Raw genomic sequence first — 230,686 nt, 5'->3', positions numbered from 1 at the left:
CACAAAAATTCCCACGCAGCGCCAGCTGGCAATGCAATTTAACGTCAATCGGAGCACTGTTCAACTTGCGCTTGATGACTTAAGAGCAGATGGTTTTCTCGAATCGAAAAAAGGGTCGGGCGTCTTTGTGGCCAATAATTCGTGGAATGTGCTTGTGAATAGATCTCAGCCGAACTGGCAGCAGCATATTGAATCCAGTATTCACAAACCAAATTACCATACGATTCAGCTTATCAATGAGCATGAGCAGATGGATCATGTCATCCGCCTTGGAACAGGTGAGTTATCCCCCGACTTACTTCCAACAAAACAAATGGAACAGTCGTTAAAAGAAATCTCGCTCAATCCAAAAGCCATCGGTTATTCCTCTCCTCAAGGAAGCGAAAAGCTTCGCGTCATTCTATGTAGCTACTTAAAAAAACGAGGTATTCAAACAGCGCCGGAGAACATTTTAATTGTTTCAGGCGCCCTTCAAGCTCTTCAATTAATCGCTGTTGGTTTATTAGAAGCAGGCTCCATTGTTTTTCAGGAGCAGCCATCGTATCTAAATTCCATTCATCTCTTTCAATCTGCAGGCATGCGCATGACTGCAGTTTCAAGGGATGACCATTTAGCAGACAAATTAAGGACACTCAAAAGAAAAAGACAATCTTTATTTTACTGTGTGCCGACCTTGCACAATCCGACCGGACACAATTGGTCGATGAAGGAAAAACAAACACTATATCATGCATGCAAAGAACTGCAAATCCCGATTATTGAAGATGATGTCTATCATGAATTATTATTCGACTCCACTTCGCCTGCCATAAAGTCGTTTGACACGTCCGGTCAAGTGCTTTATATCGGCAGTGTATCCAAAACGCTCAGTGCGGGATTACGGATTGGTTGGGTAGTTGCCCCTTCTCCTGTTATTAAACGATTAGCTGATATTAAAATGCAAACGGATTACGGCTCAAGCGCCTTTTCCCAAGAAATCGTTGCCCATTGGATAGCAACTGGTTTATACGAAAGGCATTTGGTTCAACTTCGAGAACAATTGAAAAAGCGGGCGGCATTTGTAGAAGGAATTTTAGAGCAGCGATTTCAAAAAATAGCTACGTGGAAAAAATCTGAGGGTGGCTTCTACATATGGATCAGGTTCCATAAACCTATCGTAAATAAGGCATTATTTCTAAATTTGTTGAGTCAGCATGTGCTGATTAACCCAGGATATATATATGAAACAAGAGACTTACATCATATCCGTCTTTCCTATGCCTATGCGTCATTAGAAGAATTAAAAGAAGGACTAAATATTTTAACAAGATTAGTGGAACAGGAACATTAAAAAAGAGTCATTATTTTGATTAAAGAATAATCAAAATAATGACTCTTTCTATAGAGTAAAACCGCGGATAACAAGGAGTCTATTTAAGCTCTTACTTACTAGCGGCTGAAGAAATTCGTTGATCCATCCTACGCTGAAAGTTTTTCTGATCCGTTTCATTCAAGAATGAACGTTTCGGTAGAATATAGGCACTCATAGTACTAAAGAAGAGAAAGAAATATTGGTCATTCTCTTCTACTTTTTCTATACTGGACCAACTAACCTGGCTTTCTCCTGCTCTGTTCGTTTCTATAAACCCCTCATCATTAAATGTAAATGTATGCTCCCCTAACAAATTCTCATTATTGCCCTCGTTAAAGCTTTTGTTTATATGGCTCATAACATGCCAGTAGAAATATTTTGGATAAAATATCATCCATACGACTGAGACGAGCATAAAGACAATGGAGAATCCAACCGAAAACTCTCCTGCAACCAAAGGAAAAATAAAAGGCAGGATTAAGAAAATAATTGGCACAAAAAATTGTTGCCTGAATAAAGACTGCTTTATAGTTTTAGAATGCTTAACGTAATGAAGATTAAACGCTAGGTAATCATCTTTTGTCAGCTCATATTTAATTTCCATCTTCGTCCCCCCTATGTCTTTGCTAGTCTCCAGATTATCGTTAAAACAACTGAGTAGAGTCATTATATCGTAGAAACTTAGAATGTATACTAAAACCTGGCAGTGCCCCTCCTTACGAAAATTCTTGTATTCTCCCCCTAACTACTTTCAGGAACTTGCGAGGGAGCTTTTTGAGAACAAATCTTTAGTGGGCAGGATCCCCATCTGGCGTTTCAACATAATCAATACTAAAAGCTCTGTCAAACCGTTGAGTCTTTACCTATTTTCTTCCCTTTTCAAGCAATAAAAAAAGACCTTTGTCGATCTTTAGAGATTTTCTATCTTTAAGTTTAACACTATAAAGAAACACAGCCCAAACTAGTGTATAATAGAAAAAATTACAAAAACCCCATAAAATGTATTTACTAACCATCATAATAATCGGAGGATGCAAATATGACTCATAATGACACTGTAACTATTCAGAACATTCTTGATAATCATGTCGATTATCGAAATCTTATTCCGAAGCATAATGGATTTGTATTTAAATTTATAAAGAAAAACAATGAGTTTATCCATACATTTGCAGAAGGTGACTTTCTAAAAAAAATAGAGATTCCCCCCTCGATAATTGTTGGTAAAACCTTGCATGACTTCTTACCTGAAAGTCATGCAGATGAGAAACAATCTTATTATGAAAAAGCTTGGAATGGCAGCATTATTAATTATGAAGGAAACCTCAATGGATTCTATTATCTTACTTCATTAACTCCAGTAATTATTAATTCACGAGTCATTGAAGTAAATGGGACAGCCATCGAGATTACAGAGCACCGAAAGAACACCCTCAAGATTCAAGAGCTAGAAAAGCTTTCGTTAATTGGTGAATTAGCAGCTGGGGTTGCCCATGAAATTCGAAATCCTTTAACGTGTGTAACCGGTTTTGCTCAAATGATTAAGGAACTTTCAAGTGATAAAACAATAGATAGTTATATGGACATTGTTCTTAGAGAATTAAATAGAATTAATGCCATTGTAAACGAATTCATCTTTATAGCTAAACCGAAAGAAAACATGAAGACTAGGGAAGTGGACATCAAGGCTTTGGTCTCTCATGTTGTAGAATTTATGAAGCCTCAAGCTACTTTAAAAGGTATACATCTTATTAAATCCATTCATTTCGATCAGACATTTACTATTCAATGCGATCCTAATCAGATAACACAGGTGTTAATGAACTTGATACAAAACGCGATTGAAGCCACTACTGACCCTGCCACGCAAGAAATAGTTATTTCCCTTAAGAATATGCACGATGAGAGTGTCTCAATAGAAATTATCGATAAAGGGAGCGGCATTTCGCAAGAGAGACAGAAAAGACTATTTGAGCCTTTCTACACAACAAAAGAAAAAGGGACAGGTTTAGGTCTTATGATGTGTAGACGAATTATAGAAAACCATAGCGGTACCATAGAAATTCATAGTCAACTCGGTGAAGGAACGACCGTCATAATCAATTTGCCTAAAGCTTTTAATCATCATCCAATACAGGGTTAGCCACGCCGCGGCAATGATAATCAGCAACCAGTAACCCAATAGCTAGAGGAGGAGTATATTCAACTACTCTTCCTTCCAGCGGTTCATAAGAATCATAGACCCACTCCCCCTTTGAGGTGCCCCCGCTTAAATTCTTCAACTCCCATTGTCTGAATAAAAAACGAACTTTTGTCGCTTTGGAATAATGATCGATCCAGTTACAACTAATAACTTTGATAAATGAACAAAAAGAAAGAGCATGTTTTGAAAAGAAGATTGTTCAAAACATGCTCTTATTAAATAAGTAAACAATAGCCCCCTAATCTAAACCAGGCAATCCCAGTATATCCGTGTTCTGAGGGACGTGGCCAAGCAGACGTAACATTGCTACAATTTGCCCTTTGTGATGAAATTCGTGTGTAATTGAATGAACCAATAATTGGTGGGGGTTTTTCTCACCAATCCACTTTCCGTTCTCCAAGGAAGCTTCTTTTCGATAACTGTATTCAACTCTTCAATAGATTTTTCAAATACTTGTTCTGCATATGCATCCGCTTGTTGAAAATAACGTTTAATATCTTCTAGTTGCATTTGATTAATTTCTTCTCTTGAGTAAAGTGGGGTAGTTGTCGCTGAAAGCACAAAAGAACCTAACCAAGCATGATAACATCCCGCTATATGAAAGAAGGAATCTTTTATACTTTGAAAACCAAAGTCAAGTTCCTTGATAAGCTCTTCTTCCGTTAATTCTTTACACTGGTCTAATAAAATGTTTCTTGTTTGTTTTACCCATTCATATTCTAATTTCTCCATTGCCTTCCCTCCCATTAAATTTCCTACCTTTTTTACAGTTAACAGCTCTCGAAATATTCTTATTTTACTGTAAAAAATAAAAGATGAAATGAAAAACCAAATTCATTCCATCTTTTTAAATAGCTAAACAATTCCTTACAACTTTACACTATCTATTTTCCACTCTTCCTCTAGAATAGCGTAATAATACTCATCCCACCATTCATTTTCCTTTGGGATACATTTTTTAAAATATCCTTCCCTTCTCATTCCAATCTTCTCCATAACTCGATATGATGGAATATTCTCTGGTTGACACGTTGCGATAATCCTATGTAACTTCATTTTTTCAAAACCAAATTTTAAAACCGCTCGTGCTGCTTCAGAAGCATATCCTCTATTGTGATATTTTGGGTTAAACACCCACCCAATCTCATAAGTATGCTCACCAAAATACTTTAAAAAAACGATGTGTCCAATAACAATATTCTCGTCTATTAATACAACAGCAAATTTCTCAGCCGCATCATCCTTGTTTTTATTTATAAATTCTTTTACATCTTCTTTAGTCAAAACACCTTCTGGTATGTATTTCATTACATTAACCTCAGAAGTATATTCATAGACAGCTTGCCAATCCTCGAATGTAAATTTACGTATTAATAACCTTTTTGTTTTTATGTTCATTACATATCCTCCAATAAAAAGACTACTCCCCTAATCCTTGTTTCGATATTAAGACAAAAATAACCTCTAAAAATTATCATTCCCTCTCCAATTAAACTGCCCCTTAGTTTAATTTTAATTGTTATGCATTCATATCCCTTTCCTCCTATAAAGTAAAAGAGGGCACCAAATAACAGAACAGCTGCCCGCTGCCTTCATATTTTGGCGCCCTTATTTTCCATTGGGGTATTTATTAATCTGTTATATTTTAACGAACTACGGCATACTGATCATTTCTATATTTTTCAAAAAATCAATAGAAGATACATCAAATTTTAAAAGTTTGGAACAATACGTAGTAATTTACTTTCCATAATGAATGAAAGGAGTTTAACTATGTCGGTTCCAGAACTAGTTCTAAGGCTTTCTATTTCTTTTATTACTTTATTAGTTTTAACAAGGCTTATTGGAAGAAAAGAAATTTCCCAAATGACCTTTTTTAACTTTGTATCTGCTATTTCAATCGGTACTATAGGGGCTTCTCTTGCTATTGATAACTCACTAAGTATTCGTAACGGACTGATCTCTTTGTTAGGCTGGAGCGCTTTCACCATCTTTCTCGGATTTCTAGATATAAAATCTAAAAATGCACGTTATGCTATTGTAGGACAACCAATCATTCTTATTAGAAAAGGAAAAATTATGGAAAATACTCTCCGCAAGGCGCGGCTAGATATAAATTCTTTAAACACTTTATTACGAAAGAAGAACGTATTTTCCACCTCTGATGTTGATTACGCAATTTTTGAAACAGATGGCACTCTCTCCGTAATAAAAAAGGAACCAAAGCAGACTTTGATTGAGAGCGGCATGAACACCCCAAAAACTAATACCGATTTTTTCCCTCTTCCTATGTCTGTGATTTCTGATGGCGAAATTGATAAAAAGAATTTAGAAAAGTTAAATCTTAACGAGGAGTGGTTAGATCAACAACTACAATCAGCTGGTATCAATTCTATTTCCGATGTCTTCTATGCTGAAGTTCAAAAAGATGGATCACTATATATTGATAACAAAAATGATGTATTTCATTAGGTTTACAGCGTCTTGAAGAGGGCCTCACCCTCTTCCCTATACTTCTGTTTAAATAACATCCTATCCAGACATCCGAACCTGCTGACTTCTTATCACGTTAAGCACCTTACCACCCTTCCAAATAATTGTGTCATCTTCACATTATTTAGGCGTCACTTTCGTCAATGGTCCATCGATAACTACACAATCTGCATTTTCAATTAAGTCGATTTCTGCTGTATTTTTAAGGTTAGGCTCTTTCACCAAATTGCCAACACTTTTTAAAAGGCCGGGAGCTTTGCTGTTTTTTTCTTCCTTCCAATTTTTCCTGAACCAAATCCAGTATGTAGCCATACCCCAACTGAATAAACGACAGCCACACGAACCTCGTTTGTATATTAATTCAAAATGAGTTAAAATATGTAATTAATATTTTTATAAGTGAAAGATGAGGCAAGTTATGAAAAACAATAAAAGATATTCCTGGCTTAGTTATACTTCGTTGACCTTAGGTATATTATTAGCTGCTTCACCAGTCATCCATGCTCGTTCTCCACTAGCATTTGACTTAATGATCGCCTTTTATGTTGGTATTCCGACAGTACTTATCTTAAGTATGACCTCTTTGTTTAAAAGATCTGAGAAGAAACTTTTAGCTTTTTGTAGCCTTGTTTTAGCTATCGTTATGCTTGTTTTTGTAGCTCTTCTTCTCTATATTCCGTATCACAAGTTTGATAATGTTCTATATTTTATTATGTAAATATCACTAGTCACCTTCTCATTTCCAACGAACTGCGACATAAACATATTAATACTGTCGTAGATAATAAAATTGTTCCGTGCAATCATTTTTTTGAAGATCACTATCCAATAAAACAAGAAAAAGTGGACAACGGAGGATATTAAAATGAAACGGGAGTTACAGTGCGTCTAGAAGATGGAAATGCCATAGAAGGTGATGCACTTATAGCAGCGGATGGGATCCATTCCGTCGTACGGAAAAAATCCCTTTCAACCATAAATCCGCGTTATTCAGGTTATACTTGTTGGCGTGCTGTGGTGAAGCCTCCAAAAGAATTTGTCATACCCGGGGAATTTACCGAAACATGGGGGTCGAAAGGACGGTTCGGCATGGCCCCTCTGACAAATAATCAGATATACTGGTTTGCATGTATCAACGCACCTTTTCAAAGCAAAGACATGTCAGCTTTTACAACGAATGAATTGTCTCATGCCTTTCAAGATTATCATTTCCCTGTACCTGAGTTAATCAAATGGACAGGAGACGAAAAACTCATATGGAATGACATCATTGATCTCAAGCCTACCAATCGCTTTGCTTTGGATAAAATTCTGCTGATTGGTGATGCAGCTCACGCCACTACTCCTAATATTGGTCAAGGAGCAGGTCAAGCCATTGAAGATGCAATCATACTAAGCAAAATTTTAAAGTATAAGAAGTGTAGGGAAGAAGCATTTCTTGAATTTGAAAATTTAAGACTGCCAAAGACAAAAAGATTATCAATCTTTCATGGCGCATTGGAAAAGTAGCGCAATTAGACAATCCCTTTCAAATTAAGATTAGTAATGCAATCATGAGAAGGCTGCCTGCCAAAATACAAGAAAATCAATTAGAATCCGTTTTCCACACCGATTTTTAATTACTTGGATTAGCATAATCAGCCTTAGATTTTCAAATGACTTTATTAGTGTAACGAAGTATCTTGCATCAAAATTAACCAAGTACATTTTTGCCCCGTCCTAAATCCAGGACGGGGTTATGCTTGTTTGGCTTTTTAAATTACTTTATTGTCCCGTAGCTCTTTCAAAATTTTTTCATTGAAAGGGTGCCGTTCTTCCAGATGCTTCAAAACGCATCATTGATAAAATCTGCGAATAAATCCTTGTCATTCGTTATCACATTTCCCCAAACTACTTTTCCTTTTTATTTATATATTGCAGCTTGTTTCCCTTCTTCACGAGAGCCAACCCACTTTGAAAATTACGCGCATCGCTAAATGATTGATTGAATAGTTTCTTTCCTGTTTTATTAATGAAAAAATATTTGTTGTCTTTGGATACTAAAGCTACTCCCTCATTAAAATCTGTAGCTGTATCATAAATGACGGGAATAACTATTTCTCCAGTCTGATTAATATAACCGCTCCTAACGTAGGGATCTTCTGCTTGTTCTGGTGTTAATCCAACAACCGCCATCCCTTCTGAAAATGGGCTGGCACTGTCAAACCGGGCTTTGATGACAATTTCTTCATTGTCATTTACATATCCCTCGCCTTCAAAAAAGTCATCAGTATAGTACGGAATCAGTCCTTCGTTCCCATATTTCCATTGTATAATCTTTTTTTCTGTAGCGTCGACGATAACCTTATTATGGTTATCTACTAAATCGACTATCTCAAATTCTTCCTGTTCATCGTCTTCTTTAACAGTGGTAACGGCAAAATAATCCTTATAAATATCCCTAACGACCTCGCCTCTCTTAGGTGTAAACACCTTTTTGCCGTTTTTATCTAAGACGACTTGTTGATTTGTTTTCTTGTCAGTCGCAAATATATATCCTTCCTCTATAAAATCATAGTTATATTTTGGAGAATGAAGATTTTGTCCTTTGTTAGTTAAGATACCCGTGCTGTCTGCCTTTTTATCATAATAGGTGACTTTTCCCATATTGAAATCCAGCTGATCATTTGAACCGCCGTATAATGGCAGCTCTCCTTCACGGTTTTGAAGGTATAAAGGGATTTTCACCTTACCACTTGTATCTATATATCCATAATGTTTTCCATCCTTGCTTACCATCGCTAATCCTTCTGAAAAGTTTTGTGCTGACTTATACAGATAAGGAATCATCAATTGTCCCTTCTGATTTATAAAGCCATACCTTCCATCTTTTTTAACAAGATAGAGCTTAGCTTGTGTAAAAGACTCTGTTTCTTGTGCCTTACGTTTTTCCTCTTGAGTTTTTATAGAAGATTCATCATTGGAGCAGGCGATAAGCGTTGAAGAGACTAACACACTCAAAAAAGACAGAGACAGCTTGCAGAAAAGTTCTCCCTTCATACATCCTCCCTTTATCATTTTGGTATTATTTTGAATCTGGAATCCTTAGAGCAACTATATCAAATTTTTCTGCCATTACGGCCATTCACCTAAAAAAGAGGCTGCTTTCATTCTGCAATTAAAATAAAGGCTGTCTTTCATTTATTTTGTATATGAAAGAATTAGCTTGCTTGCTGGTCCATTCTCTGGTAAATTAACTTACGAACGTTCGTTAAAAAAGAGGTGATGGTGTGTGAGAAGCAATAAAATCAAAGAAGCAGCACTCAAGTATTTTACCCTCCATGGCTATGAGGGAGCTTCCCTATCGCAAATTTCTGAGGAAGCAGGGATAAAGAAACAATCGATTTATGCTCATTTTAAGAGTAAAGACGATTTATTTTTACAATTACTTCAAGATGCAAAAGAAGTAGAATTATCTTTAAAGTTGCAATACTTTAATGAAAAAGCGGTCAATCACCCGGAGAAGGATCTGTACGGTTTTTTAATCATGGTCACACAGTTATTTCAGAAGGATGAATATATGAAATTTTGGCTTCGAATGTCCTTCTTTCCCCGGATCACTTATTGAAAGAAATAGAGAAGAACATTATAGATATTGAACAGCAAGTAAAAGAGTCCCTTGAAAAGAAATTTAGTGAATGGATTGAAGCAAAAGTTATTTATGGAACAGACCCCCAGATACCAACGATTGCTTATATAGGCATCATTGATGCGATTATGGTGGAGCTTGTTTATACGAATAGCTTAAAAAAAGTTGAAGACAGGTTGGAAGCTTCATGGAAAGTGTTTTGGAGAGGGATCTCGTTGGAGCGATAGAATCAATAAAAGTTTGTGAGAAAATTTTCCCGTGAAAGCAGAGGTGTGCATACTCACTTATGATTCGTAATCAAAAAATAGTACTTCTTATATTATTAAGCAATATTTTTGTTGCTTTTTTAGGGGTTGGTTTAATTATTCCCATTATGCCTTCCTTTATGAATGAAATGAATTTGTCTGGTGCCACAATGGGCTACATGGTTGCCGCTTTCTCCTTTTCTCAATTATTAATGTCCCCGGTGGCCGGGAGATGGGTAGATCAGTTCGGCAGAAAAAAAATCATCATTATTGGATTGTTTATCTTTTGTCTTTCTGAGCTGCTTTTTGGATTAGGAAAGCACGTTTTAGTCCTATATCTTTCAAGAATACTAGGAGGAATCAGCGCAGCATTTATTATGCCGGGAGTGACAGCCTATATTGCAGACATTACCTCTTTAGAGGAACGCCCTAAAGCATTAGGTTATTTATCGGCGGCTATCAGTACCGGTTTCATCATCGGCCCTGGCATTGGAGGGTTTATAGCTGAATATGGCATTCGAGTTCCTTTCTTTTGTGCCGCAGCAATCGCTTTTCTTGCTGCTATTTCTTCCTTATTTATTCTCAAGGAGCCATTGACAAAAGAACAATTATCCGCTATTTCCTCTAAAAACAAGAAAGCAAGTTTTGTGAAGGAGTTAAAGAAGTCATTAAATCCTCTTTACTTTGTGGCATTTATCATTGTATTTGTCCTGGCATTTGGATTATCAGTGTACGAAACAGTTTTTAGTTTGTTTTCTGATCACAAATTTGGTTTTACTCCTAAGGACATTGCTTATATTATTACTATCAGTTCGATATTCGGCATGATTTTCCAGGTCTTTTTATTCGGAAAAATGATTCATGTATTAGGTGAAAAGAAGCTTATTCAATTATGCCTCATAACCGGAGCCATTTTTGCTATTGCTTCAACTGTCGTCACTAACTTCTGGCTTGTTTTGATGGTCACTTGTATTATCTTTTTAGCCTTTGACCTGCTCCGGCCGGCGCTCACCACTTTTCTTTCAAGGACTGCGGGAAGTGAACAAGGTTTTGTAGCAGGAATGAACTCCACTTATACAAGCTTAGGAAATATTGTAGGGCCTACAATAGGAGGGATTCTGTTTGATTTCAATATCCATTTCCCTTACATCTTTTCAGCCATTATTCTAGCGGTTGCACTATTTATCACAGTGTCTTGGAAAGAGAAGCGATTAGCAGATAGAACCGTTGAATAAAATGATTCATTGAATAGTTACTGCAAAACTATTATTTAAATTAGTTATATAAATGAAAGAAAATGAGCCCATGATATGGACTTGATTCCTATGGAAACCTCTTTTGTTTTTTAAACACCTACTAATAGGGGCTGTTCCATAAGTCGGTTATCCTGACTCATGGAACAGCCCCCTATCTTTTTATATTTTTTCCTGCAAGGCTTCAATAAATGCTACAATCAACTGTACAGAATATTCCAAATCATCTATATGTACACAACCAGTTGCTGAGTGGATATTACGGGATGGAAAAGAAATGCAGCTAGCTAAAGCTCCGTTGCCTGCTACGCTCATGGCCCAGGCATCTGTTCCGCCATTCAGAACAACTTCCCGCTGATAAGGAATATTGTTTTTTTCTGCCGCTTGAATTAATTTGCGAGTTAGTTTCTTTGGGACATTATTTCCGTGTCCGGTACTCGGTGTCCAGTCATATAGCATAAGCGCGGGACCGCCACCAAGCGTAACTGCAACGTCTTTTTCAGTTAAAGCAGGTGTTCCTCCGGAAAGGCAGACATCAAGGGCAAGACCGATATCAGGTTGGATCCGGTTCGAGACCGGGACGGAACCACGGATGCCCATTTCTTCCTGCACAGTCCCCACTCCATAAACGGTGGGAACGATATTTTTGTCTGCCAGTCGTTTCATTGCTTCCACCATCACTGCACAGGCAGCACGATTATCAACAGCCTTTCCCGTGAAAATCTTACCGTCATTTAGAAATTGTCCCGTTCTTTGAAATGTCAGATAATCACCGATCTGCACGCCGAGCGCTAACGTTTCTTCTTTACTTGTCGTTCCAACGTCAATATATAACTCCTCAATAGGAATGGCGAGTTTTGCCTCTTCTGGTGTCACAATGTGTGCAGGCTTTCCCCCGGTTATTCCTGTTACAGGGCCCTTTTCTGTATAAATCGTTAGCACTTGGTTGAATGCTGTTCGATTGTCGTGATAACCGACTGGTAAAATATAAACGAAACCTTGACTATCAATGTTATGAACAATATAGCCGATTTCATCCATATGTGCCGCAAGCATAACCTTAAAATCTGGGTTGCTTCCCTTTTTGATAAATACCTGGTTTCCAAGTGCATCTTCAAAGTGTTCGTCTATCACCGGCTTTAAATGAGCCTGCAGAGCTTGTGCAACACGTTCTTCATCCCCTGATACACCATGAATGGCATCAAATTCCACTAGAAGGTCTTTTAGTGAGCTCATTCCCTCTCCCCCGTTTGCTTTTTTTGTAAAATCAGACAGCTTTTTCATCCTTCTCATTCCTCGAAAATCTCGGCGGTCTATCTAGTGCCAACAATTCAACTACATCAGCTACTTACCTCTATCTCCCGGCCAGACGGAAGTTCCAGTCTATTTCTCGTTACTAGCATATAAATGACACGCTACGAAATGTCCCGGCTGTACTTCTTTAAAAATCGGCGCTTCTTCTGTACAGCGAGCAAAGCATTGAGGACATCTGGAAGCGAAGCGGCAACCCGTTGGTGGATCAATAGGGCTTGGAATATCTCCTTCCAATGTAATTCTTTCTTTCTTTTCTTTCGGGTTATTGATGGGAATTGAGTGTATTAAGGCTTTCGTATAAGGATGTAGCGGCTCTTCATATAAGTCTTCCACCTGGGCCATTTCCACCATCTGTCCCAGATACATCACTCCGACCCGATCACTGATATGCTCCACAACGCTTAAATCATGGGCCACAAAAAGTATCGTCAAGCCTAGCTTTTCACGCAGTGACGCCAGCAAATTCAAAATCTGAGCTTGCACGGAAACATCCAGGGCAGAAACCGGTTCATCCGCAAAAATAAACTTAGGATTTACAGCCAATGCTCTTGCCACCACAATGCGCTGCAGTTGTCCGCCGCTGAATTCATGCGGATAACGGTCCATCGCATCCGTCGGTAGTCCGACCTGTTCTAGCAGCTCTACGATCCTGTCTTTTGCTTGATCTCCTGTTGCTATCCGGTGTACCTTTAACACTTCCTCCAACGTCTGACGGATTGTCAGTCTTGGGTTCAAAGAAGAATAGGGATTCTGAAAAATCATTTGCATTTCTCGTCTTATCTGTAAAAGCTCTTTCCCTTTAAGGCTAGTAATATTTTTTCCCATAAAATAGACACTGCCGCCGGTTGCCTCTTCAATCTTTAAAATACATCTGCCTGTTGTTGACTTGCCGCATCCGCTCTCACCGACAAGTCCAAATATCTCACCTTCCCGGATAGTGAAAGAAAGATCATCCACGGCTTTTAGCAGCTGTGTATGCTTCCCAAGGAAATTCGTTTTTCCAGCGGGAAAATATTTTTTTAACCCTTCAACTTGTAGCAAGGCTGTCAAAACGCTCATCTCCTTCCTTTACTACCACTTCGGCCATATGACATGCTGCCCAATGAGAAGGAGCGAGTTGTTTCAATGCAGGTTTTTCTGTCACACATATTTCTGTTTTGACAGCACAGCGGGGAGCAAAAGGACATCCATTAATCTCCTTTGCCAGATCAGGCGGTGAGCCTTCGATGGATTTAAGTGTTTTCTCCCTATGACCAAGCTTCGGTCTTGAATCCATTAACGCTTTTGTATAAGGATGCAGCGGTTTCTCAAAAATATTTTCCACACTTGTGCTTTCAACAATTTCACCTGCATACATAACCGATACTTTGTCACAAATTTCGGCTACAACGCCTAAATCATGAGTGATCATCAGAATGGCCATTCCGTATTGCTTCTGAAGCTCTTTCATTAGCCTTAGAATTTGCGCTTGTATTGTTACATCTAACGCGGTTGTTGGCTCATCGGCAATAAGCAATTTCGGCTTGCATGCCAATGAAATGGCAATCATTAGCCGTTGCAGCATTCCCCCGCTAAACTCGTGCGGATACTGATGATAACGCTTTTCCGGTGAAGGGATGGAAAGCTGAGTCATGAGCCCGATTGCTTCTTGTTTCGCTTGCTGCCTGGCCATTCCTTTATGAAAACGAAGCACCTCTGCAATCTGGACGCCCACTTTAATTAAAGGGTTCAAAGAGGTCATTGGGTCCTGGAAGATCATCGCCACTGAATTGCCTCTGATTTTCTGCATTTGTTTTTCCGTTTGTTTCGCTAGATCAATATTTTCAAAAATCATTTCCCCAGATACAACTTTTCCGTTTTGGCCTTCAACAAGCCTCATGATCGATTTAGCTGTCACACTTTTGCCACTGCCGCTTTCGCCTACAATTCCCATTGTCTCTCCTGATTTGATGGAGAAATTCACAAAGCGAACCGCATGAGCAATTCCCCGTTCTGTTTGAAATTGAGTGGATAAATTTTTTACTGTAAGTAAATCACTCATTTACACATTCCCCCTTTAATAGAAAAGCGGAAGACTTTTATGCTGATTGCTTTTTTTCTTTACTGCGGTATCCTCTGAATAAGAAAGACAAACAAACAGATACCATGGCAGACAGCAAAATTCCCCATTCTAAGCTAAAATGAAACATACCGTATGTTTCTGCTCCTACACCGGCTAGAAAAACGAAAGCTACGGGCCACCTGGCCAATAGGCTTGTTTCCATTAAATACATGGCTGGAACCACCGGAGCCCAAACAAGAGAGGCAAAGACCATGACATCAAGGATCGTAAGCTTTGGAAGCGTAGTTACTATCAACGCAGCCATTCCTAATACCGCTGCCTTCACGAAGATATCTTTTCGGACAAAGGTTTTATCAACAAAATCACCAGCCGAGGAAGAGAACAAAATGACCAGCAAGGTTACGACTAACAGAACAATTCCAAGCTGTCCGCCAAACTGCTGGACGACTTGAAGACCTACTTCATCATTAGAAGCCGGCCATATGGCGGATGCTTTGGCGACAAACGCCAAGGTTCCCATCGAGAGCGGGACAAAGAACCATATGAAAGATGAAATCGTAAAAGCAAGAGGTCTTTTCTCTTGTTTAATATTCATAAAGATTTTCTGCATGTTTTGATTCAATAGGTGATGAGCCATGAACCGAATAAATAATACTCCTCCTAGAAGCCATCCCGACAGATCATCCAAAATAAGCATCTCCGGTGCCAAAAAGTGAACACCGGAATAGATCGTGGGCACACTCACCTTTAAATATACAAAGGTAGGTAAAAGCACAGTAGCAACCAACGCCAGCATGCTGATGATGAGAGAGCGAATATAAAAATTTTTACTTTTCGCCAAAAGAATAAATTGATAAAAGACAACAAACAAGCCGGCTAAGATCACTACATTTACGCTATAGAAAAGCTTGAATATAAACTTTGCAGCCAATAGGCTTACAATAAAATGTTCTAGATAATAAAGCAGCAAAAGCGGCTTTATTGTTCTTGCCGCATGCACCGGATCATGCGGCACTGCTCTTTTTTTCAACAGGAAGTATAGGCAGAGCAGGCTTGCCAATCCAGCCAGGCAATAGCCGAATAGACCACTCACGCCCTGCTCATATGACAATTGCGCTGCAACAAGAAATGTGGTCAATCCAACCCATTGATTGACGAGGATAACGATCCCTTTTCCTAAGCCAATGGGACGTTCTAGGTCGGGGTTGTTCTTCTCTACTTGCCGAGCACCGATTAACAACAAAAATAAACTAACAAGAGTAAAAATTTGCAATGTTAGGAACATGATTGTTTGTCATGCTCTCTCTGTAAACGGAACTGGCTTGGGGAAATTCCCTCCAGCTTCCGGAAAGTTGAAGAAAAGTAATCCGGACTGCTGAAACCTATTCGGTCGGATATGAACTGAATGGACAGCTCTTTGTTCTTCAATAGTTCCTTTGCCTGTTCAATTCTAATCTTTGTTAAGACATCAACAAACGTAATTCCAAGCTGGCTCTTGAATATTCTACTTAAATGTGAGGCACTGAGATGAACCTCTTGTGCTAATTGATTCAAAGTAATCGGACTGGCATATTGCTGTGATAAGAAATGAAGGCATTGCTGAATCACCGCTTCATCCTTGTTTAATGCAGCTTGCACAGCACTATCATACGATTGCTTTAGAAAATCTGGATGGGCAACAGCTTCCCCTACGCCAAACAGCCATTCGATCTCTTTGTCCTTCTCCGCAAGCTCTAATTTTAGGAAGGAAAGCTTCTCTTTCACCGTGTAATTGTTTCCTTCAGGACATTCTGTCAAATAGATCCAGTGCCCATCGACAGACTGGGGGACAGCTGTTGTCTTATCAAGTGTTCGGCATACGATGGTATCCCAGAACGCCTTATCAAAAGGTTCGTTGCGATTGAATCTGATGACAGTGACCACATTAGGCTGGATATGAAGGTGCGCACCAAAGAGCAGCTTTTTTGATTCCTCTCCTCTTGACCATTTTTCAGCTGCCATTTGCAGCAACAGTAACTGTTCCTCAAGCTCTCTTTCAATCTCATGTTGCATCCTTCTGATCGCATTCATCAGTTCTTCCGGAACCACAGGTTTTAAAAGATAGATGGATGCTCCGGATACAATGGCCTCTTGCGCGTAATGGAATTCACCGTGGGCAGAAATAAGTATGACCTTCACATGGGGCCACTGCGCCTTAATTTTCTGCAATGTTTCAATTCCATTCCAGCCAGGCATTCGAATATCCAGGCAAACAATATCCATGGGCTCATCTTTCAGCATGCTATAGGCTTCATAGCCATTCGCCGCTGTAAATACATCAATCAGGGGGTCAAATGAATGAAGAATGCTTTCAATATTCAAAAGCTCCAAGGGTTCATCATCAACTATGAGTACTTTCATATGGCCCCTCCTTTACGCATGATCATTTTCTTGGAAATCTTGGGAAATAGGTGTGATCGTAATTGTACTGATTGTACCTTTTCTATCCTTCTTAATTGATAATCCACTGTTTTTGCCAAATTGTTCTTTTAGGCGGGAATGGACATTTCTTAGGCCAATAGCTGTTCCGTTCTTTGCACTATGGCTGTGTGCTTTCCATTGTTCAAACTCACGGACCACAGCCTCACTGACTCCTGCTCCGTTGTCTCTAACTTCCAATAGCAGCACTCCATCCGTGCTTGTGGCAGATATACTAATCTTACCTCCGTCCATAGATGGCTCCACTCCATGAATACAGGCGTTTTCAATTAATGGCTGGATAACAAGCATTGGTATTTTCATTTCCAGCAATTCTTCAGGAGCATCGATTTTCCATTCCAGCCTAGGTCCGAATCGAAGCTGTTGAATGGATAAATATTGCTCTGCATACTTCATCTCTTCTTTTAAAGAAATAAGTGAGGCTTTTTTATCTAAGTGATAGCGGAGCAGCGATGACATGGAATAAATAGCCTGCTCCGCCTCTTTATTTTTTCTAAACGAATTAACGTCGAAATTGTGTTTAATGTGTTAAAGAGAAAGTGGGGCTGAATTTGAGCGGATAAGTGAAGTAGCTTAGATTCGTTCAGCAGCACTTCGAGATCCGCTCTTTTTTTCTCGACTTCCAAAAAGTCGACTTCTTTTTCGGTTATTAAAATCATGACAATCATAGTGAGACTGATCATTCCGCCAACAATGCCCAAAATGATTAATGCCGTGAATAGATTAAGAGAAAGCAACATAAATCCTCCGGTCATCCATTAGATTAACTTGCTTTTCGCTGTTTTGGGTCTAGCTGGCTTTGCAAACCGTCGCCAAACAAATTAAACGCAATCACGGTGATCATAATAGAAAAACCTGCTGCTAAAGCCGTATTCGGAGAAATGAGTAAATATTCCCTTCCTTCTGACAGCATGTATCCCCAGTCTGCCGTCGGAGGCTGTACACCCAGTCCTAGAAAGCTCAATGCCGCCAAATCGATGATCGCATAGGCGAAGTCGATTGCGACTTGAACAATAATCGGTGACAGGCAATTAGGTAAAATGTGCCGGAAGATGATACGTGCATGGGAATATCCTAAAGCTTGAGCTGCATCGATGTAGGATTGCTCTTTTTCTACAAGTGTCACAGAGCGAACAAGCCTGGCAATCATCGGAACATACACGATACCTAGCGCGATTACAGCGTTTTCAAAGCCTCTTCCAAATGTGGCAACAATAATGAATGCGAGTAAGATGGTTGGAAAAGCGAGAAGAACGTCCCAGACACGGTTTATAAGGTTATCAATCTTACCTCCAAAATAGCCGGAGATAAGGCCTAGTGGAACGCCGACAACAACTGATAGCAATACGACAAACACTGCTCCGAGCAAGGTTGTTCTCGTTCCATAAATGATCCTGCTTAAAATATCCCTCCCTTGCATGTCAGTGCCAAACCAATGTGCAGAGGAAGCAGGCTCTAATGATTTGCTCAGGTCCTGCACATCAGGATCATATGGAGAAATCAGCGGGGCAAACAGCGAAATAAGTATTATCATAATAATAATTATTCCCGACATCACTGACAATTTATTTTTGAAAAGCGGTGACTTCCATACACTTCTTTTTTTCTCTGCTGGAGCTGCCGGCAGTTGTGCAGGTGGCTGACTTTGGAGTTCCATCGTATGCCTCCTTTCTATTTATAGCGTATTCTTGGATCGATAACAGCATAAAGAACATCAACGACAAGGTTGATCAGCAGGAAGACAACCACCATAAAAAGCATGGTTCCCTGAACAACGGGGTAATCACTCGTTTGGACCCCGTTAATAATAAGACTGCCCAGCCCTCCCAGACCAAATGTGTATTCAACAAGCACTGTTCCTACAATGAGAACACCGATTTGGATTCCGGTTACAGTGACAAGTGGTATAAGTGCATTTCTCAATGCATGTTTGAAAATAATGGCTTTTCGCGGCAACCCTTTCGCTACAGCTGTTTGAATATAGTTCGTGTTCATTACTTCAATCATACCGCTTCTTGTAATTCTGGAGTTTAAAGCGATCATATTGAAGCTCAGTGCGAAAGAAGGAAGCAGCAAATGAAGCAAGTTCTCATTAAATCCGCTCCCCGCTCCAAAAGCAGGCAGCCAATCCAAATGGTAGGAAAATAACAGTACCATCAAAATACCGGTGAAGAACACAGGAGAAGATACTCCCACGAAAGCGAATAAAGTTGAAAGGTGATCCATCCAAGTGTTTTTCTTAACAGCTGACAATATACCAAGCGGTATGGCGATGATCAAGGTAAAGATCATACTCATGACAATTAATTGAAATGTGAGCGGCAGGCGCTCCACGATCATATTTGTGACAGATTGCTTCATTTTGAAACTCTCGCCCAAATCTCCTACAGCCACGTTCTTCAACCAGATGGCATATTGTTCTATAACCGGCTTATTCAAGTGGTATTTTTCACGGATATTATCTAAGACTTCCGGTGACGTTTGGTGTCCGCCCGCCATGATGATTGCCGGATCCCCGGGTACCAGTCTTGACATGCCAAAAATGAGAACAGATACAATGAATAATATGGGAACTAAAAAGAGAAGTCTCCTTATAATATAGCTAGTCAAGCCTACACCTCCTTCAAGGGAAAATAATTTACCCTATCGCCCTTCCTTGTTCCAAGCATTAATCCATGCTGCCCATATCAAAAAGGAAGACTTCCGAAGGGAGAATCTCCCCTTCTTCAAATAAATGCTTGATGAAGAGGAGCTCTTTCATACTGCCATTATTTTAATTTAATGTTTTTAAGATATTATCCCAATACCATAATGGAGTGATATGATAACCTTCCACGTTATTGGTCATTGCCATCATTTGTTTTTGATGGCTTAGTGTGATCCATGGCGAATCTTCCGCAATGATTTTTTGTGCTTGAATCATTAGCTCTGCACGTTTGTCATGGTTGATCAACTTGTTTTGTTCTTCAAGCAGCTTATCAACTTCTGGATTTTTATAGTTGGCGTAATTGGCACCGCCATCAGCTGTGTTAGCTGAGTGGAATAACGGACTTAAGTTTCCTGAAGGATCTGGGAAATCCGACCCCCAGTTTTGCACCGCAATATCATAATCTCTGGCGCCGCCGAATGTACGGGTCATCAATTCCTCTCCAGTCAGCTTTTCAACCTCTAATTCAATGCCAAGCGGCTTGACTGCAGCTTGCAACGCCAAAGCAGCATTCATTCGGAGACTGTCTCCATCAGTGGAAATGGTCGCTTTGAAGCCGTTCGGCACACTTGATTCTGCCAATAATTTCTTTGCTTTTTTTATGTTGGAAGAGTAGTCAGGCAACTCTTTCTTTGCAGCTTCCCACTTATCTTTAGAAAACGTCCACATGACTGGCGGCACAGTTGACCCTTCAGCAGGAATCCCCGCATCTTTAACAATCTGCTTTAAAATTTTATCTTTATCAAGCGCATAGTTCATTGCTTGTCTTACCTTAGGATCATCAAATGGCTTTCTTTGTGTATTAAACTCGATACCATCTATTAAATATGAATCTGACGTATCCAATCTCACATTATCCATTTCTTTTATTTTTTCCACTAGATCGAGAGGAAGCTCTGTGGCAATATTTAATTGCCCCGTTTTCAACCCGGTAATTCTCGTTGTGCCCTCGGGAATCACTTTGAAAACCGCTTTATCCACATAAGGGCCGCCCTCTTTATTCCAGTAATTTTCATTTTTCTCCAAAACAATTTCTGATCCTGTTTGCCAGCTTACAAACTTAAAGGACCCTGTACCCAATAGTCCACCTTCTGGCTTGCCGAAGTTTTCTTTATGTTCCTCAAAATACTTTTTAGAAATTACATGTCCAGCAGTTGTTGCAGGTACATATTGCCACAAAGCATCAGGCTCTGATAATGTGACTTTAATTGTCCAATCCCCATCTTGTTCAATCTTCTCTACATTTTCATACATCCAGCCTACATAGGAAGCGGTTGCAGGATCTTTAATTCTTTCCATTGAAAACATAACATCTTCCATTGTCATCGGACTTCCATCTGAGAAGGTCACGTCATCGCGGATATGATAAATGTATGTCTTCTCATCAGGATTCTCCCATTCTTTTGCAAGGTTAGGAAGAAGCTCGCCGTTTTTATCGAATTTAAGCAATCCTTCTGTGATGGAGTTAACGACTGGTCCTGTCGCAAAATCGTAGGAAAAGGCCGGATCAATGGCAACGGCGTCCTGTGCAATCCCGATTGTAACCGTTCCGCCATTCTCGCTATCTTTTCCACCATTTTCTGAGCCGGCATCTTTTTTTCCGGAACAGCCTGCAAATATAAACAGTAGAAAAGCACTTAATAAAACGAATGCCAAATTTCCTTTTCTCTGCATCTTTTTTCCCCCTTTATCTCTGATTTATTTAGATTATATAGAATATTTAGAAAATAAAGCTTTAAAATCTTATCAAAATCTCTTGAAATTCTTATCAATTTAATACGAAGTTTTTTATACAGGGAAGGCAGCGATATATTTATTAAAGAAATAGAGAATCCACATTGGTTAGATATAGGTATAGCTAGTACCTAGTGCTTGTTGCGAAGTTTTTTAATTATATTATTTGAATTTTGCACAATGTAAATTTTATTCATTTATTTTACCCATTCTTGGAGAATTCTCTCTGGAAAGTGCTCTATCAGTTTCTTTTTAAATTCTTTAAGGACTTCTTGATTATCAATGATCTTTATAGATTGTCTCACCTTTGTCTCTAAATCCTCAGCTAGAATTTCATTGATTTCTTCCTGAGAAATAAAATTTTGAAGTAGTGTGAAAATCGTGGTATTCTTAGCCATGAGAGATTCCTCCTCGTAAATGTTTGTGTGGTAACTTACATTTTACATGGAATCTCTCATTTTTTATTAGGCTTTAATGTTAAAAACTAGTTAATCAACAGACGTATTATTAAGTTAAAATGAGTATCAAAAATAACGACTTAGGAATGATGAAATTGTTTAGTTTTTTTCGTAAAAAAAAAATGTATTGAAATTGATGTTGACAGGTTTAATAAAATGCTGATAGCAGTTTTAGAAAAACTACCAAGTGAATATTCGATTTATTTGAAACAAATAGAGGAAGGGATTTTGCGAGATGTTTTTCCTGTAACTGGATATTCAGATCATTATTTTGGTGTTTCATATCAAAGGGAAGTTATAAAAAAATATGAAAAAAAAGGTGAGAAAAATTATTCTATCACTGATGTTAAAATATTTAATAAAAAAATAAGCAAAGATGTCCAACTTGAGATTTTTTTTAACTATGGAGTAATTGCAGGTGTTTCCTCCGGTGATGAATTAATCCTATCTGATTTAGATCTTAATAAAATTAACATTGACTTTATTAAAGTGAAAGAAAAGCCTGTGGATGGAACCGTGAAAAGGGAATTGTTATCTTTGGGAATTCATAGCTTTAATGAGAGTGAAGTATTTGAAGTTAAAGTAGAAGACCGTAGAATGTTACACTTAAGAGATTTATCTGATGGTGATTTCTTGGCTATTGAAGATGGTGATTTCTATTTAATCAGTATTTCCCTTAAAGAGGTATTAAAGATTTCATCTGCACATTACGAAACTATTAAGATGAATTTATTTGATCTTACTGAGAACGATATTTATTCATTTATCCAAGAGTAAGAAATTAACAACATGACAGTGCTATTTGGTACGACGAAAAATGCCGTATTTAATCAACTTTTTGCGGCTTTCATTGCCTGCGTGTTACTAAAGTTTTTGCATACAGAAGGACACAAGAAAAAACTGTAAACGCCTGTTTTTCGCTAGTTTTACACACCAGCTTCTTTGCGCTGCCAATCGAATGGCGCATCGGTATCAAAGAAATACTCGCATTTCATTGGGAATTGGACCAAGAAAACACTGTATAAGTTTGGTTAATCAACACATGTGTTAAAGGGCATAAAAAAACAGAAGGGGCTTCCCCTTCTGTTTTACGCGCCTTAGAGGATTTGAACCTCTGACCTGCAGCTTAGGAGGCTGCTGCTCTATCCTGCTGAGCTAAAGGCGCATTTAATATAAAAATAACCCTTCCTTTCTTCTTTATATAGAAAAATAGGGATTTTTATTAAAAAAGTGGGCCTGAATGGACTCGAACCATCGACCTCACGCTTATCAGGCGTGCGCTCTAACCAGCTGAGCTACAGGCCCATTTATGTAAATGGAGCGGGTGATGAGAATCGAACTCACGACATCAGCTTGGAAGGCTGAGGTTTTACCATTAAACTACACCCGCATAAAGAATTGAATGAGCCAAGCTGGATTCGAATCTAGACATGCCGAATCTGCGTAAACACTTCGCTACAACCGCCATTCTCGCTGTTGGCTCATGGCGAAATCTAAGTTATTAGCCCGAGAGGAGAAACTTCTCAGAACGGAGGAAGGGGGATTCGAACCCCCGCGCGGTTTAACCCGCCTATCGGTTTTCGAGACCGACCCCTTCAGCCGGACTTGGGTATTCCTCCATATAGCGGCGGAGGGGATCGAACCCCCGACCTTGCGGGTATGAACCGCACGCTCTAGCCAGCTGAGCTACACCGCCAAAATAAATATTAAACATCAATGGAGCCTAGCGGGATCGAACCGCTGACCTCCTGCGTGCAAAGCAGGCGCTCTCCCAGCTGAGCTAAGGCCCCATAATCGAATGAATGAGAATGTTCAATCAACCCAAAACAAAAAGCTACTTCTTTGATCGATTGTTTTTCATTATCAAAAACAACGCGCCCGAGAGGAGTCGAACCCCTAACCTTTTGATCCGTAGTCAAACGCTCTATCCAATTGAGCTACGGGCGCAAATAAATGTATATAACGCTTCTGGAGCGGAAGACGGGATTCGAACCCGCGACCCCCACCTTGGCAAGGTGGTGTTCTACCACTGAACTACTTCCGCATTTGAGAAGGATGTTCTAACGTCTGTATTTATCACAGGACGTGACAGTTCCTAGCAGAAGATCCTTAAAAATGATGCGGGTGAAGGGAGTCGAACCCCCACGCCTTGCGGCGCCAGATCCTAAGTCTGGTGCGTCTGCCAATTCCGCCACACCCGCATATCAATGATATAAATGGTGAGCCATGAAGGACTCGAACCTTCGACCCTCTGATTAAAAGTCAGATGCTCTACCGACTGAGCTAATGGCTCATTTGCACAAAAGAAGTTTAATTGAAATAATGGTGGAGGATGACGGGATCGAACCGCCGACCCCCTGCTTGTAAGGCAGGTGCTCTCCCAGCTGAGCTAATCCTCCAAATGGTGACCCCTACGGGATTCGAACCCGTGTTACCGCCGTGAAAGGGCGGTGTCTTAACCGCTTGACCAAGGGGCCTTCTATGTATGTAAAGGAAGCCAAAAGAAAAACCCCGATTAGGGGGCTTGCCTGGCAGCGTCCTACTCTCACAGGGGAATCCCCCAACTACCATCGGCGCTGAAGAGCTTAACTTCCGTGTTCGGGATGGGAACGGGTGTGACCTCTTCGCTATCGCCACCAGACTGTATAAAGTTGAAAGAGTTTGTTCTTTCAAAACTGGATAATATGTGTCAGTAACCGGCAACACCGTGCCATTTCATGTGTGACGCCGTTAGGCGTATCATTTAGGATAAGTCCTCGATCGATTAGTATTCGTCAGCTCCACGTGTCGCCACGCTTCCACCTCGAACCTATCTACCTGATCATCTTTCAGGGATCTTACTAGCTTGCGCTATGGGAAATCTCATCTTGAGGGGGGCTTCATGCTTAGATGCTTTCAGCACTTATCCCGTCCGCACATAGCTACCCAGCGATGCCTTTGGCAAGACAACTGGTACACCAGCGGTGCGTCCATCCCGGTCCTCTCGTACTAAGGACAGCTCCTCTCAAATTTCCTGCGCCCGCGACGGATAGGGACCGAACTGTCTCACGACGTTCTGAACCCAGCTCGCGTACCGCTTTAATGGGCGAACAGCCCAACCCTTGGGACCGACTACAGCCCCAGGATGCGATGAGCCGACATCGAGGTGCCAAACCTCCCCGTCGATGTGGACTCTTGGGGGAGATAAGCCTGTTATCCCCGGGGTAGCTTTTATCCGTTGAGCGATGGCCCTTCCATGCGGAACCACCGGATCACTAAGCCCGACTTTCGTCCCTGCTCGACTTGTAGGTCTCGCAGTCAAGCTCCCTTGTGCCTTTACACTCTGCGAATGATTTCCAACCATTCTGAGGGAACCTTTGGGCGCCTCCGTTACTCTTTAGGAGGCGACCGCCCCAGTCAAACTGCCCGCCTGACACTGTCTCCCACCCGGATCACGGGTGCGGGTTAGAAGTTCAACACAGCCAGGGTAGTATCCCACCGACGCCTCCACCGAAGCTGGCGCTCCGGTTTCAAAGGCTCCTACCTATCCTGTACAAGCTGTGCCGAAATTCAATATCAGGCTGCAGTAAAGCTCCACGGGGTCTTTCCGTCCTGTCGCGGGTAACCTGCATCTTCACAGGTACTATAATTTCACCGAGTCTCTCGTTGAGACAGTGCCCAGATCGTTACGCCTTTCGTGCGGGTCGGAACTTACCCGACAAGGAATTTCGCTACCTTAGGACCGTTATAGTTACGGCCGCCGTTTACTGGGGCTTCAATTCAGAGCTTCGCGTGAGCTAACCCCTCCTCTTAACCTTCCAGCACCGGGCAGGCGTCAGCCCCTATACTTCGCCTTACGGCTTCGCAGAGACCTGTGTTTTTGCTAAACAGTCGCCTGGGCCTATTCACTGCGGCTCCTCAGGGCTATGCACCCCAAAGAGCACCCCTTCTCCCGAAGTTACGGGGTCATTTTGCCGAGTTCCTTAACGAGAGTTCACTCGCTCACCTTAGGATTCTCTCCTCGCCTACCTGTGTCGGTTTGCGGTACGGGCACCTTTCACCTCGCTAGAGGCTTTTCTTGGCAGTGTGGAATCAGGAACTTCGGTACTACATTTCCCTCGCCGTCACAGCTCCGCCTTCATGGTGATGGGATTTGCCTCATCACCGGCCTAACTGCTTGGACGCACAACCAACTGTGCGCTTGCCCTATCCTCCTGCGTCCCCCATTGCTCAAATGGTGAAGAGGTGGTACAGGAATATCAACCTGTTGTCCATCGCCTACGCCTATCGGCCTCGGCTTAGGTCCCGACTAACCCTGAGAGGACGAGCCTTCCTCAGGAAACCTTAGGCATTCGGTGGAAGGGATTCTCACCCTTCTTTCGCTACTCATACCGGCATTCTCACTTCTAAGCGCTCCACAAGTCCTTCCGGTCTTGCTTCACCGCCCTTAGAACGCTCTCCTACCACGGACACCACAAGGTGTCCATCCACAGCTTCGGTGATACGTTTAGCCCCGGTACATTTTCGGCGCAGAGTCACTCGACCAGTGAGCTATTACGCACTCTTTAAATGGTGGCTGCTTCTAAGCCAACATCCTGGTTGTCTAAGCAACTCCACATCCTTTTCCACTTAACGTATACTTGGGGACCTTAGCTGGTGGTCTGGGCTGTTTCCCTCTTGACTACGGATCTTATCACTCGCAGTCTGACTCCCAAGGATAAGTCTTTGGCATTCGGAGTTTGTCTGAATTCGGTAACCCGAGGGGGCCCCTAGTCCAAACAGTGCTCTACCTCCAAGACTCTTCCCTTGAGGCTAGCCCTAAAGCTATTTCGGAGAGAACCAGCTATCTCCAGGTTCGATTGGAATTTCACCGCTACCCACACCTCATCCCCGCACTTTTCAACGTGCGTGGGTTCGGGCCTCCAGTAAGTGTTACCTTACCTTCACCCTGGACATGGGTAGATCACCTGGTTTCGGGTCTGCGACCTCATACTCATGCGCCCTATTCAGACTCGCTTTCGCTGCGGCTCCGCCTTTGCGGCTTAACCTCGCATGAAATCGCAACTCGCCGGTTCATTCTACAAAAGGCACGCCATCACCCATAAACGGGCTCTGACTACTTGTAGGCACACGGTTTCAGGTTCTCTTTCACTCCCCTTCCGGGGTGCTTTTCACCTTTCCCTCACGGTACTGGTTCACTATCGGTCACTAGGGAGTATTTAGCCTTGGGAGATGGTCCTCCCGGATTCCGACGGAATTTCACGTGTTCCGCCGTACTCAGGATCCACTCTGGAGAGAACGATGTTTCGGCTACAGGATTGTTACCTTCTCTGATGGGCCTTTCCAGACCTCTTCGCCTACACCGTTCTTTTGTAACTCCGTATAGAGTGTCCTACAACCCCAGAAGGCAAGCCTTCTGGTTTGGGCTGTTCCCGTTTCGCTCGCCGCTACTCAGGGAATCGCGTTTGCTTTCTCTTCCTCCAGGTACTTAGATGTTTCAGTTCCCCGGGTGTGCCTTCTCCTACCCTATGGATTCAGGTAGGGATACTGTTCCATTACGAACAGTGGGTTTCCCCATTCGGAAATCTCCGGATTAACGCTTACTTACAGCTCCCCGGAGCATATCGGAGTTAGTCCCGTCCTTCTTCGGCTCCTAGTGCCAAGGCATCCACCGTGCGCCCTTTCTAACTTAACCTAAGAAAAAATACAAGCGGCGCATTTCGTCGTCAGCTTTCTTCATTCCTTCCCTCACGTATGCAAATACGCTCAGTCAGTCATTCAGTTGCTTCCTAGAACTGCTTGCTTCTCTTCTTTCTTTGAAAAATACCTAAAATGGCGATTACTCGGTTATTGCTTGGTTACTTTTATACGATATTATCCAGTTTTCAAAGAACAAAGTTGCTTACCTATAGAGAAGGAATTCATCCTTCAAAACTGAACAAAAAACAATGCCGTTAATTCGTTTGTGAGAACAGCGTTCTCTGTTGCTACTACGTGCGGCTAAAAGCCTGACACGGTTCACAATTTCCTTAGAAAGGAGGTGATCCAGCCGCACCTTCCGATACGGCTACCTTGTTACGACTTCACCCCAATCATCTGCCCCACCTTAGGCGGCTGGCTCCCGTAAGGGTTACCCCACCGACTTCGGGTGTTGCAAACTCTCGTGGTGTGACGGGCGGTGTGTACAAGGCCCGGGAACGTATTCACCGCGGCATGCTGATCCGCGATTACTAGCGATTCCGGCTTCATGCAGGCGAGTTGCAGCCTGCAATCCGAACTGAGAATGGTTTTATGGGATTGGCTAAACCTTGCGGTCTTGCAGCCCTTTGTACCATCCATTGTAGCACGTGTGTAGCCCAGGTCATAAGGGGCATGATGATTTGACGTCATCCCCACCTTCCTCCGGTTTGTCACCGGCAGTCACCTTAGAGTGCCCAACTGAATGCTGGCAACTAAGATCAAGGGTTGCGCTCGTTGCGGGACTTAACCCAACATCTCACGACACGAGCTGACGACAACCATGCACCACCTGTCACCGCTGTCCCCGAAGGGAAAGGTCTGTCTCCAGACCGGTCAGCGGGATGTCAAGACCTGGTAAGGTTCTTCGCGTTGCTTCGAATTAAACCACATGCTCCACCGCTTGTGCGGGCCCCCGTCAATTCCTTTGAGTTTCAGCCTTGCGGCCGTACTCCCCAGGCGGAGTGCTTAATGCGTTAGCTGCAGCACTGAAGGGCGGAAACCCTCCAACACTTAGCACTCATCGTTTACGGCGTGGACTACCAGGGTATCTAATCCTGTTCGCTCCCCACGCTTTCGCGCCTCAGCGTCAGTTACAGACCAGAGAGCCGCCTTCGCCACTGGTGTTCCTCCACATCTCTACGCATTTCACCGCTACACGTGGAATTCCGCTCTCCTCTTCTGCACTCAAGCCTCCCAGTTTCCAATGACCCTCCACGGTTGAGCCGTGGGCTTTCACATCAGACTTAAGAAGCCGCCTGCGCGCGCTTTACGCCCAATAATTCCGGACAACGCTTGCCACCTACGTATTACCGCGGCTGCTGGCACGTAGTTAGCCGTGGCTTTCTGGTCAGGTACCGTCAAGGTACCAACAGTTACTTTGGTACTTGTTCTTCCCTGACAACAGAGCTTTACGATCCGAAAACCTTCTTCACTCACGCGGCGTTGCTCCGTCAGACTTTCGTCCATTGCGGAAGATTCCCTACTGCTGCCTCCCGTAGGAGTCTGGGCCGTGTCTCAGTCCCAGTGTGGCCGATCACCCTCTCAGGTCGGCTACGCATCGTCGCCTTGGTGAGCCGTTACCTCACCAACTAGCTAATGCGCCGCGGGTCCATCTGTAAGTGACAGCTAAAAGCCGCCTTTCCATTCCTCTTCATGCGAAGAAAAAGAATATCCGGTATTAGCCCCGGTTTCCCGGAGTTATCCCAGTCTTACAGGCAGGTTACCCACGTATTACTCACCCGTCCGCCGCTAACTTGAACAGAGCAAGCTCCGTCAAGTCCGCTCGACTTGCATGTATTAGGCACGCCGCCAGCGTTCGTCCTGAGCCAGGATCAAACTCTCCAAAAAGATTGTTTGACTTGCTCATGTTTTAAAAATAAGAATTAACTTACTGGCATGTATTTTGTTCAGTTTTCAAAGATCAATCCATAATAATTCTATCATTATATCATTATTCTAATATAAAAGTCAACTATTTTGTGCTTTTTCTCAGCGCTGCTATTCTTAACAGCGGATATTTAATATAACATATCATAAAAGATAAAGTCAACCATCATTTTAATGCTTTATTTTCTAAATTATTTATTATCCCATACATAATAAATAAGAATAACTAAAACTGCGAGGTTATCAAGTAAGATTAACAACTATTTTATCCTACTATTCTCTATCAACAGATTACTTCATAACAATTATTTTTAAAAAACAACTATAGAAGAGCCAGAATTCTAGGATAAATAGCAAAAGGTCCCTCTTTCACTCGTGCACTTTATATAACTCAATAATTCATTACAGTTCGACAAGTATGCCAATCAAAATGGTTTCAATAGACAAACCAGGAACTTCCCGACTTTCTCTTTCATATTTTGTATAAATGAAAATGAGTGAAGAAGGTGATTTTAATTAGAAGTTCAATGTACTTAGATTTTTTATCAAAGTTTGGTGTCGGTGGTGCACATCCCGGCGGTATCCATTTAACAAAAGAAATCTTCAAAACTGAAGAAATAAATAATACCTCTTATGTTTTAGATGTGGGATGTGGCACTGGCCAAACAGCTGCCTATCTAGCTGATCGCTATGGAGCCAAGGTAATGGGAATGGATATTAATCCCATCATGATAGAGAAAGCTAAAAAAAGAATGAAAAAACATCGATTCCCCGTAGAAATTATTCAAGGATCTATAGAAAATTTCCCGTTACCAGATGAGACATTTGATGTTATTATTTCTGAATCTGTTCTTGCTTTTGCAAACAAGCCTAGATCTCTTAAAGAAATTTTCCGATTACTGAAAAGTGATGGCCGATTTATTGCTAATGAGCTCACAGTTAACAAACACCTGGGAGCAAACAATGAGGAAGAAATCAAACGATTTTATGGATTGGATGACCTTCTTACAGAGAAAGAATGGTTAGCCTTATTTAAACAAACCAGCTTTAAAAACCTCCATATTTATAGACCAACACACGTCTTCTTCCCAAATTATTCAATGCCTGAGTTTCATCATTCAAAATATATTGAACCACAGCTTCATGCAGTATCGAACCAACATTTCTATATGATGGCAAAATACCACGGAATTCTGGACCATAGAGTGTTTTTGTGTACAAAATAGTTATTTCCTATAATCTAAATAAAAAAGACTGTCATACACACCTTTTTGATTTCGACAAACAACAAAAAGAGTAAACATATAAACCTTTCATGTGTTATATTGAAAAAAATGGAATTTCAAAAAGAGACATCCCTCTAATTTTAAATAAACCGATAAGGAGGCTCGTTATGAAGATAGCATGGGGTATTGTGTGTTTAATTCCTGTACCATTTTTCTTTCATTTTTATGAATATGAACAATATATAAAAGGAAAGGGAGCCTCTCTTTTATTGTTTGGTTTCTTATTTTTTGTAGTCTTGGTTGGTATTTTATCAAAGAATGTTCGCATCTCTGTCATTCTCTTGGTGAATCTACTTACGACTATTGTCTCGCTCGTCCTCGCGATGAAATTCATTCCTAACGACGGTTACTGGTTTACAGTTACTGGTCGAAATGGAGCAGTGATACTTATTTCTATTATATATACAATTGGGCAATTGATTGTAAGAATGATTGCAAAGTATGCGAAAACAAGCGCAATTGAAGAGAATTGAAAAACCTTGGGAAATAGCTCTCCAAGGTTTCTTTTTTCTATAACGTATGAAAAGTTCAAATCTTTAACGCATACCTGGGCAGCCGCCCATTCCTCCGCCTGGGGAACTGCCCATTCCCATGCCTGGATAACCACCCATTCCTCCGCTTGGATAACCGCCCATTCCCATGCTTGGATAACCACCCATTCCTCCGCTTGGATAACCGCCCATTCCCATGCTTGGATAACCACCCATTCCCATGCTTGGATAACCACCCATTCCTCCGCTTGGATAACCACCCATTCCTCCGCCTGGATAACTTCCCATTCCCATACCTGGATAACCACCCATTCCTCCGCCTGGATAACCACCCATTCCTCCGCCTGGATAACCACCCATTCCTCCGCCTGGATAACTTCCCATTCCCATACCTGGATAACCGCCTTGACCTATTTGTCTTTCCATTCTTAACCCCTCCTCAAGTAATCACAAGATAGTATATGCTTACATGCTGAAGGGGCATAGGCGATTGTTTAGTTAAAAAAACGCTGCATCAGTTATAAAGGCCGTACTCTCGTTAGCGAGCGCTTCTTTGACTATATAAAAATAAACGAATATCTGCTCACAAATCCACAAACATAGGATGTAAGTGAAAAGATTACTCTCTCTTTAGAGGGTAACTCAATGAGAAAGCAGCGTCTCTCGATTCTCAGTTAATTCTTCAAATTATAAAGGTGTTCTATATAAATTTGATGCCAAATCATAAATGTAAGAATGGTCCAGAGCTTTCTGCTATTGTCCTTCTTATTCATGACATGTTCTTCCAACAACAAATGAACCTGCTGTTTATCAAAAATGTAATCAACTTGGCTTGAGCGAATGATAAAGCAAGCCCAGTCGTATAGTTCCTTTTTTAGCCAATGGCGAATAGGTACGGGGAATCCTAATTTTCTCCTTCCCAAAACGTGACTCGGGACGATGCCTTCCGCTGCCTTTCGCAGAATATATTTCGTTGTATTATTTTTTACTTTTTGATCCACACTGATTTTGGATGCTACATTGAAAACAGCCTTATCCAAGAAAGGCACTCTTAGCTCCAGAGAATGTGCCATAGTCATCTTATCCGCTTTTAATAAAATGTCTCCTCTTAACCATGTATGAATATCTAGATGCTGCATTTTAGTAACCGCATCGTAGCTTGCAGACTGACTGTATATAGGTTTTGTAATATTGGTGTACCTTAAAGAATCTTTGTAGTTAGTAAGTAACATTTCCTTCTCTTGTTCTTCGAAAATTTTGGCATTGCCGATATATCTTTTTTCTAAAGGGGTCACCCCGCGTTCAATGAAGTTTTTTCCTTTAACTCCTTCTGGAAGAAAATGACTCAATGTTTCTAATGCATGTTTTACCGAAGCTGGCATGTACTTGAACAAGCGCAAGGACTGCGGTTCCTGATAAATATTGTATCCTCCAAACAGTTCATCGGCCCCTTCACCCGATAGTGCTACTGTTACTTGTTTGCTTGCTTCACGTGCAACAAAATAAAGCGGTACGGCTGCTGGATCTGCTAAAGGATCGTCCATATGCCAAATGATTTTTGGAAGCTCTTCTAAAAATTCATCGGGTGAAATGACATGACTAATATTCTCTAGATTTAAGGAATCAGCTGTTTCTTGAGCTACATTAATTTCGCTAAATCCATCTCTTTCAAATCCAACAGAAAAAGTTTTTAAATCCGGATTCACTTCTTTTGCCAGAGAAACAATAAATGAAGAATCTATCCCCCCGGATAGAAAAGCCCCAACCGGCACATCACTTCGCATATGAACTTTTACAGAATCCATCAAGACTTCACGAATTTCTGTGACAAGTTGATCCTTCACTGACTGGTGCGGTTGAAAATAAGGCTGCCAATAACACCGGATATCCATTGCCTGTCCTGGTTTTTTAAAAAAATAATGACCTGGAGATAATTTTTTAATTAAAGTCGTCATTGTTTCAGGCTCAGGAACATACTGAAAACTAAGATAGTGGTGTAAAGAATTACGATCTATATCAAAAGAAGGACGGTTTTCTGCCGCTAATAAAATACTCTTCTTTTCAGAAGCGAACACACATAAACCTTCTTGCTCCGAATAAAAAAACGGTTTAATTCCAAAATAGTCTCTTGCTCCAAATAATATTTGTTCCTCCTTATCCCAGATGACAAAAGCAAACATTCCTCTTAATCTCTTCACCGCTTGTTCGTTGATCTCACTGTAAAGGGCCAAGATGACCTCTGTGTCCGAATGAGTATAAAACTTATAACCTTTCTCTTCCATCTCTTGCCGAATTTCGATGTAGTTATAAATTTCACCATTGAATATAATCCAATATCGTTCGTCTTCATAAGAGAGGGGCTGCTGACCATTTTCGATATCAATAATGCTTAACCGCCTAAATCCAAAATTAACATACTCATCAAAATAGAACCCCTCGTCGTTAGGCCCTCTATGAGTAATAATATCGTTCATTTTTCTAAAGCCATTTCCTAATTTATGGTTCATGTCTTGGGGTTTGTCGTACATACAGCCAACAAATCCACACATTTATAACACCTTCCTATTTGCAAATTGAATTTGTGATGATTCTTTCCCACGATAACAACTTTAGTAAAAAATGGCAAAGCGTACGCAGCCTATAACGCGGGTAGCGTATTGATAATTTTGGATTCTTCATTTATATAAAGGGAATTTTTTAGAGAGGGCCTATACTGTAAGTAATTGATGTAGCGATTTATGCGGGGAACAAATACGAGAATAAAACAACTTTAATCCTAATAGCTATCCAAAGTCACTCCTTTCCAACTGATACTTATAGCTAGAAAACACCGTCCATTTAACCGGACGGTGTTTTCTTTATGACTACATTTCAAATAAAAATCTTATTCCTCAGAAACAGTAACTTCCTTCATTACGTCGCCATTTTTCATAGAGCGTGCGGTTTCCAAGCCGGATGTTACTTTACCAAAGACCGTATGTACGCCATCTAGATGGGGCTGTGGCTGGTGGACAATAAAAAACTGACTGCTGCCAGTGTCTTTCCCTGCATGAGCCATAGATAGACTGCCCGCTTCATGCTTATGCGGGTTGCCTTCTGTTTCACATTTAATCGTGTAACCGGCACCGCCTCTTCCTGTACCTGTCGGATCTCCTCCCTGACTAACGAATCCTGGGATAACACGGTGGAATACAACCCCATTGTAAAATCCTTCATTCGCCAGCTTTTCAAAGTTAGCCACCGTGTTCGGCGCTTCATTCGGGTATAGCTCAAATTCGATGGTTTCTCCATTTTCCATAACAATCTTTCCTGTTTTCGCCATAACAATCTCTCCTTTTCACTCAAAGTGCTTTCAAATTTTATCATACCAGAAGGACTGGAGAAAAACAGAAAGACTTGAAAAATAAAGTAAGCATCCAAGCCTTTCCTTCGTGTCAAGAAAGAATCTTTGTCTTCTTTGCATTCGCTGCAAGCTTGCTCGTGATACCGCTTAGTGGCTTCTTCAATAACAATGCAAATACAATGGTAAGCACTAAGAAGAAAAGCAGCGCAAGCAAATCGGTTCTCACAATATCCGGTACAATGCCGCCAACCGCTTCTCGTAACAAGCTGACTGCGTAAGTAAATGGAACAAACGGGTTAATTTTTTGGAAAACCTCTGGGGTTTGGCTAATAGGAAAAGTTCCACCTGAGCTGGAAAACTGTAAAACAAGAAAGATAATGGCCAGTCCTTTCCCGATGTTTCCAAAAACAGACACAAGCGTATAAGTAATTGTAACGAATACGATGCTCGTTAAGATGGAAAAAAGGACGAACCAGAACTTTTCCACTACATAAGCATGAAGTAGAAATATATCTCCCATGCTGACAATAAATCCTTGAAAAACACCGATAGTTAAAAATGTAAGCAGCCGACCAAAGTAAATATGATGGCTCTGGTACATATTTTCCGAGTCCTCGACATCTGTCCGAAACAAAGAAATCAACAGCATCGCTCCTACCCACAAAGATAACGTTGTGTAAAACGGAGACATGGCTGACCCATAGTTCGGGATAGGAAACACTTTTTCTTCCTTTAATTCAATCGGTTTGGTCAAAAATTCACTTTCTTTTTTAACATCATTTTTCAGCAGCCTAATGATTTCTCCTAAATCCTGATCCTTTTGGAATTTTCTTATTCTGTTAGCTGCATCACGAACAGACCGTTCTACTTCTGGTAAATCTGCTTCAATAAGGTTTGCTGCTTGATGGACTGCTTTCTCCATTTCCGGAAGCCTTGTTTGAATGAAATGAGAGACCTTTCGCACTTCTCGTTCTGCCGCCGGTAGATCATTTCGCACAAAGTCGGCAGCTTTGTGAATCCTTTGCTCCACAGATGGTAAATCATTTTTCACAAAACGCGCCGCTTCATTGACTGTAGCCGTAAATTGTTTCATTTTTCCTGCTATGGCAGATGCAGTCTGATGAATGTCTGTGCGGATTCGAGGCAGCTCTGCTTGGACTCTTGTCAATTCTTCAAATCCAAATTGTACACCTGCCTGTGCGTCATTCAGAATCTGCTGAATATCAGGCAGCTTTGCTTTTGCTGTTTGCACTACTTCGTTCGATATTCTGGCTTTTTCAATTAATGCAGTTAGTGATTGAGTAATCGTTGGTACAGTTTCACTATCATAGGCGTTTAAAACGGAGCCTAATGTACTGCTGGCTGATGAAGCCAGCCTGTTTAATTGCCCCGCTAGTTCTGTTGACGGCTCGCGACCATTTCTCATAGCTGCCTCTATTTGAGTTAAAACGTCCTCTTGCTGTTGAAAGTTTTGTCTCACATCCGTTAAACGACTGATTAGGCCACCTAGCTGGTTCCCTTCAGTGTATTGATTCATCTTGGCGAGCAGATTGATTGTCCGGCCAACTACCGCTTCTCCTGTTTGTACACGTGTTTTCAGCAATTCGACAGAGCTAAGGGCCCGTTGAGGATCATCACTCTCTGTCTGAATAGATTCCGTGAGCTGCACGGCAGAATCTGCCGTTTGCTGTAAAAGAGAGACATTTTGCCTGATGACCGGAACAATAGCTTGGAAAGCTTCAGCGTTTTTCTGTAAAAATTCGTTTAGCTGATTGGCAAACCCACTTCCTCTCTCTGCTACTTTTGCTATTTCAGGAAGCTCCTGTCGAGCAGCCATGATGATTTGGTTAGCTTTTTGAGCATCCGTGATCCCCTTCGCTACAGCTTCTTCTATTTTATAAAAGTTGCGATCAATTTCTGCTGTCTTTTCAGCGGCCTTCTGAATAACAGGGAGCTTTTTTGAATAAGTAAAATTTCATTACCGACTTCTCGTAATTTAGGAAGACGTTCTTCTATTCTTAATATACTGCTTCCTAATTGTTTGATTTTAGGTAGTTGTTTCTCTAGCTCTACGACTTTTTGGCTTTTTTCTCTTATTTCCGGCATTTTCTTGTCCAATTCCCGTACCCTGTCCCCCATTTCTCTAATGGCAGGCAATTGCTTTTCCAAAGCAAAAATTTTACTTTCTATATTCCTGATGGTCGGCAGCTCTCTTTCAAGCTCAATACCCGCTTTGTTAAATTCTGTTAAAATAGCTTGGTCAACGGCGTTAGTAAAGTGTTCACTCACCTGCCCGACCACACCAGTCGCTCCTTTTTCAGTAATTTTCGGGGCAACGGCATTCAGCTTTTCATTTACCTTATAAACAATCTCTGCCCGTTTAGGATTTTCCGATAAAACGCTAATCATTTTTTCGGAGAAGTCTGCGGGAATCAATAAGCTGGCATAGTACTCGCCATGCTTAACGCCCCGTTCAGCTTCTTCCTGATTGACAAATGTCCATCCTAATTTTTTGTTCTTCTTTAAGTTATCGATTAACTCTTCTCCTATATTTAGTTCTCTACCTCTCACTTCTCCTCCCTTATCAAGACTGGTCACGGCTATTTTTATCCCAGATGTATCTTTATAAGGATCCCACATCGCTTTTATATTCACCCAAGCATAAACAGAAGGCAAAATCATAATAGCTATGGTGAGCAAAATCCCAGTGGGAACACTGAAAATTCTTTTCCAATCCATTTGATAAATTTGAAAAACCTTTTTCACTTTTTACTCACCCGGCTTTTATCAATTGTTTTATTCTTATTTATTTTGGTTATAAATATTAAATTTATCCTTCAGTCTTTTTGACTCTTTGGGAACGGATCATTTGTTTAAGAAGTTGGACAAAAGAGAAATTTTTTGGAGCTGTCTTGTTCACTCATCAACGGTTGGCAGTTCGAAAAGGACCTAGATTCACATGTTTCTTTGCTTGCATTCAAACTGCGCTCTAAACATAAAAAAGCTAACAGATCTCGGTCTGTTAGCTTTTTTATGTTTAGAGGTTATTCCCAGAAGAGAGGGATTATTTAATGCTCTCCAGTGCTTGTTTAACAGTCGCAAACGCTTCAACCCTGTACAGATCCATCCCTGAATGAACGACCGTTTGGGCTAATTTAGGACGCAGTCCCGTCGTAATAACATGCAAGCCCATTAAACGTAGAGTTTCTTCTATTCTCCGGAAATACTCTGCCACTTGTGCATCAATCGTTAAAATCCCTGAAAAGTCGAAGATAACATGTTCTACCTCTAAGTCAGCTATTTTCGGGATCACATTATCCATTATGTAACTTGCCCGGTAATCATCAATGTCTCCAATTAGAGGAAGAACCACAATTCCTTCCTTCACAGGAACAATAGGCGCTGATAATTCAGCTAGCTCTTTTTGTGTTTCTTCTCTAAATTGTTCGGAGAGACGTTCAAAAGCGAAAAACGTTTCGTTTAAACTGATATCTAACATATTGTTGATTCGTTTAATAATAAAAGCATTGTCTTTTACAGAGAGCTCAAGCTCGATGCTGATCCGCGTCAATAAGTCATTAAAAACATCTCTAGTCGCCGGATAACGCACAACTATTTCCAGGATACCTTGACCAGCGGAGACCTGCATGGCTGCGTTTTTTTTGCTCCATTCAATTAATGCATCCGGTACTGAATCGTTCTCTTCACAAAAGAGGGATTCACTAAAAAACTTTAAAAGCTCAATATACATGTTGATTGCTTGCTCTCTTTCCCAAGAAGGGATTTCTAATTGCATTCTATTAATAACAGCCTCGACTACTTCATGAGATAAAGCTTCTACATGGCTACTGATATATTTAGAAAAATTCACAAGGGAATTCATCGTCATTCCTTCCACCCTTTCTCCTCATCCATTGACTAATACTCATTTATACTAACGATAGTGCTATAAATCGGAATCACTTCTTGTTGATATTTGTTAATAAATAGCTTTTTATATTAAAATTTGATTTTTCCCCTAAAGCATCAATCTTTCACTTATCATTTCGTAAGAAGAAATTTTTCTATGCTATATTATTTGTCCAATAGGTATTTAGCGCCTTCCTTTCATTCTAAGCAATGGAAGTTCGCTCCAATTAGAGTAATTTGTCCTCCTCGTTCCAATTTAACATAAAAACCTCCGCAAGTTAACGTTGGACTGACCCCATAAAGTGAGACAAATAAAAAACACCTTTAAGTTGAAAACGAGTATGGGATACTCGAAAATAACTTGGAGGTGTTTTTCTATGGGGACAAGAGTCAGTTATCCAGCGGAAGTAAAAATGAAGGCTGTAAAAATGAGATTAGCTGGGGTGCCGGTCAAAGAAGTCTTAAAGGAATTAAACATTCGAAATAAGACACAGCTTAAAACATGGATGAAATGGTACAAAGCAGGCGAGTTTCATCGATTTGAACAGCCAGTGGGCAAGCAGTATTCCTTCGGAAAAGGGGCTGAGTATGAAAGTGAAACAGAGAAACTGAAGGAAGAAAATCGGTATTTGAAACAGCAGATTGAAGTACTAAAAAAGTACAAAGAATTGGAGAGGAAGTGGTCCCAGAAACAGCTGTAGAATTAGTAAAAGAACTCCAAACCAGCATGCCCGTCAGGGAAATATGCCGGCATCTCGGCATTGCTAGATCCACTTATTATCGCTGGAAGAGCAGGAGCCGGAAAGAAACAGCCAGGCAGATCGTTGAACGAAAAATCGGCACGTTGTGCCGGGACCTTAAGTTTCGATATGGTTATCGTAAAATCACGGCCTTATTAAAACGAGAGATGTCGATTAACCATAAAGCGGTACAGCGTGTAATGCAGAAGTATGGCTGGCAGTGCCGGGTAAAAGTGAAGAAACGCAAACGAACAGGACAGCCCTGTCATATTTCCGATAACCTGTTAAAAGGAGATTTCCAGGCAAATCAGCCTCTTCAAAAGCTCGTCACAGATATTACATACTTGCCTTTTGGCCAGAAACAGCTGTATCTTTCAAGTATTCAGGATTTATTTAACGGCGAAATCATTGCCTATTCTTTAGGAAGCTGCCAGAATACAGATTTTGTGCTACATACGCTGGCCCAGCTGCCACCCCTCCCAGAGGGATGCATTCTGCACAGCGATCAGGGATCTGTGTACACATCTTATGCTTATCAGCAGGCAGTCAAAGAAAAAGGCATTACCATGAGTATGTCCCGGAAAGGGACACCCTCTGATAATGCCTCCATCGAATCGTTTCATTCCTCGCTAAAGTCTGAAACGTTCTATCTCGACGAGTTGACAAGCACTACGACGGCTATCGTAGAGCAAACTGTCGAAAGCTATATTCACTATTATAACCATATCCGTATTCAAGCGAAACTAAACAACCAGCCACCGGTCAAGTATCGGCAGCTGGCTGCTTAAAGGTGTTTTGATCCCTGTCTCAAAAATAGGGGTCAGTCCCACGTTCCTTGCGGAGGTTTTTATGTTAATGACCAAATGATGAAAAGTAAGAGTACATACCGATTCCTCCTACTCAAAAATCTGAACAATATAGGAGGCCAGTTGTGATAATTCCCTCTTCCTTAATGCTACCTTGTCTATCCGATCTTACACCACAAGCATTTCACGAATCATTTTGCCGTCAAATTTTACATGTTGGCCCTTTATTTTGCCGACTAAAATTGGATAAGTGAGGCTGGATAACATGACAACAACACAGCAAGACGAAGATGAATAAATAAAAAAGATCCCCTCTCTGCTATTATAGAAGGGATCGTTCCCCAAAAATCTCCTAAACGTTTATTAAGAGGTTTCTCTAGATTTCTCCAAAGGAAGCTGAAGCGTTTCGCCCTTCAGCTTGCGTTCTTTTTGGGCTACATAAAATACTATATATATCCATACAAGAACAATGGCCGCATAAATTACATGATGAATCGTAGGATCGATGGTCGTATAGCTAAGTATGGACCGCACGTTTGTAAATATCAACATGCCACTTACAATGACGGCCAATATTTTTGTCGGAAGACTTTTTACGATCCAGGCAGCAATCGGTGCTGCAACCACCCCACCTAGCATGATCGCTCCTGCCCAAAGCCAATTGACTTTGCTGGGGCCAAGCGAAATCATGAATCCGATCGTGGCAGAAGCGGCTACTGCAAATTCACTGACACTGACAGTTCCAATGACTTTTCTGGCTTCTATTCCTTTTCGCGAAAGCAAAGCTGGTGTGGCAATCGGCCCCCACCCGCCTCCTCCGCTCGCATCGAAGAAGCCAGCCACAAAGCCAAGAGGCAAATAAAATTTATTCGTCAGTTGTTTATGCTCTTGTTTACGCGCATCTTTTAAAAACAAGAAGCGTGCCAGAATGTATAACCCCAATGCAAATAAAAAGATGGACACATATAGCCGGACATAATCGCCTGTTAAATGACTTAAAAATGTCGCTCCTGAAAATGCGCCAATCGATCCGGGGATAATGAGACGCTTTGCCATCTGTTTATCAACGTTTCCAAACCGCATATGTGAGACTCCTGAAGCTGCAGTCGTCACAACTTCTGCCATATGAACAGAAGCAGAGGCTATTGCTGGCGCGATACCCGCAGTCATTAAAAGTGTGGTAGATGTAAGGCCGTACCCCATTCCGAGCGACCCATCTACAAGCTGAGCAGCGAGACCAACAAGCGCTAGTATGACAAATCGTTCCATATTTCTCCCCCCAAATCAGTGCCTTACATGAGCAAATGGCCGGATTTCATGTAAAAACGTTTCTCTTCTTTTAATATCTTTATAAAAAATAGGATCAGCCGCTATTTTCAGCAAATGGCGGCGCACTTTGCGGTCTGGCTCTACTTTCTTCACAATTTGCCTAACTTCATATAAAAAATCGAGATAGTCTTCATACGATTCATCATATGTTTCTTCAAGCTGATTTCTGATCTGCTTAGCGAGAGTTGGGCTGGCTCCTCCCGTGGACACACTAAGGACGAGGCGCCCCCGCTGCAGAGAAGCAGGAATCGTGCTGTTGCCAAGATCGGGCTGTTCGGCATGAACGACAAGCTTGCCAGCCGCTTTTGCTTTTCTGGCTACTCTATCATTCACTTCTTTGGAATTCGTCACCGCAATTACTAGAAAGGCATCATCGTAATCTTCCTCTTCCGCCAGTTTTTGCAGGGTCGTCACCAATCCCTCCTCAGCCAATTTTTCTATCTCTGGATGAATAGACGGGCTGACCACATGCACATGAAGGCCAAAACGCAATAAATTCTTTATTTTATGCAGGGCTACTTCCCCGCCGCCAACAACAACAATTTTTTCATCCGCTAAATCAACCATGATGGGAAACATAGGCATACCCTCCTGTTGGATCTGCTTCTTGAATACGATCTTTTATAATTTGACTAATAAATGGATGGTAGCCAAGGCACCTTGTTAATATAACGAAGCTCTTCGAGTTTAAAGAGCGAATTTCTTTTTCTAATGTTTTGGATAAAATGCCTGTAAATAATAGATAAGGAAGGACCCATAGTTGAGTAGGCTTCTGTTCATTAAGCCGGATTAATTCTTCCTGAAACGAAGGAGCAGCGGCGGCTAAATATCCAATATTCACATCCATTAACTTGGTTTTATAGCGAAACAGGTCGCGGATTGCAGCAAAATCCGCTGTCGTTTGCGGATCACTGCTTCCTCGGCCAACAATCAATATAGAGGCATTAGGCAAAATTGGATGTCCGGTTTCTTTCATTCTTTCCACCAAAATGTCAACCATTGCTTCATGTACACCAAGTGGCTGAGCATAATGAAAGGTTACTGAAGGAAAGCTGAATTTTACTTTTTCCAGTTCTAACGGGATGTCTTTCTTGGCATGGCCCGCAGCAAGCAGCAGAAACGGAAAAACAATAATTTCGGTTGCTCCCTGAGCTACACAGTGGGCAATCCCTTGCTCAATCGTTGGTTCCGCCAGCTCAAGAAAACATGCCTCCTGAATAGGAACATCTATAAACGGCTTTGTCCGTTCAATAAAAGCCAACGCTTCCTCTCGGCCTTTTCTCACTCGGCTGCCGTGACAAACGTAAAGAACAGCTTTCATTGGCTGGCACCTGCTGTCATTACAGCGTCCGTTTCCCACTCACTGAACCACTGTAATCTCTCACGAAGACGCACAACCTCTCCGATGACAATCATGCTGGGATTAGTCATTCCCTCAGCTCTTGCTATATCAGCAATTGTTTCAAGTGTTCCTGTCACTGTTCTCTGCTCTTTCGTGGTACCCCAATGGATTAAAGCGGCTGGTGTTTGTGGCGACTTACCATGTGAAATTAACTTTTCCTGTATATAAGGCAGGTTCTTTACCCCCATGTAAATCGCGAGTGTGTCAATCCCATTGGCAAGCGCAGACCATTTCAGTTCCTCTTTTTCCCCTTCGCGTCGATGACCAGTTACAATGGCAAAAGAAGCGCTATGCTCCCTATGAGTAACAGGAATGCCCGCATAAGCAGGAGCGGCAATTCCTGAGGTAATCCCAGGGATCACTTCAAACAGTACACCCTGCTCGGTAAGAAAGGCTGCTTCTTCGCCGCCACGGCCAAAAACAAATGGGTCGCCGCCTTTTAGCCTTACGACGTTTTTGCCGCTCTTGGCGTGTTTGACGAGCAAATAGTTGATCGTTTCTTGCTGTAAATGATGGTGGTCCGGAAGCTTCCCACAAAAAATTAATTCAGCATCAGGCTTTGCATACTCCAGAAGTTCCGGGCTGATTAGCCGGTCGTAAAGAATCACTTCTGCTTCTTTAATGGCCTTTAAGCCTTTCACTGTAATTAAGTCTGGATCACCGGGCCCTGCTCCTACTAACCACACTTTTGCCATAATGGCCACCTCCGCTTTAATTCTTTAGAGCGCAGCAGGAAGCCGGTCTGCTGCTTTTATCTATTCATCTTTCAATCCAACGTTTTCCTTTAATAAAGCTAACTAACTGATCCACACATTCATCGACTGAATAGCGGTTTGTCTCCAGAACCAGCTCCGGCATGTCGGGTGCTTCATATGGAGAAGAGATGCCTGTAAACTCCGGAATCTGTCCATTGCGAGCCTTTTGGTAAAGTCCTTTTGGATCACGTGCCTCACACTCTTCCAACGGGCAGCTGACGTATACTTCGATAAACTCATCCGTACCAAGCAGACGGCGAACGGTTTCCCGATCTTCCTGAAAAGGAGAGATAAATGCTGTAAATACGATTTGGCCGCTGTCAACAAACAATTTGGCTACTTCACCAATGCGACGGATATTCTCTTTACGGTCTTCATCAGAAAATCCTAAATCTTTATTTAATCCATGACGGATGTTATCTCCATCAAGTACATACGTATTCACACCAAGCTCGTGCAGTCTTTTGGCTGCCGCGTTGGCAACCGTAGACTTTCCTGAACCGGAAAGACCGGTAAACCAGAAGACGGCACTGTGATGTTTATTTCTCATTCTCTGATCATGTTTGGTTAATGCCTGCTCGTGCCAAACAATATTTGTGCTCATTTATACTCCTCCTGTTAAACAGTTTCTTTCTCACGCAGTCCACGGATTAACACTTCGATGACTTCTTTTCGGCTAAATGTGGATGGCGGCACTTCGCCGGCACGCAGCATTTCCCGCACCTTTGTACCAGATAAGATCACATGATGTTCTTTATCATGCGGACATGTTTTGGCTGAGGCCATGCTTTCACACTTTTTGCAGTAAAAGCTGTGTTCAAAAAAGAGCAGCGTAATTCCGATTTCCTCGGCTGAAAATTGGCTGAAAATCTTTTGTGCATCATACGTTCCATAGTAATCGCCGACTCCGGCATGATCGCGACCGACGATGAAGTGGGTGCAGCCGTAGTTTTTGCGCACGAGGGCATGAAAGACAGCTTCTCTTGGGCCGGCATAGCGCATAGCAGCGGGGAAAACAGCAAGTTTTACCCGATCTTGCGGATAATAATCCTTCAATAAAACCTGATAGCTTTCCATTCGTACATCCGCCGGAATGTCATCCGATTTCGTTTCCCCGACAAGCGGATTTAATAAAAGACCATCAACGATTTCAAGCGCAGTTTTCTGAATGTATTCATGGGCACGGTGGACAGGATTTCTCGTTTGAAAGCCAACGATGCGTTCCCAGCCTTTTTCTTTAAAAATCGCTCTCGTTTCAACAGGATCAAAATAAAATTCGCTAAACTGTTTTCGTTCAATCCGGCGAATTAACGTAATGGGCCCACCAATATATACAGATCCCCGTTCCAACAGTTTTTTCACTCCTGGATGAGCTGTATCAGTTGTCTTGTATACTTCTTGAGCCTCATGCTGCTGATCCGGCCGGAAAATCTCTTCAATGGTCAGCACTCCATATGGAACGCCGTTATGAACAAGCAGTACAGTCTCTTCTTCCTGAAGAGAAGCAGCCGTTTCCTCTGTGACAGGAAGAGTAATCGGCAAGCTCCAAACCGTTCCGTCTGCTAGACGAAGGCTAGAAACAACAGAATCATAATCTTTTTTTGTCAAAAACCCGATTAACGGGCTATATGCTCCTGTACCAATCAACTCCAAATCACTCAGAGCTGTTTGATCTAATTCAATCTCTTTATAAATGTTGGAAATGTCTAAATCAGGATGAAATAATTGAACTAACTTTCCGCCATGCGGCACGCTTTGAGTCATTGCGTATACCTCCCAAATTAATTAAACTTATAAAAATACTATGAATTAAGAGTAAAAAAATTAGCTTGTATGCAAGCCACATTCTGTTTTTCCAGTACCTGACCATCGTCCGGCACGCATATCCTCCAAGGAATACGCTGGTTTTGTGCAAGTCTCACATCCAATGCTTGGATATCCCTGATCATGAAGCCGGTTATAAGCAAGCTCATGTTTTGTTACATACCGCCAGACATCTTTCCATGTCCAATGAATTAAAGGACATACTTTTATCTTTTTAAATTTGTGGTCTTGATTTAAGAAATTCGTATGTTTTCTCGTTTCCGACTGTTCTCTTCTCAGCCCTGAAATCCAGGCAATAGAAGGTGCCAGCGCCTTAGAAAGCGGAGCGATCTTCCGGATATTACAGCATTGGTTAGGGTTTGAACTCCAGAGGTCCGCCCCATACTGGGCAGCTTGTTCTTCAATCGTCAATTCAGGCTGCTGAAGATGAATGCGAAGAGCGGGATAATTTTTCTTTACCTCATCGATGACCTCATAAGTTTCTTTAAAATGATAGCCGGTATCTAAAAAGACAATTTCGGCATCCGGTTTTACTTTTGAAATTAAGTCAATAAGGACAATGCCTTCAATTCCGAAGCTGCACGCATATACAAGCTTTTCCCCATACTGCTCATATGCCCATTGAAGGGTTTCAAGCGCTCCTTTTGTTGCACTTTCTGCTGGAAACAGCGGCAATTCTGTTTCGTTCCACTGTTCATATTTAATCACTTTTAAACACCTACTTTACAGATAGGATTTTATGAATATAGATAATCTTATCAGAAAATTTTCTAAAGTCAAACCTTATTTTTAAGAAATTTACTTTTTCTCATGAATGTCAACGAGGCGATGTTTATTTTTGTCAGACGAAGGAATAGTAAAAGAAGAAAGCATTGCAAAAGGAGATGGAATGATGGAACAGCTAAAAAAAGAAATTCTTGATGTATTGAAAGAAAATCAAACTGGTACGCTTGCCACAGTAAAAAACAACAAACCTCACACTCGTTACATGACATTTTATAATGATGATTTGACCCTTTATACCCCGACAGGGAAAGACACATATAAAGTTGAAGAGATTGAACAAAATCCAAATGTTCACATTTTGATCGGTTATTCCGGAGAAGGAATGGGCGATGCATTTCTTGAAATTGAAGGCACCGCTAAGATAGATGATTCAGCCGAAACTAAAAAGCGACTTTGGAACGAAGAGATTTCTCAATGGTTTAACGGGCCAGACGATCCTGAATACATTGTCCTTGCCATTACTCCAAATACGATTCGTTACATGAATAAAGGAAAAGATACTCCTCAAGTATTAGAATTGTAACAATATCGGCACCTTCCATGCGAGAAGGTGCTTCAGCTTGTTGAAAAGCAATGAACAGTTCATTGCCTGCCTCATAGGGAAAACTACCCTCCTCCCTTCCCTCATTCAACCCAGGAAAAGATTTGTCTGCGTTTTCCGCCTAAAAATCCGCCTTGATTAGATTAGGTAGATAAGCAAATGGGTATACTACAGAAAAGTCTGTTTATTTACCATCTTTGAAAGGAGGAATTTGATGACTCACAGACGAGTTTGTACAGAATGCAATGGTCTAGGTAGAGTTCCTCTTGTCAGAGGATTCCTCGTCAGCAAAATATGCAAGCATTGTCATGGTGTTGGAAACCACTTGGCTTTTCGCTTTCAGGACCCTTTTCTTGGCAGCGAGTTTGGCCAAGAATTTACTTATAAATAAAGAGAGGTTATCCGCGTGAAAGAACAGGATATCATTTTATATGAGGAGAAAAGATATCAGATTTTACGGATTGATCCGGCTGGATATTGTGACATTATGCGACTTTCCCCTCCACACCAGGTAGAGCTGACTCACATTAAACATTTAAAGCACTGCCCTATTATTTCTCAATCCTAAGAACCAGACAGAAGAACAACTCTGCAGGTTCTTTTTTTTGTTTGCATTCTCCCGTTGAGAAGGACTCTCCCTTTTCCCTCTATAAGATGGTATAATCGATACGATTATGAATAAATGGAGGAAGAATACTATTGATTACTGTACAGGATGTCAGCTTACGCTTCGGCGATAAGAAGTTATTTGAAGACATTAACATTAAATTTACCCCGGGGAATTGCTACGGGTTAATCGGTGCAAATGGAGCCGGCAAATCCACTTTCCTAAAAGTTTTATCCGGTGACCTTGAGTCCCAAACTGGACATGTTTCCATGACTCCTGGCGCACGTATGGCTGTGCTGAAACAGAACCACTTCGAATATGAGGAAGAGGAAGTCTTAAAAACGGTCATTATGGGCCATGCCCGCTTATATGAAGTGATGCAAGAGAAGGATGCCATTTACATGAAAGCCGATTTTACAGATGAAGACGGGATGAAAGCGGCCGAACTCGAAGGAGAATTCGCTGAACTAAATGGGTGGGAAGCGGAGTCTGAAGCAGCTATCCTATTAAAAGGGCTCGGCGTTCCAGAAGACCTTCATACGAAAAAAATGGCTGAATTAACCGGATCTGAAAAAGTGAAGGTATTGCTTGCACAAGCCCTCTTTGGCAAACCGGATGTCCTGCTTCTTGACGAACCGACCAACCACTTGGATATTCAGGCAATTCAATGGTTGGAAGAATTCTTAATTAACTTTGAAAACACAGTTATCGTTGTTTCACATGACCGGCACTTCTTAAATAAAGTATGTACACATATTGCTGACTTGGATTTCGGTAAAATCCAACTTTATGTCGGAAACTACGACTTCTGGTATGAGTCCAGCCAACTGGCTGCAAAAATGGCCCAGGATGCGAATAAAAAGAAAGAAGAAAAGATCAAAGAACTTCAGGCATTTATTGCCCGTTTTAGCGCCAATGCATCAAAATCTAAACAGGCCACTTCCCGGAAAAAATTGCTTGATAAGATTACACTTGATGATATCCAGCCTTCCTCCCGTAAATATCCGTACGTTCATTTTAAGCCGGAACGTGAAATTGGTAATGACTTGTTGCGTGTCGAAGGTTTAACAAAAACAATCGACGGTGTAAAAGTGCTTGATAATATCAGTTTTATTATGAATAAAGATGATAAAATTGCCCTTGTCGGTACAAATGAATTAGCGAAAACGACCTTATTTAAAATTTTAGCTGGCGAAATGGAGCCGGACAGCGGAACATATAAATGGGGAGTAACAACGAGCCAGTCGTATTTTCCGAAGGACAACAGCAAGTACTTCGATGAATCTAATTTAACACTTGTTGAATGGCTTCGTCAGTTTTCACCTGAAGATGAAAGCGAAAGCTTCTTACGCGGATTCTTAGGCCGCATGCTCTTCTCCGGAGAAGAAGCATTGAAAAAAGCCAGCGTATTGTCAGGTGGAGAAAAAGTCCGCTGCATGCTGTCGAAAATGATGTTGTCTGGCGCTAACGTGCTGCTTCTTGACGAGCCGACCAACCATTTAGATCTTGAATCCATCACTGCTCTAAACAATGGATTAACAAGCTTTAAAGGATCAATGATCTTTGCCTCTCATGACCATCAGTTTATTCAGACGATCGCTAACCGAGTGATGGATCTCACACCGAGCGGCTTGATCGACAAGCAAATGACTTATGACGAGTACTTAGAAAATACAGACTTGCAAAAGCAAGTAAAGGAAATGTATCAAGTTTCTTAATTTCAAACAAAAAGCCGGAAGCTCCCCGCTTCCGGCTTTTTGTTATTCAATAGGTACTCTAACTTTTTTATTATTCACCCATTTCTCTGTGAAGCTTGATAATAGAATCCCTGCCTCGTAGAGCAAAATAAGTGGAATGAGAACGATGAGCTGAGAAAGAAAATCAGGCGGTGTAATCAAAGCAGACAGCACAGCCAAAAGAAGTATCGCATACTTTCTCGCCTTTTTTAACTTTAATGGTGTAACCAACTGAACTGCCGTTAAAAACATGAGCAAAAGCGGCACTTCAAATAAGATGCCCATCGGTACAGTTGTCATAGTCAAAAAGTGAAAGTACTCTTTAGCGGTCACCATCATTTCAAAGTTTTTTGCTCCAAGTCCCATTAGAAAGCGATACACCGTTGGGAATATAACATAAAAGCCAAATGCAATACCTGCCACGAAGCTCCCTAAAACCGCTGGAAGAAACAATAGAGCCATTTTGCTCTCCTGCTTTGTTAGAGCCGGACGCGAAAAAATCCAGAATTGGAAAGCAATAAAAGGGGCTGATAAGCCCAATGCCAAGATTAAGCCGATTCCAGCATAAAGCCTAATCACTTCCAACGGCCCAAGCATAATTAATTCATGTTCATGAGACAAAAAAGGAATGATCCTATGCATGACTAACAGCAGGCCAGCGAAGACAAACAGTACACAACCGACAGAGTTTAAAACAACCTTCCTTAAATCGGTTAAATGCTCGACCAGTGTTTGCTCTTGTTCTGATACAGTCAGAGAAGCTTTTTCAGAGGTTTTCAGTTCTCCCATCCTCTTCCCCTCCTGTTATGCTTTTGGGATTTGATCATCCTTCTTGCTTTTCTCATTATCTTCTTCCATTAATTTATTGGCTCCGCGTTTAAACTCTGATAGCGTCTGTCCAAAAGCAGAACCGATTTCTGGCAATTTCTTAGGGCCGAAAATAATAAGTGTGATAACTAAGATAATAATCAGCCCCGGTATACCGATATTAGCAATACCCATCGTTTTCTCTCCTTTTATACAAGACTGCCGCCTTGTTTGCTATATTTCATCATTCCTTCTGCTGCACGATAGGCTAAAGCTCCCACTGTTCCGGTAGGATTGTAGCCACTGTTATGCGGAAAAGCAGAAGAACCAATAACAAATACATTTTCGGCGTCCCACATTTGCAAATAGGTGTTCACTGCTGATGTAGCCGGATCAGCCCCCATAATGACCCCTCCGGTATTATGGGTCGTTTGATAAGGGACAATATTATACTTTTCAGCAGACTTCACCGTAATAACATGATCAGCCCCCATTTCTTTCATGATCTCGCTGCTTCTCTCTCCGACAAACTTAAATAAATTTTTATCCTGTTCGGTGAAATCATAAGTTAACCTTAAAAGCGGTTCACCATAGGCATCTTTATAGGTCGGATCAAGATCCATGTAATTGCGGCGAAATGGCATTGAGGCTCCTTGAGCACCGATATTTAACACGCGATTATAATAGTGAATCGACTTTTCCTTGAACTCTTTCCCCCATGTTGGTGTATCTGGCGGAACAGGATTATTCTGAATCGGGCGCAAACCTGTCTGGGTAATAGAGACACTCCCTCCATGAATAAAGTTCAGATCAGAGTGGTCAAAGTTATCTCCGTTATAATCATCAATGGTTGCTCCGAGTGCTCCTGCCCCATAAATGTATTAAATCGCTCCTTTTCAAAAAAACCGACAGATCCTGGCAGTATTTGATAACAATAGTTCTTGCCAATGACACCCGTTCCGGTGTTCGGATCGTATGGTTTGCCTAGCTTGGAAGTCAGCAGCAGCTTTGCATTGTTCATCACATAACTTGTTACAGCTATCATCTCAGCCGGCTGCTCAAACTCTTCTCCTGTTAATACATCTACGTAACGGACCCCTGTTGCTTTTTTGCCGTCATGTAAGATCCGAGTTACGTTTGACTGGGTGCGAAGCTCAAAATTGCCGGTCTTTTCTGCTGTAGGGATAACCGTTACATTCGGGCTTGTTTTTGCTCCATATTCACAGCCAAATCGTTCACAAAATCCGCAATATTGGCAAGCGTTTATCTGTTCGCCATCAGGGTTTTTATAAGGCTCGCTCAAATTAGCTGACGGCATATGATAAGGATGAAGCCCCAACCTTTTAGAAGCTTCTTTAAATCGTTTGGTAATCACAGTTTCTTTCATAGGCGGAGTTGGGTAAGCGTTGGACCGTTGACCGCCAAGCGGATTTTTTTCTCCACTTACACCGATTGTTTTTTCAAATTTATCAAAATAAGGCTCCAGCTGATCATAGGTAATGCCCCAGTCCTGTATGAGATAATCCGCTCCGATTTTATTCTTGCCGTATTTTTTCTCAGTCAATGTTCGGATCTCAAAATCATAAGGCAAAAACCGGAAATTTTGTCCATTCCAGTGGACCCCAGCTCCCCCAAGTCCTTCCCCGATTAAAAAAGAACCGAGCTGTCGCATAGGAAGTGCGCGTTCCTTCGGGGCATTTCGGAAAGTAATCGTTTCTTTTGAAGTATCCTGCATAAGTTCATAGCGGATAGCATAACGATATTCATCATGAATCATTAAGAAATCTTTTGTCGAGCGCGAAGCTCCTCGTTCCAGTCCTACTACCTTGAGTCCCTGTTTGGCAAGCTCAGCAGCAACAATGCCTCCTGTCCAGCCAACGCCAATGGTTACTACGTCTACTTTAGGCAATTTCTTTGCCATTGAGAATCCCCCTTTTATTGGTGAAATGCGTGCAAGCTCTGCGGCTTGATTTTCTTAAATTCTTTTGCTTCAATCTGTGAAAGATAGCTTGCCTGGTGGCCAGGAAAGTTTTTCATTTTCCAGCCTTCCATATTGGCATTGCCTCCGTATACTGGGTCCGAATAAGCTCCTTCAAGGACAGCTGACCGAAGAAGGCTGAAGAAAGTAGCCGAATCCGTTCCTTTTAATTTCACTTTTCCTTGTTCAAATTGTGAAAGAATGGCATCTTGTTGTTCCCCATCCAATTCGTCAAACTTTTTTTTGTAGTTGGTTTGACTCAATTCTTTCATCATACGGATTCCTTCGTTAAATATTTGATTGCGCTTTAACGGAGACTGGTAACCTTGCGTTTCTGTTCCTGGAAAAAAAGGCCCCTGCATATATTCCCTCGTGTTGTTCCCATAATTTCCTGCGAGTTGATGGTCGATATAGTAAGGCACCCCTAACCCAATAGCTCCCGGGCCATTTTTATCCTCTGGGAAGATTCTCTCGGTCGCCGCACTCAATACTTGAAAGTCTTCTCGATCGGTAAAATAAATAAGCGCTCGATTGCTATTCTGCTGTTCATTGCCCGATTGATTATGGCCAGCTTGATGTTCATTCTCTGTCTTCTCCTGCTGATCTACATTTGCACCGATCAACGCTCCAATCAAGCCTCCGCCAATTGCGGCTCCTCCTGCGATCAGTCCTGAATTTCTAATAAACCGTCTTCTCGTCATGGTCATTTGTTCATCTTTATCTGCCATTTTCATCTTCCTTTCAATTATGCAAATAAGAACATGCTATCGCCTTAATGTCCCATGATTTCCAAATTTTTTAATGAATAAACAGATAATGAACACATAAATAGGAAAAAGTATGAAATATATGAAAAAATTTGTGGTTTATGGTTAGTTATTAGAGGTAAACGACTAGAAGACAACGAGAGTTTTTCACAAAGGAGGGTGTATGTTTACATTTCACGATATGATCACCTTCGCTTGGGCGTTTTTCATTACACTCCCGCTTACGTTGATTATTCATACAGGCGGGCATGTATTTTTCGCCTGGCTGTTTGGCAGCTCTGCAAAATTGACAGTCGGGAGAGGGAAGGTGATTTTTTCATTAAAAAGAGTAGAAGTGCGGAAGTTTTACTTTGTCGATGCGGCCTGTTATTACGGGAAATTAAAAAAGGAGAAGCGTTGGAAGCATGCACTAATTTATGCAGGCGGACCACTCTTCAACGCATTATCTATCATACCGATTAATGGCCTCATTCATCTGGGGTACTTGCCAAAGCACCTATTTTTTTATCAGTTCGTCTATTTCTCCCTGTATCTTATTTTTTTCTCGGTTATTCCGATTGATTATGGAGAAGAAAATCCAAGTGACGGCAAAGCGATTTATGATGCCTTAAAACATGGGAAAGTATATAAAGAATTTTACTAAAAAACAGCCTGCGATTGTATAAATCGCAGGCTGTTTTTTAGTTTCTATGCTGATAATAAAGCTCTGGCAATGCCAATGAAATACTCTGACTCACGAATAATATGATTTAACACGGTTACAGCGACAGGATTATCCTGAACCGCTTTGCTATTCTCTTTAATCTGCTGGCAAAGCGCAATAAAGTCTAGGCTTTGCTTTAAACAAAATTCAGTGAGCATCATCACTTCCTGGTGAAGAGCAGCAGGGATATAATTTCCAGAGCGGGACACCGCTTCAATAAATTGAACAACCTTTTGGTGTGTAGTCGCCAGAGCATTTTCCCATTCCTTTAATGCGTCCACATACTTTTTTTCAAGGTTAGGCAGGATTTCTCTAATAACAACTGTATGCTCTTCTTCCTGATGCTTCCAAAACTCAGCTTCATCTAAGATTCGGAGCGGCATTTGCGGTCCGTAGTAAAATTGCATTCTTTTCCCCCCTGTTATTTCTCTCATAACAGCATATGAGGGAAAGACAAGCATTATGTTTCCTTAAGCGTTTTTCACTTCTTGATTATGGATATAGTAACAGTGACCATAAATGGAGGAGGAGAAGAAGATTTGGAAAATAAATTTATCCCTGCAACTTCTGTCAACAGCGGCCGAGTGGTAGCTATTCAGCCGGATATTCATATGTATACTGTACAAATTGTTAATCTTTTCTTTGTAGGTGTAAAAAATGACTGGGTGCTCGTTGATGCAGGTATGCCTCGTTCTGCTGATGACGTCCTTGAGCAAACAGAGAAATTATTTGGCGAGGGAGCCAAACCAAAAGCAATTGTTTTAACCCATGGCCATTTCGATCATGTTGGTGCGTTGGAAGAGCTGGTTCAACGCTGGGATGTGCCTGTATATGCGCATGAAATGGAGCTTCCTTATTTAACAGGGAAAAGAGATTATCCAAAGCCCGATGCAACAGTTGAAGGCGGACTGGTCGCCAAAATGTCACCCATGTTTCCGACAGAAGCGATTAATATCAGTGGGAAGGTCCAGGCATTGCCTACAGATGGAACGGTGCCACCTATGCCAGGCTGGCGCTGGATTCATACGCCAGGACACTCTCCGGGGCATATTTCCCTATTCCGCCCGGCAGACCGCGTGCTCATTGCCGGTGACGCGTTTGTGACAGTCAAACAGGATGCCCTGTATAATGTGCTCACTCAGAAGAAGGAATTCCAGGGCCCGCCGCGCTATTTAACGACGGACTGGACTGCTGCAAAAGCTTCTATTGTTCGGCTAGCAGAACTGCAGCCGTCTATTGCTGTAACGGGGCATGGAGAAGAATCGAACGGAGAGGAACTAAGAGAAGGTCTCGCCTATTTAATTGATCATTTTGAGGAGATTGCTGTTCCTGATTACGGACGCTACGTTGATGATAATAATTAAACAGCCGACTGAATAATTCACCGTTTCTGCCCATACACTAAGCAGACAACTGAGCGAAAGGAGCAGAACGATGAAAAAGAAAAATGAAACAGGACCTGCAGGAAAAACATTTGAATTTAACCATTACCAAAGCGCTGACGAAACAGAAAAAGGCTTTGCTGTTACCCATGAACAAGTAACCGATACGTATACAGAAGGAACGATAGAAGGAAGAATTGATCAACTCGATCAAGCGATAAAAGATTTTCCGAAACAATAAAAAAAGGCCTATTGGGCCTTTTTTTATTGTTTCACTAAGACATCTTTATACTTGCTCTCTTCCTCCATCTTTGCTTTCGCATACGAACAAGTTGGGAGAATCTTTTTATCCTGCTCGCGAGCATACTGAACAGCTTCCTCGATAAGCTCGCTCCCTATCCCTTGTCCACGGAGTTCGTCTGCTACATATGTGTGATTCACTTCAATTTGTCCATCACCCGCAGGCACATAGGACATCTCAGCTAACAACTCTCCGTCTTTCTCAACAAAAAACCGTCCATTTTCATGTTTTACGTGCATAATTGTCCACTCCTCAACAAAGTTATCTATTTATAGATCAAATCGATGAACCGCTGATTCAAGCTGATGGGACAGTTCTGTCAATTGCTGTGCTGACTCGTTCATCCTTCTCATTAATTCCCTTTGTTCCTCTGAGGCAAACACAGCTTGCTGGGTTTGCTCCACGTTATTTTTGGAAACCTGAGCGACATGTTCCATTGAGGCAAGCACTTCTTCTGTTCCAGCCGACATTTCTTCTGTCACTGCTGAGACTTCATGGATATCCTTATTTACTTCTCTTATAGAATCCTTAATTTGCTGAAGCGAATGTTCCACTTTTAAGACCGCCTCTGTGCTCGTCTCTGCTTTCTTTGTGCTGATCTTTGTGTTTTCTATCACTCTGGCTGTCACCAGTTCAAAATTATGCAGCATATCGGAGATCTGGCCGGCAGAGGCTTTTGATTCTTCTGCTAGCTTTCTTACTTCGTCAGCTACTACCGCAAATCCTTTTCCCGCTTCTCCTGCCCTTGCCGCTTCAATAGCGGCATTGAGAGCCAACAAGTTGGTCTGATCCGTAATGGACGTAATTACTTCTACAATTTTTCCTACTTCTTTAAACATCACACCAAGCTCAACTACTTCTTTATTTGTATCTAAAATCGACCGTGCTGCTTCTTCAATTTCAGATACCGCTGCATTTGTCTGTGTGTAGCTTGCTTCCGTCAGCTCTGTCACCCCACTGCTCGCTTCAGCGATTGAGGAAGCTGATTCAGCAATCCGTTGAACACCGACAGCCATTTCTTCTATGGCTTTCACAGCTTCCCTATTGTTTTGCATTTGCCGTTCGCTGCCAAGAGAAATCTCTTGAATGCTTCTGATAATTTCTTCGCTTGATTTCTGGGCGGATTGATTATCTTCTGCTAGCTGTTCAGCCGCCTGCGTTAATGAATCAGATGATGAGCGAATCGAAGTAATCATGGTCGTTAACTGAGAGACTGCCGATTGGAAATTTGAAGTAAACTGTTTAATTTCATCTTTTCGATTTGAATGGATGGCCTCTATCCGTTGGAGAGATTGTCCAATACGTCCTGCAGCCAATTCATCCAAGCCCCTGTTCATGCCGGCCAGCGGTTTCAATGTACGGTTAATAAACATGTAAACAATCGTACAGGACAGCAGGATAATAACTAAAAACAGACCGATGATCAACGGGAGGCTTTTCTTTAAAATTTCTCCTTCAATGCTATCAATTTGTTTAGCTGAAATGTCGAGGCCCAGCATACTGATGATCTCACCATTTTCATTCTTAATTGGTATCATAATTGACATATACTTGCCGTACTGTTCATCATTAATAATGTCTGTGTAGCGTTTTTCCCCTTGAAATACAGCTTCAACATCCTTCATGGGCATCGCTAGCTCTTCACCGATTTTGGTGGAATACTCATCTTCTCGAGACATGCCATCAATGAGCATTTCCGCCTTTCCCTCATTCAATGTGAAAGTATATAAATACATCGCTCCTATATGTTCTCTTATCTGATTTAATTGACGACGGATCTCCCAATAATTTTCGCTTTCTGAAGGCTGCAATAAAAACTCTTCATATTTATCTAGATCTATAAATTTAACAGCGTTCTCAGCAGATTGGATTCCCTGCGCACCAACCGTCTTCTCTGCGGAAGAACTGGTGTTAATATAGGCTAGTACGATCGTAGCAGCAAATATAAAAAGCAAAATCACCAGCATTGTTAAAGTTAACCTTCTTGCTATTGTCATAATCCAGACCTTCCTTTCCACTTTTTCAAAACCTCTAATATATCTTTAGACCTACATAGAACTAGATCTCTCTTCCTGGCATTTTCTATTCAAATATGAATAAATTATTCCAATTAGCATAAATATACTCATTATGTACGATCCTACTTTTAGTCTATATAATGGTAACACTCAATCAAAAACTATTCCAATCCTTTTTGGGCGATGTTTTATCATTCATAACTTATACTATTCCCCCTCGCTCCTTCATGATTATTTATTAATAAATTTGCAATTTATATGCCAATAAAAGCCTCCTAGCTATTATCGATAAAATCTTCCTTTTTTTGACACGATACGTCAAAAATGATTGGAACTGAATTTATATGGTACACTTGAATTATATTGTTTTAAAAGGAGGGTTCTTCTATGGCAAATACTCATACGTTTTCAAAAGGAGAGGAGATTGCCAATTCGATTACTCATGGAATTGGTGCTTTGCTCAGCGTGGCTGCGCTCATCCTTCTTATTGTTTATTCCTCTGTATACGGGACAGTTTGGCACGTGATCAGTTTTACAATTTTTGGCGTAACGATGCTTGTATTGTATATATCCTCTACACTCGTGCATAGCTTCCCAGAGGGCAAGGCCAAAAATTTATTTGAAATTTTCGATCACTCTTCGATTTACTTTTTCATCGCGGGCACCTACACTCCCTTTTATTTCTAGCTGTAAAGGGATCGCTCGGCTGGACATTGTTCGGTGTTGTTTGGGGACTTGCTCTGTGCGGAACAGTATTTAAATGCTTCTTCGTTAAAAAGTTTTTAAATACTTCCACGTTTCTTTATGTAGTGATGGGCTGGCTCATTGTATTTGCATGGGATGCGCTCGTTCAGAACCTCTCCGCCGGCAGTCTTGCCCTTTTAGTCACAGGGGGAATTTTATACACACTCGGCGCCGTGTTTTATGTGTGGAGAGGATTTAAATACCACCACATGGTCTGGCATCTGTTCGTTCTTGCCGGCAGCGTGACTCACTTTTTCTCAGTATTTTACTTGCTTCCATCAAATTAAAAATCGCCTATTAGGGCGATTTTTTGCTTCTCTTTTACTTTTTCTTCAAACTGCTCTCTCATCCTATCATCATATTCAAGAGATTCTAGCTCTGCATACTTTTTAAATCTTTTGGAGCATGAATGGCAGTCCTGCCTTTTTCATTATTATTCACTTTACATGATATATCTGCTTTCCATCCTTCTTCTCTATCTTTAACTTTTACAATAATAAAAGACGGCGCCTCCTCCGTTACTACTTCTTACAGATTGACTTTTTGTCCAGAATCTATCTCAGAGCATGCTGACACAAACAGCAGAACCTTGTGTACTCCCTTCATTTACAAAAGCTTCCCTTCGGTACTTTCCCTCAGCTATTCTTGATAATAGATAATAACAAAAAAGGAAGTCTTTTTCTGAGAAAAGTTTTTGTACGTATGCTCTTGGTGAGCCTGAAAGCTCAAGGCATCTCCTTTACTTAGCGTAAACTCCTGGCCCTGTATTTCAATTGTCAATTCTCCCTCACTTATTAAAATAAATTCCTCACTGTTTTTTGTATGCACGCCGGAGAAGTGGCTTCCTCCTGGTTCAATTTCAACCGAGTAAATTTCAAACTTTTTCTGGGGGTGATAAGGAAAAAGCGGATAAACCAAATAGTTTCCTTCATCGTCAATTAATGCTTGCAGCTCTTCTTTCTTTACTTGGGTGATATGCGTCTTTTCCTCTTTCATGAATGCAGAAAAAGAAACATTCAAGCCGTTCGCTATTTTCCAAAGCGTCGTAACTGTTGGATTGGTTTTCCCTCTTTCTATTTGTCCAAGCATTGCTTTACTGACACCTGTTAATTCAGCTGTTTTATCTAGACTCAATCCTCTGCCCTTACGGATTGCAAATAAATTCTTTCCTATTAATTCCTGTAAAGACTCCATCATCATCCTCCCGTTATTTATGATTGAACATTATAACATACAAATGTATACTATCATAAACAACGAGATGGGAGAGATAAAAAGTGGAAGCTACGGAAGAAGAATCATTATCGTTTAAAGAGGGAGTAAAAGATTGTATTCCCACGCTTTTAGGGTACATAAGCATTGGCTTTGCGGCTGGTATGATCGGTGTCGCTTCCGGCCTGTCTGTTATTGAAATTGCTTTTATGTCCATTTTTGTTTATGCTGGCGCTGCTCAATTTATTATTTGTGGAATGCTGGCAACTGGAAGCCCGGCTTCAGCTATTATCTTTACTACCTTTATTGTCAATTTGCGTCACTTTTTATTGAGTGCCACGTTGGCTCCACACTTTTCAAAATATTCCGCATGGAAAAACGCTGGCATCGGAACGCTTGTAACAGACGAATCATTCGGAGTCGCAGCAGGAAGAATTTTCAACAACAGGCCGGTGAATGACCGTTGGATGAATGGGCTCAATTTAACGGCTTATACGACGTGGATTGCTTCTTGTGTCATTGGTGCGGTTCTTGGGAAGTGGGTAGCTGATCCTGAGAAATTCGGCTTAGATTTTGCTTTAACTGCAATGTTTATCGCCCTCCTTGTACTGCAGCTGGAAAGCATTAAAGCAGCCAAGTTAAAGCACTATTTAATGCTTATCTTCCTAATGATTGTAATGATGTATATTTTCTCATCTTTCGTCACGGTCGATCTCGCCGTTATTTTCTCGACTGTGATCGTAGCAACCATCGGGGTGGTGACGTCTAAATGAGTATAAACATAACTGTAATTCTTATCCTGGCCGGCTGTGCGATCGTGACCTGGATTCCTCGTGTTGCTCCTTTTCTGATTGTGCGTAACGTACAACTACCGGACGCTATAATGAAGTGGCTTTCCTTTATCCCAGTGTGTATTTTAACGGCTTTGGTGGCAGGGAGCGTAATTGAGCATAGAGAAGGAACACTACCGTCTCTTAATTGGCAAGTTTTAGTAGCAACCATTCCTACTTTACTCATTGCTTTATGGACAAAAAGCCTGTTAGTAACTGTTATCGTCGGGATTGCCATCATGGCAGCCTTAAGAAATTTTATATAAGATTGCTCTCAACAAAAAGCTAGTTCGTCCAGAAGTACTTCTGGACGAACTAGCTTTTTTAATGGGTTTATAATTTGAAGGCTCGTACCTTTTGATGGACCTCTGTAACAACATGACCGGCTTCCAAAACTTGATCCGTAAAGCGATTCAAATTGCTTTGCACCTGCTGAATAATTGCATCCACCTCTTCTGTAGCAGCAGCCGTTTCTTCTGATACAGAATTTACAGAGATCATCTGGTGATTTAAAGTAGAATGTTCGCTCATAATTGAGGACGTTCTCTCTTGAATAACAGTTAACTCCCTAAAGGATTGTTCGATTTTTTCTTTCAAGCGATTGACATTTGTAATGACTGCGTCAATTTCAGCTTTTTGAATAAGGAATTCCCGTGATGTTGCATCCGTTCGTCCAATCGTTTTTTCCACTTGCGACTGAATGTTACTTAAAGAATGCTGGATCATACTCGTTGCTTCTTTCGATTGGGTGGAAAGAGCGCTGACTTCTTTAGCTACTACTGCAAATCCCTTCCCATGTTCTCCAGCTCTTGCAGCTTCGATGCTGGCATTGAGCGCTAGTAAATTTGTATGATCAGCAATGCCTTGAATGTCAGAAATAATCTTTGTAATAGCCGCAGACTCTTCCTGTAGTATTTTTAATTCTTCTACCACTGATTGATAACTCGTCTGTGTTTGCTCAGAATGAATGATAAATTGACTGAGTTGCGCAATGCTCTCTTGCTGTCCTGCCGTAATTTCTTTAAAAAAACGATGCAATTTTTGAATATTTTGCTCCATATCATTTAAATTTTCATGTAAATGGTTGACGGCCACCATAGACTTTTCAACAGCTTTTGTAACCTCCTGATTCCCCAAAGCAATTTCACTGCTTGCATGTACAATTTCTTTCGTCTGTTCACGAATATCCTGTGAACCGTTTGTTATTTCTGTAAATGTCTTGGCGCTATAATCTGAGGATGACTGTACCTCTTTAATTAATCCTCTTAACTGCTCCTGCATAAGTATAAACGCCTGTTGAATTTTGCTAAATTCATCTTTTCCTGAGGCAGCCTGAATCTGTTCGGAAAAATCACCGTTCCCCATTTTCTCCGCTTGCTTTTCAAGTAAAGTTAATGGAGAAAGCTTTCTTTTTAAATAAACGTTCATTCCACCAACAGTTAATAAAAACAATAAAAAAATAAGGGCTAGAAGCTTTAACCCAGTAGAGAAAAATACATCCCCTCCTATTTTGTTAGCGGTTTCAGCCGAAATATCAATTCCCAATACACCAATCACTTCTCCATTCTCGTTTTTGATTGGTGCAAACCCTGATAAATATTGGCCGTATTTCGGATCGTTGAATACATCTGTACGCTGTATCTCTCCCTCCAATACCGGAGCTAGCTCTTCTGCAGGAATAGAGCTCTCGTCTCCCATTGCAGGCGGTTTATCATCCGAAAGGTTGGAGCCTCCATCTATCATGTTGCGGACCTTTTGACCGTCTACATCTAAAATATATACAAATAAAGCCCCCGTTTGTTCTCGAAAGTGCGCTAACTGCTTTTGAAGCGAATGATAATTTCTATCTTCCTTTGGATCGTTTATAAATGATTCATACTTTCCCCCATCTATTGTTTCACTATAGTTTTTTGCTATATCCCCTGTGAAGGCTCCTAACGAATGATTGGCAGAAGTATGGACGGAATAGTAAATTCCTGCTGATGCAGCAAGGCCAATAGTAAAGATGATAGCTGTGATAACTAATAAAATTTTTGATCGAACAGAAGCGTTTTTTCTCATATTCTCCCCCTATGATCTTTAGTTGTAATAGATAGTCTTATTATCCTACTAATATTTTACTATAATGTATATCCTTTCTATTTTCAATTTTTAGCTATAATGATGGCTACCTTTTAACAGATAGCTTTCTAACATGCAAGATATAGGAAAAATAAAAGGAGCTGCAGCTGAATAAGTGTTTATACTTTTCAGCTGCAGCTCCGGTCTTTACATCTATTATATTGTCTTTTAATTTTCTACTATTTTTTCTTGATCGGCATGATTTATCTTTACTTTGCGCATCTTATACACCGCGATTAACAAAATAAACCAAACAGGCGTAATGAATAAGGAAATACGAGTATCTTCCGCAAGAGCAAGCACGACAAGAACGAATGCTAGGAAAGCTAAAATTAAGTAATTAGCAAACGGGTAAAGCGGCATTTTAAATTTATTCACTTTCGCTAAATCCGGTCTTGTTTTACGGTATTTCAAATGGCTGATGATTGTAATGCCCCAAATAAAGATAAAGCATACGGTAGAAACACTTGTGATTAATGTAAATACTCCCTCTGGCATCACATAGTTCAATACAACGGAAATCAAGATGACTACTGTTGAAAAGAACAAGGCATTAGAAGGTACCTTGCGACCATCAAGCTTGGCCAAAGATACAGGTGCATTTTTGTCTTTAGCAAGTGAGTAGACCATCCGGCTTGTACTAAAGATGGCACTATTACATGCTGAAGCCGCAGACGTCAACACGACGAAATTCACAATACCAGCAGCTGCAGCGATACCAACTGCTACGAATACCTGCACGAATGGGCTTTCAGTTGGGACAATATCGTTCCACGGATACACACTCATAATAACGATAAGCGCACCAATATAGAAAATAATAATCCGAATAGGAATATTGTTAATCGCTTTTGGAATAACTCTCTCTGGATCCTCTGTTTCACCCGCTGTCAACCCTACCAATTCAATGCCAACGAACGCAAACACGACCATCTGGAAGGAAAGGATAAATCCATTTATGCCATTAGGGAACATGCCGCCATGGCTCCATAGATTTGTAAAACTGGCTGCTCCTGAAGGAGTAGAAAAGCCTTTAATAATCATTACAACCCCAACAACAATCAGTGCTAGAATGGCGATAACCTTAATCAAAGCAAACCAGAATTCCATTTCACCAAACAGTTTGACAGTGGCAAGGTTCATAAATAGTAAAATGACAAGGGCGATTAACCCTGGCATCCACTGCGGGACAGATGGAAACCAGTACTGAGTATACAAACCAACAGCCGTTAAATCGGCCATCGCAATAGAAATCCAACAGAACCAGTAGGTCCATCCAGTCATAAACGCTGCCATATTCCCTAAATAATCTCTTACAAAGTCAACAAACGAATGATAATTTAAATTACTTAAAAGCAATTCCCCAAGTGCACGCATGATTAAAAAACAAATGGCTCCTGTAATCATATAAGCAAATAAAATGGAAGGGCCTGCTAAATGAATAGATTTTCCTGCTCCAAGAAATAATCCTGTTCCAATTGCCCCGCCAATAGCAATGAGTTGTACGTGCCGGTTTTTCAGGCCTCTCGACAAAGTTTGTTCCTGCATACCATTTCCCTCTTTCTACTTTTCGGAATATTCTTTCTTGTCGATTTAAAATATTTTGTTACGGTATTTAAATCGTAAGCTAATAAATTAAATATCCCACAATTAAAGTTTAATATAAAATTCGTTAATCCGAAAGAAAAAAAGCGCTTACATTTCAGAACAAATAAATTCCTCAAAAGAACATGCATGCTCTTCAGCGGTAAATTTTGTCAATGCACATGCTCCCGTTCCGTTAATGCCTGCAATTTCTAAAACAATCGAATCCAAGGCTTCTAACTCTTTTTCAGGGCAGTTTCTTTCATTTCTTGTTGTGCAATCAATCTAGAAATAGAGTCATTACCATTCTTTTTCTTACAAGGATAATTTCGAGGTTCTCCTCTTCCTTTTTACTTTTCTCCATTTTTCTCCGACAAAAAAAGACAGAGAAAAACAGGAGTATTTCCCATTTTTCTCTGTCCCTTGTACCTGAGAGTTTAACTCCTTTGGTGGCCTATGGCTCTCTCCAGAGATGCGTCCTATTGTAGTCCTTTTACCTGAGAGATTGATACCAGCTGGTACTTGCTCCTTCGGTGCTAAACCATGGGTCTAGTCTCTCCCACAATATTCATCCGCTCTTATCTATCTAATTTAGATACTAGTCTATGGAAGAGATCGTGTCAACTGAATATTCAGAACTAAGTTGACTCAATTCTACAAAAAAGCTATTACATCTACTAAAGAGTAAAGAACTTAAAATACTATGCAGCTTAATAAACGTATACATTGCTTTTCAACTAATAGACTCTGCTTAAAAATTTAATACATCATTTTTATAGTCGTCAAAATTATACTGACTATTTGCCTTAGCATACCTTCCTCCGCCTTATTGATAAACTGATTACTGATAGGTAAAAAAAGCCGCCGCACAACCAGTGAATAACTGGTTGTGAAGCCGTCTTTAATTTACCATTACTTATCCTGCATTTCCCGTAATTTTTGATCTCCTGGAAGCCAAAGAGCACTAATACCGAGAAGCGGGAGAAGACTTGATAGAATCATAATAAATTTTATTCCGAAACTGTCAGCGAGAAAGCCGAGGATGACAGCCCCGATAGCCCCCATCCCGAACGCAAGCCCAACAATTAAACCGGAAGCCATCCCAATTTTATTAGAAAGCAGCTCCTGTGCATAAACCACGGCTACACTAAAGCTTGATAGCAAGATAAAACCAATTAACAACAAGAGCGGCAGGACAGCGAAAGCCGGTACATATGGAAGAATGACTGTAAGCGGAGCAGCACCCAGCATGGAAAAGACAAGTAGATTTTTCCGGCCAAAGCGATCAGCCAGCGGCCCGCCAAGAAACGTGCCTGCCACGCCAGCAGCCAAGTAAACAAACAAATATAATTGTGATTGTTTAATAGTCAATCCATAATCCTTAATTAAATAAAATTGATAAAAGTTCGTTATAGCTGCCGCATACCAGGAGCGGGCAAATACAAAGAAAATTAATAACACCATTGCCCACTTTATCCGTGCCTGTAATTTTGTTTTTTTCAAGGAAACTTGCTGTTTCTTCTTTGCCGCCTGAGCCGTCAGCCGTTGCTTATACCAGGCGGAGACTCTTGAAAGCAGCAACGCACCAACTGCGGTAACTGCCGCAAACAATAACGCCCCCTTCTGACCAAGCGGTAAAAAAATGTAGGCTGTAAAAACCGGAGCCAGCGATTGGCCGCCGTTCCCGCCCATTTGATAAATGGATTGGGCCAGCCCTCGCTTGCCACCTGCTGCCATAAAAGCGACCCGTGATCCTTCCGGATGAAAAACAGCTGACCCTAAGCCAATAAACAATACAGCGAGGAGTACGAAATAAAAGTTAGGAGACAAACCAAAACCGATAACACCAATCATAGATAGAAGCATTCCGGCCGGCAGCAGGTACGGTTGCGGTTTCCGGTCAGCCGCAGCTCCAAATACCGGCTGCATCACCGAAGAGGTCATATTTAATACGAAAGCAATCCAGCCCAGCTGTGCATAAGATAAATCTAAAGAACGTTCAATAATGGGAAACATAGCAGGAACTACAGATTGTATGGAGTCATTAATAAAGTGCCCTGCACTAATAGCAAACAAAATACTGTAGATTGTAGCCTGACGTACTTCGGCTTTATTCGTTGCAGTCGACATAAGTATCATTCCTATTCAAAAATTATATGCACTCTCTCCATTGACGATAAAAACCCCCGCAGCAAATTACATGGCGGGGGCAAATTATCAGCTCTGGTGTTACTTTAGTTCTGGTCAGCTTTACTAGGCAGAATCCTTCAAAACGAAGAGTGAATTCAATAATTTTACTTGAGTTGGCAATAAGAAAGTCATAGTACATTCTCCTTCCAGTTTGTAATTTTTTTAAAACAGGTTTCTCATGTTTTCGTGTTGCTTTAATTTCATTTCTTCATACATTTGTTCAACGCGCTCGTCATGAAAATAATCTTCCACACTTTTTTTGCGTCTTTTTATGGTGATAATGACAAATATTAAGTTGATCGTCATCTGGTCTCACCTCCTTTCAAAAAGCATCCGTTGCTTCTGCCTCTTGAAGTTAATGTGAAAGCTGACCAGTTCATGAACGTGCGGCTGACAAACGCATTAAATCTACGTTGTTAATTATATCCATAAAAAAAGTTAAAAAACAATATTTTTTTGAAAAATGAGAAAAAATGCTGATTTTTCGGCACAAAGAAATGAAGAGCCCACTTTCTAAATGTGTTTCCACTAAAAAACCTCAAAAGATTAAATAATTTTTTGCAGATAATAGGTCATCACCCAAACCCGATAAAAACAAGCTCTTTTTTAAGTATGGAACATAGCATGCAAGTGTACGAAAGTTTTCTACAACTATTAAAAAGCAGGTGGCAAAAATGGAACAAGAACAAAATCATATGTGGCCAGACCAAAATGTATGGCAGGATCAATATGAAAGAGAAAATGTAAGCATTGAACAGAGCGAAGGCATGTGGTTAGACGAGGAAATGTGGCCAGATCAATATGCAGTCCCTGATATGAGAGGGTTTATGCATGGGGCACCCATGATGCACCCTGGCCATGCCCAAATGATGGGATGTGGACACCCAGTAAGCGAGATGGAATGCTGTCCGCATCACCACCATTTTCATCACCACTTTCATCATTATCTAGCGCATCCACATGTGACCCAGCAGCAAGCCGTGTTAATTACTCAACCGCCGATGGCTTATCCAATGCCTCATCATAAGCCACATCATAAAAAAAAGTCTAAAAAACAACATAAGTATTAACAGCCATATGTATCTTTATCCAGACATAAGAAAAGAGAGCAGCCAAGGGCTCTCTTTTCTTATGCTTTTCTTCTACCAGTCATTTCCCCTTATCCTTCTTAGGTTGTGTGACGAATCTAGTCTCTTTGTAGAAAGATTAATCTGTCACGCTTCATTTCTCTTTTATTTGAAATAAATGGGTAACCAACCCGGACATAACCAGTCTATTTCCATAGACTATTAATGACTCACACCTTAGAAAAAAGGAGGTCATGACATGTTTAATAGACCTTGGGCTGGCCATGGAGGATGTCCTCCTCATCTGTGCCCACCGCAACTAATGCCTAATCAATACGATCCGCCATTAGTTTCACCGACACAGCAATTTGTCAAAACAAATGTTTTCAATACTGTCGTACCCCATATTCATCCTTCTCATACAACTACAGTTAACAAACATATGATTAATCACGAACATTATTTCCCACATACAGAATCTGTTGTGAACGAATGTTGTGAACAACACATCATGTGTGGGAAGCCAGTTAATCCTTGTTGTCCTCCAAGACCTAGACGGTTTGGCTTTTGATGATTCGTTGTCTTTTAAATAAAACAGCCAGGTACACGCCTGGCTGTTTCATTTTCATGTCAATCCGCGGCAAACACAGCAATGAAAGCTTTTCTTATAAACTGAATGATCTCACGAAAGCAATCAAAAAACAGCAATTACTTATCCTACTAGTACATTAATCCAAACCTTCTTTATATGTAACTCATAGTATATATTGTTCTTAATTAATTAGGAGGTGAAAAGCATGGGCTTCTTTGGCGGCGGATGCTGTGGCGGCTACGGTTATGGCGGCGGCTACGGCGGTGGCTATTATGGCGGCGGTTACGGCGGCACTTTTGCATTGATTGTTGTGTTGTTCATTCTTTTGATTATCATTGGCGCTTCCTTCTGGTGCTAAACAATCAGTGTGAATAACACTGCCTTTGCCTCATGAATGAAACACCATAGATAGGATCTCCGATCAAGATACATCCTCCTGGAATATTGATAAAGTCAGACTTGACTTGCAATTTCCTTACGATGCAGCAGGCAAAGTCTGATTTCATTTTCTTCTTCCATCTATGGTGCCTTCTCTACATATATCTATCCAGGATGAAAATCATAAAAAAACAGCTTAATAAGACTTTTCCAAAAAAGAAACAGCTCATGCGTCTGTCTCTTTTCCTTTATGTATGCAAATTTGATATGTAAGGACGCTACAACACATAAGCAGCAAGTGCTCTTTGCACATCAAATATGCTGTCATCTTTTCGAAACTGCTTCGCAATAGGATTCTCTGTGCCAGCGATCCAAATAAGCAGCTCAGCCTCCAGATCGAATGTGCCAGCTGTCTGTACACTGAAATGCGTAATGCTGCGGTAGGGAATAGAATGGTATTCCATTCTTTTTCCAGTTACTCCTTGCTTATCAATTGTTATTAGGCGCCTGCTAGTGAAAACAATTAAGTCCCTTAAAATCTGAAAGGCCTTCTCAATCTGTTCTCCCTCATAAAGAATTTTCTCAAGCGTTTTTTCTACTTTCTCAATATCCGCTTCTGTCGCATTGCCAATTAAACCGTCAAATATTCCCATCTTATCCCTCTTTTCTTTCGCTGCTCATTGTCCTTTATGTTAATATACATCTTCCAGCGCTTTACGCAACAGTCCCATGCTTCGATCGAGATCTGTTTTTACTTGCTTTTTATAAAGCTTTGCTTTTTCATAGTCAGCAAACTGATAAATGACAACTTCTTTATATTTGGCGCCTTCCTGCAATTTTTTCTGTCTTTTTAAAATCCCATCATCAATTAACTCATGAAGCGACCGATAAATTTCCGAATGGTTCGGTTCATAGCCGAATTGTTTAAAAGTCATCTTCAGTTCATCCATCGCCTGCATGCCATACAACTTATTTTCTTCTACGAAACGAATCATAAAAAGTTTTAAAAAGGCTCTTTGCTTAATTAGGAACTTTCCTTCACCTCTTGGCAAACTCCTCACTCCTTTGCCTTCCTATTTGTATGATTACTTTATCTTTATTTTAGCAAATTACTGGCTATAGAACCAATAAAAATTCATTTTTTGAATTTTGCACATACTGAATTAAGAAAAATCGAATTAAAAACTGTCTAACAAGAGAGCTTTAATTCGATAGATATGGCTTTGTTTGCCGAATGAGCCTTTGAATATCCGCCGCATTTTTTTCATACATTTTCTTTGTTTTTTGGCAGTCTGTAGCTAAGGCGAAAGCTTCCATATCCGCAGCAAATTTCTTCAAGTTTGCCAGCAATAACGGCCTTTCCTGCGGTGGAGGCGCCTGCAGCTGATCATCAAATAAATCGATGTACAGTTCTCCATAAGAATTTACTTGACCGAGAAACACATTTTCAAGTGTCACACCGGCCGCTTCTAACTCTTGATTCAGCCATTCCTTCGTTTTGCCGCTTTTTGAAAGTGTCTCCACTAATACACGCCCATCCATAATAACGGTATAGGGCTCTTTTTCATTGATTGAAAGCATTTGTAAATCGCTTCTCGTTAATGGACGCTTATCTTTTTTCAAGAGAGCATTTAGATTTCCGTCTTGCTCTAACACGGCATATTCCACATCTTCTAAGGAGAAAATATTCTTTTTCCGCAATAAAGAAAGCAATTCGTCTGTTGTATATTTTTCTTTCTTTAAATTATCCTCAAGAATTTTTCCATCTTTTATAAATACTGTGCTATGGCCTTCTAGCACCCCTCTTGCTGATTTGCTCTTCATAGCAATATAGTCAGCAAGAACGGGTATAATTCCCCATACCGCAATTGCTATAAGAGCATCAATAATTGACCGCTCTCTTGCTAGCGAAGCTTCAGCGACAATGCTACCAATTGTGATGCCTGCAATATATTCAAAAAAGGACAGCTGAGCAATTTGCCTTTTTCCAATTACCTTTGTAATGATAAATAAGATGGTCAAAAAAGATATAGACCGGATCAGGACTTCTAGCCACTGAGTCATATAATCATCCCCGACTAAAACCCTTTATATTGCGGTTCCTCATTTTCCAGTTCAAAAATTCGCTTGTTCATTCGCTCGATGATCTCCTGCATAGTAAGCATACTCTCATGAAAAAGCCGTTGCGCTTCGGGATCACTTGACAACAGGGCCAGCTTAGAAAAAACGGCTTCTGCTTGTTTTAAACCGGCCGTACATATTTTCACATCTGATGCTACTGTCATAATAGTCTCCTCTTACTGGTTAGATTCAATCGCTACCGCATGGGCAATGCAAGGAATAGATTCTTGTTGCTGGAAGGAAAGCGGGGACAGCAAAGCCCCAGTCGCCACTAATAGAATCCGTTTTAGTTCTCCTTTTTTCAATCGGTTTAGCAAATGCCCATAGCCGACAACAGCCGAGCACCCTGCTCCGCTTGCCCCGGCAAAGACTTCTTGGTTCTCTTTATAAATCATTAAGCCGCAGTCCTGAAACTGACTCTCATTGATTTCGATGCCTCTTTTTTTCAGCAATTCAAGGGCGATGTTTCTGCCGATTGTTCCTAAGTCTCCTGTAACAATTAAATCATAGTAAGAAGGGTCAATTTTTAAAGAAGTAAGATGATCAATAATTGTATCCACTGCAGCTGGAGCCATGGCTCCTCCCATATTAAAGGGATCGGTCAGCCCCATATCAATGACTCTTCCAATCGTGGCAGATAAAATATGAGGGCCCTCGCCTTGTTGGGCCACGATGGCCGTCCCAGCTCCTGTTACCGTCCATTGAGCCGTTGGCGGCTTCTGGCCTCCGTATTCTGTTGGATAACGAAATTGTTTTTCCACTGCCGCATTGTGGCTAGATGCACCAGTTAAAACAAAGTTCGCCATCTTACTGTTGATAAGAAGGGAACTGAGCGCCAACCCTTCCATCGATGTGGAACAGGCACCGAACAGTCCGAGGTACGGCACAGCAAGAGTCCGAGCAGCAAAGCTTGTCGGTGTGATTTGATTAATTAAATCACCGGCGAAGAAGTATTCAATATCCTGCTTTTTCAGTCTTGCCTTTTCAATAGCCCGCAAAGAAGCTTCTTCCATTAACTTTCTATGCGCTTTCTCATAGGATTCCTGCCCGATCCATAGATCATCATGCAGCACATCAAACTCATTTGCTAGCTTTCCGTTGCTTTCAAACGGTCCCCCGACAACGCCGGTTGAAATAATGACTGGTTTGTTGTCAAAGACCCATGTTCGCTGCTTCTCCACGCTTTCACCTCCATTTGCTGCTATTGAATGTTTTTTGATTTTTGCACAAAGTGTATTTATTTAACTATTTTTGTATTGCGGTTCTTCATTTTCTACTTCAGTGATGCGCGGCTGAAGAGCATCTATTACCGACTGGGTTTGTTGAGCAGCCGTTTGGAATAATTGCTTCGCCTGTTGGTTTTCTGTAGCTAAAGCAAATCCCTCGAGGCTTGCTTGGGCACTTTTTAATCCGGACATCGTTTGCTTTAAATCACTAATTACTGTCATTGCTGTTCCTCCTTGTAATCGATTCTCTTATAGCATGGTTGTTTTAAAAAAAATTATTTTGTCAATTTCTGCAAACCAAACAAGCAGGCGAATCCGCCTGCTTGTTTGGTTCTATATTAATATGTGGTTAAATGCAAAAGCTTCTGTAGTGTATATACTACCCTCTTGATTCCTGCTGTTTTTTCATAATGTATTTTATAATTCGTTGTATATTCTGCCCCTTCGTTGTTCCAAATCTGCTGAAAATAACGTTCTGTTTCCGCTATGACAGCAGCCGAATGAGGGCCTGTTATCTTTACATTTGTCTCCAAATTAAAGTTGTTCAAATTTCTTGATGTATAATTGGCGGAACCGCTAATAATCGTGCTGCTCTTCTTCTTTTTTATATAAATCATTTTCGTATGAAATTGCTCAGGTTCTGGCGCAAACCATCGAATATGGATCTTGCCGTGAGAATCTTCCAGGAGTTCTTCACTGATTGGAATATTCGGCAATCCTGTTTTCTTTTTACCGAACGAGTTTTTGTTCGTATCTAAAATGAGGTTCACTTTTACCCCTCTATTCGCCGCCTCCGCCAAAGCATCAACCATGTCACGATCGGCAAGATAAAACATCGCAAGCCAGATTTCTTCTCCTTTCTTCGCCTTTGTTATTTCCCGTTTGGCCGCTTTTGCAATTTTTCCCTCTGTTAATAACTGTACGTACATATTGCCTTTACCGGTCTGTTGGTGGACAGGCTCCGGGAAAGTAATTTTCCGTCGTGTATCAGCCGCGGCCTTTTCTGAAACGAGCAGATCATTCATTAAAGCTTCTCTCACTTCGTAGGCTGTATTGGCAAAATATGCACTCGCATCATGAGGATTGCCTGAACTGATAAGCGTTGTTTTTTCTGTGGCAATGGTCTTCCGATGATTCGCTTTAACGTTAAACAATTTCAAATAAGAACGCACCGTCATATCCGGTGCCGTTTCCGCAAGTGCATTGGGCAGCCATCCTTTTCCTTTGTCGCCAAACCATTGAAAAAACATCCGCCACACTCCACTATAAAGCGGGGTGGAATCACGCAGCGGTTGAACATCGGTTAAAACAACTTTTATGCCATTTTTCTTCAGCATTTCAAATTCAGGTGCCTTGTGAGAATTATAGGATGTATTCACTTCATCGGAGATAAGAATGATGTCTATATCCGGGTTTTTCTTTTTTTTCTCAATCAGGGCTCTAGTGAGCTTCTCTGTTATTTTAGGAAATTGTTGATTTTTATTATGATAGGAATTAAAGAGGAAAAAGTCCAATACGATAAATTGGTCAGCCTCATCAATAATCTCCAGTGTTCTTTTAAATATTTGTTCAGTAAATATCTTCCCCTCTTTTCTCTTTCCAGACAAATTATAATAAAAATTCACCTGATCTTCCCCTACCTGGTAAACAGGGCTTTCATATGATACATGCTTGGGAAGCGGCTTATACACATTGCCCAGCATGGTGACTGCATAAATGCTTAGAAAAATAATAATCAAAATCTGCTTTCTCGTTCTCTTTTTGTCCATAATGCTCCTCCCTCTCCTGCATACAGGACTATTCCCGTTCCCGGAGAAAGGAAACTGGCAAGCAAGCCCAAACTTGCCATCTGAACAATTATGGTAATCAATTGAAAAATTTAAAATTAAATGAGAATTCTGTATGCTACAATATGGAATAAAGACTGATCTATACTACACAGGGGGCGTTCATCTTGGCGTTTCATTATTCAAAGCGAATGGAAAAGTTCGGTTCATCTATTTTTAGTGAGTTAAAATCATTTAAAGTCAAGCAGGAAGCAGAAGGAAAAGAACTCATCGATTTAAGCTTAGGAAGTCCCGACCTCCCGCCAGCGGATGTTATCCGCCATGAGCTTGCTGCCCGAGCTGCTGAGCCTTCCAGCTATGGGTATACTCTCTCAGGCACGAAAGCATTTTATGAGGCAGCCGCTCGCTATTATAAACGGGTATACGGGGTTACCTTAAACCCTCAAACAGAAATTGTTCATGCGATGGGCTCCCAAGAAGGACTTGTCCATTTACCGCTCGTATTTGCTGATCCTGGAGATGTCGTTCTTGTCACAGATCCTGGGTATACCGCCTATGAAACCGGATTAGCTGTAGCGGGAGCGGAGCCTTTTTACATGCCATTGCTTAAAGAAAACCGCTTTCTTCCTGATTTAACCGCTATTCCAAATGAGGTTGCTGAAAAAGCAAAACTGATGATTTTAAACTACCCCGGCAATCCGATTGCTGGCGAAGCAGATGAGCAATTTTTCAACGACGTCATCGCTTTTGCTAAAAAACATCAGATTGTCGTTCTTCATGACGGAGCTTATTCAGAATTTTATTTTGATGATACAAAACCGCTCAGCTTTTTGAGTGTGCCAGGCGCCAAAGAGGTCGGCATTGAAATTAATTCGCTTTCTAAAAGCTTTAGCCTGGCTGGAGCCCGCATCGCTTATATTGCTGGCAATGAGGATATTATTAAAGCAATCACTCAATTAAAGTCTAATTTAGATTACGGCATATTCGCCCCGATTCAAGCTGCGGCCATCACCGCCTTCGATCATGCCGAGAAAATCAGCCAGCAGGTCCGCTCCGTTTTTGAGCGGCGGCGTAACCTATTCATCAATGAGTTGAGCACTATCGGCTGGAATGTTGACCGTCCATCAGGCGGCATGTTTATTTGGGCCGAAATACCGGCAGGCTGGACTTCCAAAGAGTTTGCTTTTTACTGTATTGAAAAAGCCGGTGTCGTTATGGTGCCGGGAAATGCTTTTGGCCCTTCCGGAGAGGGCTATGTGCGAATCGCCCTTGTTCAGCCGGAAGAGCAATTAATAAAAGCGGCAAGAAATTTGCAAGTCATTTTTGCTCCTGTCTCCTGAAAAAAAAAAAAAATGGCCCTGTACCTCAAATAGCGGCACAGGGCAGTGTTTATATCATCTTATGCTTTTCTTTTAATGAATCTGGTGCCAGTTTAACAATTTGTTGAAGTACAAACGCAAAAATGGCAATATCATCTATTAAGCCGAAAACGGCAAAAAAATCAGGAATCAAATCAAATGGCAGCAACAAATAGCCAATGATTAACCCAATGGATACTATTTTGCTAACGGCAGTTACTTCTCTGCTTAAAAAGAAATCCTTTAAGAACGGGATAGACCGTCTGAAAGTAAAAACAAACTTTAGCCGCTTCCAAATCTTCTTCATCTTTTTCCTCCTTTTCCGCAGTTGCCTATTTATACGTTTTCTTTTTATTTGGTTTCGTTTTTTGTCGAAAAAAATAAAACATCCTCTCTGTCATTTGTTCATATCTTTGAAGGTTTTTTTCTTTTGAGGAAAGGCTTTTAAATTCGTTCCTTTTTCTAATATAATAGGGAATATGTTTTTACGACGCAAAAATCGGGCAGACATTATGCCGGGAAAATTGAGAGGTAGATGTTATGAAAGATCCTGGGAAAATAAAAGCACTCAAGTTGTCCACTTTTCAATTAATCGTCATGCTGTATCTAACCGGTGCATTGTTCTCTACCGGCTTATTGCTGTTACCTATTGCTCATAAACCCGGAGTTGAAATTTCTCTTATAGACGCTGCCTTCGTGGCGGTCAGTGCTTTAAGTGTTACTGGGTTATCAACAGTTTCAGTCGTTGATACATTCAGTACGGTCGGTTATTTTTTTATCCTGTTTATTTTGCAAGTAGGCGGCGTAGGGATTATGACTCTGAGCTCTATTATCTGGATCTTATTTGGAAAGCGGATTGGGATGCGCGAGCGTCAGCTGATCATGGCTGACCAAAATAGAACAGATTTAGCCGGACTCGTCAGGCTGATGATTGAAATCTTTTTATTAATTCTTGGAATTGAAGCTGTCGGTGCTCTTATTTTAAGCACGTATTTTCTTCAATATTATCCGACTGTTTCTGAAGCCTTTTTACATGGGGTTTTTGCTTCAATCAGCGCCACAACGAACGGCGGGTTTGATATAACCGGAAGCTCATTAATTGTTTTTTCCAATGATTACTTTGTCCAGTTTATCAATATGATATTGATTGTGCTCGGTGCTATCGGCTTTCCTGTGTTAGTAGAAATTAAAGATTATTTGACTTACAGAGAGCCAGTGAAGTTTCATTTCTCTCTGTTTACAAAGCTGACAACGACCGTATATGCCATTTTGGCGGCTCTCGGTACTCTGCTCATTTATTTGCTTGAACGAAATCACTTTTTCATTGATAAAACATGGCATGAGTCGTTCTTTTATTCTGCTTTCCAATCTATCGCTGCTCGCAGTGCTGGCTTGACTTCACTCGACTTAAACGAGTTTTCAATGGCTACCCTGCTGCTTATTTCAACACTGATGTTTATCGGCGCTTCGCCAAGCAGTGTAGGTGGCGGGCTTAGAACGACTACTTTTGCGATCGCCATTTTGAGTGTTTACTTTTATGCGAGAGGAAAAAATACCATTAAGATTTTTAATAGAGAAGTTCACCCAGTTGATGTACAACGCTCATTCGTCGTGATCACAACGGGCTTCTTTATTTGGGGCGGTTCGATTATTTTTCTTTCATTCCTTGAACCAGGGCTGCCTATTATAAAGATCATCTTTGAAGTATCTTCCGCTTTCGGAACTACCGGATCATCTTTAGGCATCACAAGCGATTTAAGTACTTCCGCTAAGCTATTATTGATGACGCTAATGTTTATCGGAAGAATCGGGCTTTTCTCTTTGCTCTTTATTATTCGCGGAAAAGAAATTAAGGACAGCTATAACTTCCCAAAGGAACGAATTTTAATTGGGTAATCGCCCAGGTAAAAAAGACGCCGAAACAAAAACGGCGTCTTTTTTATTACGGCTATGTTAATCATAAGAATCGAGCGGGTTCTCTTTGCTTTCCATAGGCATTGAATAATAAATTTGAATTCCTCATACAAAACCCTGTAACTACATGATAGAGGGGTCTTTGTAACTTCCACTCCAATCAACCAGATAAAATTAACCGGGCCTTTATTTTAACAATGGAAAAAACCATGGCAGAACAAAAGAGATAAAGATAGCTGCAAATCCCATAGCGGCGCCCGAAACGGCCCCTTGAAGACTTCCTTCATTAACGATTTGGCCCGTTCCTATTCCATGGGCAGTCGTTCCGATGGATAAGCCGCGGGAAAAGGGGTCTGTCACCCTCATCCATGTGAGCAGCCAGGGTCCAAACATGGCACCGAACATTCCTGCTACCATAACGAAGATAGCTGATAAAGCTGGATCTCCCCCGATTATACGAGCTACTTCAATGGCTACCGGAGTGGTGACTGACTTGACTGCGGCAGAGGCGGCGGTCGCCATTGGCAACTGAAAAGCTTTGGTTAGCCAAACTGCCGAAGTAATAGTTGCCAGTGTCCCAGCTGTCAATCCAAAAAAAGCAGGCATAGCTCTCTGCAATAATACATGTCGGTTGTGATACAGCGGAATAGCCAGTGCTACCGTCGCAGGCCCAAGCAAATAAGTCATGATTTCTTTTGCAGGTGTGTAGTCTTCATAAGACATTCCACTGCACACTAAAATAAAAATAATAGTCACTGTGCTTAAAAATACAGGTGTAGTAAGCGGCGATGGGAAACGGGAGGCAAGAACACGGGCAAGCAAATAAACCACAAGTGTTAAGACAATATTAAACAGAGTGATGATGCTCACGGGTAGTCTCCCCTTTTTCTTTGTGCACTTGTTTCGCTGATAAAAATTGCGCCACTCCGCCTGTTACTGCCATTCCGATAATGGAGCTGCCGAATAAAATAATAGCGAGCGCTCCACCGCTCTCTTTTAAAAGTGGCATGAAAGTCATTAAACCGACGGCGATAGGTATGAAAAAAAAAGCCAAATGCGTGTTTAGAAATAAAGCCCCTTTTTCAATCCACCTTATTTTCACTATTTTAAAAGAAAGCAACAAAAATAAAATGAGCATTCCTAAAACATTGCCAGGCACAGGCAAGTGAAAAAATCCAGAAATAAATTGGCCCAGCTCGTAAATCAGCCATAAAAAAGCGAGTTGAACAATAAACAGACAACCATTTCTCATAGCCCCACCCTTTCTTCCGCTCTACATTATTTTGTATTTATATAATAGTAACATTAAATGAAACAGCAGAACTACGACAGATGGAAAAATAAAACAGAGTTTTTATTATAAGAAAAACTGCCCTATTAGAGATTTTTGTTCCTTTAACTGGTCTGTTCAACAAGAGCGAATGATTTTGAGAAAATGATAAGATTGGCTACGACATACGGGCTTTTCTACTTACTTTACAAACTAATTTCATAAGTGAACGGTGTAATGGAGGAAAAATTGTAAAAATGACATCCATCGTTTTACGCATGGGGAGTGGACAGATGATAAGTTTATTTTTATGAACGGCACGAATCGTCATTTTGGCAAGCTGCTCTGGTGACATCGGCTTTTGTTTTTTTAGTTGTTCGGTCATCATAGATTTATTAATATTAATGGCTTTCGCTTCATCAAAAATTGGAGTATCAACAAAGGCCGGACAAAGCGCGCTCACTTTCACACCAAATTCTTCTGCTTCATAGTGAAGAGAGGTGGTGAGCCCAACGATAGCATGCTTTGTTGTTGAGTACGCTGAGGATATAGGAGAAGGACCAAGACCTGCAGCAGATGCCGTATTGACAATATGACCATATCCCTGCTCCTTCATAATTTTGTATCCGGTTTGAGTTCCATAAATGACGCCCCATAAATTAATATCCATAATTTCTTTCCAGTCTTCTATCGACATATCATATAGTTCACCGTACATAGCCATGCCAGCATTGTTAAAAAGATAATCCAATCTCCCAAAATCCCTATATGTTTCTCTAATAAGCTCTTCCACACTAGCTGAATCAGTGACATCTAAATAAACAAACTTTGAATGATGATTTCTTTTATTAAGGTCTTCTTCAACAGCTTTTCCTTCTCGAATATTAATATCTGCAATAACGACAAACACATTATGTGCAGTTAATTCATTACAGAGCGCTCTCCCTATTCCTGATGCTCCACCAGTTACAATCGCAACTTTTTTACTTTCCCCCATGCCAATCCCTCCGTTTGAAAAACTTCACCTTCTATCAAGAATTACTTCTCCAATGTACGACTGTTATTATAGATAAGATATTCCATCACCGTTGTATATTCATCGGCAACGATCCGGGCACCGCTAGTATTTAAATGAATGCCATCTAATGTCAAATGGAGCCCCCGCTTGTTTGATAATCGATCGATCCGAGCCTCATTTTTATAAAATAGTACATCCTTCATCACTCTCCAAACGCTGGTGCTCATGTAATCCGAGCTTTTCACGTTGGCTAGATGTCCTTCAAACACAGCCTGCATATTCAAAAAGCTTACAGTGGAATATAGATCAGTAATCGACTGAATGATTGTAGACAAATCCCTTAATTCTTTGTTTGCTTCATTGCTCATGTTTTCTCCTATAATTGCCGGCGATACAGTAACAACCTGTTTTGCAGAAGCGATAACGATCTCTAAAACCTTAGTAAACACTTCTCGAAATTCCTGACGGTCTCCTGCAACAGGCTGTGCTTGAACGCTTAACATTTTAGAATAAACATCGTTGGTTCCAATCCACAGGAAAGCCAGATCATAATCTGTTGCTAATTTCGATTTGGTTAGTCTAGCATGCAAACTTTTGACTGTTTCACCTGGTTTTCCGAGATTATCAAAAGTCAAATTCGGGTATCTCTCTTTTAATAAATTCAAGAAAGACACGCCAGGGCGACCTTCTGTTAAACTATCTCCAATTAAGCCAATCCTCATTTTACATCCCTTCCTTTTTGATGGATCTTAAAAAGATGGTTATTGCTTGATTAAAAAGAGGTTCAAGCAAACCCAGTTCCTGAGTATTGGTGAGCTGGCACAATCCCCCGAGCCATGATCCAAGCAATGCGGTCCATTCATCAATATTTCCAGCTATAAATTCTCCTTGATCTACCCCTTCTTGTAAAATAGCACGGTACGCACTCATTGGAACAATGGCTAAATTGTATAATTCTTTCACAGACTCTGAACTCGAATTCGGATTTGATGCCAATTCCTGTCCCGCTTTTAATAGCGGTGTCTGGTAATTATAGAGAACATGCAGGGCCATTCCGTACAACTTTTCTGTTGCAGAAGAGCAAGTAGATTCTTTTCTCAGCCACTTGTCATGCCATTCTTGCATCGTTTTTTTTGCCAGTATGACAAAAAGCGTTTCTTTATTTTGAAAGTGATAATAAATATGCCCTTTGCTGTAACTAGACGCTTTTGATATGTCTCCAACTGATGTTTGATTATAGCCTTTCTCAGAAAATAACAATGTTGCTTTTTCCATGATTTCCTTTCTTGCCTTTTCACTGTCATAACGTCTTTTATTCAAAAAGTTGCACCTGCCTTAAATTGAACAATCGTTCTAATTAAGCCATAAATATAATTCACATATTTGAACGGTTGTTCTAATTTGATTGTATATTATTTTACCAATTTATACATTATTTTAGAGAAGAAGTTTTTGTTAGAGATTAGAATAGGACGAAACTGCGTACAAATTTTCGTCCTATTCTAATCTTAATGCTATTCAACACTCTGATTGGATTGTTGAATAGCACCCTTCCGTTTTTAAGTCTCTTTATTGTAGCTTAGCACTCATTCACACAACTGGCTGCTCCTCTGACTGTGAAGCAAACTCGACTTCAAAGCCCATTTCTTCAATCATTTTATGATCAGCTGTCGTTTCTTGCCCGGCAGTGGTTAAATAATCCCCTACAAAAATAGAGTTAGCTGGATAAAGACCCAACGGCTGAAGTGCACCTAAGTTCACTTCCCGGCCTCCTGATATCCGGATTTCTTTTGACGGATTAATAAAGCGGAACAGACACAATACCTTTAGACAGTAACGGGGATTTAATTCAGCCGTTCCTTCAAGCGGCGTCCCATCGATCGCATGCAAAAAGTTTACCGGGATAGAGTCGGCATCCAACACTCGTAAGCTGCGGGCCATGGAAACCACGTCTTCCTTTTGCTCCTTCATGCCAATGATGACGCCCGAACAAGGAGAGATGCCCGATTCCTTGACGGTATTGACCGTTCTTACCCTGTCATCGTATGTATGAGTCGTTGTAATTTGTTCATGGTGGCTCGCTGAAGTATTTAGATTATGGTTGTAACGGTCTACTCCCGCTTCCTTCAGCTTGGCTGCTTGTTCCGGCTTTAGCAGCCCGAGACAAGCGCACACTTTTAATTGATATTTTTCTTTAATTTCCTTCACTGCTTCCGTCACACGCTCTACCTCTTTATTACTCGGCCCGCGGCCGCTGGCGACGATGCAATAAGTGCCGGCCTGCAAATCATACGCCTGCTTGGCTCCCTGTAAAATCGATTCCTTGTCCATCATTCTGTACTTTTCAATTGGAGCCGTCGACCGGATAGATTGCGAGCAATAGCCGCAATTCTCCGGGCATAGCCCTGACTTTGTATTAATGATCATATTTAACTTCACCTTGTTGCCGTAATAATGACTTCTCACTTTGTATGCAGCCTGCAAAAGAGTCAGCAGCTCCTCATCTGGGCAATTTAACACGGCCAATGCCTGCTCATCACTTAATTCGTTCCCTTCCAACACTTGCTCTGCTACATGGTCCCAATTTGCCATTTCTCTCTCCCCTTTATCTTTTCTCTCTCTTTAAGGATAAAAGATAAAAGCTTTTTAAGTCAACCAATTATAAATAAAAGTTCACAAAATCCGTTAGTGATGAAAACGAATAGGCTATTCTACATATGTATTCATTTGAACTAACAGGCAATTTAAGGTATACTCATTTTAGTTTTCATCATATAGAAACAGTTTGACTGCCAATTAATGGCTTATAGGGGGAACTATTCATTGAAAAAAACATCGATACTGTTATCTTCTTTGCTCGGCGCCAGCCTTTTTTTGAGCGGGTGTCAGGCTGCTCAAGAGGAGGGGCACTTCTTTCACGATTATCTCGTCCGGCCTTTTGTTGAATTGATTCATGCACTTGGCGAGCTTCTCGGAAGCTATGGTTTTGCTATCATTGTTATCACGCTCGCTGTTCGCTTGATCTTAATGCCTTTAATGCTGAACACGATGAAGAAACAGCAAGTTATGAAAGAGAAAATGGAAGTCGTTAAACCAGAAATGGATAAGATCCAGAAACGATTGAAAGCCGCCAAAACTCCAGAGGAGCAGCGGAAAGTACAACAGGAAATGATGGCCCTTTACCAGCAGCATAATATTAATCCATTTGCCATGGGCTGTTTACCGATCTTTTTGCAAATGCCTATTTGGATGGGGTTATATTATGCGATCCGGACATCAGACGATATTCGGCATGCCGGTTTTCTTTGGTTCAAGCTTGGCCAGCCGGATATCGGAATGGCAATTATCGCTGGTGTTATGTACTTTATTCAATTCCGAGTATCCTTAATGAGCATGCCAGAACAGCAGCAACAGCAAATGAAAATTGTCGGCATGCTTTCACCTGTTATGATTCTCGTATTTTCGTTTTCCGCTCCGGCAGCACTTCCACTGTATTGGGGAGTGAGCGGTCTGTTCCTCATCGGACAAACGTGGCTGAGTAAGAAACTCTACCCTGCTAAAGAAGTAAGCAAAGGAAAATAAAAAATGAAACAGATCCTAAAGGATCTGTTTCATTTTTTTCTTTTCAGTTGACTTTCCCATTCTTTTCTTCTATTAGTAAAAGTAAAGACAAAGCGGCTGCATTTTTGATAAAATTTAAAGAATCATGAAACTTTTTGACAGATCGCGCGTATTACAAGGAAAATCATAACTGGAGTGAGTACGATGAAAAACCCATTGCTTTTTATCCTTCGCGCAATGATCACCATTCCCGCAGTGATCATTTGCTCGCTGCTCTTTGTGAATCAGCTCGGGCTCTCTCCCTTGCTGGCAGTTATATTAGCTGTGGCCTTGGGGGCCGGCATTTATTTCGGTTTGGGAAAATATGCAGATGCGCGTCTATATAAAAAATATGGCTTAACGAGAAAAGAATACAATTTTATTCTTGAAAATATGAAAGAAGCAAAACAAAAACTAAGCCGGCTAAAAAACGTGTTTGTCCGCGTGCGCAGCATCAGTTCCCTAAAACAAATGATTGAATTGAACCGTCTCGTACGCAGAATTTTTTCGGTAGTGAAAAAAGAGCCAAAGCGTTTTTATGAAGCAGAATCCTTTTTTTATTCCCACTTGGACTCTGTTGTTGAACTGGCTGAAAAATATGCGTGGTTAAATTCCCAAAAATTGAAGGACTCATCCGTCAAACAGTCTTTGCTGGAAACAAAAGAAACACTCAATGATCTAACAAAAACATTAGAAAAAGATTTGCATAAAGTATTGGCACAAGATATTGAACATTTAACTTTTGAACTTGATGTGGCCAAGCAGTCATTAAATAGACAGGAACTGCCCGAGGCCCTGGAGAAGGGAGATAAAATAAATTATGACAACAGAAAATGAGAAACGTCCCTCCTTATTAAAGGAAGATGTGGGTGGGCTTGATGATTTGCTTTCTTCGCCATTCGGCGAAAGCTTAATGGAGCAAAGTCCCAGCCCCTCTCTTCATGAACAATCAGCTCCTAAAAAATTGATTGATGTGCTTCCTGAAGAACACCGACTCAAAGCTCAGGAAATCGCCAAGCAAATTGATCCGACAAATCACCAGGCGGTTATCAGCTATGGTACAGCAGCTCAGACGAAGCTTTCAGGTTTTTCACATTCCATGCTTGATCATGTACAACAAAAAGATATCGGAACAATTGGGGATATCTTAAGTGATTTAATGAAGAAACTGCAGGAAGTCAATCCGGATGAATTAAGTCCTGAAAAAAAGAATGTATTCAGTCGTCTGTTTAATAAAGTATCCAACTCTATTCAAGAAATTATGTCAAAGTATCAAAAGGTTGGCACGCAAATTGACCGGATTAGCGTCAAGTTGGATCACTCGAAAAAGATTCTTTTGGAAGACATACAAATGCTGGAGCAATTGTATGAAAAAAATAAAGAATATTTCCAGGCGTTAAATATCTTTATTGCAGCCGGGGAATTAAAGCTAGAAGAGTTAGAACAGGAAACGGTTCCTGCCTTGCGCCGGAAGGCTGAGCAGTCAGGAGATCAAATGGACTTTCAAGATGTAAACGACATGGTACAATTTGCTGATCGTCTAGAAAAAAGACTACATGATTTAAAACTGAGCCGGCAGATCACGATTCAAAGCGCCCCGCAGATTCGCATGATTCAAAACATGAACCAAGCATTAGCTGAAAAAATCCAGTCTTCCATCTTAACGGCTATTCCATTGTGGAAAAACCAAGTGGCGATTGCACTTACGCTTGTCAGACAACGAAAAGCGATGGAGTCCCAGAAGCAAGTATCACAAACAACCAACGATTTGCTATTAAAAAATGCTGAAATGCTAAAAACGAATACAATAGAAACAGCAAAAGAAAATGAACGTGGCCTCGTTGATATCGACACATTAAAGAAAACACAGGCCAATTTGATCTCTACTTTAGAAGAAACGCTGCGCATTCAACAGGAAGGCCGGGCTAAACGTAAACAAGCCGAACAAGAACTTTCTTCTATGGAAAATGAGCTAAAGCAAAAATTGTTAAATTTAAAATAAAGAGGTTTCAACAGATCGAAAAGAAATGAACGGTTAATAAAAAAGAAGGCTTCTCCAAAATCTATATTTTGGAGAAGCCTTCTTTTTTATTGCTTTCTTCTATTTAATCATTTCCTAAGCTTCTCAGCTGCTAATCGTGTAACTATGTTAGCTGTTTCATTTGCAGCAATTCTCACATCTTCTAGCGTATTTTCTCTCCCAAAACTGAACCGAATTGAAGACATACTTCGCATAGCATCTTCTCCATGCATTGCGACCAATACATGTGAAGGCTGAATCGATCCAGCTGTGCAAGCAGAGCCACTCGACACAGCGATCCCCGCAAGATCCATATTTGTTAATAGAGATTCCACATGTGCCCCTTTAAAATATATGTTTAGCACGTGCGGTAAACCTTCTAAAGAGCCATTAACATTAAACTCTAGGTCATGCTCACGGAAAATGGATAACATCTCTTCTTTAAATGATAGGTATTGTTCACTCCTTTGTTTACGAGAAGAAAGTGCCATTTTTGCTGCAACCCCTAGACCAACAATACCGGCAACGTTTTCTGTACCAGCACGCCGTTTAAGTTCCTGCCCTCCTCCAAAAATAAGGGGATTTATTCTCTTCCCTTCTCTTGCATAAAGAAACCCTACACCTTTTGGTCCATTAATTTTATGAGCCGTTGCGGACATAAAATCAATGCCTAATTGTTGAACATCGATTTTCTCCATTCCATATGCTTGGACGGCATCAGTATGAAAATAAGCTGGATGGTCTTTTAAAAGCTCGGCTATTTCCTCAATAGGCTGAATCGTGCCAACCTCGTTATTTCCATACATAATAGAAACTAAAATCGTTTCGTTTGTAAGTCCCTTCTTTAAATCATCTATCGATATATTTCCCTCTTCATTAACAGGTAGATAAGTCACATTAAACCCTGATTTCTCTAAATAAAGACATGAATGCAAGACCGCATGGTGTTCAATTTTAGTCGTAATAATGTGCTTACCCTTCTGCTCATTTGCCAGAGCGACTCCAATAACAGCAAGATTAACAGATTCTGTTCCACCGCTTGTGAAAATAATTTCCCTCGGTTTTGCCCCAATACTTGCAGCAAGAATGGATCTTGATTCATCAACAGCATGTCTGCTTTCCCGACCGAAGGAATGAATGCTAGATGGATTTCCAAATGTAGTTGACATATATGGGAGGATCTCTCTCATAACTTCTGGGTGCATGGGAGACGTTGCAGCATGATCTAAATAAATGCGTTTCAACTCTCATTCCTCCTTTTTAAATTCTTTTCTAAGAGTGGTTACCTTGGGATATAATCTACCTTTTATATAATAAAAAAGGACAGACTCACCAATAACAGGCGAAATCTGTCCACAGTAGAGCTGCATTGATGCATAAATTGTTTTGATTATCATCTTAAGTCGAAAAAAATATATAGTTCTATGTTTTTACACTATCACTCTTTCTAGCACACCATTTAATTATCTGCCTTAAATAATAGTCTTATCTTGTTCATTATTACTCATAAGCTAATTAGCTGATTAACTTCACTATATTTCCCTTCATAAAAGGCTAGTGGTGCCCCTTCGCTAGTGACAATATCAGTTACTTCTCCAATGAAAAGTGTATGATCCCCTGCTATTTGTTTACTATGGACCTTACATACAATGTTTGCTAAAGCATTTTTTATTACTGGTAGTTCATTTACCCAATCAAATTCAATTTCACGTTCTTCTTTCGTTTGACCTGCAAAATGCATGGATAGCTCTTTTTGATCATCAGACAATATATTAACAGCAAATTTTCCAGACTCGTTAATTTTATCTAGCATTTTAGCTTTTTCACCTATTGATATTAAGACCAATTTTGGATTAAGGGAAACTGACATAAATGCATTTGCCGTCATACCGTGTGCTTCACCTTCTAAAAGTGTTGTAATGACTGTTACTCCTGTAGCAAATTTTCCCATCGCATTTCTAAAAGTTCTATCATCCATCAGTTGATTGCCTCCTTAAAATTTAAATGATATTGAGATGATTTCATAGAAGTTACCTGATTTAAAAATGTAACTATCAATCTTTTCATATTACCTACCTGTCCATTTGAAGAGATAATGTAGTCGGCTTTATGTAGTGTAATAACGGACTTCAAAAATCTTGCATCCCTTTGGCGATTTCCAAGGACCATGTTTCATGCCCGGGGGACGGGTAGCAACCATTCCTTCTGTAAATTCTTCGTTTAATTGCAAATCAATAATTGAACCCTCGATGATGATCAGCTCTTCCCAAAAGTCATGAATTTGCACTCCATTTGGTGATGTATCTGTGTTAGGCTCAAATTGTAAAATACGAGTTGCCACTCTACTCTCCGGATCTTCAGCAATCACTCTTTGAGATAATCCTTTAACATTTTCGAAATGTTCTACTTCGAATTTTGTATAACTAGTAAATTCAAGTTCTTGTTTTGGCAATGTTTATTCCTCCTTACCATCTATTTAAATTTGCATTTACTAAGAAAGCATGACTTTCTATTAGACTTTAGGTTATATAATTCTGCTCACAGAGATTCTTCAAATATAAATTGACTGGCAGAGATGCTATTTTTGTGTGCCCCCCTTATATGCTTTTTAACTTCAATTCAGCTTTATGTATACATTGTACATAACACTGAATTCATAAGTCAATAAATTGTTAGAATTTTTTTAAAATATACCTCTGCAGTTTGGCAGCTTGTGCATTCTTTCCCTTTACCGTTACAATTCCATCACTTGAGTTCTTGTTCACAGCAATCACTTCTCTATTTAAAAAGATAGAATCTGCATTTCTAAAGATCTATCCGTTTTAGTTTGTTCATGAGGCTTATTTTCAGCTTTTGTTCTTTCTCTAAAATAAAGGACAGGCTTTTTTTGAAATACAAGAAACTATCAGCTTAATAGCGATGTGGCGCTCTTTATTATTCCTTAATTGCATAGTTTGTTGCGACATTTGCTTGTTGTTCAAGATCAGTGAAGACGATTTCACCGTCCATGATGGTCATTTTCACTTTTGTTTCAGGTATTTTCTCAAGCGGAACAGCAAAGAGGTCATGGTCGAGAACAACGATATCAGCAAGCTTGTCTGGCTCCAATGTGCCTAGCTCCTTCTCCCGATGTACGCTGTAAGCTGCCCCTTTTGTATAAGCCCGGAGTGCCTCCGCAATCCCGACCCGTTCTTGCTCATTCCATGTGTCTTTCCCAGTGTAATCGACTCTGGTGACGGCATGAAAAATTTGTAGAATAGGGCTCAACGGTGCGATCGGAAAATCTGTTCCGAAAGCTAGGGCTGCGCCTGCATCTTGCAATGACTTACAAGTATAGAGATACGGGAATTTTCCTCCTTCACACGGGATGTAACACTGGCTCTCGGCATCAAAGCAAGATGAGAAGGCTGTATGGATGCAATGACACCCAGCTCTTTAAAACGTGAAAGGTCATTCGGATTAATGACTTCGACATGTTCTAAAGCATGGCGGGAATCCCGCTGTCCATTTATTTTTTGTGCCTCTTCAAACGCATCTAATCCTAGCTGAACCGCTCCATCCCCAATCGCATGAAAGCGAATTTGAAAACCCTCTCGGTCCGCTTCTACTACCCAGGACTTGATCATTTCCGGCGAAAAAGCGACATGCCCTTTTGTTTCTGGTTTATCAAGATAGGGATCAAGCATATAAGCGGTATAACCGGTAATAACACCATCAATATATTGTTTTAGTCCCGCTAATCTTAATTTGTCTGAATTAAATCTCTCCCGTAATTGTTTTACCCTATTTAAATCTCCGTTCAAAGCAGGGTAAAGATGGATACGGGTCGTTAGACGGCCAGCTTCGTCAAATTCCTTAAAGGTATCAAAACTTTCCAGCTTTTCAAGAGCACGCTGGGCGTACAAATCGTTTACGGAAGTGATTCCTTCTCTTTTAGCCTGCTGAAGAAATCCATTCAACAGCTCATATTGTCTTTCTTTAGAAAAAGCAAGGGCAATATCCGCCACCAAAGAAACGGCTGTTTCAATTAACATACCTGAAGGTTCTCCCTGTTCGTCCTTCAAAATAGTTCCAAAGGTAGGATTCTCTGTTTGGCTGGTTATTCTGGCAATTTCCAAAGCTTTGCTGTTTACCCAGGCATAGTGTCCTTCGGCATGAAAAAGCAGAACCGGACGATCAGGAATAACCTCATCTAGAGAGAAGCGGCTAGGAAACTCTTTCTTCTCCCAATTTCCGCTATCCCATCCATTACCGATAATCCAATCGTCATTTGGTCTCTTATCCGCAAATTCCTTCACCATCTTTGCTGCTTCTTCTTCAGAGGCCGCTTCCGCTAAATCAACACTAAAATTGCTAAAAAGGCTGCCAAGCATTACATGCAGATGAGCATCATGGAACCCTGGGAGAATCAGTTGGTTATGGAAGTCATATTGCTTTGTTTCTTTCCCCGCATAAGACTTACTTTCTTCAATGGAACATACAGCGATAATTTGATTTCCTTGAATGACGATTGCTGCCTCTTCCGGGTGATCAGCAAGGCCGGTAAATACTTTATTTCCTGTTAGGATCAAATCTGCATTCATTTCATATCTTTCCTTTCTTTATATAGAAGATTAGAGATTTTCTACAGAATCCATTTGGATTTCTGGAGGTCTTTGTTTAAACGCTTTCGTTATCACCATTAAATAAACCAATCCAATACAAAACCACACGATGCCCAATGTCAGAGAATAGGAAGCAAGATTACAAAGAAGCCAAACATCCGAAACCATTCCAACAATCGGGAACAGCAGGTATTGAATTATTCCAGTAATGGAACGTTCCTTTCGTCGCAAATAAAAGTGAGCGATCACGGATAGATTAACGCAAGTGAAAGCGAGAAGAGCACCAAAGTTGATCAGCGAAGTAGCGGTTGCCATATTAATAAATAAGGAAGCCAAACTAATCGCACTAACAATTAACAGATTGTTAAAGGGTGTTTTATATTTTGGATGAATAAAGCCGAAAATTCTTTTTGGTAATACCCCATCCCGGCCCATTGAATAAAGCAAACGTCCCACACTTGCCTGAGAAACCATTGCTGATCCGAAACAGCCAATAGAAATCATTACGATAAACAACGAGGCCAAAAGGCTCCCGCCCACAGACTGAATGATCACGTATGATGCGGAATCGGGATCACTAAACGAGGCATAATTCGGATAGACAATCTGCGCTAAGTATGCAACTAGCGTAAAGATAGCTCCGCCTGAAAAAGTAATAATCAGAATGGCCTTGGGCAGAACTTTTGTGGGGTTCTTAACTTCTTCCGCGAATGTAGTAATTGAATCAAATCCTAAAAAGAGAAACATAGAATCGATGCACCCGCTATGACCGCAGAAAATCCTGCTTCAGGCTGATAAAATGGTGTCAATGTAAACAAGGAGAAAGCGCCTTCATTTGTAACCATATATTTGATAGAAAAAAGCAAAATAAAATAATAAATAAAGCAGAAAAAGCATTGATAAGAAAATTGACTTTGGTGGCTAGTTTGACTCCTCTCACATTCACAAATGTAACTAGGATAATCATCCCCAAAATCCAAATAAACTTAGGAACACCTGGTATAGCGGCATGCAAAAATGTACCAAAAATCAAATAATTGACCATCGGAAGAAGTAAATAGTCAACCAGAATACTCCATCCTACCAAAAAACCAGCAAACGGAGAGATGGATTTCTGCACATACGTATAAGCAGAACCAGCTACTGGATAAGCGGAGGCCATTTTGCCATAACTTAATGCTGTAAAAACATTGCAACCAATGCTAAAATGTAAGCAGAAGGAACCATACCGTGGGTTAGTTTTGCTGCTATTCCATATGTGCTAAATACCGTTCCAAGCGCCATAAAGGATATTCCAAACATAATAAGTGGTAACAACGTAAGTGAGCGTTCCATGTGTGTGTTTTCCAAATTAAAATCCCTTCCTTGTAATAAGTTTTGCTAATGTTAAATTAAGATAATAGTTAAAATCTTTATCCTCCTTTATTGAGCGAATTGGCTGAAATTTTAAACATCTCGAATAAATACTAAAAGATTGTCTATGGTGGAGGTCAATCTGTATTTTTAAATAAATTTACGAAAAGCATGGAGTATACTCCAGGAAAGAAGTGAAAGATGAGAATTAGTTCATTTGCTAAAAAATTCAATGTATCTATTGATACGATTCGCTACTATATGAATCTTGGATTGCTTATACCTGTAAAAACAGGGACATATTATGATTTTGATCAAACATGTGAAGACGATATGAAAATCATTACTGAATTAAAATCGTTTGAATTTACATTAAATGAAATCAGGGAAATCATTGATTTAAAAAGGATTACATTGCTGCGTGACCATGAAGATTTGGCTCTCTACATGCAAATGCTTGAACGAAAAAAAGAAGAAATTTCCTTTGAAATTTCTAAACTTTACTCGACGATACAAGAAATTGATCAGAAAATTGATGCCGTTCGCCAAAAGGAAACCAGCAAACCAGGAACGGGTTTTTCTTTGTCGTTTATCCCTTTTCTGCGTTGCCCTGTTTGTTCCGGTCCTTTTCAATTTCAAAACGCACTGATTGATAATGATTCGATTATCGATGCTTCTATTCATTGTACATGCGGCTATCATGCAGAAGTTCATAAAAGCATATTGTATGCTCCTGACCTCGATGACTCCACTCAAAATAGCGCATACTTGTATGAGCAAAAAACGGTAAAAGAAATAAGCCCTGAACTCGTCAAAGTGATTGAAAAATGCAGTCTCTTCACTTATCAAAAACTGAAAAATGTCGATTTAGAAAATAAAGTTGTTATGGAACCTTGCATTGATACCTTTGTATTTCTGCCGAAGTATTTACATCTGTTACCGGAGAATGCCTATTACATCTTTTGCGGCAGTAAACAAGAAATGGTCGAGAAGCTGAAGGCGAAAATTGACTCAATCAATCCAGCTTTGAAAGTCCTTTATATTGTCAACTCGTCTCTTCATTTGCCATTGGCAAATAAGAGCGTTGACTATCTTATTGATAGCATTTCCTTCAACGACTATGCACTATTTAATCATGTTTTTCCTCTTGCAAAGCTCACAAAGCTTTGTAAAGAAGATGCCACAATTATTGGATGCCTCGCTTATTATAAACAAGGCGCAAAATCTATACGTAAAATGAAGGAACTCTATCCGAGTGCCTATCTTAAAAACTTTGAAAAGGATTTTATCAAAGTTAATATCAGTAACTATCAATTTCAGCTAACAGAGACTCTTTTAATCGGCGAGGTAAAAAAGCCGGGGATCTATATTGAGCATCATGTTGAGGAAGAAAGTATGATTTTCGAAGGGTACATCGCTAAAGAGGAGAACCACAGAGAATAAGAAATGGAATAACTTTTTGCTTAATCTCCTCATTTCTAATCAAAGCTCAATGTTTACAATTTCAGTTGCGAGGCAATAGCGATATGAAGTGATTGTAGACGTCTCTTTACAAGCACAAAAAACGGGGTCCCTAATCAAATGGGACCCACCAAACTACCTGATTCACTATCAATTTGGTAACTCTAGTCTTTCTTGCAATCTTTTTGCCACTTCTTAATCAAAGAATCTGTATGAGTTTTAAGTGTGTTATACGCATTCTCAGATATCCACTTATTTTTTTTATGCTTGTCAAGCAACTCGTTAAACTTTTGCATGTGCTTGACCACTCTTTCTGCTGCTTCTCGTTTTTCCAAACGTACCGCTTGATCCAAATGGGCCTGCAAGGACCGGGCAGCACCATGATTGGAAATTTCCCCATCCTTTTTGAATTGTTCAACAAGAGTTTTTATATAGGGTGCGTTAATAAGCGTAGGATGACGGAATACTTCTTTCCCTTCGAACAAAGTCAGCAAAACTTTCGCTTCGCCAATTGTCGTTACAGGAATCTCAAAGAGATTTTTGTCCAAAACAACCAAGTCCGCTTTTTTCCCCACCTCTATAGAGCCTCTTTCATCTTCTTGGAAAATCAAATGGGCTCCGTTAATTGTATAGCTTGTAATCATCTCCTCGAGAGTAGCTTTTTCCTTAGGCCATGCTACTTTATTTAGATCGGCTTCAGTGGTTGTGTCCGGATCCAATCTTGTTATCCCTACTTCTAATCCCGTTAAAGGATACATATCTCTTTTAAAAGTATCTGTTGAAGGAAAATCACTCGATGAAGCAACGGGTATTCCGGCTTCAAAATAGCTATTCAATCGATTAAGGTTCTTCAGCTGCTCGCCACTCACACCCTGATACCAGCCTTTACCAAACCATGCAGGCTGAGGAGCAGGTATGACTCCCAAATTCTTAAACCGGGTAACATCATCTTCTTTAACCCAGTCTATATGGGTAATCACATGACGGGAATCTCTTTTGCCGTTTGCTTCAGCCGCGTATTCAAAAGCACTTAAAGCATTATGAGATGGGTAAAATCCCTGATCGCCAATCGCATGGATATAGACGCGAAAACCTTCTTTATCCAAAGCAGCCACGGTCTCCTCTAAAACATCTTGATCCCAAACCAGTTTGTGTTCACCGACACCGTCAGCAAATATTTTAATGGTATCTACCCTGTACGATTTTCCTTGATATTTGTCGCGTAATTCTTTTAATTTTCCAATCTGTTCCGTTCCTTTGTTTTCATCAGCCCATAAACCTAAATCGTATCTTACAGTCAATTTTCTCTCATTATCCAGATCTTCAAATGCTTTAAGCAGATTTTCGGTTGGATAGTGAATCGGTACAAATGTCGAAGTGATTCCATCTTCAGCAGCTATTTTTTGCCAAGTTAGGATCGTCTCTTTATATTGCTGTACTGTAAAATCTGGTTGAGGAAGAGCGTTAATCACAAGGTTTTGGGCGGAAAATTCATGCAAAATCCCTGTAGGCTCTCCTGTTTTAGGATCACGTTCAATCGTTCCTCCCTGCGGATCAGGGGTATTTTCGTCTATCCCTGCCATCTCTAGTGCCTTTGAGTTGACCAATATACTATGGTGACTATTTGCAATGAAGACAGCAGGTATATCAGGGACAACTTGATCAAGCAATTCTTTAGGAGTGACCCCTCTGGATTCACTATCGCGTTTAATTTCATCCCAGCCTACACCGCGTAATTGTTTAATATTGAGATGTCCCTTTAAATAATCCTTGATAGCCTGTTGACGTTCTTCTACAGTGGTATAAGGATTAAGACTCAGCCAAAAAAGACTTTCCGCCATAAGATACGCATGGTTATGGCTATCAATAAATCCAGGCATAAGCATTTTTCCCTTTAAGTTCATCACTTTGGTGTTGTCGCCTTTGAAAGCTGCAACCCCCTTGTTATCACCAACATAGAGAATCTTGTCATCCTTAATCGCAACTGCTTCCGCCCAACTTCGATCTTTATCAACGGTGTACACATCCCCATTTTTAAAAATCAAATCAGCCGCTTGATTCGATTTTTTCTTCGCTAATGTATCCCCTGTAAATGCCAAATTAAAAAAGATAACTATTAATAGAAGGAACAAATATTTTTTTATCATAATCAAAACCTTTCAATTGATTTTAAATTTTTTACTGTTTCCTCTTAGAAATGCAATCTATTTTGTTTCTAGCTACTTACAATGGACATTCATGATCTTTTTCTTCATCATCATTCACATTCTAGTTATAGCTTGTTCCTAAACTTCTGCGATTGAAAATGGAACACTTAATTTTATGAATTATTTCCATAAAAATGCTTTGAAAGCTTCTTCGCTTAATGTATGCGCATACATTATTCCTAATATTCAGATATATAAAGGTGTACTTCTTTCAATTTATATTATTTAGCGACTGTATCTTTCTGAGATAATGAATGATCTACATGAGCATTCACCACTTGGGTTCCGCGTAAGAATGTAACAGAGATAAAAGAAACGACTGAAAGGATAGCAATAAAAATAGCGAGAGGAATCCAGGAATTATGATAAGCACTTAACAAAACAGTCGCAATCATTGGAGCAGTTCCTCCAAATAACGCAGAGCCTGCTTGATAGCCAAGTGTTATTCCCGTGTATCCAACATTCGTACTAAACATTTCAGTGAACATGGTTCCAATGATACTTGCAATGGCAGACCACAAAATTCCTAAACCAATAATTGAAACGGCATATGCCCAAAAGATTGATTCTGATGATAATAAATAATAGTATGGAAAAGAAAATAGAGCAATCCCGGCTGCCCCCATCATAAAAATGCGTTTACGGCCGAATAGGTCAGATAATTTCCCCATGACTGGAATGGATAATGTTGTAACAACTGTGGCGATAGTGATGATATTTAATGCTGTAGTCCTTGAGAAGCCGATGTGATCTGTAGCATAAGAGATAAAAAATGTCGTAAAAATATAGAATGGACCCACTTCCACACATTTTGCTCCTAATGAGATTAAGACAGCTTTCCAATGATATCGCAGTGTCTCAAAAAGAGGGATTTTTACAACATTACCTTTTTGTTTTTCTTCACTAAATGCTGATGTTTCTTCAATTCCACGGCGTATCCAGAGACCAGTAATGAGTAAAACCGCACTTAGTAAAAAAGGAAGCCTCCAACCCCATGATAGAAACTGTTCTTCTGGAAGTAAACTCACTAATGACACAGCAGTGGTTCCGAGTAACATACCAAGAGGGATTCCCATTGCGGGGAAGCTTCCATAAAAGCCACGCTTTTCTTTCGGTGCATTTTCAACTGCTAGGAGAACAGCTCCTCCCCATTCTCCACCAACAGCAACCCCCTGAAGCAGCCGTAAAGATACAAGCAAAATGGGTGCTAAAATTCCGATGGCATGATAAGTTGGCAGCAATCCAATACATACCGTTGAAACTCCCATTAAAAGAAGTGAGATGACAAGGGTATTTTTTCTACCGAATTTATCGCCCATATGACTAAAAACGAGACCGCCAAGGGGGCGGATAAAAAATGTAACTCCAAAAGAAGCATAAGCAAGTAATAAACTGACAAATGGGTCATGAGTAGGAAAAAACAGTTTATTAAACACGAGTGCTGCTACAGTACCATAAAGAAAGAAATCGTAAAATTCGATTGTACTACCCACCAAACTAGCAAATAATACTTTTCGGGAACTTGCCGTTGATTTTCCATTTCCCATTATTACATTCCCCCAACTATTTGATTTTTTATGGTGTAATACATACCTAATGGTCTGTTTAACCAACGTCATAAAAATTCTTTAGTTCAAATAGAGATCATATCCATACAAGCGACTCTGTTGAAAAATTTCACTGTAATTTCTTTTTGATTCCCTGCTTTCAGCCACTCTAGTTTACTACTGCTCAGTTCATATCTGTTTTCATGAGCACTATCATGTCTAAAAAAACCTTGAATGGTTCTACATCCATTTGTTAGTTCGACTTTATATAAACCTCGTTTGGGTAAAACATACTTCCCTTGAATATGAAACTCACTATTATTCAGCTTCTTTCTTGTACACAAATCCGTTGGAAAATGAGCAATTCCATTAATTTCATAATGTTTCCCCAAGTAATACGGTACGAGGTGAACCTTTCCATCACTTATTAGTTCTCTTATTAACGTTGAACTTATTTTGTTGTCATTCGTTGTCCTTTTTGGAATTACAGTAACTTCAAAGGGATTATTCATGCTGGCATTTCGCAAATAATCTACATTGCCCTGAGCTTTATAACCAAAAGTGAAGTCAAAACCTGCGACAATATGCCTGGCGTTGAGATCTAGAACATATCGATTAATAAATTCACTTGCAGGAAGGGAAGCAAAGGGTCGGGTAAATTTTATTACAAAAATTCTTTCTACACCGAGAGTAGATATTTTTTCAAGTTTGGAAGACAGCGGAGTTAAATATCTTCTATCCGTTTCACATTTGATAATCTCGGATGGATGCGGATCAAAGGTCATAACAGTAAATTTAAGATTTTTCTTTCTGGCGATGTTCTTTGCTTGCTGAAGTAAATATTGGTGACCTAAATGAACACCATCAAAAAACCCTAAAGCCATGACATGAGGTTCTTGAATACCAAGCGGTTTATCCAGCGAATGTGTTAAATGTAGAATTTCCAATATGCCTCACCTTCCTTACAACATAATTGAGGTAGTTTGATACTTTTGCTGCTCATCTTCTATTCATCAATTTTTTTTATAAGTTAATTGCATTTTTTTCCAGGTGTTTTACTTTCCATTGATTAGAAAAACCAATGTATACTCAGACCAACTGAAAACTATTCACAAGAAGAATGTTTATCCTTACGAATACTGAACTCTGTATACATAAGGATATAATAAAAAGCAGTTTCTGATTAATGAGAAGGGTCGAAAGGCTTCTCGTTCTTTATATCACGAGAAGCCTTTTGTAATGATGGATTCACCGCGTTCATCGATGAATGTGATGAATCCAGTCCAAAAGTTTACCTGTTTATTGGTCTTTAGAGTAATAACGAACTTCGAAAATCTTACAGCCATCTGGAGATTTCCATGGGCCATGCTCCATTCCAGGCGGACGGCACGCCACCATTCCTGCTGTAAACTCTTCATTTAAACGTAAATCAATTAACGATCCTTCAATAATATATAACTCTTCCCAAAAATCATGAATTTGTACTCCATTAGGAGAGGTATCTGTCCCTGGAGCATTATGAAGAATTCTTGTAGCCACTCCAGTAGCAGGGTCAGAAGCAATGATTCTTTCAGAAAGGCTCCCGACTTTGCTAAAAGGCTTCGCTTCGAAAGTGTGGTAATCAACAAATTCATGTTCTTCTTTTTTCTGATCTGCATAATAGCGAACTTCGAAAATTTTGCAGCCATTTGGTGATTTCCATGGTCCATGCTCCATTCCAGGCGGACGACATGCCACCATTCCTGCTGTAAATTCTTCATTTAGACGCAAATCAATTAGCGATCCTTCAATGATGTATAATTCTTCCCAGAAATCATGGATTTGTACTCCATCTGGAGATGTATCCGTCCCTGCTCCTAACTCAAGAATACGAGTGGCTACATCAGTACCCGGAATCTGGGCGATAATCCGTTGGGATGCACCTTCTACAGTTTTAGAAGGAATAGCCTCAAACGTTTTATAATCCACAAATTCAAGCTCTGGTTTTCTAACAATCTCTATTTCCGATTTTCCCATGTCATACTACCTCCGCATCTGTCAAAATATGAACCTGATAATTTAATTGGATTTTGCTGTCTGTTAAGCGATCGTATAATTCTGCTGAAAATGCTTCTCCGTAAATAAACTCACCACTTTTAATCGGAAGGGTTCCACAAAATACGACCATATTCTCACCGCTATATCCACGTTCCTCAATAATTTCAAGCAATTCTTTAGGATTCAAGAACTCTCCAAGTTTTCCTGCTTGGTACTCTTTTTTAACCCCATCAACAACCATCCAACTTCTCATTTCAATGTCATCCCATCGATCTTCTACATCATCTAAAGACCAAAATTGTGTTGAAATAGGTTTGCTGCACACTTGTTTGGATTTTTGAATGGATACTGTTTCAAGCTCACGGTCCGTGTGATCGCTTCCAAGTCCTAAATACCATTTCCCTTTCACACTCATAATGATCGCTTCTGCTTCTCCACTGCTACTTTCTTGGATAACCGAAATAGACGGACTTGTTGTAATAAGATTTGTTGAAAGATCGTAAATCATCGGAATTTGCGGAGGAGCTGGAACGCCGATCTCTTTCAATTCATCAATATGTTTTTTTACAGATTCTTGATCTTTTCCTGTATAACCCGCAATAAGTAATCGTTTAGGATCTGCCTCAATGGTTCTTCCATCAACATTAATAGTTATCAAATCAATTCCTCCTGTCTATCCAAGACCCGATGCTTCAAGTTAGGAAACACATCACGAATATAAGCAATCTGAGATGGGTCAATTTCTGTTTTTACAATAGTTTCGTCGTCTCCTCCAGCAGCCACAACAATTCCCCATGGATCAACCACTTGACTGTGCCCTCCTAAAAGGACGCCATCAGTAGTCCCAACGCAATTACTGGAGATCAAGAAACACTGGTTTTCTAATGCTCGAGCAGAATTAAATATTTTCCAATGTTCCAATCTTCCATGTGGCCATGCAGAAGTAACAAGAAGCAATTCTGCCCCTAAATCTACTTGTGCACGATACAATTCAGGAAATCGTAAATCATAGCAAGTTGATAAACCTACTTTCCCAAATTCAGTATCTACTACAGTTGTTTCATTGCCTCTTGTCAGTATTTGCCCCTCTTTTGAACCATAACGAAATAGATGCATTTTTCGATAAGTTCCTATTAATGCTCCATCAGGAGAAAATAGAACACTAGTGTTGTAGTATTTTCCATTATTTTTTTCTATGAAGCTACCTGCAAATATATAGGACTGAATTTCTTTCGCCTTTGAGGAGAACCGTTGGACGAAATTCCCGTTTAACTCTTCTGCTTCTTCAATATAACGATCAAATGAAAAGTACCCTGTTGCCCACGTTTCAGGTAAAACGATTAGATCTTGTCCCTTTAGTTCATCAATCATTGATTCTACACGATCTATACGAGCACTTTTAGATTCACTGTCTTTGATCTCTAATTGTATTGATGCAATTTTCACTTTTTTCAACATCCTTTTATCTATATTTCTTAAACTGGTTCCTCCACCTGAGAAGGGAGTGAATAGCTTTGTAAAAACTTATCAACCATTTGAACGGGCTCATCATATCCGTAATTTCTAAATGAATAGCCTTTTGTAACGAAAGGAGCGCCGTTATAGAACAATTCATACTGTTGATGCCTGCCTCCGAACTCTGAACCAATGATATCCCACACTAACTTAAACAACTTAATTTTCTCCTCAGCTCCAACTCCCGTAGAACGAATATATTGATACATATCATCTTTCGTTTCAGGATTGATGAGTTCTTTGTATGAAGATGGTAATTGTAATACACCTCCACCGCACAATTCCCTTAAAATTTTAATAATGGAAGCATAGATAGTTTCCTGTTGACCGACTACACCATAAAGAAAACGTGGATCTGGTCGTGCCACACCATTTTTGTCAATGGTACAATTATATTCAGAAGCTAAAAGATTACCTTCTACAGAGGCTGCAATAGAAGCTAGTTCACCTAATTTCTCTTGGACAGAAGGAATTTTATCTATCCCATTCATAGCAGTAACTTTTCGAGCAGCACCAATCAAAAATTTCAATTTATTACTAAACCTTATTTGTGCCTGATTATTTCCTAATACGTGAGCTGGTGTTTCGTGGAACTGTGCCCTTAAGATATCAATATTTTTATAAACAAATATATCTTTCCATGGAATAAATACGTCATCAAAAACAACTAATGAATCACTTTCATCAAAACGAGAGGATAACGGGTAATCAAATGTACTCGGTGATTTTTCCGCATAACTAGGTCTCGCATAAAATTTTAATCCCTTTGCATGGATTGGCAGTACAAAAGACAAAGCATAATCTTCATCACCAGGCCGAAGTGGAGTAAGGCAACTTACAAATAAGTAATCTGATACGGCTGATGCTGTACCGAGCATTTGGGAACCTCGAACAACAATACCATCCTCTCTTTCTTCGTATACACCCACTGGGAGGAATTTATCTTCCAGCTCATGAGCCGCTTTACTTCGATCGATTTGTGGTGGAATAATGACGTATGTTACATATAGATCTTCATCCCGGACATGTTTATAAAAATTCAAAACCTTATTTCCATAACCTTCTCCTCCGCGATCAAATACTTCAGGTGAACTGGCAAATGCAGCCAAGAAGCTGGCGACATGATCAGGGCTTCTTCCAACAAATCCACAAGTTGCTTCAGACCATTTAGAGATCGCCAATCTTCTCTCTTTTAGTTCTTCTTGACTCTTTGGAATCATATAAATTTTATTTGCTAAAGTTCCATCTTCAGTTTTATATATCATTTCTTGAGACTCATCTGATGCTAAATCATATAAACCTGCAATGGTACGGGTAATTCCTGTAAAAGCTGGATGAGTCGTCACATCTTTCACTCGTTCTCCGTTTATGTAAATCGCTCTATCGTCTTTCAATGCCTGTAAATATTCTTTTCCTGTTCTAACCATAGTTTGTCCTCCTAATATGTAAATAAATGGATATTTAAAAGTTAAAAACACCTGCTATAGAATGAATAAGTTCTATTAATACATTATGTGTTCTGTGTTGTGTATTATGTGTTGTGTATACATTAATTAGCTTGAATATTACGAACCTTTAAACTATAAAAAGTCCGAATCGCAAGCGCTTTCACTGCTAGTAAAATATAGTATCACCTATAATTAACTCACCACTTACTATCTGAACATTCCATCCAAAAATTTCAATTCATTTAAATTATTTGAATATCCCGTCCACCAGATAGTGGCAAACTATCTTAGCACCCCCCTTCAAAACATTTGTTAAAGAATCAAGAATTATCCACAACAATTAATGTTTCTTTTGTTTTTTCTAAATGGTTTAAAATCATTTGTGAAGCCAGTTCAGGATTTTTTTCCTCTAAAGCTTGAATAATCTGCTTATGTTCCATTAAAACATTTTTCATTCTCCCTTGCTTGCTGACTGCTTTCAGCCCCATAAGCCGAGTAAGATTATGAAGATTGTTCAAAACTTGCTCTATTATAGTAAAGTTTGCTAACCTTGTCAGCGAGAGATGAAACTCATGGTCTAACTCAACAAACCTAACAGCATCATCATTTTGCAATGCTTCTTCTTGTTGCTCCAAAATTAATTTTAGTGACCTCAATTGCTCAGGCGATGTAATTACTTTTATTAGCTTTTTTACAGCTTCAACTTCAATAGCACTTCTTAGTAAAAAGACTTCATCCTGCTCCTCTTGCGTAAGCTTTCTTACAGTCAATCCCTTCCTTGGAATAGAAACAAGCAATCCTTCCTTTACCAAGTCTTGGATAGCTGCTCTTACTGGCGTTCTTGAAGTATTTAACGTTTCTGCCAATTGAACTTCTGTAAAGATTTCATTACTAGTAATGCCGCCAAATAAAATTGCTTTCTTAATTTGCTTATAGACTTTGTCTTGCGTGGTTTTTTCTTTCTCGATTGGTTTTAATTGAATCCCTTCCATATTAATCCACCCTTTTCGATAAGTCTTTACCATATGAATAATTTGAATTTATATGAATGGTTTAAACTCTATATGTTTTATGTGTACATAATACACTTAAAATCCTTCATAAGTCAAACATATTTTTCTTTTTTTCTGAAATTTCAAATCAATCCATCGTATTCGAATCATTATAAAGTAAATACACCCAATCACAGAAAATTGTTATCGATGATTTGAAAAAGTTTTTATACATAATTGTGGGTTTCTTCTATTGTTTGTTTCGTTCAGGTTTTCAACAGCATAAAACGCCCGCATACTTAATATACGGGCGTTTTATTAATAAAAAAATACCAGTTTCCTTTTTCTAATGCCTCACAGCAAAGAAGCATTAAAGGAATTCTACTGCCGAGGCACAACATTTTGCAGAAACATTAAAATTGCTTCGCTGCTGTTACTGCTCTATGAATTCCTTCTTCAATAATTTCCTCCACTTTATCAGGGAACTGGTTATGTCCTTCTACAATAACCGTCGTGATGTCTGTCACACCCCAGAAGCCTAAAGCGGTTGTGATGAACTTAACAGCCATTTCAACAGATTGAGATGGGCCTTCAGAATAGACGCCTCCTCGCGCATTTAAGAGAGCAACCTTTTTCCCTTGGAGCAAACCGATCGGTCCTTCCGGTGTGTAACGGAATGTTTTTCCCGCTTGGCTTAAATAGTCAACGTAAGTATGCAGCACAGCAGGAACCGTGAAATTCCACAGTGGGAAAGCAAATACTACTTTGTCAGCGGAAAGAAATTGATCAACGTATTGATTCACAAGATCAGCTGCTTCTTTTTCTTCCTTTGTTAATTCAAGACCGCGTCCAAGTTTGAACATGCCATTAATTTTATCTGTATCATAATATGGCAGATTTTCTTTAAAAAGATCGAGTTCTATAATCTCATCCTCTGGATGTGACTCCTTATAACTATTAAGAAACGCCTCATAAAGCTTCACACTAACTGCTTGCTCAGCTGGACGTGAATTGGCTTTGACGAAAAGAACCTTGGTCATAATAAATCTCCTCACTGTCTGTTTTGATTTGAGTCAGTTGTTATAGCAACTTTTTGAGAAAAGAAGCGCTCGTGCCCTACTGGACATTCAAACACATCTTTGAAAGGATTCTCCTAACTTCCGTAAGCTCTTCCTTTGAAATTCCTTTGCATATTAGTTCATTGAATTCTTCAGCAATAGGAACTACATGATTACCGAGTTCTTTTCCTTCATTAGTAAGATACACTCTCAAGGAACGCCTGTCTTGTTCATTGCTGATCCTTCGAATGAGTCCTTTTTGTTCCAGATTAAAAACCATGCGGGCAATGTTCGTCTTATCTTTATTTAATTTTTCAGCAATCTCATTTTGATTTAGACCATCTTCTTCCCAAAGAAGCATCATAATCAAGTTTTGTTCAGGCGCAATGTTAAAGGGACTTAATTTTTGTTTCACATAACTCGTAAGGGTTAAGTCTGTCTGGTGAATGAAAATACTAATGTAATCATGTAAAGCTAACTTCATATAGATTACCCCATAAAGTTGCTGTAACAACTATTGCTACAACAACATTATAGCGCAGATCCTAAAGCTGTCAAATTAATTTTACTTTTGGATTGGTCTTTTAGTACATCAGAGCCTTTTTACGAATAGACATTTATAGGTATTTAACAAATTCAGCAATTGGTTTCCGATATCCCCTTGGCTTTCTGCTGCTGACCTTTTCTTTCCCAATAGTGATCATTAATACGGGTTCATATTGATCTGAAATACTTAACACTCTCTTTAAGTGTTCTGGATCAAAACCAATCATCGGACAAGTGTCCCATCCTTTACTTTTAGCCGCTAGCATAAATAACATAGCCGACAAGGAAGCATTGCGAATCGCTTCATCCCGTTGGAAATGTTCTCCTCTCTTCTCATAAAGAGAAACTACATCCTCTATCTCATGATCGTATTCTTGCTTGCTTAGTATTCCGAGCATGAGTAACCCTTCATAGATTCTTCCTGCTTCTTTATAAGCATTTTTATCCCCTAAAACAACAATTACTGCTGAGGCAGTCCCCACTTTATATTGATTGTAAGCTGCTTGTTTTACCTCTTTTTTTAGCTCGGAGTTCATAACAACCAAATAATTTGTGTGCTGTAAATTAAAAGCAGAAGGACCCATTTTTACAAGCTCAAATATTTCGTTTACTTCTTTTTGGGTAATTGGATGATTGTCTAAAAAATTACTTGCTGACCGTCTTTCCCTGACTACTTGTTCAAATTGGTCCATCTTTATCCCCCTCAAATATATTCCTTGTGTTTTAGACGCTGTAGGCGGACGGTCCGTGAACCTCCTCCTGCGGGGTCTCATCAACACTCTCTTTTCGCTGCAATCAATGATTGAAAAAATAACATTCATCTGTAACAAAGCCTATTTTTCAACTGTATACTTCTTTATTACCGGCAGTATCTCTGTTGCAATTAGCTCAATATTTTTTGCTATTTTGTCAAATGGCACACCGCCAAAATCAGTCTACGCCATGAATCTTTGTTGCCCGTATAGTTCATCAATCAAGTGATAGCGTAAAAATTACTCAGGCGGTAATTCTTTTGTTTGACTGGATTTATGTACACGTGTTATGAGTGTGTACAATGTTTTCATTTCTTCCTCGGTTAATACATCGTCAAAAAATGACGACTGAAACGCCAGTTGAGCCGGCATTGCTTCTTCTAAAATCGCTTCACCCGTCTCCGTTAAGCTGATTGTTTTTGCTTTCCAATCTTGCTTGCGTACAATGTAGCCTTCTTTCTCAAGTCGTGAAAGCATACGAGAGATGCCACCTTGGGTTACGGTTGCTTTTTCAGCTAACTCCATTTGAGTGAGCGGCTGATAGACATGAATCTGCACGAGCACATCAAACTGTGCCGTTGTTAAATTAAATCGCTTTAAAAAGTCATTTGATAGCTGGTTACTTTGGTTTGTAAAACGCATCAAGCGTAACCAGATTAACGACCCCATGGTATTATTACGCATTCCGTTTTCCTCTCCATCCTTAGCCTCCTTATCACTTTACTATGCAAGTGATAAGAAATCAACCAAAAGTCTCGAATCCGAGATTTTAATCTTTTTTGTCATGCCAATAAAAACTTTCTTCCACTATAGAATACAAACTGCTCGTCCACTGTCTTGGAAAGAGCTTTATTTTAGACAAGCGACCTCAAGTGGTGCTGAACCAAAAAATAACTACATATATTTCGAATAAATATCCAAATGTAAAAAAAGGAGGCATTCTGTGTTTATTTATGTAGTTAAGATCGGTGATTCATTATTTTCCATTGCCACAAAATATCAAGTGTCCATGGATAGTATACGTACAATAAACGGATTGAAAACCGATAGGTTAGTACCAGGACAAGATTTGCTTATTCCAACGGATATGTATATCGTTCAACCGGGTGATTCGTTATATTCTATTTCTCGAATGAGCTTCATCCCAATTGAAACAATACGTCTATATAACGGTCTGCAATCAGATGTTTTAATGATTGGAATGGGGCTATATCTGCCTCCCAGGCCTAAATACGAATCAGAAAATCTTAGCTATATAACGCCTTCTACACCAGAAAGAAACCAAATGATCGTTCAAGAGTTTTCACCAATCAATACCTACTTTGGAATTTTCGAGCATCATGTTCTGGAAGATGGAAGCTTGAGTCCTTTAGATGATCGGCAGTTAATTAGGCTATCAAGAGAGAATCATGTAGCACCTCTTGCAGTTATTACAAATTTAACTCCAACTGGATTTAGCCCTCAGCTAACAAGCCGAGTTTTGAACACTCCTGAAATCAGAGAGCGATTAATTAATAATATTTATAACCTGGTTAAAAGCAAAAACTATGCGGGTGTAAATATTGATTTTGAACAGGTGCGTGAAGGGGACAGAGATTTATACAGTGGCTTTCTGCGTTCGTTAAGTGAACGATTGCGACCCGAGGGATATTATACGTCAGCTGCGGTACCAGCTAAAACAAGCGATGCTATTCCTTGGCTAAAGGGATACGATTACGGGGGGATTGGCGCAGCTGTTGATTTTGTCTTTATTATGGCCTATGACTGGCACGAAGCAAGCAGTCCTCCTGGTCCTGTTGCGCCTATTAACGAGGTGAGACAAACAATCGATTATGCTCTTAACCACATGAGAAGAACTAAAATTATCCTTGGTGTTCCGCGTTATGGGTACGATTGGACAATGTCTAATGGAACGGTAGATAGCGCTCGGGCGATTTCTGTTTCTAGCGCAGTAGAAACGGCTATGAAATACCAAGTCCCTATCCAATATTCTACAGAATACCAGCAGCCTTTTTACCACTACCGAGACGAAATGGGTAAGCGGCATATTGTGTGGTTTGAAGACTCGAGAGCTCGTGCTCAAAAGCTTATGTTAGTTGTTAATTATCAGTTAAGAGGGATTGGCGCTTGGCAGTTAGGATTGCACTTTCCTCAATCGGCCGTCCTAGTGAAGGAATTCACCATTTCCAAAAAAATCATTTGATAAAAATACCTGCTTTGCAAAGAACGAAATTGGTCCATACTATTTACACAGATACTGATAGAAAAAATTGATCTTCCAAAATCACTATTCGTTGGAGTTGTTTATATGTGAAGACTACCAATTGCGATTTTTCACCAATGAAGCAGCAATTATCAAAAGGCATACAGCATATTACAAATGAGCTTCAGTATAGCTTAGAGGTGTTAGATAATGAAAATTACTGTCTTTTAAGCCAACTGGAGGACATTAAGAACAAATTTATTCAGATGGAATCTGTGGCTGCTTCCTTTTATTTAAACTGTTATTTGTCTGCTTTTACAGATAAGTATGCGGATCTATCCATTTGTGTTCAGCGGCTGTCCGATCGACGTCACGGTGCATTGATTGTTGTGCAACGGCGTGACCCTCTTGAGTCCTTCATTCAAAAAGGAACCATGGTAGGAGCTACTTTAACTCCTGCTTTATTAGAGGCCATCTTTTATCCCGGAAATCCTCTTCATGATGGGGCAGTGATTATTTATGAAAATCAAATTGTGTCAGCAGCTAATGTGCTGCCTCTAACAACTGCCGTTATAGGTGAAAAAAAGCTCGGTACCCGCCATCGTGCCGCACTCGGTTTAACAGAGCGGACGGATGCCCTTGTGCTAGTTGTATCAGAAGAGACCGGCAGAGTATCCTTTGCTTTAGATGGAAAGCTCCACCCTATTGTTACTGCTCAATCGCTACATTAATTTCTTTTCAACGCACTCTTTTTGGGAGTCGATATTCCTTCGCACAGGGAGTATCGGCTTTTTCATCTGAAAACGTCCTCTATACCCTATATTTTTTGTTAATATATTAACGATTCTACATATTGTATCCATTTTTGCCAACTTGTTACGTGCAACCTTTCCGTTATATTTTTTTAAAATATTATTTATAAATTACATATATTTTATTTATGTATAAATTATTTAAGGAAAACAAAAAGAGGAGATAAACAATGTTATCTCCTCTTCAAAAACTTTTGTATAATAGTTTTTTCAACAATGGGAATATGACTTGCGGCAAATCATTCACGTCTGTTACAAATATACTGTACTTGCCATATATATTTTGTACAGTTGCCTTTTCTGATTCAGCAATTTCTCCATCCGCAAGAAACAGGTTAATTACCTCAATCCCTAGCTTTCTAGCTTCTAATACGGCTTCATGAGTATCGATAATGCCATTGCGGTCATAACTGTAAGCTGCCGGCTCTCCATCAGAGAAGATCAGCAGAAATTTCTGCTTTTCACTCCGTTGTATCATTCTCTCTTTAACAATCCGAATGGCAAATCCATCTCTGTTATCCTCTTCCGGTTTGAGTTGCAAAATTTCAGGTCCGCTCCCGGTTTGTAGAGAAGAACGGTAATCAATCACTGTATGAAAATAGTTAGGCTGAAGGTTGTCTGTTGCTTCATTCGTGTCTTCCCAAAAGCCAATGACCTCATGCGGCACTCTTACAGATTTTAATGCTTCATGAAAGAGAACGATTCCCTGTTTTGTTTGCTCCATTTTATCTTCCATGGAAGCCGAACAATCAACAAGAAGCGTAAAAGTAGCATCAATTTCTGTCGATGGCTCTTGCTTTTTATAAAATAGCCGCGGCTGGTCCTCTGTAAAAAAGCGCAAAAGCTTTTTATTTAACCTTCCCCTATGAAGATCGCTGCGCGGCTGAATTTTTTTGTGCTCCAATGTTTTTTCAATCATGTTTTTCAACTTTTTCTGTAGAGAAGCTATTTGTGACTTTTCGGCTTTGTATTTACGTATTTCCTCTAAATGAGGAGGGTTTGCTTTCTTAAAAACCGGTACAGCAAAACGATTCTCTTTCCCAAAAACAGCTTGTCCGCTACTTTTCGCTTCTTTCTGCATTTGATCAGCTGAGAGGTGAGAAAAGTCTTTGCGGCTTGTTTTTCTGGCAGAGCCTTGCACCATAGCAAGCGCTTGATCGCCGTCTTCGCCTTCTCTCACTCCCTCGCCAGAAAGATCCGTTTTTGATCCTTGATCTAAGTCAAATTGCAAAAAACTGTCCCCCAGTTTGCTTGTTTCGCGGTGCCACGTCCGAAACTCTTCATCTATTACTTCTTCTTTGCCCGATTTCTCCTCTTCCAGCTTGTCATCGTTGACAAGCGGATCTTTTCTCTTTAACTCTTCATAGGTATCCCCTTTGACCTCTTGTGCACTAGAGAAATCCGGCAAATGGAAATATTGATTGAGCATGTCTCGATCCAACACTTCCTCCATCACTTCTACAATTCCTTGACTAATCTTTACAACCCCATCTGTTGAGCGTGCATCATAAAAATCCATAATCGACCGTTGGATAAACGGCATAGCGGCATCGATTCTATTATTCATAGACGGTGGCTGCATAGGAGACTCTGCGTGCAGCAACAAGTAATGTAAGTTAAATAAAGCATCCGTGAAAAGACTTTTAACCAGATTAGCATTCAACTGGGCATAGAAGTGCTGACGGTACATTTTTCTGCGGGCAGCAAAAGCTTGCTTCGTACCCGGCCGCTCTTTTTTACATATTTCTTCAAGGCGCATATCCTCTGCCAACACAACGAGCTGATTTGCAAAAGAAGCGACAGGAGAGTGTTTTGTCTGCTGTACAAATGCTCTGATCACCTGTTCGTCCGTGTGCTGCCAACTGCCGAGCGCACGCAAAAAGAGATCCGATTTGTACCCATGCCACTTATCCGCCTCTGGTCTGTGATTCCAAAAGTGGCTGACATACAGCTTTTTCTCTTGTTTGTTCACGTAGGAATAGGGACTATATTCAATCTCCACTTCCGGCTCTCTCGTTAACGTTTTTGCCAAATCTGTTAATTGCATGAACAGGAAAGAGTCGATTGTTTCATCATTAAATTGGATAAACCGTTTCATGAATCCTCCTCATTCAAACAGTGTTTCAGCAATGTTTTTTACTGCTGCTTGTTCTCGTTCGTCTTCAAGCTTGTCAATAATTCCCCGTTGAACGGCCCGCAGCGGCGGCATAAATAAGGCTAAATCACACGTGTCGATCAGTGCCCGGATAGAAGCAGCTTCTTCAGAGATTTGTCCATTTTTCACTTGTGCAATCAAATCTTGGGATAAGACAGCAAAGCGCTGAATGAGCTTATCATCCTTCAATTGGCTTTCTGACTGGAGTACACGAATTAATGTTTCTCCACCAATATAGGGTACCTCTATGACGATAAAACGGTTTTTCAGCGCTTCATTTAATGGCACCGTCCCTACATACCCTTCATTGATCGCGGCAATAACACCGAAGGACGGTTCGGCCGTTATCACTTCTCCCGTAAAAGGATTGGTAATCATCCTCCGGTAATCCAACACACCATTAAGAAGCGGCAGCGTCTCCGGCTTGGCCATATTAATTTCATCGATATAAAGCAGATGCCCCTTTTTCATTGCTTTCACAACAGGGCCTGGCACAAACTCAATCGCATTCTTTCCCTCTCGCTCTATTATCGTTTTATAGCCAATCATGGCTTCTGCATCAAGATCCACAGAACAATTGATGCTATGCATCGGCTGTGAAAATATTGCCGACAATGTTTCAGCTAGCTTTGTCTTTCCAGATCCAGTCGGCCCTTTCAAAAGCACATTCTTACCTAAGGAAAGAGCGAGGACGGCATCAAACAAAATTGCTTCATCTTCCGGCTGGTATCCTTCTTTTCCAATCAGCCGTTTCTCTTCTGTATGTAAAAACATTTCTCTTCTCTCTGCTATTTTTCGCTCCACAGCAGGGGGCCATTCATTGATGAACAAATTAATCTTCCTCTCTACCATCATTTAAGTGATTTATCCCTATCATACATTTTCATTGACCTGACGTAAAACAGTTAGAACAATAAAAAAACTGACTGCCTTAGCAATCAGTCTTCATACTCATATATATACAGTCCTCTTCCTAGCTTACGCACCCGGTGATTCTCTCGCTCCAGTCCAACCATGAATGTCGTCATATTCGCAATTTTCTTCCCTGTTTCCCCTTCAATTTGGCGTTGAAGTTCAACTCCGCGAATCGGCGTATTCTGTTTTTTCAGTATAGTGACCGCTAACTGACGTAACTCTTCAAGGTTTTCACTGCGCCGCCCTCTTCGCTTTCTTTCTTTAGGCAAACCACCAATTTTAGTAAGTGAGACAATCTCCTTAGAGGGCTCTGCTTTTACAGCTTCCATCATATCCAACTCTTTTAATCTCCGGAAAATCGCATCTCTCTCTTTTTGAAATTCCTGTATAATCCTTAGTTCTGAATTAGCCAATTGTTCCAGCCTGATCTTTAATGCAATTCTTTCATCAAACACCTAGTACTCCCCCTATAATGGACAAAAAACGTTATATTTATGTATAGAAAAGATGACCTACAAAATTACCAGTCTCTTCCCTGCCCATTATCTTAACAAAAAATCCCTGTAAATACTAGTTGTTCTTGTATTTTGTTTAAAAAGGGTGGCCCATTCGTTTTAATTATGTTCACTTTTATTGTTCAAAATAATCTTTATAAAAGCCTGATACCTTTCCTTTATCGTCTACAAGAAAATAAAATTCTTCCGTTTCATTTTTTACGTCGTACAGCTTCCCTGGTGTTAATCTATTTTTCACCATGTATTTCTTCGCATCTGTATGAAGACATTTCACTTTCTTGATTGTTTCTTTTTCTGTCCATTGAAGATGATTCATAACTTCTCCTTTCGATCACACGGTTATACTGATAGATCTATTTATATTTTTCTCCATTATCATACCATATTTAAAATTGAACTGGAAAGCTGTTTCATCAAACAAAGCTATCGCAAACAAGTTTACATAATAATGTTATAATAAATAAAAGCAAGCAACCCCATCGAAAGGGCTATCTAATTTTTTTAGGCACTGACTTTCGGATGAATTTGCCCATTTCCCTTTAAAAATCTAATCAAATTATGTATAATGACAGAAAATAAAGATAAATCTTTATTTCATTTTCTAAGCCACGGATATACTGACCTATTTCAAGGAGGTAATTTCATGAAAATCATGAGTAATGAAATGCTTGTAGCAGCCTATCGAGACGCAAAGAACAAAGGTCAAGACACAGATTGGATTAGAATGCTTCGAAACGAGGCGCAGAAGCGCGGCCTCAATGTGACGAAAAATTAACTAACTAAAAAAATGCCAGGTATGCCGTAAGTTGGCATACCTTTTTTATGCTACAAATAAAAAAACCAGCCATTCACGGCTGGTTTTTTCTTATTAACCTTCAAGAAGAAGATCTTCAGGATTTTCAAGTAAATCTTTTACCATTTTTAAGAAGCCAACTGCTTCTTTTCCATCGATCACTCTGTGGTCATAAGATAGAGCCACATACATCATTGGACGGTTTTCCATGCGGTCTTTATCGATAGCAACCGGACGAGTTTGAATAGTGTGCATGCCAAGGATACCTACTTGTGTACCATTAAGGATCGGTGTAGAAAGCAGGGAACCGAACACACCACCATTTGTAATCGTAAATGTTCCGCCTTGAAGATCACCAAGAGCTAGTTTGTTGTCACGAGCTTTTAGTGCAAGACCTAAAATATCGCTTTCGATTTCAGCGAAGTTTTTACGATCACAATCACGAACAACCGGTACAACAAGGCCTTCTTCAGTAGAAACGGCCACACCGATATCGTAAAATTTCTTCAATACGATTTCATTTCCATCAATTTCAGCATTTACATAAGGGAATTTCTTCAATGCAGCAACAACTGCTTTTGTGAAGAAAGACATAAATCCTAAGCGGACATCATGAGCTTCAAAGAATTTATCTTTTTTGCGTTTGCGCAGTTCCATGACAGCTGTCATATCAATTTCGTTAAATGTAGTCAGCATAGCTGTAGATTGCTTCACTTCTAGAAGACGGTTAGCAATCGTTTGACGGCGGCGAGACATTCTTTCACGAACAACAGGTTTGCTGTCATCTTGTTTTGGTGCAGCCGCTGGAGCAGCAGGCTTAGCTGCTGGTTGTTGTGGAGCTGCTGGTTTAGCTCCGTTAGCAGAATAAGATTCTACATCTTGTTTACGCACGCGGCCCATTGGATCCACTGTAGGCACTTCATTTAAATCAATGCCTTTTTCGCGAGCCATTTTACGGGCTGCTGGAGAAGCGATTGGACGTTGCTTTGCATCTTGAGCTGCAGGAGCTTCTTTTACAACTTCTTGTGCTGGTTTAGCTTCCTCTTGCTGAGGAGCTGCCGCAGGTGCTGCTTCTTCAACAGGTGCCGGTGCTGCGCCATTTCCTTCACCTACAATAGCGATGACTTGACCAACCTCTACTGTATCGCCCTCTTCCGCTTTCAGCTCTTGAATAACACCCGCTTCTTCGGAAATTACTTCTACATTTACTTTATCTGTTTCAAGTTCAACAATGTATTCGCCTTTTTCAACTACATCTCCTGGTTTTTTCAACCATTGCGCAATTGTACCTTCTGTAATTGATTCTGCCAACTCTGGAACTTTAATTTCAGCCACTTTCGTGTCCTCCTCTAATATACATTCGTCTTATCTTGTTAGTTGTAATAAAAATATTTTATTTCAAAGCTGAACAGGCCGCAAAGACAGCCTGCCAGCTTTTCATCTAATTTATTAGCCTCTTGTAATAGCTGCTTTTAAAATACGTGCTTGTTCTTTCTTATGCACAATCGCATCCCCTTCTGAAGGGCTGGAGCGACGACGGCGGCCAATGTAACGAACGGTCGCTTCTTCTGGCGCTACATCACGAAGACGTGCATCCATATAAGTCCATGCTCCGAAGTTTTGCGGTTCTTCCTGCATCCATACTACCTCTTTCAACTGCGGGAATTGCGCTAAAAATTCTCTAATTTCTTCTTTAGGGAATGGATATAATTCTTCTACTCTTAACACGTGCAGCCAGTTAAGCTCTTCTTCTGCTTTGCTAATTTGTTCAGCCAAATCAACAGACACTTTACCGCTACACAGAACAACTCTTTCTACTTGGTCCGGATGATCTCCAAGTCTTGGTTCTGCTACAACCGGCTTAAAGGAGCCAGAAGCAAACTCAGAAGCCTTAGAAGCCGCAAGCGGATGGCGCAGCAAGCTTTTCGGAGTCATGATCACTAGCGGACGCACTTCTTCTTTTTGCAAGATTGCGGCTTGGCGGCGCAACACATGGAAGTATTGAGCCGTTGAAGAAAGGTTGGCTACTGTCCAGTTGTTTTCTGCAGCATTTTGCAGGAAGCGTTCTAGACGGCCGCTTGAATGTTCAGGTCCTTGTCCTTCATAGCCATGTGGCAGAAGCATAACAAGACCCGATTTTTGTCCCCATTTTGCTCGGCCAGAAGACACAAACTGATCAAACATTGGCTGCGCCATATTGGCGAAATCACCAAACTGAGCTTCCCACAGAACGAGTGTTTCCGGAGAAAATACGTTGTAGCCATATTCATAACCGACAACTGCTAGTTCTGTTAATGGGCTGTTAATGACAACGAAAGAAGCATTTGTTTCCTCTAAGTGATTTAAAGGAATATATTCTTGGCCTGTTTCAACGTCATGAAGAACAAGGTTGCGATGAGCGAACGTACCACGCTGAGCATCCTGTCCTGTTAAGCGGACTGGTGTGCCGCCCTTCAGGATGGAAGCGAAGGCAAGTGCTTCTGCATGGCCCCAGTCAATCTGTCCATCTGTTTCAAAGACATTTTCACGACGCTTTAAAATACGCTCAAGCTTTTTAAATACGTGTAAATCTTTCGGCCAGTTTAATAATTCGCTGTTAATTCTGCTTAATACGTCTGCTTCTACTCCTGTTTCGCTGGATGGAAGCTCGCGTTCAACGAATTTTGGCGGATTCATTACAATATCCGGATTCTCGTCTTTCTTCGGAACCGTTTCATACAAGTCTTTTAGCTTCTGTTCATTCTCCGCGTAAAGTTTTTCCGCTTCTTCCTTAGAAATGACTCCGCGGTTAACGAGCTTATCTGCATAAAGCTGACGAACGGTTGGGTGTTGATGAATCATTTGATACATCGTTGGATTTGTCGTCATTGGCTCATCCATTTCATTATGACCAAAGCGACGGTAACCAATCAAGTCGATAACAAAGTCTTTACCGAAACGATTACGATAATCAACGGCCATAAGAGCCGCAGCAATACATGCTTCTGGATCATCCGCATTCACATGAACGATCGGCACTTCGAAACCTTTTGCCAAGTCAGAAGCATAACGAGTAGAACGTGAATCATAGCTTTCTGTCGTAAATCCGATCATATTGTTCGCGATAATGTGAATGGAACCGCCTGTTTGATAACCAGGAATCCGGCTCATGTTAAATGTTTCACTCACAACGCCCTGGCCTGGGAATGCAGCATCGCCGTGAATTAAAATAGCCAACGCAGCATTTGTATCTTGTTCAGGCACACCTGGTTTAGCGCGGTTTTCCTGTGCCGCTCTTGTGTAGCCAGCTACAACTGGGCTAACGATTTCAAGGTGGCTCGGGTTGTTAGCGAGCGTCACACGAGTAATATCTGCATCTTCCTTAAAGCTGTGATCCGCTCCAAGGTGATATTTCACATCGCCCGTCCAGCCATATGTAGTCATCTTCATAGAGCCTTCAGGAAGCAGATTTTTGCTTGGCGCATGTTGGAACTCGGCAAAAATCATTTCGTATGGTTTACCTAAGATGTGGGCCAAAACATTTAAGCGGCCTCGGTGGGCCATGCCGATATTTACTGTTTTTGCTCCTATTTCTGTTGAATGCTTTACAAGTTCATCTAGTAGAGGAACCATCGCATCCAATCCTTCGATAGAGAAGCGTTTTTGGCCGACGAATGTTTTATGAATAAATTTCTCAAAGCCTTCTACTTGTGTCAGTCTCTTTAACAGCTGAATTTTTTGTTCGCTTGAGAATGTTGGATAATAATTAGTTGATTCAATTTGCTGTCTGAACCATTGTCTTTCTTCTAAATTATGGACTTGGGCTAACTCAAAAGCCAGTTTATCTGTATAGACTTTTTTCAAGTGTTGGATCGCATCATATCCGTCCCTCACATGTGCAGGTGCATCAGGACATAAATATTGAACAGGAACTTTTCGCAATTCTTCTTCTGTTAAGTTGAAAGTGCTTAATTCGATTCGGTACGTATCTTTATTCTTGTCACTCAGCGGATTAATATCTGCTGCAAGATGACCGTACGTACGGATACTGTCAGCCAGTTTGACTGCGTTAAACAAAACATTTAAATCATTGCCTGATGCAGGTACAGCTGTCTTACCACCTTCTTGATGGGGTACATTTGCTACAGGTGCTCCCCACTCTTCAAACATCTGCTTCATTTCTGGATCGATTGATTCAGGATCTTTTAGATAGTGCTCGTACAACTCCATTACATATCCAAGGTTTGGTCCGGAGAACTCACTCCACGGATTCCCTTGGGCTGTCTGCATTTTCATTCTGAAAAACCTCCAACTATTTCGCCCATTAATTTTTGCTAAATGATATTTTGATGGGCTTACATTGTGTATTGCCTATCACTCTATACACCATGATACACCCAGGATGAAAATTTATACTGCCTACAAGGACATCTTACCACTGCAAGGTATTGAGGGAAAGCATTAAAGCTTAATTTGCCAAATATGCCACGTATTTTTTATTAGTATAATTTGACAAGTGGAAATTATTCTGCTAAGCAGCAATTCCCCGCTTGATTCATTCCTCTATCTTCATCTCAATAGAGCAGCATCATTTTTTCCATGTACAATCTTACTACTCTTGCGGCGAAAAACCAATATTTTTTCATAAAAAAGTCGCATTTATTATACAACTTGTCAAGTAAGCACTTCTTCGCTGTGTTATGAGGGAAATTTGCTGCTTCATTCCATGAATAGGACTTGCGTTTTTATATAATTAATGAAGCAATACTTAAAATAAATGCTCGATCGATGATTTCATAGAAAATAAAGAGGTATATATTATAGAAAAAAGCGGAGGACGACTGGATGTTTTCATTTTTTTCTAAACAATTCGAAAAGCCGGATGGCTTGCTCGGCCAAGCAGCAGGCAAAATTATGTCAGTGGAGAATCGAACCATTAATAAATGGACGCTTGATCTTTTAAACATCAAACCGAATGACCACGTGCTCGAAGTTGGCTTTGGACCTGGCTTCGCTATCGAAGAAGCAGGCAAACGCTTTCCTTCTATCTATATTGACGGAGTGGATGCGTCCGAAACAATGAAACATACGTGTGAAAAGCGAAACCAATTGTTAGTAAGTGAAGGAAGGCTGCGTCTATTCGTCAAGGATATTGCTGAATTCGAAACAGATAAGCATTATGATCGGGTTTTGTCAGTCAATAATTATCCGCTCTGGTCAAACCGTGAAAAAGGACTTGCCGTCTTATATCAGCTGGTGAAACAGGATGGACAAATTGCCATTACCGTCCAACCACGCGAGGAGAATGCCGACGATACTAAGACAAAGCAGCTGGCACGAATGATCTGCAACGATCTGGAGAAAGCCGGTTTTTCCGGCGCTGCCGTTCATTACAAAGAAGAGCGGCCTGTGTTAACCGTTTGCGTAACGGCTATTAAATAAGAAAAGTGTGTGCAAACGCACACACTTTTCTTATTTTTTTTAAATGAATAAATTCACATTAGCATTCTCGGCCTGACCAAGATAGGTAGCTACCCCGCCAAGTTCGACCCCATCGATCAATTCCTCTTTACGGATGCCCATAACATCCATGCTCATTGCACAAGCAACGATGCGAACTCCCATGTTCATCGCATTTTCCATTAGTGTTTCCAAGCTGTCTACGTTTTTCTTTTCCATCACTTGACGAATCATTTTTGCGCCCATGCCACCCATGTTCATGTTAGAAATAGGCAAATGCTTAGGACCCGCTGGCATCATTTTCGTAAACATTTTTTCCATAAAATCTTTTCCATCCTGAGGAATTTCTTCATCACGGCGCAGAATGTTCAATCCCCAGAATGTGAAGAACATCGTGACCTTCTTTCCCATAGCGGCTGCGCCTGTTGCAATAATAAAGGAAGCAATCGCTTTATCTAAATCCTGGTTAAATACAACGAGAGTCGCTCCTTTATTAGTCTTTTCTTCTCTTGCTTGTACAGAAGCTTCAGGTTTCCCCGCTGCTCCTTTGCGCATGTAGGCAACCGTTGTTTTCCCTGTTGTTTCACTGCCGATAAACGTGTTTCCTGTATTCGCACACCATGCTTTGGCATCAGCAATAAATCCTGGATCAGTTACCTTTACTTCTAGTACTTCTCCATCTTTCATTTGATTCATTGCTTGGAACACTTGGCTAATCGGCCCTGGACATTGTAACCCCGAGCAATTCAATTCCTTATCTGGTTTTATTTGTGTCCCATCTATCTTCTCTTCTTTCTCATTACCCGTAGATTGAAGACATTCAGCATAAGCGCGATATCCGCCCGCTACATTATAAGCATCAAATCCATTCTCCATTAATAACTGAACAGCTGTTTCTCCACGCTTTCCGGATTGGCAGGAGATATAGACAGGCTGATCCTTAGGCAGTTCGCCCAAATGCTTGGATAGTTCTCCGAGCGGAATATTTTTACTTCCTTCTATATAGCCCATTAACCTCTCCGATTCCTCACGAACATCAATCAGTAAAGCACCTTCCTTCACTAGATGATCAATTTCTTTTACCTCTACTGTTTTGCTCAATTTTATTTCCTCCTTCTCCATATACACATAGGGGTATATTTTCAGATAAAAAAATATCCAGTCACTGTATACTTGCATTTTATTATAAAATAATCTCATTGTCAAATACCCTTATGGGTATATTTCAAAAAGCGAGCGAAAAGACATTTCGCAAGATAAGCAGTTTATCTTTTGTCATTCCCATATGAAAGCACACTACATAACATTTAAAAAGCTTAGGGCTTATTATGGCCCTAAGCTTTTTCCTAATCCGTCTCCTTTTATTACATATTAGGATCGTACAAGACTCGTTTATCATCGTTCTGAGCGTTTCTGCCCAACATAAAAGATGATAGAATTCATCACACTAAAGATAACAATTATCAAGAACAGATAGGTCGTTATTTCATCTCCCCCTAAACCGAGCTCATCAACGATAATTGCGTCATAATATAACAGTTGAGCAGATACAATGACTAAAACGACCGATCCTCCCATCACGAATAAATGATGAACCTTTCTTCTTAAAGAAGGAAGCAGCGCGATAAGAAATAGAAACAACATTGCCACAATTAAAGTAATAAAGACAGGCCGCAATAAAGTGAATGCTCCCATAGTTTCAAATGAATCGTATGTATACATAGAATCTCCACCATTCTATCTTTCGATATACATATTCTACCATAAAAGCAATCTCACTTTATCAAGGCCGTCTTTCCCAAGGCTCAATTTGACCAATGGTTAGTAGTTTTTCTTTCTTCTTTACAGCTTCAATTACACCTTTAGAAATCTCCTCATTTGTTAACCATCTTGAATGACTGCCTTCATCGATAAAACCTAATTGAACTTGATGATAAAAGTAACTATCAGCTAAAGGACGCTTTCTCTTGATTTTATCCGCATCCGAACTGCTGCCTAAAATATGAAATAGTTCCCATTTATTCTCATTGGCAGAAACCTCTTTTACTATGAGCTCAAGTGCACGTTCAGCAGTCGAGTGAATCCAAGCGACTACCATATCGATATCTCCGTTTTGCTTAATGGTTGCCTTTACTTTCTTTCTTAATTCATATTCATTGTGATAATCAACTAGTATAGGTGTTACATAGCTTTTTAAACCTGTTCTTTCTATTAATGATTTCATGCGCCCAGCATTTCTTGCGAGGATGGATACATGATAGCCGTTATCTAATAGCCAAAGTGATACTCCTGCAAGCATCCCCGTTCCACCTACTACTAATACGTGCTTCATTCTTTCCCTCCCTTACGTAAAACTAAATTTTATATGGAATGTTCATTGTTCTTGAATTTCCTGTTCTAACTATCCCTTTAATGATCAACTCATGCTTTATTGTAGCGCGGCTATCGGCAAAAGAATCGAATAAATGCTGTAGATTGCAAAATAAAAACCCCTAATTAAAATCAGAGGTTTCTCATAAATCAGATTGCATAGCTTTATCAACAGCTGAAATTGTAGATTCAATGGTTTCATAAGTTTCAATCATGAGGTTTGTAAGATATGTTATTTGGTAGCTATTGTTCTGGTAGCTTACGAATAATAGAGGTGTGCCACTATTACTTGTAAAAGTTAATGATATTTCACAGTTCTGGTATTCCTTCAGGGTTTTTAACATGGTTGCTGTATGATTTGATGACATATCTTGTGGTACCTCCCTTCTATTACAGTGAGAGGATGACTAAGAACAGTCTCTAAATTCTCAAAATAATATAATTTTTACTTCTAGATTTACTATAACATGACAATAACTTGAAATTCATGAGGATTTTGAAAGGGGTCTTTTCGCTTAAATTTGACTTTTTCGATGATGACCGCTTTAAATCTCTTTATTAGATTTTAAGATGAGAAATAAATTTATTTTAAACTGCTAAAAACATGTCGTATTACAACAAGAATCGAGTGTGAAACCGTTAAAGTCTCACACTCGATTCCCTATCATTTCTCTACATTAGTAGAATACTTCTCTTCATTAATTCACTTTAACCGTAGCGTGAGGAATCAATTGTTTGATTTCCTCTTTTTTTCCTTCATGGAACAATTCAACGATTTTACTGCCGACAATGACCCCATCACAATACTGGCCAAGTTCCTCTGCTTGTTCTTTTGAAGATACGCCGAATCCGGCTAGTACGGGAACCGCGCTTTTTGATTTAATACGCTGCAAATAAGACGCGACATCATCCTGGTAGCTTGCGCGGACACCTGTTGTTCCCTTTACTGTTACTGCATAAATAAAGCCCTCCGCTCCATCTGCAATTTTAGCGATCCTGTCTTCAGGACTCGTCAAGGTAGCTAAACGGATTAACGCAAGATCCTTCTGCTTCAGTGCTTCACTTACTTCTCCTTCTTCTTCAATTGGCATATCGGGAATGATCACACCGGATACTCCTGCTTTGCGGCTATCTTCAGCAAACGCTTCAGCCCCGTATTGAAAGACTGGGTTCAAATACGTCATCAAAATGATTGGGATCGTAAAAGAATCTTGATGAATGGTTAAATACTCCAACACCCTCTTCAACGTTACCCCATGTGCTAACGCCCGCTTTCCAGCTTCCTGAATAACAGGGCCGTCGGCGACCGGATCAGAAAAAGGAATGCCGATTTCTGCCGCGGTAACACCTGCTTCCTGTAAATAAAGAAGCTGGTCCTTCAAAGCATCGAGTCCGCCGTCCCCAGCCATAATATAAGAAATAAAGGCTTTATGGTCTTTTTCTTGTACGGTTTGAAAAGCTTTTTCTAGCTTGAATTTACTCATGTTCTTTGCCTCCTAATCTTGCTTGAATGGCTTCTACATCTTTGTCCCCTCTGCCAGATAAACAAACAGCGATACATTCGTCTTTCTCCATCTTTTTTGCGAGCTTCGCAGCATAGGCGATCGCATGCGAGCTTTCCAGTGCTGGAATAATCCCTTCTGTTTGCGTCAGCAGCTTGAACCCTTCCAGTGCTTCTTCATCAGTTATCGATGTGTATTCGACCCGGCCGATTTCTTTTAACAGGCTGTGTTCCGGTCCGACACCTGGGTAATCCAGCCCCGCTGAGATAGAGTGCGCCTCTTGGATTTGGCCGGCCTCATCTTGGAGAAGGTACATTTTACTGCCGTGCAGGACGCCGATCTTTCCTTTCGTCAGCGAAGCAGCATGCTCTTCCGTATCCACACCATTTCCGGCAGCTTCTACCCCATACATCTTTACACTTTCATCATTAATAAACGGATAAAACATGCCCATTGCGTTGCTGCCACCGCCCACACAAGCCACAACTGCATCTGGAAGCTTTCCTTCTTTTTCCAACATCTGCTCTTTCGTTTCCTTGCCAATGACACTTTGAAAATCACGAACGATCTGCGGGAACGGATGCGGTCCAAGAACAGACCCCATAATATAGTGAGTGTCCTCCACATTAGCTACCCAGTAGCGCAACGCTTCATTGACCGCATCTTTCAACGTGCCGCTTCCCTGGGTCACACTGACCACCTTCGCCCCTAACAGCTCCATCCGGAATACATTCAGCTTTTGACGGCGAATATCTTCTTCTCCCATAAAAATGACGCATTCTAAATTCAGCAATGCGCTCACCGTCGCTGTTGCCACGCCGTGCTGACCGGCACCTGTTTCTGCGACGACTTTCTTTTTCCCCATGCGCACCGCTAACAGCGCCTGCCCGATCGTATTGTTAATTTTGTGGGCGCCGGTATGATTTAAATCTTCTCGTTTTAAATAAATTTTCGCCCCGCCCAGCTTTTCGGTTAAATTCCGGGCAAAATAAAGCGGGTTTTCCCGGCCAATGTAATCTGTTAAATAGTCATTGAGCTCCTGTAAAAATGCAGGATCTTGCATTGCTTCCTGATAAGCTTCCTCTAATTCAAGAACCGCCTGCATTAATGTTTCCGGTACATAACGGCCGCCAAATGGTCCGAAGTGCCCTCGCTCATCTGGTTGTACATATGTAGTCATCTTTCGTTACTCCCTTCACTGTTTGAATAAACTGTTTTATTTTTTCCCGGTCCTTTACTCCGTCTGTTTCCACTCCACTTGAGACATCTACGGCAAACGGACGGACCGTTCCAATCGCTTCTTCTACATTTTCCGTGTTTAGTCCCCCAGCTAAAATCAGACGGGAACGATCAAAAGATTCTTTTTCTAAAAGCGTCCAGTCAAAAGATGTCCCGTTGCCGCCCCGGTAAGGGCCGGCCGGACTATCAAGCAAAATAAAGTCTGCTGGATAGCTCAGCATATCTGAAAGTTTCGCCCCTTTTTCAAAGCTGAATGCTTTAATCACCGGTAATCGCAGACTTTTCGCAAATTCAGGCGGTTCATCACCATGGAGCTGAATCACATCGAGTGAAGCCTGATCGGCAATGGATTCTATTTTCTCTAATTCCTCATTCACGAAGACCCCGACTTTTAACGGACCTTTCCCCAGACCAGCAGCAATGCCTTTCGCCTGTTCAGCTGACAGCTGGCGCTTGCTCTTTGCGAACACAAAGCCAATTGCATCTGTTCCAATTTGCTTTGCGTATAGAGCGGTCTTCACATCCTGGACGCCGCATATTTTTACTTTCATACTCGTCACCTCACAAGCTGATTTTCAATTCACGGAATGTTTGGCCGATATTTGCACTTCTCATAAAGGTTTCGCCGACCAAAATGCCTTTGGCTCCCGCCGCTTTTACTCTTTCTACATCAGCAGCTGTGCGGATGCCGCTTTCGGCAATAAACACCTTTTCAGGATGCCAATAAGACTGCAATAGCCGCTCAGTCACTCCCAGATCGACCACGAAGCTTTTTAAATCACGATTGTTAATACCAATGACATCGGCATCAATGAGAAGAGCCCGCTCCATCTCTTCTTCATTGTGAACTTCAAGCAACACATCGAGCTCCTGCTCCTTAGCATACGAGTAGAGGCTTGTCAGCTGTTCTTGCTGGAGAGCGGCTGCGATCAGTAAAATAATATCTGCACCTGCTGCTTTTGCCCGGTCAATCTGGATAGCATCAATCATAAAATCCTTGCATAATACTGGAACCGTCACGTTCTGTCGCACCGCTTCCAAATCGCTCATCGTGCCTTTAAAGAAAGGTTCATCTGTTAAAACAGATATGGCATTAGCGCCGCCTTGTTCATATTCTTTCGCCTGCCGAACAGGATCAACGTCTGGATGAATATCTCCTTTAGAAGGGGAGGCCCTTTTAATCTCAGAAATAATGTTCATTTTTTTAGATTCATAAAAACGGGTATATAAAGATCGTTTTTCCTGTTTCTCTTTTGGTATACTCACCTGGAAAGTCTGCTTCAATCGCTCGACTTCCTCCTGTTTCTTAGCCAGAATTTTATCTAAAATGGTTGCACTCATACTGGGATCCTCACTTTCTGCCGCTGTTTTGAATAGTCAATTAAATACTGTAATTTTGATAAGGCTGCACCTGAATCAATGCTTTCTCTCGCTAGCTCGATTCCTTCTTGAATGGTTTTTGCTTTGCCATTAGCGAACAAGCCAATGCCGGCATTTAAGAGAACGGTATCGCGTCTTGCTCCTTTTTCCCCTTCCAGAATGCTTTTTAAAATTTCGGCATTTTCTTTTGCTTCGCCGCCGCGGATCGCCTCTAGACCATAAACAGGGAGTCCAACTTCTTCTGGTGTGACGATCATTTTTTTCGTCTCCCCTGATTCAAGTAAAATCAAATGATTTTCCCCTGCTAAAGAAGCTTCATCCATAAAACCTGCTCCATTTAGCACAACCGCTCGCTTTCTTCCAAGACGATTCAGCACGTTGGCCATCATCTCCAGCATATCCCGGCGATAAATACCGAGCAGTTGGGTATCAAGATGGACCGGATTTGTTAATGGACCGATTAAGTTAAAAACCGTTGGAATTTTTAAATCCCGGCGGACTTTCATAATCTTTTTTAATCTCGGATGAACGTGGGGCGCGAATAAAAAGGCGATGCCGTTCTCTTCCAGAAGCTCATCTGTTTCCCCTTCTAAGTAATCAAGAGAAATGCCGAGATGCTCTAATACATCAGCGCTGCCTGTTTTGCTCGATACGCTACGGTTGCCATGCTTCGCTACTTTTACTCCCGCACCTGCTAATACAAAAGCCGATGTCGTGCTGATATTAAAGCTTTGCGAGCCATCTCCACCGGTTCCGCAATTGTCCATTACGCCCGGCAGTTGCTTCCCTATACCAAGTGCATTTTGTCTCAACACATTCACAAGCGCAGCAATCTCTTCCACCGTTTCCCCTTTTGCCTTTAAAGCAACGAGGAAAGCGGCAATTTCGCTGTCTGTTGCATCCTCCTGCAGGATTTCTTCAATGGCCGCCTCCATTTCTGTTTCCTGCAGTGACTGGTGATCGGACAATTTCAGTAAGTATTGTTTCATGTTCTTCTCCTTTCGGTACTGACGGAAAAATTGCTGAATCATATCCGTTCCTGCTTTTGTTCCGATGGATTCAGGATGAAATTGCAACCCGTACACGGGGTACTCTCGATGGCGAATCGCCATAATTTCTTCATCGTCCGCAGATGTGGCGAGTACCTCCAGCTTTTCTGGAAGCGACTCTTGATCAACAGAAAGCGAATGATACCGCATGACAGGAACTGGGCCAGCTAGCGCCTGAAACATCCCTTTGCCGTTATGCTTAATGAGTGAGATTTTTCCGTGCTTAATCGTTTTTGCGGGCTTGATTTTCGCCCCGAATGCAGCCGCAATCGCCTGGTGCCCCAGGCAAATGCCAAGGATCGGAATCCGGTGGAAGAAGCTGCGAACCACGTCGATACAAATGCCTGCTTCCTCCGGTGTGCCGGGACCGGGTGATAATACGATAGCTTCCGGTTCAAGGGCTTCAATCTCTGCGAGTGTCATTTCATCATTGCGGATGACCCGTACATTTTTTCCTAAAGAACCGATTTGCTGATACAAGTTATACGTAAAGGAATCGTAGTTATCAATGAGTAGGATCATTATTTTACCTCCAGCAATGCTTTTGCTTTATGCATTGTTTCTTCATATTCTTTTTCCGGAATGGAATCATACACGATACCGGCTCCTGCCTGAACATAGGCTTGGTTGCCTTTCACAATCATCGTCCGGATCGCAAGGGCAAAATCGAGATCACCATTTGATGAGATATAGCCGACTGCTCCGGCGTACAAGCCGCGCTTCGTTGACTCTAAGTCATTAATAATTTGCATCGCCCGGATTTTTGGCGCACCCGATACTGTTCCGGCAGGCAGGCAAGCTGACAGCGCTTCAAGGGGATGAATTTCCTCCTTTAGTTCTCCTGTTACTTCCGAGACAATATGCATGACATGCTTATATTTTTCAATCTTCTGATATTTAGATAAATGAACGCTCCCAATTTTACATACCCGGCCAAGGTCATTACGGCTTAAATCTACCAACATTCGATGTTCAGCTATTTCCTTTTCATCATTAAGCAGTTCCCGTTCTAGCGCTGTATCTTCCTCTTCATTTACTCCTCGTGGCCTTGTACCGGCTATTGGGTTGGTTGTAACTTCCCGACCATTAATCCGTATAAGGCTCTCAGGCGAAGCCCCTAATACCGTATATTCATTAAAATCAATATAAAACATATAAGGCGAAGGATTGGATGTTCGTAAACGCCGGTATAGCGAAAACGGATTGCCCTCGAATGCTGCCTTCAGTCGCTGGGAAAGGACTACCTGGAAAATGTCTCCGCGAATAATATGCTGTTTGGCTGTTTCAACCAGTTGGCTGAATTGCTCTTTATCCACATTGCCAGCAAATGAAAGATGATCTAGCACTTCCGTCTGCTTTGGCTGGCTCGCGCCGTTTACGCAATTTTCCAAATTCAATAACGTTTCTTCCAGCTCCTTCTCTGACCGGTCACCGAACAGGTCAACTGCGGCAAGTGTTACTTTCTGCAACAAGTGGTCATAAATGATAATTGTATCGTAAAACATAAAGTGAACATCCGGCATTTCCAGTTCGTCTTCTAGCGATTCACCGATATGCTCATCTAAAAACATAACATCGTACCCGATATACCCAATCCCGCCCCCAAAGAAAGGGAAAGGTTGTTCAGCTGTTCCTCTGTTAGAAAGCATTTCTTTTAATTGATGAAGACTGTGGCCGAAAGACGATTCACTCGTTCCTGTGCGGTGATTGATTCGTTCTATCTCCTGACCAACTGCTTTATATTCAGCTGCTGGATTCATTCCAAGAAAAGAGTACCGACCACTTTGTTCATGCTTATAGGAGCTTTCAAGCAGAAATTTTTTTTCTCCTTGCATTTGATGATAAAGCATGATCGGCGTCAGCATATCGCCTTCCATTTCCCTTAATTTATAATTCATTTTTTCCGTTGTTTTCATTTCCCTTTCACCTCTTGATTGTTTAATAAAAATAAAAAATCCTCCGCAGCAAGTGAATGTATCACTGCTGCGGAGGACGGATTGACCGCGGTGCCACCTCGCATTGAAGCTAAAAAGCTTCCTCTTCATCCAGACGAAAATGTTCTATCCCGTCCGGGTCCTGATAACGGTGGAAGCCGGGCAGCCATTTCCTGCTGCCTCTCCGAAGTCCATTCAGCCTGATATGCGGCACCGGCTCTCACCTTCCCGGCTCTCTGTTGCGCGCGTCACAAACTTACTCTTCTTCGTCAATGAATTTACCTATAAATTTAAAAAACACAAAAAGCCCCCTATCGCAAAGGACGGGGAGCCGTGGTGCCACCTTTATTGACTGCGGTTCGTGCAGTCCACTCTGAGAGCATCGAAGCTTATTGCTTGAATGCCTGTCTTTTGTAACGATAAGACGTTCGCCGCAGCCTACTATCGAAAGGAGTTCGGTACGGAAGCTCGGAAGGCCATTCACTAAAATGTTTGCACTGATTTGCACCAACCATCAGCTCTCTGAAGCATTCATTAAAGCTACTCTTCTTCGTCAACACTTGTTATAAGTCGTTCTTTGTTTTGTTGTAATACATCATATTCTAATTTTATATAAAAAGTCAACCCTTTGTTTGAATTTTTTTATTTTTATAAGCCTGATGGTCGTCTCACTTTGATAAAAATAGATTTTCCAAATTTTTATAGGTATTTATAGACAAATCTTCCTAATGATTGTATCTTTTTACCTATAGGTTATGAACAAAGTAGTAATAGATGGGGTGAGATCAATGACTGTGCATGTAGCCAGGCAACCAATTTTTAATCGAAAAGAACAAACAGTTGCTTACGAGCTGCTCTACCGCGACAGTGACGGCAAACATCCTGGAACGTCAATAAACGGTGATGAAGCAACGATCGAAGTATTAGCGAACAGTCTCTTAAACATTGGACTCGATAAGCTTTCCAGAGGAAAACAAGTATATATCAACTTCACAGAAAATTTGCTTTTGCAGCATTTTCCTGAAATTTTGCCGGCAGAAAAAATTGTCATTGAGCTATTAGAAGAAATAGAAACAACTGCCGGAATAAAGGCTGCTTGCAAGGAATTAAAGGCAAAAGGCTATACTCTCGCTCTTGATGACTTCCTTTTAAGAGACGAAAATAAGGAACTGATACAATATGCGAATATTATCAAGGTGGATTTTCTTGATACGGCCAAAGCTGAGAGAGACAAAATGAAACGGGACATGGCTGGCCTTCCTCTTATATGGCTCGCAGAAAAAGTAGAAACAAGGGAACATTTACAAGAAGCGCTGGATGAAGGATTCGACTTATTCCAAGGATTCTTCTTTGCTGAGCCTACAATTATCAGCGCTAAATCCATCCCCCAGTTTTCAGGACGCTACTTTGTTATTTTGCATGAAGTCATGAGTTCCGAACCTAACGTTTATAAAATAGCCAAACTTATTGAAGCAGACTTGTCTCTTTCCTATAAGTTATTAAAGCTGCTCAACCGGACTGTTTTTATTCAAAGAAAAAAATAAAAACGATTCATCAAGCCATTATGCTTATTGGTCTTGATGAATTAAAAAAGTGGCTGTTTGTGATGATGTTCAGCTCGTCTGATTCGATGTGTTCAGAGGAGGTCATCCGTGTTTCTTTGGTGCGGGCAAAAACGTTAGAATTACTTGCCTTATGCTACCTTCACGATGAACCTTCATCTCTGTTTTTTCTCTTAGGCATGCTCTCGATGATTGACGTTTTCATCAATAAGCCAATAGAAGTGCTCCTTCAAGATTTGCCGGTTGATGAAAAAATAAAAGAAGCCCTTCTCTTTGAAGACGGGACACTTTTTCAGCTGCTTCATTTGATAGTGGAAATGGAGAGAGGACATTGGACAGCTGTCAGTGAAATCAGCCATGAAATGCAAATGGAGGAACGGGTATTATTGGCCTGTTATCAAGACGCATGCCAATGGGCTGACATGATTATAAAAACAGAAGCAGGCCCAGATTATATCTAGGCCTGCTTCCAATTGGAACGTCCGCTCAATAAAGAGACCGCTATAAATGTGACAAGTGATAACAAAATGGGCAAAACCACTGTATGCATCCCAAATGCATTGGGGTAAAACGTATTAAAAAGAATATAGGAGACCATACCTGTAATCATTGCGGATGCTGCTCCTGCTCCGTTTGCCCGCTGCCAATACAAGCCTAAAACAACCGGCCAGATAAATACAGCTTCAAGACCGCCGAATGAAAATAAATTGAGCCAGATAATTAAATCAGGAGGCTGTAGAGCAACGATAAAAACAACCACTCCAATAATTGTCGTCACAATAAAGCTTAGCTTTTTCACTTTCTTTTCTTCTGCCTCTTTATTAATAAAGTGCAAATATAAATCTTTTACAACCGCACTTGATACGAGCAGAAGCAAAGAATCTACCGTAGACATAATCGCCGCCATCGGGGCCGCAAGAACAATGCCGGCCAGCCAGTCTGGCATTATGGTCATTGCCAGTTCAGGCATTACCTTATCGCCTATTGTCACACCAGGAATAATTGCGCGCGCCATCACTCCAATCAAGTGCATGCCGAGCATAATCACCCCTACCACGATGGTGCCGATAATCAGCGCACGGTGCATGGCCTTGGCGTCTTTATAACTCATTGCTCTGACAGCTACTTGTGGCAAGCCAACAACACCTATGCCGACCAACACCCAAAAAGATGAAACATAAAGCGGTGTTAGACTGCGATCATTTCCATAGGGGCTTAATAGATTGGGATTTTCTGCTCCGAGAGTCATCATAATCTTCTCCATGCCTCCACCGGCCTTCAAAGCAGCCACAAATAAAATCACTGTACCAGCAACCATAATAAGGCCCTGAACCATATCAGTAATTGCTACTGCACGAAATCCGCCAATTACCACATAAATTAAGACAGAGGCTGCGAAAATTATTAAGGCGGTAGTATAGGAAAGACCCGTAAGTGACTCTACAAGCCGTGCTCCGCCAATCCATTGGGCCACCATAGCAGAAAATAAGAAAATAATAATGCTGAGTGCGGCCAATATAACAACAAGCTGACTTTTATAACGGGCAAATAAAAAGTCCACAAGGGTTACGGCCTGATACCTTCTCGCCATGATAGCAAACTTCTTTCCAAGAATCATCAAAACAAAATACCCGGTAGCCACCTGGCTCATCGCCAGCAGCACCCAGGAAAGCCCATAATTATAAGCGGCTCCAGGACCACTCAAAAAACTGGAGGCACTTCCATACGTCGCCGCCATCGTCATGGCAAGAATAAATCCCCCCAGTTCGCGGCTGCCTAAAAAATATTCCTGAATAAATGAGGACGAACTTTGCACATGCCTTGAGGCATAAATCCCAACTAAAAAAATCAGTACAAGAAACACAACAAGCGGCCAAATTACCGACATATTCATCGCTTCTCACCTTCTTCATCAAACGGTACTTCTTTAAAGAAGTATTTTACTGTAAAGGCTACGAGAAAAATCATTACAATAAGGCCTACTACACAGCTGAAAAAAAACCAAGCTGGAAGTCCGAAGATGAAGCTGTAATTTTCAGCTGGACCACTGCCAAGACCATATGCAAAACCGTACCACCAAATAAAATTAAAAACGACTAACAAGATTCCTATCCACGCTTCTTTTTTAGCTATTTTGAAACGGGAATCCCCCTGTACCTTTTTATTCATGTTTCCCTTCCTTTCTTTAACAGGAGCTTAGCAGCCTCTTATAACATTACGATACGAGCCCAGCAGATGCAATCCGTTTCATAAAAAAGAAAAGACAGCACGTTAAACGTACTGCCTTCTCACACATATCAGCAATGCTTCAGTCTCATTAAAAGAGGGGGTAATGAGAATGAATTTCAATTTCAATTATAACCGATTCACATTTATTGTCAACCATCTTTCTTTATTATTTAGGCTATTTTAAATATTATGATCGATAACTGAATGGGAATAGAGGAAAACCCGTACAACTAAAAGTTTCCCTTGCCTTATTCAAGCAGAACACCATCTAAATTACAGCAGAATGTGATTTAATCACTTCCCAAACATTCACGGCATATAGAGACTCCTGGTCCCATAGCTAACTTTCTAATCTCTTCTTCTTTACTTCTGAGACAAAACGAACAGGAATCAAGAGGTTGCGTATTGTTTACAGTATGGGCAATTGAGTTTTTTTCTATGGAGTCGTACGTACACATTTGTATAGGGTATATTCTTCACACCGACAAAATGTCCTGCCTGTTTAGACTACTGTCTCTTCGAGTGTGTGTTCATTAAGTGAACAATTTTTCATTAAACGTACGAGTTTTTCAACATAACGGCGGTAAAATACTCATCCCCCGGAAATCTTGCCCGATTTGATGTATTCATACCAATTTTTTAATAGGCTCTGTTAAAGCTAAAGGTTGTTTTTTCTATTGTTGATCGTAACGGAAAAGAGAGTCCTTGTGAGCCCCGTAGAAGTACATACGACGTCGAGGCTCACGGACCGCCCCTGCAATGAAAATCAACGCTCAAGTATAATAGAGCCATTGAATTAAAGAACAGGGCGATTAAGAAAAAGGAATCGAAGCAATTAGCGGAGAATAAAAAGTGACTAAGACTGTAATAGATTTATATAAAAAGTGAAAAGGATGATGGTTATGGTTTATATTGCTCTTCTGCGGGGGATTAATGTGGGTGGAAAGAATAAAATTGACATGAAGCTGCTTAAACAAACATTTGAGCACGTCGGGATGAATGACGTAGTGACATACATCAATACAGGTAACATTATTTTTTCACACAATAGCCTATCAAAAACTGAACTATCACGTATTTTGGAAGAAGCAATCTATAATGATTTCCAATTACAAATTAAAGTAGTAGTTCGTAGTGTCGATGATGTCAGAGGAATTATGAACGCTATTCCTGACACATGGAAAAATGATAAAAACATGACGAGTGATGTCATGTTTTTATGGGATGAAATCGATGATGAATCGGTACTTGAGAAGCTGGTTATTAAACCAAATATCGACACAGTGAAATATGTCCCCGGCGCGATTCTATGGTCGGTTGACAAGAAAATGTAACCAAAAGTGGAAAGACAAAGATCATCGGATCAAAGATATACAAACAAATTACGGTAAGAAATGTCAACACTGCCCGTAAGATATATGAACTGATGCAAGCTCAAAACAGTTAGTTCTTCTGATGATGATTATACAATTGATTTTTATCGTTTTGATCAGAGTGAGAGAGCTTCAATAAGATTTGAATAAAGCTTAGATTTTCAAACGACTTGATTGCTAAAAAGTGGAATCGTGTTTATTATTTATCAATCCATTTTGCCATTCTTCTTAACGACGATTACTCTTCTTATCCATGCACTTACGTTAAAACGCTTCCCTAAATCTGTTGGCGGGCAGCTCGCTGGATTCGCAGCGCCACTGTCCATTGGCTTTGTGGTCGATGCAGCCGGCGGCTCTTTTTTCTCTGTTGCCCGGCTGCTTGTAGGATGCGTGTTCTCAGCTTCTTGGCTTTTTAGCGCTTAATTTTAGCCAAGATGCTATTTTCCAAAAGAATCAATTGTTACTCTTGATAACAAACCGGCACAATCTGTATAAAATCGCTTGTACACAAAAATCCCCTGATTGCAGAGTGGTTTTCCTCTCTGCGATCGGGGATTTAGTCCGTTAAGCTATGCTTTATGTATACTGGATTTGACCTGTATGAAAATCAAGCTGCTTAACCTCACAATCCGTGAACTGATCACGGAACACCGACAGGATATCAGATGCTGTTCCTTTTGGCGCAAATGTTAAAATTGTCGGGCCTGCTCCGCTAATAACCGTGGCATACGCCCCTGCTTCATGTGCAAGCTTTCTCGCTTCCGGCAATTCCTTAATCAACTGCAACCGATAAGGCTCATGAAATTGATCTTTCTCCATGAGCTTGCCAGCAAGCTCATAATTGCCAGCAGATAACGCCGCAAGAAGGACATTGGCCACCGCGCTCGCTTCTACCGCTTCTTGTCTCGTGAAGCTGTCTGGCAGAACGCTTCGTGCATCACTCGTCTTCACTTCATAAGATGGAATGAGAACGACCACATCTACATCAGGAACAGGAAGCTGCACAATATCAGCTTCTTCGCCGAACGAAACGCCTGCGACCATGCCGCCAAACAGAGACGCCCCAATATTATCAGGATGCCCCTCCATTTGATTGCCGATCTTTAGCTTTTCCTGATCAGACAGCTGCAAATCCGCATACCGATCTGCCAGTTCAATGCCGGCCGCAATAGCTGCTGCGCTGCTGCCAAGTCCGCGGGCAAGCGGAATCTCACTGTCCATCACGATGTGCAAAGGCGGTAAAGTGCCACCGTAAGCATTCGCCGTTTTCTCGGCCGCCTGGTAAACGAGATGCGTTTTATCATTCGGCAAACCGGCAAGCATCGGAGACCGGTGTTCAAAGTGCCATTCAGAAGCTGGCGTGATTTCCAATGTTAAATATAAATTTAAAGCAAGGCCGAGGGAATCAAACCCCGGCCCGAGGTTGGCCGTGCTGGCCGGTACTTTCATTGTTACCGGCGTACTCATGCACGAACCACTCCTTGGATAAAATCAAACACAGCTTTTTCTTCATTTGGCAGAACAACTGGCTTTTTCGCAATTTGGTCAATCGCTGTTTGTGGATCTTTCAAGCCGTTTCCTGTTAAGACAGCCGCAACCGTAGCACCAGCTGGAATTTCACCAGATTTACGATGTTTAATAATACCAGCAATGGATGCACAAGAAGCCGGCTCTGCAAAAATCCCCTCTTCTTTTGTGATTAATTCAAAGGCTGCGAGGATTTCCTCGTCTGTTACGAGGTCGATTTTACCGCCAGATTCATCTCTTGCGGCAACTGCTTTATCCCAGCTTGCCGGATTCCCGATGCGGATCGCTGTAGCCACTGTTTCCGGCTGTTCGATCACCATGTTTTTCACGATCGCTGCTGCTCCTTCCGCTTCAAAACCGTGCATTTTTGGAAGACCTGTGCCAAATTTTTCGTTATATTCTTTAAACCCTTTCCAGTAAGCTGTAATATTACCGGCATTTCCTACAGGAATAGCTAAAACGTCCGGCGCTTTGCCAAGCTGATCACAAATTTCGAAAGCAGCTGTCTTTTGGCCTTCAATTCGGTATGGGTTAACTGAGTTAACAAGCGTAATTGGTGAATGCTCGCTAATATTGCGGACCATTTTTAACGCATCATCAAAGTTTCCTTCGATTGAAACGATTTCAGCACCGTACATCATCGCCTGAGCTAGTTTTCCCATGGCGATTTTGCCTTCAGGGATAACGATAATCGCACGCATTCCCGCACGGGCTGCATAAGCCGCCGCCGCAGCTGACGTGTTGCCGGTAGAAGCACAGATTACCGTGTTGCTGCCTTCTTCTTTCGCTTTTGCTACAGCCATAACCATGCCGCGGTCTTTAAAAGAACCAGTTGGATTAGTTCCCTCTGTTTTTACATGAAGATCAATATCAAGCTTTTTAGACAAGTTGTGGAGCGGAATCAACGGTGTGTTCCCTTCCATTAAAGACAGTTCCGGTGTTTGTTCTGTTACCGGCAAAAATTCCTTGTATTGTTTAATTAAGCCTTCCCATTTCATCTTGTTGTTCCCTCTCCTTCAACCCGGTAGAAGCTTTCCACACCTTTGACTACACCTAGGTCTTTTACTTGTGTTAATACATTTTGGTAGTTTTCCATCGAAGCTTTATGAGTAACAATCACAATTTCCGCTACTCCTTCTTCTTCAAGCGGCAACTGAAGAATTTTTTCGAAGCTAATCGAATGACTAGAGAATAATTTTGTCAGTTCGGAAAAAGCACCTACTTCATCACGAACGTGTAAACGGATAAAGTATTTAGCGAAACATTCATCCGCCTCTTTTAATTGACGGTCAAATTGCGGTGTCAGCACGCTGCGGCCATTTACGCCGAGACGCATATTTTTAACAACCGCTAAAACGTCACTTACAATAGAAGTAGCAGTCGGTAAGCTTCCCGCTCCCGGACCGTAGAACATTGTTTCACCGACGGATTCCCCATACACATAAACAGCGTTATATTCGTCATGGACAGAAGCAAGCGGATGATTGTTTTCTAAGAATGTTGGTTGAACACTTACTTCCGCCCGATCATTTTCCTGTTCAGCGTAGCCGATCAGCTTCATTGTGTAACCGAGCATATTGCCATATTTCAAATCGTCTTTCGTTACGCTTGAAATGCCGCTTACGGATACATCATCCAGCTCAATATCCATAGAGAAAGCAAGACGGGCGAGAATCGCCATTTTGCGTGCTGCATCCAAACCTTCCACATCAGATGTTGGATCGGCTTCCGCAAACCCTAAGTCTTGGGCATCTTTCAAAGCCGTTTCATAAGAAAGACCGTCTTTCGTCATCTTCGTTAAAATATAGTTTGTGGTTCCGTTCACAATCCCCATCATCTTTTGGATTTTATCAGAAGCCAGGCCATCCGCCAATCCTTTAATGATTGGAATGCCACCGGCTACACTTGCTTCATAGAATAAATCGCAGCCATTTTCCACAGCGATTTTCTGCAATTCTGAGCCATGAAGAGCGATTAAGTCTTTATTAGCAGTAACGACCTGCTTTTTCAAATTTAAGGCATCAATTATGTACTGGCGTGTTTCTTCAATTCCACCGATGACTTCAACAATCACATCGATTTCTGAATCATTAATTACATCGTACGGATCTGTAGTGAGGAGGCTGCTATCGAGTTCGACATCCCGAACTTTGTCTGGATTCTTCACTAGTACTTTTTTAATTGATACTGGGCATCCTACTTGATGAATGAGCTGCTCCTGATGATTTTGAATCATCTTTACAACCCCTGTACCGACTGTGCCTAACCCTAATAAACCTACTTTTACGTTGTCTCTCACAATTCCTCACTCCCGTGTTCTTTTCTAGTGTACATTTGTTTTTATATAGTAGACATTATATATGCTTCCTTTCCTGATTACAACCTATTATGCTACTAAAATAAAATTCTTTTCGCTTTTCTAAATTTTATAAAATATTTCCCTATCTTTCAACTTTATTTAGTCAAAGCCGTTTTGCCCTTTTTATCCTCTTTAACTATTGTAAATAGCCTATCCCTGCGGTCGCTTCTCATAAAAACCCGTGTTGTGTGTCATAGGTCTGATTGGAGTAAATCGTTCATCTATAAAAAGAGAAGACCGGCAACCAATTGGTTTTCCGGCTTCTTTATCTGCTTATCACTTTAAAAACTTTCGCCTGCCGTCTCGTTACCCTTATATTGTTGTGTATATTTGAAAAACCGTTTATACATAGAAAACGCTATTCCTATCCAACGGTTGTTAAATAGATACAACTTCGATTTTCAAATTTTTATGTTCTTTGTTTGCTGCCTAAAAAACATCCACTTGAATAACGGTGTCTGTCACAGTGGTTGCGGCACTTGTCGTTACTTTTAATGAAAGACTGTCCCCTGCCTGGAAAGAAACGGATGCCGCATTATTGATATTCGCAGTTTGTGTACCTGTTAATGAAACGGCAAGAAGCGTATCAACACCATTTCTCCGAACGGTCCAAATATCTGTATTGCCAGCTCCCGGCCCGGTTAACGACCGGATACTTAATGATTTTAAAAGACACTTTTGGCTTAGCCGGATAAAGATTTCCGTACTTGAAACAGCAGCTGTTCCCGGACGATAAAATCGGGTAGCTCCTTTAGGCAAGCTGCCTGGATCTCCCCAAATCACAGTAGAAGGCTGTAAGACAGCAGAGAAACTTAAATTATTAGCATTGGAATTAAACAGATTTGTCGTACCCACAGTGAGCGTTCCCGCTGTTTGAGAAATATCAGCTGTCACCCCTTGAACGGTTGATGCCCGTATTACCAGTTGTGCTCCTATTTGATTGACTTCCGCACCTATATATGAACCGCCCCTCCTGCGCTTGTCACTAAAAAATTATTGTCACGGCAATTAAACCGATGGGCAGTTGTGTTTACTAGCAATGCTCGTTTTGTGCCGAGACCCGCTGATCTCACTACTACTACTGACGACCTGACAGCATCTACATAATCCAGGGGATTTCCTGTGCCATAAGAGTGAACTCCATAAACATTCGATGTACCGGTGGTTGAAGCAGCAGAGTTATCCACTGTTAGGGACGTTGTTCGCAATTTAGCGGTCTGCGAGGTAGTTCCAGGAAAAGCGATCCCGACTAGGGAAACGTGGTTGGAGGAAGTTAACAGCAAACTGACGTCTTCTACTCTTGTATTTTCACCCATAGTTACTAAGGTTGAGTTTGCCGTTACATTTTGTTGGCGAATCGTTACAGTTGATAAACTGAGACCCCTTAATGAATTCCCTGGAGGCATCACTATTTTCTCGTCATACATTCCTGGAAATACAAGAATCGTTATTCCTGTAGCACCTAATGCATTTATGGCTGCTATCGCTCCGTTAATCGTCTTGAAGGGAGACCCTCCAATTGAACCTTTAGAATCATCCCCTGATTTAGTTACTATCGCTGTATTAGGCCTAGATATTAATAATTCTATGATTCCAGTTGGCATAACGCATTCTCCTAATGTTAAATTCTTCTCTGCCTATGATTCATCCTATGCGCACGGCTGAGAACTTAGAAATGAAACCGATTTAAGGGAAATGCTATCCAAAACGGCAAAAGTGCCAGGATTCTGTTCTAGCTTATAAGCACAGGCACTTTGTCTAGTAATTAATAAAATATAGTAACTGAATGAAGAGGTGATTTGATTGAACTTATGCCCAAACTGTCATTTTAGCGATCAATCATGTAGATGCTCATCTAGATATAGCCCATCATGTAAGTATTGGGTGTCTACTGGGAAACATCCTTATCCTCCCAACAAACCTTATCAATGTGGGATAAACTGCAAGAGAACACGTTCCAACAATTATCGAAAAAAAAAACACACAAGAAGCACATGGCCTCGTTTCTATTCCTGCCCCATTCCTGAACGTTCGGAAGAAAAAAGTGAACCCGGTCCTCCTGGGCCACGCGGCCCTCAAGGAAGGCCCGGACCACAGGGATTACCTGGTCCTCCTGGGCCTCCCGGTCCTCCTGGCCCCTCTATTCCAAGTCCCATTCCTGCACAAAATTCACTATACTTCACTTTTTCAGATGGACAAAAACTTACTTATACTAACAGCGATGGATTAGAGCAATACGGAACAACAGAAATATTGCCACCGAGCCAAGTTTCTTATATCAATTTGTTTATCAATGGCATGATCCAACCTCAGAGTGACTACAAAGTAGAAGCAGGAGAATTAACTTTATTGACGGATCAGCCCCCGGCAGAAGGCGTACCGATTACACTTCAATTTATAACCATTAATGGATAAAAAGTGATAGCTGCTTCTCTCTTATCTTGAGGAATAAAGGGATATAGTAAAATAAAAAATGGACTAGTTTCCCTAAAGGGAAACTAGTCCATTCAGTTTGTCGACAAAAGGGGTTCGGAATAGTCTTATTCCGAACCCCTTTTGATTTTTCGGTAGTTTTAAAGCCATTCGAGAGAAAGATAGACCTCTCCGAGGTCATCATTTAAGCCATTTCTGGTTCTCGCCAAGTCCAGCTGGCCATTTTCTTGAGATTCATGGCAGCGAAAGTAAGCATCGCTTGCATCGACAATTTTTTAAGTCCCCTTAACGTTGTCCAACGCATGCCATGCTTTTCTTTTGCATCTGCGAATACACGCTCAATCGTTTCTTTTCGCTCCGCATAAATCGCTTTAACTTCTTCGTGGTGGCGAAGATGGTCGGCCTCTTCCATATATTTCTGCCAAATATGGCGTGTCACCACTTTTTGATGATCTCTGCTTTCCGTGCATTTAGCTAAAAAAGGGCAGGAGGTACAAACCTGTTTGGGTGATCTGTATTCACGATAGCCTTCCTTATTCGTCGTTGAGTAATTCAATACTTCCCCTGCCGGACAAAGGTAACAGTCAAAATGTTCATCGTACACATAGTCATGCTTTCTGAAGAAGCCCTCTTTTGTGCGCGGCCGTGTATAAGGCAAGGCAGGTGTCATGCCGTTTTCCATTAAATAACTGGCAATGGCAGGTGTTTTGTAAGCTCCATCTGCACCAACAGCTTTAGGTTTTCCTACCTTTTCTATCACTTTCTCCATTAACGGCTCTAAGATCTGGCTGTCATGTGTGTTGCTTGGTGTGACCATTGTGCCAATTACGAATCCCTTACGGTCTGCGGCCGCGTGAAAGGAATAGGCAAATTGTTTGGTTCGTTCGTCTTTAACGTAGTAGCCACTGTCCGGATCGGTTGTACTTTCCTTGATTTCTTTCGTTTCTTCTTTATCGAACTTATCTGGCGGGAACGGCTTTTTTCCATGATCCTCTCGGTCCTGATTAATCTCTTCTTGGAGGCGTTCCTGATACGCGCGTGTTTCTTTGCGAACCATTTTCTTTTCAAATTTACGCTTATTCGCGCTAGCTTTTACATGAGTGGAATCCACAAAAACGTGCTCCGCACTAATGAGCTTTTTCTCGGCAGCTATTTTTAAGATACGATAGAAGATCTGTTCAAACAGGTCGGTATCTTTGAAGCGACGCTCGTAGTTCTTACCGAAGGTAGAGAAATGCGGCACTTTATCATGGAATCCATAACCGAGAAACCAGCGGTAGGCCATATTCGTTTCCACTTCCTCGATCGTCTTGCGCATGGATCGAATGCCAAAGGCATATTGGATAAATGTTAGTTTAATTAAAATAATTGGATCAATGCTTGGGCGGCCCACTTCCGCATACAATCCTTCCACCAAGTCATAAATAAAAGAGAAATCCATCGCTGCCTCCATTTTACGGACCAGGTGATTCTCTGGTACAAGCTGGTCTAGAGCGATCATTTCTATTTGATTCCGTTGGATTGGATTGTTTTTCGAAAGCATCTTTCTCACCTCAAGCGTTTGATCTATTTATTTTAAAACAGGTATGGTTGTACGGCTACTCTAACTTTGTAACCCCTGTTGATTGAAATGGATGGCGCAAAGACTCCTGCGGGATCAGCGGGACAGGTGAGACCCCGCAGGCGCTTTCGCGGCGAGGAGGCTCACCGCCCGCCCCGCGGAAAGCGAAGCGCCTGGAATGGAAATCAACAGCTCCTATTCACAAGCAAAATAAAAAGGACTGTAGACAAACTCTAGAATTTCATTGAGTTTGTCTACAGTCTGAATGGACTAGTTTCCCTAAAGGGAAACTAGTCCATTCAATAAAAACCCGCTAGTTAACTACAACTTCAATAAGAATTGGAGTGGCCGGATCAAGCACGTCACCGCCTGGAATCGTTATTTCTGTAGGTGTAAGAGTTGAAGTATCAGCTGTTTGCGGCTGAGCATTTATATATAAAACATAATAAGCAAGTGACCCTGGAAATGCTGTGGCAGCTGCTCCCGTATCGTCAGTAAAAGCTGTAGCCGCAATGGCAAAGGTCGCACCAGTACCTGTCCCGTCTCCTATGGTAGCGAAAAACTTTCTCGAAGCCATAAAGGGTTTAATAATTGGCATTCACGTTCACTCCTTTCAAAAAGTTTGTCCCTGCACTATTATCTTATTCTGGTGCCTTTTTTTAGAAACGACTAAATCTCCCAGTCCATCCGTCTAATTTTAAATGGCGTCCGTGCAGTCAGGCCAGACGGCTGTTATTTTGAAGAGAGCACATGCAAACAGCCACCAACTTACCGCAAGGAATGTCAGTGGCTCAAACTCCAAACAATTGTATTCTCCCGTCTAGGGGCGACTCTTTTATTCCCTCTTCTGAAGCCTGAAAAGACTTCCACTTTATGCAAATTAGTGCAAGAGCAATTTGTAGCCTGAGGGATCAACATAACTACTATCTTCTCTCATCCTCATAATGGCTTTTCTCCATACTCTGCCCACAACAGAGGGAATTTTTTCCGCAATCCTTCTTCATCCTCCTCCTCCCAGTCAAACTCCATTTCTGGTTCACCTTCATCATCTTTTACTAATTGATCATACACCTTGAAATACGCCTCATCATCTAGTCCTGTTTTTTCCTCATAAGCAGAGCTGGCAATATACAATAGTTCCTCCAGCTGCGGAATGTCCTCTTGCTCTTCTAATCTCTTAAAATGCGGGAGAAGAGTTTCTGGGTTCTTAATCGCTTCTTCATACGTCTCTTGTCCAAGGTAAAGTATCCATGCTCTAAAGTAATCAAAGCAATCATCTGAACATCCCCCCATAACGATGTAAGCAGCCGCCCACAAATCAGATGTATAGGATTGGTAATAATGCTGATTGAAAATTGAATCAAACATAACAATGTCCTTGATCGATTTTCTCGACAAATAGGTGACTAACCACTCGATTTGCTCGTCTATACTCTGCCCTTTCTCTTTAGATGTCCCGAGCAGCTCCCAAAACCGCTCTTCTGTCATCGCCCTTTCTTTAATTACTTGATAAGCAGACCTTGACCATACATATCCTTTTTTTAATTTAGATTGAATGAGCCTCTCTGCTTCCTTTTGACAAGCCGCCTCTGATTCAAAATCTTTTACTTTTACCGATCCCCCTGTGCCAACCTTTCCATATGTTACAGTAAATGAGTTGCCGGACACGTATATTTTCCAAAATTTATTAGATGTATCATTCTGATAAATAAGCAATGTTTCCACTCGTAAGCACTCCTTCGTGCGACATAATAAGCTCTTTCCACTGATTAAAGAATTAAAAGGCAATATGGCCTTGCCTTTTAAACTCTTCTCACATATGTCCTGTTTCACCATTAAAGCAAGTGAAAAAAGAACAAAGTGACTTACCCCATGCATCAAATGTATATAGTTTCTTCCTGATTGACATGGTATTTATATTCTATCAAATGCACTTTGATAAAAGTACAAAACCTGTACTCTAACTACAAAAATAACTACTTAAAGAGGAGTGAATTTTGCATCGTTTCTGGATGGATGATAATAGGCACACTCACTTACCCAATTCTCTTCCGACTCTTTTATTTTCACTTAGGCTATGTTAAAGGAAAAGGTTGATTAATTGTAAAATGGTATGAAGAACTCGCTTCACATATTTAAATTTGCTTAATCCCAACTGGATATTTATGTTAAAATAAATCCGAATATTATGAAGAGACGTACTTAAACTAACGAGGCAGTTTAGTAGAAAAAGGAAGTGTTGTTTTGGTAAGTGTAAAATCAAACAAGAATTATATTTGGGTATATTTCATAACATTTTTTACACTATGGTGTATCAGAGAATTGTGGTTAGTTCAATATTTAAATTTGATGGATTCTGTTCCCAGAGCTATAGCATCAGCTGTCACTAAAATAGCTGTTTGGATTGTTCCAGTCATATTTTTAGTTAAAATTGTGGAAAAAAGTGACCCGTCTTCCTTTTTAGGATTACGTAATAATATTAAAAAAGGGCTGATATGGACAGGTTGGGTATCCATAATCTTCATATCCTATTTTGTAGTCGTTAATGTCATTATTTTAGAGAAAAATATTAATTTTCAAATAGGATTTAACCAATGGCTTAATACTGTTCTGTTAGTTGGAATAACCGAGGAAATTGTCTTTAGAGGTTTTTTATTAAGAAAATTTGTAGATTCTTATAGATTCTGGATAGCGAACACAATTACATCTTTACTTTTTGTATCTATCCATTTTCCTATTTGGTTTTATAAAGGTCTGTTTGAATTCCCTAATATTTTGGGTTCTATAATAAGCGTTTTTGTATTGAGTATTGTATTTGGGTTTGTATATAAAAAAAGTAATTCTCTTTGGTCAGTAATTATTATTCATTCCTTGTATAATTTGTTAGTGTTACTCTTCTACTAACAAAGGCTTTAGTAAAAAACAGACAGTAAAATTCATGAGCTTGGAGATAATTTCCCAGCTCATTTTTTATGTGCATTTGTATTTTCTATGAAACAACATGAGTAATCTTTACATTTAGAATGCCATGTTTCTCAGCCTTAACTTATCTGCGGTTTCCCAAGTTCTATGAGCACTTGCCAAGATAAGCATCTGCTTTTTCCTGTCCAACTCACTTTCCATTTTCCTTTTGCCGAGAAATTGAAACCACACTAAATAAAGCTGTAAATGCTTCTAGAAACACCATTAAACTGTCTGTTAGCGACCATCTCGTTTGCCGTAACGAACCACTGATTTACTTCCACAATACCGACAATGAAATCCATGAGAAAATTTTCTCTCTCAATTCACCAATTAAAGCCTCATGCTGTGAAACTATTGCCCCATATTTGCTATTTTAAAATGCCCCGTTTCCGCGATGGAGCGATGATTTACATCAACATAACAACCAAATTGTAACCTTTATGTTAAATGATTACCTAATTTTCAATATAACTGACTTTTAAACATATTGATTCAGAAGAAAATAATTGACTTTATAAAAAGAACACACTAAACTAGTAGAGTATTTCAAACAAAGCACTTTAAATAAAGTACTTTGTTTGAGGCCTATTTAGCTTAAGAAAGGGAAAAGCAGCCTATGAAATTTACTCAGTTTTTAAAAACAAAAGGGGCCATTGCTGCCATATTCATGGGGATTTTCTATTCAATCGCCATGCTGGGCATCTTCTTGCCTGGTTATTCAGCAATACCAGGTAATGTCGATAAATTACCGATTGCCATTATCAATGAGGATACCGGTGCCTATGGAGCAAAGATTGCCGACCAGTTACAAGAAAATTTACCATTTAAGAAAATCGAGACTAATTTAACGAACAGTCAAGCGTTAAAAGACTTGGAGAAAAATGATTTAGCCTTAGTCGTACATATCCCTGAGACCTTCTCTGCTGATATGCAAAAAGGCAAAACGGCATCAAGCATCGATTTTACAATTAATGAAGCGGGAGCAACTGTCGTTTCATCCACTATGAAGTCCGTTGTTACAGAAATTAATAATCAATTAAGCGAACAGTTCTCGCAGCAAACCGCTCAAGGCGTTCTAATGAACTTTAACGTCCCTGAAAAGCAAGCTGCTGAATTAGCCAAAAAGATTGAAACAGCGTATGTAGGAAATATAGTAACAGTCAATAAAATGCCAGATGGTATGAATAATAATATGCTGCCCATGTTTTTAACCATGGCCGGTTATGTTGGTGCGATGATCGGAGCTATGCAATTGGTAGGCGCATTTAAGTCAAGCCGCGGAAAAGCAAGTAAAACACGATTATTCCTGTATGTACAATTAGCCGCATTATTAATTGCTGTTGTCTCATCCTTCCTTGCTGCAGGAGTAGCTTATTTAGTCAACCAACCGAGCGGTGACCTATTCTTTGGTTTACTAGGCCAACAAATTTTAAATTATATGGTATGTTTTAACTTCACAGCTATTTTGATCTTCCTGGTTGGCGAAGGCGGCATGGTATTAAACTTACCTATTTTGTTGATCCAAACATTAGCCAATGGCGCCACATTGACACGTGATATGATGTACTTGCCATATAAATGGATGAGCTACATTTCACCAATGTATTACTCGGTTCAATCGTATTTTGCGAATCTGTATGGCAGCATCAGTCCAAATCCGTATATCTGGTCGATGATTGCTGTTGGGGCAGTTGCCCTGTTAATTAACATAGCGATTGTAGCGTTTTTGCATAAATCATCAGCAGTAGATCAACAAAAAACAATGACGGAAGCTGAAAGCGCCAAAACCCCTGCTGAAATTGGCATATAGTTTTGCTAAAATGAGGAGAACTCTTCTTAAAGGAGCAAAAAAGAGAATGTCCATCCAAATTTTTATTTTGAGCAAATTGATGGAGGATAATAATTATCCTTATAAGTTGAAAAAAGAGCTTTCAGAGCCTATTCCATTGGATAAACTAGCTGGATTAACAGAGAGTAAGTTATACTACCATTTTGAAGCGTTAGCAAAACAGGGGTTAATTGAAACGGTTGAAATTATAAAAGAAGAGCATCGACCGGATAAACAAGTCTTCGCCATTACCTCTAAAGGCCGCGAGGAACTACCAAAAAAAATCTACAAACTATTTGAAAAAGCGGATGCCATTAGTGACATGCTAGTAGGACTCGCCAATATCAAGTATGTGGAGCGTCACAAAGTAGTAGATATACTAGAAAATAAACTTAAAAATTATATTGCTCGTTGGGAGCATATTGCGGATTTTAAAAAGCATGTTTCCATAGAAAAGGATAAAGAAAAGTTAAATGAGTTTATAGGTGGGTATGTTTCTACTAAAGCGGAGCATACAATTAAATGGCTTGAAGAGTTAATTAAGCGAATTCAATGCGGGGATATATAACAAAAAGGATAGGCTTCCAATTATAAACCGGCAGCACATGTAGAAGGCTTTCCAAACAAACTTATGAGGAACCATCAAATCGCAGAGCACGCTTTTAAAAATAACGAAAAAACCCCTTTCCAAAAGTGAAAGGGGTTCTTCATTAAGTTGAAAATTGTGGAGAAAAGCACTTAAATCACCATCATCCAATTATTCCCCCTCTTGCTCAATTTCCCCAGCCTCTTGGAGATACGATAAATCAAAGGGATGATTCATCCTTCTCAAGCACTGCTCACTAGGGCTCTTTAGCTTATTTCACTTATCCACGTGCAGACCAGTTATCCTTTGTAATGATTCCACGTGCCACTTTTTTTTTACCCAGGCGCACAAAAAAGAACTGTTCAAAGAGCCGATAACATTCGGTTTTAGAACAGTTCTTAGAAAAGATTAATATTTGTCAAAATTAAATTCGCTGAGGGAATCTGCGTGACTGGCGATCATCGCAATGATAGTATTGGCTTCTTCTTTACTGAAAATGAAATTCGTCTCATCTTCTAATAATTCATCATCCACTGTTTTTATCCGGTTCACTCTGCGAAGAACACCATCACCCGTCTCCTCAATCACACCAAATTGATAAGTGACTTCCACTTCATCTTCATGAGCGTAAGCAGTAACTTCCGGTGTCGACCATTCTACGTCTATTTCTTGAAATACCCTCTCAGAATCATCGTCTACTATCATTTCCAACTCATCGTCGTCTTCCCAATCGCTGCCACCTTCCATAAATTCGTGGAAGCTTTCATGAACTTCGTCAATAATATCTTCAATATCTGGAAGAACAGTTTTGGACATTTGTTCAAAATCCAACTCTAATGTTTTTACGTAAAATTCCTCGTTATACGGGTCAAAAAATAAAGTACAGAAATATTCACTCTCATCCTCGCTCGTCTCTACAAAGAACTCGATCCTGGGATGCTTCGCTGCTCTGTCAATCGTCATGTGGCCCACTTCATCGTATTTCTCACAGATAGACTCAAGATGATCTTGCAGCTCCCCGCTAACCCGGTCAAACCATTCCAATGACATACTGCATCCCTTCCTTTCAGGTAATCAGGTTTAGTATGTCTTTAAGCCCCGGCTTTATTCATTACTGCCAATAGCTTTCTTTATTGAGTTTTCTCGTCTAGCTGTAAGCTCGTATAAGTAAATAAAAAGGAACAGAAGCAATAAACCAGCACATCCTCCAGCTATAACATCCGTTAAATAATGGACGCCTAAATAGATCCGGCTTGTGGCAATAAGAACGACTAATGCTATAGTGATCAACAGCCAACTAGTTGAATATTTTTTGCCTATTTGGAGACTATAAATGAACAAATACAATAAAAATCCAAGCAATACAGTCGAATTCATTGTGTGCCCACTTGGAAAGCTGTAACTTCCCTCGTGTACTAGCGAATGGAATGAAGGGCGTTCTCTCGCAAAAAACTCCTTAAGCAAACTGTTTGCCAATCTGGCCCCCCAAAAAACAAGCATAATAAAGAATGCTTCATGGTACTTTTTCTTAACCGCCAGTAGGACTGCTATGACAATAGCTACAGGAAGAAGGACTTTTATGGAACCCATCTGGGTAACTAGATGAAAGAAGTTGTTTAAAAATCCTGTCCGTATCCTCTCAAAAAACAACATCACCGCTACATCATACTTTTCGAGCAAAGGTTGTTTAAATGTTAAAGATAGTAAGAAAAATACCAACAAACTAATCCAAAAGAAAAATGTTCTCATGCTCTGCATCCTCCAGCTTATTTAAGCAGTTTAGCTTATCATTTATTATGTTTAACTTTACTCGGATATGCTTTTCATTATACATTACTAAAATGATCTTCCTTGCTGATAGGCGATGTAAAAAACAATTTACTTCCACTCTTATCCATCTGCTATTATGTTACAGAACTAGGCCAATCTAAAGGGCCAATCAGTGGTCGCTATTACAGCGATAGCTGATTGGCTTTATCGGTTCATCTTTCCCTACCCTTTATGTCTAAATATCGCTTTTTTATGAATATGTTACAGCAGTTATTGGATGAATGACGCTGCTTTTAACCCGGATAACGTTGCTCCTTCCATCGTGGCAAAATAAGGCTGTCTCGTATAATCACCAGCTAAAATCAAGCCCTCCACTGGCGTCTTTTGAGTTGGCCGAAGGCTTTGACAGCCCGGTTCTAGGCTGTGAAAGTCATACTCATGATTTACCTGGCGATAACTGAGTATTTTGCCCTCCAAATCTAGTCCGATCTTTTGTGCATCCTCTAAGACCAACTTTAAGGTTTCTTCAGGAGCTAGACGGAGAAACTTCTCAGGTGGACTTAATATAATTGATAGCCGTCCCCGAGAAGCTCGAAAGGTCGTACGAGACTGTTCAGCAAAGCTCGACAGGCACGTAAAAGGAGCAAATGTAGTGACATCAATAGGAAGAGCCGGTTCGGTCATTTCGATTTGGAAGCTGACTGCGGGCATGAGCGGCAACTGAAACATCGGCTGAAACCAATTATGCTTCTCAAACGCCGGTTTCAGCAACTGCTTGGCAGCATACAATGTAACCGCTAGTATTGTGTGATTAGCCCGGTATATTTCGCCATCCTCCATCTGAACCCCCTTCACTTTCCCATCTTCTACAACGAGGGACTGGACTTTAGCGTCTGTTTGAACCGTGCCGCCATTTTTGATAATTTGCTCAGCAATAGGCTGACACATGGTTTCCGTCATGCCCCCTAAGTAAGCACCAATTCTCATTCTGTAAAATCTAGGAAGAGCCGGTGCCAATAGACCGAAAAATACGTAAGCCGAATAACGATCAGGCGGCAAAAAAAAGATTCCAGAGCTTAAAGGAACAATAAGATAATGAAAGGCCCTGTCTGTTACACCATGCTTTGCCGCATACTCTTTAATGCTGTAATGATCCATCTTGCCCGGCTTCTTTACGTAATCCTTTAAACCATTCATGAAAAAGGACAGCAAAGACCACTTATCCTTTAACGATAGATATTTTTGATTGCCAACTACTCCTTTTATTGTTTTTATCATTCCTAATAAAGGAGCCATACCAAGCACTAAAGGCTTTTCATCATTTATCCTAACATGAATTTTTTCTTCCCACATGAAAATATCGGAAAGATCCACTCCTGCTTTTCGCAGAACCTTCGGTAGATAAGTATAATACCCAATATAGCGGTGAAACCCCGACTCTACATCCATTCCTTCTAAATTATAGGAAGAGGTTCTTCCACCGACGACGCTTTCCTGTTCAAGCAAAAGTACACTTTTCCCCCTACTTGTTAATTCAAGCCCGGAAGACAATCCGGCTAACCCGCCGCCGACAATAATCGCATCAAAATTTTTCACTCGTAACACCACTCTTGTTGTATAATACATTAAGATTCCCTTTTGTATCTGTTCTGATACAAATAGCGGAAAGCTTGTTAAAATAGTCGATTATTGCCGAATATTTTTGGTTTCTCACCCTTTTAGCACATTGTGGATATTTTCCCTGCTTTTCTCGACAAAAAGATTAAGTTATTATTAATTAGAGTGATAATTATTGTACTATCTGCCACTTTCTTTTATTATCAGATTGAGAGAGTAGAATTTTAAAGACTGTCAGTTATTAATTTGATTAAATTAATAGAACACAGTCATAAAGGAGCTTTATAAATTGGACTTACAACTTTTTTTAGCCTTTGCAGTGTCATTCATTGCGGCTTTAATTATTACACCTTTCGTCATTAAATTTGCGATAAAAATAGGAGCAGTTGATAAACCGAATGAAAGAAAAGTACATCAAACCTTAATGCCTAGATTAGGGGGTCTAGCCATTTTTATTGGTGTCGTTGCCGGCTTCTTTGCAGCGGGCTTATATGAAGAACGAGTGGCTACTATCAGCATAGGGGCATTATTAATTATTACGCTAGGGATTCTTGACGATTTATACGAACTGTCAGCTAAAATAAAATTTATTGGTCAAATTTTAATAGCCATACTCATTGTCAGTTCCGGTTTAACGATTGACTTTATTATGATTCCATTTATCAATGAAAAAATTCAGCTCGGATTTTTGGCGTATCCGTTTACTGTTTTCTGGATTGTGGGTATAACAAATGCAGTGAACTTAATTGATGGATTAGATGGGTTAGCAGCGGGCATTTCATCCATTGGTATTGCTTCCATTGCTATTTTGGCAGCTTTTTCTGGAAAGGAATTAATTTTGACTTTAGCTTTAATCGTTTTGGGAAGTACGCTCGGTTTCTTACGTTACAACTTTCATCCGGCCAAAATTTTCATGGGAGATACAGGAGCGCTTTTTCTCGGGTATGTTATTGCTATCTTATCTCTGCTCGGCTTGTATAAGAGCGTTACCTTGTTCAGCATTGTTATTCCAATTATCATTTTAGGTGTACCTGTATTTGATACAGCTTTTGCGATCATTCGCCGAATTATCAATAAAAAGCCCATTTCAGCGCCGGATAAATCTCATCTTCATCATAGAATTTTAGATTTGGGACTATCCCACAGAAATACTGTACTCGTTATTTACGGCTTTGGCATAGTTTTTAGCGTTGCGGCTATTCTTTTATCTTCAGCTACTTTGTGGGCTTCGCTTGCCATTTTACTTCTTCTATTAGCGATTCTCCATATGATTGCTGAACTCGTCGGAGCTGTCGGTGAAAGATATAAGACTTTTTCAAAAATATATAGAAAATTATCAGGTAGATCTTAAATTGACACCCTTCATATGTACGTGCGATAATTAACTTACAGCTTATTTTTTACATCTGCTTGATTTCAATTACCCGATTGGAGGCTGAAATAGATGGCGGCAAATTCTGAGACAAAAAAAATTTCTGTTGATTCAACTGTTTCTCTAAAAGGAATCGTAAAAGCAATTTTTAACGATACTATTCATATACAAATTGGCGGGAAAATCATCACCTTACCTGCCTCACAAATCACTCAATAAGCTTTAAAAAAGGGACAGTCGTATGACGACGTCCCTTTTTTATTTCCTATTATTTCTGTTTCCGTCCTTTTTCACGCTCTCAGAAAAATGTAAAAGAGCGGCCTTTTACCTCAAGCTAAATCCTCCATTAACCATCTTCGTACGAAAAGAATCTATCCTTTTAATACATCATGGTCAACATAACGTTCGCCGTTCATTTCAGATAAAACATTGATCGCTACTTTTGCTCCATCTCCAGCCGTAACAATAGAGTGAACACTGACACCTGCAACAGTGCCAGCTGCCCAAATGTTGTTAATATTTGTCTTACCAGACGAATCTACTTCTATAATGGTTTTAATCCGCGGCTCCGTCCCAGGCTTTGTTTTTACACCGACCTTTTGAGCAAGATCCGTTAATACACCTGTAGCTAAAATCACATGATTGGCTTCATATGTTTTATCATCTGCTTCGATTTGCAAGCTATTTTCTGACTTAACTATATTTGAAACTGTTGCTTGAACAATCTCCGCTCCGAATTTTGCAGCTTGTTTTTTTCCTGTTTCAACCATATCAGGACCGGAAATCTCTAAGACTCCATAATGGTTTTCAATCCATGCTCGCTTTGTCATCCCTTTGTCACTATCAATAACAATTGTTTTCTTCCCCGCTTTTGCCGCGAACAAAGCCGCACTTGCTCCAGCAGGACCAGCGCCAATAACAGCAATATCGTACACTGTTCTCCCCCTCCTTTTCTTAATACATCATATAATGGAACAATATTACTATCATAACACTTATTAGAAGATTCCGATAATCATTTACTCCAAATGATGTATTGCTCAATGCCTCACTATTTCAGATCTGTCCTGTAATCAAGAGAAGATTCAAGAAAATACAAACATGCAAAAAGAAACGAGATTTAACTTATTATGTATTAAGTTAAGTTTTTTATATAGTTGTTCTAAAGTTGTCAAAGCTACTATCCCTTTTAAAGCTTGAATTATGGTAAACTAACAAAGGTAGACAACTTCTTACAGAAAGAAGAGGGGAAAAAATGCGAAGTGACGTGAAAATAGATAGAAGTGCACAAAAAGCCTCTCTAGCCATGCCAAAACAGAACCTATCCAAAGTTTTGGCAGAAACTATTAAGACAGGCATTATTAAATCAAATTTAATTGCTGTATTTGCAGGACTAGCATTAGCTTTATATATAAATGGCATAAATCCAGTAGAGAAACTTCCAGAAATTTTGTTAACCATCATCGGATCAGCGCTTGTCATAGGAGCAGCAGGCACCTTTAACAACTTATACGACCGTGATATTGACTCGATCATGGAACGAACAAAGAAACGGCCGACTGTTACCGGAGCAATCCAACTAAAGCCGGCACTCATGTTAGGTATTTCAATGACATTGTTGGGATTAGCGCTCCTTGCTTTTGCTTCTCCACTTGCTGCACTTTTTGGCTTTCTTGGTTTATTTCTCTATGTAGGACCGTATACGATGTGGACTAAGCGTCAGACCATTTATAATACAGAGGTTGGAAGTATTTCTGGGGCTATGCCGCCACTTATCGGCTGGGCTGCTATTACCCCGGATCTGATGCATCTTGAGCTCCTTGGTTTGTTTGTAATCATGGTTTTTTGGCAAATGCCCCATTTTTACGCAATCTCGATTCGCAAACATGATGAATACAAAGCAGCAAATGTTCCTATGCTCCCGGTTGTTAAAGGGTTTAAAAGAACCTATGTACAAACAAATATGTATTTAGTTGCTTTAATCGCTGGAAGCTTTCTTTTCATGCCTTTGAGCATCGGTATTGCTTTAGTAGCTTTTCTTCTAAGTGGTGCATGGCTTGTCTTAAGTATCATCGGTTATAAGAAAATGTCTCCTGAGAAGTGGGCAACTACAATGTTTATTTTCTCACTTAACCATTTGACGGTCCTATTTGTTATCATCATTGTGTACTGTTTGATTGGCACTTTATTTATTTAAATTTACCTTTTGACATCCTTTGAAAAGGATTAGCCAATCATTAGTTGGCAGAATACAATAGAATAAAAATAAAAACAACCCACTAAACAAGTGGGTTGTTTTTTTAAAGTGTCTGAAGGAAACTATTGACCAATTAATTAGCTTCCTCTTTATAAATTTATAAAAGCACCTAGCTGTTTCATGTTTAAACAGAAACGAAGAGTAAGTTAAAGAACCATAGAGCATAACAAAAAAGAACAGCGCTGCTGTTCTCTTGGGTTGCCTGGCAGCGTCCTACTCTCACAGGGGGAATCCCCCAACTACCATCGGCGCTGAAGAGCTTAACTTCCGTGTTCGGGATGGGAACGGGTGTGACCTCTTCGCTATCGCCACCAGACTGTATAAAGTTGAAAGATTTGTTCTTTCAAAACTGGATAATATGCATTAGTAACCGGCAACTCCGTGCCATTTCATGTGTGACGCCGTTAGGCGTATCATTTAGGATAAGTCCTCGATCGATTAGTATTCGTCAGCTCCACGTGTCGCCACGCTTCCACCTCGAACCTATCTACCTGATCATCTTTCAGGGATCTTACTAGCTTGCGCTATGGGAAATCTCATCTTGAGGGGGCTTCATGCTTAGATGCTTTCAGCACTTATCCCGTCCGCACATAGCTACCCAGCGATGCCTTTGGCAAGACAACTGGTACACCAGCGGTGCGTCCATCCCGGTCCTCTCGTACTAAGGACAGCTCCTCTCAAATTTCCTGCGCCCGCGACGGATAGGGACCGAACTGTCTCACGACGTTCTGAACCCAGCTCGCGTACCGCTTTAATGGGCGAACAGCCCAACCCTTGGGACCGACTACAGCCCCAGGATGCGATGAGCCGACATCGAGGTGCCAAACCTCCCCGTCGATGTGGACTCTTGGGGGAGATAAGCCTGTTATCCCCGGGGTAGCTTTTATCCGTTGAGCGATGGCCCTTCCATGCGGAACCACCGGATCACTAAGCCCGACTTTCGTCCCTGCTCGACTTGTAGGTCTCGCAGTCAAGCTCCCTTGTGCCTTTACACTCTGCGAATGATTTCCAACCATTCTGAGGGAACCTTTGGGCGCCTCCGTTACTCTTTAGGAGGCGACCGCCCCAGTCAAACTGCCCGCCTGACACTGTCTCCCACCCGGATCACGGGTGCGGGTTAGAAGTTCAACACAGCCAGGGTAGTATCCCACCGACGCCTCCACCGAAGCTGGCGCTCCGGTTTCAAAGGCTCCTACCTATCCTGTACAAGCTGTGCCGAAATTCAATATCAGGCTGCAGTAAAGCTCCACGGGGTCTTTCCGTCCTGTCGCGGGTAACCTGCATCTTCACAGGTACTATAATTTCACCGAGTCTCTCGTTGAGACAGTGCCCAGATCGTTACGCCTTTCGTGCGGGTCGGAACTTACCCGACAAGGAATTTCGCTACCTTAGGACCGTTATAGTTACGGCCGCCGTTTACTGGGGCTTCAATTCAGAGCTTCGCGTGAGCTAACCCCTCCTCTTAACCTTCCAGCACCGGGCAGGCGTCAGCCCCTATACTTCGCCTTACGGCTTCGCAGAGACCTGTGTTTTTGCTAAACAGTCGCCTGGGCCTATTCACTGCGGCTCCTCAGGGCTATGCACCCCAAAGAGCACCCCTTCTCCCGAAGTTACGGGGTCATTTTGCCGAGTTCCTTAACGAGAGTTCACTCGCTCACCTTAGGATTCTCTCCTCGCCTACCTGTGTCGGTTTGCGGTACGGGCACCTTTCACCTCGCTAGAGGCTTTTCTTGGCAGTGTGGAATCAGGAACTTCGGTACTACATTTCCCTCGCCGTCACAGCTCCGCCTTGATGGTGATGGGATTTGCCTCATCACCGGCCTAACTGCTTGGACGCACAACCAACTGTGCGCTTGCCCTATCCTCCTGCGTCCCCCATTGCTCAAATGGTGAAGAGGTGGTACAGGAATATCAACCTGTTGTCCATCGCCTACGCCTATCGGCCTCGGCTTAGGTCCCGACTAACCCTGAGAGGACGAGCCTTCCTCAGGAAACCTTAGGCATTCGGTGGAAGGGATTCTCACCCTTCTTTCGCTACTCATACCGGCATTCTCACTTCTAAGCGCTCCACAAGTCCTTCCGGTCTTGCTTCACCGCCCTTAGAACGCTCTCCTACCACGGACACCACAAGGTGTCCATCCACAGCTTCGGTGATACGTTTAGCCCCGGTACATTTTCGGCGCAGAGTCACTCGACCAGTGAGCTATTACGCACTCTTTAAATGGTGGCTGCTTCTAAGCCAACATCCTGGTTGTCTAAGCAACTCCACATCCTTTTCCACTTAACGTATACTTGGGGACCTTAGCTGGTGGTCTGGGCTGTTTCCCTCTTGACTACGGATCTTATCACTCGCAGTCTGACTCCCAAGGATAAGTCTTTGGCATTCGGAGTTTGTCTGAATTCGGTAACCCGAGGGGGGCCCCTAGTCCAAACAGTGCTCTACCTCCAAGACTCTTCCCTTGAGGCTAGCCCTAAAGCTATTTCGGAGAGAACCAGCTATCTCCAGGTTCGATTGGAATTTCACCGCTACCCACACCTCATCCCCGCACTTTTCAACGTGCGTGGGTTCGGGCCTCCAGTAAGTGTTACCTTACCTTCACCCTGGACATGGGTAGATCACCTGGTTTCGGGTCTGCGACCTCATACTCATGCGCCCTATTCAGACTCGCTTTCGCTGCGGCTCCGCCTTTGCGGCTTAACCTCGCATGAAATCGCAACTCGCCGGTTCATTCTACAAAAGGCACGCCATCACCCATAAACGGGCTCTGACTACTTGTAGGCACACGGTTTCAGGTTCTCTTTCACTCCCCTTCCGGGGTGCTTTTCACCTTTCCCTCACGGTACTGGTTCACTATCGGTCACTAGGGAGTATTTAGCCTTGGGAGATGGTCCTCCCGGATTCCGACGGAATTTCACGTGTTCCGCCGTACTCAGGATCCACTCTGGAGAGAACGATGTTTCGGCTACAGGATTGTTACCTTCTCTGATGGGCCTTTCCAGACCTCTTCGCCTACACCGTTCTTTTGTAACTCCGTATAGAGTGTCCTACAACCCCAGAAGGCAAGCCTTCTGGTTTGGGCTGTTCCCGTTTCGCTCGCCGCTACTCAGGGAATCGCGTTTGCTTTCTCTTCCTCCAGGTACTTAGATGTTTCAATTCCCCGGGTGTGCCTTCTCCTACCCTATGGATTCAGGTAGGGATACTGTTCCATTACGAACAGTGGGTTTCCCCATTCGGAAATCTCCGGATTAACGCTTACTTACAGCTCCCCGGAGCATATCGGAGTTAGTCCCGTCCTTCTTCGGCTCCTAGTGCCAAGGCATCCACCGTGCGCCCTTTCTAACTTAACCTAAGAAAAAATACAAGCGGCGCATTTCATCGTCAGCTTTCTTCATTCCTTCCCTCACGTATGCAAATACGCTCAGTCAGTCATTCAGTTGCTTCCTAGAACTGCTTGCTTCTCTTCTTTCTTTGAAAAATACCTAAAATGGCGATTACTCGGTTATTGCTTGGTTACTTTTATACGATATTATCCAGTTTTCAAAGAACAAAGTTGCTTACCTATAGAGAAGGAATTCATCCTTCAAAACTGAACAAAAAACAGTGCCGTTAATTCGTTTGTGAGAACAGCGTTCTCTGTTGCTACTTTGTGGGGACGAACCTTTCACATTTCACAAGTTCCTTAGAAAGGAGGTGATCCAGCCGCACCTTCCGATACGGCTACCTTGTTACGACTTCACCCCAATCATCTGCCCCACCTTAGGCGGCTGGCTCCCGTAAGGGTTACCCCACCGACTTCGGGTGTTGCAAACTCTCGTGGTGTGACGGGCGGTGTGTACAAGGCCCGGGAACGTATTCACCGCGGCATGCTGATCCGCGATTACTAGCGATTCCGGCTTCATGCAGGCGAGTTGCAGCCTGCAATCCGAACTGAGAATGGTTTTATGGGATTGGCTAAACCTTGCGGTCTTGCAGCCCTTTGTACCATCCATTGTAGCACGTGTGTAGCCCAGGTCATAAGGGGCATGATGATTTGACGTCATCCCCACCTTCCTCCGGTTTGTCACCGGCAGTCACCTTAGAGTGCCCAACTGAATGCTGGCAACTAAGATCAAGGGTTGCGCTCGTTGCGGGACTTAACCCAACATCTCACGACACGAGCTGACGACAACCATGCACCACCTGTCACCGCTGTCCCCGAAGGGAAAGATCTGTCTCCAGACCGGTCAGCGGGATGTCAAGACCTGGTAAGGTTCTTCGCGTTGCTTCGAATTAAACCACATGCTCCACCGCTTGTGCGGGCCCCCGTCAATTCCTTTGAGTTTCAGCCTTGCGGCCGTACTCCCCAGGCGGAGTGCTTAATGCGTTAGCTGCAGCACTGAAGGGCGGAAACCCTCCAACACTTAGCACTCATCGTTTACGGCGTGGACTACCAGGGTATCTAATCCTGTTCGCTCCCCACGCTTTCGCGCCTCAGCGTCAGTTACAGACCAGAGAGCCGCCTTCGCCACTGGTGTTCCTCCACATCTCTACGCATTTCACCGCTACACGTGGAATTCCGCTCTCCTCTTCTGCACTCAAGCCTCCCAGTTTCCAATGACCCTCCACGGTTGAGCCGTGGGCTTTCACATCAGACTTAAGAAGCCGCCTGCGCGCGCTTTACGCCCAATAATTCCGGACAACGCTTGCCACCTACGTATTACCGCGGCTGCTGGCACGTAGTTAGCCGTGGCTTTCTGGTCAGGTACCGTCAAGGTACCAACAGTTACTTTGGTACTTGTTCTTCCCTGACAACAGAGCTTTACGATCCGAAAACCTTCTTCACTCACGCGGCGTTGCTCCGTCAGACTTTCGTCCATTGCGGAAGATTCCCTACTGCTGCCTCCCGTAGGAGTCTGGGCCGTGTCTCAGTCCCAGTGTGGCCGATCACCCTCTCAGGTCGGCTACGCATCGTCGCCTTGGTGAGCCGTTACCTCACCAACTAGCTAATGCGCCGCGGGTCCATCTGTAAGTGACAGCTAAAAGCCGCCTTTCCATTCTTCTTCATGCGAAGAAAAAGAATATCCGGTATTAGCCCCGGTTTCCCGGAGTTATCCCAGTCTTACAGGCAGGTTACCCACGTGTTACTCACCCGTCCGCCGCTAACTTGAACAGAGCAAGCTCCGTCAAGTCCGCTCGACTTGCATGTATTAGGCACGCCGCCAGCGTTCGTCCTGAGCCAGGATCAAACTCTCCAAAAAGATTGTTTGACTTGCTCATAATTTAAAAATAAGAATTAACTTACTGGCATGTATTTTGTTCAGTTTTCAAAGATCAATTTTTACAGCAACTTTCTTATAATATCATTAACCCTAAATAAAGTCAATCTTTTTTATTTCTTTCCTGTCCCACCTTGCTAACGGTGGATTTAAATTATAGCATTGAATAAAATATAAAGTCAACACATATTCAGTCATTTTCATGTATTAATAATTTTTCTAGTTTCTTTATAAAAAAGTGATCGATTCGAATAAATCGGCATAAAAAAAGCAGCATGTAAACATGCTGCTTTTGGCTTTTATGATTAATTATTGTTTTTCTACGTTAGCAGCTTGTGGTCCACGTGGTCCTTCAACAACTTCGAAAGAAACGCTTTGACCTTCTTCTAAAGTTTTGTAGCCTTCGCCTTGAATAGCTGAGAAATGTACGAATACATCGTCTTGTCCTTCAACTTCGATGAATCCGAAACCTTTTTCTGCATTAAACCATTTTACTTTACCTTGTAACATGTAAATATCCTCCTCGAGCTAACTTGCTCATTCATTTCTTGCTGTTTATTACTATTTCAAGACGAAAACAACTTTATTCAAACTTGCTCTCTTTTGAAACGAACTTAAACAACTATTACTACTATATCACCTCTTCCTCTAAAAAGCAAGACAATGTAGCAGTAGATTTAGATAACGCTTTATTTTATCTAAGTTAGGACTATTGAACCAATTTTCAGAATATTTAATTTTGATGTTTACAGCAGTTGAGGAAGTGAATATACTGTATTATAACAGATGAACAAATTTAATTTCTGTCTTATAAAAGGAGGAAGTAAAATGATGATGAGTCCGTTAGAGTTTTTTAGATCATTGCCACCAAAAATGTGTCCGGAATGTGGGGAACATATGCATGAGCAAGCGGAGTCCTATATGATGGAATGTGATCGCTGCCTGTCAAAAAAAGATGAATAAGATGAAAATGAAAGTGAAAAAAAGCTGACTTACAGTTAGTCAATGACTTACTGGGTCAGCTTTTTTGTCTTCTATTATTCAATGGGGGATACTAGAGTCATGTGCGGTTGCCAGCCTTTACTCCTGCCATGTTTGATCACCTAGCTCTCCAAGATTTTTCAACGGCTTCTTTGCCGGTCCTTCCATGACTTCCCCGAAATAGAATAGCGAGATCCATGGCATGGGCAATCCCACGTGCGCTCTGCATCGTTCCATTCACATTCACAGCCCATATGCGTGCAGGTTGTATCAACAAGATGTACCGTTCCGTTTTCTTCTTTGAAGGCTCCTGCCCGTGTTCCTTCCCAGTTAATAATCATGCCTTGGTTTACCGGCAGATTGTTCCCATCTTTAAAGAAATAATCGAGCTTTCCTTTAACAAACGTAGCCGCCACGTCACTTTGCTGCTTTACAAACTGTTTTACACCTGGATCGGCTTTAAATCGATCAGGGGAAAACAGCTCTGCATATCGATTTTGTTTGTTAACAATTAGATCTGAAAGAATTCGTGCCGCAACCACACTCGTTGTCATTCCCCATTTTTTAAAGCCGGTTGCTGAGTATATATTCTCATCCTTATCTGCTTTTCCGATATAAGGAATTTTGTCCATTGGAACAAGGTCTTGTGTTGACCAGGTAAACAGCAGCTTTTCTATGCCAAATTCCTTTTCAGCAAACTTTATCAAATTCTGATAATGTTCAGCTGTCGGTTGTCCTTTTCCTGTTTTATGTCCATCACCACTTATAAGGAGAGCCTCTTGTCCATCGTACACTGTACTTCTTACAGAACGGGTCGGCTGTTCAGCTGTAATATACATTCCACCTGGAAATTGCTTTTTCGGCTTAATTGCAATGACATAGGAACGGGTCGGATATAATTTCGCAAAATAAAAACCGTTGTCATAGAAAGGAAAATGTGTAGCGATAACGACATGGTTTCCAATAGCTTTTACACCCGATTTTAACAGGACAGCCGGCTTTTCCCCTTTTTCAATATCTTCAGCTGGAGAATGCTCATAAATAGCCCCTCCATTTTTAACAATATATTCAACGAGTGGTTTTAGAAATTTTAATGGATGAAAGCGAGCTTGCCCATTCATCTGCACCGCTTGTTTAAAAGGAACTTTCCACGGCATCGAATCAACAAGCGCCCCATCTATTCCAAGTTTTTTGTAACTTTCCGCTTCTTTCTGCAAGCTTTTTTCTTTTTCCTCATCATTTGTATAAATATAAGCTGCTTCCTCTTGCCAATCGCAATCGATTCCTTGCTGCTCGATCGTCTCTTTGATCCAATGAGCTGCTTCCGCGTTCGCCTCATAATACATCCTCGCCTGATCTTCTCCAACAGAAGTAATCAGCTGGTCATAAATTAAGTTGTGCTGAGCAGTTACCTTGGCAGTTGTGTGGCCGGTGGTCCCGTTTAATAGCTCATCCGCTTCGAGTATGACTACTTTCTTCCCTTCCTTTGTCATCATATAAGCAGTAATAATGCCTGTAATGCCGCCGCCTACAATCACTGTATCTGCATACACCTGCTCTGTTAAAGCTGGAAAAGAAGGCAATTTTGTATCTGCTCTCCATAACGGCTCATGGTTTGCTTCATTCATCGTTATTCCTCCTTTAAAACATTACTTTTTTATATCTTTCCTCTATTGAGGAAAAGTATGCCAAAGAAAGAAAATGTTTTTACTTCTTCCTCCTACTAAACTTCTTAGCAGAGGCTTACATCTAGCCTGTATCTATGTTAAGCTGGAAATATATAGTGATAGAGAAGAGGATGGGTTGTGAGTCTAGTATTTCGAATAGCCGCTCTCACACTCGGGGCTTTTATGCAGGGAGCAGCCATGACACTTTTTTTGTTTCCGCACCACATTTCTTCCGGGGGAGCGGCAGGTATAAGCATTATTTTACATTTTTTATTTCAAACACCTTATTCTACTGTCCTATGGACTTTGAATGCCGTAATGATTTTATTGGCCCTTAGGCAGTTGGGTAAGGGCAATGCCGCTAAAACGATGTTTTGTGTAACAGTCACGACTGTTACCATACATTTTCTTTCGCCATTTGTAACGGCATCACCTAGTCATCCAGTTTTTGATTTGGCAGCAGGAGCTGTTATTTTTGGAGTCGGCCTCGGAATTTTATTCCGGCTCGGCGCTTCATCCGGAGGAATGGATATTCTCGCCTTAATTATTGCTAAATGGCGGAACGAAAAACCAGGACAAACTCTCTTTTACATTAATTCGGTTATTTTACTTTTAGCAGGCTTGATTGTGGATGTCAGAACCATTTTCTATGCCCTATGCTGCCAGTGGATAAGCGGGAAAATCATTGATTGGATCCATTCATTTTCCATACAAAAACATTCAATTTTCCGCAAACTTATTTTTGTAAATAAATAAAAAAGACGGTTTCACAGCTCTACCTGTGAAACCGTCTTTTTTTGGCTTTACTTTGCAACTGCCTTCTTCAGCGTCTGAATATTTCGTTCCATAAGCGTAAAGTAATTTTCTTTATTCGCTTCATCTTCCTCAGTCAGTACGGAGAGATTATGAATTTGAAGAGCTTCAGCTTTCAACTCTTTTTGCACCACCTTCGCTACTTTTGGTGTAACATTTTGCTCAAAAATAACATATTTAATTTTATGCTTTTCCGCTGTTTCAATCATATTTTTCAGCTGCTTCTGTGAAGGCTCATTGGTAGGGGAGAGCCCCGCCACGCTGATTTGTTTTAGTCCGTATTCTTTTTCCCAGTAGCCAAAAGCGGCATGCGAGACAAGGAACTCTTTATGGGCCGACTGGTCAGCTAATTCTCTAAACTCTTTGTCAAGCTTAGTTAATTTGCTCTTTAGCTCTTCATAGTTTTTTTCATACTCTTTTTTGTGGTCTGGATCGAGTCGTGAGAGCTCCTTTTCAACGACTTTCGCCATGTCAATCGCTAGCACAGGGTCAATCCATACATGAGGATCTGTTCCTCCGTGGTTGTGCCCTTCATGATCGGAATGCTCACTTTCTTCGGTTGTTCCTTCATCATGTTCATGGGAGTGTTTATAAGAATTCAAATCGATCTCTTTCCCTACCTCTACCACACGTACATTTTCGCTTTTCATTGAGTCTTTTACTTTTTCACCGAAAGGCTCAAGCCCTAGACCGTTGTATAAAAACAAATCTCCATCAGCAATATCAATGATTGTCTTTGCTGTTGGTTCATATGTATGTTCGTCCACTCCGGCTGGCAAAACACTTTGCACATCAACGTGCTCCTTGCCGATTTCTTCAGTGAAATAAGTTAAAGGATAGACGGTTGTATATACTTTTAACACATCTTTTTCCTTATTACGATCTTCTTTATTTGCTTTTTCCTGTCCACAAGCGGAAAGAAGAAAAATAGCTGTAAAAATAAAAACAACTTTTAACATACGGGACAAAATAATTCCTCCTCAAAAATATAAAATCTTTATCCAAAAGAATTATATCGAAATCATTCCGTTTTGTAAATAGTAATCATTTCGATTTGTTGATGATTCAAAAAAGCCAAATGCAAAAGGGCATTTGGCTTTTTCCGTTTAATATTTAGTTAAAATAATCGGCTCATCTTTTGTAATTACAATCGTATGCTCAATTTGGGCCACGAGACTGCCATCCGGCGTCTTAAACGTCCAGCCGTCGCCCCCTTCGACAATCATGTCTGCTTTCGCAGAAATAAACGGTTCGAAGGCAATAACCATTCCTTCTTTTAATAGATCATTGTCCCATGGATCGAAATAGTTTAATATGTGGTCAGGTGACTCATGAAGCGTACGTCCGATTCCATGGCCGGTTAAATTTTTGATAACGGTAAGGCCGTTCCGCTTTGCTTCATTCATAACCGCTTTCCCAATCTGGTTTTGCTTGGCTCCTGCCTTTGCTTTCAATAAGCCGCGCTCGAATGCTTTTTCGGCTGTTTCACATAGCTTGAAAAGCAAAGGATCCCCATCTCCGACGACAAACGAAATACCTGTATCAGCAAAATATCCATCGTATGAACCCGACACATCAATGTTAACTAGGTCCCCTTCTTTAATCACGCGGCTTCCTGGAATACCATGTGCGACTTCATCATTCACACTGATACATGTGTATCCAGGAAAATCATACTCACTTTTCGGGCCAGATACAGCGCCTTTCTCTTCAAACAGTCTGCCGCCTAGTTCATCCAGTTCCTTCGTGGTGACGCCAGGCTTTGTTGCACGGCGCATCTCATCGCGAATTTCCGCCACGATCCTTCCAATTTTCTTCAAAGACTGCAGTTCTTCTTCTGTTTTTATAATCATCGAACTCTTCCTTTATCTTTAGATTGTTTCCGTAACATACTATACAGAAAATGCTCGCGCTTGAAAAGGTGCTCAAACTTTCTCATTCAAAAATTTCCATGCAGCCGAAGCAAGAATCTTTCCTGCATACAGCATAGCCTGCTCATCAATATCAAACATTGGATGGTGATGGGGATACACAGCATTCTTCTCAGGATTACCCGCTCCAGTTAAAAAGAAAGTACCCGGAACGCGCTGTAAATAATAAGAGAAATCCTCTCCTACCATCAATGGCTCTGCCACATAGCAGTTGCTGCTGCCGAGAATGTCTTCAGCACACGAACGGACGAAAGCTGTTTCGTCTGCGTGATTAATGACGGGCGGGTACCCTTTTATATATTGATACTGGTAAGAAGCTCCGGCTCCTTCGCATAGCGAATGCAACAACGTTTCCATTCTTTGCTCAATCAATTGCTGAACATCCGATCGAAAAGTTCTCACTGTGCCTTTAATCGTCACTTTTTCCGGAATAATGTTAAAAGCATCGCCACCGTGGAAGACCCCCACAGAAATAACAGCTGAATCAAGCGGGCTGACATTGCGGCTAATAATTTGCTGGATGAGCTGAACCCAGTTCATGCCAAGTACAATGGGATCGACTGTTTCATGAGGCAATCCACCATGTCCACCTTTGCCAATAATCTCCACTTCAAAGTGATCGGCTGCTGCCATGATCGCCTGCGGCTGAAAAGCAGCCTGACCCACAGGAATGGTCGACCATAAATGTGTGCCGAAAATGGCATCTACATCATCCAGACAGCCATCCTTAATCATTTCTTTTGCTCCGCCTGGCACAAGCTCCTCGGCAAATTGATGAATAAGCACTACCTTTCCTTGCAGACTCTCCCGCTTTTTCTGCAATGCATTTGCAACAGATAATAGTGTAGCCGTATGAGCATCATGTCCACAGGCATGCATTTTCCCAGGAACCGTTGAACGATAAGGAACTTCCTTTAAATCCTGAATCGGCAAGGCATCAAAGTCAGCTCGTAGCGCAACTGTTTTTCCCGGTTTCCCCCCATAAATGGTACCTATTACTCCACGGCCGCCAACCTTTGTTTTTACCTCTATGCCCATTTCTGTTAGCAAGCGGGCAATCAGCTTTGGGGTTTCTTCTTCTTCAAATGACAGCTCCGGGTGCTGATGCAGGTATCTTCTTACTTTCACTGTTTCTTCAAAGTGCTTCTCCAACTCCCTATGAATTTCTTCTAACACGGTATCCCCCTGTTTTTATTCTTTCTCCAACTCCTCGATTAGCTCAATCAACTTTAGCGGGCTAAACGGTTTTGGCAGAAAGAAATTTGCTCCCGCTTCCTTTGCTTCTTCCAAGTCTTTTTGCTGTGTTTTTGCTGTTAACATAACAATGTTAACAGCGCTTGTCTCTCTTACCTTTCGAATCACTTCAATTCCTGTCATCCTTGGCATCATGTAGTCAACGAGCAACAGATCAAATACTTCCTTTTCAAAGCACTCGATCGCCTCCTGTCCATCAGCGGCTTCTGTAAGCGCGTGACCCTCTTCTTCTAATGTATCAACGATTAACATTCTTAACACTTCTTCATCGTCGGCAATCAATATTCTCATTCAGCTTCCCCTTATCCACTCTCAATTTATTTCTATGATTATATGGGCCGATCTAGTTGTTTTTCTCCTTCTTGAAGATGAAGCGGAAGAAGAATAGAGAAAACACTCCCCTTTCCGTATTCTGATGAAACCGCAATGGACCCCTCATGAGCCTCTACTATTTCTTTGCAAATAGCTAGACCTAAACCTGTACCACCAATTTTTCTACGATCTGAATTGTCAATGCGATGAAACTTTTTAAATAAATGTGGGATATCGGCAGCCGGTATGCCCAGCCCTTCATCTTTTATTTCTATTAACATTTTTTGCTCATCATTCGTTAGACGAACAACGATCGTGCCGCCTTCTGGAGAAAACTTAACCGCGTTGCTGATTAAATTCGTAAACACTTGAATCAGTCTTTCTCGATCACCATTCAGCCATTTCTGAGAGCGCTGGTCAATTAATTGAAAATGATGACGATCCGTCGTTTGATTGACCGCTTCTATAACTTGCTCAATTAAAAGTCTAGGGTCCACCTTCGCAAACGAACAGACGAAAGAGCCTGACTCCATCCGCTGCAAGTCTAAAAAATCATTAATCAAGCTTGTCAGACGCACTGCCTCTTGATGAATAGTGGTTAAATATTTCTTCTGTTTTTCTTCCTTCAGGGAACGGTTCAGCATTAATTCTGTGAAGCCGAGAATACTGGCAAGCGGCGTTCTTAATTCATGACTCACCGTACTGACAAGCTCAGACTTCAGCTGATCAACTTCTAGCAGTTGATTTTTCATCCTTTCGGTTTCTATGAGCATTTTTTCTAATTCTTCCTGTTGCATGACCAGCTCTTCGTTATGGGCAGTCAATTCATGTTCTCTTTCCTGTATTGTTCTAGCCATATGGACAAATGAAGCTGAGAGAACCCCTAACTCGTCTGTCCTTTTGATCTGTCGAATATGCACTTCACGTCCAGCCGCTAACTTTTCTGCAGCGACTGTCAGCTCTTGAAGGGGTTGCCCGATTCTTCTGGAAAGCAGCCAGACCGCTCCGCTTGTGATTATAAAAACAAATATAAAATATCCCGCAAGAAAAATATTAAGCGTCTTCGTTTGCTCTAAAAATTGCTTATATTGAGTATCAATTCTTCGATTTAACCCAGCTTTCTCAGCTTCAATTTCATTAATGAAGAACATAATCCTATCCGTTGCTCCTGAAGCTGATAATCGTTGCACGCTTTCATAATCACTAGATTTTACAAAAGCCGCAGCCTTAGGAACAAGCTCATACATATAGATCCGGCGAAATTCAGCCAGCTCCCTGACAAGCTTCTTCTCCTCTAGAGAAGAAGCAAGCGGTTGAAACTCACGGATCGCCCGTTGAAGCTCCCGTGAATTGTCGTAGGCTTGTTGAAGCTCTTTTTCATCTTTAAAAGCAATATAGCCGCGCATTGAAAATACTGTGTTTTTAAAGCTATTCTCAAGAAAGCGGATGGCTTGCACCTTTGTATTCATTTCTTTCCGCTTTTCCATATAATTACCTGCTAATCGTTCTCCAGCAAAATAGGCGACACCTGCCCCGATTATTAAAAGAAATAGCATGGCAACCATGGTGGCTAGAAATTGTTTGCGAATACTTTTGCGAAACATTGTAATCATACGCCCCCCTGTTCACTAGTCAACAACGATCAATTGACTATCTTCGTAGCCAGCCGGCGTACACGGGCTTCCAATTCCTTGATGCTGAAAGGCTTTGTTAAATAATCATCCGCACCTAATTCAAGCCCCTTTACGATGTCTTTCTCACTTTTTCTTCCTGTCAGCATAATAATGACGAAATCTTCTTCCGGAAATTCTTTTCGCAGCCGCTGCAGCACTTCCATGCCATCCATTCTTGGCATTACACCATCAAGTAAAATAATGTACTTTCCACCTTGTTTGTACCAGTCATCCTTAAAAAACGCTTCTCCTTCCCTAAAGGAACGGATATCCGTTTGATAACCTCTAAATGACATCCTGTGCAGCTGATCTTCCAAAATTTGACGCATCACTGCATCGTCATCAATAATCCCGATGTGCAGTCGCTTCTCATTATTATCAGAAGGATTCATATCCTGATAATTCATGACTTTCCCGCGGCCATTGATCTTAGAAGAATAAAGAGCCAGGTCCGCTTTTTTCAAAAAATCTCCTGGCCTCTCTTCTGCGTGATTTACCTCTACTACTCCCCCAGAAAAACTGCACGAAATAATATGATCTTCAAATACAAATTCATGCTGCATGAATTCCTTGATCATTGATTGGATAATCTTTTTTGCCTTTTCTCCAGTACATCCGGGCATGAGCAGCACAAACTCTTCGCCGCCAAAGCGGATAAAGAAGTCATCCTGATGAATCCGGCTTCTAACCATGCGGCTGAATTCCTTTAATACATCGTCTCCAGCCGTGTGACCATACGTATCATTGATTTTTTTAAAGTGATCCAGATCAAGAATCGCTAGAGAAAACGGCAAGTGGGATTCTTTTAATATATCGAGCTGCCGTTTAATTTCTACGTTAAAGAATTTTCGGTTGAACGCCCCTGTCAATTCATCGACTAGAACAACTTCCCTCATTAAATCCCGATAGTTCATTTTATTCTTTATCCGGATAAGAATTTCATCGGAGTCAGTTGGCATTTCAATATAATCTAGCACTCCTAGTTCATATGCTCTCGTGCGCATCTCTTTCTCTCTGCTTGAACTTATGGCAATAATAGGGGTGAGACGGTTTCCTGCTGTTTCCTTCATCTTTTCCAGCAGCTCCATCCCGCTATTTTTTGGAAGATCAAGATCAATGAGCAGAAGATCCGGATGTTTGTTCACAAAGGTCGACAATCCTTTTTCTGCTGTCATCGCTGCCAGCACATCCCAGCCTTTCCTCTCCATCTCTCTCCTTAAAACAGTCAATCTTTCAATATGGCTTTCTATGAAAAGCACAACTTCATTGCTCGTTTTTTTCTCTATCTTCGCTTCAACGGGTACTGCTTCCGGTTCGGCTGTATTGTCGATTGTTAATAATTCCGCTAAAAAAAGCTGCCACTCCTCCTTGCTCCACTGTTTCTCTTTCTCTTCATCTAGCTGCTCTAACTTAACAGCCGCCAGACTGGATAGCTCCTCCAGCCCGATGGAGCCAGCCGTTCCTTTTAATGAATGAAGAAATCGATATAATTCCTTTTCTGTAACAAAGGGTTGGCTTTTCCATTGCTGAAAAGTGGTAGCCATTTTCTTAACAAATATCTCTTGATATTTTTTCAAACACACCCCTCCCTCGATAGCTTATGTTCTTAAAGTGCCTATTGTAGGCTAGCGCATGATTCATGTATGGACCATCGCTTGCCAAGGCACTTCATTGGAAGAAACATACTATAAAAACCCTTCTTATCTAAATATTGTACATCGGTTTGTGCATGGCTACAATTAATCCATACAAGGTCTCCCATGAAAGCTTTTGATGCACTTACCTCATTATTACCCAATAAAAAAGAACTACCAATAAAACCTTGGATATTCTTCAAATAGATGCTGCTTCGTTTATACACACCTGATAATAAAAAACTAGTAAAGATGGGGCAAGTCATTCTGTTCCCCGCCATCCTTTCTTCTGTCAACTCCTTACATCAGAATTCTTTCTTTTTAATATGTAGAGTCACCTTCTATATAAGTAGAAAGTATATAATAACACGACGTTCTCTCTCCAAAAGGCTCTTCTTTTTCCAGTCAGAATAAGAGGGCATCAAGGGATGACCAAAGAGGACGACTAAAAGAACCCCACAGATTTTTATTTTACGCTTCTGAAAAATTAGAAACAAGAGCCCTTCATTTAGCAAAGAAGAAGATGGAGAGGATACACAGATTATCTTGTTAGGTAAGCGTTTATTTTACCTGTTCTGTTATTTCTTTCAACACTTTTTTCGGTAGGACGTGCCAATATTCAAAGCACCACTTAATCTTCTAATGTTCAACCGTCCCAAGTTATTGTTTTGCTCGTATTTATCCAAATAAAGCTTATCTATAAAAAGGATGCTACTAAAAGAAAGATGATAAATAAATAACAACCGCTACGGTTCCACTGCTAAAAACAGTCGTCAACAGAACCGTTTGGGAGGCCATATCCGGGTAATTGTTATGTTCAAGAGCTAACAATGCACTATTCCGCGAAGTCGGAAAGGAACTGGCAATAAAAAGAGCTTGAGCCACTGTACCAGATAAGCCGAGGAAAAATATAATCAGCAAAGCGACGCAAGGAGAAATAATCAACCGCCCGATGACTATCCATACAACAGGTTTAGAAATATGAGTGATCTTTAAATAAGCGACTTGTGCGCCAAGGGTTATAAGAGCAATAGCAGAAAAAGCTTCAGACGCATTCTCGATGGGCTGCCAGATAAAATAGGGAACATCTACATTTGCCCAACGCAATATAATAGCGATAACCAAAGCATAAATAACAGGCAGTTTCATTATTTTCCTAATAAGATCCTTTCCGCTACTTTGAGCAGAGATTGAATTATAGACCCCATAAGTAAAGGTAAGCAAATTTTGAAAGATAGACACGATGACTTGGATAGCGGTACCAGCTGGATTGGCGACAAAAACAAGTTCACTGACCGGAAGACCATAGTTTCCTGAATTGCTCAAAACGAAACTGTTCTTAAAAACAGCCGACAACTGACGATCAAACCGATTGGCTTTCGCAAAAAGAAGGCTGATAACAGCAAGAAGCAAATTAAAAAGTAATAAAAACAAAAGTGTTTGGCCAACTAACCTTCCTGATAAGTTACTTTTATAAATATTGACAAAGCAAACGGCTGGAAGCAAAAAATTGATCGTTATGGCAGATAATGTAGCTAGGTGAAGTTTTAACATACGATGAAGGCAGGCCCCCGCGCCGATCATTAGAAACAATGGAAAAATAACCTGTAATATAATTTGATAAAATATCATAACTTTGTTCCCCTCTTGACTATTGCTCTATATTTGATTTTTGATAAAAGAAAAGAAGCAAGCGGGAATCGCCTGCTTTATTGAATGTTTCTTATTTCATTGTTAGGGCTTTACCGACCTTCCCTTTGTTAGATTACCAAGGAATAATTCCTAAAAGGAGAGCAACGATAAGCAGAACCAATGTTGAACCGCATGCCCACTTTAAAAAAGCGCGCTGCAGTTCACCAAAGTCTTCTCCTACCATTCCAACTAAAAGATAAGTAGATGGAACAAGCGGGCTTAGCAAGTGAACAGGAAGTCCAAAAAGAGAAGCCCTTCCAATCATAGCAGGATCTATTCCATAGGCGGCCCCTGCTTTTGCAAGCAATGGCAACACACCATAGTAAAAAGCATCATTGGACATAAAGAAGGTAAACGGCGCACTAATAATCGCTGTAATAACAGCAAAATGAGAACCCATCCCTTCCGGAATATGCTGAATCATTGAGTTCGCCATGGCATCCACCATGCCTGTCCCTGAAAGAAGCCCTGTAAAAACCCCGGCAGCAAAAATCATAGAAACGACAGAAAGGGCATTATCCGCATAGTTGGCCACCCTTTCCTTTTGATCACTCATTTTTGGATAGTTCACGGTAATCGCAACAGCAAAGCCAAGCATGAACAATACAGTTGTCGGCAATAATTCCATAATCAACGAACCTAAAAGGATAATGGTTAAAGCATAATTAAAAAGAATTAGCTTGGGACGCTTCAGATAGCTCTCTTCTGCAGTAGCCGCCAACTCGCGAGCAACTGTGCCAAAACCCAGCTCAATGATGCCAATCCGCTTTCTTTCTTTTCTGCCAAGCAGATAAGCCATGGATAAAACAAACAGAACCCCGCCAAGCATGGAAGGTATAACAGGCGTGAATACATCTGACATTTCAAGTTTCAAAGCCGTCATGACCCTGGCTGTCGGGCCTCCCCATGGAAGAAGGTTCATTACTCCTGAGGCGGAAACAGCAATTCCTGCTAATATCAGCGGCTTCATGCCAATTCTTTTATAAAGCGGCAACATGGCTGAAATCGTAATCATATAGGTAGTCGTACCATCTCCATCTAATGAAATAAGAAGAGCTAATACCGCCGTTCCGATAGCAATTTTTACAGGATCCCCTTTCACCAGCTTAAGAATGGTACTGATAATAGGATCAAATACTCCTGCATCAATTAAAATGCCGAAGAAAAGAATGGCAAACAAAATCATGATACCTGTGGGAGCCACACTTTTAATCCCCTCTAACGCCATGGGGCCGATCTCACTGCCAAAACCTCCTATAAGAGCAAATACAACAGGTACGACAATAAGAGCAATCATCGCTGATAGCCGTCCAGTCATAATTAAAGCCATAAATACCAATATCATCAGAAAGCCTAATATAGCCAACATATTATTCACCCCTTCATTCTAATTAATTAAATTGTAAGCGGTCCCTTCCATTTTGTAAGCGTTATCAATTTAATGTGTTTTGAGTTTATTTTGAAAATTTTGTTCATTTTGTTCACGAAAGATTTAAAATAAACAGTATATAGAAGTGGAATATTGCTCCGCATCATGCCATCTATATAGAATAATGACAACATGTCTGTTCGAATTTACCTCTCCTATCTGATTGCTGTAAGAGAGTTTTCTAGTTTATAGTAAATGAAATAGCCAAATCTGCATTTTCTGATACGAGAGATAAGAGGGCTGTTTTTGCAAAAAGTATTTCTTCGGATATAGCTGTTTAGCCATTTTCCGTATTCTGTTAAAATCATCTCAAACATGATGATTTGTTAACAAACTATAGTGGAACCACAGAATAGGAGGTTTTAAAATGATGCAAGAGAAAGAAACGCCCGAACGAGCAAGGGAAAGACGAAGACAAGAAGAATTAAAAAGAAATCCCGCTGGAAATTTAAATGATGCATTTAATAAAGCTGGAATGGGAAACCTTGCTGATTTAGCAGGTAGTTTAAGTTGGAAAGGCATGGGCATTCTAATTCTTGTACTGCTGATTGGTTTTATTTTAGCCTCACTATTCTTTAAGTAAGAAAGACTTTTTGGAGGACTGTTATTATGCATTTTTTTTAAGCATCCACTATTCATGTAATTGGAGGTTGAGCAGCCGAAACAAGCATTGCTTCCAAAAAAAGATGATATGAAAACGATTCATACCATCCCGTTCTTAAACCGCTTGACCCTAAATTAGACCACTCGGCTTTCAAGTAATAAGACAATCATATTTTATAATACTTCCGCTCAGGCCTTCCGACTACCCCATATACTACTTCAGCTCTACATTCCTGAATGGATACTAAATATTCTAAATAACGCCTGGCCGTTGTTCTTGAAGCGCCAATTTGATCAGCTGCTTGTTCAGCGGATAATCCTTTGTCACTTTTAGCCAGAACCTCTGTTACCTTCGACAGTGTGATTTCATCCACCCCTTTTGGCAGCGAGGTTTCCCGATTGATTGCGGCTGAATGCTTGGAAAGTTTATTAAAAACCATATCAACAATCTCCTGATCTACTTCCTGTGTAGAACGCAAAAGCTGAGACTTCTTAAGATATTCTTCAATGATTTGGTTGAATCGCTCCATCTTTACCGGCTTAATCAAGAAATATTCGACACCATAGTGAAGGGCCTTTTCAAGTATTTCTCTATCGGTTGCTGCCGTGATCATCAATATATCTACCTGCTGGTGCTTTTCCCGAATAACTGGCAGCAGGTCGGAGCCGAGCTGATCCGGCATATATACATCAAGAAGGAGCAAATCCGGTTGCTGCTCATCCAGCAGCTCAAGAGTCTGTTCAGCATTCAATGCTTTCCCAACCACCTCTATTTGATCAAACTTATTTAGAAACTTCTCATGAATGTCTGCCACACGAAAATCATCCTCTGCAATGACTGCTTTTATTTTAGCCATTTTTCTTCCCCTCCTGTCTTTTAGGCAGATAAACTGTAAAGATCGTATTTCCTGGCTCGCTATGCACTTCAATCAGCCCTTCCAGCTCTTTTACAGCCTGATCAGCATTTGCAAGGCCATAGCCGCTCGGAACTTCGCCTTCTTTCGACGTAAAGCCCCGTTCAAAAATGAGGGAGAGCTCTTCTTGTTTGATCCCTCCTCCGTTATCACTCACTTCAAAGATAATATCCTCTCCAATGTCGGTTGCAAAAAAATTGATAATCGGTTCCTTCTCACTGGAAACAGCATCAAACGCATTATCAATGATATTGCCAAGTATTAAGGTCAGTTCAGACAGCTTTATATGGTCTGGTAATGCATCTAAATAGCTCTGTGAGTCTATCTCAAACGCTACTTTTTTTTCAGATGCTTTGCCCAGCTTCCCCAGTAAGATAGCTTGTACTTTTGTGTCCTTTATCTGTTCAAAAACAATTCGATTGATAGATTGCAGTTCAGCTGTTTCACTTTGCAGCATGTCGATTGCTTCATCATATTTTCCCAGCTGAAGCAAGCCGGATAGCACATATAATTTATTGGTAAATTCATGAGTTTGAGCCCTTAAATCCTCAGAATACACTTTTACCTCTGATAATGTGTTAATCATTTGCTCAATTTCTGTTTTATCGCGGAACGAAACAACTGCACCACTGACTTTGTTATCCTCAAAAATCGGCGTACAATTCATAATAATTTTCTTATGCGCCCATTGCATTTCTTTATCTACTCGCGGCTTCCCTGATTCGAGCACCTCATACAAGTATACAGAAGGAAAGAGGTCATCCACCTTCAAATCTCGAACGGACTCTTTGATATTAAGTAATGTTTTGGCCGGCTGATTCATGGACCTGATCACCCCATCCCGATCAACGGCTAAAATCCCCTCTTTCACTGAGTGAAGCACTGCATTTTTTTCTTTATATAAACGAGCAATTTCATAAGGTTCTAATCCTAATGTGTCTTTGCGAATGCTTCTAGCAAGCAAGTAGCTGCCAATAACCGATATTATAAGAGCAATTACTGATACGCCAATCTCTTTTGATAAATCCCTAAAAATTTGTTGCTGAACATCTTCTACTAAAAACCCAACAGAGACAATTCCAATAATGTGGCCCTCTTTATCGAATATCGGTGCTTTCCCTCGCATCGAAAGGCCCAGCGAACCATGCGCTTCGGACACATAAGATTCCCCTTTTTTGATCGCCCGTGCGTTGTCCCCGCCAATCATCATTTTTCCTATCTCTGATGGGATAGGATGAGAATACCGAATTTCCTTTGCGTTCCCGACCACGATAAATTCAGCTCCTACTTTTTGCCTTATCTTTTCAGCAATCGGCTGGATGATTCTTGCTGGGTCCTCTGATTGGAAGGCGTCAACGATCGTTGGCATGGAGGCGATCGTTTTCGCTAATTCCAGAGCCAGGCGCCCTCTATCTTCTGCAATCTGTTTTCCTTCCATGTACGTAAAATAAGCTGTTAACATAAAAATTAAAAATAAGCTTAAAGATAATACTAGTCCCAGAATCTTTGTCTGAAGTGTCACTCTATGCATTTTCAATCGTATCCTCTGCCTTTGTTCTATTTATCTTTAAGTGTACAGCAGATTGAAAAGTTTATCACTGGGAGTCAACAACATGTGAAGGGAGTGCTATTTCTCCATCCCTTTTAATTCAGCACCGATTTGGCAGCTAGCTTTATTTATTATGAAGTTGTTAAACCCGTTAGTTAAGGAAGTAATAGTAAATACTTGTATAAGAACCATCATGTAAAAAACCTTCCACCAGTGTTGCCGATGGAAGGTTCGATAAGACTATTTAAATAAATCCGCAGTTTCTCTTCCTATAGTAATTGTTGAAACTCTGCATGCTATTTCACTGCCTTAAATGAGGCGTGGTTTGAGTCTTCCTCTTTCTTAGCAGGTTGAATATAGGACACTGCAATCATTACGATGAAACTAGTAGCGATACCATACATAATTGGATTTGTAGAAGTAATTCCTTCCATGGCAAGGCTTACTAATATAACGATAGTACTGGTGATGATAGAATAGAAGGCTGCTTTCGCAGTGGCCTTTTTCCAGAAGAATCCGAAAATAACCGGCACAAAAATGCCACCTGATAGCAGTGCATATGCGACATCCAAAGCAACAAGCACATCTTGGATCCACAACGCAAAAACCATCGTGAAAATCCCTACTACCATGGTTACTATTCTTGAAATGACCAAGTATTGCTGATCAGTTGCATGTTTATAAAAAATTGTTTAATGATATCGTTAGAAATTAAAGTGGATGAGGCTAACAGTGTCCCTGAGGCAGTAGACATGAGAGCCGAGACAACTGCTGCTACAACTAAGCCTAACACACCGGGTGGAAGTGTAGCGATGGCCATACTTGCAAATGTATTTTGTGTATTTTCTAAATTTGGCAAAACGATGAATGCACACATTCCAATTATGCTGACAGCAATTCCATAAAACAAGCTATATACCCCTGCTGCCACTGTTCCTGTTCTAGCAATATCAAGAGTCTTGGCTGTAAATATTCGCTGCCAAATATCTTGGGCTACTACCATTCCCAGAGCAAACAGCAAGAAAAATTGAAAAATTTGATCTATGCCGATCCCTGAAAAATCAAAGTGAGAGTCAGGCAAACGTGTCTGCAGCGCTGACCAGCCCCCTGCTTTTGAAAGACTTAATGGAAGCATAATTAGGAAAATACCAATGGTCATAATGATAAATTGGACAATATCTGTCATCGTTACCGACCACATGCCACCGAGGATAGTGTAAAATAAGACAATCCCACCACCTGCAAGCATAGATACTGATAAATTCCAGCCAAGCAGCACGTTTAAAATCGTTCCCATCCCTATCACTTGGGTTACAGAAACCATCATCGCATATATAGCGGCAATAAGAGCACTGACAAGTCCCGCTTCTTTGCTAAAGCGCTTACTAAGATACTCGCTAATTGTCATTACTTTCACATGAGAAATTCGTTTAGCAAGAAAAATTCCTAGCGTCATAATCCCTAACCCCAGCATGACAACAAGCCACATACCTGATATACCAAATTCATAGCCAAGTTTTGTGGTACCTATTGTAGAGGCGCCGCCTAAAATAACGGCGCCCAGACATCCAAAATACATAAAAAATCCTAAATTTCTCCCTGCCAGTACATAATCTTCCGAGGTTTTTGCCCGTCTTGAACCAATGATACCGACAATAACTAACAGCAAAAAGTAACCGATCATGATAATAACATCGAGTACGTTCATTTATCTTCCCCCATTCTTATGTAAACAGCTATCACCTCATCAGTTTCTGTTCAGATTGTTTGTTTGCTTTCTCCTCATGGCGACGCTTCTTCAAAGCAGTCAACGTAATCATTTCATAAATGATAGAGGAAGCCAGAACAGCGGTAATTTCATTGCTATCATAGGACGGCAACACTTCCACTAAGTCAAATCCCACCACATTTAATCCATCTAATCCCCTTACATACTCAAGCGCTTCATAGCTTGTCGGCCCACCAACTTCCGGTGTGCCTGTTCCCGGAGCGTAGGCTGGATCGACAAAATCAATATCATAGGAAACGAAAACAGGACGTCCTTTTGTCCGTTCATGAATCCGTTCCATGACTTTTTCAAATCCAATCTTCCTTACTTCTTTCATCGGAATCACTTCGTATCCCAGCCTGCGTGCATCTTCAATATCATCTGGACTATAAAGCGGCCCTCTCATTCCAATTTGGATGGAATGATCCACATCCACTAACCCTTCCTCTACTGCACGGCGAAAAGGCGTTCCATGCATGTATTTTTCTCCATAGTAGTTATCCCACGTATCTCCATGCGAATCGAAATGGACAAGCGCAACCGGGCCATATTTTTTGTAAAAAGCCCGCAGATTCCCCAGAGAAATCGAATGATCTCCGCCCATAATGATCGGAGTCACATCCTTTTCTAAAAGCGGTTCAAGCCCGGCGACAATGTTATCGTATGTACGGTGGATATTGCCCGGAATAACATCGATATCTCCATAATCCACACCTGAACAATACTCAAAAATATCAATATCCATGTCAGGATTATACGGGCGAAGCAAGACAGAAAAATCACGAATATGCTGGGGACCGAGCCGCTGTCCTGTGCGGTTGGATGCCGCCGTGTCAAAAGGCACGCCAAGTACAGCAAAATCAATGTTGTCCGTCGTCTGAAGTTGTTCCAATCTCATAAATGTACGCACACCACAAAAACGAGGGGATTTAGAAGAATCTTTTGGTTGATACATAGTAATAAGCCTCCTGTGTCATAAAATAGATGTTTTGCATGTTAACTATTGCAATAACTATGCCAACTCATTTTCATCACAAACAGGCTAGTTGAACAAACATAATTAAGTCAGTTTTGCATTAAGAAAGGTAATCTTCATGCAAAACTGACTCTTAATGCATTTATGAATTAATACGATACTTATTTAGCTTTCTAACGACACTAGACTGACTAATTCCTAAGTAACTGGCCATTTCATAAGTTGTTTTATACTGTCTGGCTGCTCTCTTTAACCAGCGGATTTCTACCTCTTCTAGCGCCTCGCGTAAGGATGAGCGCTTTTCTTCCATTTCCTCTAGTGCACTTTCCTGTTCTGTGAGAGCAGAGTTGGAGTTAGTGGCTGAGTAAAAAGGAAGAGATGACGGATAAATGACGATACTTTCCGTCGCCACCACGAGACGCTCGATTAAGTTTTCCAGCTCCCGCACGTTTCCCGGCCAATCGTAAGCGAGCAGCTCATTGATCGTTGTTACATGGAATACTTTATTAGATTCGTACTTTTCATTAAATTTTTTAGATAAAAATTACATAAATGAATAATATCATCCTTCCGTTCTCTGAGTGGAGGGATGTGAATCGGTATAACATTTAAGCGATAAAAGAGATCCCTGCGAAATTTCCCCTCCTTGACCATCTGTTCCAAGTCCCGATTTGTTGAAGCAACTATCCGAAAGTCGATATTCTTTTGCTGCGTCCCACCAATTCTTGTTACTTTTTTCTCTTGAATAACCTTTAACAGCTTAGATTGAAGCGCTAATGGCAATTCACCTACCTCATCGAGAAACAACGTGCCTTCATTTGCCGTTTCAATCAGTCCAGGCTTTCCTTCCTTATTAGCACCCGTAAAAGCCCCTCTCTCATAACCAAACATTTCCGATTCAAACAACGATTCGGGGATCGCACTGCAATTTACTTCAATGAATACCTCATTCTGCCGGCGACTTCCCTCATGAATGGCTCTGGCAAATACATTTTTCCCGACGCCTGATTCACCAAGAAAAACAACGGTCGCATCTGACTTCGCCACTCGTTGAATGAGCTGCCATATTTGGCGAAGTTCCTTGCTTCTCATTACTGTTCCTCGAAAACTATCATCTTTCTGCCTTAATTCCTTAATTTCCGATTGGTAATAAGCCATCTTTGTTCTCAGCTCTTCATAATCTTCCTTTAATTGTTGAATTTCCGTTAAATCATGTGAAAAGCTGATAACGCGAATAATCTCTCCTTTATCATTACAGACAGGTAAAGCAGTAGCCATAACAACTCGGCCAGTGGATGTATATTGCATGAGCTGGACTTCCTTTTTCTCCGCTAATACTTTCTTCGTTACAGAGGGCGAAAAAATATTTCTTTGCTCTAGTTCTTCAACATTCATACCGATTAGCTTGTCTGCTGCTTCTCCATAAATTGCCAGGCAGCTTGGGCTCGCCCTTAACACTACCCCCTGTCCATCCGTAATTACGATATTATCATTCGAAGCAGCCAGAATCGCTCTCAACTCTAACTCTCTTATATCCTCCATTCCTTCATCCCCATTCAAAAATCTTTACTATAAAGATACCATGAAATAACCGAATAGTAAGATTTTATAAAAGCAAAGAATGGATAAATCATCTTATAATCTTTTTTCATATACGTTAGATATAATAAAACAATCAGATCTTTTCATGACTACCCTTCCTAATTAAAGAAGGTTTTGATACATCCCAACAAAAAAATCCATTTTGAAATAGATTAATCAAAATGGATTTTACGACTTTAGCTATAGGGGGAAGTTCATTGAAATCCTCCAACCATTTTAGAGCATGTTCTTTTGAAGGCTAACAATTGTTATTTTAATGAAGTACCGTCTATAAAAAACCCTCTTCTATTATGATTCTGTCTGTTTCATATAATATTCCATCGCTTGATTGAGCCACTTTTGTTCATCTTCTGTAAAGGGGGAAGGGGACATTTCTTCTAGTTCTTGAATATCCAGTTCTTCCATGTCGACATCAGCTAATTTTTGAATCAACTCCTCACCAAGAAACTCAAAGGAAGCTTCTATATATTCTCTAATCATGTTTTGCACTTTTGGGTCTTCCACTGACTGGCCGTACAATTTTTTTACTTCCTTAGCCATTTGAACAAACGTTTGGTCTAATGTAGTTTTCTCTTCTTCTGTCTTCATCGTTAATTCCTCAACGACCTCCGTCAGCTTATGCCGCTCCATCCATTTTGTTTGTATACTTTCTGTTTGCATGCCATGGATAAGACTAAATAATATGGCACCATCCACTTCCCCTTCATCCTTCAGCAACTTAATTACCCTTTTGATAGCCGTCATCGATTGCTCAATTCGTTCTTTCTCTTTCTCTAACGCTTGTAAATGGAGAGTTAAAGTGTCCGTTAGATCAACGGTAAAGCTTGGCTTTTGTAACAAGTCAATGATTTTATCCAAGCTATATCCGAGAAACTTTAGGCTTATAACCTTTTGTAGGGTAAGAATATCCTGATGATGGTAAATACGATGACCTGACGTCGGGTGCTTTTCTGGCTGTAAAAGACCGATTTCGTCGTAGTAATGTAGGGTGCGAATGGATATTCCTGTCTTTTTTGAAAATTCCCCAATGGAATATTTGTTGCTTTCTATCATTAACCTTCCTCCTATCATAAAGTATATGTTCACTATAGCCCCTTACGTAGCTGGAGGTTCAAGAGAAAACTTAGATGAGGAATAAAAATCATATCGTTGTCTAAATTCTTTCTCATTCTGTCGCTCGCAGATGGTAAAAACTTAATATCTGTTCATATCAAGTCTTCAGGAATAATCATACTATTGGAAATAAAAAGAAAAAAGATGTTTCTAAATCCACCTTTTTTTATGAGATTATATAATTTTTTGAACTGCTAACAGCAAGCATGCTATAAGATTTGAAAGAGAACTGTAAGGCTGAAATTGATTAGATAACTTTAGATAGCCAATCCTTCACAAATTTTTCGAAATCGTTTTTCACTGATAGATTTCCCTAGCCTAGGAAGCTATTTGACTGCCCAGTTTTTTCGGCCTATTTGTACTTGATCTAGATAAAAACAAGAGAGAAACCAGCATGGTTTCTCTCTTGTTTTTATCTTTATTGAGCTGTATATCCGCCATCTACTAACAGAGTAGTTCCCGTAATGAAGGAGGCATCCTCACTTGCTAAAAATAAGACGGCCTTTGCGACTTCCTCTGCCTTCCCTAGCCTACCCATTGGGTGCAGGCTGATAAGATGTTCATTAATGGCTTCACTTCTTCCTTTAATAAGCGGTGTATCAATATAGCCTGGACATACGGCATTTACCCGAATGCCTTCTTTAGCATAATCAATGCCGAGTGTCTGAGTTAGCAGTTTCACTCCGCCTTTTGCAGAAGCATAGGCAGTCACTCCAGATTTCCCCGTAAAGCTATGAATAGATCCACAGTTGACAACTGCCCCGCCTGTCCCTTGTGCCCTCATTTGTTCAATCGCATATTTATCGGTTAAAAATACACCGGTAAGGTTGATGTCAATCGTTTTCTTCCAAGCTTCAGCGTCCAGCTTATGAATGGGGCCATCGTTGGCAATGCCTGCATTGGCAAAGACGATATCAAGCCGGCCAAACAGCTTGACGGTTTCAGAAATTAAATTTTGCACATCCTCTTCTATGGTGACATCTGTTTTTATAAAGTGCACGGCATGTCCTTTTGATGTGAGATCTTTTGCCACTTCGGCTCCCTGTTCAGAGAAATCAGCAATGACAACCTTCGCTCCTTCTTCTGCAAACAAAGTAGCTGTCTCTTTTCCTATTCCGCTTGCCCCGCCAGTAACGATAGATACCTTGTCCTTAAATCTCATAATAAAAACGCATCCCTTCTGTATTATTGATTAGAATGTTTATTTAAAAGAAGCATACCCTTCATCAACCATAACTACACTTCCATTAATAGCACTGGCTTCTTCTAAAGAAAGAAGATAAATAGAATCCGCTATTTGCTCCGGCTGGGTCAATTTATTTCCCATCACTTTTGCTTTCATCGATTCAATCAATCCGCTATCCTTATATCCTTGGATAATAGGTGTGTCCACCACACCGGGCGCTACGGCAATGACCCTAATTCCATACTGAGCTAATTCAAGCGCGGCCGATTTTGTCATCATAATCACGGCTCCTTTTGTTGCATGATAAGCAAATGTACCAGGAGAGGCTAGAAAACCAAATACAGATGCCGTATTAATGATCACTCCTTTGCTATTTAATTCCCTCATTTTTTTGCCTGCAGCGATGATGCCATGAGCCACACCATGTTGATTTACATTAATAACGCTATGATAATCATTTAAATTCTGATCCAAAACAGGAGTACTGCGGCCAATTCCAGCATTGTTAAACATCACATCAATCTTGCCATAGGTTTCAACAGCCTTTTCAACTAAGAATTCCACCTCTTCGTATTTTGATACATCTGTTTTTACAAAGACCGCTTCTCCACCATTAGATGTAATCAGATTAACAGTTTCTTGTCCGCTTGTTTCGTTAAAGTCTGCTACTACGACCTGATCTCCCTTTTTAGCAAACTTCATCGCAGCCTGTCTTCCTATGCCGCTTGCTCCGCCTGTTATAACGACTACTCTTTTGCTATTCACCTATACTTCCTCCCTATAGTTGTTTAGATTGTGTTCTTTTACTTTAAAAAATTCTTCTTTTATATTTTACCCCTCTGGTTTATTAATTAAAATTTATATATATTTATTTATAAATTAACTTTTATTTAATAAGGAGAACTGATATGAATCTTGAACAAATGAGGTACATTGTGGAAGCAGCAAAAACCAGCTCTTTTACTCAAGTGTCAAAAAACTTAAATGTTACACTGCCAGCCATAAGCCAGTCTATTTCTCTTCTCGAATCAGAGCTGGGGCTTTCTTTGTTTACTCGTTCCCGAGGCATTGGCGCAACTCCAACCCCTGAAGGAATGGCCATTATCACGAAGGCAAATGAAATTTTGATAAAAGTGGATGAGATGCTGGAGGAAGCCCAATCTTATACCAATGCGCTAAGCGGTCATTTAAGAATTGCAACGATCCCCGGGCCAATGCATTTGCTGGTAGATACCGTCTCCAGTTTCAAAAAAGATTTTCCACAGGTCAAAATAGAAATTATCGAAAAAGGAACGAAGGAAATATTAGAGGATATACATACTAATCATGTGGATATAGGCTTTATCGTCCTATCAGAGGAAATTGCACAGAAAGAAAAGGAATGTTACTTTGACCGGGTATTAGAAGGGAAACTTGTAGTAGGAGTAAATAAAAACTCTCCTCTTTCACTCAATAAAACCATACGTCCTCATCAGCTTTCCGGCCATACGCTAGTGTTGTACGATGATGAGTTCATTAGAACGGATGCATACGAGTTAATTGCTCAATACGGAGACGTGAACGTGTTATTTATAACCAATAATACTCGTGCTATACAAAATGCCGTGAAACAAGGAATCGCTGTGACGATAGGGCTTGATTATTCATTTGCGGATACACAAGCGGAATTAACCCAGGACTTGATCACTATAGATCTGGAATTGCCCTTCTCAACTCCCGTTTATTACGGATTGGTTTGCCGAAAAGATAAAACTTCCTCTAATATTCTTAATCGCTTTATTAGTAGGATTAATGGCGGTCTGTGAATCCCGACAAAAATAAAATGCGGACTAAAAAGGCTTTTTATACACCCATTTTAGTCCGCTCTTTTCTCTCCTGGCAGAATTTATTTATAACAAACGAGAAGCACGGATGCGTTCGGTTTCTGCATAGTTAATCGTTTGCGTTTTAGCGTCGATGACGACCCCATAGTCGCGCCATGCGGATTCTATGCTTACAAATTCATTTAAGACATCCTCTAACACTTTTTCCGGGTCCCTCTCAAATGGATCTCCCCAGCCACCGCCGCCGGCTCGGTAAAACTGGATAATCCCCCCTGCCGGCATTTTCACTTCAAAAGCCGTTTCATCAATTTCCTGTGCTTCTTCTGTTCCATAATTGACAATCACTTTGTTTGCCGGGGCATGAAGGCCCTCACAGTAGCCTTTTGTAGTATTTCGTACTCCTGCCATCATCACGCTTGTGGCACTTTCCTTTAAATGCTGAATTTGTACATCTAGTCCAGGTGTGCCTCTCCAGCGGCCAGCACCCGTAAAATCACTAGTATATTCGTGCTTTAAGACACGGCTTGGATACTGAACTTCATTCATTTCAATCGACGGGAGAATAACCCCGGTCATTACAGGAGGATAAAGGCCCCAGCCGTCTGTTTCATAAGCAGCTCCCGCACCGCCCGTGTAGCCGTAAAAATTCAAATTTACCCACGGTTTGCCATCCTCATACTTTCCATGAGAATAAGCAAGTGGCAACTTATGAGCATTAACCCCTACACGGGTAGGAGCACATTGGGAAAGGGCTTGGAGCACAGCCTCGGCAATCTCTGCTCCTACACAAGCGGTCGCATGCCCACACGGAGCAGGAAGGCATGGATTAACCACTGTTCCTAATGGCGCCGTTACTGTCACCGGGTTCATATACCCTTCATTAATTGGAATGTCCTCCTCACAACAAGTTGATATTCCGACAAAAGCAAATGAAGTAGTATTAGAGAGCGGACTGTTGACAAAGCCCTTTACCTGTGGCGAAGATCCAGTAAAGTCGATATGAAGATCACTGCCGCTCACAGTCACGGTTGCCTTAACTCTAATGTCACGATTCCCTTGGAAGTCATGATCGGCAAACGTTTCTCCAATATAAGTGCCGTCCGGCCAGCTGGCGATCTCATCGCGAACCCGTTTTTCTGTATATTGAATGCGGTGATCGATGGCCTTGATTACCTTTTCATCGCTATACTTATCGAGCATTGTTTGAATTCGGCTAGCAGCTAGTTTACAAGCGCCAATCATCGCATTTAAATCTCCTTCAAGCCAATGAGAAAGACGATTATTGGCGATGATTAAATCAAATACATCTCTCCGCTTCTCGCCACGCTCATAAATTTTTAACGGTGGGATACGAAGCCCATCATGCCAAATATCTTGTGAGCGCGGATTGTATCCGCCGGCAACCGGTCCGCCATTATCTCCCATGTGACTGCGGACGGCTGGCAGCAAAATTGGCTTTCGATTATAAAAAACTGGCATGACAATCGTCCAATCAAGGCTGTGCGAGCCTCCATGATACGGATCATTCACAAGCAGAATATCGCCTGGATGAAGATCATACCGAAAAGCATCCAATAAATGATCAACTGCCCCTACAACTGCATACAAGTGCAAAGTACATCCAGGAGCTTGTGCAACGAGCCGGGATTTCTTTCCGGAAAGATCAAACACGCCTGTTGTAAAATCATGTGCTTCATTAAAAAGTGGTGAACGCGCTGTTCTCGTGACCGTTGCGCTCATTTCTCGCGCAATTGCATCAAGTGAGCCTCCAACCACCTGTGACAAGATTACCTCTTGGTTTATCATCATTGCTCCTCCTTTCCAGGGTATGTAAAGACGAGGAGATCGCCTTTCTTCACATGCTGATTGACTATACTTTGATAAAACGTTTCTTTTCCTTCTCCCTCTCTTGTAACAGAGCCATAGTCCCCATCTTCACCAAAAGGTAAAATCAAGTTAAAATAAACATCCTCATCCTGATTCAGCAAGGAGACTTTCAACTCTTCCTTCCTATCCGTCCACTCGCGAGAAACTATCTTGAAGCCATGATAAAGTTCTAACTCTTCCGCCGACACAAGTAGCCTCTGTCCAAATAAAGCAGGCGGTCCAAAACCTTTATCCGTGGAAGGATATCCAGGGACAAGGACAATCGATTGGGTTTCAGCTCTTGTCCCAAGCTCAGGATAGAAAATGGCTTGTGGACCAGTTCCGTAAATCGGGGGAAATTCCTCTGTCGGACCCTGGCCATTTTGAATAGCCCGATAGATCGCTTCAGCAAGAAAATGCCCTGTCATGCTTGGTGCTAAAGCAGTAGCTGCTGGAAATTGTGGGTCTAGTATCGTTCCGGCCTTTGTTTTGATGTTAAACGGTTCCAGCGTACCTTCATTAATCGAGAGTTCATCGGCAATCGTTGCGAGAAACGGCCAAACCGAAAATGCTTTTGTCAAAGCTATCGGGGAATTAATAGGCTTCGTTGACTGCATGGAGGAGCCAGTCAGATCAATTTCAACAGCGTTGTTCGGAATGGTAATGCTCACATCGATGGCATTTTTATCTCCTTGTGTCGTTTCAAATTCCACCAGAGCTTTCATCCCTGCTTTGGGAAGCTGTGATAAATGTTGCTCCACTCGTTTTCGACTGTATTGAAAAATGCTTTCAATGGATGCATCTACTTTCTGCTGCCCATAGCTGCCAAGAAGTTTTTTGAGTTGTTGCTGAGCTCCGCGCAAGCATGTGTACATTGTCTCTAAATCCGATTTGAAGGAAGTAGGTATGCGGCTGTTAGATAATAAAAACCGTAAAATATCCGCTTGCAGTACCCCTTGTTTATAAAGCTTGATCGGTGTAATACGCATATTTTCCTGCCATACCTCAAAAGCATCCGGATGAAAACCACCCGGGTATTCACCGGCCAGATCCATCATTTGTGCGCGAATAGCAGGAAAAAGCACGAGCTCTCCTTCTACAAATAAAGGAGCTGCCATCGTCAAAGTTTGCCCTTTCGTTCCACCGCTGTAGGGATCAGCCACCAATAATACATCCCCATCCGCAATATCAAAAGAAAAATAGTCAAACAGGTTCTCTACACTTTCTTTTAAGGCAAATAAGTGCTCTGGCTCATATTGGTGTTGAATAGCTATTTTTAACTCATTGGTAAAAATGGCTGTAGCAAACGCCCGATCCTGGGACAACAAGGGAGAGCGGGAAATTCGTTGCAAATTATCTCCCACTTCTCTGCCGATGGACTGTAGCTTGCTGTATAAAATTTGCGCTTGGATCATTCATTTCCACTCCTTTGCTGGGCAGGAGAGTGTTTGACTTCAATGACACAGTTGCGATAAGAATCGATCAAAGCCTCATGCCCCGGGTAAACGACAATCGTTGTTCCCCACTGTTCGATAATCGCGGGCCCAACTATCAGGTTTCCTGGTTCCAGCAAGGAACCGTCGTAAATAGGCGTCCGCGTCGGCTCCGTGTCAAAATACATCTCGCGCTCACCCGTTTGTGCTTGAGCAGGGTCCTCCTGCTGGAAAGGCTCCTCTTTCAACTTTAACGGCTCTCTCACCCCTACAAGGTCAAGGCGAAGATTTAAAATTTCAATTTCGTGACCTGGATCTTTGTGAGCAAACATTCTTTCATGAAGCTCATGAAAATCGGTAACCGTTGCTTCAAGGTTCAGCTCCGTAATTCGGCGAGTTCTTGATTTTACTGGCACAGTAACTTCATGCACCTCTCCTGCATAGCGCATATCAATATAACGACGAGTTTCATACTGATCCGTTACGGATTGTCCGCCTAGTTTTTCACGAGCTGTTTGTTCCATCTTTTCAAAATCAGCATTCATCGCTTGAAGATCCACTTGGTTCATGCTTTCAAAGCGGGTTCTCAGTTCTGTTACCTTTAGATTTGCTGCGACATCACCGAGTGCGCAAAAAACAGGAGCTAAAGAGGGAACAATCACCGTATTGATTCCAAGATCTTCTGCCTGTTTTCCAGCATGAATGGCTCCTGCACCACCAACGGCCATTAAGGCAAAGTTGCGCGGGTCATGTCCGCGCTGTGTTGTCACAAAATGGACAGCATTCGACATATCACTATTTACGATTTGCGAGATGGCAAGGGCCGCTTCTACTGTTGAAATGCCAAGCGGGTCTGCAATGCGTGTGCGAATAGCTTTTTCAGCTAACGAACGGTCAAGCTTCATTTCCCCTCCCAGAAAGTTGTCAGGATTAATATAGCCTAAGAACACATTGACATCTGTAACAGTTGGTTCTTCTCCCCCTCTTCCATAACAAGCAGGGCCTGGAGTTGACCCTGCACTTCTAGGCCCAACTTGCAGGGCTCCACCATTATCAATCCAGGCGATGCTTCCACCTCCAGAGCCAATTGTATGGATATCCATCATTGGCAATGCGACACGGTAACGGCTGATCCAGTTTTCAGTTGTAATGGCTGGATTTAATTTTTCGATCACCGAGACATCATAGCTTGTTCCGCCCATATCAACAGTGATGACATTTTCGTACCCTGATTTTTCTCCAATGAAGGAAGCGGCTGTCACCCCTCCTGCCGGCCCTGAGAGAAGAGCGCCGGCTGCAAATTTCCCACTCTGTAAGACGTTTTGGACTCCTCCATTTGATTGCATAACAAATAATTCACCTGTAAAACCGTCTGCACGGAGACGTTCATCCAAATGGTTTAAATAGCTTTGCATTGATGGCCCTGTAAAGGCATTTACAATGGTCGTGCTGACGCGTTCAAACTCCCGAATTTGTGGCAACACTTCGTAAGATAAGGAAACAAACATTCCAGGAGCTTCTTCCTGGATAATCTCTCTTACCCGGCTTTCGTGGGAAGGATTCATGAAGCTGAATAGGAAGCATACCGCAATAGCCTCGATTCCCTCCTCAACAAAGTCGCGGACGGCCTGACGTACAGCTGCTTCATCTAACTCTTTGATTACTTTTCCCGCATGATCTAGACGTTCCGGGATCCCCACTCGATATCTTCTTGGAACAATTTGAAAGGGCGCCTGAAGGCGCGGAGAAAATACGCTTTCCTTATAGGCACGGCGGAATTCAATTTCGTCACGGAATCCCTCTGTCGTAAGCAACCCTACTTTCGCACCGTTATACTCTAGTAATGAGTTTGTCGCTACGGTTGTTCCGTGGACAACTAATGGACTGTTCGCTAAAAGAACTTTTATATCCACTCCAATGATTTCGGAGACTTTCTTAATTCCATTCATGACACCATCTGATTGATCAGGTGTTGAAGGGGTTTTAGTTGAAACCATTTTACCGTGTCTGTCGATAGCCACTAAATCGGTAAACGTTCCACCGACATCTACTCCGAACACCCATTGATTTTGTTGTTTCTCCATGAAGCTTTTCCTCCTTCTATTCGCTTAAAATCCAGATGACTCTTCCTTTACTTCTCCAAGCTCGTAACGCAGGTTTAATTTGTTCAAAATAAAAGTAAGAACAATATAAATTAAGAAAGCAAGAAGAGTAGAATTAATCGGTCCAATACCAAATGATAATTTAGAAGTAACAAAACCACCGATCACTACAGATACAATCGCCGCAATGTTTAATCCCGAATACGTCGATCCTGGCCCAAATTCATATTTCTTATTTCGAATCTTAGGCCCTACAATCCAGTGATCCGCAATCATTACACCTGCAATCGGGGGAACATATAACCCTAAGAACGATAAGAATGGCACAAACATATCTTGAATACCCATGAGTGCAATGAGGATCCCAATAACCCCCATACAAACAACCAAGACTTTTTTAGGGATTTTCACAACATTCCGAAGACCCAAAGAGCCGGTATATAAGTTGTTGTCATTTGTTGTCCATTGGGCAAAAATTAAAATCAAAAAGGCAAAAAATCCTAGTCCTAGCTTGCTCATGGCAGCTGGGATGTTTGGTGTAGACCCGATATCAGGAACTTGGGCTGCAATGGCCATTGCGGCCCCAGCAATAATACAGAAAACCCCTCCAAGAAAATAACCGACAGATGCACTAATGCCGCCGGAAGCCGCACTTTTGGCATATCTCGTTACATCCGGAAAGACTACTGCACCCAAGGCTGCATTTCCAACGACGATCGTAATTCCCGCGAAAACAGTCATCGGGTCGCCTGCTGGCTCAAATGATAATAAAGCATGCCAGCTTCCAGAATAATTGACAGCACTCACAATCCCCCAAATCGATAAGATGACAACTAAGGGAACAGCAATAAAGCTTAAGGCAGCAAGTCCGCGGTAACCGATAAAGGCTGTACACATCATTAAGATGCCTCCCCAAACGATAGCCACCTCAGGCTGTGCGAGCCAAACATTTGGAAACATTTCAGAAATGGTCGTCCCAAAAAAAGCAACCTGCCAGCCAAACCATCCAACTCCAAGGGTTAAAGCTAATACAATCCCGAATAAGCTCGCGCCATAACGCCCAAAAGCCTGGCGGGCCAGAACCGTAGTTGAGATTCCATATTTAGCGCCCATTACCCCTTGAAAAAATCCATAGACAGCTAAAATTAACATACCGAATATGGCTGCAAAAATCGCATTCTTAAAATTTAGTCCTTGAATAAGAGCTCCGCCCGTGACAATCGTCGACAAGGAAATAATCCAGGCACAACTTGTAATGGCAATATTGACAGACGATTTTCTCTGTTCTGCCGGCACAGAGGTCACAGCAAAATCATCGGTCTGAGCTTGAGGGATTTTTCGTACATTCTTTTCCATCTTAAAATCTCCTTATTTTAGTTAAGCGAAAGGTTGAAAATTCTAAACAACAAACATGCTATATTGTCTCTTCTATATCAATCATTACCCCCTGTTTTAATGTATTGCCTATGGTGCATGCCCTTTCCGCCGAAATGATTAGCTTTTTTTTGTACTCAGCGGTGAAATGTTCCGGAAATGTAACAGCCACCTTGCACCTCTCTACACGGGAAGGACCCTCCAGGGCTTTCTTGGCAGATACCTCCACTGAAAATTCATGATCTAATACAGTTATGCCGTCCCTTTCAAACATTCTTTGCAGAGAAATAACAATACACATGCCTAAAGAAGCTTCTAGAAGTTCGATTGGAGAAAGCCCCTTTGAATTAGGAGCAAAGGCTCCCTCTACCTGTTTGCCCATCTGATTAAAAATACCGAATTCTTTATTTTCTTGTTTAATAACAGTCAATCTGTTTCCCTCCTTTGGCCAATCAAACCAAAAAATTCAAAATCAACTAATTCCCTAGTAATCTCATCGACAGAAAGGGTCGGTGTATAGCTAAGGTCGTTCTTCGGTCCAAACAGCCATTTTGACAGTGTGCCTATGACAAGGCTCGTTAACATGTTGGCTTGCAAATCAACATTATGATTAGAATTTAGCATCTCCAGCTCAATCGCTCTTTCAATATTTTTTTTGAATGCCTGTTCAATACTTATAACCGTGTCTGCAACCGCTTCTCTAATTACAGGATCTGCTCCTTGTCCCTTGATTAACAGGAGAGTTAGAAGATTGCGATTTTTCTCAGCAAAAGTGAAAATCCTCTTCATAAGAGCTGTAGAAGATTTGATCATATCATCGGTTGTCCCAAAAGTTTGCCTGTACCCCTGGTGGATCGCTGCAAGCAAATTTTCTTTCCCTGTACCGATAATTTCTAATGCAATTTCCTCTTTGCTTTTGAAATGCCAGTAAAAGGTCCCTTGTGCAACCCCTGTCTGCTTTACAATGTCCGAAATTTTCGTGGCATGATAGCCTTTAGTAGCGAAAATCTCAAGAGCTGCGTGCAAAAGTTCCTCTCTGCGATCTGTATTTGCCAATTATCTTTCCCTTCTTCCCTTTATTGATTGACAAGTCAGTCAGTTTTAGAACAAAAAATCCTAAATTCCTATAAGACTTATATGATTTAATATAATACAAGGTTTTATTTATAGTCAAGTTATGCTTTATATTCGGTCTCTTTTTACAAGGTTTAGTTCATAGTCTGTGAAGTATGATAACCGATAAGCAGTATAGATGAACCCTTATAGCTTTTTCTCTATTTCTGAATACCCGATTAAGCGTTTTTTACTGGTCTTATGATACCGGAAACATATGCTTCTGAAGCGTCATATAGCAAGCAAACTAATGACATCCTTTCTGAATAGCCTCTTTTGCACAATTTAAAGAGTAACGTTTCTTCTTACATTTCACTAACATTGCCCATTAAAATAGAGCATCCAAAGGCTTAGACAACGATCGATCACTCTTCGGTTTCTTCCTTGGTTATCTTTGCATGCAAGCTGCTATGCCGACACTAAAGTGTAGGCAAGAATCTTCAGAAGAAGGCAGTTTTTTCTCCTCTGCAAAGCTCGAAAAAAAAGCCATAAACATTTCGTTTATGGCTTTTTTCAACTATTTAGTATGGATCAGCGTCATGCCCTTTTTCTACAGCTTGTTTGGTAGCATCCTCTGCATGGTTATCTCCAAGTGGCTTACGGGTAGAGCCTCCCTTTGGCGCATTGGCTAATCCTTCTCTTAAACGGCGGCCATACTCTTCATCTGCTTCCTCCGCATAAGAAATCATTTTATCTTGAATGCGCTGGTCGCATCGTGAAAGATCGGCTACAAGGTTTGCGATCAATTCATCCTTTTCCCACTGTTCGAATTGGCGATACGTTTCGCCTGCCTGTTTTGTATCGTTCGTCCGTTCAATCGACTCGCGTACAATATTCCCTTCCACATGTGGCGTATGTTCCTTGCCATGCTGTTTGGCTTCTTTCAGGCCGTCCAGTATGGATGGTTCATAGTTGATATGAGGATTTGGATGATCAACTTTATACTGCATCTGTCCGCCGCTCTGATTGGTAGCCACCCGCTTTTTCGGCGCATTAATCGGCAGTTGAAGATAATTCGGTCCGACACGATAACGCTGTGTATCTGAATAAGAAAATGTTCTGCCCTGCAGCATTTTATCATCAGAAAAATCAAGGCCATCCACAAGCACACCTGTGCCAAATGCAGCTTGTTCCACTTCAGTAAAATAATCTTCCGGGTTTTTGTTTAGAACCATCTTGCCCACCGGCAGCCATGGGAATTGATCTTCCGGCCACAATTTTGTACAGTCCAGCGGGTCAAAATCAAGTTCAGGGTGCTCTTCATCGCTCATGACTTGTACAAGAAGCTCCCACTCCGGATATTCGCCGCGCTCAATAGCTTCATATAAATCTTGTGTAGCATGATTAAAGTTTGTAGCTTGAATTTCGCCCGCTTCTTTCATCGTCAAGTTTTTAATGCCCTGTTTCGGTTCCCAGTGATATTTAACAAGGACTGCTTTTCCTTCATTGTTAACCCAGCGGTACGTGTTCACTCCAGAACCTTGCATCATGCGATAGTTCGCAGGAATTCCCCAAGGAGAATAAACAAAAGTCACCATATGGAAAGATTCCGGAGAGCTTGCACAAAAGTCAAAAAACCTCTCTGGATCTTGGATATTCGTCACTGGATCAGGCTTAAATGCATGAATCATATCCGGGAACTTCATCGCATCACGGATAAAGAAAATTTTCAAGTTATTCCCGACAAGATCCCAGTTCCCATCCTCTGTATAAAATTTCACGGCAAAGCCGCGAGGATCACGCAACGTTTCCGGAGAATGCCCTCCATGGATAACTGACGAAAAACGTACAAAAACAGGCGTTTTTTTGCCTTTTTCTTGAAACAGTTTCGCCCTCGTGTACTTTGAAACAGGTTCCTTTCCAGCTGTTCCATAGGCCTCAAAATAGCCATGGGCTCCGGCACCACGCGCATGCACGACGCGCTCTGGAATCCGTTCTCTATCAAAATGGCTGACTTTCTCAATAAAATCATAATTCTCTAACATGGCTGGACCGCGATTTCCAACCGTTCTCATATTTTGATTATTCGTCACAGGATGACCCTGCCGATTCGTTAATGTGTTTTCGTGTTCTTCATTCGTCTGGCTTTGATGATTGGATTGGTTATTTTTCATGAACGATCCTCCAAAGTTTTTTTATTCCTTGCCACATGTTATATTTCCCTCATACTATCCATATATTCCTGAATAAACCTTGTTTTTAAAAATGCCTGATGAAATGAATGTCCCTAGAACAGGAGAAAAATACCTTAGCTCCCCTGCTCATTATTTCAAATAGCATAGGCTAGAAAAAAAGCCGGCCACCTTTTATTTTAAAGGGACCGGCTTTTTATTTCGTTTGTTCATGGGTATGTTCTTTACTTACTATTAAATAGGTGATAATTCTTGGTTAACATAGGGCTATGCTGTAAACTGATCCGGCGCTACGTTCTTTTTTATCTTCATTGCAACGATGTACACAACGAGGGAAATAAGGAGGGATTGAACGGCTGGCAGCCCCCATGGGGATACATATTGTGTAAGATAGCCGACAACGATTCCCGCGAGTAAGGCAATGGTGGCCATCCAGTTCCACCCTCTGCAATCCTCCCACTGTTGTTTGCGAATAAAGAAGAAATCACCCATCATGACGCCTCCTATAGCTGGGTAAAGCAAGGCTGTTAAGTATAAGAAGTCCATAAAATGTTCAAGTATTCCCAATAGCGCGACAATAATTGCCAGAATCGTGCCAAGAAGTGTGAGGAGTGCTCTCCCTTTCCCGGAGTTGACATTAAAAATATTTGCTAAAGCTAATCCCATGCTATAGTTATTGACAAGTTGCGATGTCCAAGTCGCAAACCATAAAATAAGAAAGCCCCAAATAGGAAAACCCATGCCCATCATAACATTCACGATATCGGCATCCCCCACTCCTACGGCCATTATAGCCCCAACAATGAAAAGAGGAAAACCCACGAATATAATGCCACTCGGAATAATAATATTGTCTTTCCAGGTGGGCTTTGCATAGCGTGTATAATCCGAGGCAATGACCCACTGAGAAACATTTACTCCGATCACTAAACTAATGGCAGCCCATATTGTCATCGTAGGTTCTGGATGCCATGAAGCGATCGCCTCCCAGCCTGTATTTCTTAATGCGTAGTATATTCCCCCAGCTATTAAAATAAGGCCAGCGGGAACGGCGATATAATCTGTCCATTTCATCGAGCTGTAACCGATGATAGACGGCAATGCAAAAAGTAATCCGCATATGACGGTGACAATCGCCCAGCCAACCCAATTACTCTTGTAATCTATGCCAAACATCGCAGAAATCGCATTTCCCGCAACAGCCGTTTGCAATGCCCACCAGCCAAGTGAAACGATAAAAATGGTAAATCCAACAATGACTTTTGCCTGAACATCACCGAAGCTGGAACGGGAAATAACAGAAGAAGAGCGCCCTGTTTTCGCGCCTATATATCCTTGCAAGGTATTTCCAACCCATTGAATGCCGAATAATGAAATGAGAAGTATTAAAAGTATTTTTGACAACCCAAAACTTCCGGTTAATGTAGAGCCAACCATTAAAACTGGAATGGTAAATTCTAATCCGCCAAAAATCATCGCTGGAGTCAGCCAATGCTGCCGAGCAGATTCGGGGATAGAATCCAATGCCTGATCTTGGCCCATGAATCCCTCTGAACTTGTTTTCTTTGTCACTTCCACTGTATTCGTTTGCTCCATTCTTTCACATCCTTTTTATGGTATAAAAATAGAATAGGAAGCACCTATGTCTTCCTATTCTATTTTTCACTTTATTATCAACTTTTCACCAATGCATAGATCAATTCGCAAGCACTTTCCCCTTCATTGACACACCAATGGTGCTCTCCAGCAGGAATATAAGACGCTTCCCCCGCATTAATTTTATAAGGCTGTCCCCCGCTCTCACCAGCTAAAGTGCCCTTGAGAATATACGAATACTCATGTTCTTCATGAACACCCGTTCCCTCTAAGGGAAGGCGCTCTCCGGCTGGGATGGAAACAAAACCGAACTTTACTTCCGTGCCTTGGAATTGATTCTGAAAAAGGGTTTGAACAATTTCTTTTGTGACTTTTGGTTCTTTAATATCCATATGAATGCCTCCAATTATGATAGTCTGCCTGGCAGCTCTTGGTAGTCAAAAGTATCCGGGTCGATGTCAACGAGGAAGTGTGCTTTTGCCTCTTCGACAGTAAAATAACCATTTTTCACATCCTTGGCCACTTGGGCGGCTGGACGCTTGGACGGACTGCCATAACCGCCTCCTGTTCCTGTCATCAGGCGCACCACATCGTTCTTTTGAAGCTTGTACCGCGGATAAACGCCATATGGTCCATCTATCTCCCCATTTGCCTTATGAACATAGAACTCGTTTGGCGAACCTTCATGGCCTTTGTTCATTCCCCACGGATAAAATTTATTGCGGCCAAAGGTAACTGTGGCGGCCTGGTTATCAGATAATGCGCGATAAGCACGGATGACCCCTTTTCCGCCAATGTATTCACCTGCACCTGCCCCATTGCCGTCCTGGCGAAGACTATATTCATCAATAAGAACACCATAACGTGTTTCCGCTACTTCGACCGGAACGTTATACGTCTCGCCATCTGCGATACAGAACTGACCTGAAGCGCCATCTTGTCCAGCGCCTCCACCCCATCCTCCAACAGAAGGTTCAACAATAAGGAAAGGTTCCTCTGTATCTTGGTGATTGCCAGACAATGTTACGGCACAAACGGACAAATGGTGTCCTGCAGTCAGCCGTTCTGGCAAGTGTGGCGCCAAAGCTTTCCAGACTAAGTCTAAACTTCCTAAGAGCGTCTCAAAATAGTTAGAGACAGGAACTGGTCGCTCGGCAGACATAATTGATTTTTTGTCAACAAGTACCTGAAGTGGCCTAAACACTCCATCGTTCACATCTTGCTCAGGGTTTGTTATAGCCAGGAAAATAGATCGCACAGCTGACATGAGTCCTGTATAGGAACAGTTCATCGGGCCTGGCACCTGTGGATGGCTTCCCCGAAAATCACAAATAAATTCGTCATCCGTAATTGTTACCTTTACTTTAATTTTAAATGGTCCGTTGCCCATGCCGTCTGTATCAATATAATCTTCCGCTTCAAAAACACCCTTTGGCAGCTTTTTAATTTCTTGTCGAGAAATGATCTCTCCATGATCCAATAAGTAATTAATAGCTGTCAGAATAGTTTCTTTGCTATGCTTTTCACAAAGTTCTTTTAATCGGCGGTCGCCTGTGCGTAAGGCGGCAACCTGCGCCCACATGTCCCCTAATGACAGGTCCGGAAAGCGGACGTTGGAGCGAATAATTTCAACAATGCCTTCATTTAAGCGGTCTTCTTCATATAATTTAATACAATTGAATTGAAGGCCTTCTTGAAAAATGTCTACGGCATCGTTTGTAAATGAGCCGGGATCCTTCCCGCCGACCTCTGTCCAATGGGCCTTGTTTGCCGAGAAGGCAATGAGTTCACCTTCATAGAAAATCGGCATAACAAGTCCAACATCGGAAAGATGGGATCCTCCTCCGTTATAAGGGTCATTGATGATAATAACATCTCCAGGCTTCAGCTTATCGCCAGGATATTTCTTCAGTGTTTCCTTTACCATAAAGGTAAGCATTCCGATAAATCCGGTAACACCATTGCCTTGAGTAAGAAGATTTCCCTGTGCATCAGTCAAACCGCTGGCATAGTCAAGTACTTCGTAAATGATAGGACTCATGGATGTGCGAGCAAGGGCCACAAACATCTCGTCCCCAGCTGCCAAAAGAGAATCTTTAACGATTTCCAGTGTAAACGGATCCACTTTTACAGAAGTTGTCATATTACTTTGCCTCCATTTCGATAATGATGTTTCCAAAGTCATCCAGGTGCAACTGCTGTCCTTCATAAATAACAGTGACGGCTGCTTTTTCTTCTATTACTGCGGGTCCATGAACTACTTCATTTGGCGGAAGTTTGTCCCGATCGTAAACTGGTGTGCTAACCCACCCTTTTTGCTCGAAGTAAACATCACGTGTTTCTTTTTTCGCTTCTTCTATAGAACCTTCACGTGTAATCTTTCCAATGACCGGTTTAGGCACTTTGCCAAAAGCCGTTACATGGAGATTGACAATTTCAGTCGGTGAATCAACCAGTTTAAATGTGTAATTCTTCTCGTGAAGCTCATGGAACTTTTCAATGATCGCCTGTTTATCTTCCTCGGTCCATTTGCCATTAGGAACAGGAACTTTTACCGTATGCTCTTGTCCTAGATAGCGCATATCCGCAAAGCGATGGAATTCAATTGTCCCAGCTTCCATCCCTTCAGCTTCATAATAGGTAAGCGCCTGTTTTTCGATTTCTTCCCATTGTGCATCCATTTCGGCAAGAGAAAGCTCATTTATCCGTTTGATATATGTTTGGATATAATCATGCCGCAAGTCAGTCATAAGCATTCCCCAGGCAGAGAATACCGGTGAAGCAATTGGTACGATGACTTTTTTAACACCGAGCTCGAGTGCAAGTGCCGGAGCGTGCATCGATCCGCCTCCACCAAACGCCAGCAAAGTGAAGTCCTGCGGATTATGCCCTTTTCGAATAGAAATTAATTTTAATGCATTCAACATGTTCGAGTTAGCAATACGAATAATGCCAAGGGCTGCTTCTTCGGCAGAAATCTCAAATTGATCACCTATTTTCTTCTGGATCACTTCTTTTACATGATCCATATCCACATCGTAGTCGAAGTTTTTAGGAGACAGCCGGCCTGTCAATAAGTTAGCATCTGTTGTGGTTGGAGCCGTGCCGCCCAATCCGTATGCGACTGGTCCAGGCATCGCACCGGCAGATTGCGGCCCGACTTTCAATGAGCCTGCATCATCTATCCAAGCGATGGAACCGCCTCCATTTCCGATTTCCACAATATCGACAACAGGTGCTTTAATCGGGTATCCTGCATTTCGGCTATCTCTCTCAATATAGTAATCTGTAGAAACTTTCACTTCCCCGTTTTCAATGAGTGAACATTTTGCTGTAGTTCCACCAATATCAAATGCAATGATGTTTTTTTCACCGATCAGTTCCCCAAGAACAGCGGCTCCAAAAATACCGGCCACCGGCCCGGACTCAACCATGTTAATAGGCGCCGCTTTGGCACTGTTAAATCTTGTTGTCCCGCCATTTGATTGCATGATGTAACGCTGATCTATCTCAGTTTGTTCCCGTAATTTCTTGTCTAATTTATCAATGTATGTAGTAGCGGCGGGCTGGACATAAGCATTTAAAACGGCTGTATTAGTTCTTTCATATTCACGCCATTCTTTTGTGATATCGCTCGACGCTGTCACAAATACTTCTGGCCATAGCTCTTTAATAATCTTTACTGTCTCTATTTCATGTGCCGGATTAACATAAGAATGCATGTAAGAAACGGCAATCGCCTCCACACCCTCTTTTTTAAAGTAATCCACACATCTTTCTATATCTTCTCGATGCAGAGGGGATAGAATCTCACCTTTATAATTGAGACGTTCACTTACCTCGAGTCGCAAATGCCGTTCAACGAACGGTTCTGGTTTTTTGTATCGAACATTGAATAGATCCGGCCTGTTGCCTCTTGCAATTTCTAAAATATCCCGGAATCCTTCTGTCGTAATCAACCCCATTTTGGCCCCTTTGCGCTCAGTTAGCGCATTGATAATGACCGTTGTTCCATGAATAAACATCGACAATTGCTCGCTTTTAATACCAGCTTTCTCAATAACGTCAAGTACACCTTTCTCAAAGTTCGGTGGAGTGGTATTGCTTTTTGCTACTCCTACGAAACCGTTTTCATCAACATATACAAGATCTGTAAAAGTACCCCCGATATCTGTCGCTACTCTCATTTGTTCTACACTCCTTTGTGTCAATTAGAAAATGATAGGTGTTGATATACTCAAAATGATTGTTTCCTCCGAAGTTGGGTTTTCCCACGCATGCAAAAGTTCAGAAGGAAAGTGAATAGTGTCGCCAGCTTTCAGATGATAGCCGTCCTGGTTTAAATGAAAAATGACCTCACCTTGCAAGACATAATAAAACTCCTCTCCCGAATGACTGTAACTCTGTTCCTCTTTCATTTTTGGGGGAAGTATAACCATTAGCGGCTCCAGTTTCCTGTCTGGAAATGTACCGGACAAGCGGACGTACCTCTGTTCTCCACCATTTACTTGAAATATTCTTTGATCGCTTTTTCTTAATAAATAGTTTTGGTTTTCTTTATCGTCTTCAAAAAAGAAGATCATTGAGACTCCTAGTGCATCAGCCAATTTCTTCAGAGATGTAATGGATAGTGAGGAAGTCCCCCTTTCGATTTGCGAAAGAAAGCTAAGTGATAATCCAGTTTCTTCACTTAGTTCCTTCAATGTTAGGTTGTTTTGGAGACGTAAAGCTTTGATTTTTTTGTGAATGTCTTCCATAGAATTAAGCACCTCATAAAATTCTAGTCTTACTGTAATAAATCGTAGGAATATAATGAAATATCCAAAAATATTTTACAGTTATACTGTAATATTTATGAATATAACATAATTATTTTTCGAATGGTAGGTTTTTTAAAAATTTTCTGTTAAATTTTTTCGTAGAATCTATATTATCCAGAGAAATTTTTACAGTAAAAGTGTAATTTTTGTATATAGGCTTAGCTCATCAGCGCGTCAACTGCCTAAAGGGAGGAAGCGTAGATTTGCATCCACGAACATATACGTAGTAATCTTAAGGAATAAAATAATCATATAAAAGAGCCGGTTACAAAGTTGTAACCGGCTCTTTTCCCTCTTAGCTAATTAAGGACTCTCTGCCTACACGCTTTAAAAATTTATGGAAGGTTTCTCGTCTTTTGCCTGTCTGGGAATATACATCAATGATTTTTCTATTGTGTTGTACAATTCTTGGGGGGTTAACTTCTCCATCAGCAGGGAACCAACCTCAGCGTCTTTCCCTTTGGCTTTTCCGCCGACATATAAGTTATAATAATCTCTAATTTTCATAATGCCTATGTCGCTTAACAGAGGTTCACCGCAACCAACAGGACAGCCTGTATAAGCCACCTTAAGAGTAAATGGTACACTTTTTCCGGCAATGCGGCGGTTTAGCTCTTTTGCTATTGGCATTCCTTCCTCTTCTTCGCCTTTGCAAAAATTACAGGTTCTCAAGCTCTTCACGTAATTCCCAACTGGGTAACAGGCTAATTTAACACTTTCGAATTCCTTGATGATCTCTTCCATCTTCTCTTCTGGAATTCGTATATAAAGCTGTTGGAAGGTTGTTAGTTCAATTTCTTCATTTTCATTCATATATTTTGAGAGCATGAGAAGTTGTTCTGCATTAAGCTTTGCCCCAAAGCCTATTCCTCCATTGACAGCCATCTTGATTTTTTTAACATCGTCCCCCATTTTATTTCTTCCCTCTTTCTAATCACCTGATTTTATCATTCGCTTCATGTTTACTATACTCCCGAACCGTATACAAATGGTTAAAAAATATACTTGCTTACAGAAAAGCAACAGTTGGCGGAACGTCAGCTATCAATATGCAATATGTTTCTTATTTCGTCTATATTTTGCTCAAATCCAATTAGAACTTCTTTCTTGCTCCTTAGACCAAACAAGGATTTATTTTTAAATACGAACGTCGGAACCATTCTTGTTCCTGTTATTTTGACTAAGTCTCTTTCTTTAGAAGGTTGTTTCGTTAAATCATAATCAACATAAGAAACATTATTCTTGGAGAGAAACTCTTTTCCAGCCTGACAATCTGAACAAGTAGGTCTTGTGTAAAGCTCAAGCTGAACCTTCGACATGAATACTCACCTCCCACGTTCTTAATTATTTAACTTTAATAACAAACGGGTAGACATTGACCTGTCCCTCAAACTTAAATTCAGCCCAAATCTTGTAAATACCTGGCTTATCAAATTGTGTTTTAAATACCGTTTGATCATCGGCTGCAGGGTGAACGTGGATATATTTTTCCCCATTTTCATCCAAGATGACCACGTGCCCTAAGGCGCCTAAATAGGGCTCCGGGGTAGCGCCTTTCATATCAAAAGTAAGAGTCATTTCTTTGTTGATTGCAAACGGCTGAGAAATCAACTCAACCGTTTGGCCATTGATGGTCTTAACGAAATCCGTATCCGCAAAGAGATTATTATCCCCGTGTTCATGGTGCGTTTCACCAACATGGAATTCAATAGGCGCTACTGAATATTGAAGACCTTTTGGTTTTATATCAACGAATGCTTTGTAAGAATTATCCGCTAAACTTGCCTTCTGCTGGTAGATTCCATCACTCTTTTTCCCTGGATGTAGATGATGGTACTGTTTCAAATCTGAACTGACGACAATAAAATGCATAAATTTCTCATGGGAGACTTCCAGTTCCGGCACTTGATTATTTTTATCTTTCAGCTCAATGGTGATTACTCCGTTGACATAGGATACTTTCGGTGTAACCTCACTAGCAGTGTTTGTGACATGGTTCCCATGACTATGTTGATGATTCATATTTTCTTCCTCCTCTGTATGATTTGTTTGTTCATCCGTTTTAGGATTCATATTTGCATAAACGCTGTAACCTGCGATGACTACCCCAAGATATACGATAGCCGTAACCGCCCAAATCATAACACTTCGCTTCACATATGCCGCCTCCCTTCTATATTTAAGCCTTTAATTTGATTCTTTGCAGTCTTAGGGCATTGAGGACGACCGATACCGAACTAAATGCCATCGCTGCTCCAGCTAGCCACGGAGCTAAGAAGCCTACTGCAGCAATGGGGATGCCGATACAGTTATAGGCAAGTGCCCAGAAGAGGTTTTGTTTGATATTTGTTATCGTCTTCTTACTCATAAAAATTGCGTCTGCAATACTATTTAAATCACCCCGAATGAGGGTAATATCTGCCGCTTCCATTGCCACATCGGTACCCGTGCCAATCGCCATCCCGATATCAGCTGTCGCAAGTGCCGGGGCATCGTTAATTCCATCTCCTACCATGGCGACTTTTTTGCCAGCTTGCTGAAGCTTTTTCACTTCCGTTGCCTTGCCTTCTGGCAAAACTTCAGCAATGACATGCTTTATTCCGACTTGCTTAGCAATCGCCTGAGCCGTTTGGGTGTTATCCCCTGTAATCATTACAACGTCCAAGCCCATATTGTGCAATCGGGCAATCGCTTCTTTGGATGTTTCCTTAATGGTATCCGCAACAGCAACCATACCTGCGTAGCATCCGTCAATGGCTACTAACATAGCTGTTTTCCCTTGCTTCTCTAAACTCTCCATTTTCGGTAATACTTGTTGTACATAAATGTTATATTTCGCCATCAATCTGCGTGTACCAATGAGTAATTCTTTGCCGTTCACTGTCGATTGAATACCGTAACCGGGAAGGGCTTCAAAGGTCGCCGGTGACCCTAGTTCAATCCCCTTTTCTTTAATTCCCTCCACGATCGCTTCAGCGAGTGGGTGCTCTGAATTTCTCTCAGCCGTACCTACTAGTGTAAGAAATTCCGTTTCATTCACGCCCTCTGCTAAAACAACATCCGTCAAGGAAGGTTTCCCATTTGTAACTGTTCCTGTTTTATCCAGAATAATTGTATCTAAACGATGGGTCGTTTCCAGGTGTTCTCCACCCTTGAATAAAATCCCAAACTCAGCCGCACGGCCTGAACCGGCCATAATCGAAGTTGGTGTGGCCAGACCGAGTGCACAAGGACAAGCGATAACTAACACCGCAATGAATTTTTCAAGAGCCTCTGCGAATTCCCCAGGGCTTACAGCGAAGTACCACATAAGAAAAGTTATAACCGCTATACCTACTACAATTGGTACAAAAATGCCTGAAATCTGATCGGCTAAACGTTGAATTGGAGCTTTTGAACCTTGTGCTTCTTCAACAACTTTAATAATTTGAGCTAAAGCTGTGTCTTTCCCCACTTTCGTCGCTTTAATTTTTAAGAAACCATTCTTGTTAATGGTTGATCCGATTACATGGTCTCCAATGGTTTTGTCGATTGGAATGCTTTCTCCGGTCAACATTGATTCATCAAGCGCTGATTGACCTTCGACAATCTCACCATCTACTGGCACCTTTTCGCCAGGCTTCACAAAAACAATATCCCCTTGCAAAACGTCTTCTATAGGAATGATCATTTCTTGCCCATCGCGGACGACAGTTGCATTTTTTGCCTGTAACCCCATTAGTTTCTTAATGGCCTCAGACGACCGGCCTTTTGCCTTCGCTTCAAACAATTTGCCTAAAATAATTAAGGTAATCAAAACCGCACTCGTTTCATAATAAAGCTCAACCATGTGGTCTTCTGAGCCAATTGACATAATGCTTAAATACAGACTATAGAAATAAGCAGCTGATGTTCCTAAAGCAACCAACACATCCATGTTGGCACTTTTATTTCTTAGAGCTTTAAAGGCACCGACATAAAACTGTCTTCCGATAATGAATTGAACCGGTGTGGCGAGGGCGAATTGTACCCAAGGGTTCATAAACATATCTGGCAGCCAAATAAAAGAGGTGAATTCAAAGTGACTAACCATTGCCCATAATAATGGAAAAGATAAAATAGCCGAGAAAATAAATTTGCCGGTTTGCCGCTCGATTTCCTTTTGTCGATGATCGGCTTCCTCTCCGGTTTTTTCCTGCTTTTGTTCAAGGGTATAGCCCAGTTTTTTAATGGCCTCCCTCATATCAGAAATAGAGACTTGATCAGCGTTATATTCCACAAGAACCGACTCTAATGCAAAGTTCACCACGGCTTTTTCGACGCCATCTAATTTATTCAGCCGTTTCTCAATTCTATTTGCACAGGCCGCACAAGTCATTCCAGTAATATCAAATTCTGCTTTATCCGTTACCACGTTATATCCTAAAGATTGGACTTTCTTCTTAAATGTTGCTGTATCTGTTTTATCGGGGTCATATTTAATCTTTGTTTTCTCAAGAGCAAAATTTACATTTGCATCTTCCACGCCATCTATCTTCTTCAACCCTTTTTCAATTCGTGTAGCACAAGATGCACAAGTCATCCCCTCTATTTTCAGGGTTGCTTCTTTTTGAGTCATATTATCCACTCCTATCTTCCGCATACTCCACAGGGGTATATTTTTCTGAAAATAAATCGTGCCATTTTAGCACGATTTATTTTCATTTTTATTTAATGATTATTTTTGCTTGAGCAGGCTACTCAACATCGTATCCTTGATCTTCAATAACCTCGGTAATCTCTTTTAAGCTTACTTCATTCGCATCAAATGCAATATCCACTTTTCCTTCGTTTAGATGAACATTGACAGATTCTACCCCTTTTAACTGACCTACATTTCCTTCAATAGAATTAACACAATGTCCGCAAGACATCCCTTTTACATTAAGTGTGACTTGTTGCATAAGAACCCCTCCTTAAGTGATGATCTAACTTTTTACAATTCTTATATTACCATACCCCTGTAGGGTAGTAAATAGGAAAATAAAATTTATTTTGCGATAATCAGGCATTCTTTCCTGCTGTTCAGATCAACTTGTCCCAAATGTTTGACTTGATACGCTTAACAAAGCCCCACACTAATAGTGTCTAATGCTGATTCAGTAATAAAAATCGATACAAACGGATCGCTACAATAATTTTCCCTGAAAATAATTTTCTTATTCGTCTCGCTCTTTTTCTTCTTTTATGTAGTATGTGTAAGTCACTGGATCACTCTTTCTTCTCCTTATGGTTTATTTGTCTTTTATACGAGGAAGCAGTATCCATTCTTTTGATGTAATACCCTCTCCCTGTGTAAAAAAACTACTAAAATGTTCGCTTATTTATCTCTTCGCTATTCCCTCTCCTCGTATACATCTGCCCAAGAAAAAAAACCAACTACTGAAAGCTGGCTTTTTACTATAAAGATTTAGAGAATCGTTTAAATACTTCCATCAATTCTTGAATCGCTTCTTCTTCATCCCCATCTCTTATAGCATCCGCTACACAATGCTGGGTGTGCCTTTCTAATAAATGCAGACCAACCTTATTCATCGCTGCATTAATAGCTGAAATTTGAGTAAGAATATCTACACAATACCGGTCGTTTTCAATCATATTTTGAATGCCGCGCACTTGTCCCTCTATTCTTTTTAACCGGGTAATTAGCTGATCTTTTTCTTTTGTTGATCTATGAGTTGTTTTCGTCTCTTCAGAATGGTTCATATAAGTATCACCAGCTTATCTTTAAAATTTTTCATACTTACAAATGTGTCCATGATACATACCGGAGGTACCCCATGATTGTACCATAAAGATACGAGAAGAAATACGAAAATGCGTCTCCTTTAGAGAATGTATGAAGCAAAGCCTTGCCTATTCACTATTTGCCTTATCATGATTCCCTATGTAAAAAGATCTCCTGCCTATCGTGGCTATCCGATCATGTATTTATGCCTGTTTAATTATTTTGCCCACACTTTGAAGTGAATAAAACGCTGACTGATCAAAACGTAAACGATTATTACTGATTTACCCAAATTAAGATTTTGGCCAACGAGAAACCAAAATAACCGCTTGATTGAAGCATGGCACATCCGTATGATAAATGAATTTATTTTCCAGGATACACACCCCATCAAATGTTTACCGGCTTCCAATAAAGCAGCGCCGCATGAATGGTATAGGAATATTCATATTGCCCATTTTTCTCTACTACGTATCGGCTTAGCGCTTGCTCAACTTCTTGTTGATTATAGTCTCTTGTTAGAATTTTGCTGACGTTATCACGTATAAGAGCTTCAAACGATTCATATATGCTCACGCGCGGGATCTCAATAATTCTACAATTGGCCATAATTCCAAGCTGATACAGAATATTTTGCAAATCAATATAATCCCTGCGTCTAAACTTTATGGAATAACCGTGTTCTCTATGTAAATCTATATAGTGAGGCTTTTCTGGACCGCTTGTCATACCCGCTATAACAAGCCGAGAGGCAGCCTGATTCATTTTAAGTAAAGCTTTATCGATATCGCGGATGCGATAATAACAGTTTATTCCAAACACTACATCACACGTTTGCTTAATGTTGAGCTGTTCCCATTTTTCATGTATAAAGCTTATATTGTTTAATTGCATCTTTTCGGTTTTATGTTTTAAAAAATCGATAATGCTTTGGGAAATATCAACGCATGTAAGCTGTTTGACATGTTCAGACACACAGAATGTATAATTACCCCAGCCGGGCCCAATCTCCAGTACATGATCACTTTCATGGAGCAGCTTCAACAGCTCTTCTTGGATGATGTGTGCATAAGCATTTGTATCGACTGTGCCATTTTGCTGCTTTTTTTCCAAAAAAGCGTTCCAAAAGGCATCTTCCGCTTCATCATTTATCATTCGGTTAGAAAGCGTTCCGTCCCACTCTTTCATATTTTCTTTCCATAAGTCAATGTAGTTACGTCCTAAAGATGTGCTTATACTATTCATCTATCCAATGCTCCTTCTTTTTGTATTTGCTTAGGTTATATAAAAAACAAGGGGTTATAAGCTCCTCAGCTTTTTATTCCGGATAACGTAAATTACTATCAAGGCTTGATCCACATATAAAAACTGTACATTTTCTGAAAGGTCCTTTATAAAAAAGCATTTCTAACCATTGAAGAGGATAGAAATGCTTTTTTAAAGTAAAAGAAGACTCTTTCATCGTTCAAACAGATTTAAAAATAGCCTTCTTTTTCGCGTCTTTTATATCCGTCCCTTTATCCGTTAATCAAAGGTTTAACGATCCACATCAAGATCATAAAAAAGCAACCCAATTGAAACCCTTATTATTGACTTGTCCCCATCCAAATTGTTTTGTCTTCGAATGATGTGCGAATGGGCACTTTTACTTTCTTTAATGACTCAGGATCTGGATAGCCAATAAATAAATTACCCACTACCTTTTTATGCTCCGGGGATCCAATAAATCGATAAAGTCGTTCGTCATGTACAAGTCCTACGCCTCGCGTCCGCCATACAAAACCTAGCCCTAACTCATGAGCCGCCAGCCACATCGAATGGATCGCACAACAGACCGCAAACTCGTTGTCTTTTGTGGCGTCTTCATCATCAGGAATAACATCGCTCGTTACAATAATATGTAGTGGCGTATTCTGAACGACCTTTAAAGAGCTTTCAATGAGATTGGGCTTTGTAGGAAATCGCTCTTTTAAGTAATCTTCTGCTAGTTGGTTATACCTGCTCTTGGCTTCCCCTTTTACGACATAAAATGTCCACGGCTCTCTCATTCTATCGTTGGGTGCCCATGTAGCTGCTTCTAATAGCTTAAAGATTTTTTCATCCTCTACTTCGCGCCCATCATAATTACGGATCGCTCTTCGTTGCTGTAGATCTGTTAAAATAGTCATTTTCCATTCCTCTCCTTTAACTAAAAGTATTCCTGGCTATTCATATGAATGTTCTCTTACAGTGACCCAAAAAAGCAGCAATAAAAAAGCATTTAAACCTGTATAGTTTAAATGCTTACAAAAAAGAGTGCATGCCCTTATATAAAACCCAGCCATTATCTTCTTTCCGTAAACACCTCCCTATATCCCGTAGGTCCATCTGTGTTCTTTAAATAGGCAGGTTTCCTGACTTATCTTCTACACAACCCGCGCCTTCCCACTTTTTCGTTTATAAAAGCAGTGACGTTATGCAGGTTGCTCTGAATTTACAGTGGCGGGAACCGTGTTGGATTTTCACCAAGCTTCCCTTTTAAGCTGTCCATCTTTAATATACACACAGCACCTATTCAAAAAATATTCACTTTTCTACATATTACCACAAAACGATGCCGGCATGTTCACTAACCCTTTCCAGACATACTTTTCAGTTTACTCTTGTCCAAATGACGCCAACCTCTCCGCTCTCAAGCGTTCATAATTTACATACGGAAGAAGCTACAACTTTACTTTCGATATGGAGCAAGAGATAAGTTACTGAAGAACCTTCTTCAGGTAGGTTCATTGAAAGCATTTTATGAAAGTTTGTCATTACACTGTATGTTTAAACTGACAGTATGGTTGATAGAATGAAAGGCCCCATATTCGTATGATTAAAGGTCCATATATGTAAGTTTAAACTAACATTACTTTTATATGGCATTTTTCAGTTAGTAGAAACTCCTTGATTTAAAAGGGAATTTGAATCATTCATTGCGTGGAATGATTCTTGCTTTAACTCATTTAAGAGAAAAGATTGATAGCTGGCGATCATTGCCTTGTCATCTTAAATGTATGAAGGCCACACTATATGGCACTAAAAATTTTAGTTAATACCGTCTGAAAGGAGGGTTTAATGAATTGCCGTCATTTTTCTTTTCCTTTGTTTTGTGCATTAGCAATACTTTTTGTGAATGTTTTAAAGTCTCCCTCCCCTAACTTAAAGGTGTAGAGGAGCACAAAAATTTTTTATTCATGCCAAATAATCTGCTAGACAGGAGGAATACATATGTCCGCGAGAAAACGAGCACGTGATATTGGATTAGATTTTCCTGGTGTGCCGGGGCACTTTAATGCGATTACTGATGTTCCAGGTGTTAAGGTCGGCTATACAACGATTATAGAAGGAGAAGGTCCTGTTGTAATTGGGGAGGGCCCGATCCGTACGGGCGTAACGGCTATTTTGCCGCGAGGAACAAAGGAAAAGATGCAGCCCGTTTGGGCCGGCACATACAGCTTAAATGGAAATGGCGAAATGACAGGAATGCATTGGGTAAATGACGGCGGCTATTTCTTAAGTCCGATCTGTCTTACGAATACACATTCTGTCGGCATGGCTCATCATGCCACAACCAAATGGATGATTGAGAAGTATAAAGAACAGTTCAGTGAGCATCACCTTTGGGCAATGCCAGTTATTGCAGAAACATATGATGGATTGTTAAACGACATTAATGGCCAGCATATCAAAGAGGAACATGTCCTATCAGCTATCCATTCAGCAAAGTCCGGGGCCATCGCTGAAGGCAATGTTGGTGGAGGAACTGGCATGATTTGTTATGAATTTAAAGGCGGAACGGGTACGTCATCCCGCATAGTTGAACTAAATGGCGAACAGCATCATGTGGGAGTGTTAGTTCAAGCAAACTATGGTATCCGCGACTGGCTTACCGTTTTAGGTGTACCTGTTGGAAAACATTTAACTGAGCATAAAATCCTTTCTAAAGAGCAAGGCTCCATCATCGTTATTATCGGGACAGATATTCCGATGCTTCCCCATCAGCTTAAGCGCCTTGCAAAGCGGGCGGCGATTGGGATTGGCAGGAGCGGAAGCCCTGGCGGAAACAATTCCGGTGATATTTTCCTGGCCTTTTCAACAGCAAATCAAATGGATATCCCCCAACTTTTAGAAGACAAATTGACAATGACTTTTGTCAATGATGAGAGTTTTGATCCTATTTATGAAGCCGTCTGTCAATCTGTTGATGAATCAGTCATTAATGCGATGATTGCAGCCAAAACAATGTCTTTAGTGAAACCCTTTGGAAAGAAAGCTCATGCCATTGATCACGAAAAGTTGCTTAAAGTGATGAAGCAATATACCCGTTAAAGATACACATTTTTATCAAACATATATCAACTTTTTAAGTCCCAAGGCTATAGGGGCTTGAAAAACACAAAATTAGTCTGAATAATCAAAAACATCTCAATAAACTACGAGGAGGCTATAACATGGATCATGTCAAAAATACAAAGAGTCATGCTGCACCACAATTAAATCGAACGTTAACTCTTTTTCCCTTGGTGTTTATGGGATTAGCCTATATGTCCCCGATGGCCGTATTTTCTCCCTATGGTATCGTTGCTCAAGGGACACAAGGAAGAGCGGCGGCTGCCTATTTAGTAGCGCTTATCATGGTTTTATTTACTGCCTATAGTTACGGAAAAATGGTAAAAGCCTTCCCTTCGTCTGGTTCCGCTTATACGTATGCTTCTAAAACAATTAATCCGAGTGTCGGTTTTCTAGTTGGCTGGGCTGTTTTAACAGACTATATTTTCCTGCCGGTGTTAAACATATTAGCCTCGGGTATCTTTATTCATGCAACCTTTCCGCAAATTCCTTTATGGGCGGGCATGTTATTGCTGCTTGGTACGGTTACGATTGTTAACATGTTTGGAGTGAAATTAAATGCTAAAGTTAATACTTTAGTGGTTTTATTCCAATTTTTAGTCGTAGCCTTTTTTGCTGGATTTGCGATTCAAAGAATCCAAACCGGCATGGGGGCGGGAGAGCTATTTTCTACCCTTCCATTTTACAATCCTGAACACTCATTTTCCCTCGTGCTGGCGGGTGCCTCTATCGTTTGTACCTCCTTTCTTGGTTTTGATGCAGTCACAACGTTTACAGAAGAAACGGTCAACCCAAGAAAAACCGTACCGAGAGCCATTCTTCTTATCGCTTTAATAGGAGGTGCCATGTTTATCGGATTATCTTACTTACTTCATATGGTACATCCCGATTTTGATTCATTTAAAGATCCCGAAGCAGGAGGATATGAAATTGTTTATTTTCTAGGCAGTGCATTGCTCACTTCTTTTTTCACCGCAGGTTTTATTATCGCTTCTATCGGAATGTCCTTAACTTCACATGCAAGTGGTGCCCGTCTTCTGTACGTTATGGGGCGAGATGGCGTTCTTCCGAAAAAAATATTTGGTTACATTCATCCGAAGCTTATGACCCCGCTGCGAAATGTTTTAATTATCGCCGTAATATGCTTATTAGGTTTTTTCATAGATTTAGAAACAGCCTTTTCGTTAGTAAATTTCGGAGCCTTGCTTGCCTTTACATTTGTTAATTTATCTGTTATTGCTCATTACTTTATTAAAGAAAAGCGCCGCGGTATAAAAAACTTTCTATTATATTTAGCTCTTCCCTTAACCGGGGCTGGTTTTAATATATGGATTTTGGCGAATTTGAGTAAAAATGCCCTTAGCTTAGGTTCTATATGGGTGGCAGCCGGGGTCGCCTACCTTCTTTACCTAACAAAATTCTTTACAAAACAACCGCCCCACATGAACTTTAACGAGGCAGAGTATTTAGATTCAAATAAAGATATAGAGAAATTATCCTAAGTTTATTCTTTACTTGATTATTTGTTATGATAAATATGTGGAAGAAGGTCACTATTTTTCAGGAGATTATGTACATGTTAACATTGGAAACTTGCTTAACTATTATGGAACAAATTGAAGGATTAGTTATTGTAGATGATCAAGCAAGAATCATGTTTATGACAAAGCGCTTAGCCGAAGACGTAGGAATTAACCGTGATCAAGTTATCGGAAAGCACATTCTTGATGTCATTCCTACTTCAAAAATTCACCAGGCCGTTCAAATGAGAGAACCCTCGATTGCTGATTTTTATTTCTTGAAACATACGACAATTGTAAGCAGCCGCTTCCCCTATTACGAGGGAGACAGGTTTGCTGGCGTAGTAGAATATGATCTGTTTGATAATTATCAACTATTGAAAAACTTCATTAAAAAAATTGATAGTCTCCCTACTGAACTTAGCTTTTTCAAGCAAGAACAAAAACGACTAAAAGGAAATAAGTACTCCATTGAAAATATTGTTGGCGACAGCCCTCAAATGAAGAAGCTTCGCAAGGAGATTGTGAATGCCGCCCATTCAAATTCAACTGTATTGATCACTGGCGAAACGGGAACCGGAAAAGAATTGGTTGCTCATTCGATTCACGCATTAAGCAAAAGTAGTCAGGGTCATTTTGTTAGCTTGAATTGCTCTGCTATTCCATTAGAGCTGTTTGAATCAGAGCTGTTCGGCTATGAAGAGGGATCGTTTACAAACGCTCGAAAAGGTGGGAAAATGGGGAAGTTTCAACTAGCCAGTAAGGGAACATTGTTTTTAGATGAAATTAACCAAATGCCTCTTGCACTGCAGCCGAAGATTTTGCGGACATTACAAGAAAAAGAAATTGACAGAATTGGCGGAAAACATAGCATCCCTATTGATACAAGGATTCTATGTGCTACGAATCAAGACTTAAGAGACTTAATTAAAAAGGGGAAATTTAGAGAAGATCTATTTTATCGACTTAATGTTTTCCACATTCGCATCCCGCCATTAAGAGAGAGAAAAGAAGATATTCCCGCACTTGTGCAGCTCTGTATTGAAAATCTCAATCACTTTCTCTCTCGTAATGTTAAATCGGCTTCCAGTGAAGTGCTCGATATCCTACAGCAATACGATTGGCCTGGTAATGTGAGAGAACTGCAGAATACTTTAGAAAGAGCAATGAACAGTATAGATACAAACACTCATCAGCTCGATGCTCAACATTTCGAATCGTTTATCGAAGAGAATTTATCAAGCCGCCAAGAACCTCTCATCCCTCAATCAGCAGAAAAGCCGCTTGAAGAAGTAAAGAAACGAGCTGAAAAAGAGGCGATCATCCAAGTGCTAAAAAAATGCAATGGGAATCGTACAAAAGCTGCTCAGGTATTAAAGATCTCCCGTCCCCTTCTTTATCAAAAAATCAAACGACTGGGAATCGATCTGAGTAAAATTTAACTCTTATTTAGAGAAACACTTGTATTTTATCAATTTCAACTGTCTGCCCCCTGCTAGGTATATAGGGGGCAGGCCGCCTCTTTTTTAGCTATGGTTTTATCGAATCTCGGAATAATCATCTACTAAACCCTCTATAAAATATAGCGAAATTTCTCCAAGGAGCGCATTGTGTACTATCCAACAGAAATTGCCTTACCATTCGATTTACTGATCTATTGTTCTCTCGTTATCCATTCCCCCTTTTGAAACTGTTTAAAGTGAAACGATGAATCAAACAAAAAACTAATGGGCCTTTTTCTATTTACAGAAAAAGGCCCATTAGACTCAAACGTTTGTCTGATAAATTTCTTTTTCATTTCTCTTCATTAAATTGGGGAGGCTGGACCCTAAAAAAGTTAGTGACACGCAACAGATACAATATGCCAATGGCAGCCCATACAAACCCTACTACTTTAGCGGCAAAATCAAGTTCAAACCATAAATACAAATTGAATCCCAACCCTATTAGCGGTAAAATAATTGAGGCGATAATCGACTTTAGTGTATTTCTTTTACTTTTCTCGTATTTGAGGAAAAACATGATAACAGATAAGTTAACAAAAGAAAAAGCGATAAAGGCGCCAAAGTTAATAAGGGAGGCTGCCCTTGCCAAATCTAAAAACATAGCCGAGCATGCTAATACTCCGATTAATAAAATATTTAAAATGGGAACTCCTGTACGCGGGTGGATGTAACCGAAAAACCTTTTCGGTAAAACCCCATCCCGACCCATCGCATATAATAAGCGGGAAGCACTCATTTGTTGAGTTAATCCACAGGCGAGGACGGCGATGAGATAACCAGCGATAAATATGGCCTGAAAGAGAGCGCCACCGATATACTTGGCGATTTCTGGAGAGGCGCCAGCTATGTTTTCTATAACAGAAATGTCAGGAAACAAAGTCTGCATAAAATAAGTTACTGCGATAAAAAAGAGACCCGCCACAAAAGCAATAATGAAGATCGCCTTAGGTATGTTTTTTTTAGGTTCAACTGTTTCCTCTGACAACGTCGTGACTGCATCAAATCCTAGGAATGATAGTGCCAGTACGGATGCTCCTGCAAAAATGTTAGAAAAGGACATGTCTCCACTGAAGAACGGCATAGCAGAGAATAACTTTCCATCCTCAGTATTTATAATCCCACGAATAGTAAAGACCACAAAAAGAATCGCAACAAGAAATTCAATAATAACCATAAAATAGTTGACGAGAACGGCCAGCTTAATATCAGCAAGATTCAGTCCCGTAGTAATGACAATGGTAGCAAAAATCCATATCCACGGTGGCACATTCGGAAATGCCGCTGAAAGATAGATGCTAGAAAGCAGCGCGTTAATCATAGGCAAAAAGAGATAATCTAGCAAGGCGACCCAGCCCACTAAAAAACCTAGATAAGAGTTCATTGTCTTTCTCGTATAGGTGTAAGCGGATCCTGATGTGGGATAGACTTTAACCATTCGACCATAGCTGTAGGCAGTGAATAGCACCGCAATCGTAATTAATACATAAGCTGCCGGAACATGTCCGTTTGTTATGTCAGACACAATCCCAAAGGTATCAAAAACGGCCAGTGGAGCCATATACGCCAGCCCAATAAAAATAACATGCCTTAATTTTAATGTGCGTTTTAATTGACCTTCATTAACATCCGTATTCATTTTTTTTATGGCACTATCCACACTCATTCCTCCCGGTGTATGGCTTTAATTTTAGGATTCGAATAGTATACAACGGTAATTGAATAGTTATATTCTTTTATCTATTACATAAACAGCTTCATAAAAATCGCTCATTTGTTGATGCTTCGTCATTCCATAACGATCGAACCTAAAACATGGCGGATAAAAATACCTTGCGCCATCCCTGCAACTCTTTTTGAGTAATCACATAGAAATTGAGATTCAACCTTTAATGGAAACGCTTCCTTTTTAAAGAAAGAGAAACAAAAGAATTCTTTATAGATATACAGATGACTCAACTCAGACACCAGAGCTGCATCCTCATCTTTACTTAGTCTATAACCTCTTTTCCGTTTAAATGTTTATGGTTTAGGCTGAGCTAGAGTCATGCAATGAATATTGCCGCCACTTAGAGACCACTCTTTTGTCGGGAGACCAATTATTTTTCTGTCCGGCATCATTTCTTGATATTTTTTTATCGCCTCTTGATCCCGCGGATCATTAAATTGTGGTACTAAAAATGCCCCATTAATAAAACATCCATTAATATAAGTTACAGCTAATGGCTGATTGGACTCACGAGGTGCCGCATCCGCGACTACATCAAAGCCTCTGTTTTCTTCTTCTGTAATATAAATAATTTCCGGTATGTGTATTTTATGAATCTCGAAGTTCCTACCTTTTGCATCTGTCTCCTTACTTAAAGTCTCATACGCCTCTTTAAATACTGGATATTGCGGATGACTTTCATCATCAACCCATGAAAGAGCAATCACTCCTGGCTTAACAAAAAAACAAATGTCATCAATGTGACCATCTGTTTCATCGTATAGCATCCCTCTTTTAATCCAAATGACTTTATCCAAACCGAGGTATTCTTTGCAATTTCTTTCCACTTCTTCTTTAGACATATTACCGTTTCGGTTTGGATTCAGATTGCATTGTTCTGTCAAAATAATCGTGCCTTCTCCGTCTACTTGTGTAGCCCCGCCCTCAAGAATAAACTGCCTTGCATCATAGGAATCTATATTTTCAAGCTCAAATAGTTTTTGTGCAAATTGCTTATCTAAATCCCAAGGAAAGTAAAGCCCCTCATTTAAACCTCCATACGCATTAAAACCAAACTGAATCCCTCTTATTTCCCCCTCATCGTTAATCACATAAAAAGCTCCTTTATCTTGGGCCCACGATTCGTTTGTTGACATTTCAATCACACGCACTTTTTCTGACAATCTTGCTCTTGCATTTTCATATTGCGCTGCAGAGCAGATGACTGTCATTTCCTCATACTCAGCAATTGTATTTGCAACCATCACGCACACTTCCTGTGCAGGCTTGCCTCCGTTTCTGAACGCAAAACCTTTTTCCGGCCATATGATAATTGACCCCTTATGTTCCTCAAACTCTCCTGGCATTCTAAAGCCATCCTTTTTAGGTGTGGTACTTTTAATTACTCTTGCCATTTTGTCTTTCCCCTTTTCATTTTAATAATGAGATATCTAGCCTTTAAAATTTAGAGGGCTTCTCTCCTAAAAGCTGTAATGTATAGGATGAGTCACTCCTACTACCACCTCTGTTCATTCAATATTTTTTACAAACCGAACGACCGGTCTGTAATTATTTTAATGCACCCATTGATCGAAAGTCAATTTATTTTTTGAAATTTCAGAAAAATAAATAACGACGAATACTTATAAAACAAGCATGAAAGGACAATAAAGTTAGTAAATTTTAAGAAATTTAAATAATGATCCCCCGTCCACAGCTTCGGACGGGGGTAAAGTTTAGTTGTTTAATTTTGATGTACGTCACTACACTAAAAATATAACCATACATTCGTTTAAGAATTTAATTTTTATTCAAAAAACAGCGTTCAGTAACGGAGAAATCCATTTTCTTTTCAGTTGCATGCCAAGCCCTATTTACATTATTTGGTAAATTTTGGTTTAAAGTCACCTTTATAAGGTTCATGTTCCACGAATACAGTTATGTCCTTGCCACCTTTGTCTTTGCCCGTTCTTTTATACGTAAATTTATTATTATTAAGTTCGGTAAGTTCAAGAGCGACACCATACTTATTATTTCCAATCGAAACATGGGCTCTTATTTTATTTTCGTGTACAATATCGAAGTAGCCATAATCACCACGGCTTTTGCCTGTTTTAGCATTGAAAAACTCATATTTATTCGTCTTGTCATCAAATTTTGCCAGGCTTATAAACATCGAATTATACTTTGTTACCTCATTGCCGTCTTCATCTAATACCTTTGTTCCGTGCCAAAGAGTGCTGCCTAAAATATTATCTCCATCAACGTCTTTAACAATATCTCCTGTAGTAGTGTCTAACTGCTTGTCCGGATCGGTAAAATCCAGCTCTTTTTCTTTATATGGCACATGTTCAACAAATACTTCTACATCGTTGCCATTAGCATCTTTTCCCATTCTTTTATAAGTAAAGACCTCTTTATTTAGTTTTGTCATGTCAACAACAGCTTGGTAATTCATTGATTCTGAAATCAATATTCTCTTCTTCCCATCGTTGGTGATAAAGAACGTTCCCGTATCACCACGACTTTCACCTGTCTGAGCATTAAAAAATTCATATCTTCCTGACTTCGCATCATATTTTGCAAGACCAATGAAGTTTGCATTCTCTTTTGTTAAGTCATTATTCTTTTTGTCATACACTCTTGTCCCTTGCCAATTTGTACGGCTAAGAATGTTAGCCATTTTCTGGCCTTTAGTCAGTTTATTTTCGGATTGTTTCTCTTTATTTGAACTATGGAATTTATTCGCGTTCGTTTGTTCTGTTTTTGTTTCTTGTTTTTGTTCACTTTCACCGGCCTGTGCATTCGTATTGCATCCTGCTAAAGCTAAAGTTAATCCGAGTAGTAAAGGCGATAATCTTTTTGCTGTTTGGTTCATTGTTTCATCTCCTCATTCTATAATTTTGATTATAATCCTTATTAAATCTAATAAAGGAATCTGATTTCATTGGTAGAGCCTTTTACAATCCGGTTATTCTGCTCCTGCTTTTAACAAAATGCTCTCAATCTCTTTAAATCCATTCTTTCGTGCATGCTCTAATGGAGTCACATTATTTTTATCTGGAATATTCACATCCGCCCCATGATCGATGAGCAGTTGTATAGTTTGCTGTTGTTTTTTATCTCCATTATTCAACACAATAGCTTCCATTAATGCAGTCCAACCTAGATTGTTTACATGATTAACATCTATATCCGTTTTAGTAAGAAGTTCCTTGACTACATCCACATATCCATGCTCAGAGGCAGGGATTAAAGCAGTTCCTCCATACCGGTTTGTAATCGTTGGGTCAGCACCAGCTGCAATCGTAAGCTTTAGAATTTCAATATATCCCTCTGCACCCGCATATAAAAAAGGATTGTTGTTCATGTCGTCCTGTATATTGACATCCGCTCCCGCTTTAATCAAGACTTTAGCGGTTTCAACATCATTGTTATAAGTGGCTATCATTGTCGCAGTTCGTCCTTCTGAGTCCTGCAGATTAATATCGACACCTTTCTTGATCAATCTTCTTATGGCATCCGCTTCTTTGCGTTCTGCAGCTTGAATTAGTTGTTCATTCACATCTATTTCTCCTTTTATTTGTTTTTCCTGTTTCTTTGGATCTCCCTCATTATCAGAAATACATCCCTGAAGAATGAAAAAACATCCAATGACTATGGTTAGCCCCCTCCACATGAAAATTTCACCTACCTTTAGTGTGATTGCTTAAATAATGTTAAAGCTTAATTTTGAACTCCATCTAAATAATTTCTTAAAAAAAGATAAACTTTTTAAGAAAGTTTCTTAAAATTAATAAAAAAACCGTCACTTTTGTAACGGTTCCTAACATGCCCTATTTAATTAAACATTAAATCGATACCCGGCTCCCCAAACGGTTTCCAAGAATTTCGGGTGGGCAGGATCTCTTTCAATTTTCCCTCGTATTTTCTTGATATGAACGGTCACAGTTGAAACATCTGCTGCCGATTCTAATCCCCATATATTTTCATAAAGCTGTTCTTTGTTCAATACTTGATTTGGATGCATCACAAGAAATACAAGCAAATCGAATTCTTTTGTTGTGAAGGGAACACCTTCTCCGTTAATATGAACTCTACGCGCTGACTTATCAATCGATATTCCGTGAACGAAAATTGTATTTGAATGAGTTTGGTTCCCTGCTAAACGTTCATAGCGCGCTAAATGCGCTTTCACTCTAGCAACCAGCTCACTCGGACTAAAAGGCTTAGTAATATAATCATCTGCTCCTAAACCAAGACCTCGAATTTTATCGATATCTTCCTTTTTGGCGGATACAAACAAAATAGGGATGTTTTTTTCAACGCGTATTTGTTTGCATATTTCAAATCCGTTTAATCCTGGGAGCATAATATCTAGGATGATTAAATCATAGTTTCCTCTCAGTGCACGTTGAAGCCCTACATCACCAGCATGTTGAATATCGACATGGAAATCATTGATTTCTAAATAATCTCTTTGCAGTTCTGCAATGCTAATATCATCTTCAATAAGTAATATTTCCTTCACATTTGTTCACCTTTCTTTAGAGAGAAAAATAAAGTTGTACCTTTGCCTATCTCGCTTGTGGCCCAGATCTCCCCTCCATGCTCCACAATAATTTGTTTGGCAATCGCAAGTCCCAAACCGCTTCCGCCTGTCTGGGAATTTCTTGATTGTTCTGCACGGTAAAAACGTTCAAAAATATGTGGCAAAGCAGAAGGTTCTATACCTTGTCCATTATCTGTTACTTGTACAACTACATCCTCTAATCGTTCATTTAGCGCAATAGAAATGTTCTTTTGGTCCTTGTCCATATATTTCACACAATTGTTTATTAAGTTGGCTAATACTCGTTTTAATTTCTCTCTATCCACTATCACGTAGATCGGTTTATTCAAAAAGTGAAGGTCCATGTCAATTTTTTGTTGGTGTAAATCCAAATAGAGTTCTTCTACGTAGTCTGTCATATATCTATCCAGCTCGACGGTTTCAAAATTGAATGGTTCTTTTTTAAATCCAGCTTGGAAAATAAAAACAGCTCATCAATCAATGAATCCATGTCTATAGCTTTTGAATGCACAGTCGATAAATATTTCTCCATTTTCTCAGGGGTATTTGCTACACCATCTTTAATCCCCTCTACATATCCAATAATCGAAGTAATCGGTGTCTTCAAATCATGTGAAATATTGGAAAGAAGCTCTTTGCGGTTTTCCTCATACTGAAGCTGGAGGTTTATAGATTCTTTTAGTTTTATTCTCATTTTCTCAAATGCTCGATTTAATTGTCCAATTTCATCACTTGAAATCGCCTTTATTTCAAAATCTAAATCTCCTGACTTTATTCTTTCAGCACCTTCTTTAAGAATAGAAATAGGCTTAATAATACTTTGTGAAACCAAATAGTTCAACATACCAATGACTATGATAAGCAGCAATAGCAAAATGCCAGATAGGATGGGAAACAGCTCTCGAATGAGCTCAGCATAGGAACTTGCCTTCTTCAATACAAAAATGCTCCCTTTACTTTTATCCGGAAAATAAAAATCAAACTTTACATAAGTAAAAAAATAATCGTTGATTTTAATCGTATCTCGCGTATTGATGTTTGTTTCTTCAAAGCCGGGAAGGGATTGAACCAGGGCCTGTTTGTCTAGAGAAGGCGAAGCATACTCGACCTTTGTGCCCTTTCTAACAACCATCTCAATATCTTTCTTCTCCATTTTCTTAAGCTCCTTTTCCTTGAGGAGCTGTTCAGGATTATTTTTAGCAAACAGCTTTAAATCGAGAAACACACTTTCTTCTACTGTTGTCAGAGGTTTTTGTACATACGTTTTTTTGTAAAGATGCTCTATAGAGTTTACATCACCTGTTATGGCAAAAATGATTAAAAAACCAGCTGCCAAAAACAAAGTGATAGAAAAAAGGATCACCCCAACATAAGACAACAGAAACCTCATTTTAATTGACATTTCTTTCACTCGCTCTATTATAAATTTTTGACAGATCATTCCTATTCTTAGCATTCAAGATCCTTTTATAAGCCACACTATCCAAATTAAAGCAGCTCATTTTTTTAAGAAATTAACAGAACTATATCACATAAATCTTAAAACTTTCTAAAATATATATGAAATATTTCTAAACACCTTATAAGGGGTATCGCCAGGAAATTCACAGATACAACATCAAGGTAATTTCAATAGTAAAAGTCCACTTCCTCTGTAGTAAAATAGATAAATTGAGTTCTTTTTTGTTATTCCATTAAATGGCCTTTTAACGGAACAATTCATTATTTAGCCAAATGTTCCTTAACCAGCTTATCAATATCGATGCTCTTTTCCTTTTAACCATAAAAAAAGACCCCTTTAGACAAACCATATATGAAGGGGTGAAGCTGTAAAATGACAATAAAGTTATTTAATTTTAAAAGCCCAAACAAGGATAACCCCGTTCTAAATTTAGAACGGGGTTAAAAATATAATTGTTTAATTTTTGATGTAAGATACTTTACTACACTAAAAAATATAACAATAAAGTCGTTTAAAAGACTAAGTTTTATTCAACAATAGCGCCCGATTATGAAACAAGATAAAACTTCTTTCTCTTTCTGCTTTTTTAACATAAGTAAAGAATAAGTCCGAGATTTTTCATACAACAAAATATCCTTTTTATATTCAATATAACTTTTGCTAACAGCACAGGCAATTTAGATCATTGAAAATGATCCCGTTATTTTTCTTATGCAAAATCGTCGTTTTCTTCTTTAATTTGATCCATTCTCTTTTTTCCCCATTCATACATCATCTCAACAATTGGTAATAACGTCATCCCTAGTTCAGTCATTGAATATTCGACTTTCGGAGGAGTTTCCGGAAACACTTCTCTATGAACAATGCCATCTTCCATCAGTTCACGCAATTGGTTTGTTAATATCTTATGAGATATTTTCGGAAAAAGTCTTTGAAGTTCGCTGAAGCGATGTGGTCCTTCTACACCTAAATGCCACAAAATAACAACTTTCCATTTCCCACTAATAATCGATAAGGTAAGTTCTTTTTCACAATGATAATCATGATTTAATATTCTCTCTTTTATCTCTTCTCTTAATTTATCCGACATAGAGCTAACTCCCTTTCATATAAGTAAGTAACCTTTTGGTAACCTCCGCACAAAAAAGTGCATTCTTTACAATGTAGAAAACCGTAAGTAGAATGAAGTTAGTCTTAAAGACAAATCTTTATCTATTTTAGGCGGCAAACATTTATGAGTAAAACAGCACTATTAATTATATCACCAGAACAATTTTAACAAATTCACCTTACTTAATTATTAAAATGTTTTAGTTTAATACATTTTATTTCGTCTAAAATAAAACTATCTCATTTAAAGGAGCGAAAAACATGCAACCAATCGCAGGAAAAGTGGCGTTAATTACAGGAGCAGGGCGCGGAATAGGACGTGCAACAGCAGTAGCTTTTGCACAAGAAGGCATTCACGTAGGTCTTATTGGGCGTACGCTTGAAAATTTACAACAAGTAGCAGAGGAACTTAAACAGTATGATGTGAAGGTAGCAATCGCTGCGGCAAATGTAGCGGATTTAGACTCTATTACCACAGCGGTTGAATCAATTCGTGGCGAACTTGGTGCAATCGATATTTTAGTGAACAATGCCGGCATTTCAAAATTCGGTAACTTTATGGACTTAACGCCTGAAGAATGGACAAATATCATCGATGTCAACGTAAAAGGTGTATACTACACAACACGTGCAGTATTACCGGAAATGATGGAGCGAAACACAGGCGACATCATTAATATCTCATCAACAGCTGGTCAAAAAGGGGCACCCATTACAAGTGCATACTCGGCTTCAAAAGCTGCAGTTATCGGACTAAGTGAGTCATTAATGCTTGAAGTACGCAAGAAAAATATTCGTGTTACAACGTTAACGCCAAGTACGGTTGCAACAGATATGGCTGTTGAGCTAAACTTAACAGACGGCAATCCAGAAAAAGTGATGCAAGCGGAAGATTTAGCAGACTTAATGGTTGCACAGCTAAAACTTCATCCACGTGTTGTATTAAAACATGCTGGACTTTGGTCGACGAACCCTTAATGGAACCGCTTGAAATATCAAGGCGCTATCCGATGTATTTTGGATGGCGTTTTCTTTTTTAGAATAATAAGCTCTAATAGGGGTACTGCCAACCCACCTATCACATGAACGGCATCACGAGCATTGGTATTCATGACATTTGTGTAGTAAGAAGACAATTATAAAAAAGTATGTTTTTTGCAACCCATTACTCAATTAAATGACCCGGTTGTTGAATAAAATGCCTCGCACTTTTTAAACAACTTTATTTATACAAAATAACAAGTTTATAAATAAAATATAGGTAAGGTAATTCTTTACCTCCTCCCCCTCTAATTGGAAGAATAGAAAAAACTAAAGACTAAAACGAAGAAACTTATTGGACTAAATGTTCAGAAATAGTGGGTATATGAATGGGGAATGGATCGGAAGTTATATTGAAAAATAACCAGAGTCCAATTCCACAAAAAACCTCACAAACTCTTATCGAGCCGTGAGGATGAAAAAGCCTTTATGTAAGATACTTAACCTGAAATAGCCTGGGGATTCATCCCTCTCATTTGAACGATGTTTTTCCAGTTCTCTCGATTTTGCCTGGGGTTTTAGCTTTTAATTTGTATCATTGTTAACTGTAAGGCCCTCTAAAAAAATATCGATACCTTGTTCAAAATACTTTACTAATTCTTCTTTGTCTTCCCATCGAAGTGATAACTTTGCAAAAAGGCCTTCTAACATGGAGATATAAATCCAGGTTAATGCTTTTGCATCGGATACTTTGATTTGTTTCTTGTTAATCGCTTCTGTAAAGATAGAATGGATTAATTCATCATCTTTAGAATAGCATTTATTCAGTCTTTCACGATACTGTTCTCCTACTTCACCCCAATATGACTCTGGTATCAATTTAAAAATCGGGATATCAATTTGAGAATAAAACATTTCCCCATATTTTTTGAGTTTTTCAATAGGATCAGATATGGTTGATAAAGTGGAATGGATACTATTCAGCCATGGTTCGTATTCTTCTTCAATCATTTGAACAAACATTTCTTCTTTGCTCTTAAAATGCCAGTATATGCCACCCTTGCTTACACCAGAACACTTGACAATATCACTAATAGACGTGTTTACATAACCATTCTTACTAAAGCATTCAAGGGCAGCCTTAAGAATAGTCTGCCGTGTCTTCATATCCTTTTTCATGTTTTCCCTCTAATTTATTTCAGATTTAATAACCTGCTTCTGCTATCTAGACTACCACAGGTTGTTGTCGGTTACCGAAAAACTAGCAACTTTATACTAGAATCAATTTTATCCTTGCCTGTTATCGATTAATCGCCATTTCTCAGTCTAATCACCCATTAAACAGAGGGCTTTTTAACTAGCAGTCATCTCTGACAGCTGGCTGAGCAAGGATTCCTTGCGCTTTGTTGGTCAAACCCTTTTATAGCTAGTTATTAGGTTTTAAAAGCCTTCTAATGCCCTTTATGGGCTAAGTGACTACCCCTACAAACGATAGAATTTTCAACATTTTTAGTTAGCTTTGAGATTTTGTAATATAGGTTTTCACTGAAGGCGGCTGATATGTATTAAACTGATGAAGCAAACCCGCCGGATCAGTGTCTACAAGGGCCATAGAACGATATTTTTCCTGTAAAAACTGTTCTTCTGTCATATGATTGAACAAGGTGACAAGCGGGGTGTAATAATTATTGATATTCAAAAGGCCGCATGGTTTTTGATGTAGTCCTAACTGAGCCCATGTGAAAATTTCAAAGAATTCCTCTAATGTTCCTGGTCCGCCCGGTAAGGCAATAAATCCGTCCGCTAATTCGGCCATCTTAGCCTTTCTCTCATGCATGGATTCAACAACAATTAGCTGAGATAAGTGTTTATGAGAAATTTCTCTTTCATCAAGAAAACTTGGCATCACTCCAATGACATGACCGCCCGCTTCCAAAACAGCATCAGCTACCGCTCCCATTACTCCTACACTTGCGCCTCCGTATACAAGCTCGATTTGGCGCTTAGCAAGCTCTTTTCCTAAATTTTTTGCTCCTTCAATATAAAGATCAGAGGCTCCATTACTTGATCCACAAAATACAGCTAGTCTTTTCAATAGTGTTCCTCCTTACATTACCCAATGTTATTGATTATACATAACGATACACCTTTGGTAAACAATGGATGAGTCAATAAAAACGAGACGGTCTCTTATGTTAGCCGACAAGTCTATCCATCCTACTCTTTAAAATCGGAATAGGAGTTAAATTTTACTTGTTAATGTTGATTATTCCCTAGCTAATATATCTTATGAAAGGGAAGAATGTCACATTTTATCCTTACGAGGAAAAGTCTTAACCTGTGGCAAAGATAGGTCCAATTGATTGTACGAGCTAGAGAGCTACCAGCAAACTCTTTTTTAGTCATAAAGAAAAGCCCCTCACCTATGTGAGAAGCCATTCAAGCTATTTACTGCCGTTCTTCCCTTGACTGTCAAAAGGTTTCAGTCTGTTGACAAACACATCTTTTCACATATAAATGCTCCTTTACCGATGAACATCAGATAAGAAGATAGTACGTTGTGAAAACAATATGAGTGAGTCGCTTCTCTCATGTTTTTGTGTAATTTCAGCCCAGTCCTGCTGTAGCTGATCATAAATGCTCCATTACTTTTAATAAGGGCTTTGTTCTTTTAAGCGGTATCATGTTAAAATAAATCTGTATAATTCGGTTTTCAGCATATTTTAAGGGTGATCATAATGTCTATAGGGGAAAGAATCCGTGAGCTTAGAATGTCTAAAGGACTTTCGTTGACTGAATTGGCAAATAGAGCCGGAGTAGCAAAATCATACGTCTCTTCAGTGGAACGCCAAATACAATTAAATCCTTCTATTCAATTTCTGCATAAAGTTGCCGCGGTATTAAATGTGAGTGTAGAGAAATTAATAGACGAAGGTGACAATCCTATCGAAGAAATTGATACTGAATGGCTCGAACTGGCCAAAGAAGCAATGGAATCCGGGATCAGCAAAGAACAGTTTAAACAATTTCTTGAGTTTCAAAAATGGCAGAAGTCTAATAGTCCCGATAAATAAGTTCTCTTTTAACGGGGCTTTTTCACTTGCCTTCCTTTGACAAACAAGCAGAAAATTCAGAAATAATGATAGGCAATTGATCCCTCATGTCAAACTTCTTTCGTAATGCTGTAGTTTTTATTAGGGCTCTATTCAACTATTTTCTGCTTATTTAGATCTGACGCTTCACCGGAATGTCCCCCATTAGAGTCGTCTTCAGGCAAGGGTAAAACTTGTCCCTTTAAACCGGCCGCTTTTCAAAAAATCCCTCACTTCCTGAAGAGAGATTCCTAGCTCTTTTGCTTCTTTTATTAAAACAATCCATTCCCTGTCCACTGAGACTTGGTCTTCTTTCATAAGAAAATCCTCCTAGAATATCGGCAGCCCAGCCGTCATAGCTTATTTCCCCTTAGACCTGAAGCTTTGCGTCCTTATTTTTCAATAAGTTTGCCTTTTTCTATGATTTGATATTCGCCTTTGCAAGAAAAAGAAAAGTTTTATTCTACTTAAATTTTAGCACCTGGATTGAGTTGTTTGCATTAGTTTTAGTAAAACATTTTATCACTTCTTTCGACGGAATAAACAGACACTTTTTTTCTCAGTAACTATTTTTCTGACCACGATCGTTGATCCATTCATCTGCTATATTTAGATCTAATTGATTATTTTCTGTTTCAGCTGTAAGCACTACGAGCGGCGCAGAATGCCTGATACGCTGCACATCCCAAACCATGCCCTCAAATTTATTATATGAACCATCCGCCTTTATGAATTGCTCTGTATGTTCGGTCAGTTGTACTTGCAGCCCTGTAAAATAATTGCCTGAGCACTCATTTGGAATGCTGATTGAACCTACTAACCGGATGCCAAAAACACAATCATCCAATGACACATTTTCAAAACGATTGGCATTAATCCAACTGTAAGTCTCATCTTTAGGATTTTCGGCTTTTAGTTGAATGCCTGTTTGGAAGCCCACTATAGAAATATTTTCAAAATGAACAAAGCTAATGTTGTGCCACGGACCCTTAGCATAAAGAGAAAGACCCGTTCCTTTGTAACTTTCACTTTTGTTGATAATCGCCATGTTTTCAATACGGGTCCTATTTGTGGCATCGAAGCGGTCCGTGCCTTTTAAAAAAATAACTTCCGACTGAAAATCAGGATCTACGATTTGCACGGTTCCATTTATAATGACGGCATCCTTCTCAACGGTTATCACACGCTCATTTCCCTTAACCACCAATATAGAATTTTGGCCAAACTCCAGTTTCACGCCTTCTTTGACAGTAAAGCCTGACTGGACGACATACTTTTTGTTTGCTCTAAACATTACTTTTTCTTTTTGTATGTAACACAAAAATCAATGGCCTGTTGAATCGCCTTTGAATAATCGTCTGCTGTTCCTCTTTCATCTGTTGTAAAATCTTCTACTTCTACAACTTGTTCCCGGGATGCACGATTCGTCTGTTCAAGGTCGGGCTCTCCCCACCCCCGCAAACCTATCAGCAAATAGGAACTCACTGCTCCAAATAGAAAAATAATAGGCAGCCATCTAATGTGCATATTCTTCTTTAGCATCAATTTTGCCTTCTTATTCAACTTACTACTTTATTGCAATGCTGCACGACTTCATACCAGTCCATGTAAATGCGGCATATGTCCTCTTCTACTAAATTAGAACCTGATTGCACTTCGATAAATTCCAAATCTGTGATTGCCTTCAACCCATGTTCTGCTCCAACTGGAATATGAAGCACATCTCCCGCTTTCACAGAATAAATTAAGCCATTTAAAGCAAATTCTCCTTTTCCTTTAATAATTGTCCAGACTTCACTGCGAAAACGATGCTTTTGATAACTTAAATTCTTGGTAGCTTTTATGCAAACCCGCTTGGTTAATACCTCCGCTTCGTCCTCCACTTTCGTATAATCGAGCACGCGATACCAACCCCAGCGTCTCTCCTCATACATTGGCCGCTTCTGAATTCCATCAAGCAATGTCTTAACCCTCGGGCTTTTATTTTTATCCGATACGAGAATACCGTCGGGACTCGCTGCAATGATAAGATCCGTCACACCGACTACAGTAACTGGTATTCCCAGCTCATTAATCATATGAGTATTTGTGCAATCTTGACTAATTACTCCATCGCCCATTTGATTTGTGCACATTTCTTCTGTTAGTGTATTCCACGTTCCAAGATCTTTCCAATAACCGTTATAAGGAACCGTTACTATTTTTTTTGTTTTTTCAACGACTTCATAATCAAATGACTTTTTTGGCAGAAGCGAATACTGTTTGTATAACTCCTCGTAATGGATAGGCAAGCCCTTTTCTTCAAGGATAGATAAAATGTATTCAAGCTTAAATGCAAAAACTCCTGCGTTCCATAAAGCGTGCTGTTCTATTAAGCCAGCTGCTTGTAATGCAGACGGCTTTTCTTTAAAATGGCTTACTTCCATATAAGCCCGTTGATTGTCCTCAATTTTAGGTAAAATGTAACCATACTTTTCTGAAGGGAATGTCGGCTTTACACCTATTAAAGCAAGGTCTGCCTCAGAAGTTATCAATGTTTCTTCCAGCCGTTCCACTTCATGGAAAAAACGGTCCTCAACAAATGGATCAACGGGAAGTACACCAATTACTTCTTGTAAGCTAACCCCCTTTATGCAATACAAATATACAGCTGCTAAAGCAATAGCGGAAAATGTGTCTCTTCTCTCCGGTTCAGTAATAAGCGGCACATGCGAACCTAATTGACTTTGTATCATATCTACTTGAGATTTGCTTGTAGCAATCATGGTTGATTGCTGTAAACCCAAGTGGCCAAGCTGCCGCCATACTCTTTGCACCATCGACTCCATATGGCCGTCTTCATTAGCAAGCACCTGTAAAAATTGTTTTGATCTCGAATCGTTTGATAAGGGCCATAAGCGTTTTCCCGACCCACCGGATAATAAGATTAGCTGCATTCATCGTTCCCCCGTTCCGTTTTTTAATAGTTATCTGCTTTTGTATAAGTGGAAATCAATCGGTCCGTCACAACCTCCTCTGAAAAACGGTGGGCTACAAATTCTCTAGCCCGCCCGGCTAATTTGGCTGCCAGCTCTCTATTAATCAGCAACTGTTCAGTATGCTCTACAAATTCTTTATTCTGTTCACAGATCAGTGCTTCTTCATTGTGTGTGAAGCCAATGCCGGAATTTGTAATGTTGCTCATCACGATGGAACACCCTAAAGCAGCTGCCTCCAATATCTTATTTTGCTGCCCCGCTCCAAAGCGAAGAGGACAAACGTATACTGCCGCTTTCCATTGCCACGGTCTAATATCCTCTACAAATCCAGTAACCATTACACCGCTGATTTTGCTCAGTTTCTGTACATCTGCTGAAGGATAGGCTCCAACAAGCCAGCATTCCAAATCAGAAAATTTTTCTCTTAAAGGAAGGTAAATATCCTTCACAAGCCTCATGGCTGCATCGACATTTGGGGCATAATTCATTGTCCCTGTGAATACCAAGGCTTTCTTTTTATCCTCAATTGAATGGTTCAAGTGGAAGTAGGATAAATCAATATAATTAGGCACCACGTTCACTTGTTTGGCCCGCCTTGAATGAAGAAATTCTTTGTCAGCCGGGGAAGTAATAATGGTTTTTACACCTTGATCTCTTATAAAGCTTTCATATTTTTTCATCCGGCCCAACTCCCCTTTAACCGCTAATTTCTCAAGCGGGTTCTTCGCCCAATGGTATCGCCTTTCTAGATTAAGACTGATGGCATCTATGTAATCCACTACCATTGTTGAATTGGGAATATTCAATGAAGAAAAATTATGGAGAACTTTCGATTGAATATGGATGACGTCATAGTGAACCTGGCTTGTAATGCTTGTAAGGAAAGCTTTCAATACCGGAAAAGAATGGAGCGACACACTTAAGGGATAGCCTTTCAGAAGAAAGCTTCTAATGATTGAAAGAGTCTTATTTTTCACTTTCATTTTCTGTTTCTCTTTGCCGCTTCCTTCTATCAAAGAAGAAGCACAGCACCAATGTGCCTCGTCTTTCTCCTGGAATAAAAAGTGAACTGTATGGCCTTTCTTCACCAGGCTTTTCATTTGTTGAAAAGCTCTAACCTGATCTCCTTTTCCCGGAACCTTTGGCATTCGATGGGTAATGAATAAGATCTTCATGCTATATATTCTCCTTTACTGGCCGGCAGCCTGATTTTGACTGAGCAGCTGCAATAATCTCTTTTTCTTCTGAGAGTTTGTTTCTACTACTCCTTCAGCTTTGTTTTTCTGGAAGATAACCCAGATGGTTTGGAATAAAATTTTGATGTCATTTCCAAAGGAATAATGGCGAATATACATTAAATCAAACCGTAGCTTATCTTCAGGAGCAGTCGTATAATTGGCCATGACTTGTGCCAGCCCGGTCAATCCAGGCTTCACAGTCATTCTATTTGAATATTCAGGCAAATATTGCTGGAATTGATCGTAAAAAAACTTTCTTTCCGGACGCGGCCCCACCAGGCTCATTTCCCCTTTAAGCACGTTGTATAATTGAGGCAATTCATCGAGCCGTGTAGCCCGAATCAATCTGCCAATCGCTGTGATTCGGGGATCACGTTCTGTTGCCAATACGGGACCGGTATCTTTTTCTGCATTTTGGACCATGCTCCTAAACTTATAAATTTGATAGGGCTTTCCATTCCTTCCAAGCCGTTCCTGCTTAAACAAAGCAGGTCCTTTTGATGTAAGCGGGATAAGCACCCACAAACAAATAGTCACCGGACTAACAGCTACAAGAAGGATAGCTGCTACCACAAAATCGAAAGTCCGTTTCACTGCACGTCTCGCTCCACTAAGCTTTGTAGGAGGAATAGACAGGACTAACATATCATCCACTTGCTGATGAACTGACCCGTGAATAAATATTTCAAAGAGCTGGGGTACAACCAACACTTCTTTCTCTTGCTTGGCGCAGAGATTAATCAGCTCACTTCTTTGCTTTCCATTGATGGAATCACTGATTAATACGACGTCGATCTCTTTCAAACAATCTGTTAATTTGTCTTTTTCTTTTAAGGTGACAAGTTTACTGACAATAAACCATCCTTTGTGATGGGAAAGTAGTTTATCAGCTAAAGATAAGCCGTTTTTTTCATCTTCTGCGATGATTAACAACCGTTTTCTTCCGTGAACCATTCTTATTACCTGCCAAATAATAAGACGGCTCAATAGAATTGAAACAGCGTGTATCAACGAAGCAGTTAAAATCAATTGTGTGGAAAACGTTGCCATCGGATAAACAATATTAGCGATGGTTATTAAGACCGCTACTATTCCGAGTGATAATAAAATCGTGCAAGCCATCTGCTGAAAGCTTTTTCTTTGCCAATCCATATAAAAACCAAATAAATAAAAAATAATAAAGGCTATGGCTGAAACCCAAGGAGCTGCCTGCACATAATGAAAAGGAACAGCCGACTCATTCGACAGCCAGTAGACAGTTAGATAACCTAAATGGATGAATGAAATATCCAATACAGCAAGAGACATTTTGCCAATCCGCCCTTCACTCCCCCTGCTCATTCCAACCCCTCTTTCTATCTGTAATTTTGTTCTTTATAAAGAACATCCAAACAATAAAACTCCTTTTATTTTTCATTTAAATACTCTTTCATGGTAGAGCTGACCATTTTTTCTAAAGAAAAATTCTTCTGTACCCATTCACGAGCACGCCTAGCTATTCCTACTCTTAACTGCTGATTTTCTTTGAGTGACACGATATGTTCACAAAAACTTTCTGCTGAATAGTCCGGTACAAGATAACCAAGCTCAGAGCTGATAATAGCTTCTTTAATTCCGCCTGTGTTCACTGAAACTATCGGTGTTCCGACAGCCATTCCTTCGAGAACAACCAATGGAAACACTTCACGATGAGAGGTTAAAACGAGTACATCCATCTCTTTAATAAAATTCTCCGGATCTTTCACTTCCCCCCTCATATGCACATGGCGAGTAAGGCCCCACTCTTCAATCATTTGGCTGATTCTTACATATTCCGGCCCCTCTCCACCTATATAAAATTGTATATCCGGATCATTTTTCAACTTTCTCGCAATTTCCAGAAATAATGTATGGTTTTTCTCCGGAGACAGCCTTGCCAAAATCCCAACTTTAAATCCGTTCTTTCTTTCTTTTTGATGATACGTGAATTGGCTTAAATCTACTCCATTGTAGATCGTTGTTATCTTGCTTGGCTGGATACCAAGCTGCAAAAGATTCTCCTGCTCATAGCCGCTCACTGTAATAATTTTTGTTATATGCCTGTTTAACAGCTGAGCAAAGAGCGGACGAAGATTTTTTTCCATCATTGTCACGTTATGCTTGGTATAAACGATCTTTATTCCCTTTTTAATTAACCTCTTCATTGCTATAGCATAAAGGGCCATTCTTAAACTATTTGCATGAATAATGTCAATATCATGTTCCAGCACTTTTCTTTTAATGGTCAACAGATTAAGAAGATGATTGCTGCGAGACAGAGGCGTAAAATGCTCTTTATTACTGATTTTCCCGAATAGTTCCCCCTTGCCTGCCGCTGTATAAAAGACCAGTTTTGGATGGTTCAATTGGTTCTCCAATTTACAAAAGTAATGTTCGGCTCCGCCTGTTATTAGCTTATCTGTCATTAACAGCA

Annotated in this window: 205 protein-coding genes, 12 tRNA genes, 6 rRNA genes, 12 pseudogenes, 4 riboswitches and 2 other annotated features (3 of these 241 cut by a window edge); of the genes and pseudogenes, 54 read left to right on the top strand and 181 right to left on the bottom strand. The window is 40.7% G+C overall.

The window, feature by feature from the left end; genetic code table 11:
- Positions 1–1,330: the 3' portion of an aminotransferase-like domain-containing protein gene (locus CJ483_RS01420; RefSeq protein WP_120031236.1), read on the top strand. It extends 98 nt beyond the left edge of the window; the window shows 1,330 of its 1,428 coding nt (coding positions 99–1,428); its start codon lies beyond the left edge, outside the window; it ends in the stop codon at positions 1,328–1,330.
- Positions 1,331–1,421: 91 nt separating this feature from the next.
- Here CJ483_RS01420 and CJ483_RS01415 read toward each other — a convergent pair whose 3' ends face one another.
- Positions 1,422–1,955 carry a YcxB family protein gene (locus tag CJ483_RS01415; protein ID WP_182916930.1) on the bottom strand — a complete coding sequence of 178 codons (534 nt, stop codon included), beginning with the start codon at positions 1,953–1,955 and terminating at the stop codon, positions 1,422–1,424.
- A gap of 435 nt (positions 1,956–2,390) precedes the next feature.
- On the opposite strand from CJ483_RS01415, the gene CJ483_RS01410 reads away from it, so the two are divergent.
- The gene (locus CJ483_RS01410) at positions 2,391–3,494 is read left to right on the top strand and encodes an ATP-binding protein (protein ID WP_120031232.1); all 1,104 of its coding nucleotides are present in this window, start codon (positions 2,391–2,393) and stop codon (positions 3,492–3,494) included.
- On the opposite strand, the gene CJ483_RS24290 is transcribed toward CJ483_RS01410, so the two are convergent.
- The 3 genes and pseudogenes from CJ483_RS24290 to CJ483_RS01400 all read right to left on the bottom strand — a co-directional run bounded on the left by CJ483_RS24290 (position 3,469) and on the right by CJ483_RS01400 (position 4,952).
- Positions 3,469–3,633 (bottom strand): hypothetical protein, encoded by a 165-nt coding sequence (locus CJ483_RS24290; RefSeq protein ID WP_182916929.1) that lies wholly within the window; start codon positions 3,631–3,633, stop codon positions 3,469–3,471. The two genes, CJ483_RS01410 and CJ483_RS24290, sit on opposite strands and share 26 nt — an antisense overlap.
- A gap of 159 nt (positions 3,634–3,792) precedes the next feature.
- Positions 3,793–4,286 (bottom strand): annotated as a pseudogene (locus CJ483_RS01405) (DinB family protein).
- Positions 4,287–4,421: 135 nt separating this feature from the next.
- Entirely contained in the window at positions 4,422–4,952 is a 531-nt protein-coding gene (locus CJ483_RS01400; RefSeq protein ID WP_120031230.1) for a GNAT family N-acetyltransferase, read from the bottom strand.
- Positions 4,953–5,327: 375 nt separating this feature from the next.
- Here CJ483_RS01400 and CJ483_RS01395 point away from each other — a divergent pair, with 375 nt between their 5' ends.
- A complete protein-coding gene (locus CJ483_RS01395; RefSeq protein ID WP_120031228.1) occupies positions 5,328–6,026 on the top strand; it encodes a YetF domain-containing protein in 699 nt (232 codons plus the stop codon).
- Positions 6,027–6,167: 141 nt separating this feature from the next.
- Here the strand turns inward: CJ483_RS01395 and CJ483_RS01390 are convergent, their stop codons facing one another.
- Positions 6,168–6,359: a hypothetical protein gene (locus CJ483_RS01390; protein WP_120031226.1), complete on the bottom strand. Its 192-nt coding sequence runs from the start codon at positions 6,357–6,359 to the stop codon at positions 6,168–6,170.
- A 106-nt stretch (positions 6,360–6,465) separates the two neighbouring features.
- Here CJ483_RS01390 and CJ483_RS24740 point away from each other — a divergent pair, with 106 nt between their 5' ends.
- Positions 6,466–6,765, top strand: coding sequence for a hypothetical protein (locus CJ483_RS24740; RefSeq protein WP_120031224.1), 300 nt, complete (start codon positions 6,466–6,468; stop codon positions 6,763–6,765).
- Between the two features lie 164 nt (positions 6,766–6,929).
- On the top strand, positions 6,930–7,556 hold the full coding sequence (locus CJ483_RS01380) for an FAD-dependent monooxygenase (protein WP_120031222.1): 627 nt from the start codon (positions 6,930–6,932) through the stop codon (positions 7,554–7,556).
- Positions 7,557–7,937: 381 nt separating this feature from the next.
- On the opposite strand, the gene CJ483_RS01375 is transcribed toward CJ483_RS01380, so the two are convergent.
- Positions 7,938–9,086, bottom strand: a complete 1,149-nt coding sequence (locus CJ483_RS01375; RefSeq protein ID WP_182916928.1) for a WG repeat-containing protein — start codon at positions 9,084–9,086, stop codon at positions 7,938–7,940.
- A 232-nt stretch (positions 9,087–9,318) separates the two neighbouring features.
- Between CJ483_RS01375 and CJ483_RS01370 the strand changes: the two genes are divergently transcribed.
- The 3 genes from CJ483_RS01370 to CJ483_RS01360 are packed head-to-tail and all read left to right on the top strand — an operon-like array spanning position 9,319 to position 11,155.
- Positions 9,319–9,654 carry a TetR/AcrR family transcriptional regulator gene (locus CJ483_RS01370; RefSeq protein WP_120031218.1) on the top strand — a complete coding sequence of 112 codons (336 nt, stop codon included), beginning with the start codon at positions 9,319–9,321 and terminating at the stop codon, positions 9,652–9,654.
- Positions 9,615–9,902, top strand: a complete 288-nt coding sequence (locus CJ483_RS01365) for a hypothetical protein (RefSeq protein ID WP_142927200.1) — start codon at positions 9,615–9,617, stop codon at positions 9,900–9,902. Before CJ483_RS01370 ends, CJ483_RS01365 begins: the two co-directional genes overlap by 40 nt.
- Before the next feature lie 59 nt (positions 9,903–9,961).
- Positions 9,962–11,155: an MFS transporter gene (locus CJ483_RS01360; protein WP_120031214.1), complete on the top strand. Its 1,194-nt coding sequence runs from the start codon at positions 9,962–9,964 to the stop codon at positions 11,153–11,155.
- Positions 11,156–11,335: 180 nt separating this feature from the next.
- Here the strand turns inward: CJ483_RS01360 and CJ483_RS01355 are convergent, their stop codons facing one another.
- From CJ483_RS01355 to CJ483_RS01305, 11 genes and pseudogenes are all read right to left on the bottom strand, one after another.
- The gene (locus CJ483_RS01355) at positions 11,336–12,457 is read right to left on the bottom strand and encodes a M42 family metallopeptidase (protein WP_182916927.1); all 1,122 of its coding nucleotides are present in this window, start codon (positions 12,455–12,457) and stop codon (positions 11,336–11,338) included.
- Positions 12,458–12,556: 99 nt separating this feature from the next.
- Positions 12,557–13,546, bottom strand: coding sequence for an ABC transporter ATP-binding protein (locus CJ483_RS01350; RefSeq protein WP_182916926.1), 990 nt, complete (start codon positions 13,544–13,546; stop codon positions 12,557–12,559).
- The gene (locus CJ483_RS01345; RefSeq protein WP_120031208.1) at positions 13,515–14,528 is read right to left on the bottom strand and encodes an ABC transporter ATP-binding protein; all 1,014 of its coding nucleotides are present in this window, start codon (positions 14,526–14,528) and stop codon (positions 13,515–13,517) included. Before CJ483_RS01345 ends, CJ483_RS01350 begins: the two co-directional genes overlap by 32 nt.
- A gap of 37 nt (positions 14,529–14,565) precedes the next feature.
- Positions 14,566–15,834: a hypothetical protein gene (locus tag CJ483_RS01340; RefSeq protein WP_120031206.1), complete on the bottom strand. Its 1,269-nt coding sequence runs from the start codon at positions 15,832–15,834 to the stop codon at positions 14,566–14,568.
- Positions 15,825–16,949: a response regulator gene (locus CJ483_RS01335; protein ID WP_120031204.1), complete on the bottom strand. Its 1,125-nt coding sequence runs from the start codon at positions 16,947–16,949 to the stop codon at positions 15,825–15,827. Before CJ483_RS01335 ends, CJ483_RS01340 begins: the two co-directional genes overlap by 10 nt.
- A gap of 12 nt (positions 16,950–16,961) precedes the next feature.
- Positions 16,962–17,318, bottom strand: coding sequence for a sensor histidine kinase (locus CJ483_RS01330; protein WP_259455765.1), 357 nt, complete (start codon positions 17,316–17,318; stop codon positions 16,962–16,964).
- 108 nt (positions 17,319–17,426) lie between these two features.
- A pseudogene (locus CJ483_RS01325) lies at positions 17,427–17,686 on the bottom strand (sensor histidine kinase); the annotation flags it as partial.
- A gap of 104 nt (positions 17,687–17,790) precedes the next feature.
- Positions 17,791–18,684, bottom strand: a complete 894-nt coding sequence (locus tag CJ483_RS01320) for an ABC transporter permease (RefSeq protein ID WP_120031200.1) — start codon at positions 18,682–18,684, stop codon at positions 17,791–17,793.
- 14 nt (positions 18,685–18,698) lie between these two features.
- Positions 18,699–19,637 (bottom strand): ABC transporter permease, encoded by a 939-nt coding sequence (locus CJ483_RS01315; protein WP_120031198.1) that lies wholly within the window; start codon positions 19,635–19,637, stop codon positions 18,699–18,701.
- 163 nt (positions 19,638–19,800) lie between these two features.
- Positions 19,801–21,408, bottom strand: a complete 1,608-nt coding sequence (locus tag CJ483_RS01310; RefSeq protein ID WP_120031196.1) for an ABC transporter substrate-binding protein — start codon at positions 21,406–21,408, stop codon at positions 19,801–19,803.
- A gap of 257 nt (positions 21,409–21,665) precedes the next feature.
- Positions 21,666–21,866 carry a hypothetical protein gene (locus CJ483_RS01305; RefSeq protein WP_120031194.1) on the bottom strand — a complete coding sequence of 67 codons (201 nt, stop codon included), beginning with the start codon at positions 21,864–21,866 and terminating at the stop codon, positions 21,666–21,668.
- A gap of 216 nt (positions 21,867–22,082) precedes the next feature.
- Between CJ483_RS01305 and CJ483_RS01300 the strand changes: the two genes are divergently transcribed.
- The gene (locus CJ483_RS01300) at positions 22,083–22,703 is read left to right on the top strand and encodes a hypothetical protein (RefSeq protein ID WP_120031192.1); all 621 of its coding nucleotides are present in this window, start codon (positions 22,083–22,085) and stop codon (positions 22,701–22,703) included.
- A 314-nt stretch (positions 22,704–23,017) separates the two neighbouring features.
- Here the strand turns inward: CJ483_RS01300 and CJ483_RS01295 are convergent.
- The 15 genes from CJ483_RS01295 to CJ483_RS01225 form a co-directional block, all read right to left on the bottom strand.
- Positions 23,018–23,091 (bottom strand) — tRNA-Arg (locus CJ483_RS01295).
- 66 nt (positions 23,092–23,157) lie between these two features.
- Positions 23,158–23,231, bottom strand: a tRNA-Ile gene (locus CJ483_RS01290).
- Positions 23,232–23,242: 11 nt separating this feature from the next.
- Positions 23,243–23,316, bottom strand: a tRNA-Gly gene (locus tag CJ483_RS01285).
- Positions 23,317–23,455: 139 nt separating this feature from the next.
- Positions 23,456–23,545 (bottom strand) — tRNA-Ser (locus CJ483_RS01280).
- A gap of 3 nt (positions 23,546–23,548) precedes the next feature.
- A tRNA-Met gene (locus tag CJ483_RS01275) sits at positions 23,549–23,622 on the bottom strand.
- A gap of 21 nt (positions 23,623–23,643) precedes the next feature.
- Positions 23,644–23,716 (bottom strand) — tRNA-Ala (locus tag CJ483_RS01270).
- A gap of 83 nt (positions 23,717–23,799) precedes the next feature.
- A tRNA-Arg gene (locus CJ483_RS01265) sits at positions 23,800–23,873 on the bottom strand.
- Between the two features lie 22 nt (positions 23,874–23,895).
- Positions 23,896–23,970 (bottom strand) — tRNA-Gly (locus CJ483_RS01260).
- Between the two features lie 75 nt (positions 23,971–24,045).
- A tRNA-Leu gene (locus tag CJ483_RS01255) sits at positions 24,046–24,127 on the bottom strand.
- Positions 24,128–24,143: 16 nt separating this feature from the next.
- Positions 24,144–24,219, bottom strand: a tRNA-Lys gene (locus tag CJ483_RS01250).
- A 30-nt stretch (positions 24,220–24,249) separates the two neighbouring features.
- A tRNA-Val gene (locus CJ483_RS01245) sits at positions 24,250–24,325 on the bottom strand.
- Between the two features lie 3 nt (positions 24,326–24,328).
- Positions 24,329–24,403 (bottom strand) — tRNA-Glu (locus CJ483_RS01240).
- A 49-nt stretch (positions 24,404–24,452) separates the two neighbouring features.
- Positions 24,453–24,567, bottom strand: a 5S ribosomal RNA gene (rrf, locus tag CJ483_RS01235).
- A gap of 103 nt (positions 24,568–24,670) precedes the next feature.
- A 23S ribosomal RNA gene (locus CJ483_RS01230) occupies positions 24,671–27,600 on the bottom strand.
- Positions 27,601–27,938: 338 nt separating this feature from the next.
- Positions 27,939–29,492, bottom strand: a 16S ribosomal RNA gene (locus CJ483_RS01225).
- The 16S, 23S and 5S rRNA genes sit together here with 12 tRNA genes alongside, the layout of an rRNA operon.
- 545 nt (positions 29,493–30,037) lie before the next feature.
- On the opposite strand from CJ483_RS01225, the gene CJ483_RS01220 reads away from it, so the two are divergent.
- Both CJ483_RS01220 and CJ483_RS01215 read left to right on the top strand, forming a co-directional pair.
- Entirely contained in the window at positions 30,038–30,757 is a 720-nt protein-coding gene (locus CJ483_RS01220; protein WP_259455529.1) for a class I SAM-dependent methyltransferase, read from the top strand.
- 167 nt (positions 30,758–30,924) lie between these two features.
- Positions 30,925–31,290 (top strand): hypothetical protein, encoded by a 366-nt coding sequence (locus tag CJ483_RS01215; protein ID WP_120031187.1) that lies wholly within the window; start codon positions 30,925–30,927, stop codon positions 31,288–31,290.
- A 63-nt stretch (positions 31,291–31,353) separates the two neighbouring features.
- On the opposite strand, the gene CJ483_RS01210 is transcribed toward CJ483_RS01215, so the two are convergent.
- The 6 genes from CJ483_RS01210 to CJ483_RS01190 all read right to left on the bottom strand — a co-directional run bounded on the left by CJ483_RS01210 (position 31,354) and on the right by CJ483_RS01190 (position 38,540).
- On the bottom strand, positions 31,354–31,734 hold the full coding sequence (locus CJ483_RS01210) for a hypothetical protein (protein ID WP_182916924.1): 381 nt from the start codon (positions 31,732–31,734) through the stop codon (positions 31,354–31,356).
- A gap of 248 nt (positions 31,735–31,982) precedes the next feature.
- Positions 31,983–33,857 carry an asparagine synthase (glutamine-hydrolyzing) gene (gene asnB, locus CJ483_RS01205; protein WP_120031185.1) on the bottom strand — a complete coding sequence of 625 codons (1,875 nt, stop codon included), beginning with the start codon at positions 33,855–33,857 and terminating at the stop codon, positions 31,983–31,985.
- A gap of 335 nt (positions 33,858–34,192) precedes the next feature.
- The gene (locus CJ483_RS01200) at positions 34,193–34,630 is read right to left on the bottom strand and encodes a peptidylprolyl isomerase (RefSeq protein ID WP_120031183.1); all 438 of its coding nucleotides are present in this window, start codon (positions 34,628–34,630) and stop codon (positions 34,193–34,195) included.
- A gap of 112 nt (positions 34,631–34,742) precedes the next feature.
- Entirely contained in the window at positions 34,743–36,488 is a 1,746-nt protein-coding gene (locus tag CJ483_RS01195; protein WP_259455528.1) for a YhgE/Pip domain-containing protein, read from the bottom strand.
- 53 nt (positions 36,489–36,541) lie between these two features.
- The gene (locus CJ483_RS24820; RefSeq protein WP_259455527.1) at positions 36,542–37,417 is read right to left on the bottom strand and encodes a YhgE/Pip domain-containing protein; all 876 of its coding nucleotides are present in this window, start codon (positions 37,415–37,417) and stop codon (positions 36,542–36,544) included.
- A 298-nt stretch (positions 37,418–37,715) separates the two neighbouring features.
- Positions 37,716–38,540, bottom strand: a complete 825-nt coding sequence (locus CJ483_RS01190) for an STAS domain-containing protein (RefSeq protein WP_259455764.1) — start codon at positions 38,538–38,540, stop codon at positions 37,716–37,718.
- A 397-nt stretch (positions 38,541–38,937) separates the two neighbouring features.
- Between CJ483_RS01190 and CJ483_RS01185 the strand changes: the two genes are divergently transcribed.
- Positions 38,938–40,088, top strand: a protein-coding gene (locus CJ483_RS01185; RefSeq protein ID WP_120031181.1) for an IS3 family transposase whose coding sequence is annotated in 2 segments (ribosomal slippage) — positions 38,938–39,211 and positions 39,211–40,088 — 1,152 coding nt in all. Because the reading frame shifts where the segments join, the coding sequence is not laid out codon by codon here.
- Between the two features lie 381 nt (positions 40,089–40,469).
- Here CJ483_RS01185 and CJ483_RS01180 read toward each other — a convergent pair.
- From CJ483_RS01180 to CJ483_RS01150, 7 genes are all read right to left on the bottom strand, one after another.
- On the bottom strand, positions 40,470–41,375 hold the full coding sequence (locus tag CJ483_RS01180; protein WP_120031178.1) for a sulfite exporter TauE/SafE family protein: 906 nt from the start codon (positions 41,373–41,375) through the stop codon (positions 40,470–40,472).
- A 15-nt stretch (positions 41,376–41,390) separates the two neighbouring features.
- Entirely contained in the window at positions 41,391–42,014 is a 624-nt protein-coding gene (locus tag CJ483_RS01175) for an NAD(P)-binding protein (protein ID WP_120031176.1), read from the bottom strand.
- Complete coding sequence (locus tag CJ483_RS01170) at positions 41,995–42,756, bottom strand: sirohydrochlorin chelatase (RefSeq protein WP_120031174.1); 762 nt, start codon at positions 42,754–42,756, stop codon at positions 41,995–41,997. The genes CJ483_RS01175 and CJ483_RS01170 overlap by 20 nt, the downstream gene beginning before the upstream one ends.
- Entirely contained in the window at positions 42,753–43,532 is a 780-nt protein-coding gene (gene cobA / locus CJ483_RS01165; protein WP_120031172.1) for a uroporphyrinogen-III C-methyltransferase, read from the bottom strand. Before cobA ends, CJ483_RS01170 begins: the two co-directional genes overlap by 4 nt.
- Positions 43,533–43,596: 64 nt before the next feature.
- A complete protein-coding gene (cysC, locus tag CJ483_RS01160; protein WP_120031170.1) occupies positions 43,597–44,196 on the bottom strand; it encodes an adenylyl-sulfate kinase in 600 nt (199 codons plus the stop codon).
- A 14-nt stretch (positions 44,197–44,210) separates the two neighbouring features.
- Positions 44,211–45,356: a sulfate adenylyltransferase gene (sat, locus tag CJ483_RS01155; protein ID WP_120031168.1), complete on the bottom strand. Its 1,146-nt coding sequence runs from the start codon at positions 45,354–45,356 to the stop codon at positions 44,211–44,213.
- 60 nt (positions 45,357–45,416) lie between these two features.
- Positions 45,417–46,124 (bottom strand): phosphoadenylyl-sulfate reductase, encoded by a 708-nt coding sequence (locus tag CJ483_RS01150; RefSeq protein WP_120031166.1) that lies wholly within the window; start codon positions 46,122–46,124, stop codon positions 45,417–45,419.
- A gap of 181 nt (positions 46,125–46,305) precedes the next feature.
- On the opposite strand from CJ483_RS01150, the gene CJ483_RS01145 reads away from it, so the two are divergent.
- The 3 genes from CJ483_RS01145 (at position 46,306) to CJ483_RS01140 (ending at position 49,068) form a co-directional block, all read left to right on the top strand.
- Entirely contained in the window at positions 46,306–46,725 is a 420-nt protein-coding gene (locus CJ483_RS01145) for a pyridoxamine 5'-phosphate oxidase family protein (RefSeq protein ID WP_120037727.1), read from the top strand.
- Between the two features lie 232 nt (positions 46,726–46,957).
- Positions 46,958–47,134, top strand: coding sequence for a hypothetical protein (locus tag CJ483_RS24280; RefSeq protein ID WP_182916923.1), 177 nt, complete (start codon positions 46,958–46,960; stop codon positions 47,132–47,134).
- A 308-nt stretch (positions 47,135–47,442) separates the two neighbouring features.
- Positions 47,443–49,068, top strand: coding sequence for an ABC-F family ATP-binding cassette domain-containing protein (locus tag CJ483_RS01140; RefSeq protein ID WP_120031164.1), 1,626 nt, complete (start codon positions 47,443–47,445; stop codon positions 49,066–49,068).
- 42 nt (positions 49,069–49,110) lie between these two features.
- On the opposite strand, the gene tatC is transcribed toward CJ483_RS01140, so the two are convergent.
- From tatC to CJ483_RS01120, 4 genes and pseudogenes are all read right to left on the bottom strand, one after another.
- A complete protein-coding gene (gene tatC, locus CJ483_RS01135; RefSeq protein WP_120031162.1) occupies positions 49,111–49,875 on the bottom strand; it encodes a twin-arginine translocase subunit TatC in 765 nt (254 codons plus the stop codon).
- A 15-nt stretch (positions 49,876–49,890) separates the two neighbouring features.
- On the bottom strand, positions 49,891–50,088 hold the full coding sequence (gene tatA / locus CJ483_RS01130; protein ID WP_120031160.1) for a twin-arginine translocase TatA/TatE family subunit: 198 nt from the start codon (positions 50,086–50,088) through the stop codon (positions 49,891–49,893).
- Between the two features lie 14 nt (positions 50,089–50,102).
- A pseudogene (locus tag CJ483_RS01125) lies at positions 50,103–51,814 on the bottom strand (GMC family oxidoreductase).
- Positions 51,815–51,828: 14 nt separating this feature from the next.
- Positions 51,829–52,599, bottom strand: coding sequence for a gluconate 2-dehydrogenase subunit 3 family protein (locus CJ483_RS01120; protein WP_182916922.1), 771 nt, complete (start codon positions 52,597–52,599; stop codon positions 51,829–51,831).
- Between the two features lie 202 nt (positions 52,600–52,801).
- On the opposite strand from CJ483_RS01120, the gene CJ483_RS01115 reads away from it, so the two are divergent.
- Positions 52,802–53,281, top strand: coding sequence for a hypothetical protein (locus CJ483_RS01115; protein WP_120031156.1), 480 nt, complete (start codon positions 52,802–52,804; stop codon positions 53,279–53,281).
- Between the two features lie 44 nt (positions 53,282–53,325).
- Here CJ483_RS01115 and CJ483_RS01110 read toward each other — a convergent pair whose 3' ends face one another.
- Complete coding sequence (locus CJ483_RS01110; RefSeq protein ID WP_120031154.1) at positions 53,326–53,748, bottom strand: DUF2935 domain-containing protein; 423 nt, start codon at positions 53,746–53,748, stop codon at positions 53,326–53,328.
- A gap of 87 nt (positions 53,749–53,835) precedes the next feature.
- Here CJ483_RS01110 and CJ483_RS01105 point away from each other — a divergent pair, with 87 nt between their 5' ends.
- Both CJ483_RS01105 and CJ483_RS01100 read left to right on the top strand, forming a co-directional pair.
- Complete coding sequence (locus CJ483_RS01105; RefSeq protein WP_120037725.1) at positions 53,836–54,705, top strand: MBL fold metallo-hydrolase; 870 nt, start codon at positions 53,836–53,838, stop codon at positions 54,703–54,705.
- A gap of 70 nt (positions 54,706–54,775) precedes the next feature.
- Positions 54,776–54,964, top strand: coding sequence for a YozQ family protein (locus tag CJ483_RS01100; RefSeq protein ID WP_120031152.1), 189 nt, complete (start codon positions 54,776–54,778; stop codon positions 54,962–54,964).
- Positions 54,965–54,987: 23 nt separating this feature from the next.
- Here the strand turns inward: CJ483_RS01100 and CJ483_RS01095 are convergent, their stop codons facing one another.
- Positions 54,988–55,263 (bottom strand): GNAT family N-acetyltransferase, encoded by a 276-nt coding sequence (locus tag CJ483_RS01095; RefSeq protein ID WP_120031150.1) that lies wholly within the window; start codon positions 55,261–55,263, stop codon positions 54,988–54,990.
- A 30-nt stretch (positions 55,264–55,293) separates the two neighbouring features.
- Entirely contained in the window at positions 55,294–56,040 is a 747-nt protein-coding gene (locus CJ483_RS25600) for a methyl-accepting chemotaxis protein (RefSeq protein WP_481747729.1), read from the bottom strand.
- A 1,389-nt stretch (positions 56,041–57,429) separates the two neighbouring features.
- Here CJ483_RS25600 and trhA point away from each other — a divergent pair.
- A pseudogene (gene trhA, locus CJ483_RS01085) lies at positions 57,430–58,073 on the top strand (PAQR family membrane homeostasis protein TrhA).
- Between the two features lie 352 nt (positions 58,074–58,425).
- On the opposite strand, the gene CJ483_RS01080 reads toward trhA, so the two are convergent.
- The gene (locus CJ483_RS01080; RefSeq protein WP_120031146.1) at positions 58,426–58,980 is read right to left on the bottom strand and encodes a helix-turn-helix domain-containing protein; all 555 of its coding nucleotides are present in this window, start codon (positions 58,978–58,980) and stop codon (positions 58,426–58,428) included.
- A gap of 83 nt (positions 58,981–59,063) precedes the next feature.
- On the opposite strand from CJ483_RS01080, the gene CJ483_RS01075 reads away from it, so the two are divergent.
- On the top strand, positions 59,064–59,771 hold the full coding sequence (locus tag CJ483_RS01075; RefSeq protein WP_120031144.1) for an AzlC family ABC transporter permease: 708 nt from the start codon (positions 59,064–59,066) through the stop codon (positions 59,769–59,771).
- The gene (locus CJ483_RS01070; protein ID WP_120031142.1) at positions 59,768–60,094 is read left to right on the top strand and encodes an AzlD domain-containing protein; all 327 of its coding nucleotides are present in this window, start codon (positions 59,768–59,770) and stop codon (positions 60,092–60,094) included. The genes CJ483_RS01075 and CJ483_RS01070 overlap by 4 nt, the downstream gene beginning before the upstream one ends.
- A gap of 67 nt (positions 60,095–60,161) precedes the next feature.
- Here CJ483_RS01070 and CJ483_RS25595 read toward each other — a convergent pair whose 3' ends face one another.
- The 4 genes from CJ483_RS25595 to CJ483_RS01050 all read right to left on the bottom strand — a co-directional run bounded on the left by CJ483_RS25595 (position 60,162) and on the right by CJ483_RS01050 (position 66,029).
- The gene (locus tag CJ483_RS25595) at positions 60,162–61,256 is read right to left on the bottom strand and encodes a methyl-accepting chemotaxis protein (protein ID WP_481747728.1); all 1,095 of its coding nucleotides are present in this window, start codon (positions 61,254–61,256) and stop codon (positions 60,162–60,164) included.
- Between the two features lie 861 nt (positions 61,257–62,117).
- On the bottom strand, positions 62,118–63,497 hold the full coding sequence (locus tag CJ483_RS01060; protein ID WP_120031138.1) for an amino acid permease: 1,380 nt from the start codon (positions 63,495–63,497) through the stop codon (positions 62,118–62,120).
- A 449-nt stretch (positions 63,498–63,946) separates the two neighbouring features.
- Positions 63,947–64,006, bottom strand: a riboswitch (glycine riboswitch).
- 2 nt (positions 64,007–64,008) lie between these two features.
- A riboswitch (glycine riboswitch) is annotated at positions 64,009–64,105 on the bottom strand.
- A 340-nt stretch (positions 64,106–64,445) separates the two neighbouring features.
- Positions 64,446–65,663, bottom strand: a complete 1,218-nt coding sequence (locus CJ483_RS01055; RefSeq protein WP_120031136.1) for an MFS transporter — start codon at positions 65,661–65,663, stop codon at positions 64,446–64,448.
- A 222-nt stretch (positions 65,664–65,885) separates the two neighbouring features.
- Positions 65,886–66,029 (bottom strand): YrzI family small protein, encoded by a 144-nt coding sequence (locus tag CJ483_RS01050; RefSeq protein WP_120031134.1) that lies wholly within the window; start codon positions 66,027–66,029, stop codon positions 65,886–65,888.
- 368 nt (positions 66,030–66,397) lie between these two features.
- Between CJ483_RS01050 and CJ483_RS01045 the strand changes: the two genes are divergently transcribed.
- The 3 genes from CJ483_RS01045 to CJ483_RS01035 all read left to right on the top strand — a co-directional run bounded on the left by CJ483_RS01045 (position 66,398) and on the right by CJ483_RS01035 (position 67,740).
- Entirely contained in the window at positions 66,398–66,793 is a 396-nt protein-coding gene (locus CJ483_RS01045; RefSeq protein ID WP_120031132.1) for a hypothetical protein, read from the top strand.
- A gap of 256 nt (positions 66,794–67,049) precedes the next feature.
- Positions 67,050–67,361: a CotD family spore coat protein gene (locus tag CJ483_RS01040; protein WP_120031130.1), complete on the top strand. Its 312-nt coding sequence runs from the start codon at positions 67,050–67,052 to the stop codon at positions 67,359–67,361.
- 226 nt (positions 67,362–67,587) lie between these two features.
- On the top strand, positions 67,588–67,740 hold the full coding sequence (locus tag CJ483_RS01035; protein ID WP_120031128.1) for a YjcZ family sporulation protein: 153 nt from the start codon (positions 67,588–67,590) through the stop codon (positions 67,738–67,740).
- Positions 67,741–68,038: 298 nt separating this feature from the next.
- Here CJ483_RS01035 and CJ483_RS01030 read toward each other — a convergent pair whose 3' ends face one another.
- From CJ483_RS01030 to CJ483_RS01000, 7 genes are all read right to left on the bottom strand, one after another.
- Positions 68,039–68,413, bottom strand: coding sequence for a PH domain-containing protein (locus CJ483_RS01030; protein ID WP_120031126.1), 375 nt, complete (start codon positions 68,411–68,413; stop codon positions 68,039–68,041).
- A gap of 39 nt (positions 68,414–68,452) precedes the next feature.
- Positions 68,453–68,812, bottom strand: coding sequence for a replication termination protein (locus CJ483_RS01025; protein ID WP_049662002.1), 360 nt, complete (start codon positions 68,810–68,812; stop codon positions 68,453–68,455).
- A gap of 151 nt (positions 68,813–68,963) precedes the next feature.
- The gene (locus tag CJ483_RS01020) at positions 68,964–69,824 is read right to left on the bottom strand and encodes a DUF421 domain-containing protein (protein ID WP_120031124.1); all 861 of its coding nucleotides are present in this window, start codon (positions 69,822–69,824) and stop codon (positions 68,964–68,966) included.
- Positions 69,825–69,838: 14 nt separating this feature from the next.
- On the bottom strand, positions 69,839–70,045 hold the full coding sequence (locus CJ483_RS01015; RefSeq protein ID WP_120031122.1) for a DUF1657 domain-containing protein: 207 nt from the start codon (positions 70,043–70,045) through the stop codon (positions 69,839–69,841).
- A gap of 12 nt (positions 70,046–70,057) precedes the next feature.
- A complete protein-coding gene (spoVAD, locus tag CJ483_RS01010) occupies positions 70,058–71,062 on the bottom strand; it encodes a stage V sporulation protein AD (protein ID WP_120031120.1) in 1,005 nt (334 codons plus the stop codon).
- Positions 71,063–71,122: 60 nt separating this feature from the next.
- Positions 71,123–71,329 (bottom strand): DUF1657 domain-containing protein, encoded by a 207-nt coding sequence (locus CJ483_RS01005; protein WP_120031118.1) that lies wholly within the window; start codon positions 71,327–71,329, stop codon positions 71,123–71,125.
- A 116-nt stretch (positions 71,330–71,445) separates the two neighbouring features.
- The gene (locus CJ483_RS01000; protein ID WP_120031116.1) at positions 71,446–72,876 is read right to left on the bottom strand and encodes a phospholipase D family protein; all 1,431 of its coding nucleotides are present in this window, start codon (positions 72,874–72,876) and stop codon (positions 71,446–71,448) included.
- A gap of 185 nt (positions 72,877–73,061) precedes the next feature.
- Here CJ483_RS01000 and CJ483_RS00995 point away from each other — a divergent pair, with 185 nt between their 5' ends.
- Positions 73,062–74,234, top strand: coding sequence for an LL-diaminopimelate aminotransferase (locus tag CJ483_RS00995; RefSeq protein WP_120031114.1), 1,173 nt, complete (start codon positions 73,062–73,064; stop codon positions 74,232–74,234).
- 49 nt (positions 74,235–74,283) lie between these two features.
- Here CJ483_RS00995 and CJ483_RS00990 read toward each other — a convergent pair whose 3' ends face one another.
- The gene (locus CJ483_RS00990; protein ID WP_120031112.1) at positions 74,284–74,559 is read right to left on the bottom strand and encodes a YkvA family protein; all 276 of its coding nucleotides are present in this window, start codon (positions 74,557–74,559) and stop codon (positions 74,284–74,286) included.
- Positions 74,560–74,792: 233 nt separating this feature from the next.
- On the opposite strand from CJ483_RS00990, the gene CJ483_RS00985 reads away from it, so the two are divergent.
- Positions 74,793–76,148, top strand: a complete 1,356-nt coding sequence (locus tag CJ483_RS00985) for a TrkH family potassium uptake protein (RefSeq protein ID WP_120031110.1) — start codon at positions 74,793–74,795, stop codon at positions 76,146–76,148.
- A 204-nt stretch (positions 76,149–76,352) separates the two neighbouring features.
- Here the strand turns inward: CJ483_RS00985 and CJ483_RS00980 are convergent, their stop codons facing one another.
- From CJ483_RS00980 to bioB, 6 genes are all read right to left on the bottom strand, one after another.
- Positions 76,353–77,036: an LrgB family protein gene (locus CJ483_RS00980; RefSeq protein WP_120031108.1), complete on the bottom strand. Its 684-nt coding sequence runs from the start codon at positions 77,034–77,036 to the stop codon at positions 76,353–76,355.
- Entirely contained in the window at positions 77,014–77,418 is a 405-nt protein-coding gene (locus CJ483_RS00975; RefSeq protein ID WP_120031106.1) for a CidA/LrgA family protein, read from the bottom strand. Before CJ483_RS00975 ends, CJ483_RS00980 begins: the two co-directional genes overlap by 23 nt.
- Before the next feature lie 196 nt (positions 77,419–77,614).
- Positions 77,615–78,433, bottom strand: coding sequence for an SDR family NAD(P)-dependent oxidoreductase (locus CJ483_RS00970; RefSeq protein WP_120031104.1), 819 nt, complete (start codon positions 78,431–78,433; stop codon positions 77,615–77,617).
- A 41-nt stretch (positions 78,434–78,474) separates the two neighbouring features.
- Entirely contained in the window at positions 78,475–79,176 is a 702-nt protein-coding gene (locus tag CJ483_RS00965; protein WP_120031101.1) for an SGNH/GDSL hydrolase family protein, read from the bottom strand.
- Position 79,177: 1 nt separating this feature from the next.
- Positions 79,178–79,774: a TetR/AcrR family transcriptional regulator gene (locus tag CJ483_RS00960; RefSeq protein ID WP_120031099.1), complete on the bottom strand. Its 597-nt coding sequence runs from the start codon at positions 79,772–79,774 to the stop codon at positions 79,178–79,180.
- A gap of 270 nt (positions 79,775–80,044) precedes the next feature.
- Positions 80,045–81,046 carry a biotin synthase BioB gene (bioB, locus tag CJ483_RS00955; RefSeq protein WP_120031097.1) on the bottom strand — a complete coding sequence of 334 codons (1,002 nt, stop codon included), beginning with the start codon at positions 81,044–81,046 and terminating at the stop codon, positions 80,045–80,047.
- A gap of 231 nt (positions 81,047–81,277) precedes the next feature.
- Here bioB and yidC point away from each other — a divergent pair, with 231 nt between their 5' ends.
- The 3 genes from yidC (at position 81,278) to CJ483_RS00940 (ending at position 84,056) form a co-directional block, all read left to right on the top strand.
- Positions 81,278–82,036: a membrane protein insertase YidC gene (yidC, locus tag CJ483_RS00950; RefSeq protein WP_259455526.1), complete on the top strand. Its 759-nt coding sequence runs from the start codon at positions 81,278–81,280 to the stop codon at positions 82,034–82,036.
- A gap of 183 nt (positions 82,037–82,219) precedes the next feature.
- Positions 82,220–82,891 (top strand): 5-bromo-4-chloroindolyl phosphate hydrolysis family protein, encoded by a 672-nt coding sequence (locus CJ483_RS00945; RefSeq protein ID WP_120031093.1) that lies wholly within the window; start codon positions 82,220–82,222, stop codon positions 82,889–82,891.
- On the top strand, positions 82,875–84,056 hold the full coding sequence (locus CJ483_RS00940; protein ID WP_120031091.1) for a toxic anion resistance protein: 1,182 nt from the start codon (positions 82,875–82,877) through the stop codon (positions 84,054–84,056). The genes CJ483_RS00945 and CJ483_RS00940 overlap by 17 nt, the downstream gene beginning before the upstream one ends.
- Positions 84,057–84,163: 107 nt before the next feature.
- On the opposite strand, the gene CJ483_RS00935 is transcribed toward CJ483_RS00940, so the two are convergent.
- From CJ483_RS00935 to CJ483_RS24805, 8 genes are all read right to left on the bottom strand, one after another.
- Positions 84,164–85,318 carry a cysteine desulfurase family protein gene (locus tag CJ483_RS00935; RefSeq protein WP_120031089.1) on the bottom strand — a complete coding sequence of 385 codons (1,155 nt, stop codon included), beginning with the start codon at positions 85,316–85,318 and terminating at the stop codon, positions 84,164–84,166.
- Between the two features lie 260 nt (positions 85,319–85,578).
- Complete coding sequence (locus CJ483_RS00930; RefSeq protein ID WP_120031087.1) at positions 85,579–86,052, bottom strand: flavin reductase family protein; 474 nt, start codon at positions 86,050–86,052, stop codon at positions 85,579–85,581.
- Between the two features lie 129 nt (positions 86,053–86,181).
- Complete coding sequence (locus CJ483_RS00925; RefSeq protein ID WP_120031085.1) at positions 86,182–86,526, bottom strand: cupin domain-containing protein; 345 nt, start codon at positions 86,524–86,526, stop codon at positions 86,182–86,184.
- A 482-nt stretch (positions 86,527–87,008) separates the two neighbouring features.
- Positions 87,009–87,395, bottom strand: coding sequence for an amidohydrolase family protein (locus CJ483_RS25435; RefSeq protein WP_342753526.1), 387 nt, complete (start codon positions 87,393–87,395; stop codon positions 87,009–87,011).
- Positions 87,371–88,657 (bottom strand): amidohydrolase, encoded by a 1,287-nt coding sequence (locus tag CJ483_RS00920; RefSeq protein ID WP_342753525.1) that lies wholly within the window; start codon positions 88,655–88,657, stop codon positions 87,371–87,373. Before CJ483_RS00920 ends, CJ483_RS25435 begins: the two co-directional genes overlap by 25 nt.
- A 30-nt stretch (positions 88,658–88,687) precedes the next feature.
- Positions 88,688–89,434, bottom strand: a complete 747-nt coding sequence (locus CJ483_RS24815) for an APC family permease (RefSeq protein ID WP_259455759.1) — start codon at positions 89,432–89,434, stop codon at positions 88,688–88,690.
- A gap of 49 nt (positions 89,435–89,483) precedes the next feature.
- Positions 89,484–89,840, bottom strand: a complete 357-nt coding sequence (locus CJ483_RS24810) for an amino acid permease (protein WP_259455525.1) — start codon at positions 89,838–89,840, stop codon at positions 89,484–89,486.
- Between the two features lie 11 nt (positions 89,841–89,851).
- Positions 89,852–90,028 (bottom strand): hypothetical protein, encoded by a 177-nt coding sequence (locus tag CJ483_RS24805; protein WP_259455524.1) that lies wholly within the window; start codon positions 90,026–90,028, stop codon positions 89,852–89,854.
- Between the two features lie 204 nt (positions 90,029–90,232).
- Between CJ483_RS24805 and CJ483_RS00910 the strand changes: the two genes are divergently transcribed.
- Positions 90,233–91,474, top strand: a complete 1,242-nt coding sequence (locus CJ483_RS00910; protein WP_120031083.1) for a MerR family transcriptional regulator — start codon at positions 90,233–90,235, stop codon at positions 91,472–91,474.
- Positions 91,475–91,656: 182 nt separating this feature from the next.
- On the opposite strand, the gene CJ483_RS00905 is transcribed toward CJ483_RS00910, so the two are convergent.
- The 13 genes and pseudogenes from CJ483_RS00905 to CJ483_RS00845 form a co-directional block, all read right to left on the bottom strand.
- Positions 91,657–93,537, bottom strand: a complete 1,881-nt coding sequence (locus CJ483_RS00905; RefSeq protein WP_182916921.1) for an amidohydrolase — start codon at positions 93,535–93,537, stop codon at positions 91,657–91,659.
- 383 nt (positions 93,538–93,920) lie between these two features.
- Entirely contained in the window at positions 93,921–95,246 is a 1,326-nt protein-coding gene (locus tag CJ483_RS00900) for an MFS transporter (protein ID WP_120031081.1), read from the bottom strand.
- A gap of 86 nt (positions 95,247–95,332) precedes the next feature.
- A complete protein-coding gene (locus CJ483_RS00895) occupies positions 95,333–96,193 on the bottom strand; it encodes an FAD synthetase family protein (protein WP_120031080.1) in 861 nt (286 codons plus the stop codon).
- A 352-nt stretch (positions 96,194–96,545) separates the two neighbouring features.
- A complete protein-coding gene (locus tag CJ483_RS24275) occupies positions 96,546–97,262 on the bottom strand; it encodes a cupin domain-containing protein (protein ID WP_182916920.1) in 717 nt (238 codons plus the stop codon).
- 1 nt (position 97,263) lies between these two features.
- Positions 97,264–97,941 carry a DUF2848 family protein gene (locus tag CJ483_RS00885; RefSeq protein ID WP_259455523.1) on the bottom strand — a complete coding sequence of 226 codons (678 nt, stop codon included), beginning with the start codon at positions 97,939–97,941 and terminating at the stop codon, positions 97,264–97,266.
- On the bottom strand, positions 97,938–98,729 hold the full coding sequence (locus CJ483_RS00880) for a carbon-nitrogen family hydrolase (RefSeq protein ID WP_120037721.1): 792 nt from the start codon (positions 98,727–98,729) through the stop codon (positions 97,938–97,940). The genes CJ483_RS00885 and CJ483_RS00880 overlap by 4 nt, the downstream gene beginning before the upstream one ends.
- Before the next feature lie 29 nt (positions 98,730–98,758).
- Entirely contained in the window at positions 98,759–100,225 is a 1,467-nt protein-coding gene (locus CJ483_RS00875; protein ID WP_120031079.1) for a 4-hydroxyphenylacetate 3-hydroxylase family protein, read from the bottom strand.
- 341 nt (positions 100,226–100,566) lie between these two features.
- Positions 100,567–101,238, bottom strand: coding sequence for a GntR family transcriptional regulator (locus CJ483_RS00870; RefSeq protein ID WP_182916919.1), 672 nt, complete (start codon positions 101,236–101,238; stop codon positions 100,567–100,569).
- Between the two features lie 413 nt (positions 101,239–101,651).
- Positions 101,652–102,278 (bottom strand): FMN-dependent NADH-azoreductase, encoded by a 627-nt coding sequence (locus tag CJ483_RS00865; RefSeq protein WP_120031077.1) that lies wholly within the window; start codon positions 102,276–102,278, stop codon positions 101,652–101,654.
- A 76-nt stretch (positions 102,279–102,354) separates the two neighbouring features.
- Positions 102,355–102,780, bottom strand: coding sequence for a MarR family winged helix-turn-helix transcriptional regulator (locus CJ483_RS00860; RefSeq protein ID WP_120031076.1), 426 nt, complete (start codon positions 102,778–102,780; stop codon positions 102,355–102,357).
- Positions 102,781–102,913: 133 nt separating this feature from the next.
- A complete protein-coding gene (locus CJ483_RS00855; protein WP_120031075.1) occupies positions 102,914–103,534 on the bottom strand; it encodes a nitroreductase family protein in 621 nt (206 codons plus the stop codon).
- A gap of 141 nt (positions 103,535–103,675) precedes the next feature.
- Positions 103,676–103,810 (bottom strand): annotated as a pseudogene (locus tag CJ483_RS00850) (LLM class flavin-dependent oxidoreductase); the annotation flags it as partial.
- 24 nt (positions 103,811–103,834) lie between these two features.
- The gene (locus CJ483_RS00845; protein ID WP_120031074.1) at positions 103,835–104,278 is read right to left on the bottom strand and encodes a MarR family winged helix-turn-helix transcriptional regulator; all 444 of its coding nucleotides are present in this window, start codon (positions 104,276–104,278) and stop codon (positions 103,835–103,837) included.
- Between the two features lie 259 nt (positions 104,279–104,537).
- Here CJ483_RS00845 and CJ483_RS00840 point away from each other — a divergent pair, with 259 nt between their 5' ends.
- Together CJ483_RS00840 and cdaS are read left to right on the top strand one after the other, a co-directional pair.
- Positions 104,538–105,797 (top strand): glycosyl hydrolase family 18 protein, encoded by a 1,260-nt coding sequence (locus tag CJ483_RS00840; protein WP_120031073.1) that lies wholly within the window; start codon positions 104,538–104,540, stop codon positions 105,795–105,797.
- Between the two features lie 107 nt (positions 105,798–105,904).
- Positions 105,905–106,528, top strand: a complete 624-nt coding sequence (gene cdaS, locus CJ483_RS00835; protein WP_120031072.1) for a sporulation-specific diadenylate cyclase CdaS — start codon at positions 105,905–105,907, stop codon at positions 106,526–106,528.
- A gap of 265 nt (positions 106,529–106,793) precedes the next feature.
- Here cdaS and CJ483_RS00830 read toward each other — a convergent pair whose 3' ends face one another.
- The 4 genes from CJ483_RS00830 to CJ483_RS00815 all read right to left on the bottom strand — a co-directional run bounded on the left by CJ483_RS00830 (position 106,794) and on the right by CJ483_RS00815 (position 110,510).
- Positions 106,794–108,707: a vWA domain-containing protein gene (locus CJ483_RS00830; RefSeq protein ID WP_120031070.1), complete on the bottom strand. Its 1,914-nt coding sequence runs from the start codon at positions 108,705–108,707 to the stop codon at positions 106,794–106,796.
- 9 nt (positions 108,708–108,716) lie between these two features.
- Entirely contained in the window at positions 108,717–109,538 is an 822-nt protein-coding gene (locus CJ483_RS00825) for an ATP-binding protein (RefSeq protein ID WP_259455758.1), read from the bottom strand.
- Between the two features lie 164 nt (positions 109,539–109,702).
- Positions 109,703–110,134 carry a Rok-like winged helix domain-containing protein gene (locus CJ483_RS00820; protein WP_120031066.1) on the bottom strand — a complete coding sequence of 144 codons (432 nt, stop codon included), beginning with the start codon at positions 110,132–110,134 and terminating at the stop codon, positions 109,703–109,705.
- Positions 110,135–110,309: 175 nt separating this feature from the next.
- Complete coding sequence (locus CJ483_RS00815) at positions 110,310–110,510, bottom strand: DUF6501 family protein (RefSeq protein ID WP_120031064.1); 201 nt, start codon at positions 110,508–110,510, stop codon at positions 110,310–110,312.
- Positions 110,511–110,837: 327 nt separating this feature from the next.
- On the opposite strand from CJ483_RS00815, the gene sda reads away from it, so the two are divergent.
- Positions 110,838–110,969 carry a sporulation histidine kinase inhibitor Sda gene (gene sda, locus CJ483_RS00810; RefSeq protein WP_120031062.1) on the top strand — a complete coding sequence of 44 codons (132 nt, stop codon included), beginning with the start codon at positions 110,838–110,840 and terminating at the stop codon, positions 110,967–110,969.
- A gap of 93 nt (positions 110,970–111,062) precedes the next feature.
- Here sda and odhB read toward each other — a convergent pair whose 3' ends face one another.
- Positions 111,063–112,322, bottom strand: coding sequence for a 2-oxoglutarate dehydrogenase complex dihydrolipoyllysine-residue succinyltransferase (gene odhB, locus CJ483_RS00805; protein ID WP_120031060.1), 1,260 nt, complete (start codon positions 112,320–112,322; stop codon positions 111,063–111,065).
- 114 nt (positions 112,323–112,436) lie between these two features.
- Positions 112,437–115,262, bottom strand: coding sequence for a 2-oxoglutarate dehydrogenase E1 component (locus tag CJ483_RS00800; RefSeq protein WP_120031058.1), 2,826 nt, complete (start codon positions 115,260–115,262; stop codon positions 112,437–112,439).
- Between the two features lie 549 nt (positions 115,263–115,811).
- Here CJ483_RS00800 and CJ483_RS00795 point away from each other — a divergent pair.
- Positions 115,812–116,408, top strand: coding sequence for an SAM-dependent methyltransferase (locus CJ483_RS00795; protein WP_120031056.1), 597 nt, complete (start codon positions 115,812–115,814; stop codon positions 116,406–116,408).
- Positions 116,409–116,447: 39 nt separating this feature from the next.
- Here the strand turns inward: CJ483_RS00795 and CJ483_RS00790 are convergent, their stop codons facing one another.
- From CJ483_RS00790 to trpE, 9 genes are all read right to left on the bottom strand, one after another.
- Positions 116,448–117,527, bottom strand: a complete 1,080-nt coding sequence (locus tag CJ483_RS00790; protein WP_182916918.1) for a DsrE/DsrF/DrsH-like family protein — start codon at positions 117,525–117,527, stop codon at positions 116,448–116,450.
- Between the two features lie 294 nt (positions 117,528–117,821).
- Positions 117,822–118,148, bottom strand: coding sequence for a hypothetical protein (locus CJ483_RS00785; RefSeq protein WP_120031051.1), 327 nt, complete (start codon positions 118,146–118,148; stop codon positions 117,822–117,824).
- A gap of 61 nt (positions 118,149–118,209) precedes the next feature.
- On the bottom strand, positions 118,210–118,758 hold the full coding sequence (locus tag CJ483_RS00780) for a short-chain dehydrogenase (protein WP_120031049.1): 549 nt from the start codon (positions 118,756–118,758) through the stop codon (positions 118,210–118,212).
- Positions 118,759–119,494: 736 nt separating this feature from the next.
- Positions 119,495–120,280, bottom strand: a complete 786-nt coding sequence (trpA, locus tag CJ483_RS00770) for a tryptophan synthase subunit alpha (RefSeq protein ID WP_120031045.1) — start codon at positions 120,278–120,280, stop codon at positions 119,495–119,497.
- Complete coding sequence (gene trpB, locus CJ483_RS00765) at positions 120,273–121,478, bottom strand: tryptophan synthase subunit beta (RefSeq protein WP_120031043.1); 1,206 nt, start codon at positions 121,476–121,478, stop codon at positions 120,273–120,275. The genes trpA and trpB overlap by 8 nt, the downstream gene beginning before the upstream one ends.
- Positions 121,453–122,088, bottom strand: a complete 636-nt coding sequence (locus CJ483_RS00760; RefSeq protein ID WP_120031041.1) for a phosphoribosylanthranilate isomerase — start codon at positions 122,086–122,088, stop codon at positions 121,453–121,455. Before CJ483_RS00760 ends, trpB begins: the two co-directional genes overlap by 26 nt.
- A 10-nt stretch (positions 122,089–122,098) precedes the next feature.
- Positions 122,099–122,878 (bottom strand): indole-3-glycerol phosphate synthase TrpC, encoded by a 780-nt coding sequence (gene trpC, locus CJ483_RS00755; protein WP_120031038.1) that lies wholly within the window; start codon positions 122,876–122,878, stop codon positions 122,099–122,101.
- Positions 122,875–124,488 carry a bifunctional anthranilate synthase component II/anthranilate phosphoribosyltransferase gene (locus tag CJ483_RS00750; protein WP_120031036.1) on the bottom strand — a complete coding sequence of 538 codons (1,614 nt, stop codon included), beginning with the start codon at positions 124,486–124,488 and terminating at the stop codon, positions 122,875–122,877. Before CJ483_RS00750 ends, trpC begins: the two co-directional genes overlap by 4 nt.
- Positions 124,488–125,882, bottom strand: a complete 1,395-nt coding sequence (gene trpE / locus CJ483_RS00745) for an anthranilate synthase component I (RefSeq protein ID WP_120031034.1) — start codon at positions 125,880–125,882, stop codon at positions 124,488–124,490. Before trpE ends, CJ483_RS00750 begins: the two co-directional genes overlap by 1 nt.
- Positions 125,883–125,951: 69 nt before the next feature.
- Positions 125,952–126,182, bottom strand: a binding site (T-box leader).
- A 34-nt stretch (positions 126,183–126,216) separates the two neighbouring features.
- Positions 126,217–126,466, bottom strand: a binding site (T-box leader).
- 222 nt (positions 126,467–126,688) lie between these two features.
- Between trpE and CJ483_RS00735 the strand changes: the two genes are divergently transcribed.
- Together CJ483_RS00735 and CJ483_RS00730 are read left to right on the top strand one after the other, a co-directional pair.
- The gene (locus CJ483_RS00735) at positions 126,689–127,444 is read left to right on the top strand and encodes an EAL and HDOD domain-containing protein (RefSeq protein ID WP_182916917.1); all 756 of its coding nucleotides are present in this window, start codon (positions 126,689–126,691) and stop codon (positions 127,442–127,444) included.
- A gap of 20 nt (positions 127,445–127,464) precedes the next feature.
- Entirely contained in the window at positions 127,465–127,923 is a 459-nt protein-coding gene (locus CJ483_RS00730; protein WP_120031028.1) for a YuxH family protein, read from the top strand.
- Here the strand turns inward: CJ483_RS00730 and panF are convergent.
- From panF to CJ483_RS00715, 3 genes are all read right to left on the bottom strand, one after another.
- The gene (panF, locus tag CJ483_RS00725) at positions 127,920–129,356 is read right to left on the bottom strand and encodes a sodium/pantothenate symporter (RefSeq protein WP_120031026.1); all 1,437 of its coding nucleotides are present in this window, start codon (positions 129,354–129,356) and stop codon (positions 127,920–127,922) included. The two genes, CJ483_RS00730 and panF, sit on opposite strands and share 4 nt — an antisense overlap.
- Positions 129,353–129,631, bottom strand: a complete 279-nt coding sequence (locus tag CJ483_RS00720; protein ID WP_120031024.1) for a YhdT family protein — start codon at positions 129,629–129,631, stop codon at positions 129,353–129,355. Before CJ483_RS00720 ends, panF begins: the two co-directional genes overlap by 4 nt.
- Positions 129,632–129,981: 350 nt before the next feature.
- Positions 129,982–130,149 carry a ClpX C4-type zinc finger protein gene (locus CJ483_RS00715; protein WP_120031022.1) on the bottom strand — a complete coding sequence of 56 codons (168 nt, stop codon included), beginning with the start codon at positions 130,147–130,149 and terminating at the stop codon, positions 129,982–129,984.
- Between the two features lie 444 nt (positions 130,150–130,593).
- Here CJ483_RS00715 and CJ483_RS00710 point away from each other — a divergent pair.
- Positions 130,594–131,138 (top strand): annotated as a pseudogene (locus CJ483_RS00710) (DUF1697 domain-containing protein).
- 118 nt (positions 131,139–131,256) lie between these two features.
- A complete protein-coding gene (locus CJ483_RS00705; RefSeq protein ID WP_120031020.1) occupies positions 131,257–131,487 on the top strand; it encodes a hypothetical protein in 231 nt (76 codons plus the stop codon).
- Positions 131,488–131,640: 153 nt separating this feature from the next.
- Here the strand turns inward: CJ483_RS00705 and thrB are convergent, their stop codons facing one another.
- From thrB to CJ483_RS25430, 4 genes and pseudogenes are all read right to left on the bottom strand, one after another.
- Positions 131,641–132,531: a homoserine kinase gene (gene thrB, locus CJ483_RS00700; protein ID WP_120031018.1), complete on the bottom strand. Its 891-nt coding sequence runs from the start codon at positions 132,529–132,531 to the stop codon at positions 131,641–131,643.
- Positions 132,528–133,589, bottom strand: coding sequence for a threonine synthase (gene thrC / locus CJ483_RS00695; RefSeq protein WP_120031016.1), 1,062 nt, complete (start codon positions 133,587–133,589; stop codon positions 132,528–132,530). Before thrC ends, thrB begins: the two co-directional genes overlap by 4 nt.
- Positions 133,586–134,890, bottom strand: coding sequence for a homoserine dehydrogenase (locus CJ483_RS00690; protein ID WP_120031014.1), 1,305 nt, complete (start codon positions 134,888–134,890; stop codon positions 133,586–133,588). The genes thrC and CJ483_RS00690 overlap by 4 nt, the downstream gene beginning before the upstream one ends.
- Positions 134,891–135,379: 489 nt before the next feature.
- Positions 135,380–136,554: pseudogene (locus CJ483_RS25430) on the bottom strand (hypothetical protein).
- Between the two features lie 280 nt (positions 136,555–136,834).
- On the opposite strand from CJ483_RS25430, the gene CJ483_RS00680 reads away from it, so the two are divergent.
- Positions 136,835–137,365 (top strand): DUF4183 domain-containing protein, encoded by a 531-nt coding sequence (locus CJ483_RS00680; RefSeq protein WP_259455520.1) that lies wholly within the window; start codon positions 136,835–136,837, stop codon positions 137,363–137,365.
- A gap of 202 nt (positions 137,366–137,567) precedes the next feature.
- Here the strand turns inward: CJ483_RS00680 and CJ483_RS00675 are convergent, their stop codons facing one another.
- The 3 genes from CJ483_RS00675 to CJ483_RS00665 form a co-directional block, all read right to left on the bottom strand.
- Positions 137,568–138,926: an IS1182 family transposase gene (locus tag CJ483_RS00675; RefSeq protein WP_120031010.1), complete on the bottom strand. Its 1,359-nt coding sequence runs from the start codon at positions 138,924–138,926 to the stop codon at positions 137,568–137,570.
- A 331-nt stretch (positions 138,927–139,257) separates the two neighbouring features.
- Positions 139,258–139,542, bottom strand: a complete 285-nt coding sequence (locus tag CJ483_RS00670; protein WP_120031008.1) for a DUF4183 domain-containing protein — start codon at positions 139,540–139,542, stop codon at positions 139,258–139,260.
- A 341-nt stretch (positions 139,543–139,883) separates the two neighbouring features.
- Positions 139,884–140,669, bottom strand: coding sequence for a DUF4240 domain-containing protein (locus CJ483_RS00665; protein WP_120031006.1), 786 nt, complete (start codon positions 140,667–140,669; stop codon positions 139,884–139,886).
- Between the two features lie 519 nt (positions 140,670–141,188).
- Between CJ483_RS00665 and CJ483_RS00660 the strand changes: the two genes are divergently transcribed.
- A complete protein-coding gene (locus CJ483_RS00660) occupies positions 141,189–141,848 on the top strand; it encodes a CPBP family intramembrane glutamic endopeptidase (protein WP_120031003.1) in 660 nt (219 codons plus the stop codon).
- A gap of 114 nt (positions 141,849–141,962) precedes the next feature.
- Here CJ483_RS00660 and CJ483_RS00655 read toward each other — a convergent pair.
- Positions 141,963–142,138, bottom strand: a pseudogene (locus tag CJ483_RS00655) (IS1595-like element ISSpps1 family transposase); the annotation flags it as partial.
- A 386-nt stretch (positions 142,139–142,524) separates the two neighbouring features.
- Between CJ483_RS00655 and CJ483_RS00650 the strand changes: the two are divergent.
- Both CJ483_RS00650 and CJ483_RS00645 read left to right on the top strand, forming a co-directional pair.
- Positions 142,525–143,718, top strand: coding sequence for a YhgE/Pip domain-containing protein (locus CJ483_RS00650; protein ID WP_120031001.1), 1,194 nt, complete (start codon positions 142,525–142,527; stop codon positions 143,716–143,718).
- 46 nt (positions 143,719–143,764) lie between these two features.
- Positions 143,765–144,304, top strand: coding sequence for a PadR family transcriptional regulator (locus CJ483_RS00645; RefSeq protein WP_120031000.1), 540 nt, complete (start codon positions 143,765–143,767; stop codon positions 144,302–144,304).
- A 426-nt stretch (positions 144,305–144,730) separates the two neighbouring features.
- Here CJ483_RS00645 and CJ483_RS00640 read toward each other — a convergent pair whose 3' ends face one another.
- The 3 genes from CJ483_RS00640 to CJ483_RS00630 all read right to left on the bottom strand — a co-directional run bounded on the left by CJ483_RS00640 (position 144,731) and on the right by CJ483_RS00630 (position 147,718).
- Positions 144,731–145,372, bottom strand: coding sequence for a hypothetical protein (locus tag CJ483_RS00640; protein WP_120030998.1), 642 nt, complete (start codon positions 145,370–145,372; stop codon positions 144,731–144,733).
- Between the two features lie 54 nt (positions 145,373–145,426).
- On the bottom strand, positions 145,427–146,071 hold the full coding sequence (locus CJ483_RS00635; protein ID WP_182916916.1) for a phosphatase PAP2 family protein: 645 nt from the start codon (positions 146,069–146,071) through the stop codon (positions 145,427–145,429).
- Between the two features lie 291 nt (positions 146,072–146,362).
- Complete coding sequence (locus CJ483_RS00630) at positions 146,363–147,718, bottom strand: FAD-dependent oxidoreductase (RefSeq protein WP_120030994.1); 1,356 nt, start codon at positions 147,716–147,718, stop codon at positions 146,363–146,365.
- Between the two features lie 280 nt (positions 147,719–147,998).
- On the opposite strand from CJ483_RS00630, the gene CJ483_RS00625 reads away from it, so the two are divergent.
- Both CJ483_RS00625 and CJ483_RS24270 read left to right on the top strand, forming a co-directional pair.
- Positions 147,999–149,060 carry a glycosyltransferase family 4 protein gene (locus tag CJ483_RS00625; protein ID WP_120030992.1) on the top strand — a complete coding sequence of 354 codons (1,062 nt, stop codon included), beginning with the start codon at positions 147,999–148,001 and terminating at the stop codon, positions 149,058–149,060.
- A 93-nt stretch (positions 149,061–149,153) separates the two neighbouring features.
- Complete coding sequence (locus CJ483_RS24270; protein ID WP_182916915.1) at positions 149,154–149,300, top strand: hypothetical protein; 147 nt, start codon at positions 149,154–149,156, stop codon at positions 149,298–149,300.
- A gap of 152 nt (positions 149,301–149,452) precedes the next feature.
- On the opposite strand, the gene CJ483_RS00620 is transcribed toward CJ483_RS24270, so the two are convergent.
- Positions 149,453–150,016, bottom strand: a complete 564-nt coding sequence (locus CJ483_RS00620) for an FAD-dependent oxidoreductase (protein ID WP_120030990.1) — start codon at positions 150,014–150,016, stop codon at positions 149,453–149,455.
- 320 nt (positions 150,017–150,336) lie between these two features.
- Here CJ483_RS00620 and cyoE point away from each other — a divergent pair, with 320 nt between their 5' ends.
- Complete coding sequence (cyoE, locus tag CJ483_RS00615) at positions 150,337–151,278, top strand: heme o synthase (RefSeq protein WP_120030988.1); 942 nt, start codon at positions 150,337–150,339, stop codon at positions 151,276–151,278.
- A 260-nt stretch (positions 151,279–151,538) separates the two neighbouring features.
- Here cyoE and rrf (CJ483_RS00610) read toward each other — a convergent pair.
- The 4 genes from rrf (CJ483_RS00610) to cspD form a co-directional block, all read right to left on the bottom strand.
- A 5S ribosomal RNA gene (rrf, locus tag CJ483_RS00610) occupies positions 151,539–151,654 on the bottom strand.
- Between the two features lie 102 nt (positions 151,655–151,756).
- Positions 151,757–154,686, bottom strand: a 23S ribosomal RNA gene (locus CJ483_RS00605).
- A 336-nt stretch (positions 154,687–155,022) separates the two neighbouring features.
- Positions 155,023–156,576: ribosomal RNA gene (locus CJ483_RS00600) — 16S ribosomal RNA — on the bottom strand.
- A gap of 327 nt (positions 156,577–156,903) precedes the next feature.
- Positions 156,904–157,104 (bottom strand): cold-shock protein CspD, encoded by a 201-nt coding sequence (gene cspD, locus CJ483_RS00595; protein ID WP_041101023.1) that lies wholly within the window; start codon positions 157,102–157,104, stop codon positions 156,904–156,906.
- A gap of 318 nt (positions 157,105–157,422) precedes the next feature.
- Here cspD and yhfH point away from each other — a divergent pair, with 318 nt between their 5' ends.
- Entirely contained in the window at positions 157,423–157,557 is a 135-nt protein-coding gene (gene yhfH, locus CJ483_RS00590; RefSeq protein WP_120030986.1) for a protein YhfH, read from the top strand.
- A gap of 158 nt (positions 157,558–157,715) precedes the next feature.
- Here the strand turns inward: yhfH and CJ483_RS00585 are convergent, their stop codons facing one another.
- On the bottom strand, positions 157,716–159,203 hold the full coding sequence (locus CJ483_RS00585; protein ID WP_342753524.1) for an FAD-dependent oxidoreductase: 1,488 nt from the start codon (positions 159,201–159,203) through the stop codon (positions 157,716–157,718).
- A 177-nt stretch (positions 159,204–159,380) separates the two neighbouring features.
- Here CJ483_RS00585 and CJ483_RS00580 point away from each other — a divergent pair, with 177 nt between their 5' ends.
- Entirely contained in the window at positions 159,381–159,998 is a 618-nt protein-coding gene (locus CJ483_RS00580) for a YitT family protein (RefSeq protein WP_120030984.1), read from the top strand.
- Between the two features lie 47 nt (positions 159,999–160,045).
- Here the strand turns inward: CJ483_RS00580 and CJ483_RS00575 are convergent, their stop codons facing one another.
- From CJ483_RS00575 to CJ483_RS00535, 8 genes are all read right to left on the bottom strand, one after another.
- On the bottom strand, positions 160,046–161,014 hold the full coding sequence (locus CJ483_RS00575; protein WP_120037719.1) for a metal ABC transporter solute-binding protein, Zn/Mn family: 969 nt from the start codon (positions 161,012–161,014) through the stop codon (positions 160,046–160,048).
- A gap of 147 nt (positions 161,015–161,161) precedes the next feature.
- Entirely contained in the window at positions 161,162–161,908 is a 747-nt protein-coding gene (gene map / locus CJ483_RS00570) for a type I methionyl aminopeptidase (protein ID WP_120030982.1), read from the bottom strand.
- Positions 161,909–161,980: 72 nt separating this feature from the next.
- Positions 161,981–163,162, bottom strand: a complete 1,182-nt coding sequence (locus CJ483_RS00565; protein WP_120030980.1) for a M20 metallopeptidase family protein — start codon at positions 163,160–163,162, stop codon at positions 161,981–161,983.
- A 15-nt stretch (positions 163,163–163,177) separates the two neighbouring features.
- Positions 163,178–163,531 carry a response regulator gene (locus CJ483_RS00560; RefSeq protein WP_120030978.1) on the bottom strand — a complete coding sequence of 118 codons (354 nt, stop codon included), beginning with the start codon at positions 163,529–163,531 and terminating at the stop codon, positions 163,178–163,180.
- 38 nt (positions 163,532–163,569) lie between these two features.
- Positions 163,570–165,165 carry a sensor histidine kinase gene (locus tag CJ483_RS00555; protein WP_120030976.1) on the bottom strand — a complete coding sequence of 532 codons (1,596 nt, stop codon included), beginning with the start codon at positions 165,163–165,165 and terminating at the stop codon, positions 163,570–163,572.
- 29 nt (positions 165,166–165,194) lie between these two features.
- Entirely contained in the window at positions 165,195–166,802 is a 1,608-nt protein-coding gene (locus tag CJ483_RS00550) for a diguanylate cyclase (protein ID WP_120030973.1), read from the bottom strand.
- A 771-nt stretch (positions 166,803–167,573) separates the two neighbouring features.
- Entirely contained in the window at positions 167,574–168,491 is a 918-nt protein-coding gene (locus CJ483_RS00540) for an AEC family transporter (RefSeq protein ID WP_120030969.1), read from the bottom strand.
- 133 nt (positions 168,492–168,624) lie between these two features.
- A complete protein-coding gene (locus CJ483_RS00535; protein WP_120030967.1) occupies positions 168,625–169,920 on the bottom strand; it encodes a CitMHS family transporter in 1,296 nt (431 codons plus the stop codon).
- Between the two features lie 427 nt (positions 169,921–170,347).
- Between CJ483_RS00535 and CJ483_RS00530 the strand changes: the two genes are divergently transcribed.
- Entirely contained in the window at positions 170,348–170,563 is a 216-nt protein-coding gene (locus CJ483_RS00530) for a DUF6366 family protein (protein ID WP_120030964.1), read from the top strand.
- 187 nt (positions 170,564–170,750) lie between these two features.
- Here the strand turns inward: CJ483_RS00530 and CJ483_RS00525 are convergent, their stop codons facing one another.
- The 8 genes and pseudogenes from CJ483_RS00525 to CJ483_RS00490 form a co-directional block, all read right to left on the bottom strand.
- Positions 170,751–171,440 (bottom strand): response regulator, encoded by a 690-nt coding sequence (locus CJ483_RS00525; protein WP_120030962.1) that lies wholly within the window; start codon positions 171,438–171,440, stop codon positions 170,751–170,753.
- Positions 171,433–173,028, bottom strand: a complete 1,596-nt coding sequence (locus CJ483_RS00520) for an ATP-binding protein (RefSeq protein WP_182916914.1) — start codon at positions 173,026–173,028, stop codon at positions 171,433–171,435. The genes CJ483_RS00525 and CJ483_RS00520 overlap by 8 nt, the downstream gene beginning before the upstream one ends.
- Positions 173,029–173,342: 314 nt before the next feature.
- Positions 173,343–174,754, bottom strand: a pseudogene (locus tag CJ483_RS00515) (sodium:solute symporter family protein).
- Positions 174,755–174,785: 31 nt separating this feature from the next.
- Positions 174,786–175,769: an agmatinase gene (gene speB / locus CJ483_RS00510; protein ID WP_120030958.1), complete on the bottom strand. Its 984-nt coding sequence runs from the start codon at positions 175,767–175,769 to the stop codon at positions 174,786–174,788.
- Between the two features lie 163 nt (positions 175,770–175,932).
- A pseudogene (locus CJ483_RS00505) lies at positions 175,933–177,332 on the bottom strand (sigma-54 interaction domain-containing protein).
- Between the two features lie 348 nt (positions 177,333–177,680).
- The gene (locus CJ483_RS00500; RefSeq protein WP_120030956.1) at positions 177,681–178,445 is read right to left on the bottom strand and encodes a MerR family transcriptional regulator; all 765 of its coding nucleotides are present in this window, start codon (positions 178,443–178,445) and stop codon (positions 177,681–177,683) included.
- Positions 178,446–178,923: 478 nt separating this feature from the next.
- Positions 178,924–179,667, bottom strand: coding sequence for an SDR family NAD(P)-dependent oxidoreductase (locus CJ483_RS00495; protein WP_120030954.1), 744 nt, complete (start codon positions 179,665–179,667; stop codon positions 178,924–178,926).
- Positions 179,668–179,706: 39 nt separating this feature from the next.
- Positions 179,707–180,456, bottom strand: coding sequence for an SDR family NAD(P)-dependent oxidoreductase (locus CJ483_RS00490; RefSeq protein WP_120030952.1), 750 nt, complete (start codon positions 180,454–180,456; stop codon positions 179,707–179,709).
- Positions 180,457–180,599: 143 nt separating this feature from the next.
- On the opposite strand from CJ483_RS00490, the gene CJ483_RS00485 reads away from it, so the two are divergent.
- Complete coding sequence (locus CJ483_RS00485) at positions 180,600–181,496, top strand: LysR family transcriptional regulator (RefSeq protein ID WP_120030950.1); 897 nt, start codon at positions 180,600–180,602, stop codon at positions 181,494–181,496.
- A gap of 84 nt (positions 181,497–181,580) precedes the next feature.
- Here CJ483_RS00485 and CJ483_RS00480 read toward each other — a convergent pair whose 3' ends face one another.
- From CJ483_RS00480 to CJ483_RS00385, 20 genes and pseudogenes are all read right to left on the bottom strand, one after another.
- Positions 181,581–183,323, bottom strand: a complete 1,743-nt coding sequence (locus tag CJ483_RS00480; RefSeq protein WP_259455519.1) for a hydantoinase B/oxoprolinase family protein — start codon at positions 183,321–183,323, stop codon at positions 181,581–181,583.
- Positions 183,320–184,795: a hydantoinase B/oxoprolinase family protein gene (locus tag CJ483_RS00475; RefSeq protein WP_120030946.1), complete on the bottom strand. Its 1,476-nt coding sequence runs from the start codon at positions 184,793–184,795 to the stop codon at positions 183,320–183,322. The genes CJ483_RS00480 and CJ483_RS00475 overlap by 4 nt, the downstream gene beginning before the upstream one ends.
- Positions 184,792–186,897, bottom strand: coding sequence for a hydantoinase/oxoprolinase family protein (locus CJ483_RS00470; RefSeq protein WP_120030944.1), 2,106 nt, complete (start codon positions 186,895–186,897; stop codon positions 184,792–184,794). The genes CJ483_RS00475 and CJ483_RS00470 overlap by 4 nt, the downstream gene beginning before the upstream one ends.
- A gap of 24 nt (positions 186,898–186,921) precedes the next feature.
- Positions 186,922–188,271 (bottom strand): cytosine permease, encoded by a 1,350-nt coding sequence (locus CJ483_RS00465; RefSeq protein ID WP_120030941.1) that lies wholly within the window; start codon positions 188,269–188,271, stop codon positions 186,922–186,924.
- A 58-nt stretch (positions 188,272–188,329) separates the two neighbouring features.
- A complete protein-coding gene (locus CJ483_RS00460) occupies positions 188,330–188,719 on the bottom strand; it encodes an OsmC family protein (RefSeq protein ID WP_120030939.1) in 390 nt (129 codons plus the stop codon).
- Entirely contained in the window at positions 188,716–189,345 is a 630-nt protein-coding gene (locus CJ483_RS00455; protein ID WP_120030937.1) for a TetR/AcrR family transcriptional regulator, read from the bottom strand. The genes CJ483_RS00460 and CJ483_RS00455 overlap by 4 nt, the downstream gene beginning before the upstream one ends.
- 578 nt (positions 189,346–189,923) lie before the next feature.
- On the bottom strand, positions 189,924–191,516 hold the full coding sequence (locus CJ483_RS00450) for a catalase (RefSeq protein ID WP_120030935.1): 1,593 nt from the start codon (positions 191,514–191,516) through the stop codon (positions 189,924–189,926).
- A gap of 285 nt (positions 191,517–191,801) precedes the next feature.
- Positions 191,802–193,076: a purine-cytosine permease family protein gene (locus CJ483_RS00445; protein ID WP_120037717.1), complete on the bottom strand. Its 1,275-nt coding sequence runs from the start codon at positions 193,074–193,076 to the stop codon at positions 191,802–191,804.
- Between the two features lie 131 nt (positions 193,077–193,207).
- Positions 193,208–193,522, bottom strand: coding sequence for a cupin domain-containing protein (locus CJ483_RS00440; protein WP_120030933.1), 315 nt, complete (start codon positions 193,520–193,522; stop codon positions 193,208–193,210).
- A 14-nt stretch (positions 193,523–193,536) separates the two neighbouring features.
- The gene (locus CJ483_RS00435; protein ID WP_120030931.1) at positions 193,537–195,273 is read right to left on the bottom strand and encodes a hydantoinase B/oxoprolinase family protein; all 1,737 of its coding nucleotides are present in this window, start codon (positions 195,271–195,273) and stop codon (positions 193,537–193,539) included.
- A gap of 1 nt (position 195,274) precedes the next feature.
- Positions 195,275–197,317 (bottom strand): hydantoinase/oxoprolinase family protein, encoded by a 2,043-nt coding sequence (locus tag CJ483_RS00430; protein ID WP_120030929.1) that lies wholly within the window; start codon positions 197,315–197,317, stop codon positions 195,275–195,277.
- A 24-nt stretch (positions 197,318–197,341) separates the two neighbouring features.
- The gene (locus tag CJ483_RS00425; protein WP_120030927.1) at positions 197,342–197,887 is read right to left on the bottom strand and encodes a helix-turn-helix domain-containing protein; all 546 of its coding nucleotides are present in this window, start codon (positions 197,885–197,887) and stop codon (positions 197,342–197,344) included.
- A 358-nt stretch (positions 197,888–198,245) separates the two neighbouring features.
- A pseudogene (locus tag CJ483_RS00420) lies at positions 198,246–198,862 on the bottom strand (nitrite reductase).
- 125 nt (positions 198,863–198,987) lie between these two features.
- The gene (locus CJ483_RS00415; RefSeq protein WP_120030925.1) at positions 198,988–199,269 is read right to left on the bottom strand and encodes a glutaredoxin family protein; all 282 of its coding nucleotides are present in this window, start codon (positions 199,267–199,269) and stop codon (positions 198,988–198,990) included.
- A 25-nt stretch (positions 199,270–199,294) separates the two neighbouring features.
- Complete coding sequence (locus tag CJ483_RS00410) at positions 199,295–200,107, bottom strand: hypothetical protein (RefSeq protein WP_120030924.1); 813 nt, start codon at positions 200,105–200,107, stop codon at positions 199,295–199,297.
- A 22-nt stretch (positions 200,108–200,129) separates the two neighbouring features.
- The gene (locus tag CJ483_RS00405) at positions 200,130–202,547 is read right to left on the bottom strand and encodes a heavy metal translocating P-type ATPase (protein ID WP_120030921.1); all 2,418 of its coding nucleotides are present in this window, start codon (positions 202,545–202,547) and stop codon (positions 200,130–200,132) included.
- A gap of 118 nt (positions 202,548–202,665) precedes the next feature.
- A complete protein-coding gene (gene copZ, locus CJ483_RS00400) occupies positions 202,666–202,872 on the bottom strand; it encodes a copper chaperone CopZ (RefSeq protein WP_120030919.1) in 207 nt (68 codons plus the stop codon).
- Positions 202,873–203,368: 496 nt separating this feature from the next.
- Positions 203,369–203,674, bottom strand: a complete 306-nt coding sequence (locus tag CJ483_RS00395; protein WP_120030917.1) for a metal-sensing transcriptional repressor — start codon at positions 203,672–203,674, stop codon at positions 203,369–203,371.
- Between the two features lie 412 nt (positions 203,675–204,086).
- Positions 204,087–204,941, bottom strand: a complete 855-nt coding sequence (locus CJ483_RS00390; RefSeq protein ID WP_120030915.1) for a class I SAM-dependent methyltransferase — start codon at positions 204,939–204,941, stop codon at positions 204,087–204,089.
- A 341-nt stretch (positions 204,942–205,282) separates the two neighbouring features.
- The gene (locus tag CJ483_RS00385) at positions 205,283–205,864 is read right to left on the bottom strand and encodes a nitroreductase family protein (RefSeq protein WP_120030913.1); all 582 of its coding nucleotides are present in this window, start codon (positions 205,862–205,864) and stop codon (positions 205,283–205,285) included.
- Positions 205,865–206,062: 198 nt separating this feature from the next.
- Positions 206,063–206,265: riboswitch (cobalamin riboswitch) on the bottom strand.
- A 683-nt stretch (positions 206,266–206,948) separates the two neighbouring features.
- On the opposite strand from CJ483_RS00385, the gene CJ483_RS00380 reads away from it, so the two are divergent.
- From CJ483_RS00380 to CJ483_RS00370, 3 genes are all read left to right on the top strand, one after another.
- Positions 206,949–208,049 carry a DmpA family aminopeptidase gene (locus tag CJ483_RS00380; protein ID WP_120030911.1) on the top strand — a complete coding sequence of 367 codons (1,101 nt, stop codon included), beginning with the start codon at positions 206,949–206,951 and terminating at the stop codon, positions 208,047–208,049.
- A gap of 122 nt (positions 208,050–208,171) precedes the next feature.
- Entirely contained in the window at positions 208,172–209,572 is a 1,401-nt protein-coding gene (locus CJ483_RS00375) for an APC family permease (RefSeq protein ID WP_120030909.1), read from the top strand.
- A gap of 74 nt (positions 209,573–209,646) precedes the next feature.
- Positions 209,647–211,032 (top strand): sigma-54 interaction domain-containing protein, encoded by a 1,386-nt coding sequence (locus CJ483_RS00370; RefSeq protein WP_182916913.1) that lies wholly within the window; start codon positions 209,647–209,649, stop codon positions 211,030–211,032.
- Between the two features lie 352 nt (positions 211,033–211,384).
- On the opposite strand, the gene CJ483_RS00365 is transcribed toward CJ483_RS00370, so the two are convergent.
- The 8 genes and pseudogenes from CJ483_RS00365 to CJ483_RS00330 all read right to left on the bottom strand — a co-directional run bounded on the left by CJ483_RS00365 (position 211,385) and on the right by CJ483_RS00330 (position 219,925).
- Positions 211,385–212,731 carry an APC family permease gene (locus tag CJ483_RS00365; RefSeq protein ID WP_406909509.1) on the bottom strand — a complete coding sequence of 449 codons (1,347 nt, stop codon included), beginning with the start codon at positions 212,729–212,731 and terminating at the stop codon, positions 211,385–211,387.
- Between the two features lie 149 nt (positions 212,732–212,880).
- The gene (locus CJ483_RS00360; RefSeq protein ID WP_120030902.1) at positions 212,881–213,060 is read right to left on the bottom strand and encodes a hypothetical protein; all 180 of its coding nucleotides are present in this window, start codon (positions 213,058–213,060) and stop codon (positions 212,881–212,883) included.
- Positions 213,061–213,114: 54 nt separating this feature from the next.
- A complete protein-coding gene (gene aguA, locus CJ483_RS00355; RefSeq protein WP_120030900.1) occupies positions 213,115–214,215 on the bottom strand; it encodes an agmatine deiminase in 1,101 nt (366 codons plus the stop codon).
- A gap of 464 nt (positions 214,216–214,679) precedes the next feature.
- Positions 214,680–215,678, bottom strand: coding sequence for a DUF4822 domain-containing protein (locus tag CJ483_RS00350; RefSeq protein ID WP_120030897.1), 999 nt, complete (start codon positions 215,676–215,678; stop codon positions 214,680–214,682).
- Between the two features lie 93 nt (positions 215,679–215,771).
- Positions 215,772–216,479 carry an ankyrin repeat domain-containing protein gene (locus tag CJ483_RS00345; RefSeq protein WP_120030895.1) on the bottom strand — a complete coding sequence of 236 codons (708 nt, stop codon included), beginning with the start codon at positions 216,477–216,479 and terminating at the stop codon, positions 215,772–215,774.
- 165 nt (positions 216,480–216,644) lie between these two features.
- Positions 216,645–217,331, bottom strand: a complete 687-nt coding sequence (locus CJ483_RS00340) for a response regulator transcription factor (RefSeq protein WP_120030892.1) — start codon at positions 217,329–217,331, stop codon at positions 216,645–216,647.
- Positions 217,328–218,775: pseudogene (locus tag CJ483_RS00335) on the bottom strand (sensor histidine kinase). Before CJ483_RS00335 ends, CJ483_RS00340 begins: the two are co-directional and overlap by 4 nt.
- A 769-nt stretch (positions 218,776–219,544) precedes the next feature.
- A complete protein-coding gene (locus tag CJ483_RS00330; protein ID WP_120030890.1) occupies positions 219,545–219,925 on the bottom strand; it encodes a winged helix-turn-helix transcriptional regulator in 381 nt (126 codons plus the stop codon).
- Positions 219,926–220,206: 281 nt separating this feature from the next.
- On the opposite strand from CJ483_RS00330, the gene CJ483_RS00325 reads away from it, so the two are divergent.
- Entirely contained in the window at positions 220,207–220,923 is a 717-nt protein-coding gene (locus CJ483_RS00325; RefSeq protein WP_120030888.1) for a 3-ketoacyl-ACP reductase, read from the top strand.
- A 588-nt stretch (positions 220,924–221,511) separates the two neighbouring features.
- Here the strand turns inward: CJ483_RS00325 and CJ483_RS00320 are convergent.
- Together CJ483_RS00320 and CJ483_RS00315 are read right to left on the bottom strand one after the other, a co-directional pair.
- On the bottom strand, positions 221,512–222,105 hold the full coding sequence (locus CJ483_RS00320) for a TetR/AcrR family transcriptional regulator (RefSeq protein WP_120030886.1): 594 nt from the start codon (positions 222,103–222,105) through the stop codon (positions 221,512–221,514).
- A 334-nt stretch (positions 222,106–222,439) separates the two neighbouring features.
- Positions 222,440–223,021: an LOG family protein gene (locus tag CJ483_RS00315; protein WP_120030884.1), complete on the bottom strand. Its 582-nt coding sequence runs from the start codon at positions 223,019–223,021 to the stop codon at positions 222,440–222,442.
- Positions 223,022–223,664: 643 nt separating this feature from the next.
- On the opposite strand from CJ483_RS00315, the gene CJ483_RS00310 reads away from it, so the two are divergent.
- The gene (locus CJ483_RS00310; RefSeq protein ID WP_120030882.1) at positions 223,665–224,000 is read left to right on the top strand and encodes a helix-turn-helix domain-containing protein; all 336 of its coding nucleotides are present in this window, start codon (positions 223,665–223,667) and stop codon (positions 223,998–224,000) included.
- Between the two features lie 195 nt (positions 224,001–224,195).
- Here CJ483_RS00310 and CJ483_RS00305 read toward each other — a convergent pair whose 3' ends face one another.
- Complete coding sequence (locus CJ483_RS00305) at positions 224,196–224,336, bottom strand: anti-repressor SinI family protein (RefSeq protein WP_120030880.1); 141 nt, start codon at positions 224,334–224,336, stop codon at positions 224,196–224,198.
- A gap of 19 nt (positions 224,337–224,355) precedes the next feature.
- Positions 224,356–224,441, bottom strand: a riboswitch (cyclic di-GMP riboswitch).
- Positions 224,442–224,577: 136 nt separating this feature from the next.
- Complete coding sequence (locus CJ483_RS00300) at positions 224,578–225,312, bottom strand: hypothetical protein (RefSeq protein ID WP_120030878.1); 735 nt, start codon at positions 225,310–225,312, stop codon at positions 224,578–224,580.
- Positions 225,312–225,560 carry a hypothetical protein gene (locus tag CJ483_RS00295; RefSeq protein WP_120030876.1) on the bottom strand — a complete coding sequence of 83 codons (249 nt, stop codon included), beginning with the start codon at positions 225,558–225,560 and terminating at the stop codon, positions 225,312–225,314. The genes CJ483_RS00300 and CJ483_RS00295 overlap by 1 nt, the downstream gene beginning before the upstream one ends.
- A 17-nt stretch (positions 225,561–225,577) precedes the next feature.
- Positions 225,578–226,954 (bottom strand): sugar phosphate nucleotidyltransferase, encoded by a 1,377-nt coding sequence (locus CJ483_RS00290; protein ID WP_120030874.1) that lies wholly within the window; start codon positions 226,952–226,954, stop codon positions 225,578–225,580.
- Positions 226,955–226,977: 23 nt separating this feature from the next.
- Positions 226,978–228,171: a glycosyltransferase gene (locus CJ483_RS00285; RefSeq protein WP_120030872.1), complete on the bottom strand. Its 1,194-nt coding sequence runs from the start codon at positions 228,169–228,171 to the stop codon at positions 226,978–226,980.
- A gap of 15 nt (positions 228,172–228,186) precedes the next feature.
- Entirely contained in the window at positions 228,187–229,575 is a 1,389-nt protein-coding gene (locus CJ483_RS00280) for a sugar transferase (protein WP_120030869.1), read from the bottom strand.
- Between the two features lie 65 nt (positions 229,576–229,640).
- Positions 229,641–230,686: the 3' portion of a glycosyltransferase family 4 protein gene (locus CJ483_RS00275; RefSeq protein WP_120030867.1), read on the bottom strand. It continues 7 nt past the right edge of the window; 1,046 of the gene's 1,053 nt are visible here — the last part of the coding sequence; its start codon lies beyond the right edge, outside the window; the stop codon is at positions 229,641–229,643.
- On the bottom strand, positions 230,668–230,686 hold the 3' portion of the coding sequence (locus tag CJ483_RS00270) for an O-antigen ligase family protein (protein ID WP_120030865.1). Its footprint extends 1,259 nt past the window's final position; 19 of the gene's 1,278 nt are visible here — the last part of the coding sequence; its start codon lies beyond the right edge, outside the window; the stop codon is at positions 230,668–230,670. The genes CJ483_RS00275 and CJ483_RS00270 overlap by 26 nt, the downstream gene beginning before the upstream one ends.

It is taken from the genome of Bacillus sp. PK3_68, from assembly GCF_003600835.1.
Lineage (GTDB): Bacteria > Bacillota > Bacilli > Bacillales > Domibacillaceae > Pseudobacillus.
The sequence above is the reverse complement of the archived record's forward strand: the minus strand, read 5'-3'. Positions and strand labels throughout refer to the sequence as shown.

What these genes read in the sequence shown, in the direction of transcription:
- CJ483_RS01415 (WP_182916930.1), bottom strand. Translation starts at nt 1,955, where the DNA reads ATGGAAATTAAATATGAGCTGACAAAAGATGATTACCTAGCGTTTAAT.
- CJ483_RS01410 (WP_120031232.1), top strand. Translation starts at nt 2,391, where the DNA reads ATGACTCATAATGACACTGTAACTATTCAGAACATTCTTGATAATCAT.
- CJ483_RS01400 (WP_120031230.1), bottom strand. Translation starts at nt 4,952, where the DNA reads ATGAACATAAAAACAAAAAGGTTATTAATACGTAAATTTACATTCGAG.
- CJ483_RS01395 (WP_120031228.1), top strand. Translation starts at nt 5,328, where the DNA reads ATGTCGGTTCCAGAACTAGTTCTAAGGCTTTCTATTTCTTTTATTACT.
- CJ483_RS01390 (WP_120031226.1), bottom strand. Translation starts at nt 6,359, where the DNA reads ATGGCTACATACTGGATTTGGTTCAGGAAAAATTGGAAGGAAGAAAAA.
- CJ483_RS24740 (WP_120031224.1), top strand. Translation starts at nt 6,466, where the DNA reads ATGAAAAACAATAAAAGATATTCCTGGCTTAGTTATACTTCGTTGACC.
- CJ483_RS01375 (WP_182916928.1), bottom strand. Translation starts at nt 9,086, where the DNA reads ATGAAGGGAGAACTTTTCTGCAAGCTGTCTCTGTCTTTTTTGAGTGTG.
- CJ483_RS01360 (WP_120031214.1), top strand. Translation starts at nt 9,962, where the DNA reads ATGATTCGTAATCAAAAAATAGTACTTCTTATATTATTAAGCAATATT.
- CJ483_RS01355 (WP_182916927.1), bottom strand. Translation starts at nt 12,457, where the DNA reads ATGAAAAAGCTGTCTGATTTTACAAAAAAAGCAAACGGGGGAGAGGGA.
- CJ483_RS01350 (WP_182916926.1), bottom strand. Translation starts at nt 13,546, where the DNA reads ATGAGCGTTTTGACAGCCTTGCTACAAGTTGAAGGGTTAAAAAAATAT.
- CJ483_RS01345 (WP_120031208.1), bottom strand. Translation starts at nt 14,528, where the DNA reads ATGAGTGATTTACTTACAGTAAAAAATTTATCCACTCAATTTCAAACA.
- CJ483_RS01340 (WP_120031206.1), bottom strand. Translation starts at nt 15,834, where the DNA reads ATGTTCCTAACATTGCAAATTTTTACTCTTGTTAGTTTATTTTTGTTG.
- CJ483_RS01335 (WP_120031204.1), bottom strand. Translation starts at nt 16,949, where the DNA reads ATGAAAGTACTCATAGTTGATGATGAACCCTTGGAGCTTTTGAATATT.
- CJ483_RS01330 (WP_259455765.1), bottom strand. Translation starts at nt 17,318, where the DNA reads ATGCTTGTTATCCAGCCATTAATTGAAAACGCCTGTATTCATGGAGTG.
- CJ483_RS01320 (WP_120031200.1), bottom strand. Translation starts at nt 18,684, where the DNA reads ATGGAACTCCAAAGTCAGCCACCTGCACAACTGCCGGCAGCTCCAGCA.
- CJ483_RS01310 (WP_120031196.1), bottom strand. Translation starts at nt 21,408, where the DNA reads ATGCAGAGAAAAGGAAATTTGGCATTCGTTTTATTAAGTGCTTTTCTA.
- CJ483_RS01305 (WP_120031194.1), bottom strand. Translation starts at nt 21,866, where the DNA reads ATGGCTAAGAATACCACGATTTTCACACTACTTCAAAATTTTATTTCT.
- CJ483_RS01300 (WP_120031192.1), top strand. Translation starts at nt 22,083, where the DNA reads ATGCTGATAGCAGTTTTAGAAAAACTACCAAGTGAATATTCGATTTAT.
- CJ483_RS01215 (WP_120031187.1), top strand. Translation starts at nt 30,925, where the DNA reads ATGAAGATAGCATGGGGTATTGTGTGTTTAATTCCTGTACCATTTTTC.
- CJ483_RS01210 (WP_182916924.1), bottom strand. Translation starts at nt 31,734, where the DNA reads ATGGAAAGACAAATAGGTCAAGGCGGTTATCCAGGTATGGGAATGGGA.
- asnB (WP_120031185.1), bottom strand. Translation starts at nt 33,857, where the DNA reads ATGTGTGGATTTGTTGGCTGTATGTACGACAAACCCCAAGACATGAAC.
- CJ483_RS01200 (WP_120031183.1), bottom strand. Translation starts at nt 34,630, where the DNA reads ATGGCGAAAACAGGAAAGATTGTTATGGAAAATGGAGAAACCATCGAA.
- CJ483_RS01195 (WP_259455528.1), bottom strand. Translation starts at nt 36,488, where the DNA reads ATGGCTGCTCGACAGGAGCTTCCTGAAATAGCAAAAGTAGCAGAGAGA.
- CJ483_RS01190 (WP_259455764.1), bottom strand. Translation starts at nt 38,540, where the DNA reads ATGACGATGAATTCCCTTGTGAATTTTTCTAAATATATCAGTAGCCAT.
- CJ483_RS01180 (WP_120031178.1), bottom strand. Translation starts at nt 41,375, where the DNA reads ATGGAACGATTTGTCATACTAGCGCTTGTTGGTCTCGCTGCTCAGCTT.
- CJ483_RS01175 (WP_120031176.1), bottom strand. Translation starts at nt 42,014, where the DNA reads ATGTTTCCCATCATGGTTGATTTAGCGGATGAAAAAATTGTTGTTGTT.
- CJ483_RS01170 (WP_120031174.1), bottom strand. Translation starts at nt 42,756, where the DNA reads ATGAAAGCTGTTCTTTACGTTTGTCACGGCAGCCGAGTGAGAAAAGGC.
- cobA (WP_120031172.1), bottom strand. Translation starts at nt 43,532, where the DNA reads ATGGCAAAAGTGTGGTTAGTAGGAGCAGGGCCCGGTGATCCAGACTTA.
- cysC (WP_120031170.1), bottom strand. Translation starts at nt 44,196, where the DNA reads ATGAGCACAAATATTGTTTGGCACGAGCAGGCATTAACCAAACATGAT.
- sat (WP_120031168.1), bottom strand. Translation starts at nt 45,356, where the DNA reads ATGACTCAAAGCGTGCCGCATGGCGGAAAGTTAGTTCAATTATTTCAT.
- CJ483_RS01145 (WP_120037727.1), top strand. Translation starts at nt 46,306, where the DNA reads ATGATGGAACAGCTAAAAAAAGAAATTCTTGATGTATTGAAAGAAAAT.
- CJ483_RS24280 (WP_182916923.1), top strand. Translation starts at nt 46,958, where the DNA reads ATGACTCACAGACGAGTTTGTACAGAATGCAATGGTCTAGGTAGAGTT.
- tatC (WP_120031162.1), bottom strand. Translation starts at nt 49,875, where the DNA reads ATGGGAGAACTGAAAACCTCTGAAAAAGCTTCTCTGACTGTATCAGAA.
- tatA (WP_120031160.1), bottom strand. Translation starts at nt 50,088, where the DNA reads ATGGGTATTGCTAATATCGGTATACCGGGGCTGATTATTATCTTAGTT.
- CJ483_RS01120 (WP_182916922.1), bottom strand. Translation starts at nt 52,599, where the DNA reads ATGGCAGATAAAGATGAACAAATGACCATGACGAGAAGACGGTTTATT.
- CJ483_RS01115 (WP_120031156.1), top strand. Translation starts at nt 52,802, where the DNA reads ATGTTTACATTTCACGATATGATCACCTTCGCTTGGGCGTTTTTCATT.
- CJ483_RS01110 (WP_120031154.1), bottom strand. Translation starts at nt 53,748, where the DNA reads ATGCAATTTTACTACGGACCGCAAATGCCGCTCCGAATCTTAGATGAA.
- CJ483_RS01105 (WP_120037725.1), top strand. Translation starts at nt 53,836, where the DNA reads ATGGATATAGTAACAGTGACCATAAATGGAGGAGGAGAAGAAGATTTG.
- CJ483_RS01100 (WP_120031152.1), top strand. Translation starts at nt 54,776, where the DNA reads ATGAAAAAGAAAAATGAAACAGGACCTGCAGGAAAAACATTTGAATTT.
- CJ483_RS01095 (WP_120031150.1), bottom strand. Translation starts at nt 55,263, where the DNA reads ATGCACGTAAAACATGAAAATGGACGGTTTTTTGTTGAGAAAGACGGA.
- CJ483_RS25600 (WP_481747729.1), bottom strand. Translation starts at nt 56,040, where the DNA reads ATGGCTGTCGGTGTTCAACGGATTGCTGAATCAGCTTCCTCAATCGCT.
- CJ483_RS01080 (WP_120031146.1), bottom strand. Translation starts at nt 58,980, where the DNA reads ATGGAGTCTTTACAGGAATTAATAGGAAAGAATTTATTTGCAATCCGT.
- CJ483_RS01070 (WP_120031142.1), top strand. Translation starts at nt 59,768, where the DNA reads ATGAGTATAAACATAACTGTAATTCTTATCCTGGCCGGCTGTGCGATC.
- CJ483_RS25595 (WP_481747728.1), bottom strand. Translation starts at nt 61,256, where the DNA reads ATGAACGTTTATTTAAAAAGAAAGCTTTCTCCATTAACTTTACTTGAA.
- CJ483_RS01060 (WP_120031138.1), bottom strand. Translation starts at nt 63,497, where the DNA reads ATGCAGGAACAAACTTTGTCGAGAGGCCTGAAAAACCGGCACGTACAA.
- CJ483_RS01055 (WP_120031136.1), bottom strand. Translation starts at nt 65,663, where the DNA reads ATGTCGACTGCAACGAATAAAGCCGAAGTACGTCAGGCTACAATCTAC.
- CJ483_RS01050 (WP_120031134.1), bottom strand. Translation starts at nt 66,029, where the DNA reads ATGACGATCAACTTAATATTTGTCATTATCACCATAAAAAGACGCAAA.
- CJ483_RS01045 (WP_120031132.1), top strand. Translation starts at nt 66,398, where the DNA reads ATGGAACAAGAACAAAATCATATGTGGCCAGACCAAAATGTATGGCAG.
- CJ483_RS01040 (WP_120031130.1), top strand. Translation starts at nt 67,050, where the DNA reads ATGTTTAATAGACCTTGGGCTGGCCATGGAGGATGTCCTCCTCATCTG.
- CJ483_RS01035 (WP_120031128.1), top strand. Translation starts at nt 67,588, where the DNA reads ATGGGCTTCTTTGGCGGCGGATGCTGTGGCGGCTACGGTTATGGCGGC.
- CJ483_RS01030 (WP_120031126.1), bottom strand. Translation starts at nt 68,413, where the DNA reads ATGGGAATATTTGACGGTTTAATTGGCAATGCGACAGAAGCGGATATT.
- CJ483_RS01020 (WP_120031124.1), bottom strand. Translation starts at nt 69,824, where the DNA reads ATGACTCAGTGGCTAGAAGTCCTGATCCGGTCTATATCTTTTTTGACC.
- CJ483_RS01015 (WP_120031122.1), bottom strand. Translation starts at nt 70,045, where the DNA reads ATGACAGTAGCATCAGATGTGAAAATATGTACGGCCGGTTTAAAACAA.
- CJ483_RS01005 (WP_120031118.1), bottom strand. Translation starts at nt 71,329, where the DNA reads ATGACAGTAATTAGTGATTTAAAGCAAACGATGTCCGGATTAAAAAGT.
- CJ483_RS01000 (WP_120031116.1), bottom strand. Translation starts at nt 72,876, where the DNA reads ATGGACAAAAAGAGAACGAGAAAGCAGATTTTGATTATTATTTTTCTA.
- CJ483_RS00990 (WP_120031112.1), bottom strand. Translation starts at nt 74,559, where the DNA reads ATGAAGAAGATTTGGAAGCGGCTAAAGTTTGTTTTTACTTTCAGACGG.
- CJ483_RS00985 (WP_120031110.1), top strand. Translation starts at nt 74,793, where the DNA reads ATGAAAGATCCTGGGAAAATAAAAGCACTCAAGTTGTCCACTTTTCAA.
- CJ483_RS00975 (WP_120031106.1), bottom strand. Translation starts at nt 77,418, where the DNA reads ATGAGAAATGGTTGTCTGTTTATTGTTCAACTCGCTTTTTTATGGCTG.
- CJ483_RS00970 (WP_120031104.1), bottom strand. Translation starts at nt 78,433, where the DNA reads ATGGGGGAAAGTAAAAAAGTTGCGATTGTAACTGGTGGAGCATCAGGA.
- CJ483_RS00965 (WP_120031101.1), bottom strand. Translation starts at nt 79,176, where the DNA reads ATGAGGATTGGCTTAATTGGAGATAGTTTAACAGAAGGTCGCCCTGGC.
- bioB (WP_120031097.1), bottom strand. Translation starts at nt 81,046, where the DNA reads ATGGCAAATTGGGACCATGTAGCAGAGCAAGTGTTGGAAGGGAACGAA.
- CJ483_RS00945 (WP_120031093.1), top strand. Translation starts at nt 82,220, where the DNA reads ATGAAAAACCCATTGCTTTTTATCCTTCGCGCAATGATCACCATTCCC.
- CJ483_RS00940 (WP_120031091.1), top strand. Translation starts at nt 82,875, where the DNA reads ATGACAACAGAAAATGAGAAACGTCCCTCCTTATTAAAGGAAGATGTG.
- CJ483_RS00930 (WP_120031087.1), bottom strand. Translation starts at nt 86,052, where the DNA reads ATGGATGATAGAACTTTTAGAAATGCGATGGGAAAATTTGCTACAGGA.
- CJ483_RS00920 (WP_342753525.1), bottom strand. Translation starts at nt 88,657, where the DNA reads ATGAATGCAGATTTGATCCTAACAGGAAATAAAGTATTTACCGGCCTT.
- CJ483_RS24810 (WP_259455525.1), bottom strand. Translation starts at nt 89,840, where the DNA reads ATGGCCTCCGCTTATCCAGTAGCTGGTTCTGCTTATACGTATGTGCAG.
- CJ483_RS00910 (WP_120031083.1), top strand. Translation starts at nt 90,233, where the DNA reads ATGAGAATTAGTTCATTTGCTAAAAAATTCAATGTATCTATTGATACG.
- CJ483_RS00900 (WP_120031081.1), bottom strand. Translation starts at nt 95,246, where the DNA reads ATGGGAAATGGAAAATCAACGGCAAGTTCCCGAAAAGTATTATTTGCT.
- CJ483_RS24275 (WP_182916920.1), bottom strand. Translation starts at nt 97,262, where the DNA reads ATGGGAAAATCGGAAATAGAGATTGTTAGAAAACCAGAGCTTGAATTT.
- CJ483_RS00875 (WP_120031079.1), bottom strand. Translation starts at nt 100,225, where the DNA reads ATGGTTAGAACAGGAAAAGAATATTTACAGGCATTGAAAGACGATAGA.
- CJ483_RS00870 (WP_182916919.1), bottom strand. Translation starts at nt 101,238, where the DNA reads ATGGAAGGGATTCAATTAAAACCAATCGAGAAAGAAAAAACCACGCAA.
- CJ483_RS00865 (WP_120031077.1), bottom strand. Translation starts at nt 102,278, where the DNA reads ATGACCAAGGTTCTTTTCGTCAAAGCCAATTCACGTCCAGCTGAGCAA.
- CJ483_RS00860 (WP_120031076.1), bottom strand. Translation starts at nt 102,780, where the DNA reads ATGAAGTTAGCTTTACATGATTACATTAGTATTTTCATTCACCAGACA.
- CJ483_RS00855 (WP_120031075.1), bottom strand. Translation starts at nt 103,534, where the DNA reads ATGGACCAATTTGAACAAGTAGTCAGGGAAAGACGGTCAGCAAGTAAT.
- CJ483_RS00845 (WP_120031074.1), bottom strand. Translation starts at nt 104,278, where the DNA reads ATGCGTAATAATACCATGGGGTCGTTAATCTGGTTACGCTTGATGCGT.
- CJ483_RS00830 (WP_120031070.1), bottom strand. Translation starts at nt 108,707, where the DNA reads ATGAAACGGTTTATCCAATTTAATGATGAAACAATCGACTCTTTCCTG.
- CJ483_RS00825 (WP_259455758.1), bottom strand. Translation starts at nt 109,538, where the DNA reads ATGTTTTTACATACAGAAGAGAAACGGCTGATTGGAAAAGAAGGATAC.
- CJ483_RS00815 (WP_120031064.1), bottom strand. Translation starts at nt 110,510, where the DNA reads ATGAATCATCTTCAATGGACAGAAAAAGAAACAATCAAGAAAGTGAAA.
- sda (WP_120031062.1), top strand. Translation starts at nt 110,838, where the DNA reads ATGAAAATCATGAGTAATGAAATGCTTGTAGCAGCCTATCGAGACGCA.
- CJ483_RS00800 (WP_120031058.1), bottom strand. Translation starts at nt 115,262, where the DNA reads ATGAAAATGCAGACAGCCCAAGGGAATCCGTGGAGTGAGTTCTCCGGA.
- CJ483_RS00795 (WP_120031056.1), top strand. Translation starts at nt 115,812, where the DNA reads ATGTTTTCATTTTTTTCTAAACAATTCGAAAAGCCGGATGGCTTGCTC.
- CJ483_RS00785 (WP_120031051.1), bottom strand. Translation starts at nt 118,148, where the DNA reads ATGTATACATACGATTCATTTGAAACTATGGGAGCATTCACTTTATTG.
- CJ483_RS00780 (WP_120031049.1), bottom strand. Translation starts at nt 118,758, where the DNA reads ATGAAGCACGTATTAGTAGTAGGTGGAACGGGGATGCTTGCAGGAGTA.
- trpA (WP_120031045.1), bottom strand. Translation starts at nt 120,280, where the DNA reads ATGAGTAAATTCAAGCTAGAAAAAGCTTTTCAAACCGTACAAGAAAAA.
- trpB (WP_120031043.1), bottom strand. Translation starts at nt 121,478, where the DNA reads ATGACTACATATGTACAACCAGATGAGCGAGGGCACTTCGGACCATTT.
- CJ483_RS00760 (WP_120031041.1), bottom strand. Translation starts at nt 122,088, where the DNA reads ATGAAAGTAAAAATATGCGGCGTCCAGGATGTGAAGACCGCTCTATAC.
- trpC (WP_120031038.1), bottom strand. Translation starts at nt 122,878, where the DNA reads ATGAGTGCAACCATTTTAGATAAAATTCTGGCTAAGAAACAGGAGGAA.
- CJ483_RS00750 (WP_120031036.1), bottom strand. Translation starts at nt 124,488, where the DNA reads ATGATCCTACTCATTGATAACTACGATTCCTTTACGTATAACTTGTAT.
- trpE (WP_120031034.1), bottom strand. Translation starts at nt 125,882, where the DNA reads ATGAAAACAACGGAAAAAATGAATTATAAATTAAGGGAAATGGAAGGC.
- CJ483_RS00735 (WP_182916917.1), top strand. Translation starts at nt 126,689, where the DNA reads ATGACTGTGCATGTAGCCAGGCAACCAATTTTTAATCGAAAAGAACAA.
- CJ483_RS00730 (WP_120031028.1), top strand. Translation starts at nt 127,465, where the DNA reads ATGCTTATTGGTCTTGATGAATTAAAAAAGTGGCTGTTTGTGATGATG.
- panF (WP_120031026.1), bottom strand. Translation starts at nt 129,356, where the DNA reads ATGAATATGTCGGTAATTTGGCCGCTTGTTGTGTTTCTTGTACTGATT.
- CJ483_RS00720 (WP_120031024.1), bottom strand. Translation starts at nt 129,631, where the DNA reads ATGAATAAAAAGGTACAGGGGGATTCCCGTTTCAAAATAGCTAAAAAA.
- CJ483_RS00715 (WP_120031022.1), bottom strand. Translation starts at nt 130,149, where the DNA reads ATGTGTACGTACGACTCCATAGAAAAAAACTCAATTGCCCATACTGTA.
- thrB (WP_120031018.1), bottom strand. Translation starts at nt 132,531, where the DNA reads ATGAGTACGCCGGTAACAATGAAAGTACCGGCCAGCACGGCCAACCTC.
- thrC (WP_120031016.1), bottom strand. Translation starts at nt 133,589, where the DNA reads ATGAAATGGGAAGGCTTAATTAAACAATACAAGGAATTTTTGCCGGTA.
- CJ483_RS00675 (WP_120031010.1), bottom strand. Translation starts at nt 138,926, where the DNA reads ATGCTTTCGAAAAACAATCCAATCCAACGGAATCAAATAGAAATGATC.
- CJ483_RS00670 (WP_120031008.1), bottom strand. Translation starts at nt 139,542, where the DNA reads ATGCCAATTATTAAACCCTTTATGGCTTCGAGAAAGTTTTTCGCTACC.
- CJ483_RS00650 (WP_120031001.1), top strand. Translation starts at nt 142,525, where the DNA reads ATGAAATTTACTCAGTTTTTAAAAACAAAAGGGGCCATTGCTGCCATA.
- CJ483_RS00645 (WP_120031000.1), top strand. Translation starts at nt 143,765, where the DNA reads ATGTCCATCCAAATTTTTATTTTGAGCAAATTGATGGAGGATAATAAT.
- CJ483_RS00640 (WP_120030998.1), bottom strand. Translation starts at nt 145,372, where the DNA reads ATGTCATTGGAATGGTTTGACCGGGTTAGCGGGGAGCTGCAAGATCAT.
- CJ483_RS00635 (WP_182916916.1), bottom strand. Translation starts at nt 146,071, where the DNA reads ATGAGAACATTTTTCTTTTGGATTAGTTTGTTGGTATTTTTCTTACTA.
- CJ483_RS00630 (WP_120030994.1), bottom strand. Translation starts at nt 147,718, where the DNA reads ATGTATTATACAACAAGAGTGGTGTTACGAGTGAAAAATTTTGATGCG.
- CJ483_RS24270 (WP_182916915.1), top strand. Translation starts at nt 149,154, where the DNA reads ATGGCGGCAAATTCTGAGACAAAAAAAATTTCTGTTGATTCAACTGTT.
- cyoE (WP_120030988.1), top strand. Translation starts at nt 150,337, where the DNA reads ATGCGAAGTGACGTGAAAATAGATAGAAGTGCACAAAAAGCCTCTCTA.
- cspD (WP_041101023.1), bottom strand. Translation starts at nt 157,104, where the DNA reads ATGTTACAAGGTAAAGTAAAATGGTTTAATGCAGAAAAAGGTTTCGGA.
- yhfH (WP_120030986.1), top strand. Translation starts at nt 157,423, where the DNA reads ATGATGATGAGTCCGTTAGAGTTTTTTAGATCATTGCCACCAAAAATG.
- CJ483_RS00585 (WP_342753524.1), bottom strand. Translation starts at nt 159,203, where the DNA reads ATGAATGAAGCAAACCATGAGCCGTTATGGAGAGCAGATACAAAATTG.
- CJ483_RS00575 (WP_120037719.1), bottom strand. Translation starts at nt 161,014, where the DNA reads ATGTTAAAAGTTGTTTTTATTTTTACAGCTATTTTTCTTCTTTCCGCT.
- map (WP_120030982.1), bottom strand. Translation starts at nt 161,908, where the DNA reads ATGATTATAAAAACAGAAGAAGAACTGCAGTCTTTGAAGAAAATTGGA.
- CJ483_RS00560 (WP_120030978.1), bottom strand. Translation starts at nt 163,531, where the DNA reads ATGAGAATATTGATTGCCGACGATGAAGAAGTGTTAAGAATGTTAATC.
- CJ483_RS00555 (WP_120030976.1), bottom strand. Translation starts at nt 165,165, where the DNA reads ATGATTACAATGTTTCGCAAAAGTATTCGCAAACAATTTCTAGCCACC.
- CJ483_RS00540 (WP_120030969.1), bottom strand. Translation starts at nt 168,491, where the DNA reads ATGATATTTTATCAAATTATATTACAGGTTATTTTTCCATTGTTTCTA.
- CJ483_RS00535 (WP_120030967.1), bottom strand. Translation starts at nt 169,920, where the DNA reads ATGTTGGCTATATTAGGCTTTCTGATGATATTGGTATTTATGGCTTTA.
- CJ483_RS00530 (WP_120030964.1), top strand. Translation starts at nt 170,348, where the DNA reads ATGATGCAAGAGAAAGAAACGCCCGAACGAGCAAGGGAAAGACGAAGA.
- CJ483_RS00525 (WP_120030962.1), bottom strand. Translation starts at nt 171,440, where the DNA reads ATGGCTAAAATAAAAGCAGTCATTGCAGAGGATGATTTTCGTGTGGCA.
- CJ483_RS00520 (WP_182916914.1), bottom strand. Translation starts at nt 173,028, where the DNA reads ATGCATAGAGTGACACTTCAGACAAAGATTCTGGGACTAGTATTATCT.
- speB (WP_120030958.1), bottom strand. Translation starts at nt 175,769, where the DNA reads ATGTATCAACCAAAAGATTCTTCTAAATCCCCTCGTTTTTGTGGTGTG.
- CJ483_RS00500 (WP_120030956.1), bottom strand. Translation starts at nt 178,445, where the DNA reads ATGATAGAAAGCAACAAATATTCCATTGGGGAATTTTCAAAAAAGACA.
- CJ483_RS00495 (WP_120030954.1), bottom strand. Translation starts at nt 179,667, where the DNA reads ATGAGATTTAAGGACAAGGTATCTATCGTTACTGGCGGGGCAAGCGGA.
- CJ483_RS00485 (WP_120030950.1), top strand. Translation starts at nt 180,600, where the DNA reads ATGAATCTTGAACAAATGAGGTACATTGTGGAAGCAGCAAAAACCAGC.
- CJ483_RS00480 (WP_259455519.1), bottom strand. Translation starts at nt 183,323, where the DNA reads ATGATGATAAACCAAGAGGTAATCTTGTCACAGGTGGTTGGAGGCTCA.
- CJ483_RS00475 (WP_120030946.1), bottom strand. Translation starts at nt 184,795, where the DNA reads ATGATCCAAGCGCAAATTTTATACAGCAAGCTACAGTCCATCGGCAGA.
- CJ483_RS00470 (WP_120030944.1), bottom strand. Translation starts at nt 186,897, where the DNA reads ATGGAGAAACAACAAAATCAATGGGTGTTCGGAGTAGATGTCGGTGGA.
- CJ483_RS00465 (WP_120030941.1), bottom strand. Translation starts at nt 188,271, where the DNA reads ATGGAAAAGAATGTACGAAAAATCCCTCAAGCTCAGACCGATGATTTT.
- CJ483_RS00450 (WP_120030935.1), bottom strand. Translation starts at nt 191,516, where the DNA reads ATGAAAAATAACCAATCCAATCATCAAAGCCAGACGAATGAAGAACAC.
- CJ483_RS00445 (WP_120037717.1), bottom strand. Translation starts at nt 193,076, where the DNA reads ATGGGCCAAGATCAGGCATTGGATTCTATCCCCGAATCTGCTCGGCAG.
- CJ483_RS00440 (WP_120030933.1), bottom strand. Translation starts at nt 193,522, where the DNA reads ATGGATATTAAAGAACCAAAAGTCACAAAAGAAATTGTTCAAACCCTT.
- CJ483_RS00435 (WP_120030931.1), bottom strand. Translation starts at nt 195,273, where the DNA reads ATGACAACTTCTGTAAAAGTGGATCCGTTTACACTGGAAATCGTTAAA.
- CJ483_RS00430 (WP_120030929.1), bottom strand. Translation starts at nt 197,317, where the DNA reads ATGAGAGTAGCGACAGATATCGGGGGTACTTTTACAGATCTTGTATAT.
- CJ483_RS00425 (WP_120030927.1), bottom strand. Translation starts at nt 197,887, where the DNA reads ATGGAAGACATTCACAAAAAAATCAAAGCTTTACGTCTCCAAAACAAC.
- CJ483_RS00415 (WP_120030925.1), bottom strand. Translation starts at nt 199,269, where the DNA reads ATGTCGAAGGTTCAGCTTGAGCTTTACACAAGACCTACTTGTTCAGAT.
- CJ483_RS00405 (WP_120030921.1), bottom strand. Translation starts at nt 202,547, where the DNA reads ATGACTCAAAAAGAAGCAACCCTGAAAATAGAGGGGATGACTTGTGCA.
- copZ (WP_120030919.1), bottom strand. Translation starts at nt 202,872, where the DNA reads ATGCAACAAGTCACACTTAATGTAAAAGGGATGTCTTGCGGACATTGT.
- CJ483_RS00395 (WP_120030917.1), bottom strand. Translation starts at nt 203,674, where the DNA reads ATGAACCATTCTGAAGAGACGAAAACAACTCATAGATCAACAAAAGAA.
- CJ483_RS00390 (WP_120030915.1), bottom strand. Translation starts at nt 204,941, where the DNA reads ATGAATAGTATAAGCACATCTTTAGGACGTAACTACATTGACTTATGG.
- CJ483_RS00385 (WP_120030913.1), bottom strand. Translation starts at nt 205,864, where the DNA reads ATGACTATTTTAACAGATCTACAGCAACGAAGAGCGATCCGTAATTAT.
- CJ483_RS00380 (WP_120030911.1), top strand. Translation starts at nt 206,949, where the DNA reads ATGTCCGCGAGAAAACGAGCACGTGATATTGGATTAGATTTTCCTGGT.
- CJ483_RS00375 (WP_120030909.1), top strand. Translation starts at nt 208,172, where the DNA reads ATGGATCATGTCAAAAATACAAAGAGTCATGCTGCACCACAATTAAAT.
- CJ483_RS00370 (WP_182916913.1), top strand. Translation starts at nt 209,647, where the DNA reads ATGTTAACATTGGAAACTTGCTTAACTATTATGGAACAAATTGAAGGA.
- CJ483_RS00365 (WP_406909509.1), bottom strand. Translation starts at nt 212,731, where the DNA reads ATGAATACGGATGTTAATGAAGGTCAATTAAAACGCACATTAAAATTA.
- aguA (WP_120030900.1), bottom strand. Translation starts at nt 214,215, where the DNA reads ATGGCAAGAGTAATTAAAAGTACCACACCTAAAAAGGATGGCTTTAGA.
- CJ483_RS00350 (WP_120030897.1), bottom strand. Translation starts at nt 215,678, where the DNA reads ATGAACCAAACAGCAAAAAGATTATCGCCTTTACTACTCGGATTAACT.
- CJ483_RS00345 (WP_120030895.1), bottom strand. Translation starts at nt 216,479, where the DNA reads ATGTGGAGGGGGCTAACCATAGTCATTGGATGTTTTTTCATTCTTCAG.
- CJ483_RS00330 (WP_120030890.1), bottom strand. Translation starts at nt 219,925, where the DNA reads ATGTCGGATAAATTAAGAGAAGAGATAAAAGAGAGAATATTAAATCAT.
- CJ483_RS00325 (WP_120030888.1), top strand. Translation starts at nt 220,207, where the DNA reads ATGCAACCAATCGCAGGAAAAGTGGCGTTAATTACAGGAGCAGGGCGC.
- CJ483_RS00320 (WP_120030886.1), bottom strand. Translation starts at nt 222,105, where the DNA reads ATGAAAAAGGATATGAAGACACGGCAGACTATTCTTAAGGCTGCCCTT.
- CJ483_RS00310 (WP_120030882.1), top strand. Translation starts at nt 223,665, where the DNA reads ATGTCTATAGGGGAAAGAATCCGTGAGCTTAGAATGTCTAAAGGACTT.
- CJ483_RS00305 (WP_120030880.1), bottom strand. Translation starts at nt 224,336, where the DNA reads ATGAAAGAAGACCAAGTCTCAGTGGACAGGGAATGGATTGTTTTAATA.
- CJ483_RS00300 (WP_120030878.1), bottom strand. Translation starts at nt 225,312, where the DNA reads ATGTTTAGAGCAAACAAAAAGTATGTCGTCCAGTCAGGCTTTACTGTC.
- CJ483_RS00295 (WP_120030876.1), bottom strand. Translation starts at nt 225,560, where the DNA reads ATGCTAAAGAAGAATATGCACATTAGATGGCTGCCTATTATTTTTCTA.
- CJ483_RS00290 (WP_120030874.1), bottom strand. Translation starts at nt 226,954, where the DNA reads ATGCAGCTAATCTTATTATCCGGTGGGTCGGGAAAACGCTTATGGCCC.
- CJ483_RS00285 (WP_120030872.1), bottom strand. Translation starts at nt 228,171, where the DNA reads ATGAAGATCTTATTCATTACCCATCGAATGCCAAAGGTTCCGGGAAAA.
- CJ483_RS00280 (WP_120030869.1), bottom strand. Translation starts at nt 229,575, where the DNA reads ATGAGCAGGGGGAGTGAAGGGCGGATTGGCAAAATGTCTCTTGCTGTA.